This is a genomic window from Propioniciclava sinopodophylli, assembly GCF_004324755.1.
GTDB lineage: Bacteria > Actinomycetota > Actinomycetes > Propionibacteriales > Propionibacteriaceae > Propioniciclava > Propioniciclava sinopodophylli.
Genome location: NZ_SDMQ01000003.1, coordinates 1 through 214,489 on the forward strand (window position 1 = coordinate 1; position 214,489 = coordinate 214,489).

Genomic DNA, 214,489 nt, shown 5'->3' on the forward strand with positions numbered 1-214,489 from the left:
AGTGACCGACACGGCGCAGTATTCGATCACCGACGGTGACTGGCCCGCAGTCCGCCGACACTTGGACCATCTCCTCGCGAAGTAGCTCGGCGGGACTCGCAGGGACGAATTGGGTGGTTGGCCACCAACCTCGAACATCCGGAAATGCCGCTGTCCGTTCGTCAGGGTGCAGTGGGTGTGCTGAGACTGCTGCCCTGGGAGGCCCTGCTCTTGGGCAGGATTCGTCTATGACGTCGTACGGGTTCCTGCACACCTCGCCGGTTCATGTGGCGACCTTCGATGCGCTCCTTGCCCGTCTTCGCCCGGACGCACAGCGGGTGCACGTGGTCGACGAGTCACTTCTGAGCGACGCCCGCCAGCGAGGTCCGCAGTTCGTCACGGGCTGCGTCCGCGAGCACCTCGACCGGCTTCGGGACCGGGGCGCTTCGGTCGTGTGCTGTACCTGCTCGACCATCGGCGACATCGCGGAGGAGAACGCCCTGGGCGTCCCCGTGTTCAGGGTCGACCGCCCGATGGCAGCCCAGGCGGTCCGCTCCGGGCCCCGGATCGTTGTCGTCGCAGCCCTGGCGTCGACGCTCGAACCGACCCGTCACCTGCTCGAGCACGAGGCCCGCGCCGCCGGGCAGGACGTCGCCCTCACGCTGATCACGGCTGAGGGCGCGTGGGAGCTGTTCGAGGCAGGCGACCAGGACGGTTACCTCGACGTCATCTCCCAGGCCGCACGTCACGCGGCAGCGGACGCCAGCGTCGTTGTCCTCGCCCAGGCCAGCATGGCCGCCGCAGAGCCCCTGCTGCAGGACCTGACCGCTCCGGTGCTCAGCTCACCCCGCCTGGCCGCTGAACACCTCGCAAGCACGTACTGACAGGCGCGGATCAACTCGCGCATCTGCCGCGCCGGGTGCGTTCGATCTTGCCGAGAGTCGGACATCATCCGATACGGGTTGCCACGCGTTCATCGGGTGTTAACTGACCCCGTCTCTGCCGGTCTCCTTGATCTGGAAAGGTCGCGCCATGCTGGCCGTTCGGTCCTTGTGTGAGATGGTCCCGCTCGGCCTGGCCGTCCCACTCGCAGTCGGTGGGTTGACGGTCACGATGGCGACCCACGCGGCGGTTCTCTCAGGCCGCCTGCCACACACCGCTGTCAGCGGGGGTCGGGTGACGGATCCGGTCGAAGGGCGACGGGTTGCCGCCGTGAGCATGTGCAGTCTTCTGCCGGTGGCGGTACTGGTGGCGCGTGGTGCGGGGATCGCCGGGGAGGTGTCCCGAGCAGAACGGGGCCTGCTCGGAGTCCTGGCTGTGGCAGGACTGGCCAGTGTCCCGGTACAGGCGCTGGGCACCACGTTCGAACGGCGTTACATGGCCCCCACCGCAGCGGCGCTGGCAGCAGGTCTAGGGCGGCTGGCGATCGAGCGCTGAACCGCCCGAAGACTGTGAGGCGGAAGGTGCCAACGCACTTGTCGACGACGCGGGGGCGGCATGGCAGCCAGAGCTCGCGCGATCCGGTAGGTGTTGACCATGCAATTCCTCACGCCGACGGGGCAGTGATCCCGACCACGATCGTGAGCTTGCTGCGATGGGTGCCCTGCGACGCGTGGGCGTGGTCGGCGCTCATGCTGGTGCTCTGTCCAGGGCGGGCCTCAGGGCAGGTGCGTGAGCTCGGGTCCGCCAGCTTTGCTGTGGATCAGGGGAGACCACGAGCGAGCGTCCTGTCCACGGGGGGCCGGCGGTGACTGCGGCGGGCGATGTAGTCGAAGCCGATCTCGTCGACCAGGGCTCGGATTTCCTCGGCGCTCACGGCTTCCGCGGGGGCGATCGTGAGGGACGATTCACCCGCAGGCTCAAGGTCGACGGTCACCTCCCGAACCCCGGGCTGTTGTCGGACGCGCTCCATGAGCAGGACGAGGCAGTCCGGGCAGGTCAGACCGCTCACCCCGAAGGTGCTGACTCTCCTGATCGTAGTCCTCGTCACGGTGCGCTCCTTGGGTAGTTCGTGGCATGCAGGGGGGCGGGTCGGCGCCCCCCCCGGCAGGGTTCAGCGTTGGTCGTTGAGGATCCGTCGGCGCTGCTGGTAGTCGTCGGGTTCGATCTCCCCGCGAGCGAGGCGTTCGTCCAGCAGCTCCAACGCGGTCGGCCGCTCGCGCTGGGGCCGGGGCGCCTCGACGCGGCCGATCCTGCTGATGGACCACACCAACAGAGCGATCAGGACGACGAGGATGAGCGTGCTGATCCCCATTCCCAACCACATCCCCCAGCCGCTGTTGTCTCCCCACATCATCATTGGTTCCCTTCTTGAGCTGGCCTTAGGGCCAGGGTGGTGCGTGAACGGCGTGCGGCCCGTCTGCGGTCGGTCAAGATCGCTACAAGGTCGGCGGCGCAGCGTTCGCGCCCGTTCACAGGCGGCTGGTGGCTTCGTGCAGGAGTTCGGCGGGGTCGAGCCACATGGAGGGGTAGTTGCCGTGCCAGAGCTTGTTGCCGTCGGCGTCGATCAGGACGAAGCCGTGCCCGGGCAGGCCGGGGTGCATGCCCTTGTCGAGGGTGTCGTAGGCCTTCGAGACCGTGCCGTCGTCGAGCAGGTAGGGGGTGGTGACGCCGAAGCGGTCCAGGTCGGGTTGGATCTGGGCGGCGGTGTTCATCACGATGGGGAGCACGGTGATGCCGGCTGCGGCGAAGCCCGGCTCCTGCTCGATGAGGGCCATCTGCTGGGTGCAGGAGCCGCAGCCGGCGCCCTCGTTGAAGTAGAGAAGCACGGGCTGGCCGCGGTAGTCGGCCAGGGACACGGTGGTGCCCGCGGTCGTCGGCAGGGTGAACGCGGGCGCCTGGCCGGACGGGCCACCCTCGACGGGGCGGGCGCTCCACAGGCCGAACCCCACGAGGGCGACGACGAGCGTGGTCAGCAGCCCGGTCGCGATTCTGAACAGGCGGCGACGCTTGGTCTCCTTGGCTGATTCTCGTGCCCGTTGGTCTCGGAGCTGTTGCCGGCGGCTGATGGTGGTGCGCTGGTTGCTGGGCATGGTCGTCAGTTCCTCGCGGTGTCGTGGTCGGCGATCGGGTGGTCGGCGTCGGTCGTGCTGTGGCAGTGCGGCAGGGTGGGGTCGGCGTCGGCGTGCTCTTCGGCTCCCTGGCGCGCGTCGCGGCGGCGGTCGCGGAGCGTGGTCCACACGAACACCCCGGCCAGCCCCAACAAGGCGAGGCCGAGGACGGGCTCAGGGACCGGGGCAAGCCAGCCGAGGACGGCCTGCGCGGCTTGGGTGACCCAGTCGCCGGCGGCGAGCTGGACCCAGGTGCCCGACCCGGTCATCGTCGCCGTGCCAGCGAGGGTGATGACCCAGACGCCCATGATGACGAAGGCGACCGCGACGAGCAGGTTCACGCTGTTGGTGTGCAGCGTGCGGCCGGCGACGGTCACCCTGATGGGCTTCGCCCGGCCCCAGCGTCGTTCGTTGAGGCGGGCGGCGTCCCACACGAGTGCCATGACCAGCAGCGGGATGACCATGCCGAACACGAAAGCCAGCCCGAGGACCAGGCCGCCAAGCGGGTTGCCGGAGAGAGCGGACAGGGTCATCACGCCTGCCAGGACGGGGGCGCAGCAGCTGGACGCGATCCCTGAGAACACGCCGAGGCTGAAGAAGGTCGCCGTGTCGCCGCGGGTGGTGTCGGGGGCGCGCAGCATCGACGGCATGGACCACATCCGGCCGCTGAGGGCCAGCAGGCCGAGGCCGATCATGAGCAGGCCACCGGCCCAGTACAGGATCACGTGGTACTTGGCGATCGCACCGGCCAGCAGACTCACCCCGAGCGTGATCGGGACCAGGACGAGCGCCAGGCCTGCCGCGAAGACGAAGGTCAGCGGGAGGAGGCGCCACCGGTTGTTCTTGACCGCAGCAGCCAGGTACGACGGGGCGAGGAAGACGATGCAGCAGGGTGCGAACAGTGCCACCGTGCCCGCGAAGAAGGCGGCCAGGATGCTGCCAGTTGCCAGGAGTTCCGAGCCCATCACGAGGCCTTCCGTGCCGCGAGGGCGCGGTCGAGCTTGCGGCGCGGGAGGCGTCCGGCGCTGAGGAACGCGCCGTCGAGCAGCACGAGGGGGAACATGGCCGGGCGGTGTTGATGGAGGAGCTTCTGGCCCTGCGGTGATTCGGCGTCCACCTGGTCGAGCAGTAGCTGCCCTTGGGTCGCGCGGTTCAGGAGTTCCGTGTGGGCGTCCTCACAGAGGTGGCAGGCCTCGGCGGTTACCAGGGTGACCATGGGCGACGCAGCCCGGGCGGTCTGGTGGCCGACCCGGGCCCAAGTGTTGTTCGTCGTGTTCACGACGACCATGGTGGTTCCCCTCACCGGGGGGACCGGTCAAGGCAGCCTCAAGATCTCGTCTGGCCTGAGAACAGCATGTGCGGTCGTCCGAGGGCGAGGGGCCGGCAGCACCTGCCGGCCCCTCGCCACGGTCGGGTTCCTACGCTGATGCGAGCAATCCCTGCATCTCCTCGATCTCTGCTTCCTGGTCGGCGATGATCTTCTGCGCCAGCTCGATGGCTTGCGGGTCCCGGCCGTCGGCGAGTTGGGTCTGGGCCATCTCGATCGCTCCTTGATGGTGGGCGATCATCGAGGTGAGAAACTGCCTGTCGAAGTCGGCGCCCGATAAGCCTCGCAGCTCGGCCATCACCTCTTCCTGGCTTCTCCCGTCCATGTCCATGCCCGAGTGGTCCATCCCGGGCATGTCACTCTCGGCCGGCATCGGATCCTCGCCCCACGCGGCAAGCCAGCCGCTCATGGTGTCGATCTCGGGGCCCTGGGCGGCCGAGATGCGTTCGGCCAGCGCCTTGACGTCCGCGCTCTGGGCCTGCTGGGCGGCGAGGTCGGCCATCTCGATCGCACCCTGGTGGTGCACGATCATCATCTGCGCGAACGCCGTGTCTGCCTCGTTGTGGACGGCCGCACTGTCCGGGTTCGCTGACCCTGCCGTCGTCAAGGCTGGGCTGGGAGTGGCCGCCGGCGTGGCCGAGCACGCCCCCAGCATGGTTGCCGCTACCACGACGCCCATCACGATCGTGACCCACTTCGGTGTTGCTCTCATTGTTCTCCTGTTTCTCGCAGACAATCGGCCGCACCCCCGAGGGAAGTGGGGCACCCGCCGTCTTTCAAGGTTGCGACGCGAAGCTTGGCCAAACCTTGACCTAGATCGCTCGCCGGGGGCGTCGGGCTTTGGTGCCGGAGTCGGCGACGTCCCGACCCGACCCACCGCCGGCTGCGGCCGCGCCGGCAACGGTGAGGGCGGCCACGCCGGTGGTGAGGGGAACGCTCAGCACGAGGCCGATGCCGCTGCCGAGGGTGCGGATGATCTCCTCGGAGAACTGCTCGGTCGACAACAACAGGTTCAGGGGCTGCTCGTACAACGACAACAGCAGCAACAGCGACAACGCGGCGCCGGCGTACGCGAACACGATGGTGTAGATCGTCGAAGCGATGTGGTCGCGGCCGATCCGCATCCCCGAGGCGAACAACTGCCCCCGGCTCAGGTGCGGCCCGGCGGCCCGGACCTCCCACACCGACGACGCCTGCGTGATCGTCACGTCGTTCAGCACGCCCAGGCCCGCGATCACCAGACCACAGGTGAGGATGTCAGGGAAGTCGAGGTCACTGAGCAGGTTGGTCAGCGCGAGGGTCTCCTCACTGGAGATGCCGCTCAGCCGGGCCATCGAGACGCCCAGCGCGCCGAGGCCGGTGGTCACCAACAGGCTCAACCAGGTGCCGACGAACGCTGACGTGGTCCGCCACGACACCCCATGGGCCAGATAGAGCACCACGAACATGATGGCGGTCGCCCCCACGATCGCAACCCACACAGCCGGCTGTCCCGACGTGAGGGCCGGGATCAGGAAGCCGAACAGCACCACCCCGGACACCACCAGCCCCAGCAGCCCGAAGAAGCCCTTCCGGCCGGCGACGACCAGCACCGCCACCACGAACAGGATCGTGAAGATCGCCAGGACCGGGATCCGGTCGACCGTGATCAACGACCATCCCCCGGGCACCCCCTCGGTGGCGCCGACCTCGGCCACGTGGACGCCGTCGCCGGGCTGCAGGCCGCTCCACGCGGTCACTCCCACCAGCTCCACGTCCACGAGTTCGCCCGCCCGGCGGTCGAGTTCGACCTGGGCGACGAGGCAGGCGTGTTGGACGCCGGCGTCCGGCCCGGTCGGCGGGGCGTCCGGGGCCGCCGGGCACGGCTCGATCGCGGTGATCTGCCCGCGCACGGGCACGATCCCCTCGGTCGTCAGCACCGAACCCTCCGGCAACACCCGTTCCGTGGGCCACAACCACACCAAGCCCGCCATGGTGATCGCCGCCACGACGGCCAACAGCACTAGTGTCGCGAGCGGGCCGTCCGGGAGACGCGCACGTCGGCGTCCACCCCATCATGCCCGTGGTGGTGATGGTGACCCCCGCTCATGGGGTGGCCACCGGAGGGACGAGGCGAGGTGTGGTCACGATCGTCCAGCGTGGCAGCCAGCGCATGAGCCGGAGGTCAAGGCCGGGTCAAGATCTGGTCTGGTTCGTGTCTGGGTGGTGCCCGTCGTGTTCCTCCAGCGGCTGGCCGGTGGGGCCAGTGGTCGCCGCGGGCTGGGGTGCGACGGGTGTCGGGTTGAGGGCGGGCCCGATCACGAACGCGGACAGTGTGAACAGGCTGGTGAAGGCGATCGCCCCCAGCGCTGGCGCCTTCCAGGTGCCGAACCGTTTCCGGAGGCGGTTGAGCATCGGGATGCTGAGCAGCATCCCGGCTGCGTAGAGCACCGTGTTGCCCACGACGCCGGTCAGGAGGGCGGCGCCGGCGAGGAACCCGACGTGGTGCAGGACATGCGGTGCGAGCCCGAGCAGGGCCCCGAACGTGGCTCGGGTGGCCGCCCACGCCCCGGCGGCGCGGGCCCGCCACGGGGTGGCCGCGGTGACGCTGTCGGCGGCCAGAGTAGATGCCGGGGGGTCGGTCAGGCTGGTGTCCATACCGTCGAGGGTGCGTGACGTCGGTGTGGTGTCGGCCCGGCTCTGGTCAAGATCCGACCAAGGGATGAAAGCGCCTGCGCGGCGAAGGCGTCAGCGTGAGCGCCGTGATCCAGAGCGCGGCGGCCACGGTCGCGGTGACCTCCAGGGGGGTGGCGAGCCAGCTGGCGGTGGTGGTCCCGGTGCGCAGGCCGAGTTGCACCACTCCAACGGCGGGACCCGGTTCGGTGACCTTCATGGTGACCCGACCGGTGGGATCGATGAGTCCGGTGATGCCGCTGGTGGTGACGACGAGGGTGTCGCGGCGCAGTTCCGCTGCCCGGGCCCGGGTGATGGCGAACTGTTGCTCGATCTGGGCGGTGCCCTGGTACATGGCGTTGTTGCTTTGCACGATGACGGCCTGCGCGGTGGCGAGGTCGTGCACGACGGGGTCGAAGGCGACGTCGAAGCAGGCCAGCACGCCAAGGCTGATCGAGCGTCCGTCGGGGAGCTGTACGTCGAGAAGACCCGGATCAGTGCCGGCCACGGACTGGGCGCCGACGTAGCGCAGGGCAGGGATCAGCGGCAGCAGCACGTCTCGGAACGGGATCCATTCGCCGAACGGGACGATCGAGCGTTTCTGATAGGTGGGCCCGATCCGGCCGTCGGGTTCGCGCCATTGGGCGGCGGTTCGCCGCTGGCGGGGTCCGGGACCGTCGAGGATGGCGCCGACCAGCACGGGACGCCCCACGGCCGCGACGGACTGCTCGACGAGCTGGCCGGTGCGCTGGTCGGTGTCGGGGTCGAGGTCGGTGGCGTTCTCGGGCCACACGACGAAGTCGGGGGCCGGCAGGCGGCCGGCGTCGATCGCGGCGGCCAGTTCGCGGGTGGCCCGTGCCTGGTTGGTGGTGATGGTACGAGGCGGGCCGAGGCCGTAGACGCCGCCGCCGGGTGCGCCACCCTGGACCCAGCCCGCGGTGACGACGCCGTCAGGGGGCGGGGTCGGGGTCACGGTACCGGCGGTGGCGGCGCCGGTGACGACGACCAGCCACGCCGCGGACCAGGCCAGGCGCCACCTGGAGGGCCCCAGCAGGATCCAGGCGCCCAGCTGTCCCGTGAGGACCACGGAGAAGCTGACGCCGGCCACCCCGATGAAGGGGTACAGCCCGGCCAGGGGCGAGTCGATCTGGGTGTAGCCGAGCCGCAGCCAGCCGAAGCCGCCGAACGGGACGCGGGCGGCGAGGAACTCCACGCCCAACCAGGCCAGGGCTGCCAGTACGGGCCAGCCGCGGCTCCGGCCGGCGGCGCGGACCAGCACGGCCGTGACCGCAGACCAGCTGGAGGAGAGCAACAGCAGCCCTACCAGGGCGGCCGGGTGGATGGCGGCCATCCAGCCCAGGGTTGGTCCGGACAGGCCAAGGCCGTAGGCCAGCCCCACGGCAGCCGCAGCCCGGAGCGACGTGCTCCGGTGCACGGCGACGGTGAGCACCATGACGCCAACCGGTGGGGCGAGCCACCAGCCCAGCGGTGCGACACCCGTGCCCGTCACCAACCCCGCCGCACCCGCCGCCCCCGCCGCGACCAGCGGTGCCCACTGACGCGGCCACCGCTGCCGGGCCCACGCCGCGTCCCGTGCGGTCCGCAGGGTCGTCATCGCCGGCGAGGCCAGTCCACCGAGCGAATCACACGCGCGCCGGCTCGACCGGGTGTGCGGCGGCGGGCTCGGGGGTCCGCTGCCGGCGGTCGACCGCGATCAGCATGACGCCGGCGATGATGCTGAGCAGGCCGAACAGTTGCGCTTCGGTGAGGCCGAGCAGGACGCGGTCGTTGACCCGGACGATCTCGACCAGCAGTCGCGCGGCTCCGCTGAGGGCGAGGTAGCCGCCGAACACTGACAGCGGCAGCCAGCGGCGGGCGAGCAGCCAGAGCACGGCGGCGATCGCGAACGCGCCGGCAGCCTCGTACAACTGGGCGGGGTGAACCGGGACGGTCACGGGCACGACGCCGTTCGGGAAGGCCATCCCCCAGGGCAGGTCGGTCGGCGTGCCGTAGGTGCCATCGCCCGCCAGGAAGCAGCCGATCCTGCCGATCCCGTACGCCACCGACAGGGGGATCGCGGTCGCGCCGGCCACGGTGGCCATCGGCAGCTGGTAGCGGCGGGTCAGGACGACGACGGTGAGGATGCCGCCGATCAGTCCGCCGTACCAGACGAACCCGGAGCTACCGAGCAGGTGCCAGCTGAACTGGGCGCGGTTGTCGATCAGGAAGTACACCTTGGCGGCCACGAACCCCCACACCGCCGCCCACAGGACCAGCGAGTGCGCCTGCTCCACCGGGAAGCCGAGCCGGCGGAAGGCCCGGCCGAGCAGCCACGCGGCGACCAGCGCCGCGAGGGCCTTGCTCACCCCGTACGACTGGATCTGGATTCCGAACACTGAGAACAACACCGGCCACACGGCGAGACTCCTCCATCAAGCGACGCACCCGCGTGGCACGCCGGCTCCTACTGTCGCGGGCCGGGGTCAAGGGCCCCCTGAGCGGCAGCCAAGATCACGTCAAGAAGCCGATGAAACTGGGCGGGGGTGCCTGGCGAAAACCTCAAGATTCGGCCAAGAACCCCGATCCGGGGCTCGACGCCGCGAAACCCCGGTGGGTAGCGTCGATGCCCATCCTCACACCTGAGGCGAACAACCAAGGGAGGCATGATGGAACACACGAACCTGACCCGACGGGTGGCGTCCGGCTTGACTGCGGCCCTGTTGGCGACCGGCGCCCTGACCGGGGTGGCGGTGGCGGCCGCACCACCGGCGCAGGCGAGCGCACCGGCGGCGTCCGATCAGGCGGCCCGGTTCGAGGTCGACTTCCTGACCGGGATGATCGACCACCACCACATGGCGGTGATGATGGCCGAGATGTGCGTCGAGAAGGCGGTCCACGACGAGCTCGCAGCGACGTGTGAGTCGATCGTGGCCACCCAGTCGGCCGAGATCGCGACCATGCAGCAGTGGCTGGAGGACTGGTACGGCATCTCCCACGAGCCGGACATGACTGGGATGCAGTCGATGCACCGGTTCCACGACCTAGACGGCGAGGAGTTCGAGGTCGCGTTCCTGCGGTCGATGATCCGCCACCACCGGGGTGCGATCCGGGAGGCCGAGAAGTGCCTGGCGAACGCCGAGCACGACGAACTGCTGACCCTGTGCAGCGACATCCGAGACGCCCAACTGGCAGAGATCGCCCAGATGCAGGACTGGCTGCAGGAGTGGTATGACCTGCCGGGCGGCCGACCGGTCGGCACAGCCTGATCGAGGCCCTGCCCCCGCGGGCGGCCCGACGGAGGCGTGACGCGCAAGGGCGGGGGGTCGCGTTCGCGACCCACCCGCCCTTTTCACACGCAGGACCAGCTTCAAGTGCGGAGCAGCCGTTCGACGGCCCGGAGGGCCTGCTCCACCTGTTCGGTCTGCTCGTCGGCCACGGTGGTGGCTGCCCCCCGCTGCAGGCAGTCGCGGAGGTGTTGGTCGACCAGCATCAGGGCTGCGGCTTCGAGGGCGTGGGTGACTGCGGCCACCTGGGTGAGGATCTCGATGCAGTCGGCGTCGCCGTCGACCATCCGGGCGATCCCGCGGACCTGCCCCTCGATGCGCCGCAGCCGGCCCAGCAGGGCACGTCGGGTCCGTGAGGCCGACGCACTCCCGTGGGCTGCAGGGGCGGAAGCGCCCGGGTCAGTGGTGGCCGGCGCCGGAGGGTCCATGCGCGTAACGGTGCGGGTCCGCGTCGAAGGTTTCGGCGCAGCCCTTGGAGCAGAAGTAGATCGTGGGGCCGTCGTGGTCGCGGGTGGCGGCCGCGTCGGTCGGATCAATCTTCATGCCGCAGACCGGGTCGACGACCTTGGCGGTGGTGTCCTTCTTCTTGCCGAACAGGCCGAACATGGTGGTTTCCTTTCGTTGGGTGTGGTGTGAGGCTTCGACGCTGCCGCCCACCTCGACGAGCGGATCGACGCCGGCCACCTGGGTGGTGGCAGCCAGTGGACGGGGGGTGAACCGGCGGAGCCGGTTCGCGTTGGCGACCACCGACAGCGACGACAGTGCCATCGCGGCGGCGGCGATGATCGGGCTGAGGGTGATCCCGAACGCCGGATAGAGCACGCCGGCGGCGATCGGGATGCCCAGGATGTTGTACAGGAACGCGAACACCAGGTTCTGCTTGATGTTGCGCATGGTGGCCCGGGACAGGTCGACGGCGGTCACTATGCCCACCAGTGCCCCCGAGACCAACGTGATGTCGGAGGACTCGATCGCGACGTCGGTGCCGGTCCCGATCGCCGACCCGACGTCGGCCTGGGCGAGGGCGGGGGCGTCGTTGATGCCGTCGCCGACCATGCCGACCACCTTGCCGTCGGCCTGCAGGCGCCGGACCTCGGCGGCCTTGTGGTCGGGCATCACCTCGGCGACGACGCGGGTGATGCCGACCTGGCGGGCGATCGCGGCGGCGGTGTGCCGGTTGTCACCGGTCATCATCACGACCTCGATGCCGCGGGCCTGGAGGGCTGCGACCGCCGCCGGGGCGCCTTCCTTGAGGGTGTCGGCTACAGCAACGACGCCGGCGGGGTGTCCGTCGACCGCGACCAGCATCGCGGTCTTGCCTTCGGCGGCCAGCCGGTCGTGGGCGGCGAGCAGGACGGCCGCGTCCACCCCGAACGCGTCCAGCAGCCGGCGATTGCCGACCAGCACGCGCAGCCCGTCGACCCGCGCCATCACCCCTTGGCCGGTGACGGACTCGAACCCGTCGACCTCGGGCACAGCGAGCCCGCGCTCGGTCGCCCCGGCCACGATCGCGGCCGCCAGCGGGTGCTCGGAGGCACGCTCGACCCCGGCGACAGCGGCCAGGAGGCGGTCCTCACCTCCGTCGGTCACGGGGATGACGTCGGTGAGGGCCGGGACGCCGCGGGTCAGGGTGCCGGTCTTGTCGAGGATGATCGTCTGCAACTTGTGGGCGGTCTCCAAGGCTTCGGCGGAGCGGATCAGGATGCCGTGCGCGGCGCCCTTGCCCGTGCCGACGGTGATCGACATGGGAGTGGCCAGCCCCAGGGCGCACGGGCAGGCGATGATCAGCACCGACACCGCGGCGACGAGCGCGAAGATGAACACCGGCGGCGGGCCGACCAGCACCCACGCGACGAAGGTCCACACCGCGATCACGATCACCGCGGGCACGAAGTAGCTGGACACCTGGTCGGCGAGCCGCTGGATGGGCGCCTTGGAGCCCTGGGCTTCGCGGACCAGCTTGATGATCTGGGCCAGCATCGTGTCGGCGCCGACCTTGGTGGCCCGGTAGCGCAGGGCGCCGGTGGTGTTGATAGTGGCGCCGATCACGGTGTCACCGACGGACTTGGTCACCGGCATGGACTCGCCGGTCACCATCGACTCATCGATCGAGGAGGAGCCGCTGGTCACCTCGCCGTCGACCGGGAGCTTCTCCCCGGGCCGGATCAGCACGATGTCTCCGACCCGCACCTCATCAACGCCGACCTCGAGTTCGGCACCGTCGCGCTCAACCCGGGCGGTGCGGGGCTGCAGCCCGATCAGAGCGCGGATTGCCTCACCGGTGCCGGCCTTCGCTTTCGTCTCGAGCAGCCGCCCGAGCAGGATGAGGGTGATGATCACCCCGACGGCCTCGTAGTACACGTGCCGCAACGCGTCGGGCAGCAGCCAGGGCAGGAACGTGACCACCAGGCTGTAGCCGAAGGCGGCAAACGTGCCGAGCGTGATGAGCGAGTTCATGTCGGCGGTCCGGTGCGACAGCGCCTTCCAGCCGGTCCGGTGGATCGGCCAGCCGGTATAGAACATCACCGGAGCGATCAACGCCAGCTGTAGCCACGGGTTCATCAGGAACTCGGGAACCCACATCGCCTGGAACAACTCCACCGCCATCACCGCGACCAGCACCGGCGCCGACAGCACCGCACCCACCAGCAGGCGGCGGGTCAAGTCGCGGATCTCGGCGGCACGCTCAGCCTCCTCCGCCTCCGCGTCGGGGGCGGTGCCGCCGGCCGCGGTCGTTCCGTCCACCGGCCGGGAGGCCTGCTCCACCACGGTGCCGCCGCCCTGGGTATCGGCCGGGGGGCTCCCGCTGACCCGGACCACCCCGGACACCATGTTCATCCCGCACGCGAACCGGTACTCCCCCGTTTCGGTGGGAAGGAACTCGACCGCCGTGGTCCGGAACGCCGGCAGCGCTGCGTTGACCTTGAAGTCGGGCATGACCACCCGCGAGGTGCACTCACCGCTCTCCTGCCGGTCGAACAGCAGCCTGACCGGTACGCCCGGGCGGACGCCCTCGATCACGTCCGGGCTGTAGCCACCGTCCACGGTGACCCGCACCACCTGGACGCCGTCCTCCAGGCTCACCTGTCCGGCCCGCTTCGGACCGAAGAAGAACCACCACAACAACCCGGTGACGACCACCGCGCCGCCGATGACGAGCCAACTCATCACAACCACCTCACCCCTGTCCTGATACCCCCCAGGGGTACCGCTTCTGGTGTCAGGTTAGGCGGGTCTCGTGTCCGGATCGGCAGGATCGGATCAAGGTCGCGTCAAGATCCCGACGCAGCCTGCGCGGCCGGGGTGCCTGGTCGGCGGTGGGACTCGTCAGGAAGCCGCAACCGCTTCAGCAGCAGGGCGTTGACAGCGACGATCAGGCTCGAACCGGACATCGACAGCGCAGCGATCTCTGGCCGTAGGGTCAGCCCGACGCCGGCAAACACGCCGGCCGCGATCGGCAGGGCGACCACGTTGTAACCGACCGCCCAGCCCAGGTTCTGCCGCATCTTCCGCAGCGTGCCACGGCCGATGGTCAGGGCGGTCGGCACGTCGAGGGGGTCCGACCGCATGAGGACCAGGTCGGCCGTCTCGATCGCCACATCGGTGCCCGCCCCGATCGCGACCCCCACGTCAGCCTGGGCCAGAGCAGGGGCGTCGTTGACACCATCACCGACCATCGCCACCACCCGCCCCTGGCGTTGTAGATCGGCCACATGGGCGGCCTTGTCGCCGGGCAGCACGTCCGCGATCACCGTGTCGATCCCCAGCTGGGCGGCGATCCGCTCCGCGGTCGCCTGATTGTCGCCGGTCAGCATCACCACCTGCACGCCCTGGTCGTGCAACGCCGCGACCGCCCGGGCGGAGGTCTCGCGGGGGGCGTCCGCCAACCCGATGACCGCCACGATGCGGCCGTCCACCGCTCCGAACACGGCGGTCTGGCCCTGGGCGGCGACCCGGTCGCGGATCGGCCCCGCCGCCGACAGGTCGACACCGAGGGACTCCATGAGCCGCCGGTTCCCCACCGCAACCTCCTGCCCGTCCACGACGGCGCTGGCGCCGTGGCCGGGCACGTTGCGAAACTCGGCAGCCTTACGGGTCGCGACGCCGAGCGCGTCGGCATGGGTGACCACGGCGGCCGCGAGCGGGTGTTCGGATTCGCGCTCCACCGCCGCGACCAGGTCGAGGTGGGGGTCGCCCCCGACGGCGATGACCTGGGTCACCTCGGGTTCGCCCTTGGTGAGCGTGCCGGTCTTGTCCATCACCACCGTGTTGACCTTCGCGGAGGTCTCCAGGGCGGTGGCGTTCTTGAACAACACCCCTCGCTTGGCGCCCAGACCGGTGCCGACCATGATCGCGGTCGGCGTCGCCAGGCCGAGGGCGTCGGGGCAGGTGATGACCACCACCGTGATCGCGAACAGCATCGCCGTCTGGACCGACGCGCCGGCCAGCAGCCAGGCCCCGAACGTGAGCCCTCCTCCGATGATGGCCACCAGCACCAGCCAGAACGCCGCCCGGTCCGCGAGCCGCTGGCCGGGGGCCTTCGAGTTCTGCGCCTGCTGCACCAGCGCGACGATCTGCGCCAGGGCGCTGTCCGCGCCCACCTTGGTGGCCTCCACCCGCAGCGTCCCCGTGGTGTTGATCGACGCCCCCACCACCGCTGAACCGACCGTCTTGTCGACCGGCAAGGACTCCCCGGTCACCATCGACTCGTCCACCTCGGAACGGCCCTCCCGGACGACGCCGTCGACGGGCACCTTCGCGCCGGGACGGACCAGCACCAGGTCGCCGACCAGCACCTCGCTGGTGGGCACGTCGGCCTCGACCCCGTCACGAATCACCGTCGCCATCGGCGGCGCCAGGTCCAGCAACGCCCGGATGGCGTCGTTCGCGCCGCCGCGGGCCCGCATCTCGAACCAGTGCCCCAACAAGACGAACGTGGTCAGCACCGCGGCCGCCTCGAAGAACACCTCGCCACCACCGGTGAGCGTGACGTACAGGCTGTACAGCCACCCGGCGCCGATCGCGATCGCGACCAGCACCATCATGTCCAGCGTCCGGTTCCGCAGGGCGCGGAAAGCCCCGTCGAAGAAGATCCAGCCCGCGTAGAACACCACCGGCAGCGACAACACCAGGGCGAACACCTCGTCCCGCAAACCGAACGGCGCCGGCAGCCCGAAGCCGAGCATGTCGCGTCCCATCGGGGAGAACAACGTGATCGGCACCGACAGCACCGCCGCGACCAGGAACCGGTTGCGCATGTCGGCGACCATGGCGTCCATCGACATCCCCCCATGACCGCCATGACCCATCGCGTCATGCGGCGAGATCACCACCCCCGCGGCGTGGCTCGCCGCCTGGTCGTGCCCCCCATGACCGTGCGGCACCGTGGTTCCGGGGCCGCCGTGCCGCGCGTGGGCGTCCGGGGCTGCGTGCCCGCCGGGATGACCTGCCGGTTCGATGCGGGGAACGCACACGTGGGTGGGCTGTGACTCGCCGGCACAGTGGTAGCCACACTCGCGCACCCAGCCCTGAAGTTCGGCGACGTCGGTCCGCGTCGGGTCGAACGTGACGGTCGCCGTCTGCGAGATCGCGTTCGCGTCGACCGCCAGCACGCCTGGCCGGGTCAGGAGGGTCTGTTCGACGCCGTGGGCGGTGGTGGCCCAGTGCAGGCCACCCACGTGCAGCACGACCGACTCGGCGGTGGAGTTCAGGTTCATCACATTCTCCTGTCAGGGCGGACGGGCGTGGGGGTGCCGGGGTCAATGCTTGTGGCCTCCAGCGGAGCCCTGGTTCATGAACAGCATCATCGCGCCCATCATCGCCATGCACAGCAGGGCGTAGCCGATGGCGCCGCCGCCCGCCGCCCCGGTGGCGACGAGGAATCCGACGACAGCCAGCATCGGGGCGCACATCAGCAGGTGCATCCACCACCGGTGCCGCACGGGCTGGGCCGTAGGGGCCGGCTGCCCAACGGGCGGTGCCGGGGTGGTCGGCGCGAACGGGTCGGCGGCGAACCGGTCGTACGGGTCGCTGCCGGCCGGCGGGATGGCGCGATGGTCGGTGTGGTCGTGATTCATGGCAGGGACTCCTTGGCGTCGGTCGGATCGTTACACCAACGAGGCTGGTCGACGAAGGTCGGGTCTGGTTGTGGGAACCGTCAAGGTCGCGTCAACGTTCCCGCTCAGCCGCGGTAGAGCAGGCCGATCATCATCCCGGCCTCGGCGTGGTAGATGTTGTGGCAGTGGACCATCCAGTCGCCGACGTTGTCGGCGTCCAGCTCGAGCGCCATCGACTGCATCGGCGCCAACAGCACCGTGTCCTTCCGTAGCCCTGTCGGCAGCGCGAACGTGTGCCCGTGCAGATGCAGGGGGTGGGTCATCATCGTCATGTTCATCACGTTGAGCCGCAGCCGTTGCCCCTCACGCACGGTGAGCGGCTGGTTCTGCCCGAACGGGGCCCCGTTGATGCCCCACCGGTACGGGCTCATCGACCCCTCCAACGACATGTGCGCGGTGGCGTCCGGCGATCGTGAAGGCAGCCTCACCGACTCGTGGGGACGCAGGTCGGTGGCCAGCAGGATGCGCCCGGCCAGTTCGGCGGGCGACACGTCGGGGCCGGGGGCCTGACCCGAACCGGTCGTGACCAGGGCCAAGCCCTGGCCGCCCTCGGTCTTGCCGAACGGACGAGCCACCAGGGGGAACACGCCGTCGTCGAGGGTGACGAGGGCGTCGTAGCGCTCGCCCATCCCGAGGTAGAGGGCGTCGACCTCCCGCGGTTCCACGGGGAAGCCGTCGCCGTGGGTCACCGTCAGGCGGTGGCCGCCGAGCGCGACCGTGAAGATCGTGTCGGACGCCGCGTTGATCAGCCGGATCCTGACGCGCTGGCCCGGCTTGGCCTCGAACGTGGCGGGTGCGGTGGGGACGCGTCCGTTGATCAGGAAGTAGGGGTAGGTGACGTCGCCGGCATCCCCCCACGGTTGCGGAGCGTTGCCGCCACCGTGACCGCCGTGGTCCATGCCCCCCATCCCACCCATGCCGCCCATGCCGCCGCTGGGGGCAGGGCCCCCGTCGGCGATCAGCTTCGCGAGGACGTCGTCGGGGGTGCGGCCGGTGCCGTCGACCCAGTCGTCGAGGACGACCACCCACTCGGCGTCGTAGGCTCCCGGCTCGTTCGGGTCGTCGACGATCAGGGGGGCGTACAGGCCGCGGTCGAGTTGAACGCCGACGTGCGGGTGGAAGAAGTACGTGCCGGGATCCGGAGCGGTGAACTCGTAGGTGAACGACCCGCCGGCCGGGACCGGGTCCTGCGTCATGCCGGGGACACCGTCGGCCTTGTTGTGCAGCCGGATCCCGTGCCAGTGGATGGTGGTGTCCGCGGGCAACTGGTTGTCAAGACGTATCCGGAGGAAGTCACCCGCGGTAGCCCTCACGAGCGGACCGGGCGCGGTGTCGCCGTAAGCCCAGGTAGGGACGGTGGGTCCGCCGAGGTCGAGGGTCACAGGCTTGGCGGTCAAGACCTGCTCGACGATCCGTTGCCCGGGTCTCGGGGTGGCCGGCGGGAGCGTCGGCATCGGGCCAGACGCGGAGGGGACGGGGCCGGCGGCCGGCGCGGAGGTGCAGCCCGTCAGGGCGGCGGCGCCGAGGCCGAGTCCGCCGAGCAGGAGCGTGCGTCGGGACATGCCAGTCATGGGTGCCTTTCGATGGGAGCTATTCGAGACGTTGAGGAGGAGTCGGTCCGGGCCGGCGGCTCGGCCGAAGCCCGAGGCTGCGAGCGCCCGGCGGTGGCGTCGTTCTCGGGTGCATCGCGGAATCCCTGCGCCGGCGTGTTCCCGCCCGCCAGGAACAGCGCCCGGATGCCCATCAGGACCACCGCCCAGAAGCCGGCCATGCCGACGAGCATGAGGACCCACATGCCCCAGCCCATAGCAATCCCCTCTCCTGACGTCCTGCCACTGTGGCCGCCTGCTGTGGAGTCGCCGTGTGGCGCAGGTTCAGGTTCGGTCAAGATCGCGACTACTTCGTGAGGTAGGCGAGCGGGTCGCTGCCCGCGCCGTCCTTGTAGAGGCTGAGATGGAGGTGGCAGGCCGTCGACAGACCCGTCGAGCCCACCGTGCCCAACCGTTGCCCGGTCTCGACCCGCTGGCCGACCTTCACCGCCACGTCGCCCATGTGCAGGTAGGCCGTCTCCAGTTCGGCGCCGCCGACCGGGCCGTGATCGATCCGGACATTGTGGCCGGCCCCACCATTCGACCCTGATCGCTCCGCCCGTGTGACGACGCCGGCGCGGACCGCCACGATCGGCTGCCCGCAGGCCCCGCCGATGTCGGCGCCGTTGTGCAGCTTGCGCTTCTTCAGGATCGGGTGGACGCGGTACCCGAACCCGCTGGACACCCCACCCGCGGTGGGCCACACGAAGGCCTTCGAAGCAGCCTCGGCCGCCTTCGCCCGCTCAGCCTCCCGCGCAGCCAGCTGCCGTTGCTGCGCAGCGACATCGGAGAGCCGCTGCGTCTCCCGGTCGATCGCCTCCGCCGTGGCTTCCAGTTCAGCCTGCCGCTCCGCCACCGCCTTGCGTGCAGCGCGGGCGTCGCCCACCGCTGGGCCTTCCGGCAGCATTGCATCCCCCTGCCTGGTCACGCGAGTCTCGCCGCGGCTGGTCTGCACGCCGCGCAGTTCCGCCACGGGCAGCGGGGCGCCCACGGCGTCCGGACGCGGCACCGCGGCCACCGAGGTGGCCGCACCCAGACCGACCACCCCCACGCTAGCGACCACGGCCGCCGCCAACCCCAGGCTGGACAGCGCAACCACCGTCGGACGGCGCTGCGCAGCAGGCGCCGCACGCCGAGGGCCAGCTCCCGGCAAAGGACCTCGCGGGCGCTCACCTGCGGATCGGCTGGGTGTCATGGCTACGGCACGGACAGCACGGTACGACGTCACGCGAATTGACTCCTTGTTGTGGAAGACCCCGTGCGGCCCCACGACGAGGCCCCGGCTAGAGACCGAAGGCAGCACGCCGGCCTCGGGTCGAACACGGGCTTGACTCAGCATCCCGGCGTTGCCTCACCGTTCGACCGGGATCGTCTCAAGATCGCATCAAGACCCGCCCGGGAGCCCGACCCAGCTCACCAGTGCTCAGCGGGTCGCGGCCATACTGGCTGACATGAACAGCGAAGGTGCACAGCCGACCAAGGTGTTGGTCGTCGATGACGAACGCGCACTCGCCGCCGTCATCGCGTCCTACCTCACCCGGGCAGGCCACCAGGTCAGCCAGGCCCACACCGGCCCCGAGGCCCTCGACCAGGCCAGGGCCGAGGACCCCGACGTCATCGTGCTCGACCTCGGGCTGCCCGGCCTCGACGGCATCGAGGTGTGCCGCCAGATCCGCACCTTCTCGGACTGCTACATCCTGATCCTGACTGCTCGCGGGGACGAGGTCGACCGGCTCATCGGATTGTCCGTGGGGGCCGACGACTACCTCACCAAGCCGTTCAGCAACCGCGAACTCGTCGCCCGCGTCCAGACCGTGCTGCGGCGCCCCCGCCGCCCTCCCGCCGCCACCCCCGCAATGGAGGAACACCGCGTGTTCGGCGACCTGCGCATCGACGCCGCCGGCCACGAAGTCTGGATCGCCGACCACCCCGTCGCGCTCACCCGCACCGAATTCGACATCCTCGACGTCCTGTCCGCCCAACCCCGCGTCGCACTCAGCCGCCGCCAACTCATCGACACCGTGTGGGACACCGCCTGGGTCGGCGACGAACACGTCGTCGACGTCCACGTCGCCAACCTCCGCAAGAAACTCGACGACGACCCCACCGAACCGCGCTACATCACCACCATCCGCGGCGTCGGCTACCGAATGGGACGAGGGTGACCCGCCCGTTCCACGCTGTGGGCGCCTGGCGGCTCGGCACCAGGCTGTTCGTCGCCCAGGCCATCGTCCTGTTCGCCATCGTGGCCAGCGCCGGCCTGACCGCCGCGATCATCGGGCCACCGCTGTTCCACGCCCACCTCCTGGACACGGGCCACCCGCCCGACTCTCCCGAGATCGTCCACATCGAACGCGCCTTCGCCGACGCCAGCATGATCTCCCTCACCGTCGGGCTGCTGGTCGCGCTCGCCGCCTCCCTCGGGATCTCGTGGTACCTGACCCGCCGCATCGGCCATCCCGTCGAGGTCCTGACCCAGGCGGCCGGCCGGCTCAGCCGTGGCGACTACGACGCCCGGGTCACCGTCACGGGCGGCGGCCCCGAGTTGAGCACCATGGGCGACACGTTCAACACCATGGCCGACCGCCTCGGCGACGTCGAGAACACCCGCCGGCGCCTCCTGTCCGACCTGGCCCACGAAATGCGTACCCCCATCGCCACCCTCAACGCCCACCTCGAAGGGATCGCCGACGGTGTCCTCACCTGGGACGACAACACCCAAGCCGTCGTCGAGCAACAAGCCCAACGCCTCACTCGGCTCGCCCGCGACCTCGACGAGGTGTCCCGAGCCGAAGAAGGACGCATCGAACTCCAGACCAGCGTGCAACCGCTCACCGATCTGGTCGAGCCGGCGATCCGTCAGGCCAGGCACGCCTACGACACCAAAGGCGTCACCCTCACCGTCCGAGTCGACGACGTGCCGGTCCGAGCCGACCCCCAGCGCGTCGCCCAGATCCTCGGCAACCTGCTCACCAACGCCCTCCGACACACCCCCCAGGGGAGACGAGTCGACGTGACGTCAACCTCGACCCCGGACGCCGTGACCATCAGCGTCGCCGACACAGGCCAAGGCATGACCGCCGAACAACTCGCGCACATCTTCGAGCGCTTCTACCGCGGCGACGCCGCCAGGGAGGCCGACAAGGGCGGATCCGGCATCGGGCTCACCATCGCCAAAGCACTCGCCGAAGCCCACGGGGGCAGCCTCACCGCCACCAGCGACGGGGAGGGCACCGGCGCCACCCTGCGACTCACCCTCCCCAGGGAAACGCACCAATCGGGGCGGTGAGGGCAAGACCGTGACACCCGCTCCTCCGCTGTGGACGCTGACCGGACAGCCGCTCATTGCGCCGGCGTCACGCCCTCGTCCGGGTGGCCTGCGAGCTGACGCCAAGCCGTCCGCGTCGTCCAGGAGACAGTAGGCAGAACGTCCGCTTCCATATGACACCCGGCACGACTCCGGGCCGAGGTCCACAACGCGCAGCACCGGGCTGCCGAGGGTCACCACATCGAAGCTGTACAGGACCCGCGGCTGCGCATCCGGTGCTACGAGAGACTTGCCTTCCTTGTCGGTGACATCGATGCCGCCTGTGTCGACGCAAGCCTCAACCTTGAACGGCGCCGACTCCCCTGTGACTTGGGTGACCTCTACGTCGGTGAGGCCCGTCTGGCGCCAGCCTTGCACCCGCATCATCTGCAAGTCCTTGAGGTACTGCTGCACCAGTTCCCCGCCCGAGACTTCGTAGAGGGAGTTGAGATCGACCTCTGCGTTGGTGGCGATCTGATCTGTCACCTCGTAGAACTTCACAACGGCGTCGGCGGCTGCTTGCTGCTCCGCGGACAGGGAGAGGGTGGGTGTGGGACTATTGCTTGGGCTGGGCTCGACAGTCCGAATGGGCGTGAGGCTCGGAGTGGGAGGGGTGGGGTTGATGCATCCGCCCAGCCCGAGGGCCAGCGCGGCTGCTGCGGCGCTGGTGAGTGTCTTGGTGCGGTTGTTCATCGGGCCTCCTTGACCTCCACAAGCATGGAAACCCCCTTGGAAGGCCACGCGAATCCGTGTGAACTTTCCGGGGATGCCAAAGCCGCCGACTTCGACGTCGAGTCGGGCGTGCCGTGAACGGTCCCGGGGGTGGGATCTCTTCACACCGTAACTGCTCTGTGAAGGGAAGTTGGGGCGTCTCAAGAAAGCGAGTGTCGTGCTGCTCTGCGCCGGTGGACACGTCATGCAGAACTCAAACGTCCCTCCACAACTGCATACCTGTCTGTCCCTTAACTCGCGGTTCGCTGCTTGTGGGGGTACGAGAGGAGACAGACATGTACCCCAAGACGTATGAGACCCTCGCCCAGGCCGCGGAGCGGACTGGCATCACCGTGAAGACGCTGCGCCGTTGGATCACCAGCGGACGCCTCCCCGCGTTCCGCTACGGCGCCCGGCTGATTCGGGTGGAACCCCATGAGGTGGACCGTCTGATGTGCGCCGTCAAGACAGCCTGAGCCTGCCGAGCATGGTGAGGTACAAGCTCGAGCCCGGTGCAAACTCACCCATCGAGGCATCGCCCTACCGGCGCGAGAACGGACGTCGCGTTGCGGTGGAGAATCGTCGCAAAGCCACCGTGTGGCGTGCCCGGTGCCAGTACTGCACGGAAGACGGTGCCCGTATCGAGGTGGCCCGGTGGGCCAAGACGAAGCCCGACGCGGTCAAAGCGGTCGAGGACGCCTTGGACGAGATCCGGCTCAAGGATGCCGCCGAGGAGGACTCGGTCCTGACGCCCACCACTCCCTTCGTGGATGCCGGCGCGGTGTGGCTGGACTGGATCCAGCGCCCGGAGGCACGCCCTGCGCGTGGCGGCCTTTCCGAGCGCACGAAGCGGGAGTACCGAAGTCACTACTACCGCCACATCGACGCGGTGGGATCCCCATTGCGGGGCAGGACGATCGCCCAGGTCAACGAGCCGCAGCGCATCATTCTGTTTCTACAAAGGATCGCGGACTCCAGCGGCAACGCCTCCGCCAAGATGAGCCGCTCAGTTCTGTCGGGAATCTTGGGGCTGTGCCTGCGTCGCGGGGTAATCAGGGTGAACTTCGCCGCCACGATCGGGGCGGTCTCGACCGCCACCCCGAAGCAATCGGTGAGGAACCGCAAGCGTGCCTTCACCCGCGCCGAACGCACCGAGGTCCTCACCCACGCCGATGCCCTGGCGCAGGCGGCGACCAACCTCCGGACCCAACGCAAATGGGCGGCGACGGCAGACCTGATGTCGCTGATGGCCGGTACAGGTGCCCGCATCAACGAGGCGCGCCTGTTGCTGTGGGAGGACGTCGATCTGATCGCCGGACGTGTCCGCATCCGGGGGACGAAGACGACCAGCTCCGACCGCATCAACAACCTCCCGCAGTGGTTGATCGAGCGGTTGCACCACCGTCGGCAGGTGATGCTTGGCTGGAAACACCCCGACCCTTTTGTGTTCTCCCTCGGTTTCCCTGAGGAGCACGTACTGGCGAACGGGCTGCGGAGGTACGGGCCGAACAACGTTCCGCCGGGTGACAGCAACCTGGGCAAGTGGGTCCGCGACGTCCTGGACGGCGCGGGCTTCACCTGGGCAATCCCCCACACATTTCGCAGGACCGTAGCCACCCTGTTGTCCGAGGCCGGCGTGCCCGTGGGCGTGATCGCTGACCAGCTGGGGCACGCAGATGCCTCCATGACCATGAGTGTCTACTTGGGGCGCGATCCGCTCGGCGACAAGAGCGAGATCGGCCCCCTTCTGTAGGCGTTTCGATGTCGCGAAAACTCAAAGTTGGTCTCAAAGTTGGTCTCGCGGCCCTTTTCGGATCTCCCCGCAAGAACCGATATGCCCCTGACTAGGCATTGAGCGCCCCCGGCCCGACTCGAACGGGCAACCATCGGATTAGAAGGCCGGTGCTCTATCCATTGAGCTACGGGGGCTCGACGGACAAGTCTAGGGCGTCCGGGCGTCCAAGAACTTATGCAGGGTCTCCAGCTCGGTCGCCTGCGCCTGCAGCATGGACTGGGCGAGTTCACGCACGGCCGGGACTGAGGCGTGGTCGACGGCGTGCTGGGCCATCTCGACGCCGCCCTGGTGGTGCAGGATCATCAGCTCGAGGTAGGTCCGCTCAGCGTCCACCCCGGACGCCGCCTCCAGGGAGTTCAACTGCTCCTGCGTCGCCATCCCGGTCATCGGCACGTCAGCCGCGTGGTGGGCGTGCGACCCACCCATCCAGCGCATCGGCGGCTCGTCGGTGGCGAACGGCTCGCCCCACAGCGCCAGCCATCCCTGCATCTGGCCGACCTGGTTGGTCTGGGTCAGCACCATGTCGACGGCGATGGCCTTCAGCTCGGCGTCACTCCCCCGCTCCCGCAGCAGCTCCGACATCAGCACGGCCTGCTGGTGGTGGACTGCCATGTCGCGGGCGAAGCCGACGTCCACGGCGGTGGGCCGGGCTGCGGACTCGCCGACGCTGAGGCGTCCGAACAGGAAGGATGCGGCAGCGAGCGCGACCGCAGCCACCACGGCCGCGACCAACACGTAGCGGCGGGTCATCGGCTCGGCGTCCCCACGCCACCGAAGCAGGACGCCCCGCGCTCCGGCGTCTGCGGGCCCTGCATGTACGTCGCCAGGAAGCTCGGCAGGCGCTCGTCGGCGGCCGACTCGGCCGTGATCTGCAGCCCCCACGCGCTGGCGACGATCGGCGCGGGCAGGCCCTCCATCGGGCTCAGCATCGCGTACGGCTTGCTGCGCGCCAGCGCGCGCAGCGTCCCGACCTCGTCCGCAGACAGGGCGGGGTCGTAGGTGATCCACACCGCACCGTGCTCCAGCGAGTGCACCGCCGGCTCGATGGGGTCGATCGGCTCGTCGTAGATGCCGCAGTTCTGCCAGTAGCCGGTGTGGTCACCGCCAACGGGCGGGTGCTGGGCGTACTGCACGGCAGTTGAAACATGGTTGGCGGTCAGCCCGCTGAACGTCTGGACGCCCTCGATCGGGCCCGACGCCACCGGCGTCTCGTTCGAGCGCATCCCCATCGCCAGCGGAAGGACGAGGGCGACGACGAGCGCCACCACGGGGAGGGCGGCGGCGGCCGCGATCCCGATCCGCCATCGGCGGTCCTTGCGCGCCTGCTCGGCCTGCATCGCGGCCACGCGCGCGGCGCGATCGCTCGACGCCACGTTCTTCCTCCCCATCACCAGCTCCCCACTAGCTGCTCCTTCAACCTTGAGCGTAGCGGTCACCCCGTCCCCTCCCAAGTGCCCGGGTGTAGGTTCTGGCGACGTGACCGACGAATCGCTCTCCGGCAAGCAGTGGCGCCGGCTCGCGATCTCGGTCTACCTGCCCACGACCCTGTCGTTCATCGGGTTCGGCGCCGTCGTCCCGCTGCTGGCGCTGACGGCGCACGACCTGGGTGCGACCGTGCCGCAGGCTGCCCTCGTCGTGGCCCTGCTGGGCCTGGGCAGCCTGCTCGGTGCGCTCCCGGCCGGCATGGTCGCCCAGCGTTTCGGCGAGCGTCGCTCGCTCGTCGGCTCCCTCATCGTGGACGCCGCGTGCATGCTCGCCGCCGCCCTCGCCCCCAACGCCTGGGTGCTCGCGGTGGCGGTCTTCGTGCTGGGCCTGTCCGGAGCGGTCCTGATGATCGCCCGCCAGTCGTTCCTGACGGTCGTCGTCCCCTTCCGGTTCCGCGCCCGGGCCCTGTCCACCCTCGGCGGCGTGTTCCGGGTGGGCAACCTGCTCGGCCCCCTCGCGGGTGCCGCCGTGGTCAGCGCCTTCGACCTGCGTGCCGCCTACTGGCTGGCCATCGGCACCTCGCTCGCCGCGGCCGCCACGAGCCTGTTCCTGCCCGACTTGCCCGAGCACCACGAGACGACCGCGGCCGAGTCCACCGGCATGGGCACCGTCCTGCGCGAGCACGCTCGCACCTTCCTCACCATCGGTCTGGGGGCGTCCGCCCTCATGCTCGTCAGGGCGTCCCGCGACGCGCTGCTGCCCCTCTGGGCGGCCTCCATCGGCCTGGACGCCGCCCAGACGAGCCTGATCTTCGCGGCGTCCTCGGCTATCGACCTGATGCTTTTCTACATCGGCGGCTCCATGATGGACCGCTACGGCCGCCGCTCCGTCGCCGTCCCCACCGTGCTGATCATGGGCGCCTGCTTCGGGCTTCTCCCCCTGACCGCGTCCGGCCTGGGCCTCACCGCCGTCGCGGTCGGGCTGGGACTGGGCAACGGCCTCAGCTCGGGCGTCGTCCTCACGCTCGGGTCGGACGCCTCACCAAACGTGGGCCGCACGCACTTCCTCGCCGGCTGGCGTCTTACGACAGCGATCGGGCAGGCCGCAGGTCCGCTGATGATCAGCGCCATCACAGCCGCGGCGTCCCTGTCGGTCGCGGCCTGGTCGGTGGCCGGGATCGGGTTCCTCGGCGGCGCCTGGCTGTGGCACTGGGCCGACCCGAAGCGGATGGAGCGCCCTTCCGCGTAGGTCAGTCGCCGACGGCGTCCCGGCCGCGCTTGACGATGAGCGGGTCGGGCTCCTTCACGACCGAATCGTCGCGGCCCTCGTAGTCGAACTGCGCCAGGAACGCGCGCATGGCGTTCAGCCGGGCCCGCTTCTTGTCGTTGGACCGGATGGTCAGCCACGGCGCCCAGTCGGTGTCGGTGCGCTCGAACATGGCCTCCTTGGCCGCCGTGTAGTCCTCCCAGCGATCGAGGGACTCCAGGTCCATCGGCGACAGCTTCCAGCGCCGCACGGGGTCGATCTGGCGGATCGCGAACCGCGTCCGCTGCTCGCGCTGGGTGACCGAGAACCAGAACTTGGTCAGGTGGGTGCCCGCGTCGATGATCATGCGCTCGAACTCGGGCGCCTGCTTCATGAAGATCTCGTACTGGTCGTCGCTGACGAACCCCATCACGCGCTCGACGCCGGCCCGGTTGTACCAGGAGCGGTCGAACATCACGATCTCCCCGAAGGTGGGGAAGTGGTTGATGTAGCGCTGGAAGTACCACTGGCCCTGCTCGGTCGTGGTCGGCTTCGTGAGCGCCACCACGCGCGCGGCGCGCGGGTTGAGGTGCTCGGTGAACCGCTTGATCGTGCCACCCTTGCCGGCGGCGTCGCGGCCCTCGAACAAGATGATGTGCCGGATGTCGTTGTCCTGGCTCCAGTACTGCAGCTTCAGCAGCTCCACCTGCAGCAGGTACTTCTCCGCCTCGTAGGCGTCGCGGGTCATCAGCTCGTCGTAGGGGTAATCCTCGCGCCAGGTCTCCACGGCGCGGCCGCCCGGGTCGATGAGCGCGGGGTCGGGGCCCTCGGCGTCCCCCACGGTGTAGCCCTGGTTGACCAGCTTGTCGATGAACTGGCGCAGGTTTTCGCGCTGGGCCGGTGCTCCCTCGAGGATGTCCTGGAGGTTGTTCGGGTCCATAGCGTGCACTCCTGCTCTCCGAGCGGTTGGGAACGACCCCAGACTATCCACACGAGCGCCCTACAGTGGACCCGTGAACGACCGACTTGTGTGGATCGACTGCGAGATGACCGGCCTCGACCTGGACGCCGACGCGCTGGTCGAGGTGGCGGCGCTGGTGACCGACGGCGAGCTCAACGTCCTCGGGGAGGGCGTGGACATCATCATCGCCCCTCCCCCGGCCGCCCTGGAGGCGATGGGCGACTACGTCCGCACGATGCACACCAACTCCGGCCTGCTCGAGGAACTGGCCACCGGCACCACGCTGGCGGATGCCGAGGCGCAGGTGCTCGCCTACGTCCGCGCGTGGGTGCCCGAGGCACGCAAGGCCCCGCTCGCCGGCAACACGGTCGGCACCGACCGGATGTTCCTGGCCCGCGACATGCCCGCCCTCGAGGGCCACCTCCACTACCGCAACGTCGACGTCAGCACCATCAAGGAGCTGTCGCGCCGCTGGTACTCCAAGGCGTACTTCAACTCTCCGGCCAAGTCGGGCAACCACCGCGCCCTGGCCGACATCCAGGAATCCATCGAGGAGCTCCGCTACTACCGCGAGGCCGTCTTCGTGCCGGCTCCCGGACGCCCCACCGCCGACCTGCGCGAGATCGCCCGCCGCCATCAGGGGGCGCTCACGGGCGCCCGTCATCCCAAGGCCCCCGAGGCGATTCGCGCCATTTCCACCGACGGGATATGATGTCCTTCGCTGTTCGCAGCGATGGTGGGTATAGCTCAGCTGGTAGAGCACCTGGTTGTGGTCCAGGATGTCGCGGGTTCGAGTCCCGTTACTCACCCCACAGATCGGCCCCGGCTCCTCGAGCCGGGGCCGATCGCGTCTCCACCCGGGGACGCCCGCGTCAAGCGACCATGTCCCGCAGGTCGCCGAACGCGTAGCCGCGGGCCCGGAGCCCCTCGATGATGCACGGCAACGCGTCGGCGTCCAGGACGCTGCCGTCGGTGGGGTGCGCGCCCACGTGCAGCAGGACCACCTGGCCAGGACGCGCCGTCGACAGCACCCGCTGGCACACGAACGCGGCCGTCCGCCCGCCCGACGTGCCCTGCCAGCCGAGGCTGTCCACGGTCCAGCGGAACGGGATGTAGCCCGCCCCGTTCACCACGGCGGTCGTCGCCGCCGAGCGGTCGCCGTACGGGTACCGGAACAGGGGCCGGGTCGGCTGGCCGGCCAGCGGCGCGATGGACGCGTCCGCCGCCGCCAGTTCGGCCCGCATCCCCGCATCGGAGAGCTTGGTGAACTCCGGGTGGGTGTTGGAGTGGTTGCCCACCGGGTGCCCGTCCCCAGCCATGGCCTGGACCGCCTGCGGGTAGCGGCGGGCGAAGTCGCCGGTCACGAAGAAGGTCGCGTCGACGCCGTGGCGTCGCAGCGTGGCGAGGATGCGCGGCACGCCGACGTCCGACGATCCCCCGTCGAAGGTCAGCGCGACCACCCGCTGCGAGGTCGGCAGGGTCTCCCAGTCGACGCCCCGCCAGCCTGTCCACGCGGTCGGCTGGACGGGCGGGCGCCGGGTGCCGAGCGTGTCGCGTCCGTCCCCGTTCCAGTCGCCGGCGAAAGTGCGATCGGACGGGTTGCCGTAGTCGAACACGACGTCCGCGCCGCCGGTCGTGGTGCTGTTGCGGAGGAAGTACCGGATGCCGCGCCGCACGGCCAGCGTGGTGGTGCCGTTGCCGTCCCAGTCGCCGGCCAGGACGATGTCGGACTCGTTCCCGAAGCCGAAGAAATGGTCGGCCGGACCGCTGGTCAGCGAGTTCCGGACGAAGTAGCGCCCGAGGCGGCGGATCGCCAGCGAGTCGGCGCCGTTCCCGTCCCAGTCCCCCACGAGGATCACGTCGCCGGGGTCGCCGTAGGTGAATTGGCGCTCGGCGTACCCGGAGGTCAGGGTGTTGCGCACGTACACGACGGAGCCGCGGCGGACGGACAGCGTGTCGGTGCCGTTGCCGTCCCAGTCCCCCACGAGCACCTCGTCGCCCGGGTTGCCGAAGCTGAACTGGACGTCTGCGATGCCCGAGGTGAGGGAGTTACGCAGGAAGAACGTGTTCCCGCGTCGCACCAGGGGGGTGTCCGTGCCGTTGCCGTCCCAATCGCCGAAGTAGGTCTCGTCGCCAGCATCGCCGTAGTCGACGACCCGGTTCGCGATGCCGGTGAAGGCGTCGTTGAGGAAGTAGCGCCCGCCCCACCCGCCGACGGCGGCCCCTTGGGCGTGCGCGGTCGGGGCTGCGACGAGCACCCCCACCAGCACGAGGACGACCGCTGTGCACCACGACGTGATCCGTCTCATCTCGACCTCCCGGGCCAGGCGATGTCCTCATGGTCCGCCCTGCATCGACGTTCTGCAAGGGGGGGATGGGGTTGAATGGCTGCATGCGAACGTGGACGCGCTACGTGGCGATCGGCGACTCCCTCACCGAGGGCATCGGCGACCCGGGGCCGGACGGCGTCCACCGCGGCTGGGCCGACCGCTTCGCCCAGTTGCTCGCGGACGCCCAGGGCACCTCCGTCCAATACGCCAACCTCGCCATCCGGGGGCGCCTGCTGGACCCGATCCTCGCCGAGCAGCTCGAGCCCGCCCTGACGCTCGAGCCCGACCTGGTCTCGATCTGGGGCGGCGGGAACGACATGCTGCGACCCAGGGCCGACGTCGCCGAGCTCGCCCGACGCCTCGAGGAGGCCATCGTCCGCATCCGGGACACCGGGGCCGACGTGCTCGTCGGTACCAGCACCGACCCGCGCGGCGCCCCCGTCGTCGAGCTCACCGCCCGCCGCTGCATGGAGTACAACCTCGCGATCTGGGCCGCTGCCCGCCGCCACGGCGCGTACGTCCTCGACCTGTTCCACCTGCGCTCCCTGCGCGACTGGCGCATGTGGGACGCCGACCGCATCCACCTCAGCCCCGAGGGGCACGAGCGCGTGGCCCAGCTCGCCCTCACCACCGTCGGCCACCCCGCGACCATGCCCGGCTGGGACGTCCCGCTCCCGCCGGAGGGCCAACCCACCCGGCTGGGCCGCGCCCAGACCGACTACCTGTGGGCACGCGACCATCTCGCCCCGTGGGTCGGACGCCGCATCCGTCGCACGTCGTCAGGGGCCGGCCGGGCCGCCAAGTACGCTGACTACCTGACCCTCACCCCAGGGTGACCGCCGCTGAAAGGCATCCCGCATGATCGAGCTGCACGGCGTGACCAAGCGCTACCCCGACGGCACCGTCGCGGTCGACGACTTCTCCGCGCAGTTCCCGCCCCACCGCACCACGGTCCTGCTGGGCAGCTCCGGCAGCGGCAAGACCACCATCCTGCGCATGGTGAACCGCATGGTCGAGCCGACCTCGGGCACCATCACCATCGACGGCGAGGACATCGCCGGGCGTGACCCCGTCCAGCTGCGGCGCAGCATCGGCTACGTCATGCAGAACGGCGGCCTGCTCCCCCACCGCTCCGTGCTGGACAACATCGCCACCGTCCCCCTCCTGAATGGCGTCGACAAGGCGGACGCCCATGCGCGGGCCCGCGAGCTGATGGCGCTGGTCGGGCTCGAGGAGAAGCTCGGACGCCGCTACCCCAGCCAGCTCTCGGGCGGCCAGCAGCAGCGCGTCGGCGTCGCGCGCGGGCTGGCGGCCGACCCCAACATCCTCTTGATGGATGAGCCCTTCGGAGCCGTGGACCCGCTCGTGCGCCGCGAGCTGCAGGACGAGCTGCTCCGCATCCAGTCCACGCTCGCCAAGACCATCGTGTTCGTCACCCACGACGTCGAGGAGGCCCTGCGCCTGGGCGACCAGGTCATCCTGCTCGCCCAGCACGGACACGTCGCGCAGCGCGGGACCGGCGCCGAGCTGTTGGGCAGCCCAGCGGACGCCTTCGTGGCCGACTTCCTCGGCCTCAACCGCGGTGATCGCACGCTGGTCGAGCGCGACGGCGTCCTGGTGGACGAGCACGGGCGCGCGGCGGGAGTGCTTCGACAGGCTCAGGAACCCTCGTGAACTGGCTGGCCAACAACCTCGACGTGGTCGGCGGGCACCTGCTGAGCCACCTGCTGCTCGCGGTCCCGCCGATCGTGTTCAGCTTCCTGCTGGCGATCCCGGCCGGCTGGTTGGCCAATCGCGTCCGGTGGCTGCGCGCACCGCTTCTGACCGGGGCGGGCCTGTTCTACGCCATCCCGTCGCTGCCGTTGTTCGTGGTGCTGCCGGTCATCATCGGCACGGGCATCCGCGACCCGCTCAACATCGTCGTCGCCCTCACGCTCTACGGGCTGGCCCTGATGGTGCCGGTCGCGGCGGACGCCCTCCGCCAGGTCGACGCCCGCGCCGTCGACGCCGCGGACGCCCTGGGCTACCCGCCGCTGCGCCGGTTCCTCGGCGTCGACCTGCCGCTGGCCGGCCCCGCGCTGCTGGCCGGACTCCGGGTCGTGGCGGTCAGCACGGTGTCGCTGGTGACCGTGGGCGCCGTGCTCGGCATCCCGAGCCTGGGCATGCTGTTCACCGACGGCTTCCAGCGCGGCATCATCGCCTCGGTCCTGACCGGCATCGGGGCCACGGTCGCCCTGGCGCTGGTCATCGACGGCCTGCTGGTGCTGGCCGGGCGGGCCCTCCTCCCCTGGACGCGCCGCGCCCCGCGCACCGAGGCCGCCCTCGCGACCCGGGGGGCGGGCGCATGAATTACCTGCTGGACGCCCTGGCCTGGATCGCCGACCCCGCCCGCTGGCCAGGCCCCGACGGCATCGCCACCCGGCTGGGCGAGCACCTCGCCTACTCGGCCGTCGGCGTCCTCATCGCGTGCGCGATCGGTATCCCGGCCGGTTGGCTGGTCGGCCACACGCGGCGGGGTCGGGGCCTCGCGGTCGGCCTGTCGGGCGCCGCGCGCGCCCTGCCAACGCTCGGCGTGGTGACCCTGCTGGGCATCCTGCTCGGCATCGGCCTGGTCGGCCCCCTGGTCGCGTTCGTCGTGCTCGCGCTCCCCTCGGTGCTGGCCGGGGCGTACGCGGGCGTCGAGGCCGTCGACCCGCAGGCGGTGGACGGGGCGCGGGCGTCCGGCATGACGGAGGCGCAGGTGCTCACCCGCGTGGAGATCCCGCTCGGGCTGCCGCTGCTGGTGGGCGGCGTCCGGTCGGCGTTCCTGCAGGTCATCGCCACCGCCACGCTCGCCGCCTACGTCGGCGCGGGCGGGCTGGGCCGCTACCTCTTCCTCGGCCTCAAGACCCAGGACTACCCCCAGATGCTGGCGGCGTCCCTGCTCGTCGTCGCCCTCGCGCTCGTGTGCGACCTGGTCTTCGCCGCCCTCCAACGCGTCGCCGCGCCCGCCGGCGTCCGGCCCCACTGACCCCACGAAAGGAACAAACCATGACCGCCATCTCACGTCGCCGCCTCGCCGCCCTCGCCGCTCTCGCCGGAGCCGGAACCCTCGCTGGCTGTGCCCGCACCAACCCGCTGGACGCCCCATCGCCAGCCGCCACCACGCCGGGCACGATGAGCGGCCCCGGGACGCCCGACGCGAAGGTCACGCTCGTGGTCGGCTCGCAGCAGTACTACTCCAACGAGATCATCGCCGAGCTCTACGCCCAGGCCCTGGAGAACGCGGGCTACGACGTCGAGCGCCAGTTCCAGATCGGGCAGCGCGAGGTCTACCTACCCGAGATCGAGGCGGCCGAGGTGGACGTGCTACCCGAGTACGCCGGCAACCTGCTGCAGTACTACGACAAGACCGCGACGGCCACGGACGCCGCGGGCATGACCCAGGCCCTGGCGGCGGCGTTGCCGGACGGCCTGCGCGTGCTGGCGCCCGCGGAGGCGTCCGACCAGGACTCCTACACGGTGACCAAGGCGTTCGCCGACGAGCACGGCCTCACCTCCATCGGCGACCTCGCGAAGGCGCCCCAACCGGTGAAACTGGCCGCGAACGCCGAGTTCGCCACGCGCCCGTACGGCCCCGAGGGCGCCAAGGCCACCTACGGGGTGGACATCGAGTTGGTGCCGGTCGAGGATTCCGGCGGCCCGCTCACCGCGCGTGCCCTCAAGGACGGCACCGTCCAGGTCGCCGACCTCTACACCGCCGACCCCACCATCGCCAAGGAGGGCTTCGTGATCCTGGAGGATCCCGAAGGGCTGATCCTCCCGCAGAACGTCGTGCCGCTGGTGTCGTCGAAGGTGGACGGCGCGGCCGCGGCCGCCATCGAGGCCGTGAACGCCAAGCTGACCGTCGCCGAGCTGCAGGCCCTGAACGCCCGCAGCATCGACGAGCAGGCCCGCTCGGCCGACATCGCCACCGACTGGCTCAGCGCCCAGGGCCTCGCCTGACCCTTCGGCTGCGTCCGGGGCCGGTACGCGGTAGGACGCCGCTGCCAGCGCCCCGGACCCCGGCCGAGGTCGACGCTCCTGCGCTCGCGTTGCATGCTTCCTCCGGTCGTGAGCCTCCATTCCAGCAGATCGCGACACTGGCACAATGGACGGGTGCCGAATGACCTGAACAGGCGGGCCGTGCCCGCGCGACGTCCCTTGCCCGACCGCCTTCGGTTGGGCGTCGGCACCGTCGCCGGCGACGCCGCGGCGCTGGCGTCCCGCCTCCTCGGCAAGGGATCGGGCGCCTCGATCCGCGGCCAGGTGCTCTCCACGGTGCACCCCGGCGCGTTCGCCTCGCTGGTCAAGGGGCGGCGCATCGCGTCCGTCACCGGGACGAACGGCAAGACCACCACGTCCCACCTGCTGGCCGCGGCCATCCGTCAGGGCCTGGGGTCGGACGCCGCACGCCTGGTCACCAACGCCGACGGCGCCAACCTGCACTACGGCATCGCCTCGGCCCTCGCGAAGGCGCCGAAGGCCGACATCGCCGTGCTGGAGACCGACGAGCGCGTCGTCGCCGACCTGGTCGCCCAGGGCAGCCCCGAGGTGCTCGTCATGCTGAACTTCAGCCGCGACCAGCTCGACCGCAACCACGAGATCAAGTTCCTGGCCCGCTCCTGGCGCGAGGCGCTGGCGAAGGCCGGCGAGGCGGGTCCGGTGGTCGTGGCCAACTCCGACGACCCGCTCATCACGTGGGCCGTCGAGAAGGCCCGCCGTGTCATCTGGGTCGACACTCCCTCGAAGTGGTCCGCGGACGCCGCCCTGTGCCCCGCCTGCGGCAGCATCCTGACCCGCGTCGACCCCAACCCCGACGAGCCGCAGGGCCGCTGGGACTGCCCCTCCTGCGAGCTCACCGAGCACGCCGCCGACTACCAGGTCCGCGAGGGCCGCATCGCCCTGCCCGAGGGCCGCGTGGTCGACCCGCGGCTGAAGGTTCCGGGCTCGTTCAACGTCTCCAACGCCGCCGCCGCGCTCGCGGCTGCCGTCGAGCTGGGCGTGTCGGTCGACGACGCCCTCGTCGGGTTCCGCACCGTCGAGGCGCCGGCCGGACGGTTCGCCACGGCGTCCTTCGGCCCCACGTCCGCCCGCCTGCTGCTGAGCAAGAACCCGGCCGGCTGGGCCGAGTCGCTCCCCCTGCTCGGCACGCCCACCGTCGTGCTGGCGATCGACTCGGTCGCCGCCGACGGCAAGGATGTCTCCTGGTTGTGGGACGTCGACTTCGAGCAGCTCGTCGGCAAGCATGTCGTCTGCACCGGCCCGCGCGCCTATGACCTGGCCGTCCGGCTGGAGTACGCGGAGGTCTCCCACGAGGTCATCCTCGACCTGGCCGACGCGCTGGCGTCCGTGGCCGACCAGCCCCAGCCGATCGACCTGATCTCGACCTACACCCCGTTCCAGAAGCTCCTGAAGATGGCAGGCCTGCGATGAAGATTGTTGTCGTCTACCAGTCCCTGCTCGGCATCTATGGTGACCAGGGCAACAGCCGCGTGCTGGCCAAGCGCCTGGAGTGGCGCGGCATCGACGCCGAGGTGGTCTTCGTCGAGCCGGGCACGCCGATCCCCGACGACGGGGCCATCTACCTGCTCGGCGGCGGCGAGGACGCCGCCCAGACCGCGGCCGTGCGCGAGCTGAAGGCCGACGGCGGCCTGTTCCGGGCCCTGGACCTCGGCGCCGTCCTGTTCGCCGTCTGCGCCGGCTACCAGATCTGCGGCCACTCCTTCACGATCGGCGAGAACGACGAGGTCCGCGAGGGCCTCGGCCTGCTGGACGTGACGACCGTCCGCGGCCCCGAGCGCGCCGTCGGAGAGGTGCTCACACGGTGGAAGCGACCCTCGGGTGGCGAGTACGTCCTCACCGGCTTCGAGAATCACGGCGGCTACACGACGCTCGGCCCGGACGCCACCCCCCTGGCCCGCGTCGAGGTGGGCCTGGGCAACAACGGCGACGGCACCGAGGGCGCGGTGTCGGCGTCCGGACGCGTCATTGGCACCTACCCCCACGGCCCCGTCCTGGCCCGCAACCCCGAACTCGCCGACCACCTGCTCGAGCTGGCTCTCGGCCACGAACTGGGGCCCCTGGAGCGGGCCCGCGAGCAGCACGAGGGCCTCCGGCGCGAGCGGATGGTTTTCGTCCGCCGCTGACCCCGCGCCGACAGCCCCGATTTCGCGATTCTGGGGGCAATGGTCTAGAGTCATTCCTCGCGCGCACCGCTAGCTCAACTGGCAGAGCAGCTGACTCTTAATCAGCGGGTTCAGGGTTCGAGTCCCTGGCGGTGTACCAAACCAGAAGGGCCCGGAGGATCTCCTCCGGGCCCTTCTGTTGTGTCGGGATCAGCCCTTGACGCCACCGGCCAGCATGCCGCGCACGAAGAAGCGCTGCAGTGACAGGAACACGATCAGCGGCACGATCATGGCCACGAACGCACCCGCGGAGAGCACGTGCCAGGCCTGGCCACGGCTACCCACCATCTCGGCGATCATCACCGTGATCGGGCGGTAGTCCGAGCTGGCGAACGTGAGGCCGACCAGCAGATCGTTCCAGACCCACAGGAACTGGAAGATGCCGAACGAAGCGATCGCGGGGACCAGCAGGGGCATGAGCACCTGGAAGAACACGCGCACGTGGCCGGCACCGTCGACGCGGGCCGCCTCGATCAGGGACGCCGGGATCTCCCGCATGAAGTTGTGCAGCAGGAAGATCGCCAGCGGCAGACCGAAGATGGTGTGCGACAGCCACACCGTCCAGTAGGTGCCGACCAGCCCGAACTGCACGTACTGCGTGAGCAGCGGGATCAGCGTTACCTGGATCGGCACGATCTGCAGCGCGAACACGGCCACGAAGAGCAAGTCGCGCCCCTTGAAGTCGATCCACGCGAACGCGTAGGCCGCCAGCAGGGCCAGGATGATCGGGATGATCACCGAGGGCAGGGTGATGACGATCGTGTTGACGAACGGCTGCACCAGGTCGCCCGAGCCGGTCAGTACGGCCTCGTAGTTGGCCAGGCTGAACTCGGGGTTGGTGAAGACCGTCCACCACCCGGTGCGCCGGATGTCGGCGGCGGGGCGGAACGACGTGACCAGCAGGCCGGCCGTGGGGATCGTCCACACGATCGCGATCACGATCGCGATGATGGACGCCGCGGGCGAGCTCAGCCGGTTCTTGGCGTCGACCGCGCGCTGCTCGGCGCGGGTCAGCTTGCGCGTCGGACCGTGGGCGGCCGAACGGCTCTCGGTCGCGGCGGCCGGCACGGAGGCCGGTGCCGGCGGATTCGACTGGGTCATCGCTCCCCCTCCGAGATGCGCATCTGGCGCACGTTGTAGACGATCAGGGGCATGACCAGCACGAACAGCAGCACGGCCAGCGCCGCACCGATGCCCTGCGCCTGGCGGCCGAACGTCTGCGTGTAGAACTCGTTCGCCACGATCGAGGTGTCGAACTGGCCACCGGTCATCGTGCGGACGATGTCGAAGGCCTTCAGCGTCGCCATGGCGATCGTGGTCAGCACGACGATGATCGCCGAGCGCACGCTGGGCACCGTGATCTGCCAGAACAGGCGCATGCCCGTGGCGCCGTCCACGTTGGCGGCCTCGATCGTCTCGTCGGGGATCGCCTTGATGGCGGCCGACAGCACCGTCATCGCGAAACCGGTCTGGATCCAGACCATGACGATGATGAGGTAGAAGGTGTTGATCGGGGCGTTCAGCAGGAACTGCTGGGGCTCCAGGCCCATCCACACGAGGATCTGGTTGAGCAGACCCGTCTGCGGGACGCCCTTGGCCTTGTACTCGTAGACGAACTTCCAGATGATCGACGCGCCCACCATGGAGATGGCCATGGGCAGGAAGATCAGGGTCTTGGCGAACTTCTCGAACCGGGTGCGGTCGACGAGGACGGCGTAGACCAGGCCCAGCGCGGTCGACAGCAGCGGCACCAGCAGCACCCACAGGAAGGTGTTCCGCAACACGGTGAGGAACAGGTCCTGGGTGAAGATGGTGACGTAGTTCTCGAGCCCGACGAACTCGCTCAGGCTGTTGTTGTACAGCGAGTTGCGGATCGTCATGAACGCCGGAATGAGCAGGCCCATGACGATCAGCAGCAGCGCAGGGCCGAGGTACCCGCCGGCCGCGACCCAACGCGGCAGGCTCGGACGATCGACCAGCACCAGCACGGCGGCCATCACCAGCGCGAACAGCGCGATGGCGAACAGCATGACGAGGAACTTCTCGATCGTGGTGTCCGGTTGCATCAGCCAGTCCATGCGTACTCCTTTCCTTTCTCAGGGGAAGGGGCCCCGGCCAGGCGGGGCCCCTTCTGAAGGTGTCAGTCGCTCAGCAGATCACTGCTTTGGCCACGAGGTCTCGATGGCGGTGGCGGCGTCCTGGGTGCTCTTGCCGAGCGCGATCCAGTCCGTCATCTCCTTCCAGAAGGAACCGGCGCCGACAGCGCTGGGCATCAGGTCGGAACCATCGAAGCGGACGACGGCGTCGTCGGCGGTGATCAGCTCGTAGCTCATCTTGTCGATCGGCTTGACCAGCTTGTTGGGGTCGAGCTCGCTGTTGGCGGAGAGCCAGCCCCCGTTGGGCGTGGCGTCAGCCTTGGCGTTGGACCACTCGGGGCTGGTCAGGTAGGCCTGCAGCGCGGCCACCTCGGGGGCGTCGCGGAACGCGAGCGCGAACTCGCCACCCACGAGCACCGGAGGCGTGGCGCTCTCGCCCGGGAGCGGGAAGGCCCACACGTCACCGTTCTCGCTCACTTCGGCGTCGGGGTCGGCGGTCTGCCAGTTGGCCTGGTAGAAGGACGCCTGGCGGTGCATGAAGCACATGCCGTCGAGGATCGGGAAGCCCGCGTCGGTGAACGGGGTCGTGGCGATCGTGGTGATACCACCCAGGCCACCGTTGACGTACTTCTCGTTCTTCAGGATCGAGCCGGCCTGATCGATCGCCTTGACGACCGTCGGGTCGTTGAAGGGGATCTCATGGTTGACCCACTGGTCGTACTGCTCGGGGGTGCCCACGCGGAGCATCATGTCCTCGACCCAGTCGGTGGCCGGCCAGCCGGTGGCGCCACCGGACTCGATACCCGCGCACCACGGCTTGGTGGTGGTGTCGTCGGCCGGGATGTCGGCGGCGATCTGGTCGGACAAGGCGATGAGCTCGGCCCACGTCTTCGGGATCTCGTAGCCCTTCTCGGCGAAGACCTTCGGGGAGTACCAGACGAACGACTTGGCGTTGGCGCCGATCGGGATGCCGTAGTACTTGCCGTCGACCATGCCGACGCTCTTCCAGAACTCCTTGTAGTACTTGTCGACGTTCGCCGTGGCGGCCTCGCCGACCGGGACGACCTTGTCGGCGTTCTCCTTGACCAGGGTCTGGAGGAGGCCGGGCTGCGGGATGTAGGCGAGGTCAGGCGCGTTGCCGGCCTTGACGCGGACGGGGAGCTGGGCCTCGAACTCGCGGCTGCCCTCGTACTCGACCTTGGCGCCGGTGCACTCCTCGAAGGGAACGAAGGCGTCGATGTGGGGCTCGGCCTCGGCGTCGCTGGCGATCGACGTGTAGACGGTGACCGTCTTGCCGCTCAGGTCACCGTAGGACTCGAAGGCGGCACAGTCGGTGGCGCTGCCATCGGTGCCACCGCTAGCGGTCGAACCGCCGGGTGCCGGGGTCGCGCCACCGGAACACGCGGAAACGGCGAGGACCGCACCGGCGGAGAGTGCCACGAAGATTCCACGCTTGGTCTTGCTGGTCATCAAACCTCACTTCTGTGTGGGGGCGTGGCGCGCTGACGTGCCACTGATGAGGCAACCGTAGACCCGCGCGGCGGCGGTCGTGAAGGTGGGGCCCGGCATCGTTACCAAGCCTTGACTCTGCCAGGAGAAAAAGTCCGTCGCAGTGTGCGAACACCTGAGTCAGTACACCTTTGGCGGCGCATCACCGTTGAGGTGTGGAGGCAAAGTGATAAGGGCCGGCACGTCGGTCCGCGGATGAGGGTCGAGCCTTCCGAGGATGGAAGTTCTCACACTCACGCGAGATCGTCGACGCGGACCAGTGGTGGGCGTTCGTCCGGCGTCAGCCGCGGGCGATGGAGCGGGCCACCATGAGGAAGGCGACCCCGCCGATGACGGCCACGGCCAGGGCCGCCAGGCGCGTCGTGCGCGGGGTGCCGTCGACGGCCACGAACTGGGCCTTGGCGGCCTGGAACTCGCCGGCGGCGAAGGCCTTGGCGTCCTGCACCGTGCGAGCGACGACGGCCTTGGGGTGGGCCTGGGTGATCAGACCCTCGACATTGCTCGCCAATCGGGCGCGCGCGGCCGCGATCTCTGCCTGGATCTGCTCCTTGGAACGGGTGCCCTCTGCCACGTTCGGTCCTCTCCCCTGACGCTACGGACTTGTTCGGAGCCCACCCTATGCCATTGGCTACGCTGGCGCCCATGGCCAAACTGAAGGTGGGCGACGCCGCCCCGAGCTTCTCCCTCCCCGACGCCGACGGCACCCTCGTCTCCCTGTCCGACTACGCCGGACGCCGCGTCATCGTGTACTTCTTCCCTGCGGCGATGACCCCCGGGTGCACCACGCAGGCCGTCGACTTCACCGCCAACGCCGCCGACATCGACTCGGCCGGCTTCGACATCGTCGGCATCTCCCCCGACACCCCGGCCAAGCTGGCCGCGTTCCGCGAGAGGGAAACCCTCGACGTCACCCTCCTCGCCGACGAGAACCGCGCGGTCATGAACGCCTACGGCGCCTACGGCACGAAGATGCTCTACGGCAAGGAGATCGAAGGCGTCATCCGCTCGACCTTCGTCGTCGACGTGGACGCCGAGGGCAACGGCAGCATCTCCGTGGCGCAGTACAACGTCAAGGCCACCGGGCACGTCAACAAGCTGCGCCGCGACCTCGGCATCTGAGGCCCCGTCTCAGCCGGGCAGGCCCGGGCGTCCCAGCACCACCCACGTCGCCGCGGCGGCCACGAGCAGCGTGCCGCCGACCGCGGCCCACACCCACGCGCGCCGGTACCACGGCGTCCGCACCGGCGGCGCCTCCACGGGCAGCCGCTCGGCGGGCACCTCAAGCGACGAGCGCGCCACCGTGTGCTCGGCCGGCTCACCCAGCCGCGGAGCGGGCCCGGTCAGGTCGGACGTGGGCAGGTAGCGCGCCGCACCCACCCGCGAGGCCGCCGGACGCCCGGGGCGTCCACCCCGCGTCGGGGCGAGCGGGCGGAGCGCCCCCAGCGTGTCCACCAGGTCCGCGAGCGTCCGGGCGCCGTGGGCGGCCGTGGGGCGCAGCGCCGGGTCGACCGCGAGCAGGGACGCCAGCGCGTTCCAGAGCCGGGGCGGCAGGTCGAGGGTCCCGACCGGTTGGCCCGCCACGGGCGCCCGGCCGGTGAGCATCTCGTGCAGCACGGCGCCGGCGGCGTACACGTCGTCCTCGGCGGTGCCCACCGGCCGGTCGGCCAGGCCGGGCAGGACGGCGTCCGTCAGGCGGGCCGAGCCGGGCGAGAGCCGGCGCCAGTACGAGGGAAGCATGACGTTCTCGGGGCGCACGTCGCCGTGCACGAGCCCGGCCGCGTGGAACGCCGCCAGCCCCGCCAGCACGTTGGACGCCAGCGCCACGGCCACGCGCGGGGCCAGCGGGCCCTCGCTGCGCAGGATGGTGCGCAGGTCGCCTGCGTCCAGGAAGTCGGTCACCAGCGCCACCCGGCGGCGCTCCTCGACGTAGTCCCGGACCGCCACCACGTGGGGGTCCCGAAGCGTCCGCACGGGCGACCCGGGACGCAGGACGCGCCGGAGCTCCTGGCGGTCGGCCACGGTGTCCGGCGGCAGCACGCGCACGGCGACCGGCTCGCCTGAGCGGGTGTCCACGCCGCGCCACACGACGCCGAGGCTGCCCTCGGCGAGCCGCTCCTCGAGGCGGTGCGACTTGCCCAGCCTCGGCGCGGCGAGCCGGGGGTCGGCGGGGGTGTCTGCCACGGCGGTTCCTCTCGGCTCGGGGTGGCCCGGTTGGACAGCGTAGTCCCTGACCACGCGGCGGCTCCGAGTAGCATGCTGGGCGAACCCCACCCGGTCCTCCCCCCAGCCCCTGAAGGAGCCCCCGTGCGCGTCGTCATCGACCTCAACGGCGTTCGTCACGAGGTGGAGGTCGTGCGCACCTCGTCGACGGCCACGTTGGGCGACCTCGTGCTGGAGGCGGCCGGGGTGCCCCTGCGGCCGGAGAAGACACTGTGGGTCGACCAGTCCCGCCACGTCGCGGGCGACCCGCTGGAGAAGGTGGGTCTGCTCGAGGGCGCCACCATCAGCCCCCACCGCATCCCCGACGAGCAGCCGACCCGCGACTGGACGGCGCTGCTCGCCGGCGGGTTCCACGCGGGCACGTCCGCGCGCATCCCGACGAGCCGGCCGCTGCTGGTGGGCCGCTCCCCCAACGCCGACATCATGCTGGACAGCCCCAGTGCGTCGTGGTCCCACTGCTCGCTCGAGCGCGAGGAGGGCGGCGTCCGCGTCCGCGACACGGGATCGACGAACGGCACGCTCGTCAACGGCCAGCCTGTCGGGCCCGAGGGCGTCCTCGTCACGGGGGACGCCCTCGTCGTGGCCGGCGGCAGCGCCCTGCACCTGACGCGCGACCTCGGCGAGCATCTCGCCCCGCGGGCGGGCTCGCTGAACAACGCCTCGGCGGCGGGGACCGCACCCTTCAACCGTCCGCCCCGCCGCGGGCGCCTGCCCGAGCCGACCAGGACCGAACCGCCGACGAAGAAGGACGTCGCCGCGTCCAACCGCTTCAGCGTCATCACGGTGCTGGCCCCCCTCGTGCTGGCCTCGGCGATGGTGGCCATGATGGGCGATCTCCGCTACGGCGCGATCGCGGCGCTCAGCCCGGTGCTGGCGGTCGGCACGTGGTTGGAGAGCAAGCAACGTCGCAAGCGCGAGCTCGCAGCAGAAGGGGTGCGCTTCGCCGAGGCCATCGCGGAGTTCACCGGCTCGCTGGAGGCCGGCGCCGACCTCGAGCGGGCCCGCCGACGCGACGAGGTGCCCGACCCGGCCACCGTCCTGCGCCGGGCCGCCCTGCCCACCACCCGGATGTGGGAGCGCCGCGCGGGCACCGACGGCTTCCTGGCCCTGCACGCCGGCACGGGCGACGTGCCATGGCAGCCACCCGTCGACCCCCACGCCCTGCAGCGCGCCGGCTCCGAGGTGAAGGCCATCGTCGCCGACTTCACCGTGCGCGCCGCCGCCGTCGAGGTGGACCTCACCGGCTCGGGCGTCGTCGGCATCGTCGGTGACCGCGAGGGCAGCCTGGCCGTGGCCCGGAGCCTCGTCCTGCAGGCCGCGACGCACTGCGGCCCCGCCGACCTGACCGTGGTCACCTGCTGCGACCCCGGGCGCGAGGAGGCGTGGTCGTGGGCCGCGTGGCTGCCCCACACCCGTCTGCTGGGGGACGCCTCGGGCGACCGCTGGATCTCCGCCCAGCGGGAGCGCAGCGAGGGCCTGCTCCGCTCGCTGCGCGACGGCATCGACCAGCACACCACGCCCGCGGTGCTGCTGGTGCTGGACTCCGACGTCCTCACCGAGGGCCGGGAGGCGCCCGCGCGCACCCTTCTGGGATACGGGCGACCGACCGGCTCAGGCATCAACCAGAAGCTGCTCACCCAGGTCTCGGGCGTCGTGATCGCATCCTCGGTGGAGCAGCTGCCGGCCGCCTGCACCGTGGTGATCACCGTGGGGGCGGACGCCAAGGGCACCGTCACGCGCCCCATGGACCGCGAGGTCGTTGACGACGTGACCCTCGCCGGCATCGACGTCGCCACCGCCACCCGCGCTTCGATGGACCTGGCCCGCTACGACGACCCCGAACTGATCGTGCCAGGCGCCGCGCTGCCCTCCTTGGTGCGGCTGCCACCCCTGCTTGGCCTGGACTCCATGACCCCCGACGCGATCGGCCGGCTGTGGCAGACCGCACGCGGGGTCTCCACGCCGATCGGTGTGGGCGAGGGCGGCAGCTTCGGCCTCGACATCGTCCGCGACGGCCCCCACGGCCTGGTCGGCGGCACGACCGGCTCGGGCAAGTCTGAGTTCCTGCGCTCGCTGGTGGCCGGGCTCGCGGCGCGCAACTCGCCCGAGAAACTCACGTTCATCCTCATCGACTTCAAGGGCGGCGCCGCGTTCAAGACCTGTGAGCGGCTGCCCCACACCATCGGCACCATTTCGAACCTTGACGCCCAACTGGCCGACCGGGCCATCCGCGCGCTGGAGGCGGAGATGGAGTACCGCCAGCGCGTCTTCGCCGCGGCCGGCGAGGGCGTCGACAACCTGGACGCCTACCTCGCCACGAACCCTTCCGAGCCGATGCCGCGCCTGCTCCTGGTGATCGACGAGTTCGCGATGCTCGCCAAGGACTACCCCGACGTCCTGAAGTCGCTGGTCAGCGTCGGCGCGGTGGGCCGCACCCTCGGCGTCCACATGATCCTGGCGACGCAGCGCCCGGCCGGCGTCGTGAACGACGACATCCTCGCCAACACCAACCTCCGCGTCGCCCTGCGCGTGCAGTCGCGGGAGGACTCCTCGAACGTCATCGGCGTCCCGCACGCGTCGGCTATCAGCCGCGAGCAGCGGGGCCGCGCGTACGTCAAGCTCGGCCAGGACGAGATCACCCCGGTGCAGACGGCGCTGGTCACCGGCCTGGCCCAGGGCGGCCAGGAGACGGGCCTGGAGCTGCGGCCGGTCGTGTTCGGGCGTCCCCCGGCGCTGGCCGCTCCCCCTCCGAGCTCGTCGGACGAGACCGACCTCGACCTGCTCATCGACGCCGTGGTTGCCGCCAACGAGGCCGCCGGGTTCGCCCCGCCGCGCCGCGTGTGGCCCGAGGCCCTCGGCGAGCGCGTCGACCTGGCCGGGTTCCCCGCCAGCCGCGGCGAGGTGCCGGTGCCTGTCGCCGGCGGCGTCCGTGGGTCGCGGGTGTGGTTCGGCCTGGCCGATGAACCCGACCGCCAGCGGCAGATCCCCGCCGGCTGGGACCTGGCGCGCGGCAATCTGCTGCTGGCCGGCATCCCTGGCAGCGGCACCTCCACGACGCTGTCCACGATCGCGCTGACGATGGCGCGGGCCTGGGCACCCGAGGACCTGGACCTGTTCGTGCTGGACATGGGCTCGCGCGACCTCGAACCCCTGGGCGCCCTGCCGCACACCGTCTCCTACGTCGGGCCCGGCTCCGGCGCCCGCGAGCGCCAGGTGCGCCTGTTCAGCCACATCCGGGCTGAACTGGAACGCCGGCGCGGCGTGCCGGGGCCGCACCGCAGGACCGTGCTCTTGCTGGACGGCCTGGCCGCCCTGCGCGACGAGTACCAGGACTACGAGGGCCAGGCCGTCCTCGACAGCTTCTACCGCGTGTACGCCGAGGGCCACGAGGTGAACCTGTGGGTGGCCGTGGCCACCACGCGCCCCAAGGCCGTGCCGTCGGCGATGGACGAGGTCACCACCCAGAAGTGGATGTTCCGCCTCGCCGACCTCTACGACTACGGCACCGCGGGTCTCAAGCCGAAGGACGCCCCCGCCCACGTCGCTGGCCGCACCGTCGGCGCGGAGACCCGCCTGCAGACCCACGTCGCCACCCCGGGCTGCTCGCTCGAGGACGCGGTGGCGTTGGTGCGTCGCGCGTGGCCGGACGCCCGCCCGAAGGTCAGCGTGGTGCGCTCACTGCCCGACCGCGTCGGCACCGACGAACTCGAGCCCGGCTCGGTCACAGGCGAGCCGTGGCGCATCCCGATGGGGCTGAGCGGTGCCGACATGCAGACCGCGTTCCTGGAGCTGTACGAGGGCGAGCACGCGCTCGTCGCCGGCCCGGCCCGCTCGGGCAAGTCGACCGTGCTGCTCGGTCTCGCCGAGACCCTGCGTCGCGCCCGGACGCCCGACGGGCGTCCCCCCTTGGTCTACGGCCTGTGCCAGCGCCGCTCGCCGCTGGGTCGGGCCGACCTCGACCGGGTGGCGGTCGGCCCCGACGAGGTCGCCGCGCTCGTGGCGTCGGTGCGCATGGCCCGCGGGCCCGTGGTCCTGCTGGTGGACGACGCCGAGCAGTTCGACGACTCCGACGCCTCCCTCTCAGGGTTGCTGGGGGCGGGCCTGCCCACCCTCCACATCGTCGCCGCGGGGCGCTCGGACGACCTGAAGTCGCTGTACTCGCACTGGACCAAGACCCTGCGCAAGGCGCGCGCGGGGGTCCTGCTGCAACCGAACGTGGACTACGACGGCGACCTGCTCGGCGTGGTCCTGCCTCGGAAGTCGCTGGTGCCGCTCACCGTGGCGCGCGGTTACCTGTGCCAGTCGGGCACCTCACAGCTGGTGCAGACCGCCGGGCCCGCCTGAGTCAGCGCGGGCGCTTCTCGCAGGCGATGCCATCGCCATCGCGATCGAGGTGGCTGGCGTAGCCGGGGTCACCCTGGCGCAGCGGCGCGGCCCCCGCGTTCCAGGCTGCGGTGCAGTTCTTGTAGTACACACTCTTCGCCGGTGCCTTGGTCGCCGGGGCCTGCGTGGCGGGTGCCTTGGTGGCCGGGGCCCTGGTCGCGGGTGCCTTGGTCGCGGCCTTGGCCGCATCGGCGTTCACGAAGCCTGCGATCTGCGTGGGCGCGGGGGTGGGCTCCGGCGCCGCGGTGGGCGCGGGGCTGGGGGTCGGGCTCGGGACCGGCGTGGCCCTCGGAGTCGGCGTTGGCGTCGGGGTCGGGGTTGGCGTCGGGGCCGGGGCGGTGACGGTGATGGTCACCGTCGGGGCGGGCGCGGGCGCCACCGTGGTCGGGGCCGGGGCCATCGCTGTGCCCACGACCATCGCGACGAAAAAGCCGGCGGCCACTTGGGCGGCGCGCTTGCGGTCCCCGATGTGGGCCCAGGCGACGTGCCCCCGGAGCAAGCCCCACAGGGCGACGACGAGGGCTCCGAAGCCCAACAGAATCAGGACTGTGCTCATGGCGATCAAACTCCGACGTGACGCGAGCGCCAAAACCTGTGGGCGCAACTACCGTCACAGTAGGTAGCCCCCTCCTGGAGCGCGAAATCGGATTGGCCGGCGACGTAGCGCCATGTGGACCACACGCCCCCGGCGCGCTGGGGTATCTCCCCTTGTCAGCCGCTCTGGTTCGCGGCCGGATCGCCGGACCTGTGGTCCAGATGGCGCTACGATCCCGGACATGGCCCGCCTACGCCGCGTCAGCCCCCGGAAGCCCGGGCACACCCGCCGTCGCCGCGGGAAGGGCTTCAGCTACACCGGCGCGGACGGCGCCGCGCTACCGCCCGACGAGGTCGAACGCATCCGGTCGCTGGCGATCCCGCCCGCCTGGACGGACGTCTGGATCTGCCCCGTACCGAACGGGCACCTCCAGGCCACCGGGACGGACGCCGCGGGCCGGCGCCAGTACCTCTACCATCCCGACTGGCGCTCGAAGCGCGACCGCTCCAAGTTCGACCGCGTGACCGAGGCGGCCACGATGCTGCCGCAGGCACGCAAGCGCATCGCCTCGGACCTTGCGCTGGACGGCATGCCGCTGGAGCGAGCGTGCGCGGCGGCGGTCCGACTGCTCGACGTCGGCTACTTCCGCATCGGCAACGACGCCTACACCGACGCGAACGGATCGTTCGGGCTCACGACGCTCGAGCGCCAGCACGTCCGCCGGCGCGGGGACGCGCTCGTGTTCTCGTTCGTCGGCAAGTCGGGCATCTCGCACTCCATCGCGGTGGAGGACGCCCCCGCCGTGGCCGCCCTCGACATCATGCGGCGCCGCACCGGCGACAGCGCCCGCCTGCTGGCCTGGAAGGACAGCCGCACGTGGCGTGACCTAGGGGCCTCCGACGTGAACGCCTACCTCGCCGACCTGTTCGGTGGCTCTCTCACCGCGAAGGACTTCCGCACCTGGCACGCCACCGTGATCGCCGCCGAGTCGCTCGCGCTCACCGAGGGGAAGGGCGAAACCAAGATGTCCCGGAAGCGCGCCGTGAAGCAGGCCACCCTCGAGGTCGCCGGCTACCTGGGCAACACCCCGACCATCGCGCGGGCGTCCTACATCGACCCACGCGTGCTGGACGCCTACGAGTCCGGCTCGACGATCGGGGATGCGGCCACCAAGCGCTACGGAAGCGCCCAGGCCCGCCAGTCGGGCCTCGAGAAAGCCGTCCTGGACCTGTTGGGCTGAGTGCCGGGGAAGGGAGTCGAACCCTCACACCTCTCGGTACTGGTACCTAAAACCAGCGTGTCTGCCATTCCACCACCCCGGCGAGCGGGCCCAGTCTAGGGCCCGTCAGCGGCGGGAGTGCGAGCCAGTGCCCACGGCGTCCCACCGGTGACGATGTCGGGGTTCGACGTACCCAGCACCGCCGTGGACATCCCGGGCGCGAACGCGCTGAGCCGTAGCGCGCACTCCCCAGGTGCAGCACGTCGATGTGGTCGGTGCGCATCCGGTCTCCCTAGCCCGCGAGGTGCTTGAGCGCCTCGCGCCGGGTCAGGCCCGAGAGCAGGTCGCCGCGCTCAGCCACGAAGGCGAGCACCCAAGCGGGGTCGGTGCGCGCGTACTGGCGCAGCGCCCACCCGATCGCCTTGCGGATGAAGAACTCCGACCCGAAGGGCGTGCCTGCCACGTTGGCGTCGATCACGGCCGTGAGCAGGTCGGTGTCCGTGTCAGCCTTGCCGCGCAGCTGGCTGATGATCGCCGAGCGCCGCAGCCACAAGTCGTCCGCGGTCGACCAGCGCAGCACGACGGGGCGCACGGCGTCCGGGTCGGCGCGCAGGGCGTCGTCGACGAGGCCCGTGACGGCGTCCACGAGGTCCCACCAGGCGCCGGTGGTGATGAGGTGGGCCCACAGGTCGAGGGCGTCGGCATCGCGGTACCGCCTGTACAGGCGGTGGGCGGCGACCTCGATGGCGGCGTAGCGTTCCTCACGAAAGGACGCCTCGTCGTACAGCGTCCGGACGGCCTCCTCCCAGGCGGCGCGGTCGGGCAGCGGGTGCGCGGCGACCAGCGGTCGGACGAGGCGGCGCAGGGCGTCCGACTTCACCCCGTGGAACGGCATCGCCGACTTCATGTAGCGCTGCATCGGCTCGGCGCTCGCCGGGCAGGCGGCGGACGCCAGCGCCGAACGGATGGCCGCGACCAGCGACGTGACCTCGCTCACGGCTCCCCCACCACCCGCAGCCCGAGCGCCTCGGCGAGCGCCGGCGCCCACCACGCCACCTGCTCGGGCGTGACGAGCGCGCCCCGGAGCGACCCGAGGTCCACGAACCGCTCGACCGTGGCGCCGCGCAGGTCGAGGTGCTCGCTGCGCAGCTCGCCCGCCTCGAGTGTGCCGACCTGGGTGCCCTCCAGCCGCACGCGGGTCAGGCGGGCGCCGGTGAGGTCGAGCTCGCCGACGTGGCAGTCGGTGAGCAGCAGGTCGTCCACCTCGGCGCCGCGCAGCGACAGCAGGTCGACCTTGCAGCCGGTGAGCATGACCGACCGCCAGCGGGCGCCCTGGGCGTCCAGCACGCCGAACCTGCCGGAGACCTGGGCGTCCTGCCAGTCGCCGCGCCCGGCCCGCAGCGACGTGAACCGGACGCCCGAGAGGAGCACCTCGCGCAGGCGCGCGCCGGTCAGGTCGAGGTCGTCGCCGGTCACCGCGTCGAGGGCCACCTCGACGAGTTCGGCTCCGGCGAGGTTGGCCGGCGGCAGGTCGAGGCCGGCGAGCCGGGTCGACTCCAGCAGGACGCCGGCGTCCAGGTCGTCGGGGTGGGCCTCGGCGAGCCCGGTGAGCTGCACCGGCGCGACCCGCGGCGTGCTGGGGGTGCGTCGTCGTCGCATCAGGCCTCCGTGAGGTGCAGGGCGGGGTCGTCGGTGCTGAAGGTACGGACGGGTCCGGGGACGGTGTCGGCGGTCTCGAACCGGACGGTGACCCGCCCGAGCCCCGAGCCCCACACCCAGCCGGCCCCGTGCTCGTCGTGGTGGACGTCGACCCCGGGCAGGAAGCCGGGGCGCCAGCGCGGCCGGATCGTGGGGTCGGCGTCCCGGGTGGGCGTCGGGTTGGCGGTGTCGGGAATCTCGGTGCCGGTGACCGACTGGACGACCGCACCCGCGGCGTCCGGCTCGAAGAGTTCCTCCTGGGCGGCCTCGGTGAAGTTCGCCACGCCCACCCCGAGCAGCCGGAAGCCCGTCTCGATGGGCACGCCGTCGAGCAGGCCGCGGGCCACGCGGATGATGACCTCGGGACGGTCCGTGGCCCCGTTCAGCGTCAGCGACCGGGACAGGATGGTGAAGTCCGGCCTCTTGGCCTTCAGCGTGACCGTGCGCGCGAACAGGCCACTGCGGGCGAGCCGCTCGGCCACGATGCGCGCGTCGCGGTCGATCACGGCGTCCAGCTCGGCGCGGTCGGTGATGTCGGTCTCGAAGGTGTCCTCGACGGAGATGGACTTCGCCTCGCGCTCGGCCACCACCGGCCGCTCGTCGCGCGCGAACGCCAGCGCGTGCACCCACTCCCCGGACGCCCGGCCCAGCTCACGGACGAGCTCGCCGTGGCTGAGCCCGCGGATGTCGGCGACCGTCCGCACGCCCAGGCGGGCGAGGCGCTCCATCGTGGCCGGCCCCACGCCGGGGATGGCGCGCGCGGGCAGGTCGGCGATGGTGTCGGCCTCGGTGCCCGGCTCCACGACCCGGACGCCGTCGGGCTTGGCCAGCTCGCTGGCCACCTTGGCGATGAACTTGCTCGACCCGATACCCACCGACGCGGTCAGCCCACCGGTCCGCTCGTGGACGCGGGCGCGCAGCCCGTCGGCGAGGGCGCGCACGGCGTCCGGGGAGAAGTCGGTGGTGGGCCCGGCGGCCAGGTCGACGAAGGCCTCGTCCAGGCTGAGCGGCTCCACCAGCGGGGAGAGCTCGTGCAGGAGCCCCATCACGATCGCCGAGCTGGCTCGGTAGGCGCGGAACCGGCCGGCGAGGAAGGCGGCGTTGGGGCACAGCCGGCGCGCCTCGTGCGTGGGCATCGCCGAGTGCACGCCGAACACCCGCGCCTCGTACGACGCCGTGGACACCACGCCGCGGGGGCCCACCCCGCCCACGACGACGGGCTTACCGCGCAGTGAGGGCTTGTCGCGCTGCTCGACCGCCGCGAAGAACGCGTCCAGGTCGAGGTGCAGGATGGAGGCTGCCGAGCGCACCCGCCCAGCCTAGGCGTCCGCCGCTAGCGCCGCTGCACGCCGATGGTGTCGCGGCCCTCGACGATCCAGTCGCCGGTCAACAGGTCGTCGCCGCCCTGATGCCTATCACGAGCGCGCGCGCCGCCGGTAACCGACGAAGTCGAACGCGCCCCGCGGCTCGCGCCTGTACTCCTCCCAGACGGCCGGGTCGACCTCGGGGAGGACGACCGAGCCCTCGGCGTCCGCGTGCACCTCGGTGAGGTCGAGCTCGTCCAGCTCGTCCCACGCCTGGGCGTAGACCTGACCGCCCCCGGCGACGTAGACGGTGTCGTCCAGCGAGCGGGCCAGCGCGAGGGCCTCGTCCAGCGAGGCGACCGCCCGGCCGTCGGCGCGCCCGTCCGTGGGCAGCTCGACCGCCTGGGGCGTGCGGGTGACGATGATGGTGGTGCGGCCCGGCAGCCAGCGGCCGATGGCGTCGTGGGTGGCCCGGCCCATGATCATGGGGTGGCCCAGCGTGACGCGCTTGTAGCGGGCCCAGTCCTCGGGGAACTCGAAGGGCTGCTTCTCGCCGTCCCCCAGGACCCCGTTGGCGGCGACGATGGCGATGGCGATCACGGGCATGCGCGGATCGTAGCGAGGCTCAGCGACCCGCGGCGAGCCACTCCACCTGCTCGTGCACCAGCCGCGCGACGCCGGCGTCGGCGACCGGGCGGAAGTGCCCGGCCTGGGCCAGCGTGATGTTGCGGGCCCCGGCCAGGACGGAGCCCTCGGGGATCATCTCGTCCCACGCCGACCCGATCGACACGATCCGCGCGTCGACCAGCGTCTCGGCCGCCAGGGAGAGGATCGCCTCCCCGCCCGGCGCGAACAGGCCCAACGGCGTCCGCGTGAACACTGGCCACGACAGCTTCGAGCCGCCGAACGGCGAGCACACCGCGACCAGCCCGCGCAGCTGGTCGGCTGTCGTGGGGTCGGTGAGCAGGGTCTTGCCGATGAGTCCGCCCTTGGAGTGGGCCACCAGCACCGCCCCCTCCACGCCCAGCGCGTCGAGCTCGGCGCGGGCGCGCTCACGCGACTCGGCCAGCGGGCGGCCGTTCCAGCCCAGACTCGGGAGCGGGTGCACGGGGTGGCCCAGCGCGTGCAGGCGGCGGGCCAGGGGCAGCAGGTAGCGCCAGCTCTCCCAGATGCCGGGCAGGAGCACGACCGGGGTCAGCGGGCCGTGGGCCAGGGCGTCCGGTTCGGTGCGGTCGAGGGCAGACGCCGGCCAGCGCCACCCCACGTGCGCACAGTCGCGGACCACGGTCGCGAGCCGGTTCACGGCAGCGGCGCCCGTCCCGCCGCCGCGATGGCCGCGGCGACCACCTCGTCGGCGTGGTCGACGACCACCTGGTGGCTTGCCCCCTCGGCAACGATGATGCCGCCCTCGGCGCCGCTGGCGGCCAGCAGCTCCTCGGCCCACTCCTGCGGGCACAGCGCGTCGTGGTCGCCGCGGACGATGACGAGGCGGCCTCCCATGCCGGCGATGCGCTCCTCGATCGGGTAGCGCACCATCGACGGCAGCAGCTCCAGTGGCCAGCGCAGGCCGGCCATCAGGTAGCCGCGCACCGACACGAGGGCCGCGCCGAAACGCTCGTGGCGCGCGGCCCGGAGGAAATTGCCCAGCACGGCCGGCAGCGAACGCATGCCGGGCGGGACGACCGGGGCGACCAGCACGACGCGCCGCCGGTCGGGGTCGCGGGCGGCTAGCTCGGCGGCGACCTGGGCGCCCATGGAGTGCCCGACGAGCACCGGCTCGGTGATGCCCAGGTCGATCAGGGAGGCGCCCATCACCGAGGCGAACTCGCCGATCGACATCGGGTCGCGCGGGTGCGGGACACCGCCGAAGCCGGGCAGGTCGTAGACCACGACCCGGCCCAGGTGACGCAGCCGGTCGGTCACCTCACGGAAGAGCGACGAGCTGACGCCCAGCCCGTGCACGAGCACGAACGTGAGGTCGTTGGCGTCGCCGGTGACCTCCCACGCGCGGACGCCCTTGTGCCCACGCCCGTAGCGGTGCTCGCGGGCGTCGAGGGCGGGCTCGTCGCGGCGGGGCACCCTCAGACCGCGATCGGGGCCTTGATGCCCGGGTGGGGGTCGTAGCCGACCAGCTCGATGTCGGACAGCTCGAACCGGTCGATCTCGGTGACCGCCGGGTTGAGACGCAGGGTCGGCAGCTCCCGCGGCTCGCGGGACAGCTGCAGGCGGGCCTGCTCCAGGTGGTTGCTGTAGAGGTGCGCGTCCCCGAAGGTGTGCACGAACTCCCCCACCTCCAGGCCGGTGACCTGCGCGACCATGTGGGTCAGCAGCGCGTAGCTGGCGATGTTGAAGGGGACGCCGAGGAACGTGTCGGCGCTGCGCTGGTACATCTGGCACGACAGCTTGCCATCGGCCACGTAGAACTGGAACATCATGTGGCACGGGGGCAGGGCCATGGCGTCGACCTCGGCGGGGTTCCACGCCACGACCACGTGGCGGCGGGAGTCCGGGGCCTCCTTGATCTGCCGGATCACCTGGGCCAGTTGGTCGATGTGGCCGCCGCCCGGCGCCGGCCACGAGCGCCACTGCGCGCCGTAGACGGGACCGAGGTCACCGTTCTCGTCGGCCCACTCGTCCCAGATCGTGATGCCGTTCTCGTGCAGCCAACCGATGTTGGTGTCCCCACGCAGGAACCACAGCAGCTCACCGAAGATCGAGCGGGTGTGGAGCTTCTTGGTGGTCAGCAGCGGGAAGCCCTCGGACAGGTCGAACCGCATCTGGTGGCCGAACACGCTCAGCGTGCCGGTCCCCGTCCGGTCGGTCTTCTCGGCCCCGGTCTGGAGGATGCGGCGCAGCAGCGCCAGGTACTGCTCGTCGGCGTGGTTGGTCATGCCCCTCCTCGCGCGGCTGGGCCTGTCGAGGCCCGGTTCATCTCCGCGATCCTGGCCACCATCGCCCGGACGGCCTTGCCGCGGTGGCTGATCGCGTCCTTCCCCTCGGGGGTCAGGTGCGCGTTCGTGACGTCCTCGCCCTCGGCGACGAAGATCGGGTCGTAGCCGAACCCGTTGCTACCCGACTCGGCGTGGGCCAGGCGGCCCTCCAGGGTCTCGCGCAGCACGTGCTCGGTCCCGTCGGGCAGCACGAGCGCGACCGCGCACACGAAACGGGCGGTCCGCAGGGGGTCGGGCACGTCGTCGACCTGCGCCAGAACCAGCCGGCGGTTGGCCTCGTCGGACGCCTTGGCCCCGGCCCAGCGGGCGGTGCGGACGCCGGGCATCCGGTTCAGCACGTCCACCTCGAGGCCGGAGTCGTCGGCCAGCGCGGGCAGGCCCGTGGCGGCGGCCGCGGCGCGCGCTTTGATCAGCGCGTTCCCCTCGAAGGTGAGCTCGGTCTCCTCCGGTTCGGGGTACACGCCGACCTCGTCCAGCCCGACCACGACCAGGCCGTCGCCCGCGGCGTCCGCGATGCGGCGCAGCTCGGCGAGCTTCTTGGGGTTGTGGGTGGCCAGCACCACGCGGTCGATCACCGGGCCAGGGCCTCTGCCTGCAGGCGGGTCAGCTCGGCGCAGCCGACGGCGCCGAGGTCGAGCAACTGGTCCATGACGGCACGGTCGAAGGGCTCGCCCTCGGCGGTGCCCTGCACCTCGATGAGCTTCCCGTCTCCGGTCATGACGATGTTCATGTCGACCTCCGCCGCCGAGTCCTCCTCGTACGGCAGGTCGAGCACGGCCAGTCCGTCCACGACGCCGACGCTGATGGCGGCCACCGAACCCTTGAGCGGCTCACCCTTGAGAGCGCCTCGCCCGCGCAGGAAGGACACGGCGTCGGCGAGCGCCACGTAGGCGCCCGTGATGGACGCCGTGCGCGTGCCGCCGTCGGCCTGCAGCACGTCGCAGTCGATGACGATCGTGTTCTCGCCGAGGGCCTCGTAGTCGATGACCGCGCGCAGCGCGCGGCCGATCAGGCGGGAGATCTCGTGGGTGCGGCCGCCGACCTTGCCCTTGCGGGACTCGCGGTCCGACCGGGTGTGGGTCGAGCGCGGCAGCATCTCGTACTCCGCGGTCACCCAGCCCTTGCCCTGCCCCTTCAGCCAGCGCGGGACGCCCTCGGTCACCGACGCTGCCACCAGCACGCGGGTCTTGCCGAACTCGACGAGCACCGAACCTTCGGCATGGTCGAGCCAGTTGCGCGTGAAGCGCACCTGTCGGAGCTGGTCGGGGCGGCGTCCATCAAAGCGTTCAGTCACGGCCGACACCCTACCGGCGCAATCTGACCGGGGCGTCAGCCGCGTCACATGTGGGTGTCGGCCAAGCCGCAGAACACGTCGGTGGACGCCGTGCCCTGGAACTCGCTCTTGCCCTCCAGCTTGTCGAGCACCGCCTCGACCGTATGCGGCTGGTGGTCGTAGGCGTTGACGAACGTCTTCACCTGCGGAACGTCGGCCAGGTGGTACGGGCAGGCCACCGACACAAACACCGTCGGGATCTCGTGGACGTACCACGGGATGTCAGGGGTGCCCTTCGAGGCCGGCCAGTAGACGCGCTCCGTGGGCTGCATGAGGCCGTTGACCTGGGCGACCGATATGACGAGGTCGTAGTTGTCGGTGATCGCCGAGATCGGTGCCTTGCCGGCGTAGGCAGCCAGGACGACCTTCGCGGCCTCCTCCGGCGGCAGGCCCTCGAGTTTGTCGGTCAGGGACACGTACAGGTCGACGTCGTAGCCGCGCTCGCGCATGAGGTCGGCCAGGATCTGGGCGCCGCCGGGTCCCTTGCTGTGCCACATGGGGTTCTTCGGGCCCATCACCGGGATGATCCAGACGCGCTTGTGCTTCTCGGGGCTGATGGGCAGCACGCCGTCGTCGGTGTTCTTGACCAGCGTGACGGCCTTGTCGGAGATCTCACGCGCGATGGCGAGGTGCTCGGGCAGCCCGATCTTGGCCATCGCCTCCTCCTTGGGGGGCAGGATGTCGGCCTTGTCGGCGATCTTGTGCAGCCCGATCTTCGCCTTCAGGCCGAGGGTGCGGGTGATGGCCTCGTCGAGGCGCTCGCGCGTGAGGCGGCCGTCACGCAAGGCGTCCATCATCCAGCCGAAATCCTCGTCGGGGTCGTTGAAGAACAAGAACAGGTCGCAACCGGCCATGATCGCCATCGGCAGGATGTCGCGGCGCTTGGCAAAGGCGGTCATGCCGACCATGTGCGAGGCGTCGGTCACCACCACACCGTTGAAGCCGAGCTTGCCGCGCAGCAGGTCGGTGGTGATCTCCTTGCTCAGCGTCGCCGGGGTGAACTCGTTGGAGTCGGGCGCGAAGTGCTTCTGATAGCTGGGCAGGGCGATGTGCCCGGCCATGATGGACGGCAGGCCCGCCTCGATGAGCCCGGAGTAGACCTTGCCGAAGGTGGCATCCCACTCCTCCATCGAGTACCAGTTGGGCGCCGAGCTCAGGTGTTGGTCGCGCTCGTCGATGCCGTCGCCGGGCCAGTGCTTGGCGGCCGGCATGATGTTGGACTCCATGATCCCGCGCATGTACTCGAGGCTCAGCTCGAGGGTCTGGTCGGGGTCGGCCGACCACGTGCGCACGCTCACGATGGGGTTGCGCCAGTTGCGGTAGATGTCGACGATCGGGGCGAAGCTCCAGTTGCAGCCGATAGCGGCCGCCTCGATGCCCGAGATGCGGCCGAGCTCGTAGGCGTACTTCTTGTCGCCGGTGGCGGCGACCTTGATCTCCCAGCCGACGTAGGTGCCCTCGGGCGCGGCTCCGTTGCCGCCGGCCTCGGTGTTGGCCGCAATCAGCATCGGGATCTTCGACTTGGTCTGCAGGATGTGGTTCTGGTCCCAGATCTCGGCGGCGGGGCCGGGCTGGTAGCGCACGGCGGCGATGTGGTACTTCTGCACCATCTCGGTGAGGTACCCCTCGTCGCGCGAACTGCCCATGTTGACGAAGAGCTGGCCGACCTTCTCCTCGTCGGTCATGTTCGCCACGGTGTCCTCCACCCAGGCGATCGCGTCGGCGTCCAGGTTGAACGGCTGGACGGTCAGGTCGACCATGGCTGCTCCTTCGGATCGGGGAATCTGCTCCCCACGATGTCAGGATTCCGACCGCCCCGCCGGTTGTTGCACCACGTTTACACGGCGACGAGGACGTGCAGCGTCCGGGGGCCGTGAACGCCCTCCACACGGTTGAGCTCGATGTCGCTGGTCGCGCTCGGGCCCGACACCCAGGTGAGCGGCAGGCCCTCGGCGACCGACGCCGCCAGGCGCCCCACGGCCTCGGGCACATCGGTGACGACCTGATCGGCCCGCACCACGCACACGTGCCGGTCAGGCACCAGGGTGAGCGCGCGGCGTCCCTGGTCGGGCCGGTGGTCGAGCACGAACGTGCCGGTCTCGGCGATCCCGACCGCCGCGGCGGTCACCACCGCGTCGACCCGGTTGAGCTCGTCGTGGGACAGGGCAGGTTCGTCGGACAGCACCTCCAGGCCGGACGCCTCGACGGCGGCCCGCCACGCGGCCTCGATGCCCACGGGGAGGACGACGGTCGTGGCGCCGGTGTCGCGCAGGTGCCGCACGACGGCCTCCGGGACGTCGGCCACGGGCACGCGCTCGACGACCGCGCGGTAGTCCTCGACGCGCTCGACGAACAGGCCGAGCACGTCGGCGATGTCGGTGGCGCGGCCGTACTGCCAAGCGACCGGCACGTCACGGGCCGGGTCGGTTTCGGTCACGTCGCGCAGTGCGGTGCGGATGCGGCCGAGGATCTCGTCACGGGCGGTGCTCATCGCTGCCCACCTCTCGTCTTGTCGGACGTCTTGTCGAACTGGGCGCGGAAGGACGCCGTGGGTGGCATCGGGACGTTGCGGGCACGCAGCCAGCGGGAGAGCCCCGGGACGGGCCAGTTGCCGATATGACCGATGGCCCTGCCGCCGACGAGGCCGAAGACGTTCGCCGCCCGCTGCATCAGGGCGAGGCGTCGGGCATCGCCCATCAGCCAGCCGCCGCCCTTCATCAGGACCGACTCCAGGTGCGGCTTGCGACCAGCCTCGGCCTTCTTGGCCTCGACGATGCGGTGCCGCTGCTGGACCAGAATGTCGGAGATCGGGATCTTCACCGGGCACACGTCGTCGCACGCGCCGCACAAGGTGGAGGCGAACGGCAGGGACCGGTCGACCGCCGACTCAACCCCGCGCAGCTGCGGGTTGAGGATCGCGCCGATGGGACCGGGGTAGACCGAGCCGTAGGCGTGGCCGCCCACCTTCTCGAAGACGGGGCAGATGTTGAGGCACGCCGAGCAGCGGATGCACCGCAGCGCGGCACGCCCGCTGGGGTCGGCCAGGGCGCGGGTGCGGCCGTTGTCGACGAGCACGACGTGCACGTCCTGAGTGCCGTCCCCGGGGGTCGGGCCGGTCCAGATCGTGGTGTAGGGGTTCATCCGCTCGGCGGTCGAGCTGCGCGGCAGCAACTGCAGGAACACCTCCAGGTCGGCGAAGGTCGGCACGACCTTCTCGATGCCGACCACCGAGATCAGGGTCTGCGGCAGGGTCAGGCACATCCGCCCGTTGCCCTCGGACTCCACCACGACCAGCGAACCGGTCTCGGCCACGGCGAAGTTGGCCCCTGACACGGCAACCCTCGCGCGCAGGAACTTGTCGCGCAGGTGGGTGCGGGCCGCGTTGGCGAGGCGCCCGGGGTCGTCGTCGAGGCCCTCGGGGGGCGGGGTGCCATAGCGGCCCATCTCCTCGAGGAAGATGTCGCGCACCTCGGTGCGGTTGCGGTGGATGGCAGGCACCAGGATGTGGCTGGGCCGGTCGTGGCCCAGTTGCACGATGAGTTCGGCCAGGTCGGTCTCCCAGGCCGCGATCCCGGCCCCCTCCAGAGCCTCGTTGAGGTCGATCTCCTGGGTGGCCATCGACTTGACCTTGACGACCTCGTCGGAGCCGGTGGCCCGGATGAGATCGATGATGATGCGGTTGGCCTCCTCCGCGTCGCGCGCCCAGTGCACGGTCGAGCCGGCCCTGGTGAGGTTCTCCTCGAGCTGGACCAGCCAGGTGTCGAGGTGGCGGGCCACGCGGTTCTTGACGGCCTCGCCGGCCGAACGGAGGTCCTGCCAGTGGTCGAGCTCGGCCACCACGCGCTGCCGCTTCGTGCGGATGGTGTGGGTGGCGTGGCGCAGGTTGGCCCGCTGGGTGTCCTTGCCCAGCTCGCGGATCGCGGCCTGCGGGAACGGCGGGCTGTCGATGAGCGCTCCCTCGGGCGGGGCCGGGGTGAGGCGCACCCGGGTCGGCATGCCGAGGTTGGTGGTGGTCATCGGGCCCTCCCCGCGGTCGTGGCGGATGCCGTGGTCGGCTGTTCGCGCGTGCTGACGAGCACGTCGGCCAGGTGGATGGTGCGGGCCCGGTCGCCGCGGCGTCCGAGAACCCCACCGATGTTGAGCAGGCAGGCGTTGTCGCCGGCGACGACGAACTCCGCACCGGTCGAGACCACGTGGTCGGCCTTGTCGGTGGCCATGGCGATCGACACGTCGGGGTTCTTCAGCGAGAACGTGCCGCCGAAGCCGCAGCACTGCTCGGCGTCGGGCAGCTCACGCAGTTCGATCCCCTCGACGGCCCGGAGCAGGCGCAGGGGCCGGTCCCCCACCTTCGCGACCCGCAGCGAGTGGCAGGTCGGGTGGTAGGTGACCGGGTGCGGGAACCACGCCCCCACGTCGACGGTACCGAGCACGTCGACGATGAACTCGCTCAGGTCATAGACCCGTGGCGTCAGCTCCCCCACCGCCCGTTCCAGGCCGGCGTCCCCGGCGTGCCGGGCCAGCATCGGATGCTGGTGGCGCACCGCGCCGACGCACGACCCGGAGGGCCCGACCACGTAGTCGAACGTGTCGAATGCCTCGACGAATGTGCGCACACTCGGCACAGCCTCGTCGAAGTAGCCGGTGTTGGTGAACATCTGCCCGCAGCAGGTCTGCTGGCGGGGGAAGACCACGGTGCAACCGAGACGTTCCAGGAGGCGGCGGACGGCGTCCGGCGTGCCGGGGAACATCGTGTCGTTCACGCAGGTGGCGAAGAGCGCGACGGTGGGGCCAGCCATGTTCGGGCTTCCTTTCCTCAGGGGAGCATCCAGCTCAGGACGGGGGTGGATTGCAGCCCGACGAGGATGCACAGGACCAGCAGCAGGCCCAGGCTCCAGCGGATCGCGGTGCGGAAGATGTCGGACTCCTTGCCGACCAGGCCGACCGCGGTCGCGGCGATGGCGAGGTTCTGCGGGCTGATCATCTTGCCGACCACACCACCGGAGGTGTTGGCGGCCACCAGCAGCGTCGGGTCGATGCCCGCGTTGGTGGCGGCGGTCTGCTGCAGGGTGGCGAACAGGGCGTTGGCCGAGGTGTCCGAGCCGGTGACGGCGGTGCCGATCCAGCCCAGCGTCGGGCTGAGGAAGGCGAAGATCGCGCCAACCGAGGCGATCCAGGTGCCGACGGTGATCGTCTGGCCCGACAGGTTCATCACGTAGGCCAGGGCGAGCACCGAGGCGATGGTGAGGAAGGTCCAGCGCAGCTTGTGCACCATGCGCCCGAAGGTCTTGGCGGCTTCCAGCATCGGCACGCGGTAGACCAGCGCGACCACGATGCCCGACAGCAGCAGCAGCGTGCCCGGCGAGCTCAGCCACTGGAAGTTGTAGATCGTCGAGGAGTTCGGCTTGCCGGCCGCGTTGAGCACGTTGCCGTACAGGCCGGGCCACTGGATCTTCAGGTCGGTCGAGGCCAGGAACGTGGACGCCACCGGCACCAGCTTGGCGATGGTGAACACCACGATGACCAGCAGGTAAGGGAACAACGCCATGCCGATCGCCTTGCGGTCCGGGCGCCGCACCACGGCCTCGTGGTGGCTCAGGTCCAGGGTTGAGACGTAGCCGGCGGCGGTCTCGGCCTCGCGGGTTGCCAAGAGGCGCTCCTTGGCGGCCTCGGTGCCCTTGGGCTTGAACACGCGCAGCGCCAGGACGCCGACCGCGAGGGCACCCAGGGAGGCGATGACGTCGGTGAGCTCGACCGAGATCCAGGTCGAGCTGATCCACTGCAGCACGGCGAAGGACAGGCCCACGGCGAGCAGGACCGGCCAAGTCTCCTTCAGACCGCGGACGCCATCGGCCACGAGGACCAGCAGCAGCGGCACGGCCCAGGCCATGACCGGGGTCTGGTGACCGACGTAGGCGCCGATGGAGTGGTAGTCGATGCCAGTCAGGTTGCCGGCGGTGATGATCGGGATGGCGATGGCGCCGAACGCGACCGGCGCGGTGTTGGCCAGCAGCACGGTCGTAGCGGCGCGCAGCGGTGGGAAGCCGACGGCCATCAGCATGACGCCGGTGATGGCGACGGGCGCGCCGAAGCCGGCGAGGGCCTCCAGCAGGCCGCCGAAGCAGAAGGCGATCAGGACGGCCAGGATGCGCGGGTCGTCGGAGATCAGGTTGAAAGTGCCGCGCAGGTCCTCGAACCGGCCGCTGACGACGGTGATCTCGTAGAGCCAGACGGCGCACAGCACGATCCAGGTGATCGGGAAGATGCCGAACGTCGCGCCCTCGGTGGCGGCGAGCAGGGCGAGCCCGGCGGGCATCTTGAACGCGAAGATGGCCACCAGCAGGGCGACCAGCAGGGCGACGAGCCCGGCGGCGTGAGCCTTCCAGCGCAGCCAGCCGAGGAGGACGAAGATTGTCAGGAGCGGCAGCAAGCCCACCAGGGCGGACAGCCACAGGCTGCCAAGCGGGGCGATCTCGGGTTGGAACATGGGCACCTTTGCGTGTTCAGCGGCCGACCGCCATTGGTCTGACCATACGTCAGTATGGACAGACCAAGTACGCGGGACGCAAGCCCCGGAGCGCGCCGTTATCAATCCGTGATTGTGACGGTCGGACCAATATGCCGCGCCCACGCCGTTGCGGCAGAATGGAACCGAGCCAACAGGGAGGCGGGAGGCGGGAGGCGGGTGAAAGCCTACGAGCTGGCCCTCGACCACATCGAGGAGGGCATCCTGAGCGGCCGCTACGAGGTCGGGTCGATCCTGCCCCCGGAGCGGGAGTTGGCCACCCAACTGGGCATCGGACGCTCTTCGGTTCGCGAGGCCATCCGGGCGCTGGAGTCCCAGGGCGTCCTTGACTCCGCCGTGGGTGCGGGGCCGGCCTCCGGCACGCGCGTCACCAGCGATCAGAGCAGGGCGCTGACCCGCCTGCTGAAGCTGCACGTCTCGCTGGGCAAGTATCCGGTCGACGACGTCGTCGAGGCCCGGGTGTCCCTGGAGCGGGGATCCGCTGCGCTCGCCTCGACGCACGCCACCGCGGACGCGCTGGCCCGACTGGCGGAGGTCGTGGAGGCCATGGAGGCGGCCGAGTCCATCGCGGAGTTCAGCCCGCTCGACACCGGCTTCCACGTCCTGATCGCCGAGGTCAGCGAGAACACCCTGATCAGCGACCTGACCCGGGCTGTGCGCGAGGCCCTGCTGCAACCGATCGCGAGGGCGTCCGCCCGCATGGCGGACTGGCCGGGCTTCCGCGACGGGCTCAACGAGCAGCACCGCCGGATCTTCGCCGCGATCCAGGCCGGCGACCCCGACGCGGCCGCCGACCTGATGGAGCACCACATCCGGCACGCGTACTCGATCCTGCCGATGAACGGGGCGATGCCCTGATGCCATACCCGCGGCCCTGGGGTTGAGCGCCGAGGGACTCGGTCCGTACGCGTGCGGCCGCCGTGAGCGCCTGCGGACAGGCGCCCCTAGCCGGTCAGCTCCGCGAGCAGCTCCAGGGCGTGGCGGTAGGTTCGCCCCGTCGCCCGCGACATGCCCAGCTCGCACGTGCGGTTGCTGGACAGGTACGCGTCGTAGCGCCGCTCCCCCACCTCCGCGGCCTCCAGGTGCGAGGCGGACGCCGTGAGCTCGGGATGCAGCATCCCCCGGTCTCCGGCGAAGCCGCAGCACCCGGCCGCCCCCGGCACGACCACGTCCTCGGCGCAGGCCCGCGCCACCGCCAGCAAGTGCGGCAGGTCCCCCGCATGCCGGTCGGAGCAGGTCGGGTGCAGCACGGCCGAGGGAATGCGGCTGCGCACCGTCAGGTGCGGCAGCAGGTGTTCCGCGGCGTAGGCCACCGAGTCGACGATGCGCACCGTGCTGAACCGCTGCGCCAGCTCGTGGAGACCGACCTTCTCGAGGTCGGACGCCACCTCGTGCAGCCCGTGGGTGCACGAGCTCGCATCGGTCACCACCGGCACCTCACCCTCGCGCGTGGCGCGCAGCAGGGCCGACGCCGTGCGCTGCGCCATGGCCGCCAACCCGTCGGTCAGGCCCTTGGAGCGCCACACGGTCCCACAGCACAGGCCCGCGATGTCCTCCGGCACGTGGACGCCCACCCCCGCGCGGTCGCACAGGGCCAGGAAGGCGCGCCAGGCGCCCATCCGGGAGCCCTGGGGCGGGGGGTCAGCAGGGCCGAAGATCTCATTGAGGCAGGAGGCGAACAGCACGACCTCGCCCGGGGCCGAGCGCTCCGGTGATCGGCGCGGCGCGCCCGGGCCGGGCAGGTCGTCGCCGACGCGCGGGATCAGGTCGGTGGGCAGCACGCGGCGGGCGACGTCTGTGACTGCCGAGAGCACCGGCGCCGGGATCACCGAGGCCGCCCCCATGCCGAGACGCAGGCCCTTCACGGTGGTGGCCCAGTTGTTGGCCAGCGTGAGGGCCACCTTCTGGGAGACCGGCGTCTGCGCCTCCTTGCGGAAGCCCTTCATGACCTTGCCGGTGTCGATGGAGACCGGACAGTTGAGCAGGCACAGCGAGTCGGCGGCGCAGGTCTCGACCGCGTCGTAGCCGAAGTCGGCCTCGATAGCAGCGCGTCGCCCGGGGTCGGCGGCGGCCATCTCGCGCATCAACGCGATGCGTTGGCGCGGTGTGGTGGTGAGGTCGCGCGAGGGGCAGACGGGCTCGCAGTAGCCGCACTCGACGCACCGGTCCACGGCCTCGTCAACCAGCTCGGGCAGCTTGAGGTCACGCAGGTGGAGTTGGGCGTCCTCGGTGATGATGACGCCGGGGTTGAGCACCCCCTCCGGGTCGAACAGCGCCTTGAGCTCGCGCATCACGCGGTAGAGCTCCGCGCCGAACTGGCGCTCGACGAAGGGGGCCATGATGCGGCCGGTGCCGTGCTCGGCCTTCAGCGAGCCATCGGCGGCCAGGACGAGGTCGACCAGTTCGTCGCTGAAGCGGACGTAGGTCTCGACCTGCGCGGGGTCGCGCAGGTCGGGGTTGATCATGAAGTGCAGGTTGGCGTCCTTGGCGTGGCCGAAGATCACCGCGTCGTCGTAGCCGTGGCGTACGCACAGGGCCTGGATCTCCCCCACCGTGCCGGTGAGGGCGGGCATGGGGACGACGACGTCCTCGAGCAGCGCCGTCGAGCCGGGTGGCCGTGCGCCCGCGACCGCCGTGTAGAGGCCCTTGCGGACGACCCACGCCTGGGCGCGCTCGGTCGCGTCGGTGGAGAACGCGTACGGCTTCGGGAGCGGGGTGAGGCCGCCGAGGCCGGCCACGATGCGGGACAGTCCGGCCACGGTGCCGGCGAGTTCCGCGGGCTCCTCGGAGCGGGCCTCGACCAGCAGTGCGGTGTGCTCGGCCACGTCGAGCCCCACCAGGGCCGGGACGACGGTGGCGAGGCTCTGCGCCACGCGCAGTGACGCCGCGTCCATGAGTTCGGCGGTGGCCGCCCCGGCGGCGACCAGGCCGGGCAGGGCGGCTGTGGCGTGGTCGATCCGGTCGAACACCAGCAGCGTGGTGGCCAGGTGGGCGTAGTTGGGCACGGTGTTGAAGGTCGCCGACAGGATGAACCCGAGCGTTCCCTCGGAGCCGACCATGAGGTGGGCCAGGATCTCGGCGGGGGTGTCGAAGTCGAGGAAGGCGTTCACGCCGTAGCCCATGGTGTTCTTCATCGAGAACTGGTGGGTGATGCGTCGCACCGAGTCGGGGTTGCCGCGCACGCGGTCGCGCAGCCGCTGCAGGCCCTCGAACAACTCCGGCTCGGCGGCGCGCAGCCGCTCGTCGGCGTCGGGGGCAGCGGTGTCGATCCGGGTGCCCGACAGCAGGACGACCTCGAGACCGGCAAGGGTGCGGTAGGTGTTGGCGGTCGTGCCGCACGACATGCCCGAGGAGTTGTTGGCCACCACGCCGCCGATCGTGCAGGCGACTTCTGAGGCGGGGTCGGGGCCCAGCGCCCGGCCGTACGGCGCGAGGGCAGCGTTGACCGCCCGCACGGTCGCCCCCGGTTGGCAGCGGACGCGCGCGCCGGCGTCCAGCACCTCGACGCCGCGGAAGCCGCGCCGGGTGTCGATGAGGACGCCGTCGGTCTGGGCCTGCCCCGACAGGGAGGTGCCGCCGGAGCGGAACGTGACGGGGACGCCGTGCCGCGCCGCGAGGCGAACCGCCTCGGCCACGTCGCCGCCGTCGCGCGCGGTGACGACCACGCGGGGCTGCAACAGGTAGTGGGAGGCGTCGTGCGCCATCCTGGCCAGGTCGAGGGGGCGGTCGGCCACCTGGTCGTCGCCCAGTCGGAGTCGAAGGTCGGTCGTCAGCGCCGTGCTCATGGGGAACTCCATTCGCCACCCGCTCCGCTGCGGGTTTTGGTCTGACCATTATGGGCACCAAGTCAGCCGCCCCGTCAACCCAGGTGCGCGTCGTGGGCGGGTCCTGTCGCGCGGGCAAGCCCGCGCGGGTCACCGGGCGATCGTGAAGACCTGCCGGACGCCCGCGACGAAGTCGCCGCCCATCAGGCGGGCACCGATCCCCTCGAACTGGGCGGGGTCGCCGGTGGTCAGGAACTGCCGGGACGCCGTGCGCGGCAGGTCGTGCACCAGGTCGAGGTCGGTGAGGGTCTGGTAGGTCTCGCGGGCGCACTCGTCGGCGCTGCTGACCAGGGTGACGCGGTCCCCCAGCACGTAGCTGATCAGGCCGGCGAGCAACGGGTAATGGGTGCAGCCCAGGATGAGGGTGTCGACGTCGGCGAACTGCAGCGGGGCCACGTACTGGCGGGTGATGTCGAGCAGCTCAGGGCCGCCGGTGATCCCCCGCTCGACGTACTCGACGAACAGCGGGCACGGCGCCGTGGTCAAGGAGACGTCCGGCACCGCGGTCAGGGCGTCGTCGTAGCTCAGTGCGTTGGCGGTGGCGACCGTGCAGATCACGCCGACCCGCCCGTTGCGGGTGGCCCGCACCGCGCGCTTGGCGGCCGGCAGGATCACGTCGATCACCGGCACGTCGTAGCGCTCGCGGGCGTCGCGCAGCACCGCCGAGCTCGCCGAGTTGCAGGCGATGACGAGGGCCTTCACGCCCAGCCCGACCAGGTGGTCGAGGCATTCGAGGGCGTACTCGCGCACCTCGGGCAGCGACTTGGGCCCGTACGGCGCGCGGGCGGTGTCGCCCAAGTAGATGATGTCCTCGTTCGGCAGCTGGTCGGTCACGGCGCGCGCGACCGTCAGCCCCCCGAAACCGGAGTCGAAGATGCCGATCGGCCGGTCGATGCCACTCACGAGCGCCGAGCCTACTCCCGCCGTTGGTCGGACGCCGTGCACGCCAGCGCGCACGACCCGCACCCGGCCGAGGGGCAGCCGAACGTCGCGACATTGCGTTCGAGGAGCCCCAGTCGCACGAGGTGGTCGACGGCAGCCGACACCATATCGAGCGACAGCCCGGTGACCCTGGACGCCTCCGCGTGGGTCACGGCTCCGGCGCGGTAGGCGTCCAGCACAGCAGACATGGGTCCGCTCACCAGAACAACCGCCCGACCTGGAAGATCGCCACGGCGCCGACCCAGGCCACCACGAGGCCGATCGCGACGCCGAACACGGCCCACTTCAGGCCGACCTCGCGGCGCTGGGCGGCGAGCGTGGCCACGCAGGGGGTGTAGGCCATGAGGAACCACAGAAACGCCCAGACCGCTGGCAGCGGGTGGCCGCCCGAGGAGCTCTCGAACGCCGCGGCCACCTGGTCGCCGAAGTCGCCGAGGTCCTCGGCACCTTCCTCGGGCTCCTCGACCGCGTACGTCTGGGCCCACGAGCTGATCACGGCCTCCTTGGCGACGAAGCCCACCACGAGCGCGGACGCCGTCTGCCACTGCGCGAAGCCTGCCGGAGCGAACACGGGGGCGATCGTCTGGGCCGCCACGCCGTAGGCGGAGTCGCGGACCGGCACGTCGCCGAACCCGTAGCCCGGCTTGGTCGGGATCGCCTGCAGCAGCCAGACCGCGCACACCGTGACGACGATGATCCCGGACGCCGTGCGCAGGAAGCCCTGCAGGCGCGTCCAGGAGACGGCCGCGGTCAGGCGCGCGGTGGGGGCCTGATAGGGCGGGAGGTCGATCACGAGGGGCTCGGCGCCCATGGTGCGCCAGAGGGTCCGGCGCAGGACCAGTCCGACGCCGACGACCGCGAAGATCGAGGCCAGGTACATCACGAACACGGCCGTACCGGCGGCGCGCTCGAAGAAGATCGTACCGAGCATCACGTAGACGGTGAGCCGGGCGGTGCAGGAGGTGAACGGCACCAGCAGCGACACCAGCACGCGCTGACGCGCGTCACCCAGGATGCGGGTCGCGGCGATCGCCGGCACGTTGCAGCCGAAGCCCACCACGAGCGGCAGGAACGCCTTGCCGGGCAGGCCGATCGTGCGCATGAGGCGGTCGGTCACGACGGCTGCGCGGGCCATGTAGCCGGAATCCTCCAGCAGGGCCAGCAGCACGAACATGAGCGCCATCAGCGGCACGAACGTCAGGAGCATGCCGACGCCGGCGACCAGGCCGTCGACGATCAGGCCTTCGACCCACGTCCCGCCCAGGCCGATCGCCCCGAGGACGGCGGACGCGGCGTCCGAGACCGGGCCGGAGAAGAAGCCGTCGAGCCAGTCCTGCAGGGGCGCGGCCACGGTGGTGGTGACCTGGAAGACCAGCCACATCACCGCGAGGAACAGCAGGGGCCCGGCGACGGGGTGCGTCGCCACGCGGTCGATGCGGTCGGAGGTGCTGACACGCTCGGCGCCGCTGCCGGTCGTGCCGGCGCTCACCGCTGACTCCACCCAGGCGAACCGCTCGTCGTCGCGGGACAGGTCGTCCAGCGCGGGCGTGCCGGTGAGCCGGGGTGCGGGCGTCGGGCGGGCCAGCGCCTCGCGGACCACTCGGGCGAGGTTGTCCAGCCCCTGGCGCCGGCGGGGGTCGAGCACGACGACCGGGCAGCCCAAGGCCTCCGCGAGCGCGTACGAGTCGACCTCGATGTCGGCCTTGCGAGCGACGTCGTTCATCGTCAGGGCGACCACGACCCGGTGGGTGGTCTCGCGGAGCTGCGCGACGAGGTAGAGCGAACGGGCCAGGTGAGCGGCGTCGGCGACGACGACCACGGCGTCCGGACGCTCGGCGACGGGGGCGTCCACGAGCAGCGTGCGGGTGAGTTCCTCGTCGCGGCTGAGCGGGTCGAGGCTGTAGGCGCCGGGCAGGTCGATGAGGGTGAACTCGCTGGTGCGGTTGACCGCACAGTCGCCCGAGCACTCCGTGCAGGCACACACCTTGCCGTCGGGCTTGAAGCGCCACGCACCGCGCCCGACGTCGACGGTGGTGCCGGGCCAGTTCCCGGTGGTGGCGCGCAGGCCGGTCAAGGCGTTGAACAGGGTCGACTTGCCCACGTTCGGGGCGCCCGCGAGGGCGATGATCGGGGCGTCGGCCCCGGCGCCCTCCCCCACCGGGCCGTGGCAGGCTGCACGGACGGTCGGCAGGGCCGGCGCGATCGGCAGGGTCCGGACCGGGCGCGTGGACTGGGGCGCGCTCACGCGACGTCCTCCACCATGAGGTGCGCCAGGACGCCGGCGTCCACGGCGATGCGGCCGCCGTTGACCGACAGGATGCGGCCACCGCCGGCCAGCTTCTGGACGAGGCTGACCCGGACGCCGCGGCGCAGGCCGAGCGACGCGAGGCGCCGCGCGACGTTCGCGTCGGGATGCGTCGCCGTCAGCAGCAGTGGGGCCCCCAGCGGGGCCCGGTCCAGCGTGGTCGGGGTCACGCAGTTAGGTTAGGCTTACTTGGGTACGACGTCCAGTAGTAACGCCCCTTTTCGTTACGCGCCCCGCGTGAAATTCTCCGTCGAGGGCTTGCCCTCAGCCGTGAAGGGCCTCGATCAGGCTCTCCAGCACGAGGCCGAGCCAGTCGTAGAGGGCCACCAGCTGTGTGCGCGGGTCACGGGCGGGCAGGCGCTCCAGTTCGGCGTGGTCGTCCTCCGAATCGATCCCCAGCCGGACGGCCAGGCTCAGCCGGACTCCGTTGAGCGTCTTCAGCCACGCCTCGACGTCGTCGGCGTGCACCACGAGCGGCTCCGCGCCCTCGCGGGTGGCATCCAGCCCGGCCAGCACGACGTCGGAGTCGGCGACCCGCGCGCAGCGCAGGGCCTCCTCGGAGAAGCGCCGGTGCTCGGCCGCGGCGGTCTCGTCGGCGTAGGCGTCCGGGAACAGGCGGGCCACGACGGGGTCGGAGCGGTCCAGCCGGGGGCCCGCGCCCATCTCGCGGGCCCACCTGTCGAAGGGGTCGGACGGCGCGTCGGGTGTTCCTCCCCCGACGAGCTCGACCACCTGGGAGACCAGCGAGGCGATCAGCGCCACCTCGAAGTCGTCCAGCTCGGCGACGAGGTCGTCGCCCTCACGCACGAAGGGGATCACGAATCGCGCTCCAGGGTGGCCCACAGGCCGAACCCGTGCATCGCGTTCACGTGCTGCTCCATCTCCTCGCGCGTGCCGGACGCGACGACGGCCTTGCCCTCGGTGTGCACCTGCATCATCAGGCGGTTCGCCTTGGCCCTGTCGAACTTGAAGTAGGAGACGAACACGTGCGTGACGTAGCTCATCAAGTTGACCGGGTCGTCCCAGACGATGGTGACCCAGGGGGTCAGCGCCAGCGCCTCGTCGGCGGGGCGTTCGGCCACGGCGGTGCCCGACGCTGGCCGGATGGGCACGACGGGCGAGGACATGGCGTCCATTGTGTCACTAGTCTGAAACCATGCTGGAGACGACAGCCCTGCTCACCGACCACTACGAGCTGACCATGGTGCAGGCCGCCATGGGCTCGGGTACGGCGTTCCGCCGCTCGGTCTTCGAGCTGTTCCCCCGCCGCCTGCCCGAGGGCCGCCGGTACGGCGTCGTGGCCGGCACGGGCCGCGCGCTCGACGCCGTCGAGAACTTCCGCTTCGACGACGAGACGGTGTCGTTCCTGCGCGAGGCGAAGGTCGTCAACGACGAGGTCGCGCAGTGGCTGTCGACCTACCGGTTCAGCGGCGACATCTGGGGCTACCCCGACGGCGAGATCTACTTTCCGGGCTCGCCGATCATGGTGGTCGAGGGCACGTTCGCCGAGGCCGTCGTTCTGGAGACGGTCCTGCTCAGCATCTTCAACTACGACTCCGCCGTCGCCTCGGCCGCGTCCCGCATGACCGCGATGGCCGGCGACCGCCCCTGCATCGAGATGGGCTCGCGCCGCACGAACGAGTGGTCCGCTGCCGTCGCCGCGCGCGCCGCCTACATCGCGGGCTTCGCGTCCACCTCCAACCTCGAGGCCGGCCGGACGTTCGGCGTCCCGACCGCGGGCACGGCCGCGCACAGCTTCACCCTCCTGCACGACACCGAGGAGGACGCCTTCCGCTCCCAGCTCGCGGCCCTTGGCAACAACACCACCCTGCTGGTGGACACCTACGACGTGATCGAGGCCGTCAAGAAGGGCGTCGAGCTGACGAACGGACGCCTCGGCGCCGTCCGCCTCGACTCGGGCGACCTGCTCACCCAGGCCGTGGATGTCCGCAGGCTGCTCGACTCCCTCGGCGCGGTGAACACCCGCATCATCGTCACCTCCGACCTGGACGAGTTCCAGATCGCCGCCCTGCGCGCCGCCCCGGTCAACGGCTACGGCGTGGGCACGCAACTGGTCACCGGCTCGGGCGCCCCGACCTGCGGGTTCGTCTACAAGCTCGTCTCCCGCGCCGACTCCGAGGACCCGGCCGCCCCGCTCGAGCCCGTCGCCAAGAAGTCGCTCAACAAGGGGTCGGTCGGCGGCCGCAAGTTCGCTCTGCGCCGGCTGGACGCCAACGGCATCGCCGAGGCGGAGGTCATCGGCGTGGGCGCCCCGCCCGAGGGCGACACCAACGACCGCCCGCTGCTGGTCGAACTGGTGCGCGGCGGCGAGATCGTCGGGCGCGAGCCGCTGTCGGACGCCCGCGAGCGCCACCAGCGCGTGCGCGGTGAGTTGCCCAGCGCGGCGTTCAAGATGAGTAAGGGCTACCCCGCCATCGTCACGATCATGCTCGATGCCGAGGGCGACCAGACCTTCAACCCCTACGCCCCGGAGGCCTGATGCGCGCGCTCATCGTCGTCGACGTCCAGAACGACTTCTGCGAGGGCGGCTCGCTCGCCGTCGCCGGCGGGGCCGCGGTGGCGGCGTCCATCAACGACCTGCTGGTCGGCGACCACGGGTACGACGTCGTCGTGGCCACCCGCGACCACCACATCGACCCGGGCCCCCACTTCTCCGACAGCCCCGACTACGTCGACTCGTGGCCCCCGCACTGCGTCGTCGGGACGCCGGGCGCCGACTTCCATCCCGACCTCGGCGAGCGGGCCTTCGACGGCGTCTTCGACAAGGGCGAGTACTCGGCCGCCTACTCCGGCTTCGAGGGCCGAGACCACGCGCAGGAGGTCACGCTGGCCGACTTCCTCACCGCGCGCGGCGTGGACCAGGTGGACGTCGTCGGCATCGCCACCGACCACTGCGTCAACGCCACCGCCCGGGACGCCGTGGCCGCCGGCTTCGACACCACCGTGCTGCTCGCCTTTACGGCTGCGGTCACCCCCGCCAACACCGCGGCGCTGGTGGAGCAGTGGCAGGACGCCGGCGTCTGGGTCAGCCGGGACACCGGCGACTGACCCGTGCGACACGCCTGAGTGCGCATCCTCGCGAGCGTGCGACAAATCTGGCTGACCCCTCGTGTGCCAGGGCGTTGAAGAGCGCAGCCAGATCTGTCGCACGCGGGCACGGATCAGCACTCAGGGATGTCGCACGCCGCGCAGCCCGTGGCTCCCCTAGTGCTCGTGCGGCTCGCTGCGGCCCAGTCGGGAGCGGATCTCGATGAGGTCCACGGCGTGGCGCTCCAGGGCCCGATCCTCGGGCAGGCGTGGCACCCAGGGGCGCACCGTGACCTCGTGGTCGTCCTCGTCGAGGGCGGTGTACACGATCGTGCAGTGCGTGGTGGTCTGCAGGTCGGTGCCGCGCGGGTCGCCCGAACGCACCCAGACCGACACGTGCATCTCGGCGCCGTCGGTGTAGATGAGGCGGGCATCCACCTCGACGAGGTCGCCGATGTACATGGGCCGGTAGAACCGGAAGCCACCGGCGTAGGTCGCCCGCGCGTGGCCGTGGAAGTACCGCTCGGCGATGAGCTTGCCGGCGGTCATGATCCAGTGCATGACGTAGCCGCCGTGCACCTTGCCGCCCCAGTTGACGTCGGTCGGCGCCGCCAGGAAGCGCAGCGTCTCCCGGCACGTCTCGGTGGCGTCGGAGTACACCTGCAGCGCCATGGCGTCGTCGACCTCGCGGCGCACGGCTGTGAGTATCTGGGCGCGCTCGTTCTCCTCGCGCTCCCAGTCGTCTTCGGGCTCGAAGGGGGGCACGGGCGTGGGCTTGCCGTCGCTGTCCATCGCGACGAACACCAGAAGGCACTGCGTGTTGGTGACGCGCACCTCGTCGCGCGGGTTGTAGCTGGTCACCGTGCAGACGACCTGCAGCGAGGTGCGGCCGGTGTAGACCACCCGAGCCTCGACCTCGACCATGTCACCCACGTTCACGACTCGGTGCAGGTGGATGTTCCCGACGTAGCCGGTCACGCAGTAGTGCCCCGACCAGGCGGCCGCCGCGGCGTACCCCGCCTTGTCGATCCACTCCAGGATCTTTCCGCCCCCGACGTAGCCGCGGACGTTGGCGTCCATCGGCGCCGCCAGGAAACGCAGGGTGACAGACTTCTGCCCGCTCATCTCACCGCCTCCCGATCGCGTGCACGCTGAAGTCGTTCATGACCGCAGCCAGGCGTGCCGCACACTCGGAACGGAAGACCTCCTCCAGCGACAGGGGCTCGCCGTCCGGGCCGGACAGCGGCACCCGCCAGTTGGGGTACTCGTCGACGGTGCCGGGCTGGTTCTGGGTCTTGCGGTCACCCACGGCGTCCGTGAGCGCGGCGCACAGGACGCGGGCGGGTGAGGCGACGATCCAGCGGTGCATGGCGAGCACCTTCTCGGCGACGTCGGACTCCCCCTCGGCCAGGAACCCACGCTCGGTGAGCACCCGGTTCCAGGTGTCGAAGGTGCGCTCGGCCAGGGCGAGCTCCTCGTCCAGGCTCTCGGTGAGCATGCCCAGGAGGTGCTGCAGCCGGATGTGGTCGAGTGCGAGGTAGCCCGCCGTGGGCGGCATGTCGTGGGTGGTGACCGACGCCATGCAGTACTCGCGGTACGCCTCGGGCGGCAGCGGGTTGCCGTCGTCGCCCCGCTCGAACCACGCCACGGACGTGCCGAGGATGCCCCGGTCGCGCAGGTAGTCGCGCACCCACGGCTCGACGGTGCCGAGGTCCTCGCCCACCACGAGCGCGCCGGCGCGGTGCGCCTCGAGCAGCAGGATGCCGACCATGGCCTCGTGGTTGTACCGGACGTAGGCGCCCTCGGTCGGGGGCATGCCTTCGGGGATCCACCACAGGCGGAACAGGCCCATCACGTGGTCGACCCGCAGGCCGCCGGAGTGGCGCAGGTTGCCTGCCACCATGGCGCGGAAGGGCGCGTAGCTCAGCTCCTCCAGGCGGTCCGGACGCCACGGCGCCTGGCCCCAGTCCTGGCCGAGCTGGTTGTAGTGGTCGGGCGGGGCGCCGACGCTGATGCCCTGGGCGAACGCGTCGCCCAGGACCCACGCCTCGGCGCTGGAACGGCTCACCCCGACCGCGAGGTCGCTCATGATGCCGATCCGCATCCCGGCGGCGCGCGCGGCCGACTGCGCCTCGCGCAGCTGGTCGTCGGCCACCCACTGCAGCCAGACGAAGAAGTCGACCTCGCGGGCGTACTGGGCCGCGAAAGCCGCCACCTCGGGCGAGCTGGGCCGCAGGTACTCAGCCGGCCACTCGCGCCAGTTCAGCCCGAACCGGCTGACCAGGACGCACCAGGTGGCGAATTGCGTCAGCGTTCGGCCCTCGCCGCGGACGAAGTTCTCCTTGGCCATCATGCGCACCTCGGACAGACCCTCGTCGTAGATCACGCGCAGGGCGGCGATCTTGGCCTCCCACACGGCGTTGCGCTCGATGCGCTCCGAGCCGGCCAACTCCTTGTCGAGGGCGGCCTTGAGCTGGGCGACCCGCGTCCGCTTGTTCTCGTTCAGGCGTGCGTACTCGGGGATCAGCTCGGGGCGGATGTAGAGCGGGTTCACGTAGCGCCTGGAGCTCGGCAGGTACGGGGAGGGCTCCAGGGGCGGTTCCGGCTGGGCCGCGTGCAGCGGGTTGACCAGTAGGTAGTCGGCGAAGTGCTGCGTGCCCGACCAGGTCGCCAGGTCGCCCAGGTCGACGAGGTCGCCCAGGCCCCACGAGTTCGCCGAACGGACGCTGTACAGCTGAGTGGCGTAGCCCCACACGCGACGGTTGCCCATGGCCGCGGGGAAGCCGAGGAAGTGCGGCGTCACCACCAGGGTCTCCTCGCGGTTGCCGGACGGGGTCTCCAGCACGAGGCGGTGGTAGCCGATCGGCAGGTCGCCGGGGATCACGAAGGTGGCCTCACCGGTCCACTGGCCGTCGACGTCCCGGTCGGGCACATCGTTGTCGACCTGCCACGCCTCGCGGCGTCCGCCCTCCTCCAGGCGCACGTGGACGGAGGCCGGCGAGCCGGCGGGCACGTGGACCCCGATTGCGGTCTCGTTGCCCGCGCGCATGACCGTGCAGGCGGGCAGTGCCCGGCGCCAGGAGCGCAGCGCGTGCTCGGCGAGCGCTTGGTGGGCGGCCTCGTCGGTGGAGGCGTCCACCCCCATCCCGGCCAGGATTCCGACCACCGTGGAGTCTGAGACCTCGGTGAGTCGGCCCTTCCAGTCCCAGAACTCGGTGGAGATGCCGAAGGCGGCGGCGAGGTCCGCGAGCACGCGGTTGATGGAGGGCATGGGCAGCACCTTACGGCAGGGCGACGACACGGAGAAAAGTCAGGGGCTGTTCGGCTCGAATGGCTCGACGAGACGCCGCAGCAGGTCGGCCACGTTCGTCCGCTCGATCGCCGACAGCCCGGAGAGGATCTGCTCCTCGCGCGCCAGCAGGTCGGCCAGCGCCGCCCCCACGAGCGCGCGTCCCTCGGGCAGCAGGCGCACCCGGACGCCCCGGCGGTCGCGGGGGTCGGGCAGGCGCTCGACGAGGCCGCGCTCGGCGAGCCGGTCGATGCGGTTGGTCATGGTGCCGGACGTGGACAGCGTCTGCTGGATCAGCTGGCCGGGCGACAACTCGTACGGCGCCCCCTCCCTGCGTAGGGCGGCGAGCACGTCGAACTCCCAGGTGTCGAGGTTGTGCCGGGCGAAGGCCTCGCGGCGGGCGAAGTCGAGGTAGCGGGCCAGACGGCTCACCCGCGAGAGCACTCGCAGCGGCGACACGTCGAGGTCGGGGGTCTCACGCGCCCATGCCTTGAGGATCCGGTCCACTTCGTCCATCGCCCCACCTCCTCCACCTCTAAGAATCTCCACGTCGAGAATGCGTGTGTGAAGATTCTAACCGCCGAGATGCCCGCACCGTGAGGAAACGAGGGTCACGTTTCCGCCACGGCGAGCGAGTGGTTCTTCACGTGGCCGATGCGGGTGGCGGTCCAGACGCCGAGTGCGGTGAGCCCCGCCATGGCGGTCATCACCCAGCCGAAGGTCACGGCGTCCGGCGCGAGGGGGTTCAGGGCGGCGAAGATCGTGCCCGCCGCCCCCGCGAACAGGGCATTGCCGGTGGTCTCGCCCACCTGCAGCGACGAGGTGTTCCGGCCGATCTCGTGCTCGGGCGACAGCTGCATGGTCGCCAGCGCGGTGGACGAACTCTGCAGACCCATCCCGATGCCGGCCAGGATGCTGCCCACCGAGGGCAGGACCAGTCCCGCCCCACCGAACCAGGCGCTCAGCGCCAGCACCGCGACACCGGACGCCACGCACCCCGCGCCGACCAGGATGATCCGGTCGCGGGACAGCCGCAGCCACGGGCGGGCCTGCAGCCACGAGCCGACCATCCAGCCCACCGAGCCGACGGTGATGACGAGCCCGGCCACCTGCAGCGCGACGCCGCGGGTGGTCAGCATGAGCGGCAGGAACGCCTGCGAGCCGAAGAACGTGCCCGAGACCAGCAGGCGCACCGCGACCACTGCCGGCAGGCCGGACGCCCCGGGTGCGAACCCGCGCGGCATCAGGCGACCGAACCAGAGGACGAGGGCGCCCACGCCCAGCGCGAGCCACACCAGCGACAGGGGCTCCAGCCGCTGGCCCGCGAACTGGACCAGCGCGATCCCGGCCGCGACCAGGACGGCGGCGTGCGTCGGCACCGGGGACGCCGCGGCGTCGGCGTCCGGCCCCTCACGGCCGGCGAGGTGGGCCAGCCCGGGGGCCATCAGGGCGGCGCCGGCCGCGACGAACGGCAGCACGGCCCAGAACACCCAATGCCACGACAGGTTCTCGCTCAGCCAGGCGGCGACCGCCGGGCCGACGAAGGAGGGCAGCATCCAGCAGGCGGAGTACCACGTCATCACCTTGGCGCGCTCGGCGGGGTCGTAGGCGACGGCGGTGACGACCATGAGCGTCAGGGAGACCGCCCCGCCGCCCAGGCCCTGGACGAACCGCCCGATGAGCAGCACGAGCATCGAGGGCGCGAGCGCGGCGACGACGATGCCCACGGCGAAGACGACCAGGCCGGCCAGCAGCGGCTTGACCGGACCCACGGCATCCGCCACCCGCCCGGACACCACGATCGAGACGAGCTGGGCGATCATCACGGCGGTGAACGCCCAGGCGTAGAGGTGCAGGTCACCCAGGTCCGCGGCGGCTGCCGGCATGGCGGTGACGACGGCCATCCCCTCGAACGCGACGGCCGTCACGCACGTCAGCAGGCCGACGGTGAGGCCGCGCCTGGAGGTGGTTGAAGACACGGAGAGCCATTTCACCACCCATCCGGCCTAGGATGAAATGCATGACCCAGCTGACACCGGCCCCCGGCTCCCAGACGGTGCTCGATGAGCGCACCGAGTTCCGGCTCGACGAGGGCGACCACGAGCGCTTCAGCCACTACGTGCCGAAGAACAAGCTGACCGAGGCGATGGTCATGGGCACGCCGGTCGTGGCGCTGTGCGGGAAGGTCTGGGTCCCGAGCCGCAACCCCGACCGCTTCCCGGTCTGCCCCGAGTGCAAGGAGATCTGGGAAACGTTCCGCAACGAGGGCGGAGGCGCCGGCGACGGGTCCGGCGACCCGTCGTGACGACGCCCCGGACGATCGTCGTCGTCCGCCATGGCAAGAGCTCGTGGAAGACGAACGACCCCGACATCGGCCGCCCCCTGTCGTCGCGCGGCACCCGGGACGCGGTCGTCGCCGGCCAACAGCTCGCGCGCCTCACCTTCGACGTGGCGCTGGTCTCCCCCGCCACCCGGGCCCAGCAGACGTGGTCGGCGCTGCAGATGGGCGGGGTCTCCTGCGCCGACGTCCGCACCACCGACGCCCTCTACCACGCGTGGACGCCGGAGGTCACCGGCCTGCTGCGTGAACTACCGGACGCCGCCCGCACGGTCCTGGTCGTGGGCCACGAGCCGACGCTGTCCGACCTGATACTCACCCTGTCGGGGCCCTCCGCGGACCGCGCCGCGATCGAGGAGAAGTTCCCGACGTCGGGGGTGGCGGTGCTGGTCCACGACGGCGACTGGTCCGGCCTCGCCCCGGGCGCAGCCCGGCTGGCCGCCTTCGAGGTGCCGCGCGGATGAACTGGGTCGAGCTGATCGGGTACGTGGCGTCCGCGCTGGTCGCGGTCTCCTTCATGATGAAGTCGCTGGTCCGGCTGCGCTGGGTGTCCCTCATCGGCTCGGTGATCTTCGCGCTGTACGGCGTCCTCATCGGTGCGTGGCCGGTCGTGATCACCAACTCGATCGTCGTCATCGCCAACGCGGTGCGCCTGCGCAAGGAGTTCGGTGCCGGGTCGGCGACCACGGCCGTCCCGATCGACGTCGAGGCGCCGTTCCTGAAGGACTACCTCGCCGCCAACGCCGACGAGATCGCGCACAGCCAGCCCGAGTACCACCCCTCCGAGCACGACACGTTCGTCCGGCTGGTCAACCGCGACGGCCTGCCCGCGGGCGTCCTCATCGGCGAGCCCGTCGGCAAGGAACTGCTGGTCAAGCTCGACTACGTGAGCCCCGCCTACCGCGACAGCCTCGGGGCCCGCTGGCTGTTCGGCGCGGGCCGCTCCACGTTCACCGACGCCGGCTTCACCCGGCTGGTCGCGCACGCGCACACGTCGCTGCACCGCAGCTACCTCGAGCTGGTCGGCTTCCGGCCCGAGGGCAACGCCTACGTGCTCGACCTGGCGTGAGCCTGCTCAGTACCGGTAGTTGTCCGCCTTGTAGGGGCCCTCGACGCTGACACCGAGGTAGTCGGCCTGCGTCTCGCTGAGCGTCGTCAGGTTGACCCCGAGCGCGTCCAGGTGGAGGCGCGCGACCTCCTCGTCCAGGTGCTTGGGCAGCACGTACACGCCCGTGGGGTATTCCTCGGGCTTGGTGTAGAGCTCGATCTGGGCCAGCACCTGGTTGGTGAAACTGTTGCTCATCACGAAGCTCGGGTGGCCGGTCGCGTTGCCCAGGTTGAGCAGGCGGCCCTCGCTGAGCACGATCACGGCGTGGCCGTCGGGGTAGACCCACTGGTCGACCTGCGGCTTGATCGTGCGGCGCTCGACACCCGGGGTGGCCTCCAGGCCGGCCATGTCGATCTCGTTGTCGAAGTGGCCGATGTTGCCGACGATCGCGTTGTGCTTCATCGCGGCCATGTGCTCGGCCCGGACCACGTCGCGGCACCCGGTGGTCGTGATGACGATGTCGGCGGAGCCCACGACGTCCTCCAAGGTGGTGACCTGATAGCCGTCCATGGCCGCCTGCAGCGCGCAGATCGGGTCGATCTCGGTGACGACGACGCGCGCCCCCTGGCCCGCCAGCGCCTCGGCGGCGCCCTTGCCGACGTCGCCGTAGCCGCAGACCACGGCCACCTTGCCACCGATGAGCACGTCGGTGCCGCGGTTGATGCCGTCGACGAGGCTGTGCCGGATGCCGTACTTGTTGTCGAACTTGGACTTGGTGACCGAGTCGTTGACGTTGATCGCCGGGAACAGCAGCGCCTGGGCGCGCGCCATCTCGTACAGCCGATGGACGCCGGTGGTCGTCTCCTCCGTGACGCCGCGGATGCTGTTGGCGAGCTCGACGAAGTTGAGCGTGGAGGCCCGCAGCGTGTTCAGGATGACCTGCCACTCGGTGGAGTCGCCGGGGGCGGCCTCCGGCACCGCGCCGGCCTTGGTGTACTCGACGCCCTTGTGGACGTAGAGGGTGGCGTCCCCGCCGTCGTCCAGGATCATGTTGGGCTGCTGCCCGTCCGGCCAGGACAAGATCTGCTCGGTGCACCACCAGTACTCTTCGAGCGTCTCGCCCTTCCAGGCGAACACGGGGACGCCCCTCGGGTCCTCGGGCGTGCCGTCGCGGCCGACGACCATGGCGGCGGCGGCGTGGTCCTGGGTGGAGAAGATGTTGCAGGACGCCCAGCGCACCTCGGCGCCGAGGTCGACCAGCGTCTCGATGAGCACCGCCGTCTGCACGGTCATGTGCAGGCTCCCGGCGATGCGGGCGCCGGTCAGGGGCTTGGAGTCGCCGTAGCGCTCGCGCATGGCCATCAGCCCCGGCATCTCGTGCTCGGCGAGCGTGATCTCCTTGCGCCCGAAGTCGGCCAGGGTCAGATCGGCAACCTTGTAGTCCACGAGGGGTAAGGCTACCCGCTGGGGTGATCGCCGCAGGACGTGTGGCTGCTTCGCCGGCCAGCCGCGCCGGTCACCCGGCGCGACGGACGGCGTCCGCCCCCGCGAGCAGCAGGTCACAGGCCGCGACGAGGCGGGCGCGCAGGGCCTCACCCTGCTCGGCGATGCGGCGCTGTTCGGTGACGTAGGTGGCCTTGCCCTCGGCGGTCTCGACCCGGATCGGCTCGACCCCGAGCGCGGCCAGGTCGTAGGGCGCCGCGCGCATGTCGAGCTCACGCGCCTCGCGGGCCAGGGAGAAGGCGTCCATCACCAGCGCGGTCGGGATGCCCGGGGCGAGCTTGAACGACCACTTGTACAGGTCCATCGTCGCGTGGAGGCAGCCGGGCTGCTCGAGGTCGACCTGCCGCTCGCGGGTGGGCGCGAGCGAGTTGCGGCCCACGGCGTCCGGGGTGAAGAACCGGAAGGCGTCGAAGTGGGTGCAGCGCAGCTGGTGGTCCTCGACCACCGCGTCCGTGCCCGCGGCGCCCAGGCGCAACGGCCATGCGTGCCGGGTGGCGTCGGTGCGGTAGACCATCGCCCACTCGTGCAGCCCGAAGCACGACCACTGGGCCGGGCGCTCGCGGGTCGCGGCGAGCAGGCGGCGGACGAACGCGACGGTGTCACCGCGCTCGGCCAGATAGGTGGCGAGGTCGACCTCGACGAGGCCGTCGACCTCGCGATGGTACCGCCAGGCCAGCCGCTCGGACGCCCCCTCGAGCCGGACGCCCGGCCCCGGGTGCCAGCGGCGCAGCTGCCCGGGCCGGTGGGAGTAGTAGGTCCACAGGAAGTCCTCGACCGGGTGCTTCTCGCCCCGCCGACGGCGCTCCAGGTGGGCGGCCGCGAGCGCGTCGACGGCCACGGCGTGGGCGTCCGCGAGCGGCCGCCACTGGGACTCGGCGAGGATCACTGCCGCGAGGCGAGGTGGGCCAGCGCCAGGTCGTAGCCGCCCAGCCCCAGGCCCATGATCGTGCCCAGCACGTACGGCGAGATGACGAGCCGGTGCCGCCACTCCTCGCGGGCGTGCACGTTCGAGATGTGCACCTCGACCACCGTCTCGACCTGCACGACCGCGTCGGCGATCGCGTAGGAGTAGTGCGACCACGCGGCCGGGTTGATGACGACCGCCCAGTCGTTCGCGGCGGCCTCGTGGAGCCAGCCGACCATCTTGGCCTCGGAGTCGGTCTGGCGCACCTCGACGTCGAGCCCCAGGCCCTGCCCCGTCTCGACGAGGTGCTCGGCGAGCTGGGCGTGCGTGGTGGCCCCGTACACCTCCGGCTGGCGCGTGCCGAGCCGGCCGAGGTTGACACCGTTGAGGACGAGAACCTTCATGGGCGCCATTGTGGCAGGGTCCGGGATGCGTTCCTTGTGGCTGTCGAGCGATGACCGTCCGAAGTGGACGGTTGGTCGCAGCGCCCAGTCCCCGGAACCAATGGCCCACTTCGGACCGTCAGGTCAGCGGCGGTGCTCCCGGCCCAGGCCGATCTGCAGGTAGGCGGCGGCGAAAAGCCCCTTGGCGAGCACGGTGGCGTAGCGCTCCATCGTGGACCCGGTGGTGTGGGCCAGCGCGCAGACGCGGACGTCCATGACGCGGGCGTTCTCCTCCAGGGCGTCGCGCTGCTCGTCGTTCTCCGCGTCGCCGTAGCCGTCGTCGACGATGACCAGTGCCGGGCGGGCCTCTTCCGACGCCTCGAACGGGTCGGCGAAGGGGTCACGCGGGCGGCTGCCGGCGATGATCGGCAGCAACTCAGCGGCGTCGGCGGCCAACGCCACCCGGCCGGACGCGGTGCGCACGGCCTCGGCGATGCGCCGCGAGGCGCGGGCGGCCAGCACCGACCCGCCCCAGATGACCGGCTGCGAGTCGGCCAGCTCGATGGCCAGCGCCTTGGCCGGGTTGGACGCGATGTCGAGGGCGTGCCCCGACTCGGCGGCGACCACGTCGAGGGCGTCCGCGACCGCGGGCGGCGAGATCGGGGCGCCCAGCCCCATTTCGTGCAGGGCCGCCAGCGCGACGATGGCGGCCGGCAGCGGGTCGCCGGAGGAGACCGGCAGCAGCGTCGTGGCCCGGGACTCCGACTGGCGCGCCAGCATGGAGTCCTCCGGGGCGGTGACGATCACGCGCGAGCCGCGGCGCAGGGCCTCGTGCACGCACGTGAGCGCCTGGGGCCCGCCACCGAGGACGACGACGAGGTCGAGGGGGCCCACCCAGCCGGGCAGGCCGAGGCTCGGCCAGGCGACGAACGGGACGGGGCACACCGGCTCCAGGACGGCGCGCAGCAGCCGGGCCTCGGGGCCGACGGCGATGACGGCGCGGGGGCGCTCCTCGCCGGCGAGCGACGCGATCGCCGGCTCGGCGGCGGCTGCCTCGCGCCTCAGGCGCGCACCGGCCTCGGCCAGGGGCCGGAGCAACCGGTCGGCGCCCTCGAGCGCCTCCGCGTCGTCGAGGCGTCCGTCGTCGAACTCGACCACGATCAGGACGCCTCGGGCGAGCGTGCCTCGTCCACCACGAGGATCGGGATGCCGCCGCGCACCGGGTACGCCAGCCCGCACTCGGGCGAGGTGCACACCAGTTCGGACGCCTCGTACGCCCAGGTCAGCTGCCCGTGGCAGGCCGGGCACACCAGCAACTCCAGGACACCGGGAACCAGGTCACTCATCGTTCTCCTCCTCGGATCACAGCCAGGGCCTCGTCGCGCAGTCCGGCCATGGTGGCCGCGTCACGCGCCTCGACGTTGAGCCGCAGCAGCGGCTCGGTGTTGGACGGTCGGACGTTCACCCACCAGTCGTCGCCGGAGATGGTGACCCCGTCCTCGTCGTCGATCGTGCCACGCCCGGCGAACGCGGCGCGCACCCGGTCGAGCACCGGTTCGACCGCCGGCACGGTCGAGTTGATCTCGCCGGACGCCTCCCAGCCCGCGAACCGGGCCGCCAGCTCGGACATGGACGCCCCGCCGTGGCCCAGCATCGCCAGCACGTGCAGGCCCGCGAGCATGCCGGTGTCGGCGCCCCAGAAGTCGCGGAAGTAGTAGTGGGCCGAGTGCTCGCCGCCGAAGATGGCGTCGTGCTCGGCCATGTGCGCCTTGACGCTGGTGTGGCCGACCCGGCTGACCACGAGGGTGCCGCCGAGGGCGTCCACCACCTCGGCCACGGCGCGGGAGGTGATCTTGTTGATGACGATGGTGCTGCCCGGGTCGCGGGCGAGCTCCTGGCCGGCGATCATCGCGGTGATGACGGACGGGCTGACGACCTCGCCGCGCTCGTCGATGATGAAGCAGCGGTCGGCGTCGCCGTCGAAGACCAGCGCCACGTCGGCGCCGTGCTCGCGGACGGCGGCCTGCGCGGCCAGCAGGTTCTCGGGGATCAGCGGGTTCGGCATGTGGTTGGGGAACGTGCCGTCCAGGTCGAGGAACAGGCCGACGAGGTCGAGGCCGAGCGAGCCCAGCACCGCGGGGGTGGTCAGGCCGGCCATGCCGTTGCCGGCGTCCACGACGACCTTGAGCGGGCGCAGGCCGGTCAGGTCGACCAGCGAGTGCAGGTGGGCGGCGTAGCCCGTCAGCACGTCGATCGTCCGATAGGTGCCCTGAGCCTGTCGAAGGGCCTCGCCTGCCCCGGCGTCCAGCCCCATCGCGACGTCGCGCAGCTCGACCAGCGCCTCGGCGGGGACGGGGGCGGCGCCGGGCAGGCAGAACTTCACGCCGTTGTAGGCGGCCGGGTTGTGCGAGGCGGTGAACTGCACGCCGTGAAGGCCCAGCGTTCCCGACGCGTACCAGAGCGCGTCGGTGCTGGTGAGGCCGGCGTCCACCACGTGGGCACCCTCGGCGCGTGCGCCGGCGGCGAAGGCCTCGGCCACCTCGGCGCCGGTGACACGCATGTCGCGGCCCATGACGTACTCGGAGCCGGCCAGGCCGAAGACGCGCACGAACGCGGCTCCGACGGCGCGGACGCCGGCCAGGTCCCATTCGGCGCGCGGGACGCCGATCAGGCCCCGGATGTCATTGGCCTTGAAGATGGTGGGTGAGAGCACCGTCAAAGACTACCGGCTGCGGTCAGCCGGATCGGCCACGACGCCGAGGTGGCCCTTGCGTCGGGTGAGCTGCGGTTCGGACGCCGCGGGCGGGCCGGGCTCGCCCCAGCTGAAGCCCACCTCGCGGACCGCGTCGGCCAGCGCGAGCAGGTCGTCGTGGGTGTGCGCGGGACCGCCCTCCTCGAGCGGGAGGCGGATGAGCTCCCACCCGCGCGGAGTCGACAGGCCGGCGCAGTGGTCGCGGCACAGGTCGTGGGATCCCGGCTCGTGGCGCAGGGCCAGCGGGCCGACCACGGCGGCGCGGTCGGCGTAGGCGTACGTCAGGGTGGCGACGGCCATCTGCTGGCACCCCGTCCGGGAACACTGCCGCTGCTTCACCCGCAGCACGCTACCGGCGCCGCGCGTCCGCCCCCTGGTGCGACACCCGCCGGGGCTACAGTGGCGGCCATGCTGAAGAGTCGCGACCGCCACAACCGGGGGCTGCGCGGACGCCTCGCGTGGCCGAACCCGTACACCGGCGCCCCCGTGCCGCTGCGGTCGCGCCAGACGAAGGCGGAGTTCTTCACGATGTGCGTCCACGACGCGCTCACGCAGATCCAGGAGCACTGCCCACGCGCGCTCGCGGGCATCGACGTCGGCATCGAGGACGTCCCGGTGGTGGGCCTGGGCTGGACGCGGGAGCGGGTCCCGCTGGCCGCGGCCGTGTCGGCGACGCCCGAGGTGAACGGCCAGGTCGTGGTGTTCCGGCGCCCCCTGGAGCGGCGGGCGCGGACGCGGCAGGGCCTGCGCATCCTGGTGTTCCGGACGATCGTGGAGCAGCTCAGCGAGGCGACCGCGATCCCCGTGGACGAGATCGACCCGCAGGGGCACCGCGAGGACGACGACTGGGACTGAGGCCCCTGAGGAGATGGGTCAGACGGCGCGGCGCTTGAGCTTGCGGCGCTCGCGCTCGGACAGGCCGCCCCAGATGCCGAAGCGCTCGTCGTGGGCCAGCGCATACTCGAGGCACTCGGAGCGCACGTCGCAGGTCTGGCACACCTTCTTGGCCTCACGCGTCGAGCCCCCCTTCTCGGGGAAGAAGGCCTCGGGGTCGGTCTGGGCGCACAGGGCGCGCTCCTGCCACCCCAACAATCCCTCGTCGGTCGTGGCGACAATTGTGAGCTCGCGCATGCTTCTGGACCCTCCTCGACTCGCCGACGACGATGCTTGACACAGGAATTACACCCTTGTCATTACTCGTTAGTCAAGCCGGATCCAGGATATCTGTCGACAAATCCCACTCAGGGACCGCTCAGGCGCGACCCTCGTCGCCCTCCTCCAGGGCCGGGCGAACGCCCGCGTCCTCGCCCCCGTCCAGGTCGGGCCGGGCCACCGGACGCCAGCCACCCCCCTCCCCCGGGACGCCGTACGAGGTCGGCTGGGCCCCGCTGGCGGCCTCGCTGGCCGACGTCCAGACCGAGCCGGCCGCGGCGTCCGGGCGCCAGGTCGGGGCCGGCAGGGACTCCTCGGGCTCGGCGGGCGCGACCTCGGCGCCGGCCACCGGCGCCGGGCCGGCGACGTCGATGCGCCCCGCCGTCAGGCCGCGGTGGACGAGCCACAGGGTGACCATGCCCACGACCTTCAGCACGATGTCGAGCAGCACCCCGAGGAACTCCAACACCACGGCCAGCGCCCCCGCCGAGGCGGGCAGCCCCAACAGCGCGGCGACCACGGTGAGCACGGTGCCGATGGTCACGACGGTGGCGGCCGCGGCGACGAGGCGGCGGGCGCTCGGGACCGGCGCGTGGAACACGCACGCGATGACCAGCGCCACCAGGGCCAGCAGCAGCGTGAGGCTCATCGCCTGCAGCGCCACGTCCTGGGCGGCGGCGGACAACGAGACCCCGCCGGTGGTCAGGGCGAGCACGAAGCGGACGACCGCCAGGACGATGCTGACCGCGGTCACGCCGACCATGATCCAGGCGGCGGGTTCGCGCAGGCGCATCAGGTTCTCGATCATCACGGGGCCTTTCAGGTGAAGTCGGGGCCCGCGGCGTCCGCCACGGCGGCGACGACGGACTTGACGGACTCGGCACCGGCCAGCGTGGTGACGAGCGTGGCGTCGGGGGTGTGCACGACGACCATGCCGGTGGTACCCGAGACGGCCACGACGTGGGCGTCCACGGTGTTGATCACCAGGTTGTCGCGGGCGTCGGTGAGCGCGGTCAGGCCGTCGACGACGTTGCCGTCGGCGTCGGCGGTCAGCACCTCCGCCAGGCTGGCGAAGCCACCGACGTCACGCCAGTCGATGGGGAGCGCGACCGCGACGACCCTCCCGGTGGCCGCCCCCCGGGAGACGGGCTCCATGATCCCGAAGTCGACCGAGGTCTTGCGCAGCGTGGGGAAGATCTCCTCCAGCCGGTCGGGCTCGGCGGCCAGCTCGGAGACGGCCGCGTGGGTGGCCGGCTCGAGCGCGGCGAGTTGGTCGAGGAAGGTGCTGGCGCGCCACACGAACATGCCGGCGTTCCACCAGTACTCCCCCGAGGCGAGGTAGGCGCCGGCGGTGTCGGCGTCCGGCTTCTCGCGGAATTCCCGCACGGTGCACGCGCTGGGGAAGCCCGCCAGCGGCTCGCCGCGGTGCAGGTAGCCGTACCCCGTGTGCGGGCTGGTGGGCACCACGCCGAGGGTGACCAGCGCGCGGTCGTCGGACTCGGCGACGGCGAAGGCCTCCTCCAGGGCGGCGACGAAGGCGTCGACGGGCTCGATGAGCTGGTCGGCCGTCAGCTGCGCGATGACGGCGTCCGGGTCGCGGCGGGCCAGCACGGCGGCGGGCCAGGCGACCGCGTTGAGCGAGTCGCGACCGACGGGCTCGCCGAGCAGGTTCTGGGGGGCGACCTCGGGCAGGTCCTCGCGGACGGCGTCCAGGTAGGGGGCTCCGGTGACGACGAGGACGCGCTCGGCCGGGACGACCCGGGTCGCGCGCTCGAATGCGAGGCGGAGCAGGCTGGTGCCCCCGATGAGCTTGAGGAGCTGCTTGGGGGTGCCCCGCCGGGACAAGGGCCACAGGCGCGTACCCGAGCCGCCCGCCATGATGACGACATAGCGCATGATCCGCATGCTACTGGCGAACCTATGCTGGGCCCGTGATCCCACTCCGCCCTGTCAGCGTCCAGTTGGAGCGCCTGGTGCGCACGTCCGGCGGCGCCCCGCTGCTGACCCACTACGGGCCGGCCGGTGAGCGCACGGAGCTGTCGGTGGCCAGCTTCGCCAACTGGGTGGCCAAGACCGTGAACCTCCTCGATGAGGTGGGAGCGGACGCCGACACCACCGTCGCGCTGCCCGTGCTGGCGCAGCGTCCGGCGCACTGGATGGGCCTGGTCTGGCCGTTCGCCCTGTGGCAGGCGGGCCTGCCCGTGACTCCTGCGGCGGACGCCCCGGACCTGGCCGTCGTCGGCCCGACCGACCCCGCCCCCGTGGCGGCCACGACCTTCGCCTGCTCGCTCGACCCGTGGGGGCGCGCGCTGGCCGGCCTGCCGGACGGCGTCGCCGACTACAGCAGCGAGGCGCTCGCGCAGTCGGACGCCGCGGCCCTGACCCCGGCGGCCCCGGACGCGCCGGCGTGGGCCGAGCCCGGGCGCGAACTGACGGTGGGTGACATCGCCGGTCTCGACCCCATCGCCGACCGGGTGCTCGCCCGGCCCACCACCGCGTGGGAGGCGACGGAACTCCTCGCCCGGGCGATCCTGGGCGGCGGGTCAGTCGTGTTCACCGAATCCGAAGGCGACCCGGCGCGCACCGCATCCGCGGAGAAGGCGCGGGTCGTAGCATGAGGCGACCCGCCCTCGGAAGGACCCTGCGATGACCCTCTCCCGCCGCGGCCTCTTGCTCGGCGCGACCTCCGCCGTGGTGCTGGCCGGCTGTTCCCGCGGGCCGGCACCGCTGAAGACGCCCGAGGCACCCCCGACGGGCAGCGTGCGGGCCCAGCTGCAGTCGGTGATGGACACCTACGGCACCAACACCGACAAGCTCGGCCTGTCGGTCAAGGACCTGCGCACCGGCCAGGAGTTCTCCTGGCGGGGCGACTTTGCCACCAACTCGGCCTCGATGGCCAAGGTGATGATCGTCCTGCTCGCCCTCAACAAGGCACGCCGCGCGGGCGAGGAGCTGAGCTTCGAGAACTACGGGCGCGCCTCGCGGGCCATCATCGACTCGGAGAACGACCCGGCCGACGAGCTGTGGGAGTGGGCCGGCGGCCGCGACGCCTACACCGCGCTGGCCCAGGAGCTCAGGCTGCCCAACACCCGCGGGCACGCCGACAGCGAGTTCTGGTCCTGGACGCACACCACCCCAGACGACCAGCGCAGGCTCGCCGACCTGCTGGTGCACGGCACCCCGGCGGTCACCGACGAGGACCGCCTCTACCTGCTCGACCTGATGTCGAAGACCTCGTCGTCCCAGACGTGGGGCGTGGGGCACGACAAGCGCCGCGGCGTCCGCGTCAGCATGAAGAACGGCTGGGTGCAGTTCAAGAGCATGGACAACCTGTGGGGTGTGAACTCCATGGGCCACGTGGTGGGCGAGGGCCGCGACTACGTGGCGGCGATCATGACCCGCATGCCCACCTTCGACGAGGGCCGCAACCTGCTCGACGCCATCGGTGCGGACCTGTTCTGCATCCTCGAGGGCGAACTCACCGCCGACTGAGCCCGGCCGCAGCCCCTCAGTCCACGCTGCAGACCACAGCGAGGTCGTCGGCCCGGCTGTCCATCTTGAAGCCGGCGCCGGTCTCGGGGGCCGTGCTCGCGACCACCGGCGCGGGTTGGTCCGACGGCGCCCGGGTGGGCGCGGGGGCCGCCGGCGCCGTGGTCGGGGCGGGCTCGGCGCTCGGGCTCGCGGCCGCCTCGCGGTCGAGCTGCTTCGAGGCGCCGATCGCGTCCTTGACGGTCGACCGGATCAGGCCGAAGTCCGGCTTGGCCGGTTCGACCAGCGGCGGTGCGAAGCTCACCGAGGCGATGGGGAGGCGGCGTCCAGCGTCGGCCAGCTCGGCCAGGTGCGCCAGCTGGGTGGTGGGCACGTCGGTGCGCACCATGGAGCTGCCGGCGGCGGCCAGCTCCGTGAACCGCGTGACGACGTTGAGGGGCGTCACCTGCTTGGCCAGCGCGTTGATCACGCACTTCTGGCGGACCATCCGCTCGTAGTCGGACGAGCCGTGGCGCGACCGGGCGAACCACAGGGCCTGGAAGCCGTCCAGGTGGACCTCCTCGCCGGGCTGGATGTAGCCCTCGACCCTGGCCGAGCCGCCGCCGATCGGGACAGCCTTGGCGATGTCGAGCGTGACGCCGCCGAGGGCGTCCACCAGCGACCGGAAGCCGCGCATGTCGACCATCGCGTAGTAGTTCAGCTTGAGCCCGAGCGTCTCGGAGATGACGTCGCGGGTGGCCACCAGGCCGGGGTTCTTGACGCCGGTGAACAGGGCGGGGTGCTTCTCGGCTTCGTGGTGGACGGCGTTGAGCAGGCAGCTCTGGTCCTCGCACCAGAAGCCCTGGGGGTAGAGCTTGCGCAGGGGCGACGACGACGGGAACGGTGCCCGCTGCAGGTTACGGGGCAGGCTGAACAGGACGGTCCGGCCGGTGTCGACGCTGACCGAGGCGACCATCATCGTGTCGGTGCGGATGCCCGGGCGGTCGGGTTCGGCGTCCACGCCGAGCAGGAGGACGTTGATGCGCCCATCCACCGCGGCGGCGTCCCCGCCCCCGCCGAAGACCGCGCCGAACAGTTCGGCCTGGCTGCGCGACAGTGTCGAGGCCTGCACCGAGCCGAAGCCGATCGCGAGCGCGAGCACGCCCGACAGGGCGGCCATCCCCCACCCGCGGCGTCCCATCTGGGTCGGGCGTGAGATCCGCCAAGCGTCCAGCATGAGGAGGGCCCAGCCGGCGCCGAGCGCGAGCACGGCGACCGAGCCGAACCACTGGGTGGCGGGGTGCGCGTACAGGGCGATGGCCCAGTCGCGGCGCAGGAACACCAGGGCGGCGAACGCGATCCCGACGCCAACGACCGACATCCAGACCCGTAGGGCGAACCGGCCCAGGCCGACGCCGCCGGCGATCACCTGCGCGGAGCCAGGCACGAGCAACGTCAGCACCAGCAGCGACACGCCACGGCGGAACGCGATGCGTTCGCTGCGCTGGCGGGCCGTGGGCACGGTCGCGTCGGACATACCTCGCCTCTGGGGGAAGACAGCAGGAGCAGGTTTCTCCCAGTGTGGTGGGTCCGGACGCCCGCGCCACGCAGGGCGCCCGGCGTGTCAGCGCCCCCGGATGGCGGCGCCCCTCGCCGTCGCGGCCGCGCGGAGGTCGTCCTGGAAGGCGAGCATCTTCTGCGTCAGCGCCTCGTCGCCGGCGGCGAGCATGCGGACGGCCAGCAGGCCGGCGTTGCGGGCGTTGCCGATGGCGACCGTGGCCACCGGGACCCCGGCGGGCATCTGGACGATCGAGAGCAGGGAGTCCATGCCGTCGAGGTACTTCAGCGGCACCGGGACGCCGATCACCGGCAGCGGCGTCAGCGAGGCGAGCATGCCCGGCAGGTGGGCCGCACCCCCGGCCCCGGCGATGATCACGCGCAGCCCGCGGGCGTGCGCCTCGCGGCCGTAGCGGACCATGTCCTCGGGCATGCGGTGGGCGCTGACCACGTCGGCCTCGAACGGCACGCCGAACTCGGCGCACGCCTGCGCGGCGGCCTCCATGGTCGGCCAGTCGGAATCGGAGCCCATGACGATCCCGACGAGGGGCTGCTCAGCCATGCGTCCTGCCTTCCAGGTGGTCGGACGCCCGGCGCGCGGCGTCCTGCGTGGTGGCGACGTCGGTGCCGCACACGGTGACGTGCCCGACCTTGCGGCCGGGCTTGACGGACTTGCCGTAGAGGTGGACGCGGGCGTCCGGGTCGGCGAGCACGGTGGCGAGCGAGCCGACGAGGTCGGGGTTGTCGCCGCCGAGCACGTTGCTCATCACGACGACCGGCGCGGTCAGCGCGGTCGAGCCGAGCGGGAGGTCGGCGACCGCGCGCAAGTGGTTCTCGAACTGGCTGGTGACCGCACCCTCGATGGTCCAGTGCCCGGTGTTGTGCGGGCGCATGGCGAGTTCGTTGACGACGATCTCGCCACCCGGGCGCTCCATGAGCTCCACCGCGAGGACGCCGACCACGCCCAGCTCGTCGGCGATGCGGGTGGCGAAGGCCTGGATCTCGGCGGCGTAGCCCTCGTCGAGGCCGGGTGCCGGCGTGGTGGTCTCGTGGCAGATCCCGTCGCGCTGGACGGTCTCGCTGACGGGGTACACCACCGACTCCCCGCCCGGACGGCGCACCACCAGGACCGACAGCTCGCGGGTGAATGGGATGAACTCCTCGGCCACGATGACGACCTCCGGCCCCTCGCCAGGCCCCTCAGGTGCGAGCGGAGCGAGCCTCGAAGGGCCGGCCGCACCCGCGGCGTCCACCCGTTCGGTCGGGCCGAGCGCGCACCCGAGCGCGGCGAAGGGCTCGGCGGCACCGTCGGGGCCGTCGACCTTCCAGACGCCCTTGCCGTCGTAGCCACCGCGGGAGGTCTTGGCGATCAGCGGCCAGCCGATCTCGTCGCCGAACGCGACGAACTCCTCCGGCGTCCGGGTGACCCGCCAGGCCGGCGCGGGGATGCCGAGGGCGGTCAGGCGCTCGCGCATGGCGGCCTTGTCCTGGGCGTACACCAGCGCGTCGGGGCCGGGGCGGACGGCCACGCCGGCGTCCCGCAGCGTGCGGAGCAGGTCGGTCGGGACGTGCTCGTGGTCGAACGTCACGGCGTCGGCGCCGGCCGCGAAGGCGGACAGGGTGGCGGCGTCGGTGTAGTCGCCCACCTGGGCGCCGGGGACGACCTGGGCGGCGGAAGTGCCCTCCGCCTCGGCCAGCAGCCGCACGGCCAGGCCCAGCGGTGTCGCCGCCTCATTCATCATGCGGGCGAGCTGCCCGCCGCCCACGATGCCGATGGTCAGGTCCGTCACGAAACGGAAGGTTATCTGGCTTCGCGTTCGGAGGGTGGTCGGTGCCAAGATGGCGGCATGACCGCTCACATCGTCGCGATGGGTGGCGGCGGGTTCGCAACGTCGCAGCTCGGAGCCCCCACCAACCTTGATCGCTACCTCGTCGAACTGACCGGGAAGTCCGCCCCGCTGGTCTGCTTCGTGCCGACCGCCGCCGCCGACGACCCGCAGTACATCAACAAGTTCCTGGTGGCCTACGGCACGCTGGGCATCCGTCCGATGGTGCTGACCCTGTGGCAGGACGCGGCCAGAGCCGTCCAGCGCATCCAGGAGGCCGACCTCATCCTGGTCGGCAACGGCGCCACGGTGAACATGCTGGCGCTGTGGAAGGCGCACGGCGTCCACAAGGCGATCAAGCAGCGCTACGAGCGCGGCGACGTCGTCCTCGGGGGCACGTCGGCCGGCGCCAACGTGTGGTTCGAGGGGTGCGTCACCGACTCGTTCGGCGACTTCCGCCCCTGGCGGGGCGGCCTGGGCATCGTCCCGGGCAGCTTCTGCAGCCACTTCGGCAGCGAGGACGGCCGCGTGGGCGTCTACACCGACGCCGTGGCGACCGGCGACCTGCCCGGCGGCTGGGCCGCCGACGACGGCGCGGGCGTCCACTTCGTCGACGGCAAGCTCGCGGGCTGCATCGCCGAGGCCCCGGGCCAGCGCGTGTTCTCCGTCCAGCCCTCCACGCTGCCCACGGCGTCCGGCGTGCTGGTCGAGCAGCAGAAGGTCGAACTCATCTGATCCAGCGAACGCGGCGGTCCCACCGGGGCCGCCGCGTTCCTGCGCGCCCTCCCGCCGAGGGCTTGGGTTCAGCCCGCCGAGGGCTTGGGTTCAGCCCGCCGAGGGCTTGGGTTCAGCCCGCCGAGGGCTTGGGTTCAGCCCGCCGAGGGCTTGGGCTTGGGTTCGGAGAAGATCCAGATCCGCTGGACGATGAAGTTGACCGTGGTCGCCAGGCCCTGCGCGATGACGAACCCGACGACCTGCGCCACGGCGACCCCCCACAGGTCGGCCAGGGGCGGGTACAGCAGCGCGAAGGTGCCCACCTGCAAAGCGAAGGTCAGCACGTACAGGGTCGCGACCGCGACCAGCTTGCGGCGGCTGCCGTCGGACTGGAAGGTCCAGCGCGAGTTGATCGCATAGGCGGTGAGCGTCCCGAACACCCAGGAGATCGCCTTGGCGACGGTGTGCGACAGCCCCAGAGCCATGCCGAGCACGAGCAGCCCGTAGTCCACGACGGCCGAGACGCCGCCCGTGACCACGAACCGGAACAGCTGCGTGCCGAGCGGCAGTTGAGCGCGGGCGTCCGGATCGGTGGACGGCTGCGGGGCGGGACGGATCACGCCCACCATCGTCCCACAGGGGCGGGCGGCCGCTCGCCGGGTAGATTTCGCGCATGCGCCTGCTCGCCCTCCTCCACGGCCTTGGCCAAACCCCGCAGTCCTGGCAGGACCAGGTCACCGCCATGCCCGCCGGATTCAAGGCCGTCGCGCCCTGGCTGAAGGGCACCCGCCCCGGACGCGCCGAAGAGTTCAGCGTCGAGGGCGCAGCCGACGACGTGCTCGCCCTGCTGAACCAACACGGCGCCGAGCAGATGTCGCTGGTGGGCGTGAGCCTGGGCGCGATGGTCGCCCTGGACGCCGCCACCCGGGCTCCCGACACCGTCTCGCACCTCGTGCTGGCGGCCGGGCAGGTGAACCCGCCGAAGTCAGTGATGCGGGCCCAGCGGCTCGTGTTCTCCCTCGTGCCCGCCAAGCGGTTGGCGGCCATGGGCGTGGAGAAGAAGCGTTTCCTGCAGGCGCTCGACCAGGCCGCGCGCATCGACTACCGCTCCCGGCTCGGCCAGGTGACCGCGAAAACACTCGTGCTCGTCGGCGGCAACGACAGGGCCAACCTGCAGGCCGCCCGCGACCTCGCCGCCGGCATCGCGGGGGCACGCCTGGAGATCATCCCCGGCGCGGGTCACCAGCCCAATGTCGACAGCCCCGAGGCCTTCAACGCGCTGGTCTGGCCGTTCCTGACGGACGAGGACAAGCCCTCGGCGGACTGAAGGCAAGCCTTCGGCGGACTGGAGGCAAGCCTTCGGCGGACTGGAGGCAAGCCCTCGGCGGGGGGTCAGGCCGGGCGCAGGTGCTCCACGTCGCCTGCGACGAACGTGCGGGGGCCGGACGCCGTGCGCACGACCAAGCCGCCCCCGGCGTCGACCCCCACGGCCTCGCCGGTGACGTCGGAGTCGGCCAGGTGCACCACGACCTCACGCCCGATGGTGTCGCAGCGGCGCCGGTACTCGGCCACGACGGAGTCGCCGCGGTCCCACGCAGTGAACCAGCTCTCCAGCGACCGCAGCACCGCGGCCAGCAGCGGCGTGGCACCCACGTCCGAACCCTCCAGGCGCGTCGAGGTGGCCGTCGGGACGGGCAGCTGGTCGGCCCGCAGGCCCACGTTGATGCCGAAGCCGAGCACCGCGCGCGGGTCGTCCACCCCGCCGACCGACTCGCACAGGATGCCGCACAGCTTGCGTCCGGCTACCAGCACGTCGTTGGGCCACTTGAGGCGGGCGTCCAGCCCGGTTGCCGCGCGGACGCCGTCGGTGACGGCCATGCCGACCAGCAGCGGCAGCCAGCCCCACTCGGGCATCGGACGCCGCGGCGCGACGAGGACCGAGCAGGCGATGGAGGTGTCCTGCGGGGCCTCCCAGCGGCGGGCCAGCCGGCCGCGTCCGGTGCTCTGGTGGCCACTGGCCAGGACCAGCCCCGGCGCGGCCCCCTCGGCGGAGGCGCGGGTGAGGTCGGCGTTGGTGGAGCCCGTCGTCGGCACCGTGTCGAGGTGCGTCCACAGCCCCCCGAGGACGGCGAGTCGGAGGGCGTCGGCATCGAGGAAGGCGCTCACGCCCGCCACCCTATCCAGCGCGTCCCACCGCACCGGGCACGTGGGCTTGGGTGCGGACCGGGGGTAGGCATTATGGTCAGCGCATGGAGATCGACATCCACACAACGAAGGGTAAGATCGCCGATCTCGGGGAACGCATTCTCGCCGCTGAGAACGCTGCTTCCCCTGCTGCCGTTGAAAAGCAGCACGCCAAGGGCAAGCTCACGGCCCGCGAGCGCATCGCCGCGCTGCTGGACGAGGGCACCTTCGCGGAGTTCGACGAGTTCGCCCGCCACCGCTCAACGGCGTTCGGCATGCAGGCCAAGCGTCCCTACACCGACGGCGTCATCACCGGCGTCGGCGCCATCCACGGACGCCCCGTCTGCGTGTTCAGCCAGGACGTCGCCCTCTTCGGCGGCGCGCTCGGCCAGGTCTACGGCGAGAAGATCGTCAAGATCATCGACTTCGCCATCAAGACCGGCTGCCCGCTCATCGGCATCAACGAGGGCGGTGGCGCCCGTATCCAGGAGGGCGTCGTCTCGCTCGGCCTCTACGGCGAGATCTTCCGCCGCAACACCCTCGCCTCCGGCGTGATCCCGCAGATCTCGCTGATCATGGGTGCCGCGGCCGGTGGCCACGTGTACTCCCCGGCCCTGACCGACTTCACGATCATGGTCGACCAGACCTCCCAGATGTTCATCACCGGCCCGGCCGTCATCAAGACCGTCACCGGCGAGGACGTCACCCTGGAGGAGCTGGGCGGCGGTCGCACCCACGCCAGCAAGTCGGGCAACGCCCACTACCTGGCAGCGGATGAGGCCGACGCGATCGAGTACGTCCGTGACCTGCTCAGCTACCTGCCGCAGAACAACCTCGAGGACCCGCCGGTCTACGACGAGGACGAGGCCGACCTCACGATCACCGACCACGACCGCGAGCTCGACACGCTCATTCCCGACAGCCCCAACCAGCCGTACGACATCCGCACGGTCATCAAGACGGTGCTCGACGACGACGAGTTCCTCGAGGTGCAGGAGCTCTACGCCGGCAACATCGTCAACGGCTTCGGCCGCATCGAGGGCCGCGTCGTCGGCGTCGTCGCGAACCAGCCGATGGTCTTCGCCGGCTGCCTCGACATCAACGCCTCGGAGAAGGCGGCCCGCTTCATCCGCACGTGTGACGCGTTCAACATCCCCGTGCTGACGTTCGTGGACGTCCCCGGCTTCCTGCCCGGCGTCGACCAGGAGCACAACGGCATCATCCGCCGCGGCGCCAAGCTGATCTACGCCTACGCCGAGGCCACCGTGCCGCTGGTCACCGTCATCACCCGCAAGGCCTACGGCGGCGCCTACGACGTCATGGGTTCCAAGCACCTGGGGGCCGACGTGAACCTGGCGTGGCCGACCGCCCAGATCGCCGTCATGGGCGCCGAGGGTGCCGTCGAGATCCTGTACCGCAAGGAACTCGCCGAGGCCGAGGATCCCGTGAAGCGTCGCGCCGAGCTGGTCCAGGAGTACAACGACGAACTGGCCAACCCGTACGTGGCGGCCGAGCGCGGCTACATCGACCAGGTGATCTACCCGCACAGCACGCGCGAGACGATCATCCGGGTCATGCGCCTGCTCCGCACCAAGCGGGAGACGCTGCCCCCCAAGAAGCACGGGAACATCCCGCTGTGACCGGCGCCGAGCAGCTCACGGAGCAGGGTCCGCTGTTCACGGTGGAGTCCGGCAACCTGACCGACGAGGAGTTGGCGGCCCTGACGGCCGTCATCGCCGTCGTCCGTCGGGGGCGTGGGCGTCCGCACGCGCCGGTCAACTCGGCCATCGCGGGCGGCTGGCGCTCGCACTGGCACCTCGTCCGGCACGCCGTGCTCCAGGGTCACGGCGCATGGCGGAGCACTGCCCGCCGCTGAATCTCTGTCCTTCGCTTGGTGGCGGCCGCTAGGCTCGTTGCGTCCGTCATCAAGCGAAGGAGTTTCGGCAATGGCCGCCGTAGACGACATCAAGTCCAGCCTCGACGTCTCCCAGATCGCCCAGTTCCTCGGGACCGACGAGCGGACCGCCAACGAAGCGGTCGATCAGGCCCTGTCGCAGCTGGTGGGCTCCATGGGCACCACCGCGACGGACGCCCCCAGTGCAGTCGGACTCTCCCGCGCCGCGCTGAACGACCACCTCGACAGCCCCGCGTACGGCGACAGCATCGACATCAACAACGTCGACAGCGCCGACGGCGAGAAGATCGTCAACCACATCTTCTCCGGCCAGGAGATCCAGTCCCTCAGCGGCGGCACCGATGGCAGCCTGCTGCGTCGCCTCCTCCCGATCCTGGCCCCGATCGTCATGGGCTACCTCGCCAGCAAGCTGCAGGAGCGCATGGGTGGCGGCCGCGCGCCGGCCCCCCAGTCCGGCGGCGGTGGCCTCGGTGACATCCTCGGCGATCTGCTCGGGGGCGGCGCGCCGCAGGGTGGTTCCACCGGCGGTGGCGGATTCGGCGACATCCTCGGCGACCTGCTCGGCGGCGGTTCCGCCCCGCAGCAGCAGGCCCCGGCCCCGCAGGCCCCCTCTGCCGACCGCGGCTTCCAGGTCCCGGGCGCCGGCGACGGCGGCCTCCGCATGGATCCGGGCACGTCGTCGTCCACGACCCCGCAGCAGCGCCAGGCGCCCGCGGGTGGCGGTGACCTGCTGGGTGGCCTGCTGCAGGACATCCTCCTCGGCGGTCGTCGCTGAGCGTGCGACTGATCCTCGCCTCGGCGTCGCCGTCGCGCCTGCAGACCCTGCGGGCCGCCGGCGTCGACCCGGTCGTCCACGTCTCCGGCGTGGACGAGAGCCAGATCGAGGGGGCGGACGCCACTGCGGTGGCGTCCGCCCTCGCCCGTCTGAAGGCCGAGGCCGTGCTGGCCGAGGTCGGCACGGACGCCGACGTGGTCGTCGTCGGCTGCGACTCGATCCTGGAACTGGACGGCGAACAGTTCGGCAAGCCCCACACCGACGAGGTCGCGCGCGAGCGCTGGCACGCGATGCGCGGCCGCACAGGCGTGCTGGTCACCGGCCACCACGTGGCCGTGGTCCGCGGCGGTCAGGTGCACCGCGACACCCGCGCGGCCACCACGGCGGTCACGTTCGCCGACGTGACGGACGCCGAGGTCGAGGCCTACATCGCCACCGGCGAGCCGCGCCATTGCGCCGGCGCGTTCACCATCGACGGCTTCGGCGGCGCGTTCGTCGAGCGCCTCGAGGGCGACCACCACAACGTCATCGGTCTCAGCCTGCCGCTGCTGCGCCGCATGCTCGCGGACGCCGGCGTGGAGTGGACGGCCCTGTGGCGCCTCTCGGTGCCCGCCTGAGCGCTCCCTTACACTGGGCGGGCCATGACTGAGCTCGAACACGCGCACGCGCGCCATCGCCTCCCCGCCGCGATCCGGGCCATGCGGCCCCGCCAGTGGGTCAAGAACATCCTCGTGTTCGCCGCCCCCGTCGCGGCCGGCACGCTCCTGCAGCCGGCGATCCTCCTCACCACGCTGTGGGCGTTCGTGGCCTTCTGCCTGGTCAGCGCGTCCATCTACCTCATCAACGACGTCCGTGACGTCGAGGCCGACCGCGCCCACCCGAAGAAGCGGTTCCGCCCGATCGCGGCCGGCGAGCTCTCCCCCACCACCGCCCTCGTGCTCGCGGGCGCCGCGCTCGTGGCGAGCCTCGGGCTGGGCTTCTGGATGGCGCCGCTGCTCGGCGTGACGCTGGCCACCTACTGGGTGCTGCAGGTGGGCTACTCGCTCTTCCTGAAGAACCAGCCGATCATCGACCTGGCCATGGTGGCGTCGGGGTTCATCCTGCGCGCCGTGGCCGGCGGCGTGGCGTCCGGCATCGAGCTGTCGCAGTGGTTCCTGCTGGTGGCCGCGTTCGGGTCGCTGTTCATGGTGGCCGGCAAACGCTACTCAGAGATCCGCGAGCTGGGCGCCGGGGCCGGGACGCGGGCGTCCCTGGCCCGCTACACCGACAGCTACCTCCGCTTCGCCTGGACGGTCGCCTGCACCGCCGTGATCATGTCGTACAGCCTGTGGGCCTTCGAGCAGTCCCAGGACGCCACGTGGCTCCGCCTGCCGTGGCACGTGATCTCCATCGCGCCGTTCACCCTGGCGCTGCTCCGGTACGCCTACGTCATCGACTCCGGCTCGGCCGGCGAACCCGAGGACGTCGTGCTCTCCGACCGTGTCCTGCAGGCCCTCGGGCTGCTCTGGGTGGTCCCCGTCGCCATCGCCGTCTTCTTCTGATCGGGGGCCCCGGCCGCCCGTGCTGCGTGAAGGACCGGTCGATTACGGGCCGGTACTGCTTTGGTTCTAGACTCCGGAACGGACACGGCCCTGCGCCGAAGACCGGGACTTTCAAGGAGGAAATGTGCCTATCACCAAGGTTCTCGTCGCCAACCGCGGTGAGATCGCCGTCCGCGTGATCCGCGCCGCCCGCGATGCCGGACTGCCGAGCGTGGCCGTCTACGCCGACCCCGACGCCGACTCGCTGTTCGTGAAGCTGGCCGACGAGGCCTATGCGCTGAACGGCATGACCCCCGCCGAAACCTACCTCGATGTCGCCAAGATTCTGGGGATCGCCGAGCGGTCCGGCGCCAACGCCATTCACCCGGGCTACGGGTTTCTCGCCGAGAACGCACAGTTCGCGCAGGCCGTCCAGGACGCCGGCCTGATCTGGATCGGCCCCCCGCCGGCCGCCATCGACGCGCTGGGTGACAAGGTCAAGGCCCGCCACATCGCCAACAAGGTCGGCGCCCCGCTGGTGCAGGGCACCCCCGACCCGGTGTCCGGCGCCGATGAGGTCGTCGCCTTCGCCAAGGAGTACGGCCTGCCCATCGCCATCAAGGCCGCCTACGGCGGCGGCGGCCGCGGCCTGAAGGTCGCCCGCGAGCTCGACGAGGTCGCCGAGCTCTTCGAGTCCGCCACCCGCGAGGCCGTCACGGCCTTCGGCCGCGGCGAGTGCTTCGTCGAGCAGTACCTCGACAAGCCGCGCCACGTGGAGACCCAGTGCCTGGCCGACGCCCACGGGAACGTGGTCGTCGTCTCGACCCGCGACTGCTCGCTGCAGCGCCGCCACCAGAAGCTGGTCGAGGAGGCCCCCGCGCCGTTCCTGACCGACGAGCAGCTGGAGACGTTGTACACCTCGTCCAAGGCCATCCTCAAGGAGGCCGGCTACATCGGAGCCGGCACCTGCGAGTTCCTGGTCGCCCAGGACGGCCGCATCTCCTTCCTCGAGGTCAACACCCGCCTTCAGGTCGAGCACCCGGTCTCTGAGGAGGTCACCGGCATCGACCTGGTCCGCGAGATGTTCCGCATCGCCGACGGCGAGGAGCTGGGCTACGACGATCCCGTCGTGCGCGGCCACTCGATCGAGTTCCGCATCAACGCCGAGGACGCCGGCCGTAACTTCATGCCGGCTCCCGGCACGCTGACCGCGTGGCAGGCCCCGTCCGGCCCCGGCGTCCGCGTCGACCACGGCTACAACGCCGGTATGGCCGTTCCGGGCTCGTTCGACTCCCTCGTCGCCAAGATCATCGTGACCGGTGCCGACCGCGCGCAGGCCATTGCCCGCTCCCGCCGCGCCCTGTCCGAGACGGTGCTCGAGGGCATGCCGACCGTCATCCCGTTCCACCAGGTCGTGCTGAACGACCCGGCCTACGTGGCGGCCGACGGCACCTTCGGCGTCCACACCCGCTGGATCGAGACCGAGTTCGACAACACGATCCCGGCCTACACCGGCCCGCTGGGCGAGTCGGAGGAGACCGAGAAGACCAGCGTGGTCGTCGAGGTCAACGGCAAGCGCGTCGAGGTGAAGCTGCCCGCGTCCCTGGGTGCTGCGGCGCCCGCGGCGTCCAGCAGGGCGAAGAAGCCCACCAAGCGCGACCGCGGCGGCGCCAAGGCGTCCGCCCCGTCGAGCAACGCGGTGGCCTCGCCGATGCAGGGCACCATTGTGAAGGTGGCCGTTTCCGAGGGCGACACCGTCGCCGAGGGCGACCTGATCGTGGTCCTGGAGGCGATGAAGATGGAGCAGCCGCTCAACGCGCACCGCGCGGGCGTCGTCAAGGGCCTGAGCGTCGAGGCGGGCCAGACGGTCGCCTCCGGCGACACGCTCTGCGAGATCGTCGACGCGGAGTGACAACGACGCACAGCTGACACCCAGCGGCCCCCGAGGCTTCACCTCGGGGGCCGCTGGCATGCTGGGGTCATGGAGTACGTGATCGTCGGGGTGCTCGTCCTCGTCGCCCTCGGCATCTGGGTGACCGTCGCGCGGGGCGGGCGGAAGCTCGAGCGGCAGCAGGCCACCGAACTGGAGGGGGCCATGGCCGCCTCACTGCGCGCCGCCGAGGAGGACGTGACGCGGTTCGGCGAGGAACTGCAGGCCCTCGACGTCACCGGCGGGACGCTGGACGCCGCCGCCCGCCAGGACTACGAGCGGGCTCTGGATTCCTACGAGCACGCCAAGCAGTCGCTGGCCGCGGTCACCCGGCCCGACGAGGTGCGGTTTGTCACCGAGATCCTCGAGGAGGGCCGCTACGCCGTCGCCTGCCTGCGGGCGCGATTGGCGGGGCAGCCACTGCCGGCCAAGCGCCCCCCGTGCTTCTTCAACCCCTCCCACGGCCCCTCCACGCAGAACGTGGAGTGGGCCCAGCAGGGCCAGCCGTCCCGCTCCGTCCCGGCCTGCGCCGCGGACGCCGAGCGTGTGCTCGCTGGGGGCGTCCCCTACATCCGCACCGTGCAGGTCGGCGCCCGCCGCGTCCCCTACTGGGAGGCCGGCCGCGAGTACGCGCCGTGGGCGGAGGGCTACTTCAGCAACTGGCAGGGTTCCGACCTCATCAAGGGCGTCGCGGTGGGCTCCATGGTGTTGGGCGGCCTCGTGGCGCTGCCCAAGCTGCTGGACGAGCTCGGCGACTTCGAGGGCCTGGGTGACCTCGGCGAGATCGTCGAGGGCCTGGGCGACCTGTTCGACTGACCCCGCCGCCGGGTGGCCCGCCGACCCGCCGAAGGGTGGAGGCGGCTGGGTGGCGCCCAACCGATAGCCTGTCGGGGTACCGGGAAACACCCACCATCGACACGACGAAGAGGGATCTGCGTGACCACCGAGCATCCGTACAAGAGCCAGAAGGAGATCACGTTCGTGATCCCCTGTTTCAACTCGGCCGAGTACATGGACCACTGCATCGACTCGATCCTGCGTGGCAAGGGCAACATCGAGATCATCATCGTCAACGACGGCTCGACGAAGGACAACACGGCCGAGAAGGCCGACGAGTGGGCCGCCCGCCACCCCGAGACCATCAAGGTCATTCACCAGGAGAACAAGGGCCACGGCGGCGCCGTCATGGCCGGCCTGCGCGAGGCATCCGGCGTGTACTTCAAGGTCGTCGACTCCGACGACTGGCTCGACCACGTCGCCCTGAACCTGACCCTGTCGAAGCTGCGCCACTTCATCGCGTCCGGCTCGCCGGTCGACCTGGTCATCGCCAACTACGTCTACGAGCACACCGTCTCCGGCACCCAGAAGGTCATCAAGTACCGCGGCATGCTGCCGCAGAACCGCGTCTTCACCTGGAACGAGGTCGGCTTCTCCGGCCCCGGGCAGAACATCTTGATGCACTCGGCGATCTACCGCACCCAGGTGCTGCGGGAGTCGGGCCTCGACCTGCCCGAGCACACGTTCTACGTCGACAACATCTTCGTCTACCAGCCGCTGCCGAGCGTCCAGACTCTGTTCTACCTGCCCGTGAACCTCTACCGGTACTTCATCGGCCGCGAGGACCAGTCGGTCAACGAGAGCGTCCAGATCAAGCGCCTCGACCAGCAGATGCGGGTCACTCGCATCATGGTGGAGGCCCACAAGCTCCCCGAGGGCGCGGGCAACCGTCGCCTCGCGGGCTACATGGAGCAATACCTGGGCCTGATCGTCACCGCGTCCAGCATCTTCGCCCTGCTGGAGGGCACGGAGAAGGGGCTGCGGATGCGCCGGGAGATGTGGGAGCACATCGACTCGGTGGACCCGCTCCTGAAGGCCCGCCTCGGCCTGCGCCTACCGCTGGTGCTGGGTGCGAACCTGCCCGGCCCGATCGGACGCCGTACGTCGGTGGCCCTGTACCGGACCGCGCGGAAGCTCTACCGCTTCAACTGACCCGCAGCCGTCGACCCCAGCCCGTGGCCCCCGTGGTCATGGGTGGGGTGGAAGCGCGCGAGCGCGATGACGCCGGCGATGGCGACGGCGCCGAGGGCCATCATCAGGGCGGCGGCGGTCGGCGTGATGCCGACGCCCTCCCCCAGCACGAGGATGCCGAAGGCCACGGCCACGACCGGGCTGGTGACCGTCATGGAACCGACGACGATCTCGGCGGGCCCTGTCGCGTAGCCCTGCTGGATCAGCCAGCCGGCGGCGACGGCGCCCACGAGGAGCGCCACCACGATGCCGTAGATGGCCGCCGAGTAGGGCCAGGTGTGCGAGCGGACGTACTCGATGATCGACTTCACCAGCGACGCCTCAAGGCCGTAGAACAGCGCCCCGCCGGACGACCAGAACAGGCTGCGCCATTTGTACGGGCCGCGGCCTCCCAGCGTCGAGAACAGGCCCACCACGGCGTACACGACCAGCGCGCCGATGACGACGCGGCGGATGACGAGGTCGGAGCCGGCCGACGCGTGGATGCTGGTGACGATGGTGAACGCCAGCGTCGCGGCGACCGTCACGGCGACCGCCAGCTGGATGCGCGGGGGCACCCACGTGCGAGTGGCACGGGCGGCAAGCAGCACCGACCACGGGAAGGCGAGCAGCCCGAGGGGCTGGACGACCGACAGGGGTGCCATCGACAGGGCGACGATCTGGAAGACTGCCGAGACGCCCAGTAGCACGAGCCCGAGCATCCAGCGGGTGCTGCGCACGGCCTGCAGGAAGGAGCGGAAGCTCATCTGCTCCTTGTGCGCGTTGCCGCCCAGGTGGGTGTCGACGGCGCGGTGCTGCAGGTGGGCGGACAGGGCGAAGCAGAACGACCCGATGAGGACGAGCCCGACGGCCAGGGGGATGTTCTGCGTCACGTTTGCCTACGCTAGCCGCTCGGCGGGCCCAAGTCGCGCTCCCGACCCGTATGCCTACCCGGAGTTACCCACGATTCGCCCCATGGGTGGGGATCGATCATCTTTAGTAGCTGATCCCCTCGTCGCCGCCGTGGCCGTGCAGGCGGCGGGCGGCCTCGGCGACCGTGCCCGACAAGGACGGGTAGACGGTGAACGCCTGGGCCATGTGGTCGACCGTCAGGCGGCGGCGCACGGCCAGGGCGAGGGAGTGGATCAGCTCGGACGCCCCGGGCGCGACGACGACACCGCCGATGATGACACCGGACGGGCTGCAGAACACCTTCACGAAGCCGTGGTTCAGGTCCTGCATCTTCGCGCGCGCGTTGGAGTGCAGCTGCATCATGATCGCCCGGCCGCGGACCAGGTCGGAGTCGAGCTGGTCCTGCGTGACGCCGACGGTCGCGATCTCGGGCGAGGTGAACACGTTCGCGGAGATGTGGCGCGGGTTGAGCGGGGCCACCGCGTCGCCGAGGGAGTGGTACATGGCGTTGCGGCCCTGCATGGCCGCCACGGACGCCAGCGGGTACACGCCGGTCACGTCGCCAGCGGCGTACACGCCGCGCGCGCTGGTGCGGGAGACGCCGTCGACCTGGATGTGGCCGGACGGGGTGAGCTCGATGCCCGCCTCCTCCAGACCCAGGTCCTCAGTGTTGGGGATCGAGCCGACGGCCATCAGCACGTGGCTGCCCTCGACCTCGCGGCCGTCCTCGAGGGTGACGATGACGCCGTCCTCGGTGCGCCGGGCGGCGATGGCGCGGGCCTGGGAGAGGATCTCCATGCCTCGGGCCTCGAACACGTCCTGGATGACGCGGGCGGCGTCCGAGTCCTGGCTGGGCAGCACCATGCGGCGCGAGCTGACGAGGACGACCTCACACCGCAGCGCGTGGTAGGCGCTGGCGAACTCGGCTCCGGTGACGCCCGAGCCGACGACGATGAGCTTCCGCGGCATCTCCGCCAGGTTGTACATCTGCTTCCAGTTGAGGATGCGCTCGCCGTCGGGCCTGGCGTCGGCCAGATCGCGCGGGCGGGTGCCGGTAGCGACCAACGTGATGTCGGCGCTCAGTCGCTCCTCGACGCCGTCGGGCGTGATGGCGATGACGTGCTCGGTGCCGTCGAGGCGGCCCTTGCCGCGGATGGTGCGGATGCCCTCCTCGTTCAGGCGGGCCTGGATATCGGCGCTCTGCTGGGCGGCGAGCTTCAGGAGGCGCTCGTTCATGGCCACAGCGTCGACCCGGACGCCGTCGAGCAGGCTCGTGCGCGACGCGTCGGCGGGCACGAGGCCCAGCTTCGTGGCCTTGCGGATGCGCGTCATGACGTCCGCCACCGCGATCAGGCCCTTCGAGGGCACCACGTCGGTCAGCACGGCGGAGCCGCCGACACCCGCCTCCTCGACGATCGTCACGTTCCCGCCCAGGTGGGCGGCCACGAGTGCCGCCTCATAACCGCCGGGCCCACCACCGATGATCACCACGTTCGTCACGTCCCGCATTCTTCCATGGACCCGCGGGGTGGTCGAAGCGAGAATGGCACGGCCTGAGTAGGCTGCGACGGGTGATGACGCACGACGACCCGTACGCCCTGGCCCAGCAGGCCGCTGCAGCCCTCACGAGCCGTCTGGGGGTGGAGCACATCGACGTGGCCCTCGTCCTCGGATCGGGTTGGTCGACCGCCGCCGCCGACCTGGGCGACGTGATCGCCGAGGTGCAACTGGGCGACCTGCCCGGGTTCTCCGCGCCGGTCGTCGCCGGGCACGGCGGGGCCGTCCGCGCGCTGCGCCTGCCGTCCGGCCGCGTCGCCGCGCTGTTCACCGGGCGCACCCACTTCTACGAGGGCAAGGGGCCGGACGCCGTCGTCCACGGCGTCCGCACGGCGGCCGCCGCCGGCGCGACTCGCCTCGTCCTCACCAACGGCTGCGGGGGCCTGGACCCCGCGTGGGCGCCCGGCACGCCCGTGCTGATCGCCGACCACATCAACCTCACGGGCGCCACCCCGCTGCACGGCGCGAACTTCGTCGACCTGACCGACGCCTACTCTCCCGCGCTGCGCGACCTCGCCAGAACGGTCGACCCCGACCTCGACGAGGGCGTGTACGTCCAGTTCGCCGGGCCGCAGTACGAGACCCCGGCCGAGGTGGGCATGGCCCGCGCCATCGGCGGCACGCTCGTCGGCATGTCCACCGCGCTGGAGTGCATCGCCGCCCGCGAGGCCGGCCTGGAGGTGCTGGGCATCTCCCTGGTCACCAACGCCGCCGCCGGCATCACCGGCGAGGTTCTCGACCACACGGAGGTCATCGAGGCCGGCCGCAACGCCGTCCCGCGCCTGCGCGCCCTGCTCGCGGGCCTGTTGGAGGTGCTGTGATGCTGAACGCCGAGCGCCTCGAGGCCATCCGGGCCTGGCAGGCCCAGGACCCCGACCAGGCCACCGTCACCGCGCTGGACCACCTGGTCGAGCGCGCGGAGGCCGGCGAGTCGGACGCCGTCGCCGAGCTGGTCGACACGTTCGCCGGACGCCTCGAGTTCGGCACCGCCGGCCTGCGGGCCGCCCTCGGCCCGGGCCCGAACCGGATGAACCGCGTCGTGGTCGCCCAGGCCGCCGCCGGCCTGGCCCGTTGGCTGGTCGAGCACGGCCACGCCGGCGCGCGCGTGCTCGTGGGCTACGACGCCCGCTACAACTCCGACGTCTTCGCCCGCGACACCGCCGAGATCCTCGCCGGGCACGGGCTGCGTCCGATGCTGACCGAGACGCACGTCCCGACCCCGGTCGTCGCCTTCGGGATCGGGCACTTCGACTGCGTCGCCGGCGTCGTGGTCACGGCGTCCCACAACCCGCCGCAGGACAACGGCTACAAGGTCTACGTCGGCAAGTCGCAGATCATCCCGCCCATCGACGGCGAGATCGCCGCCCACATCGCCGCGGTCGCCGAGGAGCCGGTCAGCGCGATCGCGCGCTCGACGGCGTACGAGACCATCGGCGAGCCCCTGCTGTCCGCGTACGTGGCCCGCGCGGCGTCGCTGGTCGCCGAGGACGCCCCGCGCGACCTGCGCTGGGTCTACACCCCGCTGCACGGCGTGGGCGCCGAGGTCGTGGCGCGCGTGCTCGACCGGACGGGCTTCCCCGCCCCGGCGCTCGTGGACGCCCAGGCCCTGCCCGACCCCGCGTTCCCGACCGTGGCCTTCCCCAACCCGGAGGAGAAGGGCGCCATGGACCTGGCGCTCGCGCTCGCCGTGGAGACGGACGCCGACGTCGCCATCGCCAATGACCCGGATGCCGACCGGTGCGCCCTGGCCGCCCCGTTCGACGGCGGGTGGCGCATGCTCACCGGAGACGAGCTCGGCTGGCTGCTGGCCGACGACGCCCTGCGCCGGGGCACCCCGGGCGTCTACGCGTGCTCCGTGGTGTCCTCGACGCTGCTGGGCCGGATGGCCGCGGCAGCCGGCCAGCCGTTCGAGATGACCCTGACCGGCTTCAAGTGGATCGGCCGCGTGCCGGGCCTGGCCTTCGGCTACGAGGAGGCCATCGGCTACTGCACCGACGCCGAGGCCGTCGCCGACAAGGACGGCATCAGCACGCTCACCCGCCTGCTGGCCCTCGTGGCGGCGCTCCGGGCGGAGGGGTCGTCCGTCGCCCGGCGGCTGGACGACATCGCCCGCACCCACGGCGTCCACCTGACGTCGCAGATGTCGTTCCGGGTCTCGGACCTGTCGATCATCTCCGACGCGATGGCCCGGCTGCGCGCCGACCTGCCCACCGAGCTCGCCGGGGTGCCGGTCACGGCGTCCGACCTCGGGGCGGGCTGGAACGGCCTGCCGCCCACCGACGGCGTCCTGTTGGAGGGCGACGGCGTGCGCGCGGTGGCGCGCCCGTCCGGCACCGAGCCGAAGCTGAAGGTCTACCTGCAGGTCGCCCTGCCCCCCGAGCGGTCGGCGGACCTGGCCGCGGCCCGGGCCGAGGCTTCCGAGCGGATGGAGGAGCTGAAGGCCGCCATGGCCTCGGCCCTGGGGCTGTGACCCGGGTCGTCCTGCTCGCCGGGCCCTCGGGCGGCGGCAAGTCCCGGCTGGCGCGGCTGGTCGGGGGGCTCCCGTTGCGACTGGACGACTTCTACCTCGACGCGGACGCCCCCGCGCTGCCCCGCGCGCACGGCATCGTCGACTGGGACGACCCCGCCACCTGGGACGCCGCGGGCACCGTCCACGCGCTGTCGTGCCTGGTTCGGGACGGGCGGTGCGAAGTGCCGTCCTACTCGATCGCGGAGTCCCGCCGGGTGGGCTCCCACACGCTCGAGCTGGGCCACCACGACCTCATCGTCGCGGAGGGCATCTTCGCCATCGAACTGCTCGCCCCGGCACGCGCGGCCGGGCTGGACGTAGAGCCCATCTACCTGGACCGCTCACGGTGGCTGGTCGGGCTGCTGCGCCTGCGCCGCGACCTCGCCCAGCGCCGCAAGCCGCCGCGAGTGTTGCTGCGGCGGGGGTGGGCCTTGTTGCGCGCACAACCGGGCTTGCGTCGCCGCGCGGTCGCGGCGGGCTTCGTCCCCCTCTCCATGCGTGCAGCTGTGCGCCGGCTAAGTAGCTGATAGCCTCCGGGCCAGCACCACCCCTCTTGCTCGCCCAGCACCCCGAGAAGGTTCCCATGCGCAGATTGTGCTCACTCGCGTTGTCCCTGGTCCTGGCCGGTGTCGGCCTGGCCGCCGCCCCCTCGCTGGCCTCCGCCGAAGACGTCGCCGCCAGCCCCGACCAGACCTACCTCGTCACCCTGAAGGGTGACGTCTCGGGCTCCAGCGCCTCCGGCGCGGCCGCCCAGGCGGGCGCCAAGCTGCTCGCCCAGTTCCCGAACACGGGCGGCATGTCGGTCAAGGCCACCGAGGCCCAGGCCGCCGCGCTCGCCAACAACCCGCTCGTCGCGAGCGTCGAGCCGAACCAGCGCATCTCCGGCGACGGTGATGTCTCCGGCACCGCGACTCAGACGGCCAACCTGCCGTGGGGCCTGGACCGTATCGACCAGCGTCGCCTGCCGCTGAGCGGCTCCTACACCTACCAGAGCAACGGTGCGGGCATCCGCGCCTACGTGTTCGACTCGGGCATCAACCCGAACCACGTCGAGTTCACCGGCCGCATCGTCGGCCGCGTCGGGTTCCTGAACTCCACCACCCCCACCACCGACTCGCTCGACTGCCACGGGCACGGCACCCACGTGGCCGGCACGGTCGCCGGCACGACGGCCGGCGTGGCCAAGGGCGCGTCGATCTACGCGATCAAGATCCTCGACTGCAACAACCGCGGCTGGCTGGCGGACTGGGTGGCCGCCATCGACTGGATGCTCGGCCAGCACCCGTCCAATGTCAGGGCCGTCGCCAACTTCAGCGTGAGCTCCGACCAGCCCAGCAGCTACATCAACCAGGCCGTCACCCGCGTGACGAACCGGGGCATCGTGGCCGTGGTGGCCGCAGGCAACGCGTCCGCGAACGCCTGCAACTCCTCGCCCGCCGGGACGCCGTCCGCCATCACGGTGGCCGCGTCGACCTCGGCCGACCGCCAGGCGTCGTTCAGCAACTACGGCAGCTGCGTCGACCTGTACGCCCCGGGTGAGAACATCCGCTCGTCGGTCTACAACTCCAACAACGCCTACGCGAACTGGAGCGGCACATCGATGGCCGCCCCGCACGTGGCCGGCGCCGCCGCGATTCTGTGGCAGGACAACCCGGGCCTCAACGCCGCACAGATCTCGAGCACGCTGGTCGGCAACGCCACCACCGGCGTGATCGTGAACCCGACCACGGGCACCCCGAACCGCCTGCTGTACAACCCGCCCGTCCGCACCGCGTTCTACCTCAACGACGCCTTCACCGGCACCGCGAACAACGTGTTCAGCTACGGCGACCCGCGTGACGAGTTCTTCTTCGGCGACTGGAACGGCGACGGCAAGGACACCCCGATGATCCGCCGTGGCAACCAGTTCCTGATCCGCAACAGCAACAGCGCGGGCAGCCCCGACGTGGTCGTCTCCTTCGGTGACGCGGGCGACGTCGTCTACGCCGGCGACTGGGACGGCAACGGCACGGACACGCTGATGATCCGCCGCGGCAACCAGTACTTCGTCAAGAACACCATCGCCAGCGGCTACGCCGACTACATGTTCGCCTACGGCGACCGTGGCGACGTCGTGCTCCCCGGCGACTGGGACGGCGACAGGAAGGACACCCTGACCGTCCGTCGCGGCCACCAGTACTTCGTCAAGAACACCACGAGCACCGGCTACGCCGACTACGTGTTCGGCTACGGCAACCCCGATGACGTCGTGCTCGTCGGCGACTGGAACGGCGACCTCAAGGACACCCTCGGCGTCCGTCGTGGCAACCAGTACCTGCTGAAGAACACGACCACCACCGGCTACGCCGACATCGTGTTCGGCTACGGCGAGTCCACCGACGAGGCCTTCGTCGGAGACTTCAATGGCGACGGCAAGGACACCATCGGTATCCGCCGCTGACCCTGTCCCGGACGGCCCGGCCCCTCAGGGGCTGGGCCGTTCGTCGTCCCACCCTCCGCCGAGAGCCCCGGTGTTGTGCGCCGAGAGCCCCGGATTTGACTGCCCAGAGCCCCGGATTTGACTGCCCAGAGCCCCGACCCCGTCCACCCACAGCCCCTTGACCTGACAGAATCACCCCCATGCGCATCCTGCTCACCGGGGGAACCGGAACGATCAGCCGAGCGGTTGTCCGCCGCATCCAGGCCGAAGGCCACGAGCTCACCGTCCTCAATCGCGGGCGGGGTGAGGCCCTCCCCGAGGGCGTCGAACATCTGGTGGGCGACGCCCGAGATGAAGCCGGCCTCGCCGCCCTGCTGGGAGACCGGGAGTTCGACTCGGTCGTGCAATTCCTGGCGTTCACTCCTGACGACGTCACCCGTGACCTGCGCGTGTTCGCCGGACGCGTCGGACAGTACGTCCTGGTCAGCTCGTGCTCGACCTACCTCAAGCCGCTCCCCCACTTCCGCGTGACCGAGGACTCGCCCCAGGGCAACCCGTTCAGCGAGTACGCGCGCAACAAGATCGCCTGCGAGGAGGTGCTCCGGTCGTCCGACGCCGGCGTTCCTTGGACGATCGTCCGCCCCTCGCACACCTACGGCGAGCGCACGATCCCCACCAACTTCCACTTCGGCAACCCGTGGGCGGCGTGGCAGCGGCTCTTCGACGGCAAGCCGGTCATCGTGCACGGGGATGGCGAGTCCTTGTGGACCTTCACCTGGAACGAGGACTTCGCCGTCGGCCTCACCGGCCTCCTCGGCCATCCGGGCGCGTTGGGCCGACCGGTCCACATCACCTCGGACGAGTCGATCACCTGGAACACGGCGTTCGACACCGTGGCCGCCACCCTCGGCGTCCCGATCGAGAAGGTGCACGTGGCCTCGGCGACATTGGGCGCGCTACGCGAGGACATCCAGGCCGCGCTGGTCGGCGACAAGGCGTCCACGATCATGTTCGACAACAGCCTCGTGAAGTCGCTCGTGCCTGCGTTCGACGCCCGGGTGACCTGGGCCGACGGCGTGGCGCGCGCCTGGGAGTGGATGCAGGCGCACCCCGAGTCCATGCGTCCCGACCCCACCTACGACGCGTTCTGCGACGACGTCATTGCTCGGGTGCGTAGCTGGCGCTAGCAACGAGGGGCTCTCGGCGCACAACACCGGGGCTCTCGGCGCACAACACCGGGGCTCTCGGCGGGACCGTCGAATTACTCCTCGTCGCGCCAGGGCTCGGGGTCGGGCTGCGCGTCGGGCAGCAGGTCGGCGACCGGGTCGACGACCTCGCGCTGGGCGGTGAGCTCCGGGTTGGGTTGTCCGGTCGAGAGCCGCGCGGCCTTGCCGGCCTCGAGCTTCTGCGCCTCGGCGATGGCCTGCTCGACGGACGCCTGGCTCTTGGCCTCCTCGGCCTTCTTGGATGCCTCGATCTCGGCGAACACGTCCACCTTCTTCGGGGCCTCGAACTTCGAAGGGTCGACCCCAGCGAGGGCCTTGCCGGCCACCTCGCCGAGGTTGCCGCCGAGTCCCTTGAGGGCGTCGTTCAGCTCCGAGGGGATGATCCAGACCTTGTTCGCATCGCCGGTCGCCAGCTTCGGCAGCATCTGCAGGTACTGGTAGCTCAGCAGCGCCTGGTCCGGCTCGGCCGCGTGGATGGCGTGGAACACCGTCGTGATGGCCTGCGCCTCGCCCTCGGCCCGCAGCATGGACGCCTGGCGGTCGGCCTGGGCGCGCAGCACCTGGGACTCGCGCTCACCCTGCGCCCGCAGGATCGAGGACTCCCGGTCACCGGACGCCGAGAGGATCTGGCTCTGCCGCTGGCCCTCGGCGAGCAGGATCTGGGCGCGCTTCTCGCGCTCGGCGCGGGCGCCCTTCTCCATCGCGTCGCGGATCGTGGCCGGCGGCTCGATCGAGCGCAGCTCGACGCGGTTGACCTTGATGCCCCACTTGCCGGTGGCCTCGTCGAGGACCGCGCGCAGCTTCTGGTTGATCTCCTCGCGCGAGGTCAGGGTCTGCTCCAGGTCCATGCCGCCGATGATGTTGCGCAGGGTGGTCATGGTGAGCTGCTCGATGGCCTGGATGTAGTTCTGGGCCTCGTACGCCGCCCGCTTCGGGTCGACGATCTGGTAGTAGATGACCGAGTCGATGCCGACCATCAGGTTGTCCTCGGTGATGACGCCCTGGGGCGGGAACGGCACGACGGCCTCGCGCATGTCCATGGTGTAGGCCACGCGGTCGATGAACGGCACGATCAGGTGCAGGCCCGGGCCGATCTCGCGGTTGAACTTGCCCAGCCGCTGGACGATGCCCACCTGCATCTGTTGGATCACCCGCACCGAGAGGCCCAGGGCCACCACGGCCACGACGGCCAGCAGGATGACGATGATCAGGAACGGGTCGGGCATGTGGGCCGCCTCCTCGAGGGTTCGGACATCTCCACCACCCAGAGTAGTAGGCGGGCTAAGTGCTCAGCGGCTTGTTGCGCGGCTGGACGACCACGGTGAGGCCGTCGACCTCGATGACCTCCACCTCGACGCCGGACGCGATGGGCTCGCCGTCCCAGCTGCGCGCCGACCAGGTCTCGCCGTTCACGTTGGCCTCGCCTCCGGATGCCGTGATCTCACCCGCCGCCCGACCGGTGCTGCCGAGGAGCTGGTCGAACGTGCTGCGGTAGCCGGGGCCCTTGTGGAGCCGCTTGAGGATCTCCGGGCGCAGGACGCCCAGCAGCGCCACCGCGACGACGACCGCGACCAGCACCTGCACCCACAGCAGCCCGGGGAAGATCAGCGCCGCCCCCGCGCCGGCGAGCGCGCCGCCGGCCAGCATGAGCAGGGTCATGTCGAGCGTCAGCATCTCCGACACGGCCAGGCCGCCCGACAGCACGAGCCAGGCCACCCACCAGTTCTGCTGGATCCACTCGATCATGGGTCAGCCCTTCGCCGCCCGCTCGGGCTGGTGGCGCGCCGCGCGGGCCGCCCAGCGCCCGTCGGTCTGGGAGACCGTGAGCGGCAGGTCGAACGCCTCGCTCATGTGCTCGTCGGTGAGGACGCCCTCGATCGGCCCCGCCGCGACCACCTTGCCGCCCTTGAGCAGCATCGCGTGGGTCATGCCCGGCGGGATCTCCTCGAGGTGGTGCGTCACGAGCACGGTGGCCGGCGCGTACTCGTCTGCGACGATGTCGGAGATCGTGGCGACCAGGCGCTCGCGTCCGGCCAGGTCGAGGCCGGCGCCGGGCTCGTCCAGCAGCAGCAGCTCGGGGTCGGTCATCAGGGCCCGCGCGATCTGGACGCGCTTGCGCTCGCCCTCGCTGAGGGTGCCGAAGGTGCGCTTGCCGAGGTGCTCGATGTGCAGCTGCTTCATCAGGGACGCCGCCCGCCGGAAGTCGTCCACGTCGTAGCCCTCCTGCCAGCGCCCGACCACGGCGTACGCCGCCGAGACGACGACGTTGCCCACGGCTTCGGAGCGCGGGATGCGGTCGGCCAGCGCCGCCGACGTCACGCCGATGCGGGGCCGCAGCTCGAACACGTCCACCGCGCCCAGGACCTCGTCCAGGATCGACGCGTACCCCGATGTGGGGTGCAGGTTGGCGGACAGGACCTGCAGCAGGGTCGTCTTGCCGGCACCGTTGGGGCCGATGACCACCCAGCGGTCCGTCTCGTCGATCGACCAGGTGATCTGGTCCAGCAGCGTGGCGCCGCCACGGACGATCGAGACGTCTGCGAGCTCAACGACGGGTGCCATGCCTCAAACCTACCGGGCCGGACGCCCGGGTGACGGCTGCGGCGTCCGTGTCACGCGCCGGTCGAGTGGAGCCCGCCGTCGACGTGGATCATCTCGCCGGTGGTCGCCGGGAACCAGTCCGAGAGCAGGGCCACGACGGCCTTGGCTGTCGGGGTGGCGTCGTGGTCGTCCCAGCCGAGCGGGGCGCGATCGCCCCAGATGTCGTTGAACGTGTTGGCGCCCGGGATGGCCTTCTTGGCGATGGTGTCCAGGGGGCCGGCGGCGACGATGTTGGAGCGGATGCCGTCCGAGCCGACGTAGCGGGCCAGGTAGCGCGAGGTCGACTCGAGGGCGGCCTTGGCCACGCCCATCCAGTCGTACGTCGGCCACGAGACGCGCGCGTCGAAGGTGAGGCCGACGACGCTGGCGGGGTTGTTCAGGATCGGCTTGCAGGCCATCGTCAGGCTGACCAGCGAGTACGCCGACACGTGGATCGCCTGGGCGACGTCTTCGGGCGGGGTGGTGAGGAACTTGCCCCCGAGCGCGGTCTCGGGGTTGGCAAACGCGACCGAGTGGACGATGCCGTCCAGGCGCTCGATCCCGGCCTCCGCGAGGCGGGCCGGCAGCGCGGCGAGGTGGTCGGCGTCCGTCACGTCGAGCTCGATCACGGGCGGGGCTGGGTCGAGGCGCTTGACGATGCGGTTGGTCAGCGACAGCGCGCGCCCGAAGTTCGACACGGCGACGGTGGCGCCCTCGGCGAGGGCGATCTCGGCGACCTTGTATGCGATGGAGGTGTTCATCGTCACGCCGGTGACGAGGATGGTCTTGCCCTCGAGGATGCCCATGTGGCTCTGCCCTTCGATGATGGGAGTGGTAGGGGTGGCGTGGCCTAGTGGCCCATGCCGAGGCCGCCGTCGACGGGCAGCACGGCACCGGAGATGTAGCCCGCGGCGTCCGAGGCGAGGAACGCGACCGCGGCGGCAACCTCCGCCGGCCCGCCGAGGCGTCCGGCCGGGATGGCGGCCTTGTAGCCGGCGACCGTGTCCTCGGGGAGGACCGCGGTCATCTCGGTGTCGATGAAGCCGGGCGCGACGACGTTCGCGGTGATGTTGCGGCCGCCGAGCTCGCGGGTCAGCGAGCGTGCGATGCCGACGAGGCCGGACTTGCTGGCGGCGTAGTTGACCTGGCCCGGCGAGCCGTACAGGCCGACGACCGAGCCGATGAAGATGATGCGGCCGTGCCTGGCGCGCAGCATCGACTTCGAGGCCCGCTTGGCGACGTTGAAGGCGCCCTTGAGGTTGACGTCGAGGACCGCGTCGAAGTCGGCCTCGCTCATGCGCAGGATGAGGGTGTCCTTGGTGATGCCGGCGTTGGCCACGGCGACCTCGACAGGGCCGTGGGCCTCCTCGGCGGCCTTGAAGGCGGCGTCGACGGACGCGGCGTCCGCCACGTCGCAGGCGATGCCGAGGGCGCCCTCGGGCGCCTTGCCGGAGGTGCTCGCGGCGGCCACCTTGTGGCCCTGGGCGAGGAACTCCTCGACGATGGCCCGGCCGATGCCACGGGCGCCGCCGGTCACCAGGATGCTGCGCGGGGACTGAGTCACCGGACAACCGTAGCGTGAAGCCGTCCGTGGCGAGGCGTAGGCTGGCCAGCATGGCTGGACGCGTCGCACCCGCAGAGCCGTCGCTCATCACGAGCGCGCGGTTCGGGACGAGCCTGTCCACCGACCAGCGGGCCAAGCGGTACGTCATCACGATGCTGTTCCGCGTGGTCTGCTTCATCGCCGCCGTCGTCGCCCCCATCCCGTGGAACGTCGTGCTGCTCATCGCCGCCGCGCTGCTGCCGGGCATCGCCGTGCTGCTGGGCAACGCGCGCGACAACCGGCCGGAGGCACCGGTGACCTTCGACGAGGAGGACGCCGCCCCGCGGCTGGCGATCACGGCGGGCGAGGTCATCAAGGGAGACGTGGAACAGGAGGACGTGCGGTGAAGCGGGCGTGGCTGAGGTGGGTCCTGATGACGGCGTTCGTCGTCGCCCTCGGGTTCACCTTCGTGAACCTCGGCCAGTGGCAGCTCGACCGGCTCGACCAGCGGCGCGACCAGAACGCCAACGTCGTCGCCCACGAGGCCCAGCCCGTGGTCCCCTTCGAGCAGGTGTTCAGCCGCGAGATCACGGACGCCGACCAGTGGCAGCGCGTCGAGGTGAAGGGCACCTTCCTCGCCGACAAGCAGCTGCAGGCCCGCTACCGCAGCTTCGACGGGCGGACGGGCTGGGAGCTCGTCACCCCCCTGGAGACGACCACCGGCCAGATTGTGCTCGTGGATCGCGGCTTCGTCGAGCGCCCGCCGGGCCAGGACTTCCCGCGCACGTTCCCCGCGCCGCCCGCGGGTGAGGTGTCGCTGGTCGGCTTCGTGCGCCGCAACGAGCAGGGCAACCCGAACCAGATGACGCCGACGGAGAACACCGTCCGCCTCATCAATTCCGACGCGCTCGCCGACTGGGTGGGGCGTCCCCTCGTGAACGGGTTCATCGGCCTGATCGAGGTCACGCCGGACCAGTCGGCCGAGCTCGAGCCCGTCACTCCCCCACCGATCACCGAGGGCCCGCACTGGAGCTACGCCATGCAGTGGTTCGCGTTCACCGCGATCGCCGGCATCGGGCTCATCGTTCTGATCCGCAACGACCTGCGTGACCGCAAGCGCGCGCAGGAGCGCAAGGCGCGCGCCGCTGCCGCACCCGATCCCGCCCCCGCACCCGACCACACACCCAGCCAGGAGGCCACCCATGGATCTCGGTCTGACTGACAAGGTCTTCGTCGTCACCGCCGCCTCGGGCGGCTTGGGCCGCGCGACCGCCGACCAGCTCGTGGCTGAGGGCGCGCGTGTCGTGCTCGTCGCGCGCCGCGAGCAGCCGCTGGCGGACGCCGTGGCCGCGCTGGGCGCCGACCGCGCGGTCACGCTCGCCGCCGACCTCAATGAGCCCGACACCGCCGCCCGTGCCGCCGCGCTGGCGGTCGAGACGTGGGGACGCCTCGACGGCGCCCTCGTCAGCGTGGGCGGGCCGCCCAAGGGCTCGGTGCTCGGCACGAGCGACGACACCTACCGCGCGGCCTTCGACACCGTCGTGGTCTCCGCGCTGCGCACCGCCCGCGCGGTCGTGGCCGCGGCGTCCGGCCCGGTCGCCCTGGGGTTCGTGCTGTCCACCTCGGTCAAGGAGCCCCTGGACACCATGGCGCTCTCGAACGTCACCCGGCCCGGCCTGGCGATGCTGATCAAGCAGCTCGCGAACGAGTTCGGCGACTCGGGCTCGCGCGTGGTCGGCATCATGCCGGGCACGATCCAGACCGACCGCATCAACTGGCTCGTCGACCAGTCCGACGACCGCGAGGCGGCGCTGGCCGGCATGGGCGACTCCGCCCCGATGAAGCGCGTGGGCCAGCCGGTCGAGTTCGGCCGCGTGGCCGCGTTCCTGCTGTCGGACGCCGCGTCCTTCGTCACCGGCTGCATCATCCCTGTCGACGGCGGGCGCCTGCGGGGCCTGTGACGCCGATGGGGTTGGACGCCGCACGCGGGCTGCTGGCCTGCCCGGTCTGCGCCGGCGCGCTGACGGTGGAGGGGCCGACGGCGTCCTGTCCGCAGGGGCACGCCTTCGACGTCGCCAGGCAGGGACACCTGAACCTGCTCGGCGCCGCCCAGCCCGCCAATGCCGACACCGTCGCGATGGTGGAGGCGCGCTCGCGCGTGCTGGCGTCCGGGGCGTTCGACGCGGTGGACGCCGCGCTGGCCCGCCGGGCCGCCGGGTCACGCACCGTGCTGGACGTCGGCGGCGGCACCGGCCACCACCTCGCCCGGCTGCTGGACGCCCTGCCCGGTTCCCGCGGGGTGTCGCTGGATGTGTCGGTGCCCGCAGCGCGCCGCGCTGCCAAGGCGCACGAACGTGCGGCGTCCGTCGTCGCGGACGCCTGGGGCACCCTGCCGCTGAGGGCCCGCCGGTTCGACCTCGTCACCTGCCTGTTCGCGCCGCGCAACCTGGCCGAGTTCGCCCGTGTGCTGGGCGACGGCGGGCTGCTGCTGGTCGTCACCCCCGACCCCGAACACCTGGCGTCCGTCCGCGAGCGGTACGGGCTGCTCGGCATCGAGTCCGACAAGGACGACCGGCTGCTGCGCAGCGCGTCCGCCCAGTTCCAGGCCATCGGACGCCACCGCGTCCGCTCCTCCCTCGCCGCGGACGCCGACTTGGTGCGCGACCTGATCGCGATGGGCCCCAACGCGTTCCACGGCGTGCCCCAGGACGTGGAGGCCATCGAGACCCGCGTCGCGGTCAGCCTGTGGCTGTTCCGGCCGCTTCGCTGACCGGGTAGCTTGCACCCATGAACGTGTTCGAGAACGTGACCGACCTGATCGGCCGCACGCCGCTGGTCAAGATCAACAAGCTGCTGCCCGACTCGAAGGCCACCGTGCTGGCCAAGCTCGAGTTCTACAACCCCGCCAACTCGGTCAAGGACCGCATCGGCGTCGCCATGGTGGACGCCGCCGAGGCGTCCGGCGAGCTGACCGCCGGCGGGACGATCGTCGAGGCGACCTCCGGCAACACCGGCATCGCGCTGGCGATGGTCGGCGCCGCCCGCGGCTACAAGGTGGTGCTGACGATGCCGGAGACCATGTCCAAGGAGCGCCGCGCGCTGCTGCGGGCCTTCGGCGCCGAGCTGATCCTCACCCCGGGCCCCGAGGGCATGCGCGGCGCGGTCGAGAAGGCCAACGCGATCGCCGACGAGCGCGGGGGCGTCCTGGTGCGCCAGTTCGAGAACCAGGCGAACGTCGACGTGCACCGCCGCACCACCGCCGAGGAGATCTGGAACGACACCGACGGCTCTGTCGACATCGTCGTGGCCGGCATCGGCACGGGCGGCACCATTTCGGGCGTCGGCCAGGTGCTCAAGGAGCGCAAGCCCGACGTGCGCCTGGTCGCCGTCGAGCCGGCCGAGTCCCCGATCCTGTCCGGCGGGCAGCCCGGGCCGCACAAGATCCAGGGCATCGGGGCGAACTTCATCCCGGCGATCCTGGACCGGTCGGTGATCGACGAGGTCCTCACCGTGACGTCCGAGGACGCGGTGGCGACGGCGCGCGACGCCGCCCGCACCGAGGGGCTGCTGGTCGGCATCTCGTCCGGCGCGGCGCTCAAGGCGGCCGGCGAGGTGGCCGCGCGCGAGGAGAACGCGGGCAAGACCATCGTCGTGGTCATCCCGAGCTTCGGCGAGCGGTACCTGTCGTCGGTCCTCTATGCGGACCTGATGGATTGAGCCTCGCCCGACGTGCTGGAGTAGCGCCATGAGTGGGCCCACACCCCCGCCTCGCGGGGCGGCTTCAAGCGGCACCCCACCATCGGCGACGGCGTCCTGTTGGGCGCGGGCGCCAAGGTGATCGGCCCCATCAGGGTCGGGGCGGACAGCCGGGTCGGCCCGGTCGCCTGACCCCTTTCGAAGGAGAATCGTGAAGCCGTTCCTGCACCTGTCGATCCGCGACCACGACCGGGCCGTCGCGGCCGAGTTCGACGCCATCGCGTCGTTCGGTGGGCTGAAGCCGGGACAGCTCGTCCAGCTCCGCGTTGAGCAGGCGCCCCTGCCCGTGATCCGGCCGGACGACTATTCGGGCCTCATCATCGGCGGCGGGCAGTTCAACACCTCCGACGAGATCAAGACCGACAACCAGCGCCGCGTCGAGGGCGATCTGGCCAGGATCATCGACGTGGCGCTGGCCGAGCACGTCCCGCTGATCGGGCTGTGCTACGGCGTCGGCATCGTCACCCAGCACCTGGGCGGGCTGGTCGACCGCACCTACGGCGAGACCACCTCGGCGGTGGAGGTGACGCTGACCGAACACGGCCGCGTCGACCCGCTGTTCGAGGGCGTGCCGGACCGGTTCATGGCGTTCACCGGCCACAAGGAGGCCTGCTCGCGGACGCCGAACGACGCCGTGCTGCTGGCCACGGGGACGGCGTGCCCGGTGCAGTCGTTCCGCGTCGGCCAGCGCGCGTACGTGACGCAGTTCCACCCCGAGCTGGACGTCGAGCGCCTCGTCGAGCGGATGGTCATCTACCGCAACGCCGGCTACTTCGACCCCGACGAGTTCGACAACCTCGTCGAGGCCGCCCACGCCGCGGGCGTGGACGACTCCCCCGGCAAGATCCTTCGCAACTTCGTGGAACTCTTCGCCCGCTGACGCCCCCTCCGCCGAGAGCCCCGGGTTTGGGTGCCGAGAGCCCCGGGTTTGGGCGCCGACAGCCCCGGGTTTGGGCGCCGAGAGCCCCGGGTTCGTGTGCCGACAGCCCCGTTCAGGGCCCGGGCGTCCGCACCAGCAACGCTCCCTCCTGGACACGGATGCGCAGGTCGGCCACCTCGCCCACCACGTCCCCGTCGAGGTGGAGGGGGGCGGGTTCGTCGGGCACGGCCCACAAGGTCCGCATGCGCGAGTAGCGCAGGGCGGCGGCCTCCCAGCGATGGTGCGTGATCCCGGCCCACGCGATGGAGGCCCACTGCGTCGGCGTCCGCAACGGCACCTCGAGGCAGTCGAGGTGACCGTCGTCCACCCGCGAGCCGGGGAACACGTCGATCCCGCCCGGGATGCTGCCCGAGTTGGCGACCAGGATCGTCCACGTGGAGAGGCGGCGGCCGGGTGCGCTGTCGATCGACAGGCGCATCCTGAGCGGCTTGCTCAGCAGGTGGCGCGACCCCATCGCGAGGTAGGCGAGCCAGCCGAGGCGTGACTTGGTGCCCCGATCGGTGGCCAGCACGGTCGCGGCGTCGTGCCCGAGCCCGGCCATGACGAGGAACACGTACTCGTCTGTCGGCGCGCCGCTCGTGCCGTCGGTGACGAGGCGCCAGCTCGCCCAGCCCACGTCGATCGGACGCGGTGCGCCGTACAACGCGCGGTGGACCATCAGGCGCGGGTCGCGCGTGCGCAGGCCGAGGTTGAACGCGAACAGGTTGGCGGTGCCCAGCGGCAGGACGCCGAGGTGTACGCCCGTGCTCGCCACCGCACGGGCCACCTCCCGGACCGTCCCGTCGCCACCGCCGACCACGAGGTGCCGGGCGCCCTGGGCCACGGCCTCGCGGGCCTGCGCCCAGCCGGTCTCCTCGGCCGTCGTCTCGAGGATGCGGGGCGCGGGCAGGCCGGCGTCCGCGCACGTCCGCTCGAGCGTGTGCCGCGCAACGGCGTAGCGCTTAGCGGTCGGGTTGAGCACCGCCCAGACCGGGACGCCGGCGTACGGGGCTCGTTCTGGAGCGGCACTCACGACCCCCATTGTGCTCGCTAGTGTGAGCGCATGAGCGAGATCCCGGCCGACTTGGCTGGCCTGCGTGCCAGCATCGACAACCTCGACCAGGCGCTCGTGTGCCTGCTGGCCGAACGGTTCCGCATCACCCAGGAGGTTGGTGTCCTCAAGGCGACGCGCGGCCTGCCGCCCGCCGACCCCGAGCGCGAGAAGGCCCAGATCGCACGGCTGCGTGCCCTGGCGGACGCCGCGGGTCTCGATCCCGAGTTCGCGGAGAAGTTCCTGACCTTCATCGTCACCGAGGTCGTCCGCCACCACGAGCAGATCGCGCGCGACCACCACGGCTGAGGGCTGTCGGCGGACAAGGCCGGGGCTCTCGGCGCACGGAACCGGGGCTCTCGGCGGATGGGGGGCACTAGGGTGCAAACGTGCCCATCGAACAAGACCTCATCGTCACGCTCCTGCAGGGGCACACCGACCGCAAGGAGGAGGCGCATGTTCTCGAGCTTCTCCGCGAAGCGTCCGCCCCCACCCTCGACAAGGTGCTGCGCGAGGTGGACGCCGCCCTCCTGTTCCGCAGCCTGGACGACCACCTGCTCGGCCCCGCCAACCACGCGGCCCTGCGTGACCTGCTGGTCGAGCGCATCGGCGAGCTGTCGATCGCCGCACAGGCCAACGTTGCCTACGGCTTGCAGGCCGGCATCACCGGCCGCGCCGACGAGGAGGCCATCTCGGCGATCTTCCACGCGCGCAAGGGCATCGAGCTCACCCAGCTCAAGAACCAGATGAACAGCCGCACCGACGCACACGACCTCGAGGGGCTCGTCTTCGGCGACATCGACGACGAGGGCATCCGCGTCGAGATCCTCGACCACATCGCCGAGCAGGCCGCGGGCGTCCACACCGGCGAGTCCAAGGTGCTGTGCGACATTGACGACACGGTGATCTGCGCGCTGCACGACGACCGCTACCCCAAAGGGACGATCTACCCCGGCATCCTTGCCCTGCTGGAGGCGCTCGACCGCGGGCACGACGACGAGCCCTTCTCGACCGGCGACCTCACCTTCGTGACCGCTCGGCCCGGCGACGCCCTCGGGCTCATCGAGAACCACACCCGGAGCAGCCTGCGGCGGGCCGGCATCGCGACCCACTCCGTGCTGACCGGCACGCTGTCGGCGCTCGTCACCCACGACCTGATGGCCGGGCAGAAGATCGCCAACATCGACCACTACCGCCAGCTGTTCCCGGAGTATCGCAAGCTGTTCATCGGCGACTCGGGCCAAGGCGACGTCCGCGTCGGCGAACTGCTGCTGGAGCGCTTCGGCGACGTCGTCGACATCGTGGTCATCCACGACGTGGTCGGCACGCCGGAGGACGAGCGCGCCGCGCACGCTGCGGCCGGCATCCACTTCGTCGACACCTACATCGGCGCCGCCCGGCTGATGCACGAGCGCGGGCTGATCGCCGAGGCAGGCCTCGAACGCGTGATCTCCGAGTCGTACGCCGCGCTGGACGCCATCGCGTGGCGCTCCCCCGAGCAGCGCGCCGCCATCCAGGCCCTGCTCGACCGGGACGCCGCACCGGCCACCGCCTGAACCCACCGGGCGACACCATGGAACGCGAATCCCTGTCCGCACGCACCGGCTTCACGGCACCCTGACCGATGCTGCCCGGCAAGCGTTCGGTGGGTGTGGTCGACGGACGCCGCACGTACGGCAACGCGATCATGCTGCGGGCGGTGCTGAGTTCGGTCCGCCGAGGGCTTGGGTTCAGTCCGCCGAGGGCTTGGGTTCAGTCCGCCGAGGGCTTGGGTTCAGTCCGCCGAGGGCTTGGGTTCGGGGCTCTTGGCACAAAACACCGGGGCTCTCGGCGCACAAGACCGGGGCTCTCGGCACAAAACACCGGGGCTCTCGACACAGAACACCGGGGCTCTCGGCACAGAAGGCCGGGGCTCTCGGCGCAGAAGACCGGGGCTCTCGGCGGTCAGGCGGTCGCGCCCAGCAGGGCGGACGCCAACGCCACGGCATCGCTGGAGCCGGTGGCGTCCTCGACAAACGCCGCGACGGCCAGGTCTCCGCGGGTCGCGACGACCCAGCCGTGGTACTTCACCGGCGCCGGGCCCCAGCTCGCGGTGCCCGTCTTGGCCGCCACGTCGCCGAGCGACCCCAGCGCCGACGCCGTCCCGCCGGTGACCACGCCGCGCATCAGCTCGCGTAGCGCCGCCGCCTCACCAGCCGTCAGAGGCGTGGCGGGCGCAGCCGCAGCACGCCCCGGCTCCTCCACCAGAACCGGCGAGACGGTCTTCTGAGCAGCCACCGAGGCGGCCACGGTGGCCATGCCCAACGGGGAAGCGAGCACTCGGCCCTGACCGATCATGGCGCCGGCCGTCTCGGCGGGCGTCCCGTCGGTCGGCACCGACCCCAGGAACCCACCCACGACGAGGTTCGGCTCCGCCGTCAGGCCCAGCGAGCCCGCGGCGTCCACCAGCGCGTCGACGCCCAGGGCGTCCGCCTGAACCAAGAACGCCGAGTTGCACGACCACGCGAACGCCTCGCGCAGCGGGACTTGGCCCAGCGCCGAGGCCGGGTAGCCGGCCCAGTTGTCGAAGCGGTAGCCGTCGACGACGTAGCCGTCGTAGCACTCGACGAGCGTGTCCGGTGTCGCCCCCGCGCGCAGCATCGCCAGCGCGGTCACGATCTTCATCGTCGACCCGGGCGCGTACTGCCCCAGCGTCGCCGTGGACAGCCCCCCGCCCCCCGGGCCCGACGCCGCCACGAGCACCGAGCCGTCCGAGGGCCGCAGCATGACCAGCGCGCTCGCCGACCCGATCGGCGCCAGCAGCGCCTCGGCCCGCTCCTGCAGGGGAACGTTGATGGTCGTCCACACGTCGGTGCCGGGCAGCTCGTCCACCCGGAACACCTCGCGGTCCTCTTCCTCAGGGTCCACGATCGCTATGAGGAAGCCCGTCGTGCCCGCCAGCACGTGGTTGCGCGCCTCCTGCAGGCCACCGCGCCCGACGAGGTCGCCGGCCCGGATGGCGCCGCCCGACTTCTCGACCTGCTCGGCCGTCGCGTCGCTGACGTAGCCCAGGATCGGGCGCAGGAACGAAGACGTGCGCCCGAGCGGGAAAGTGGTCTCGATGGCGCGCACGCCGATCCACTGCTGCGCCTTGCGCGCGAGCTCGCGGTCGGCGGTGTCGTGCTGGCGCAGGATGCGCGCCTCGATGAACGCTCGCGGCCCGGCCTTCCGGACCCGCTCGACGAACGCCGCCTCGTCCAGCCCGAGTTCGGCGGCGAGCTTCCCGGCCGAGTCGACGGCGGTCGCCGCGTCCGTCAGTGTCTTGTCGACCCCGAGCCGCCATGCGGCGGTGTTGGTCGCGATCGGCTGGCCGGCTTCCCCCAGAACGGACGCCCGCGGGGGCGTCCGCCGGGTGGCGCGCAGTACCTCGCCTTCGGCCAGCCCCGGAGCGACCAGGGCGGGATGGTACCGGGCCTTCCACGCGTCGCCCTCACGCACCATGACCAGGGGCGTCGTGTATTCCCACGCGGGCTTGCCCTCGTGGATCACCCACGACCACGCCAGGTCGGTGGACATCTCGCCCGGCTGGGTCGGCCGCGGCTCCCCCGCGACGGTGACGGTGGGGCGCAGCGCACCCATGCCGGCGTAGATAGCGGCGACCTGCTCGGACGCCGGCTGCAGGAAGTCCTCGTCTGAGACCTCGCCCGAGGAGAACCCCGCCGTGATCCGCGCGAGGGCGGCGTCCAGCTGTTGCGCCGGCCGGACGCCGAACCACCACACGCCCCCCGCCAGGCCCGCCACGCCGAGGATCAGCGTGAGGGCCAGGGCCAGGGCGACGGGTCTGCGCATGTCAGGCGTGGACGACGATTTCCACGCGCTGGAACTCCTTGACCTCGGTGTAGCCGGTGGTGCCCATCGCCTTGCGGAGGGCGCCGACGAGGTTCATGGTGCCGTCGGGCGTGTGCGACGGACCGAGGACGATCTCCTCCAGCGAGCCGACCCGGCCCATCCGGACGCGCTCGCCGCGCGGCAGCGTGCCGTGCCAGGCCTCGGGGCCCCAGTGCCAGCCCCGGCCGGGGGCCTCCTCGGCGCGGGCAAGCGGGGTCGAGACCATGCAGGCGTCCGCGCCGCAGGCGATGGCCTTGGCGATGTCGCCCGAGCGGCCCAGTGCGCCGTCGGCGATGACGTGCACGTAACGGCCGCCTGACTCGTCCATGTAGTCGCGGCGCGCGGCAGCCACGTCGGCGACGGCCGAAGCCATCGGCACCTCCACGCCCAGCACGTGGCGGGTGCGCCCGGTGGCCGCACCGCCGAACCCGACCAGGACGCCGGCCGCGCCCGTCCGCATCAGGTGCAGCGCCGCCTGGTAGGTGGCGCAGCCGCCCACGATGACGGGCACGTCGAGCTTGCGGATGAACTCCTTCAGGTTGAGCGGCTCCTCGTTGGCCGACACGTGCTCGGCCGACACCGTGGTGCCGCGGATCACGAAGAAGTCCACGCCCGCCCGCTCGACGACCGAGGCGAACTCCTGTGCGCGCTGCGGCGACAGCGCTCCGGCGACCGGGACGCCGGCGTCCCGGATCTGGTTCATGCGCTCGGTGATCAGCTCGGCCTTGACCGGCTCGGCGTACACCTGCTGCATGCGCTCGGTGGCGGCGACGGCGTCGCTGATCTCGGCGAGCTCGTCGAGGATCGGCTCCGGATCCTCGTACCGCGTCCACAGCCCCTCGAGGTTCAGGACGCCGAGGCCGCCCATCTGTCCGAAGGCGATGGCGGTCGCCGGGGACATCACCGAGTCCATCGGGGCCGCCACGATCGGGAACTCGAATGTCAGCGCGTCGATGTTCCAGTTGAGGCGGACGTCCTGCGGGCTGCGGGTGCGCCGCGTGGGCACGATCGCGATGTCGTCGAACCCGTACACCTGCTGGGCGCGCTTGGCGCGGCCGATCTCGATCATGGGACTCACTTCTGGTTGGAGTAGTTGGGGGCCTCGACGGTCATCTGGATGTCGTGCGGGTGCGACTCGCGCAGGCCCGCCGACGTGATGCGCACGAACCGGCCGCGCTCCTGCAGCTCGGGGATGGTGCGCGCACCCGAGTAGAACATCGACTGCCGCAGGCCGCCGATGAGTTGGTAGGCGACGGCGGCCAGCGGGCCGCGGTAGGCGACCTGGCCCTCGATGCCCTCGGGGATGAACTTGTCGTCGGTCGTCGCGGACGCCTGGAAGTAGCGGTCGGCCGCGAACGAACCCTGCTTGCCGCGGGCCTTCATCGCGCCGAGCGACCCCATGCCGCGGTAGCTCTTGAACTGCTTGCCGTTGATGAACACCAGCTCGCCGGGGCTCTCGTCGCAGCCGGCCAGCAGCGAGCCGAGCATCACCGCGTTGGCGCCAGCGACCAGCGCCTTGGCGATGTCGCCGGAGTACTGCAGGCCGCCGTCGCCGATGACCGGGACACCGGCGGGCCGGGCCGCGCGGGCGGCGTCGTAGATGGCCGTGACCTGCGGGACGCCGACGCCGGCGACCACGCGGGTGGTGCAGATGGAGCCCGGGCCGATGCCGACCTTCACGGCGTCGCCGCCGGCCTCGACGATGGCCTTGGCGCCCTCGTAGGTGCCGACGTTGCCGCCGATGATGTCGACATGGGCGGCCAGCGGCTCGGCCTTCAGGCGACGGATGAGGTCCATCTCGGAACGGCTGTGGCCGTGCGCGGTGTCGGTGACGAGGGCGTCCACCCCGGCCTCGACCAGCAGCATGGCGCGCTCCCACGCGTCGCCGAAGGTGCCGATCGCGGCGCCGACGCGCAGGCGCCCCTGCGGATCCTTCGTGGCGAGGGGGTACTTGTCGGACTTCACGTAGTCCTTGAGCGTGATGAGGCCGGTGAGCATGCCGTCGGCGTCCACCAGCGGCAGCTTCTCGATCTTGTGCTTGCCGAGCAGCTTGAGCGCCTCGTCGGGCGCGATGCCCGGGTGGCCGGTGACGAGCGGCATGCGGGTCATGACGTCGCCGACGCGGCGGTTCGGATCGTCCTCGAAACGCATGTCGCGGTTGGTGATGATGCCGACCAGGCGGCCCGCGTCGTCGACGACCGGCAGGCCCGAGATGCGATAGGTGCCGCACATCTCGTCGACCGCGCCGATGGTCGCGTCGACCGTCGTGGTGATGGGCTGGTCGACCATGCCCGCCTCGGACCGCTTCACGCGATCGACCTGGTTGGCCTGCTCGTCGGCGCCCATGTTGCGGTGCAGGATGCCGAGGCCGCCCTGGCGCGCCATGGCGATGGCCATGCGGGACTCGGTCACCGTGTCCATCGCCGAGCTCATCAGCGGGACGCGGAGGGTGATGTTGCGGCTCACCTGGGTGGCGGTGTCGACCTCGGAGGGGATGACGTCACTCTCGTTGGGCTGCAGCAGGACGTCGTCGAACGTCAGCCCCAACGGGGCGAACGGAGCCGGGACGCCGGCCGGAGTCAGGTCATCGTGGTTCATCGCGCATCTCCCCTGTCGTCGTCACGCTGGCGTCTGGCCGAGCATACTTCGGGCCGCGGACATTCCCGGTTGCCGCCCATGGCCGCCGCCCTCAGCTGAGGTGGGCCAGCGCGTCGGCCAGGTCCGGGTAGCGGTAGGTGAAACCGAGTTCGGTCGGCAGGATGCGCGGCTCCCCCCGCTGGGAGGCCATCAGCACCTCGCGGGTGAGGTCGGCGCCGAACTGCAGGCGCAGCACGCGCTCGGGGATCGGCAGACCCAGGCGCCGCCCGGAGGCGACGGCGAGTGCGGCCACGAAGTCCGCGTCGCGGACGGGCTTGGGCGCGGCGACCACGACCGGGCCCTCCTGGCGGCCCTCCAGGAGAAGGATCGTGGCGGCCACCCAGTCGTCGACGTGAATCCAGGTGCGCCACTGGCGTCCGGCGCCGAACCGTCCGGCCAGCGGGCCGCGCCGGCGACGCTCCCAGGCGCCGCCCTCGACGCCCAGCACGATGGGCGTCCGCAGGAGCACGGTCGAGACGGGGGCGTGCCGGGCGGCTGCCTCCCAGGCCGCCGTGGCCTGGGCGAGCCAGCCGGCGCCAACGCTCGAGTCGGCGTCCAGGATCTCCTCGCCGCGGTCGCCGTAGAAGCTGGTGGCCGACAGGTTGGCGAAGCGCTGGCAGCGCCCGTCGGGCTCGAGGTGGCTGACGATGGTCAGGGTGCCGGTGACCTGGCTGCCGCGGATCTCGTCGCGCACCTCGGGCGTCCAGCGGCGCCACACGTCGGCCTCGAAGAGGTTGGCGACGGCGTCCACGTCGGACAGGCCGGGGTTGTCGATGCGGCCGGCGGCCGGATCCCAGCGCCGCTCGTCGGGGCCGGACGCCTCGCGCTCCACCAGGCAGAGGACCTCGTGCCCAGCCGATCGCAGCCCAGCGGCCAGGTGGCCTCCGAGCCGCCCTGATGACACCGCGACGCGCATGCCCCGGAGTCTAGTGGTCCCCGTGCCACAGGACCGTCTGGATCGAATTCCAGACGAGGAACGCGAGCACGAAACCGGCCACCCAGCGCCGCTGCTTGTCGGTGAGCGGCACGAGGCCCAGCAGGGCCAGGCTCCACGGGACGTACCACGGGTGCATCGACTGGCCGAGGATGGCCACGGCGAGCGACCCCCAGCCGACCGCCGACACCGGCCGGTCGCTGAAGTGGATGACCACCCAGGCCAGTACCGCCAGCAGCGTGATGTTGGACGCCATCCCCACGGCGAAGCGGAACCCGGACGGGTCGGCGCCCAGCCACGCGATGAGGTCGCCCCCGAACTGACCGAGCAGGGCGAAGGGCGCGGGCGTCCCGGCGGTGCCCATCAACGTCAGCCAAGCCGTCCACCCGAACCCCTTGCCGGAGAGGAAGGCGATGAGGACGAACGTGGCCACCGCGACGGCCGTCACGCCGGCCGTCCGGACGCCGTACGTCACGAGTCGGCGTCCGGGCGGCTGGGCGCGCAGCTGGTCGATGATCGGGATGCCGGCCACCGCCAGCACCGTCAGCCCGCCCTGCTGCTTGAGCGCCATCGCGACGCCCACGAGCACGGGGGCGACCACCCACAGCAGCAGCGCCCTGCGGGTGTCGTCGCTTTGCATGGCGACCACGGTCACCCAGATCGCCAGCAAGGACGCCCCCACCATCAGCGCATCGTTGTGGGCACCCCCGATGAAGTGCACCAGCAGCAGCGGGTTCAGCAGCCCCCACCAGATCGCACCGTCCCCAGCGCCCCCGGCAGAGGCTCCCTGAGGTGCGAGCGAAGGCGGTTCCTGAGGTGCGAGCGAAGCGAGCCTCGAAGGGCCGCCGGGCCGACCCGACCAAGGCTTCTCGGCCAGGTACGCGGCGATCCGCGGCACGGTGAAGGCGATCAACGCGACACCGACGATGGCGGGCAGGCGCATGGCGACGAACGACCAGTAGTCGTCGTTGCCGGTCAGCGCCACGACGAGCTGGTTGACCAGCAGGGTCAGGGGCGGGTAGGCGACACCGCTCCCCCGCCAGAGCTCGTCGACGGACGGCGCGAACGGGCCACCTGCGCTGCCGAGGCCGTCGGCGTAGACGGACCCGCCGGCGTTCTCGATCCAGCCGGAGTCGGCGTAGAGGACGGCGTCGCCCGACAGCACGGGCGGCGTCAGCAGCAGCGGCAGCGACCAGAGGGCCAGCAGGAGGCCGGGGCGGGCGATGGCGCGGCGTCCGGCGTGGGGACGCAGGAGCCACCACAGCACGCTGAGGATGACGCAGCCCAGCACGATGGCCACGCGGTTCCACGGCATCGGCAGGGCGGTGCCGATCGCCATGACGATCGGTTCGAGCCAGCCGAGGGGGTTGAACGAGAACTCTGGGTGGGCCGCCCCCCAGGCGATGAGGGCGCTCGCGACCATGCCGACGGCCGCCGCGACCCCCCACGGCAGGCTCGGCCGGGGCGTGATCTCGGAGGGTGCGGGGAGGGTGGCGGTCACCGCGTCAGCGTACCGGCGCCCGGCGCGTCCGGGCCCGCGGGCCGCCCCCGTGGCGCAGCAGGGGTCGCACGCGGTAACCGATGACCTCGCGCAGGTACACGCTCGTGGAGGTGCGGGTGATGCCCGGGCAGAGGCGGATCTCCTCGGCGACGCGGTAGAGGTCGTCGGGGTCGCGGGCGACGACGTGGCAGAGCAGGTCGATGTCGCCCGCGGGCGCGTGGCACTCGAGCACCTCGGGGATGCGCCGCAGGGCCTCGACTGCCTCGTCCAGCTGGTGCTGGTCGAGCTCGGCCGACACGGTGGCGTGCAGCCCGTAGCCGAGCGCCGCGGGCGGCACCATCGTGCTGCCCAGCCGCAGGACGCCCTCGGTGCGGTACCGCTCCAAGCGCGCCTGGACGGTGCCGCGGGCGAGCCCGGTGCGCTGCGCGAGCAGGAGCACGGTCATGCGCGGGTCCTGGTCGAGTTCGAGCAGCAGACGCCGGTCTGTGTCGTCGAGCTGGTACACGCTCCGCCCTTCCGGTCCTTGTGACCAATCCGATCACCTTGATGCCTGAGGCCTTGATCATATCGATCAGTCTTACACCATGCGGTTGCGCACATCAGCGCCCATTTGGTGAAGTAGCGCCCAGAACGCGCGAGGCCCTCACGAGGGGCCGGACGCCACCGCTGCCCGACCTGCACCACCACCTGCCGAGCCGGCCAGCGGAAACGATCGAGGCCCCCACGCTCAGCGCGCGGGGGCCTCGAAAGGTTCTGTCGGCTTCGACAGGCTCAGCCAACCATCAGTGGCTGTGACCGTGGTTGTCGTCCGACTCCTCCGGCTTCTCCACCACCAGGGTTTCGGTGGTGAGCAGCAGGGCCGCGATGGACGCCGCGTTGGCCAGGGCCGAGCGGGTCACCTTGACCGGGTCGATGACGCCGGCGGCGACGAGGTCGCCGTACCCGCCGGTGGCGCCGTTCCAGCCGTTGCCCAGGCCAAGCTCCTTGACCTTCGACACGACCACGTAGCCGGGCTCACCCGCGTTCTCGGCGATCCAGCGCAGGGGCTCGACGACGGACTTCTCGACGATCCGGACGCCGGCGAGTTCGTCGCCGGACTTGCCCAGGCCGTCGGCCAGGACGGAAGCAGCATGGACGAGGGCCGAGCCGCCACCGGCGACGATGCCCTCCTCGATGGCCGCACGAGTGGCGCTCACGGCGTCCTCGATGCGGTGCTTCTTCTCCTTCATCTCGACCTCGGTGGCCGCGCCGACCTTGATCACGCACACGCCACCGGCCAGCTTCGCGACCCGCTCCTGGAGCTTCTCGCGATCCCAGTCGGAATCGGTGCGGTTGATCTCGGCACGGAGCTGCTCGACACGAGCGGCGACCGCAGACGCCTCGCCGGCGCCGTCGACGATGGTCGTGTTGTCCTTGGTCACGACGACGCGGCGGGCGCGGCCCAGCACGTCGAGGCCGACCTGGTCGAGCTTGAGACCGACCTCGGCCGCGACGACCTGGCCACCGGTGAGGATCGCGATGTCCTCCAGCATGGCCTTGCGGCGGTCACCGAAGGCGGGCGCCTTGACGGCGACCGAGGTGAAGGTGCCGCGGATCTTGTTGACCACGAGCGTCGAGAGGGCCTCGCCGTCCACGTCCTCGGCCACGATGAACAGGGTGCCGCTGGCACCGATGACCTTCTCCAGCAGCGGGAGCAGGTCGTTCATCGAGCTGATCTTGCCCGAGTAGATGAGGATGTACGGGTTGTCGAGGATGGCTTCCATCCGCTCGGCGTCCGTGACCATGTAGGGCGACAGGTAACCCTTGTCGAACTGCATACCCTCGGTGAACTCGAGCTCGGTGCCCAAGGTGTTGGACTCGTCGACGGTGATGACGCCGTCCTTGCCGACCTTGTCGAAGGCCTCGGCGATGAGCGCGCCGATCTCCTCGTCGCGGCTCGAGATCGTGGCCACGCTGGCCATGTCCTCGGTGGTGTCGACCTGCTTGGCGTTGGCGACCAGCTCGGCGTTGACGGCCTCGACGGCCGCCTCGATGCCGCGCTTGAGGCCGACGGGGTTGACCCCGGCGGCGACGGCCCGGAGGCCCTCGTGGACGAGCGCCTGGGCCAGCACGGTCGCGGTGGTGGTGCCGTCACCGGCGACGTCGTTCGTCTTGGTGGCGACCTCCTTCGCGAGCTGTGCGCCGAGGTTCTCATACGGGTCGGTGAGCTCGACCTCCTTGGCGACGGTCACGCCGTCGTTGGTGATCGTCGGGGCGCCCCACTTCTTGTCGAGCACCACGTAACGGCCCTTGGGGCCGAGCGTCACCTTCACGGCGTTGGCGAGGGCGTCGACGCCACGCTCGAGCGAGCGGCGGGCCTCCTCGTCGAACTGAAGGATCTTTGCCATGGGTTGGGTTCCTTACTTGGAGACGACGGCGAGGATGTCGCGGGCGTTGAGCAGCAGGTACTCGTTCCCGTCGTACTTGACCTCGGTGCCGCCGTACTTGGAGAAGATGACGACGTCGCCCTCGGCGACGTCCAGCGGGACGCGGTTGCCCTTGTCGTCGATGCGGCCGGGGCCGGTCGCCACGACCTTGCCCTCCTGCGGCTTCTCCTTGGCGGTGTCGGGAATGACCAGGCCCGAGGCGGTGGTGGTCTCTGCCTCCAGGGGCTGGACGAGGACGCGGTCCTCGAGCGGCTTGATCGTGACGGCCACGATGGTGCCCTTTCGTTCGTGAGGGCCGGGAGGGGCCCTGGGTTTGTTCCTTCGATGCCTGCCCCCGACGTCGTCGCGGTGCCGCCGCGGGCTGGCAGACTCGATGGTCGAGTGCTAACGCCGACTCTAGCCACGCGTTGGCACTCGTTCAACCCGAGTGCTAAACGGGGGCCGCCAGCGTGTCGGTCGTGAGCTCAGTCGACGCGTGCGCAGACCAGCGCGCGGGCGCCCTCGGGGGTCGGGGTCAGCACGAGCGTGGCGGACGCCCTCCCCTTCGGCTTGAGCCGGCGGCGCAGTTCGGCCGGGTCGACGTCGATACCGCGCTTCTTGATCTCCAGCGTGCCGACGCCTTGTTCGCGCACCCACGCGCGCAACGTCTTCTCGTCGTACGGCAGCACCTCGAGGATGCGGAACACCCTCGCGAACGGCGTCGGCATGTACCAGTCGGCGACCAGGTAGGCGATCCCGTCGGCGATGCGCTCGGCGCGGACCAGCCGGGCGAACTCGTCCACCAACCCGGCCCGCACCACCGCGCCGTCGGGTTCGTAGAGGTAGGAGGCCCCTGGGGTGAACGCGCTGGAAGTCCCCGGGGTGTGAGCAACCAGCCTGGAAGAGCCGGCGAGCTCCGCCCCGTCCACCACCGCCACGCGCCTCCCGGGCGTCGCCCCCGGACCGGCCCACAACGCGCACTCGACGACGGTACCGCCGTCGGAGACCCACTCGGCCTCCACGTGGGCGGGGACGATCGCGTGCGGCACACCCGGGCCGAGCTTCACGCACGCCGGACGGTCACCCGCCAGCAGGGCCTCGACGAACGACCACGGTGGTGAGAGGTCCTCCACCCGCCACGTCCGGCCGGACACCGTGCGCCGGGCCGGGTCGGCGAACACGCCCACCCCGTCGGACGCCAGCGCCAGCCAGTGCTCCTCGGCGTCCCCCACCAGCACCGGACGCCCGAGGTTCGCCGCAGCCAGTTCGGCGGTGACCGGGTCGCGCTCGACGGCGATGACGTCGAGGCCCGCGTCGGCCAGGGCGAGGGCGTCCGCCCCGATGCCGCAGCCGAGGTCGACCACCGCGTCCGTCACGCGGGCGAGGCGCGCGGCGCGGCGGGCGGCGACGGGGGCGCGGGTGGCCTGCTCGAGGGCGTCCGGGGTGAGGAACAGCGAGCCCGCGCGGGTGCCGAACTTGGCGGACGCCCTGCGCCGCAGCGCCGCCTGGTTGAGCACGGCGGCGGCCTGGTCAGGGTCGACGAGGGCGCGCAGGCGGGTGGCGGCGGCGAGGCTGCCGGGGTCCGGCTCGGCGGTGGCGGCGGCGAGCGCCGCGGCGGCGTCCGGTGAGGTGAGCCAGCGGGCGGTCGCGAGGTCCATCGGCCTAGCCGACGATGTGGACGACGACCACGCCCGGGGGCGTCCGCGTGCCTCCGACCTCCCAGGCCCAGTCGACCGCGCCGACGACGGCGGCGGCCAGTCCGTACTTGTCGCGAGTCAGCGTGTGGGCCTGCTCGAGGTCGACGCCCTCGCAGACGAGCTCGGCGCGTCCCTCGAGGACGGGCTCGGTGCGCAGAACGCGTCCGGCGGTGTTGGCCGCCTGGACGGCGACGACGTCGGACAGGTTGAGCCGCTCCACCCACGGGGTGGAGTGGGGCGTCCAGAGGCCGATGCGGTCCTCGCCGAGGGGGACGACGAACTCCGACGACGTGGTGGGCTGGCCCGCCGCGTCGAAGGTGGTGACGACGACGCGGTCGGCGTCGCCGAGGTTCATGCCTGCGCCTCGGGGCCCTCGGGGATGGCCGTCCGCTCGGCCGCGCGGTTGGCGATGGCGGCGTTGCGCCCGGCGTTGACCTCGTCCAGGGTATCGCGACGGATCTGGCCACGGGAGCGACTCGGCAGGCCGATCGCGAGCCCCAGGAACAGTCCGGCAGCCGCGCCGATGCCGGTCAGCATCGAGGTGGTGACGAAGGGGTCACGGATGACCTTGGCGCCGTCGTAGCGCTGTGCGGCACCGATGAGCTCTCGGGAGTCGAGGGCGAACTGGCCGAGCAGGACCGCGGCGCCGATGACGCCGGCGATACCGATGAGGGCCAGGAGCACCTTGAGGAACTTCATGGCCAGAAGCGTACTGCTGCCGTCGGCCTGGTCCGGATGCCGTTCGGGTCGGCGGCGACGAGGGGATACCGTGTGTGCCACACGAAAGGATCCTGATGCGCGTTCTCGTCACCGGGGGTGCCGGTTACATCGGCTCTCACACCACCCTCGCCCTGTTGGAGTCCGGCCACGACGTGCTGGTGGTCGACGACCTGTCGAACTCCTCGGAGGAGTCGCTGCGACGCGTCGCCTCCCTCGTCGGGCGGGAGGCCCGGTTCGTCGAGGCGAACGTCCGCGACGAGGCGGCACTCGACGAGGCCTTCGCCTCCTTCTCCCCCGACGCCGTAATCCACTTCGCGGGCTGGAAGGCGGTCGGCGAGTCGACCCAGATCCCGCTCACGTACTACCGCGAGAACCTCGGCTCAACCTTCACGCTGCTGGACGCCATGGCCAAGCATGGCTGCAACCGCATCGTCTTCTCGTCCTCGGCGACCGTGTACGGCGAGGAGTCCGAGCCGCCCTTCGTCGAGGACGCCCCCACCGGCGCCACCAACCCCTACGGCCGCACGAAGGCGATGATCGAGGAGATCCTGGCCGACGTGGCCGCGGCCCGGCCCGAGCTGGCCGTCGGCGTCCTGCGCTACTTCAATCCCATCGGCGCGCACGCCTCGGGCCGCATCGGCGAGGATCCGAAGGGCATCCCCAACAACCTGCTGCCGTTCGTCGCGCAGGTGGCGTCCGGACGCCGCGACAAGCTGATGGTTTTCGGCGACGACTACGACACCGCGGACGGCACGGGCGAGCGCGACTACATCCACGTCGTCGACCTCGCCGCGGGCCACCTCGCTGCCCTGGCGAAGCTGGAGACGGTCGAGGGCTACCACGTGTGGAACCTCGGCACAGGCAACCCGACGTCGGTGCTGCAGATCGTCAGGGCGTTCGAGGTTGCCGCGGGGGTGGAGATCCCCTACGAGGTCGTGGCCCGGCGTCCGGGTGACGTCGCGGCGTCGTTCGCGGACCCGACCAAGGCCCAGGCCGAACTCGGCTGGCGCGCCGAGCTGTCGGTCGAGCAGGCCTGCGCGGACACCTACCGCTGGCAGTCCGCCAACCCGAACGGCTACGCGGACGCCTGAGGCCGAGGCCCCTGAAATGCGAGCGAGGCGAGGCTCGAAGGGTCGAACCAAGATCCCGAAGGACCGCCCCAAACACAACTGCACCTCGAAAGTGAATCTGCACCTGCTGGAGCGGGAGGAGATTCACTTTCGAGGTGCATCTGTCGACGTCACGGACGCCAGCCCTGCTGCTCGAGCGCCGTCCGCAGCAGGTGCCGCATGGCGCCCACGTCCCAGGCCTGGGACCAGCCCCAGCGTGTAACCCAGTACCCAGCTTGGCGGATCCTCTCCTGGCGCCGGTTCTGGGCGGCCATGACCGCCTCGGGCGTGGTGTCGGGGTCGTCGCCCGGGCGGTACTTGACCTCGCCGTCCATCTCGCCGATCAGCTTCCAGTCCTCCCAGCCGAAGTCGCCGCGGGCGATGATGCGTCCGTCCACCTCGATCGGCACTTGGGGCACCGGGCGGGGCAACCCCGTGCGCGCGATCGTCACGCGGCTCGCGGATTCGGCCACCGACTCCGAGCGAGCGTCAGTGAACAGGACGACCTGCCGTGCCCGGGCCATCCCCGCCGCGGGGCTGCTGGCCTCGACCGCTGCGGACAGCTCCAGCTTTGTCGTCCCGGCCGACAGCGCCTGGTCGGCGACGATGACCCCCCAGGTGAAGGGGGTGGTGCGGGCGAGGTCCGCGACCGTCCGCGCCAGTGACGTCACGCGGAGCTCACCGACGCTGACGACCTCGTCCGGCTCGAGGCGTGCACAGCGCAGGTGGTACGCGGGCGTCCGCCTGCCGCGGCCGGGGGGCGGCGTGGTGAGGTCCACGAGCGGCGGGTTGTCGTGCTGGACGGCCAGCCCGTGCGCGATCGCCGCCGACGCGTGCGACAGCACGACTGAATCCCGATGGGTGCTGAGCAGGGCAGCGGCCCGCCGCAGGTGTAGCTCCCGAGGGGACAGCTGGACCACCGGCGCGTAGACGCTGCGCGTGAGTCGGACGAGCTCGTCGGCAGCCACCGCCCGTCGGAGGTCGTACGACGTCCAGCCCTCGGCCTGCAGGGCGGAGAAGGGTCTCAACTGGGGGTCCATGCGTCCAGCCAAGCGGGTCGGACGCCCCGTGTGACCGCCAGCGACCGGATCTGTGGACAACTCCGGACGCCGGACACACAGATGCACCTCGAAAATGAATCTGCACCCGCTGGAGCAGGTGCAGATTCACTTTCGAGGAGCATCTATCCCAACTCCCCGGTCATCAGTCCTCGATGATCAACTCGGGGTAGACGGGCTGCCACATGGCGTCGAAGACCTCCTGCACGGGGTCGGTGAGGGGCTCACCGGCGACGCCCTCGGCCTCGGCCGCCTTGGCGACGGCGATCGCGACGGTCGCGGACACGCGACGCAGGTCGTTCAGGGCCGGCAGGATCGACTGGCCGGGACGGCTGATCCGCACCAGCGAGGCCAGCGCCTGCGCGGCAGCGCCGATCATGCCGTCGGTGACCCGCGAGGCCCGGCAGACCGAGACGCCCAGCCCCAGCCCCGGAAAGATGAACGCGTTGTTGGCCTGGGCGATCGTGTACTCCACGCCCTCGTACCGGACCGGGTCGAAGGGCGACCCGGTGGCGATGAGCGCCCGCCCGGACGTCCACTCCAGCAGGTGGGCCGGGGTGGCCTCGACCAGCGAGGTCGGGTTCGACAGCGGCATGATGATCGGCCGCTCGGTGTGGGAGGCCAGGTCGGTCACGATCTCCTGCGTGAACGACCCCGGCTGCGCCGACGTGCCGATCAGGATCGTCGGGTGCACGTTGCGCACCACGTCGGCCAGCCCGATGTGGCCGGGCTCGTCGAGGGTCCAGTGCTCGACCTCGCCGTGGGCCCGACCGTAGGGCCGCTGGAAGTCGCGCGCCTTCGCGCCCGGGGCGTCCGTGACGAGGCCACGGCTGGCAGTGACCCAGAACCGCTGGCGTACCTGCTCGGGGGTCAGCCCCTCGGCGACCATGAGGTCGACCAGCAGGTCGGCGATGCCGATGCCGGCCGTCCCGGCCCCGTGGATCACGACGCGCTGCGCGGAGAGCTTCTCGCCCTTGGCGCGCACCCCGGCGAGCGCGGCGGCCCCGACGACGGCCGCGGTGCCCTGCACGTCGTCGTTGAAGGTGCACACCTTGTCGCGGTAGGTGGTCAGGATCCGGTGGGCGTTGTCGGCGCCGAAGTCCTCCCAGTGGATCATCGCGTGCGGGAACACCCGCTGGACCCCGGCCACGAACTCCTCGATGAACGCGTCGTAGCGCTCACCGCGCACGCGCGCCTGGCGCAGGCCCAGGTAGAGGTCGTCGTTGAGCAGGCGCAGGTTGTCGGTGCCGACGTCGAGCACGACCGGCACCATGCGGTTCGGGTCGACGCCCGCCGCCGCGGTGTAGAGGCTCTTCTTGCCCAGGCAGATCTCGACGCCGCCGACCCCTTGGTCGCCGATGCCGAGGATGCCCTCCGAATCGGTGACGATGACGATGTCGACGTCCTCGGGGCGGCGGCCGATGGCGAGCAGCGACTCGTCGATCACCTCGGGGGCGTTGATGTTGAGGAAGACGCCGTTGACCTGGCGGAACATCATGCTGAACTCGAGGATCGCGTCGCCGATCGTGGGCGTGTAGATGATCGGCATCATCTCCTCGAGGTGCTCGCTCACCAGCCGGTAGAACAAGACGGTGTTGCGGTCGCGCAGCCCGCGCAGGTAGGCGAACTGCTGCAGCGGGTTGCCCGCGGCGAGGAAGCGCTGGTACGTGCGGTGAAGCTGGCCCTCCAACGGGGTGGAGTGGGCGGGCAGCAGGCCGACGAGGCCGAGCCTGCGGCGCTCCTCGGGCGTGAACGCCGTGCCGCGGTTCAGCCGCGGGATGCGTAGCACGGCGCTCCCTCGGACGTTGACCTTGACCCGGGTTCCGTGGTTGCCGGGAAGGATTTCGTACGCGCGCTCAGCCATGGGCCGAGCCTAGAGGAGCGTGACGCTCCAGCCGGCGGGGTGTCCGTCCGCGTAGGGCATGACACCGTGGAACTGGGTGATGTGCTCGTCGAACACCAGCGGCAGCCAGGTGGGGTCGCCCTCCCACAACGGCAGCGCGCCACCGAGCAGGTTGGCCAAAGGCACCCAGTGCAGGGTCCCCTCCTCGTTCGACGCCGGCGGCTCGCCGGCGAAGGCGTCCACGATGAAGACGAACCCGAACCAGTCCTCGCCGCCGGCGCCGAAGCCGGGCCACGAGATCGTCCCGCGCAGGCGCAGGGCGGTGGCCTCGATGCCGGCCTCCTCGCGCAGTTCGCGGCGCATGCCGGCGACGACGTCCTCGCCCGGTTCGAGCTTGCCGCCCAGCCCGTTGTACTTGCCGAGGTGGGCGTCGCCGTCGCGGAACGTCCTGTGCACCAGCAGCACCTCGTCGCCGCGCACGACGTAGGCCAGCGTCCCGACGATCGGGGTGTAGGGCATTCAGTCCTCCCGCAGCGCGGTCGAGGGCGGCTCGGGCACCGGGACGACCGTGGGTTGGCCGGACGCCGCGCGCTCGGCCTCGCGCGCCCGGTCGGCCCTCGTCGGCACCTGGGCGAGCAGGATGCCGGCCATCATCATCGCGGCGCCGAAATAGCCCTGCAGCGACAGGCGCTCGCCGAGGAACAGCGCCCCGCCGACCGCCCCCCACATCGCCTCAAGCGACATGATCATCGCCGCGACGGACGCCCGCGCGTACCGCTGCCCGACCACCTGCAGGGTGAACCCGACGCCGGTCGACAGCAGGCCGGCGAACAGGACGGCCCCCAGGGCGGGCAGCAGGCCCGCGAAGGGGGCGTCCTCGGCGAACGGGGCGACCACGGCCGACAGCGTCGCCATCACGAGGAACTGCGCCACCGACAGCCGGATCGGGTCGACGTGGGCCGCGACGCGCCCGACGCCGAGGATGTGGAACGTCCAGAAGAGGGTGCCCACCAGCACGAGCAGGTCGCCTGGGCCGATGCCCGTGCCGGTCCACGTGAGCAGGAAGAGGCCGGGCACGGCCAGCGCGATGCCGAGCCAGGTGAACACGCCGGTGTGCTGGCCGAGGAACCGGCCGGCCACGGGCACGAGCACCATGTAGAGGCCGGTCACGAACGCCGCGTTACCGGCGGTGGTCTGCTCGACGCCCAGCTGCTGCAGGGTCTGGCCGCCGAAGAACATCAGGCCGATGAACACGCCAGGGCGGGCCACCCGAGCCCAGGCCGCGCGCGCCTCGAAGGGGCTGATCCGGGCGCGCCGGTCGAGGAACCACACCAGAGGCAGCAGCGCGGCCGCCCCGAGGAACCCGCGTGCCGCGTTGAACGAGTAGGCACCCAGGTGCTCGGCGCCCAGCCGCTGGGCCACGAAGGCGAAACCCCAGATGACCGAGCAGAGCAGCAGCAACAGGTACGAGCGCGTCGCCCTCGACATGCTCAGACCAGCACGGTCGAGATCGGCAGGCCCGAGTTGGCGCCGATGTCGAGCGAACTCGGGCGGTGCCCGCGCCGGACGACCTCGGCCCCCAGCGCCGCCATCATCGCCCCGTTGTCGGTGCACAGGCCCGGCCGCGGACGCCGCACGGTCACCCCGCGCCCCTCGGCACGCTCGGCGAGCAGCCCGCGCAGCCGCGAGTTCGCGGCGACGCCGCCGCCCAGCACGATGGTGTCCAGGCCGAAGTGGTCGCACATGTCCATGGCCTTGGCCGTCAGCACGTCGGCGACCGCCTCCTGGAAGGAGGCTGCCACGTCGGCGTCCGCGAACGGACGCCCGGCGCGCCGCTCGGTCTCCACCCACCGGGAGACGGCGGTCTTGAGCCCCGAGAACGAGAAGTCGAAGCGGTGCTTCTCCAGGTCGTGCCTGGCCGTCAGCCCGCGTGGAAACGCGATCGCCCGCGGGTCGCCGTCGGCGGCCACCTTGTCGATCACGGGGCCGCCCGGGTAGCCCATGCCGAGCAGGCGGGCAACCTTGTCGTAGGCCTCCCCCGCGGCGTCGTCGATGGTCGAGCCCACCTCGGTGATCTGCGACGTGATGTCGTCGATGACCAGCAGCGACGTGTGCCCGCCGGAGACCAGCAGCGCGCCGAAGCGCTCCGGCAGCGGCCCGTGGTCGAGCAGGTCGACGGCGACGTGGCCGACGAGGTGGTTCAGCCCGTACAGGGGCTTGTCGAGCGCGACGGCGAGCGCCTTGGCCGCCGACAGCCCCACGACGAGCGCCCCCATCAGGCCGGGGCCGGCGGTGACGCAGACGCCGTCCACCTCGGAGGCGTCCACGTCGGCTGCCTGCAGCGCACGGCGCAGCGTCGGCACCATGGCCTGCAGGTGCGCCCGCGAGGCAACCTCGGGCACGACCCCGCCGAAGCGGACGTGCTGCTCCACCGAGCTGGCGACCTCGTTGGCCAGCAACTCGCGCCCGCGGACGACGGCCACGCCGGTCTCGTCGCAGCTCGACTCGATGCCGATCACCAGGGGTTCGCTCATGACTCACTCTCCAGGGGCAGCTCCATGACCAGGGCGTCCAGCCCGCTGCCGTAGTAGTTCCTGCGGCGCGCCAGCACCATGAAGCCGAGGTCCTCGTACAGCCGGATCGCGGGGCTGTTCCGCTCCTCGACCTCCAGCAGGACGCGGCGGGCGCCGACCTGCTCGGCCCACTCCATGCCGGCGGCGATCAGGCGGCGGGCGATGCCCTCGCGCCGGTGGGCGGGGTGCACGACGACGCGGTTGAGGTCGGCGACGTCCTCGAGCCAGTGAAAGGTCGCGACGCCGAGAAGTCGGCCCCACCGGTCCTTGTTGACGAGCGTGAGGGCACGGTCGGCGACGAGTTCCTCGGCCCACGTGCGGGCGCTCCACCGGGCGTCGGTGAACTCCTCCTCGAGCGTGACGATCTGGGCCAGGTCGCTGCCCACGGCCAGCGTGATCACCGCGTCCGCCGCAGGGAGAGGCGCGGTTGCGGCAGCGCCGACTTCACCCTGGTGGGCACCTCGGCGTCCGGACGCCGCAGGTACAGAGGCTCCAGCCCGGCGTCGGGGAGGTCGGCGGCGGCCAGCCAGCCGGCGTCCAACTGGGTGGGGCCGGTGACGGCACCGACGAGGTGGGCGCCCGGTCCGGCCAACGGCAGGGCGGGCAGCGTGTCGGGGGCGGCGACATCGGGGCCGGACAGGCGGCGTCCGGCGCCGTCGTAGCGGGCCCAGAACACCTCCTTGCGGCGGGCGTCGGAGACGACGAGGAACTCCTCGGGCGCCCCGGCGGACGCCCACTCGGCGGCTACGGCGTCCAGCGAGCAGGCGCCCGCGACGGGCACGGCGAGCACCTCGGCGAGCGTGAGCGCGGTGACGACGCCGACGCGCAGGCCGGTGAACGGCCCGGGGCCGACGCCGGCGACGATGCGCTCGACATCGGCCAGTGCGACGCCCGCTTCGGCGGCGACGCGCTGCACGAGCGGCATGAGCTCCTCGGCGTGGGCTCGGGTGTCGTCGACACGCGCGGAGGCGACGATGCGGCCGTCCACGGCGATCGCGGCGGCGACGACGGTCGAGGTGTCGACGGCGAGCGTGGTGGTCATGGCGTCTCCTCGGGGGTCTTTGGGGTGCGTCCTGCGCGGCTCGCCGGCGCTCGCACCCCGGGAACCGCCTGGGCGGCCTCAGCCAGCGCCGTGCGGCTCCAGCGGGGGCCGATGGGGGTCAGGAACACCCAGCGGGTCTCGTCCTCGGGGTCGATTCCGCGGCGGATGTCGATCTCCAGGCGCCCCGGGGCGAGACCCTCGGCGACGCCGGCACCCCATTCGACGAGCGTCACGGCGGTGTCGAGGGACTCCTCGAGGTCGATGTCCTCCAGCTCGGCGAACGAGCCGAGCCGGTAGGCGTCCACGTGCACGAGCGCGGGCCCGTCTCCCTGCGCGGGGTGGACGCGCGAGAGCACGAACGTCGGCGAGATGACCGGGCCCACGACGCCCAGGCCGGCGCCGATGCCCTGGGTGAGGGTGGTCTTGCCCGCCCCGAGGTCACCGGAGGCGATGATGAGATCGCCCGCGCGCAGGACGCCTGCGAGCCGCTCCCCCAGCGCACGCATGGCGTCGGCGTCCGGCACCTCGACCGCGACCGGGAGCGACCGCGCCATGACGATGCAGTTGCCCTCCTCGTCGTCGGGGGCGAAGCCGTGCTTGGCCCACCAGGCCAGGATCTGCGGGAACTCCTTGCGGGCCAACAGGTGCACGTGCTCCTCGCCGGAGGCGGCCAGATGCTCCAGGACGACGCCGACGAGGAACGAGGCGATCCCCTGCTCGCGGAACCGGGGCAGGACGCCGACGCGGCCCAGGCGCATGGCGCCGAGCTGGCGGGCGGCCATGACCAGCCCGGCGGGGACGCCGTCGATGAAGGCGAGGTAACCGGTGCCGTGCGCGATGCGGGCACGGACGGAGGCGAGGTCGTCGCCGAGCGCCTCGGGGGCCTCCCCGACGACGGGGCGGGCGCGGAAGGCCGCGTGCATGAGCTCGAGCGCCACCTCGGCGTCCGCCAGGTCGGCCAGGCGCACGGTCAACTCGCTGCCATCGGGCAGCAGGGCGGCGGCGAGCTCGTGGGCGTCGTGGGACATGGGGACCTTCGTGCAGGAGGCGGGAGAAAAACCCGACCCATCTTACCCCAGCGCCCCCACCCGGTGGGAGGGCGCCCGCGCGTCACCCGCCGTTCACCGACACGCCACGCAACTGAGGGCAACGATGCACGTTGACAAGGTGTCATACGGGTGTGCGCGTTGCGATCATCACGGAGTCGTTCCTCCCCGAGGTGAACGGGGTGGTCAACTCGGTCCTGAAGGTGGTCGACCACCTGGTCGGCCACGGCCACGACGTGCTGGTGCTCGCCCCCGAGGCCCCCGGCGCCCCCTCGTCGTATGGCGGCGCGCCCGTGATGCACATGGCCTCGGTCGCCTTCCCGGGCTACCAGCAGGTGCGCCTCTGCACCACCCCGCAGATCTCGCTGGAGTGGACGCTGGCCGACTTCAAGCCCGACGTCGTCCACCTCGCTTCCCCCATCAACGTGGGCTACCGCGGCGCGCTGGCGGCCCGTGAGGTCGGCGTCCCGAGCGTGGCTGTCTACCAGACCGACGTGCCCGGCTACGCGAAGCGCTACGGCATCCCGGCGGTCGAGACCTACCTGTGGCAGCGCGTCCGCTGGACGCACCAGGCCGCCACCCTGAACCTCGCCCCCAGCTCGGCCAGCGTGGCCCAGCTCGCCGCGCTCGGCATCGGCGACCTGCGCATCTGGGGCCGCGGTGTCGACGCCGAGCTCTTCCACCCACGCAAGCGGTCGGACGCCCTGCGCGCCACCTGGGCGCCCAACGGGGAGCGCGTGGTCGGGTTCCTCGGCCGCCTGGCGCCGGAGAAGCAGGTCGACGACCTGCACGTGCTGGCCGGCCTGCCGGACACGCGCCTCGTGGTGGTCGGCGACGGCCCCTCCCGCGAGGCGCTGCAGGAGCGCCTGCCGGACGCCGTGTTCACCGGCCAACTCAGGGGCGAGGAACTCGCTCGCACCGTGGCCAGCTTCGACGTGTTCGTGACCCCGGGCGAGCTGGAGACCTTCGGCCAGACGATCCAGGAGGCCATGGCGTCCGGCCTGCCGGTCGTCGCCCCAGCCTCGGGCGGGCCGATCGACCTGGTCGACCCCTCACGCACGGGTTGGCTGTACGCACCCGGCGACCTACTGGGGCTGCGCGACCACGTCCGCGACCTGGTCGGCGACGACGCCAAGCGCGCCGCCATGGGCCGGGCCGCCCGCGAGGCCACCACGCCCCGGACGTGGGCGGGCATCTGCGGCCAGCTGGTCTCCCACTACGAGGACGCCATCGCCCTCAAGCGCGAGCAGCTCCACGCCGCCCGCCAGGCCGAGTACGCCCGCACGACGGGCCGCCGGCTGCGCGTCTGAGCGCCCCTATCCGCCGAGGACTCGCCTAACTACCGCCGAGGACTCGTGGTCGTCGCGACGACCACGAGTCCTCGGCGGTAGTTAGGCGAGTCCTCGGCAGGAGAGAGGTCAGCCCTCACACACCACCATCGCGACGGCGACGCCGTCGTCGTGGCTGATCGACACGTGCATGCGCGAGATGCCCAGCTCGTCCACCCGGGAGCCGACGGTGCCGGTCGCCAGCAGCGACGGGCGCCCGGTCTCGTCCGACAGCACCTCGCAGTCGGTCCAGCGCAGGCCGCCCGGGGCGCCCAGCGCCTTGGCGAGGGCCTCCTTCGCGGCGAAGCGGCCGGCGAGGGTCTGCTCGCTCCCCTGCTGCTCGGCCAGGGTGAACACGCGATCGGTGAACCCGGGGCGCGCGCACGCCTCCCGGATGCGGTCGATCGAGCAGACGTCGACCCCGATCCCGAGGATCATTCGACCGTGACGGATTTGGCCAGGTTGCGCGGCTGGTCCGCGTCGTGGCCGAGCAGGGTCGCCAGCTCGCACGCGAACACCTGCAGGGGGACGGTCGCCAGCAGCGGCTGCAGCAGCGTGGACGCCTGGGGCAGCCGGATCAGCACGTCGGCGTACGGCTCGACCTCGTGGTCGCCCTCCTCGACCAGGACGATCGTGCGGGCCCCGCGGGCGCGCACCTCCTGGATGTTGGAGACGACCTTGTCGTGCAACTGGTCGCGGCCCTGCGGGGGCACGATGACGAAGACCGGCAGGTCCTGCTCGACGAGCGCGATCGGGCCGTGCTTGAGCTCGCCGGCCGGGAAGCCCTCGGCGTGCAGGTAGGCGATCTCCTTGAGCTTCAACGCGCCCTCGAGCGCCACCGGGTAGCCCACGTGGCGGCCGAGGAACAGCACGGTCTTCGAGTCGACGAGTTCGGCGGCCAGGTCGAGCACCTGCTGCTGGGCGTCCAGCACCTTCTGGATCTTGGCCGGCATCGACTCCAGCTCGCGCATGATCGTGGCGATCTCGTCTCCGTACTTCGTGCCGCGCACCTGCGCGAGGTAGAGGCCCAGCAGGTAGCAGGCGGCGACCTGGGTCATGAAGCCCTTGGTGGAGGCCACCCCGATCTCGGGGCCCGCGTGGGTGTAGAGGACGGCGTCCGACTCGCGCGGGATGGTCGAGCCGTTGGTGTTGCAGATCGCGATGACCTTGGCGCCCTGCTCGCGCGCGTGCCGGACGGCCATCAGCGTGTCGGCGGTCTCGCCCGACTGGGAGATGGTGACGACCAGCGTGCGGCCGGTGATGATCGGGTCGCGGTAGCGGAACTCGGAGGCGATCTCGACCTCGCACGGCACGCGCGTCCAGTGCTCGATGGCGTACTTGGCGACCAGGCCCGCGTAGAAGGCCGTGCCGCAGGCCACGATGACGATCTTGTCGATCGTGCGCAGCTCGGCCTCGCTGATGCGCACCTCGTCCAGCGTCAGGCGGCGGTCGGCGTCGAAGCGGCCCAGCAGGGTGTCCGCGACGGCCTGGGGCTGCTCGTGGATCTCCTTGCGCATGAACCAGTCGAAGCCACCCTTCTCGGCGGCCGAGAGGTCCCAGTCGACGTGGTAGGGCTTGCCCTGGGTCTCGTTGCCGCGGAAGTCGGTGACCCGGTAGCCGGACGCCGTGACCTCGACGACCTCGTCCTGCCCCATCTCGACGGCCTCGCGGGTGTGCTCGATGAAGGCCGCCACGTCGGAGGCGACGAACATCTCGCCCTCGCCGACGCCCACCACGAGCGGGCTGTTGCGGCGCGAGGCGACCAGCGTGCCCGTGTCGTCGGCGTCCACCGCGACGAGCGTGAAGGCGCCCTCCAGGCGGCGGCTGACCGCGCGCAGCGCGTCAGCCAGGGACGCCCCACGCTCGACCTCGCGGCCCAGCATCTGGGCGGCGACCTCGGAATCGGTCTCGGACTTGAACGGGACGCCCTCGGCGACCAGCTCTGCTTTCAGGGAGGCGAAGTTCTCGATGATGCCGTTGTGGATCAGCGCCACGCGGCCGTTGGCTGACACATGCGGGTGGGCGTTGGCGTCCGACGGCGCGCCATGGGTGGCCCAGCGGGTGTGCCCGATGCCCAGGTTGGCGTCCTTGATCGGGGAGGCCTCGAGCTCGTTCTCGAGGTTGACGAGCTTGCCGGCCTTCTTGGCCGAGGCGATGCCGTCCGGGCCCACCAGGGCGATGCCTGCCGAGTCGTAACCCCGGTATTCCATGCGCCGCAACGCGTCGACGAGCACCCTCTGCGCACCTTGGGGGCCGACATAGCCGATAATTCCGCACATGGGAATCAGCGTAGCGCCCACGGAGCAGCCTCCCCGACGGGCTTCCAGCGGGGTCGACGAGTTCGGCCCCTACGTGCTGGCAGACCGCCGGAAGTGGGCCGAGCTGGCCGAACAGATGCCGGTCCACCTGACCGAGGAGAAGCTCCAGGGCATCCGGTCCCGGCTGGACACGATCGACCTCGCCCAGGTCCGCGACGTGTACCTGCCGCTGACCGAGCTGGTGAACCACTACGTCCTGCACACGGGCCACCTGTACGGCAGCACCCACAACTACCTCGGGCTGTCCGAGGCGCGCACGCCGTTCGTGATCGGGGTGGCCGGGTCGGTGGCGGTCGGCAAGTCGACCACGTCCCGCCTGCTGGTGGAGCTGTTGTCGCAGTTGCCCGGTCGCCCGCGCGTCGATCTGGTCACCACCGATGGGTTCCTTCTGCCGAACGCCGAGCTGCAGCGGCGCGGGATCATGGAGCGCAAGGGCTTCCCCGAGAGCTACGACCGGGCGGCGCTGCTGCGCTTCGTCATGGACGTGAAGTCGGGCGTCCACGCGGTGAGCGCCCCCGTGTACAGCCACCTGGTCTACGACATCGTGCCCGGCGAGTTCATCACGGTGCGCCACCCCGACATCCTGATCGTCGAAGGCCTGAACGTCCTCCAGCCGGCCCGGCGCAACCGCACCGGCCTGTCCTCGCTGGCCGTCAGCGATTTCTTCGACTTCTCCGTCTACGTGGACGCCGACGAGTCCGACCTGCGCTCCTGGTACCTGGAGCGCTTCATGGGGCTGCGGGAGAGCGCGTTCCGCGACCCGCGCTCGTACTTCGCGCGCTTCGCCGAGATGGACGCCGCGCACGCCCGCGCCTACGCCGAGCGCATCTGGGACACCATCAACGGCCCCAACCACGTGCAGAACATCCTGCCCACGCGCGGGCGCGCCACGGCGATCCTGCGCAAGGACAGCGCACACGACATCGAGTGGATCCGCATCCGGAAGGTCTGAACCGCCGCAACCGCCGAGGACTCGCCTAACTACCGCCGAGGACTCGTGGTCGTCGCGACGACCACGAGTCCTCGGCGGTAGTTAGGCGAGTCCTCGGCAAATCAGGAGGCGCGGCGGGACTCCCTCGCGTTGACCACCAGCAGCGGGACGCCGGCGGCCAGCACGGCCCCGAGCACGCCCCACGCGGTGTCGAACACCTCGGTGGTACCGCGCAGCAGCACGGACGCCCACACCGCCAGCGAGCCGAGCGCCAGCGCGGCCCAGTGCCGCAGCCGCCACGTGCGGGACGCCCGGGCCAGGCCGTGCGTCATCATGCTGACGACCCCCAGCCCGACGGCCAGCAGGACGGCCAGCACGGCGCCGCTGACCGACGGGCCGGCGACGGCGTACCCCATGAGCATGAGCGCGATGCCGATGAGGAAGGTCCCCCGCTGGCTGCCGGGGTCGGCGTCCTTGATCGGGTCGATCGCCAGGGGCGTCCCGGCCCGGACGGCCAGGATGACGAACGGGGCCGCGGCCGCCAGGGCGGCGACGACGGCCAGCCACCACGGCAGCGTGAGGTGCGGGGCGGCGGCGCTGACGAGCATCACCAGCACGTACGGCGCCACCGAGACGTAGCCCAGCGCGAGCCGCCACGGCTCGAGCAGGCCACGACCGAGGTTGGCCACGTGACCCACCCCGGTGGCGCCCGCCCACGCGAAGAACGGCAGGATGGTCGGGAACTGCGACTCGAACCGGAACGCGGGCAGGATCGACACCAGCGTGCTGGCCAGCACGAACGCGCCGACCAGCACCGCGGCCATGAGGCCGACGATCGTCGAGGCGCTGGAGCGCCCCCTCCCCGCGTTGGCCCGGCTCACAGCGCGAGGCGCTCCCGCACGACGGACGCCAGCCGCTCGGCCACCTCGGTGGCACGCTCGGTCGTCCCAGCCTCGACCATGACGCGCACGACGGGCTCGGTGCCCGAGGGGCGCAGCAGGACGCGGCCGCCCGAGCCGAGCTCACGGCTCGCGGCGGTGACGGCCGAGTTGACCTCGGGGTCGATGCCGGCGCGCGCCTTGTTCACGTCCCTGACGTTGATCATCACCTGCGGAAGGCGGGTCATCACCGCGCCGAGCTCGGCGAGCGAGCGCCCCGACGAGATGACCTGCGCGGCCACGTGCAGCGCCGTGAGGACGCCGTCGCCGGTGGTCGCGAACTCGCTCATGATGACGTGGCCCGACTGCTCACCGCCCAGGGCGAACCCGTTGGCGTTCATGGACTCGAGCACGTAGCGGTCGCCCACCTTCGTCTGGTCCACGCGGATCCCGTGCGCCTGCATGGCCTGGAAGAAGCCCAGGTTGCTCATCACGGTCGCCACCACGGTGTCGGAGTGCAGGGCACCCGACTGCTTGAGCGCCAGCGCCAGGATCGCGAGGATCTGGTCGCCGTCCACGATGGTGCCGTCGGCGTCCACCGCGAGGCAGCGGTCGGCGTCCCCGTCGAAGGCGAAGCCGAGGTCGGCGCCGTGGTGCCTCACGGCGGCCTGGAGGCCGTCCATGTGGGTCGAGCCGGCGTTCTCGTTGATGTTGAGGCCGGTCGGCTCGGCGTGGATCGCCACGACCTCCGCACCCTGGGCCTCGAAGGCCGCCGGGCCGGTCATGAACGCCGCGCCGTTGGCGCAGTCGAGCACGACCTTCAGCCCGTGCAGGCTGCCCTCGGCGCCCAGCGACGACACCAGGTGAGCCACGTAGGCCTCGACGAGCTCGGGACGGTCGCTGACGCGGCCGACGCGCTCGCCCGTCGGGCGCTCCCACTCCTGGCCGAGGCGCGCCTCGATCATGTCCTCCAGGTAGTCATCGAGCTTCACCCCACCGCGGGCGAAGAACTTGATGCCGTTGTCGGGCATGGGGTTGTGGGACGCCGACAGCATGACGCCCAGGTCGGCGTCCAGGTGGTTGACCAGGAAGGCCGCGCCGGGGGTGGGCACGACGCCGACCCGGATGACGTCGACGCCCGCCGACGCGAGACCGGCCACGACGGCCGACTCGAGGAACTCGCCGGAGGCACGCGGGTCACGCGCAACGAGGGCCACCGGACGGTGACCCTCGAATGCCCCGGACTCGCCGAGGACGTGCGCGGCCGCCACCGAGAGCTCGAGAGCGAGCTCTGCGGTGAGGTCGACGTTCGCCTTGCCCCGGACACCATCGGTACCGAAGAGCCTGGGCACGGCGATCAGCGCTTGCTGTACTGAGGCGCCTTGCGGGCCTTCTTGAGACCGGCCTTCTTGCGCTCCTTGACGCGGGCGTCACGCGAGAGCAGCCCGGCCTTCTTCAGCGCGGGGCGGGAGGCCTCGACGTCGATGGCGTTCAGCGCACGGGCGATGGCCAGGCGCAGCGCGCCGGCCTGGCCGGTCACGCCGCCGCCGATGATCTTGGCGATGACGTCGTAGGAGCCCTCGACGGCGGCCGTCACGAACGGCTCGTTGATGGTCTGCTGGTGCAGCTTGTTGGGGAAGTACTCCTCCAGCGTGCGGCCGTTGATCTTGAACTGGCCGGTGCCGGGGACGAGGCGCGCGCGGGCGATGGCCTCCTTGCGGCGGCCGGTGGCAGCGCCCGGGGCGACGACGGCCGGACGCGAGCCCGGGGTCGCGGACGACGGGGTGGCCTCGGCGCGGTACGCGATCTCGCGGTTGGCCTCGTCGGTGAACGGGGTGATCTCGTCGGCGAGGACGTCTTCAGTGGTGGTGTCGGTCACGTTGGTTCCTTGGCTCACTGGGCGATCTGGGTGATCTCGAACGGCTGCGGCTGCTGCGCGGCATGGGGATGCTCGGGGCCGGCGTAGACCTTGAGCTTCTTGATGACCTGACGGCTCAGCTTGTTCTTGGGCAGCATGCCCCAGACGGCGCGCTCGACGGCCTTGCGCGGGTCGGTGGCGAGCAGCTCGCCGTACGAGACGGCGCTCAGGCCACCGGGACGACCGGAGTGGCGGTAGGCCATCTTGGCGGTGGCCTTGTTGCCGGTCAGGGCGATCTTGGAGGCGTTGACGATGATGACGAAGTCGCCACCGTCGACATGCGGGGCGAAGGTCGGCTTGTGCTTGCCGCGCAGGAGCGTGGCGGCAGTGACGGCCAGGCGGCCGAGGACGACGTCGGAGGCGTCGATCACATGCCAATTCCTGGTGACGTCACCAGGCTTGGGAGTGTACGTGGACACGTCGGGTAACCCATCTGTCATCGGGGAGCTACAAGAGGTACCACTGGACGCCTCCCCGGACACGTCACAGCGCAACAGCGACCCAGATTACCCCGGGCATCGCACGCCGGTCAAAACGCTCCCAGAGGCCCCAGGTCATTACGACAAGGCGTAGGAGGCATGCCCGGATTCCCTCGCGCGCACGCGTCCGCAGTGGCAAGGTGTCCTCCATGAGTTCAAAGGTGAACAACGGACAGGTCCAGGTGAACAATCCGGACGATGTGCGCAACGTGGTGCTGGTCGGCAACGCGGGGTCGGGCAAGACCTCGCTGTTCGAGCAGTTGCTGCGGGCGCGCGTCGCCGGCTACAGGGGCGAGAAGGACGACGCAGAGCGCCTGTCCCAGCTCTACCTCGCGTCCCTCATGACGGGTGACGTCTTCGTGAACCTCCTCGACGCCCCCGGGCACGCCGACTTCGTCGGTGAGTTGCGCGCGGGCATCCGGGCCGCGGACGCCGCGATCTTCGTGGTCAGCGCCTCCGACGGCATCGACGGGGCCGCCCAGGCCCTGTGGGAGGAGTGCGCCGCGGCGGGCCTCCCCCGCGTGATCGCGCTCTCCAAGCTGGACGCCGCCCACTCCGACTTCGACACCGTCGTGGCCGAACTCAAGGAGAAGTTTGGCGAGGGCGTCCTGCCGACCCACGTGCCCGTCGGCTCCGGCGCGGGCATCAACGGGACCGTCGGCGTCCTCTCGCGTCGCTTCCGTGACTACTCCGGCGGCGGCGCACCCGTCCTCAACGAGCAGGACTCCAGCCACGACGACCTCATCGAGGAGCACCGCAACGCGCTGATCGAGGGCCTCATCCAGGAGGCCGACGACGCCGAGCTGATGGATTCCTACCTCGAGGGCGCCGACCCCGGCCGCGACTACCTCCTCGCCGACCTGATGAAGGCGACCTCGGGCGCGAACCTGTTCCCGGTCGTCCCCGTCGTCCAGTCCTCCGGCGTCGGCACCGAGGAGCTGCTCAGCCTCATCGAGCAGGGCTTCCCGACCCCGAGCACGCACCCCAACCCGACGATGGTGAAGCTGAACGGCGACGAGGTCGGCCCGGCGCCATCCGACCCCAACGCGCCGCTGGTCGCCCAGGTGATCCGCACGACGACCGACCCGTTCGCGGGCCGCCTGTCGATGGTGCGCATCTACTCGGGCACCCTACGCACCGACGACGTGGTGCACCTGTCGGGCCACAAGTCGTTCTTCCTCGGCCTCGACCCGGACGCGTACCCCGACCGCGACCAGGACGAGCGCATCGGGCAGATCCAGCAGGCCCAGGGCGTCGAGCTGAAGCCGAAGCAGTCCGCCATCGCGGGCGAGATCGTCATGCTGCCGAAGCTGACCGCGGCCGAGACGGGCGACACCCTGTCGGCCAAGGACGACGTCGTGCTGATCCCGAACTGGAAGATGCCCCAGGCGCTGCTGCCGCTGGCCATCAAGGCCGCGACCCGCAACGACGAGGACAAGCTCTCCACCGCGCTGCAGCGCCTGGCCGTCGAGGACGCCACGGTGAAGCTCGCGCGCGGGGCGTCCGACCAGCTCGTGCTCTGGACCACGGGCCAGGCCCACGCCGACCTTCTGCTCAACCGCCTCCGGGACCGCTACGGAGTCAACGTCGAGCAGGAGGAGGTGAAGATCGCCCTGCGCGAGACGTTCACCGCGAAGGCGAGTGCGATGGGACGCCACGTCAAGCAGTCCGGCGGCCACGGCCAGTACGCCGTGGTGAACATCGACGTCGAGCCGCTGGAGCGCGGCGCCGGCTTCGAGTTCGTGGACAAAGTGGTGGGCGGCGCGGTGCCGCGCAACTTCATCCCGTCGGTCGAGAAGGGCGCCAGGGCCCAGCTCGAGAAGGGCGTCATCGCCGGCTTCCCGATGGTGGACGTGCGCGTCACCCTGGTCGACGGCAAGGCCCACTCGGTCGACTCCTCCGACATGGCGTTCCAGATGGCGGCCGCGGCCGCGCTGAAGGAGGCCGCGGTGGTCGGCAAGAACGTGGCGCTGCTGGAGCCGGTCGACCTGGTCACCGTCACCGTGGGCGAGGAGCACATGGGTGCGGTCATGACCGACATCTCCGGACGCCGTGGGCAGATGCAGGGCACGGACACCGACGGCCGCAAGGTGATCATCACCGCCCTCATCCCGCAGCTGGAGATGGCCCGCTACGCCATCGACCTGCGCGGGCTGGCCCAGGGAGGCGGCACCTTCACCCGGGAGTTCCACGGGTACGAGCTGCTCCCGGCCAACCTGGTCGAGAGGTTCACCCACAAGGACTGATCCACCGGTCCACGGCGAGGGCTCCCGGGCGACCGGGGGCCCTCGCAGCCTGCCGGGGACAGGGTCAGGACGCCGCGGCGTCCGGCCGCAGGTCGGCCCGCACGTGCGTGGCCGGGTGCACCACGACGGGGGCGACCCCGCCGGAGTCGTCGGGCGCCTCCACGGTCACGGCGTCAGCCTCACAGCGGCGGCGCGGGAAGACCCACAGGCGCAGCAGCAGGTAGATGTAGAGCCCCTCGAGGCAGGCGGCGATGACGCGGGCGACCATGACGTGGACGCCGAGCCAGTCGAGGACGGAGGCGAAGCCGACGATCCAGATCAGGTAGTTGCTGGCGATCACGAACACGTACTTGCCGGACTGCTTGCCCAGGTCGCCGTGCTCGCGGAAGTTGAGCCAGCGGTTCAGGAAGAACGCGTACACCGAGGCGAGCGCGTAACCGATCGAGAACGCGACGCTGTAGGGCAGCTTCCAGAAGTGCGTGATGATGGCGAGGAAGCCCATGTCGAGCAGGAAGGCGCTGCCGTTGATCATCGCGTAGCCGATGAACGTGATCGGCAGCACGCGCTGCAGCCGGGTCGGGACGGCGGCACGGATGCGCGTGGTGACGTCGGCGAACCATCGGGCCGCCGCGCCGTCACCCTGTTGGTCGCGCATGATGGAGAGAATAGGACCTCGGAGCAAGCGCGACACACCCATTGCCACGATGTGGCGCGGGAGTTGCCGACAGATCAGACCTGGCGAAGGAACGCCAGGGCCCCGTCGGCGAGCATCTGGACGGCGATCGCCGCCAGCAGCATGCCGGCGACGCGGGTGAGCAGGACAGTGCCGGAGTTGTGCAGCACGCGTCGGATGGCGCCGGCGAACCGCAGGAACACCCAGACCAGAGCCAGGGCCACGAGCAGGAGCAGGAGCCCCCCGGAGACCTGGAGGGCCTCGATGGTGATGTGGAGGTAGTCGAGGATGAAGCGCCCGAGGATCGCGAAGAGACCCTTATATCTTGCGGCGCTTTCCTGTCAGATCGTGAAGATCGGTTGCATTCCGGGCTCAATGGCGTCGGAATCCACGATCTGCTTCCCGAACGGGAAGCAGGTCACCGGGATCATCTTCAGGTTGGCGATCGCCAGCGGGATGCCGACGATCGTGATCGCCTGCGCCGCCGCCGTGGTGAGGTGGCCGATGGCCAGCCAGAGCCCGCCGATGACGAACCACATCGCGTTCAGGAACGCCGATCCCGCGCCGGCCCCGGGCTTGTTGACCACGGTCTTGCCGAAGGGCCACAGCGCGTAGGCGCCCATGCGGAAGGAAGCCACGCCCGCGGGGATGGTGATGATCAGCAGGCACGCCAGCGCGCCGAAGAGGAAGTAGCCCAGGGCCAGCCAGATGCCGCCGAAGAGAAGCCAGATGATGTTCAAGATCGCGCGCACGGGCGACTCCTTCCGTTCCTCCTCCACGGTACTCCCCCGGTATCCTCACCGGGTGCCGCGCCCTGACCGTCCACCCCGCATCCACCGTGAGGTGGTCTCCTACGTCCGCCGCTCCGCGCGGATGAACCCGTCTCAGGAAAAGGCCTGGAAGACCCTGGCCGGACGCTTCGTCGTCGAAGTCCCGACCCGCGCGCTCTCCACGTCCGTCCACCCGGACGCCGACGTCGACTGGGCGGCGGAGTTCGGGCGCGAGGCGCCGCTGTTCGTCGAGATCGGGTCAGGCCGTGGCGAGGCGCTCGTCGCGCTCGCCGAGCGCCACCCCGAGGCGAACGTGGTCGCGTTCGAGGTGTTCCAGCCCGCCGTGGCCTCGACGCTGAGCCGCATCAACCGGCACGGGCTCACCAACGTCCGGGTGGTGCTGGCCAACGGCGTCGAGGGCTTGGAGCACCTCTTCGCACCCGCCAGCATCAGCGAGCTGTGGACGTTCTTCCCCGACCCGTGGCACAAGCCGCGCCACCACAAGCGTCGGCTCGTGAGCCCCGCCTTCGCCGCACTCGTGGCGTCCCGGCTGACGCCGGACGGCCGCTGGCGGCTGGCCACCGACTGGCAGGACTACGCCGAGGCCATGCGGGAGGTGCTCGACGTGGCCCCCGGCCTGGTGAACGTGCACGGCGGCTGGGCGCCGCGGTGGGAGGAGCGCCCGCTCACCAAGTACGAGCAGCGCGGCCTGGACGCCGGGCGTGCGGTGCACGACCTCACCTATGCGCGGGCGCAGGGCGACCTCGTCCACCGCGAACCCCGCCCGGGCGCGACGGGCAGGATCCCGCTGTGACCACCCGCTACCGCCTCGACCTGGCCTACGACGGCCGCGACTTCCACGGGTGGGCCGCCCAGGACGGGCTGCGCACCGTGCAGGGCACCCTCGAGCACTGGATCACCACCGTGCTGCGCCTGGACGCGCCCGCGCGGCTCACCGTGGCCGGCCGAACGGACGCCGGCGTCCACGCCCGCGGTCAGGTCGCGCACGTCGACCTCCCCGGACCCCACCACGCCACCGAACTGCTCCGCCGCCTCGACCGCGTGCTGCCCGACGACCTCTCGGTGCACGGCGTCCGCGTGGCCCCCGCCGGTTTCGACGCACGGTTCGCCGCGATCTGGAGGCGCTATGCGTTCCGGCTTGCCGACGCCGCCCCCGACCCGCTGCAGCGCCACACCGCCGTTCGGGTGCGCGGCCCTCTGGACGTGGGAGCCGTGGACGCCGGCGCCCGCAGCCTGGTCGGCCTCCACGACTTCGGCGCCTTCTGCAGGCGCCGCGAGGGTGCGACAACGATCCGACAGATGATCGAGTGCCACGCCGAACGCTCCCCCGCGACCGGCCTGGTCGAGGTGACCCTGCGCGCCGATGCCTTCTGCCACTCGATGGTCCGCTCCGTGGTGGGGGCGCTGGTGGCGGTCGGCACCGGCCAGAAGGACGCCGCCTGGCTGGCCGGCCTGGTGGACCGGCCCACCCGCGCCGGGGACGTCACCGTCCTGCCCCCGCACGGCCTGGTGCTGGAGGAGGTCGGCTACCCCGCAGATGACCAGCTCGCTGCCCGCCAGCTGGAAGCACGCGCCCGCCGCGACGAGGAGGACCGTCCGTGACCCACTACTTCGAGACGCCCACCGGAGACGACCGCCGGCGCCGCATCGACGTCCGCTTCTGGGACACCGACTGGACCTTCACGACCGCCGCCGGTGTCTTCTCCGGCGACGGGCTCGACCTCGGCACCGCGGTCCTCCTGCGCACCCACACCCCGGACTCGGCGTCCCGGCGCATTCTCGACCTCGGCTGCGGCTACGGCGTGCTGGCCGTGGCCGCGGCGTCCGCCGCACCGGACGCCCGCGTGGACGCCGTCGACACCAACGAGCGCGCGCTGGCGCTCACCCGCCTCAACGCGGACGCCCACGGCGTCGGCCACCGCGTCCACGCGACGCTGCCTGAGGACGCCGACCCGGACGCTCGCTACGACGAGATCTGGTCCAACCCGCCCATCCGCATCGGCAAGGAGGCGCTGCACGCGCTCCTGCTGCACTGGCTTGCCCGCCTCGCCCCCGGCGGCGTGGCGCGGCTGGTCGTCGGCCGCAACCTCGGCGCGGACTCCCTCCAGCGCTGGCTGGGCGAACAGGGCTACCGGTGCGACCGGACGGCCTCGGCGAAAGGTTTCCGCGTCTTCGAGGTCGCACCCCTTGTGTCGGAACCGTCGTCCGACTAGCCTCGATTCACCACAAGCGCGGGGCGCACCCGAGCTGGAGAGGAGTCCTCATGGGTATCGGAGACAAGATTGTGAACAGGGCCGAGGAGCTGGGCGGCAAGGCCAAGGAGGCCGCCGGCGACCTGACCGACAACGAACGTCTCGAAGCCGAGGGGAAGGCCGACCAGGCCGCCGCGAAGGCGAAGCAGGCGGGCGAGAACGTCAAGGAAGCCGGTCGCGACGTCGCCGAGGGCGTCAAGGACGTCTTCAACTAGAGGCGCTCGACCACCAACACTCACCCGAACGGGGTGCCGGAGATTACTCCCGCACCCCGTTCGGCGCGTCCGGGCGCTTGTCGGGCGGATGCGTCGGCCGTCGCGCGCAGCGGGAGTCCACCGCGGTGACCGCACCGGCCGACACGCCCCCAGCCGCCGAGAGCCCCGGTCTTCTGCGCCGACAGCCCCGGGTTTGTCCGCCGACAGCCCCTTCCGGGCGTGCGGGCGCTCTCCGCCCGCGGTCCGGACCTCCCGCCGCGCGGCGGCGGTGCACGCGGTCGCCAGCCTCGCCGGGCTGGCCGCGTTCGTGAAGCCTGAGCCCGGCGTCCGGCCCTTGCCAAGCCGACGGTGAGGAATAGGGTGGAGTCGTTCGCTGTTGGACCCAACAGGATCCCCTAGAGGAAGAAGAAGCGATGACGTACTCCCTTCCGGAGCTGGACTACGACTACAGCGCGCTCGAGCCCCACATTTCGGCGCAGATCATGGAGCTGCACCACAGCAAGCACCACAACGCCTACGTGACCGGTGCCAACACAGCGCTCGAGAAGCTCGCCGAGGCCCGCGAGAAGGGCGAGTTCGGCGCCATCAACAAGCTCGAGAAAGACCTGGCCTTTCACCTCGGTGGACACGTGAACCACTCGGTGTTCTGGAAGAACATGTCGCCGGACGGTGGCGGCCAGCCCGAGGGTGAGGTTGCCGCGGCGATCGACGAGTTCTTCGGCTCCTTCGACGGCTTCAAGAAGCAGTTCAACGAGGTCGCCAACGGCATCCAGGGCTCCGGCTGGTCGATGCTGGTCTGGGACAGCCTGGGCAAGCGCCTCAACATCAACCAGCTCTTCGACCAGCAGGGCAACCTGCCCGTCGGCCAGCTGCCCATCCTGCAGCTCGACATGTGGGAGCACGCGTTCTACCTGCAGTACAAGAACGTGAAGGGCGACTACGTCAACGCCTGGTGGAACGTGGTCAACTGGGCGAACGTCTCCGAGCGCCTCGCCGGGGCCCGCGCCGCCGAGATCGCCTACTGAACCACGGCCCAACTGGGGCCGGCGGCGTCCATGATCGGACGCCGCCGGCCCTTTCTTGGTCTCCGCAACCAAGCAACCTGATGAAACCCTGAGAGCTGGTTTGCGATTTTCTCAGACTACACGGACACTTGAAGGGAAGAGTTCCGCACGTCAGGAGAAACCCTTGCCCATCTCGACCAAGCTCGTCGCCGTCTTCGCCAGCGCGGCTGTGCTGGCCACCGGGGCCGGCGTCGCCATCGGCGCCACCCAGAGCCAGCCCACCCCCGTCGCAGCCGCCGTCGCAGCGCCCGTCCCCCTGAGCACCGAGGTCCGCGTCTGGGTCGACAACACCACCCACCTCGTCTCCCTGACGGAGCCCACCACGGAGGCCGCCCTCAAGGTCGCCGGCATCCACCTCGGCGTCCACGACCGCGTCTCCCCCGCGCTCACCGCGTCCCTCACCGTCGGCGACACGGTCACCGTGAACCGCGTGCAGGTGACCCAGGAGACGAAGACCGTCACCCTCGAGTTCGCCAAGACTGAGGTGAAGGACTCCAAGCTCGCCAAGGGCGAGCGCAAGCTCAAGACCAAGGGCGTCAACGGCCTCCGCGAGGACGTCATCGAGACTGTGACCGTGGACGGCGTGGTCGAGAGCACCACCACCGTGTCCGAGACCGTCACCAAGGAGCCGGTGCACCAGGTGACGCGCGTGGGCACCTACGTGGCCCCGAAGGTCGTCTCGCGTTCGTCCGAGCGCACGGCCGAGCCCAAGAAGACGGCCGAGCCCAAGAAGACGGCGGAGCCGAAGAAGACGGCGGAGCCGAAGAAGACCACCGAGCCGAAGAAGACCACCGAGCCGGCCCCGGCCCCCCGCGGCGGTGAGATCAACCTGGCCCGCGCCGACATGTGGGATCGGATCGCCAAGTGCGAGTCCAGCGGCAATTGGTCGATCAATACCGGCAACGGCTACTACGGCGGACTCCAGTTCAACCTGGCCACGTGGCGCTCCGTGAACGGCCCCGACTTCGCGGCCTACCCGCACCAGGCCTCCCGCGCCGAGCAGATCACCGTTGCCAACCGCCTCTACGCCCTGCGCGGCCTGCAGCCCTGGGGCTGCCGCCACGCCGCCTGAGGCACAGCACACCCACTCCCAACCACGGCCCCGCGAGCTCAGCTCGCGGGGCCGTGTGGCGTCCTGAGGTCCTGCGGTGCGCGCAGAGCCTCGCAACCCCGACGCCGAGGGCTTGCCTCCAACCCGCCGAGGGCTTGCCTCCAGCCCGCCGAGGGCTTGCCTCCAACCCGCCGAGGGCTTGCCCCCTCTCCACACCGGGGCTCTCGGCACCCAAACCCGGGGCTCTCGGCACCCAAACCCGGGGCTCTCGGCACCCAAACCCGGGGCTCTCGGCGGGTGGGGGCGGGGACGCAGAAGCGCCCGGCCCCAAAGGGGACCGGGCGCTCGTCTGTGTCGGAGGCGAGGCTCAGGCCTCCTTGCGCTGCGCGGCGGCCTCGGTCTCGGCGGCCTCGGTCTCGGCGGCCTCGGTCTCGGCGGCCTCGGTCTCGACGGCGTCAGCGGCGACGGGGGTGCCCTCGTCGGTCAGGACGATGTCCTCGGAGGCCTCGACCTCGGGGTCGACGACGTCGTCCTTGGCCGGCTTGGTGACCTTGGCGGCGGGCTTGCTGGACGCCTTGGGCGCGGCCTTGGTGCCGGTCGTCTTCGCCTTGGCCTTGCGGGACTCCTCGACCGTCTCGCCGACGATCTCGATGACGGCCATGGGGGCGTTGTCGCCCTGGCGGTTCCCGATCTTGGTGATGCGGGTGTAACCACCGTCACGGTCGGCCATCTTCGGGGCGATCTCGGTGAACAGGACGTGCACGACGCCCTTGTCCGTGATCGTCTTCAGCACGATGCGTCGGTTGTGCAGGTCGCCGCGCTTGGCCTTGGTGATCAGCTTCTCAGCCAGGGGGCGGACGCGCTTGGCCTTGGTCTCGGTCGTGGTGATCCGGCCGTGCTCGAACAGCTGGCTGGCGAGGTTCGCCAGGAGCATCCGCTCGTGGGTCGGGCTGCCACCGAGACGGGGACCCTTCGTGGGCTTGGGCATTCTTGGGTTCTCCTGGTTCTCAGAACTGGTCGTTGTCGTCGTCGAAGTCGGCATCCTCGTCGTAGCTGCCCAGGGCTGCCAGCGGGTCGAAGCCGGGGGCGCTGTCCTTCAGGGCCAGGCCCATCTCGTGGAGACGGAGCTTGACCTCCTCGATGGACTTGGAGCCGAAGTTGCGGATGTCGAGGAGGTCCTGCTCGGAGCGGGAGACCAGCTCGGACACGGTGTGGATGCCCTCGCGCTTGAGGCAGTTGTAGCTGCGCATCGTGAGCTTGAGCTCCTCGACCGGCAGGGCCAGGTCGGCGGCGTACTGCTCGTCGACCGGCGAAGGGCCGATCTCGATGCCCTCGGCCTCGACGTTGAGCTCACGGGCCAGGCCGAAGAGCTCCACCAGCGTCTTGCCGGCGGACGCCACGGCGTCGCGCGGGCTGATCGCCGGCTTGGTCTCGACGTCGACGATGAGGCGGTCGAAGTCGGTGCGCTGCTCGACACGGGTGGCCTCGACCTTGTAGGTGACCCTCAGCACGGGGCTGTAGATCGAGTCGACCGGGATGCGGCCGATCTCGGAGTCGACGCTCTTGTTCTGGGCCGCGGACACGTAGCCACGGCCGCGCTCGACGACGAGCTCCATGTCGATCTTGCCGGACGCGTTGAGCGTGGCGATGTGCATCTCGGGGTTGTGGATCTCCACACCGGCGGGCGGGGCGATGTCGGCAGCCGTGACGGCGCCGGCGCCGGCCTTGCGCAGGTACATGACCACGGGCTCGTCCTCCTCGGAGGAGAGCACGAGCTTCTTGACGTTCAGGATGATTTCGGTGACGTCCTCGACCACGCCCGGGAGCGTGGTGAACTCGTGCTGGTTGCCCTCGATCTTGATGCTGGTCACGGCCGCGCCCGGGATGGACGACAGCAGCGTGCGCCGCATGGAGTTGCCGAGCGTGTAGCCGAAGCCGGGCTCGAGCGGCTCGATGACGAAGCGCGACCGGGTGTCGGAGACGACGTCCTCGGTCAGCGTCGGGCGCTGTGCGATGAGCATGTTGTTCCTCTCCACCGCCCACTATTTGACGGTGTTCTGCGGGCTCGGCACCGTGCCGGGCCCCTTGTGTTGCTGGGAAACCGCGCAAGGCGTCCGTGGGGTGTTTCCACCTCACGGACGCCTGACGGGGTCACTTCGAGTAGAGCTCGACGATCAGCTGCTCGGCGACGTCGACCACGATCTGCTCGCGCGTGGGCAGCTGGTGCACCAGGATGCGCATGCGGTTCGGGCGGACGGTGAGCCACGCCGGGACGACGCGCTCGTGGTGCGTCTCGCGGGCGATGACGAACACGTCGAGGTTCAGCGACTTCGGCTTGACGTCGATGATGTCGTACGGCGTCACGCGGTAGCTCGGGATGTTGACCTTCTTGCCGTTGACCAGGAAGTGGCCGTGGACGACGAGCTGGCGGGCCTGGCGGCGCGTGGAGGCGAAGCCGGAGCGGTAGATCACGTTGTCCAGACGGGACTCCAGGATCTGCAGCAGGATCTCGCCGGTCTTGCCGGGCTTGCGCACGGCCTCCTCGTAGTAACGGCGGAACTGCTTCTCGAGGACGCCGTAGGCGAAACGCGCCTTCTGCTTCTCGCGGAGCTGGAGCAGGTACTCCGACTCCTTGATGCGGCCGCGGCCGTGCATGCCGGGCGGGTAGGAACGGCGCTCGAACGCCTTGTCGCCACCGACGAGGTCAGTGCCGAGTCGACGCGACTTGCGGGTGATGGGTCCGGTGTAACGGGCCATGGTTCTTCAGTCTCTCTTTCTTCGGCTCGGGCTCAGACGCGACGGCGCTTGGGCGGACGGCAGCCGTTGTGCGGCACGGGGGTCACGTCGGAGATCGGGCCGATCTCCAGGCCCAGCGCGCCGAGCGAACGGATGGCGGTCTCGCGGCCGGAGCCGGGGCCCTTGACGAAGACATCCACGCGCTTCATGCCATGGTCCATGGCGCGGCGACCCGCGGCCTCGGCGGCCATCTGCGCGGCGAACGGCGTCGACTTGCGGGAGCCCTTGAAGCCGACGGTGCCGGCGGACGCCCACGAGATCACGGCACCGGTCGGGTCCGTGATCGAGATGATGGTGTTGTTGAACGTGCTCTTGATGTGGGCCTGCCCGGAGACGATGTTCTTCTTCTCCTTGCGGCGGACCTTGCCCTTCGCCGCGGCGGCGGCCTGAGCCTTGGTACGGCCTGCTTGTGCCATGTGTCAGTTCTCCTGGTCTATCAAGGGCCGCGTCAGCGGACCTTCTTCTTGCCGGCGACAGCCTTCTTCTTGCCCTTGCGCGTACGAGCGTTGGTCTTCGTGCGCTGTCCGTGGACCGGGAGGCCCATGCGGTGGCGGCGGCCCTGGTAGGAGCCGATCTCGATCTTGCGGCGGATGTCCGCGGCGACGGTACGACGGAGGTCACCCTCGGTCTCGTAGTTCGCCTCGATGAAGTCACGCATCGCGACGAGCTGCTCGTCGGTCAGGTCCTTCACGCGGACGTCGCCGCTGACGCCGGTGGCGGCCAGGATCTCCTTGGCGCGGGTGCGGCCGATGCCAAAGATGTAGGTGAGGCCGATCTCCAGACGCTTCTCGCGCGGAAGATCGACACCGATGAGACGTGCCATCAGGCGATTCCTTTCGATGTACGACCCGTGGGTCGCGAAGGTGTGTGGCGTGCGGCGTCCCGTGCGCCTGAGCGCGGGCCTCGGCCTTCGTCCGAGGGTGGATCCGACGGGGCTGGCGTGCGGACCGCGAAGGGTCCGCGCCTCGACGGGTGTGCCGTCACGTTCTTCTCTTGTGTTGGAGGGGCTCCAACGGTGATCGTGTCCCTCCGGCCCTGCAGCGGGGGCGTCAGCCCTGGCGCTGCTTGTGGCGCGGGTTCTCGCAGATCACCATCACGCGACCATGCCGGCGGATCACCTTGCACTTGTCGCAGATCCTCTTGACGCTCGGCTGAACCTTCATCGAGCTACTTTCTTGACTTGCGCCGGGCACAGGGACGTCCCTGGACCGACTGGATGGATACTTCGAGAACGACGGTCACTTGTGCCGGTAGACGATGCGTCCGCGCGTGAGGTCGTACGGTGACAACTCCACGACGACCCGGTCGCTCGGCAGGATGCGGATGTAGTGCTGCCGCATCTTGCCGCTGATGGTCGCCAGTACGCGGTGCCCGTTGGTCAGCTCAACGCGGAACATGGCGTTGGGCAGAGCTTCGACGACGGAGCCCTCCATCTCGAGGGCGCCTTCCTTCTTGGCCATGATCTCCTAAGGGAACGCTTCGCCACCTGAGGACACAGGTGACCGACGTCCCATGCTACTCCACAGCCGCAGACTCGCCCAAATCCCCCGGAGGGGTCGCGATCAGAGCAGGAGCGCGAGCACGACGACCAGCAGCAGCAACGCTGCGACGACGCCGCCGGCGATGACCTTGGCCACCAGGGCACCACTGGGCTGGATTGGCTCCGACAGCTCCCCCGGACGCCCCACCCCCTGCTCGACGATCGCGGGGACGTCGTGGGTCGCGACGCCCGGCACGGCTTCGACGACGGGGACGACCTCGCCCAGCGTTGTCGCGCCGAACAGCGCATCCAGCAGGCGCGGGTAGTCGTCGGGCGACACCTCGCCGCGCTCGAACGCCGCATTGAGACGCTCGACGAGGCGGTTCCGCTCGTCGTCGGACAGGGGCGCGCCGGGGGTGGCCCGGTACTTCGAGGATCGCGGCAGCTCGGCCATGCCTCCACCCTAGCCGCACCCCCGGACGCCGCCGGTTGAGATCGGCGTTCCGGCGGCCCCGCCGCTGGATATCGTGGCCCGGTCCGCTCCGGCCCCCTGTGCGCCGGGGCCCGGGAGTGAAGGAAGAACCCATCGTGAAGCGCAACCCCGTCATCGTCGTCGCGGGCCTCGTCGCCGCCCTGTCGCTGGCCGTCACCGGCTGCGCCTCGGGCGCCCCGGCCACGTCCGCCCCGGCGTCCACCGCCGGCACGTCGGCAGCCCCTGCCGCCGACCGCGAGTACAAGATCGGCATCTCGCAGTACGTCTCCCACGCGTCGCTGGACGCCGCGCGCGACGGCTTCAAGGAGGCCCTCGCCGACGCGGGCCTCAAGGTCACCTACGACGAGAAGAACGCCCAGACGGATGCCGCGACCAACACCACGATCGCGACCACGTTCGCCTCGGCCGACCTCGACCTCGTGCTCGCCATCGCGACCCCGTCGGCGCAGGCCGCCGCGCAGGCCATCGCCGACACCCCGGTCCTGTTCACCGCCGTCACCGACCCGGTCGCCGCCAAGCTCGTGGCGTCCGCGGATGCCCCCGGCGCCAACGTGACCGGCACGTCCGACATGAACCCGGTTGCCGAGCAGATCGCCCTGATCAAGAAGCTCAAGCCGGAGGCCAGGACGGTCGGCATCATCTACAGCTCAGGTGAGGTCAACTCCGAGGTGCAGGTCGCCGCCGCGAAGGAGGCCGCCGCGAAGGAGGGCCTGGAGGTCGTCGAGCGCACGATCACCACGACCGCCGAGGTGCAGCAGGCCGCCAACGCCCTGGAGGTCGACGCGATCTACGTGCCGACCGACAACAACGTCGTCTCGGCCCTCGAGTCCGTCGTCCAGGTCGCCGAGACCAAGCAGATTCCGCTGGTCGTCGGCGAGGGCGACTCGGTCGCCAAGGGCGGCATCATCACCTACGGCCTCGACTACACCAAGCTCGGCTACCAGACCGGCGAGATGGCCATCAAGGTGCTCAAGGGCGAGGCGCAGCCGGCGACCATGCCCGTCGAGACCCTCAAGGACCTCAAGGTGTACGTGAACAAGGCCGCCGCCGAGCGCATGGGCATCACCGTCCCCGCCGACCTGCTCGACGGCGCCGAGGTCGTCGGCTGACCTCATGCTCTCCGCTCTTGACCTGGGCCTGATCTACGGCCTGATGGCGCTCGGGGTCTACCTCACGTTCCGCGTGCTGGACTTCCCCGACCTGACCGTCGACGGCAGCTTCACGACCGGAGCTGCCGTCGCGGCGTCCCTCATCATCGCCGGCCAGTCGCCGTGGATCGCCACGGCGGCCGGCGCGGCAGCGGGCGCCGTAGCGGGCCTGGTCACGGGCTTGTTGCACACCAAGGGGAGGATCAACCCGCTCCTGGCGGGGATCCTCACCCAGATCGCGCTCTACTCCATCAACCTGCGCATCATGGGGCGGGCCAACTTGCCCCTGCTGCGCACCGACACCCTGCTGTCCGGCCTGCGGGACGACCGTGTGCTCGGCACGTGGGCGTCCGTCGGCATCTTCGCCCTTGTGGTGTTCGCGTTCATGCTCGCGCTGGACTGGTTCCTCAACACCGACCTCGGGCTGGCGCTTCAGGCCACCGGCGACAACGAGCGGATGATCCGCGCCCAGGGCGTCTCCACCGACAACACCAAGATCCTCGGTCTGAGCCTCTCCAACGCGCTCGTAGCGCTCGCGGGCGGCCTCATCGCCCAGTACCAGGGCTTCGCCGACATCGGCATGGGCATCGGCCTCATCGTGGCCGGCCTGGCCTCGGTCATCATCGGGCAGGCGGTCATCCCGGGCCGCCGGTTCATCTTCGCGACGCTGGCGGTGGTGGTCGGCTCGGTCGTCTACCGCATCGTCATCCAGCTGGCCCTGACCGCGGGCGCCGACCCGAACGACATGAAGCTCATCTCGGCGCTCCTCGTGATCGCCGCGCTCCTGCTGCCCCGGCTCGCCGTCTTCCGGCGCCTGCGGGCCAGACGGCGGGAGCGGCTGATGGCCGCCGCAGAGACGGGAGAGGCCCGTGCTTGAGGTCCGCAACCTGCGCAAGATCTTCTTCCAGCACACGCCGAACGAGAAGGTCGCCCTCGACGGTGTCGACCTGACCCTGGCCGAGGGCGACTTCGTCACGGTCATCGGCTCGAACGGCGCCGGCAAGTCGACGCTGCTGAACCTGGTGGCCGGCGAGTTCCGCCCCGAGGCGGGCACCGTCCACATCGACGGGGTGGACGTCACGAAGATGCCCGTGCACAAGGTGGCCCGCTGGGTCGGCCGCGTCTTCCAGGACCCGATGGCCGGCACCACCCCGAACGGCACCATCGAGCAGAACCTGGCCATGGCGTTCGCCCGCGGGAAGACGCGCGGCCTGCGCACCGGCGTGACCCGCGCCAAGCGCGAGCTGTTCCGCGAGGAGCTGGCCAGCCTCGAACTCGGCCTGGAGAACCGTCTGCGCACCGACGTCGGCCTGCTCTCGGGCGGTCAGCGCCAGGCGCTCTCGCTGCTGATGGCCACGTTCAGCGGCCCCAAGATCCTGTTGCTGGACGAGCACACCGCCGCCCTCGACCCCGCCCGCGCGGCGCTCGTCACGCGGCTGACGGACGAGGCGGTAGCCCGGCACGGCCTGACGACGCTCATGGTGACCCACAACATGCACCAGGCGCTGTCCATGGGCAACCGGCTGATCATGATGCACGAGGGCCGGATCATCTACGACCTCGCCGGGGAGGACAAGAAGAAGGCCACCACGGACGACCTCCTCCACGAGTTCGCCAAGCTCAAGGCCGTGTCCGACCGGACGCTGCTCGCCTAGAAGAGCCCGACGATCCGGCCGTCCTCGGCCAGGTCCATGCGCTCGGCGGCCGGGTGCGAGCCCAGCCCGGGCATCGTCTGCATCTGGCCCGACAACACGTAGACGTACCCGGCGCCGGCCGCGAGGCGCACCTCGCGGATCGGCAGCGTCCACCCCTTGGGGGCCCCCCGGTCGGCAGGGGTGGCCGTGGTCGACAGGTGCGTCTTGGCGATGAGCACCGGCAGCCCGCCGAAGCCCAGGTCGGTGAGCCGCTTCAGCTCGGACGCCGCGGCCGGCGCGTAGTCGACGGACGCCGCCCCGTACACCTTCGTGGCCAGGGCCTCGATCTTGTCGGTCAGCGGGACGTCCAGCTCGTAGGTGTAGCGCAGGTGTGTGCCGGCCTCGGTGGCCTCCAGCACCGTGCGCGCGAGCGCCGTCGCCCCCGCTCCCCCGTCGGCCACGTGCGTCGACACCGCACACGGGACGCCGCGCTGGTGGGCGAAGCGCGCGATGACCGCGTGCTCGGAGGCGTGGTCGTCGGGGAACGCGTTGATCGCGACCACCGCCGGGACGCCCGTGCCCGCGACGATGTCGAGGTGGTGGGCCAGGTTGGACAGGCCCGCCGCGACGTCGTCGGGGTTCTCCTCCAGCAGCTCGGGAGGCAGCGGCTTGCCGGCGACGACCTTGAACCGCCCCGAGTGCACCTTCAGCGCGCGGACCGTCACCACCACGACCGCGGCGTCCGGGACGAAGCCGGACGTGCGGCACTTCACGTTCACGAAGCGCTCGTAGCCCAGGTCGGCACCGAAGCCCGCCTCGGTCACGACGATGTCGGAGCGGGACAGCCCCACGTGGTCGGCCACGATCGAGGAGTTGCCGGTGGCGATGTTGCCGAACGGTCCGCAGTGGATCAGAGCGGGCTGGCCCTCCAGGGTCTGCAGCAAGTTGGGACGGACGGCGTCCTTGAGCAGGACGGCCATCGCGCCGGCCGCCTTGAGGTCCTCTGCCGTGACCGGCGCGCCCTCGCCGGTGTACCCGACGACGATGCGCCCGAGCCGCTGCCGCAGGTCCGTCAGCGATGTCGAGAGCGCCAGGATGGTCATCACCTCGGACGCCGCGGTGATGTCGAAGCGCGCCTGCCGCGGGACGCCGTCGAGACGTCCGCCCAGACCGACGATGATGTTGCGCAGGGCCCGATCGTTCATGTCGAGCACGCGACCCCACGTGATGGAGTGCGCCGCGATGCCCAGCGCATTGCCGTGCTGCAGGTGGTTGTCGAGCATCGCGGCCAGCAGGTTGTGTGCGGCCGTGACGGCATGGAAGTCGCCGGTGAGGTGCAGGTTCATCGTCTCCATCGGCACGATCTGCGACCAGCCCGCACCCGCGGCACCGCCCTTGATGCCGAACACCGGCCCGAGCGACGGCTGCCGCAGCACCGCGGTGGCGCGCTTGCCGAGCCTGCCCAGGCCCTGCACGAGCCCGACTGCGGTGGTGGTCTTGCCCTCCCCCAACGGCGTCGGGGTGACGGCGGTCACGACGACGTACTTGCCGGCCGGACGCCGTGCGCCCACCGCCTCCAGTTCCACCTTGGCGGCGTGGCGACCGTAGGGTTCGAGGTCGTCGACCCCCAGGTCGAGGACGGCACCGATGTCGGAGGTGGGCCGCAGCGTCGCGGCCTGGGCGATCTCGAGATCAGAGGGCACGGCCCCCATTCAACCATCCGGCCCGCCCGATGGGCCGATCTCAGCGGCGCCGGGGGCACGGAGTGAAGAGTTGCGGTCAGTCGGCCAGCGGGCCGAACGGCAGCCCACGCGCGGTGAGCTCGGCCTCGCCGCCGTCGAGGGCCGTGAGCACCCACAGCCCACGGTCGGTGACGGTGATCGTGTGCTCCCAGTGAGCGGCGTGTGAGCCGTCCTTGGTCACCACGGTCCACTCGTCGTCCAGCGTGACGCCGATCGCCGAGCCGAGGGTGACCATCGGCTCGACCGCCAGCACGAGGCCGGGCTCGATGCGGGGGCCGCGTCCGGGGCGTCCGACGTTGGGTACGTCGGGGGCCTGGTGCATCTCCGACCCGATGCCGTGGCCGGTGTAGTCCTTGAGGATGCCGTAGCGCTCCCTGCGTCCGCGGATGCTCTTCTCGATGGCGTGGGAGATGTCCGTGACGCGGCCGCCCAGGCGCGCCGCGCCGATGCCGGCCCACAGCGACTCCCGCGTCACGTCGGACAGGCGCTGGTCGTCGGACGACAGGGACCCCACGCCGAAGGTGATCGCGGCGTCACCGTGCCACCCGTCGACGATCGCGCCGAAGTCGTAGGAGACGAGGTCGCCCTCCACGAGCACCCGGTCGCCGGGGATGCCGTGCACCACCTCATCGTTGACCGAGATGCAGGCCACGCCCGGGTAGGGCGGGTAGCCCCAGGCCGCGCCGTAGTTGAGGAACGAGGAGCCGGCGCCGTGGCGGGCGAGGATGTCGCGGCCCACGGCGTCCAAATCACCGGTGGTGACGCCCGGGGCGGCCGCCTCGAGGACGGCCGCGTGCACCTCGGCGACGACGAGCCCCGCCCGTCGCATGACGAGCAGCTGGTCGGGGGTCTTGAGCTGGACGCCCCGGCTCACGAGGGGTGCCCGAGCTTGGCGTCCAGGGCGTCGGTGATGCGGGTGCGGACGTCCTCGACCGCGCCCATGGCGTCCACCTCGACGAGCAGGCCGCGATCGCGGTACACCTCCAGCAGGGGGGCCGTCTCAGCGTGGTAGACGTCGATGCGGTGCCGGATGGAGTCGGCGTTGTCGTCAGCGCGGCCCTCGATCTCGGCGCGCTTCAGGAGGCGCTCGACGAGCTGGCTGGGGTCGGCGACCAGGGCGATGACGGCCTGGAGCTTGCGGCGGCTGCGGACGAGCTCGCCGTCGAGGGCCTCGACCTGCTCGAGGGTGCGGGGGTACCCGTCCAGCAGGAAGCCCCCACGCTTCTTCACGTCGGGGCTCGCCAGGCGCTGGAACACCATTTGGTTGGTGACCTCGTCCGGTACCAGGTTGCCCGCGGCGATGAGGGCCTCGATCTGCTTGCCCAGTGGGGTGCCGAGCTGGATGTTGTCGCGGAACAGCTGCCCGGTGGAGATGGTGACGATGCCGTAGTGGTCGGCTATCGAGCTGGCCTGGGTGCCCTTGCCCGCCCCGGGCGGGCCCATGATGAGGAGTCTCATCGCAGAAATCCTTCATAGTTCCGTTGCTGCAGCTGGCTCTGGATCTGCTTGACGGTGTCGAGGCCGACGCCCACCACGATCAGGATCGAGGTACCGCCGAAGGGGAACTGCTGCGAGGTCCCGAGGAAGAGGAAGGCCACTGCCGGCAGGAGTGAGATGAGGCCAAGGTACAGCGAGCCCGGGGCCGTCAGGCGGCTCAGGACGTGCGCCAGGTACTTCTCGGTCGGCTTGCCCGCGCGGATGCCCGGGATGAAGCCGCCGTACTTCTTCATGTTGTCGGCGACCTCCTCGGGGTTGAAGGTGATCGCGACGTAGAAGTAGGCAAAGGCCACGATGAGGACGAACATCAGCAGCGAGTGCCAGAAGCCGGTCCCGGTGAAGTTCGCGGCGATCCAGCTGGAGACCGGGTTGTCCGGCGAGAACTGGGCGAACATGATCGGCAGGTAGAGCAGCGAGCTGGCGAAAATGACGGGGATGACGCCGGCCTGGTTGACCTTGATCGGGATGTAGGTGGTGGAGCCGCCAACGAGGCGGCGCCCGACCATGCGCTTGGCGTACTGCACGGGGATGCGGCGCTGAGCCTGCTCAACGAAAACGACGCCGAGCATGACCAGCAGGCCGACGGCCAGGACGGCCACGAAGGCGAGCCAGCCGGCCGAGTTCGGCAGGGTCAGGCCGTTCCACTGGATGGTGCCGCGGGAGATCGCGATGCCCCAGACCTGGGCCGGGAAGGCCGCTGCGATCTGGGTGAAGATCATCACCGACATGCCGTTGCCCACGCCTCGCTCGGTGATGAGCTCGCCCAGCCACATCACGATGCCGGTGCCGGCGGTCATCGTCAGGATCATGACCAGGATCGGGAACAGCGTCGCGTCGTAGACCAGGGGCAGGCCACAGCCGGGGAACAGCTGGCCGCTGATCGCCATGGTCACGAACGCGGTGGACTGCATGATCGCCAAGATGATCGTCAGGTAGCGGGTGTACTGCGTGATCTTCTGCTGGCCAGCGCCGCCCTCCTTCTTCAGCGCCTCGAGCCGCGGGATCACCACGGCCAGCAGCTGGAAGATGATGGAGCTGGTGATGTACGGCATGATCCCCAGCGCGAAGATCGCAAGCTGCAACAGCGCACCACCCGAGAACAGGTTGATCATCGAGTAGAGGCCCGCGGCCGACCCGGTGCTCGCCTCGAACGTGCACTGCTGCACGTTCTGCATGTTCACGTTCGGGGTGGGGATGACCGAACCCAGACGGAAGACGGCCAACACCCCGAGGGTGAAGAGGATCTTCCGACGCAGGTCGGGAGTCCTGAGCGCGTGGGCGAAGGCGGAGAGCATCCGGGTCCAATCAGTTGCAGACAGCACAAGAAGGTCGGGCCAGGGGCCCAACCGGTCAGACTCTACCAACCCGAGGGCCGAACCGGGGCATCAGCCCAGCGCCCTCCCCCGGCGCGTCACGCCAGCGGGCGCACCAGCTCCGGCCCCTCGTGGCGGACGTTGTTCACCAAGGGCGCGACCAGGTACGTGTCGATCTCGGCGCCTTCGCTGGCGTGCAGGAGGCCGAGCGCGGCCTGGGCGTCCGTCTGGAGCGGGTCGAGCCAGTCGGACCACGCCTCGGGGCGGACGGTCATGGGCATCCGGTCGTGGATGTGACCCAGCGCGTCCGTGGCCTGGGTGGTGATGATCGTGCAGGTGGTGAGCCAGACGTCGTCGTCGGTGCCCTCGGCGCCCCGAGGTGCGATCGGGGCGAGCCTCGAAGGGCCCTTCCAGAACTCGTACAGCCCCGCCATCACGAACAGTCCCCCACCGGACGGCCGGATGAACCAGGGCTGCTTGGCCGGCTTGCCGTCCGGGCCGGTGGTGGGCGTCCATTCGTAGAAGCCGTCGGCGGGGATCAGGCAGCGCCGCGACGCCATGGCCTTCGCAAACGCGGGCTTCGACGCCACGGTCTCGGCCCGGGCGTTGATCATGCGTGCCGCGCCCTTCGCGTCCTTCGACCAGGAGGGCACGAGCCCCCACCGTGGCGTGACGAGCTTGCGGACCGCCGCACCCGAGGCTTTGTCGAGGCGCTCCACCACGGCCGGGACCGGGTCGGTGGGCGCCGCGTTGTACGTCGGTTCGGGCTCGTCGACCACGAGCTCGACCTGGAAGGTCTCGATGATCTCCTCGGTGCTGGCCGAGGCCGCGAACCGTCCGCACATGCCGCCACCGTAGCCGCTGCGGCGTAGGATGGGGGCGCACCCAGGCAGGTGCATGGGTTCACCTGCTCTGGAGGCGCGGTCGCGTACCCAACCCGTGCACGTGCGTGGCTCCGCCCGGACGCGCTCCGGAACGCCACGAAGGGCGCCCCCCAGAACGGGGACGCCCTTCGTGGGTGTTGGTCAGATCAGAGTTCGTTGGCGGTGCCGCCGGCGGCCTCGATCTTGCTCTTGGCCGACGCGGTGTACGCGTGGGCGTCGATGTCGAACTTCACCGTGGTCTCACCGGTGCCGAGGATCTTCACGAGCTTGTCCTTGCGGACGGCGCCCTTGGAGACCAGGTCGGCGACGGTGACCTTCCCGCCCTCGGGGAAGAGCTCGACCAGCTTCGCGATGTTCACGACCTGGTACTCCACCCGGAAGGGGTTCTGGAAGCCACGGAGCTTCGGCAGCCGCATGTGCAGCGGCATCTGGCCGCCCTCGAAGTTCGCCGGCACGTTCTTGCGTGCGCCGGTGCCCTTCGTGCCACGGCCGGCGGTCTTGCCGCCCTTGCCGCCTTCACCGCGGCCGACGCGGTGCTTGTCGGTCTTGGCCCCGGGGGCCGGACGCAGGTGGTGTGCCTTGAGCGCCATGTCAGTCAACCTCCTCGACGGAGACAAGGTGGATCACGGTGTTGACCATGCCGCGGTAGTGCGGGAGGTCCTCCCGCTCCACGACGTCGCCGATCTTCCGCAGGCCGAGGGTCCGAAGGGTCTCGGCCTGGTTCTTCTTCGCGCTGTTCGCGCTCTTCACCTGGGTGACGCGGAGCGTGGCCATCAGGCAGCCCCCTCCTTGCGCGCCCTCAGCAGGGCGGCCGGCGCGACGTCCTCCACGGGGAGGCCACGACGCTTGGCAACCTGCTCCGGCTCCTCAAGCTGTTGAAGAGCCTCGACCGTGGCGTGCACCACGTTGATCGCGTTGGCGCTGCCCAGCGACTTGGCGAGGACATCGGTGATGCCGGCGCACTCGAGCACGGCGCGCGCGGAGCCTCCGGCGATCACGCCGGTACCCGGCGACGCCGGCCGCAGGAGCACGACGCCGGCGGCCTTCTCACCCTGGACGGGGTGCGGGATGGTGCCCTGGATACGAGGCACACGGAAGAACGCCTTCTTGGCCTCCTCCACGCCCTTGGCGATCGCCGCGGGCACCTCCTTGGCCTTGCCGTAGCCGACACCCACGGTGCCGTCACCGTCGCCCACCACGACGAGCGCGGTGAAGCTGAACCGGCGGCCACCCTGGACGACCTTGGCGACGCGGTTGATCGCGACGACCTTCTCCAGGTACTGGCTCTTGTCCTGGGCGGCGTTGTCCCGGCCGCCTCGACGATCGTCGCGGCCGCGACGCTCGCCACCACCCTGGCCACCACGGCCACGGGCAGACGCGTTTTCGTTCGCCATTGTTTTCCTTTCCGCTTCGATCAGAATCCGAGGCCGGCCTCGCGCGCGCCGTCAGCCAGCGCGGCGATCCGTCCGTGGTACTGGTTGCCGGCGCGGTCGAACACGACAGACTCGACGCCCGCCTTCTTCGCCCGCTCGGCCACGAGCGTGCCGACCTGCTTGGCCTTCTCGCTCTTGTCGCCGGACGCACCGCGCACGTCGGCCTCCATGGTGGAGGCGGACGCCAGCGTGTGGCCGACCGTGTCGTCGATCACCTGCGCCACGATGTGGCGCGCGGAACGCGTGACCACCAGGCGGGGACGCTCGGTGGTGCCGAAGATCTTCTTGCGGCCACGCGCCTGACGACGGAGGCGCGACTTGGCGCGCGCAGCCATTCCCTTGTTCTTGACGGGAGTGCTCATCGTCACTTACCAGCCTTTCCGACCTTGCGGCGCACACGCTCGCCGGAGTAGCGAACGCCCTTGCCCTTGTAGGGCTCCGGCTTGCGGAGCTTGCGGATGTTCGCCGCGACCTCGCCGACGACCTGCTTGTCGATGCCCTGCACCGAGAAGGCGGTCGGCTTCTCGACCACGAAGGTCACGCCCTCGGGGGCGTCGATGATCACCGGGTGGCTGAAGCCGAGCTGGAACTCGAGCTGCTGCGGGCCCTTGGAGATCACGCGGTAACCAACGCCGACGATCTCGAGCTTCTTCTCATAGCCCTCGGTGACACCGATGACCATGTTGTTGACCAGCGTGCGGGTCAGGCCGTGCAGCGAACGCGACTCGCGCTCGTCGTCCGGGCGGCTGACCTCGATCTGGCCCTCGTCGTTGCGCGCGACCGTGATCGGCTCACGGACGGTCAGGGACAGGGCGCCCTTCGGGCCCTTGACCTGGACGTCCTGGCCATCGAGGGTGACCTCGACGCCGGCCGGGATCGCGATGGGGAGCTTTCCAATACGGGACATGTTCAGCTACCTCCCGTCACCACACGTAGGCGAGCACTTCGCCGCCCACGCTCTTGAGGGATGCTTCCCTGTCGGTCAGAAGGCCTTGGCTGGTCGAGATGATCGCGATGCCGAGGCCGCCGAGGACCTTGGGCAGCGCGTTGCTCTTGGCGTAGACACGCAGGCCGGGCTTGCTGATGCGACGCAGGCCCGCGATGGAACGCTCGCGGCTGTCGCCGTACTTGAGGGTGATCTTCAGGGTCTTGCCGACCTCGCCCTCGCCGGGCTCAACGACCTCGTAGGAGGTGATGTAGCCCTGCTGCTTCAGGATCTCGGCGATACCCACCTTGATCTTGCTGTGGGGCATGGAGGTCGAATCGTGGTACGCCTGGTTGGCGTTCCGCAGACGCGTGAGCATGTCTGCGATCGGATCCGTCATTGTCATGGCTTGTTGGGCCTCTTTCTCGCCGTGGTTTCCGTCGGGGGCTCTCCCCCGACGGACCTACCGCGTTTAGTGAATCGTGGTTGGTGGTGTCACCAGGAGGACTTGACGACACCGGGCAGCTCGCCCTTGTGCGCCATCTCGCGGAGGCAGATGCGGCACAGGCCGAACTTGCGGTACACCGACTTCGGACGCCCGCACTTGTTGCAACGGGTGTACGCGCGCACCTCGAACTTCGGCTTGCGGCTCTGCTTGACCTTCAGACCAGTCTTTGCCATCAGTGGGTCACCTTCTGCTCAGCTGCTTCTTGATCTGGCTCTTGGAGCCAGTGAAGGCGCGACGACGGGCCACGGCCTTCTTGGGATCGTTCTCCGGTGCCTTGAACGGGAAGCCCAGCGCCTTGAGCAGCGCGCGACCCTCCTCGTCGTTGGTGGCCGAGGTGACGAACGTGATGTCCATGCCGCGCACGCGATCGATCTTGTCCTGGTCGATCTCGTGGAACATGACCTGCTCGTTCAGGCCGAACGTGTAGTTGCCCTGGCCGTCGAACTGGCGGGCCGAAAGGCCACGGAAGTCGCGGATACGGGGCAGCGCGAGCGTCAGCAGGCGATCGGCGAACTCCCACATGCGGTCACCGCGGAGGGTGACGTGGCAGCCGATCGGCATGCCCTCACGCAGCTTGAACTGCGCGATGGACTTGCGTGCCTTGGTGACCTGCGGCTTCTGGCCGGTGATGGCGGTGAGGTCGCGGACGGCCCCATCGATCACCTTGGAGTCGCGGGCGGCCTCGCCGACACCCATGTTCACCACGATCTTCACCAGACCGGGGATCTGCATGACGTTGTCGTAGGAGAACTCGGCGTTCAGGGCGTCCCTGATCTCCTCGCGGTACTTCTTCTTGAGGCGGGGCAGTTCCTTGACAGCGGTCTCGGCCATCTCAGATCTCCTCTCCGGTGGCGCGGGCGATGCGGACCGAACGCTCCGCGGTGTACTCGGTGCCGTCGGGGCGACGCTTGGTCACCTCGACGCGCTTGTAGCCGACGCGCGTGGTCTTGGCGTTCTTGCCCTTGCCGGACACGACCAGCGCCACGTTCGAGACGTGGATCGGGGCCTCGGTCTCGATGATGCCGCCACTGTTGCGTCCCGCCTGCGGGTTCGCCGGCGTGTGCTTCTTGACGAGGTTGACGCCCTCGACGATGACGCGGTGCTCGCGCGGGAACACGGCGATGATCTCGCCGACGGTGCCCTTGTCGTTGCCGGCGATCACCTTGACGGTGTCACCCTTCTTCACGTGGAGCGTGTTCGCCATGGTCAGATCACCTCCGGCGCCAGCGAGATGATGCGCATGTAGCGCTTGTCGCGCAGTTCGCGGCCGACCGGGCCGAAGATGCGGGTTCCACGGGGCTCGCCGTCGTTCTTGAGGATGACGGCGGCGTTCTCGTCGAACTTGATGTAGGAGCCGTCGGGGCGACGGGTCTCCTTGGTGGTGCGGACGATGACGGCCTTGACGACGTCACCCTTCTTCACGTTGCCACCGGGGATGGCGTCCTTGACCGTGGCGACGATCTTGTCGCCCAGGCCGGCGTAGCGACGGCGCGAGCCACCGAGGACACGGATGCAGAGGATCTCCTTCGCCCCCGTGTTGTCGGCGACCTTCAGTCGCGATTCCTGCTGGATCATTTACTTCTCCTGTTGTTCGCCGGTTCCCCCTGCGGGGCCTGGCGGACGGTGTCGGATGCCACGCGCACGTGGCCTGCCGGCGGTCTTCGCTGGTCGGGTTTCCAAGCCGGGGTCAGCTCGTCGTCGGCTCCGAACGGGCTCAGGAGAGGGGGCACAGGGCCCCCTCTCCCTCAGTCGGGTGGATCTGGCCGAAGCCAAACCTCACCCATGGTACGGGATTACTTGGCCTTCTCCACAATTTCGAGGAGGCGCCACCGCTTGGTTGCCGACAGCGGACGGGTCTCCATGACCCGGACCCGGTCGCCCATGCCGGCGGAGTTCTCCTCGTCGTGTGCCTTCAGCTTCAGCGTGCGGGTCATGACCTTCCCGTACAGGGCGTGCTTGACACGCTGCTCGATCGCGACGGTGATGGTCTTGTCCATCTTGTCGCTGACCACGATGCCCTCACGCACCTTGCGGGCGTTGCGCTCAACAGTCTCACTCATGAATGGCGTGCCTTACTTCTCGAGGTCCGGGTCGGGGACGATGCCCAGGTTGCGCTCCTGGAGCACGGTGTAGACGCGGGCGATGTCCTTGCGGACCTCGCGGAGGCGTCCGTGCGACTCGAGCTGGCCGGTCGCGCCCTGGAAGCGGAGCGTGAACAGCTCCTCCTTCAGCTCCAGGACCAACTTGTTGAGCTCCTCGCGGCTCTGGCCGCGCAGGTCTGCGGCGACAAGTGCCTTCGCCATCAGATCTCACCTGCTTCCCGCTTGATGAAGCGTGCCTTGAACGGCAGCTTGTGGATGGCCAGACGCATGGCCTCGCGGGCCACGTCCTCCGGAACGCCGGAGAGCTCGAAGAGCACACGCCCCGGCTTGATGTTGGCGATCCACCACTCCGGCGAACCCTTGCCGGAACCCATGCGGGACTCGGCGGGGTGCTTGGTCATGGGGCGGTCGGGGTAGACGTTGATCCACACCTTGCCACCACGCTTGATGTGGCGGGTCATGGCGATACGGGCCGACTCGATCTGACGGTTGGTCAGGTACGAGGACTCCAGGGCCTGGATGCCGTACTCGCCGAACGCGAGCTTGGTGCCACCCTTGGCCATGCCGTCACGCTTGGGGTGGTGCTGCTTGCGGTGCTTGACGCGACGCGGAATCAGCATGGTCACGCTCCTTCGGTGTTCGTCGCCTCGGCCGGGGCCTCGGCGGCGGCTTCGGCGCGGCGGCGTCCGCCACGCTCCGGACGATCGCCACGGGGGCCACGGTCGTCGCGACGCGGGCCACGGCCCGGACGGCGCTGACCGCCACCGGCGGCGGCGCGGGCGGCCTTCTGGGCCGCGCGCTCGGCGCGCGTACCGGAGACGTCACCCTTGTAGATCCAGACCTTGACACCGATGCGGCCGAAGGTCGTGCGGGCCTCAAAGAAGCCGTAGTCGATGTCCGCGCGCAGCGTGTGCAGCGGGACGCGACCCTCGCGGTAGAACTCCGAGCGGCTCATCTCGGCGCCGCCGAGACGGCCGGAGCACTGGATCCGGATGCCCTGGGCGCCGGACCGCATGGCAGTCTGCTGCGCCTTGCGCATCGCGCGGCGGAAGGCCACGCGTGCGCTGAGCTGCTCGGCGATGCCCTGGGCAACGAGCTGCGCATCGATCTCGGGGTTCTTGACCTCGATGATGTTCAGCTGCACCTGCTTGCCGGTCAGCTTCTCCAGCTGCGAACGGACGCGCTCCGCCTCGGCGCCGTTGCGGCCGATGACGATGCCCGGACGCGCGGCCTGCAGGAAGATCGTGACCCGCTCGGAGCGGCGCTCGATCTCGATGCTGCTGATGCCAGCACGCTCGAGGTTCTTCGTCAGCCACTCACGGATCTTGACGTCCTCCGCGACCAGCTCGGCGTAGTTCTTGTCGGCGTACCAACGGGTCTTGTGGTCGGTGGTGATGCCCAGGCGGAAGCCATGGGGGTTGATCTTCTGTCCCATGCTCAGGCTCCCTTCGTGCCCTTGGGCTCGACGACGACGGTGATGTGCGCACCGCGCTTGTTGATCCGGCTCGCCGACCCCTTGGCCCGCGGACGGATGCGACGCAGGGTCACACCTTCGTCCACGAAAGCCTGGGAGATGAACAGGTCATCGAGCCGCAGGCTCTCGGTGTTCTCGGCGTTGGCGGCCGCCGAGGCGACCACCTTGTAGACGGGCTCGGACGCGGCCTGCGGGGCGAACCGCAGGACGGCCAGGGCCTCGTTGACGTCCATGCCGCGGACAACGTCCACGACACGACGCACCTTGGTCGGGGACATCCGGACGTGACGCGCGATGGCGTACGAGCCCGGACGGTCCCCGAGCAGCGCAGCGCGGCGGCTGGGCCGGCTCTCGTTCTTGCTCATGTGTTGGTTTCCTCTTCTCAGACTCAGCGCCGGCGCGACTTCTTGTCGTCCTTCACGTGGCCGCGGTAGGTACGCGTCGGGGCGAACTCGCCCAACTTGTGACCGACCATGGCCTCGGAGACGAACACCGGGACATGCTTGCGACCGTCGTGCACCGCGATCGTGTGCCCGATCATGTCGGGGCTGATCATGGAGCGGCGGGACCAGGTCTTGATGACGTTCTTGGTGCCCTTCTCGTTCTGCACATCGACCTTCTTGGCCAGGTGCTCGTCGATGAAGGGGCCCTTCTTCAGGCTGCGTGGCATTTCTTCCTACTCCCCGGTCAGCGCTTCTTGCCGGACTTGCGGCGACGGATGATGAGCTTGCTGCTCGCCTTGTTCTTGTCACGGGTGCGACCCTCGGGCTTGCCCCAGGGGCTGACCGGGTGACGGCCACCGGACGTGCGACCCTCGCCACCACCGTGCGGGTGGTCGATCGGGTTCATGACCACACCGCGGACGGTCGGGCGGATGCCCTTCCAGCGGTTGCGGCCGGCCTTGCCCCAGTTGATGTTGCTCTGCTCGGCGTTGCCGACCTCGCCGACCGTCGCGCGGCAGCGGACGTCGACCATGCGCATCTCGCCCGAGGGGAGGCGCAGCGTGGCGAAGCGGCCCTCACGGGCCACCAGCTGGATGCCCGCGCCGGCCGAACGGCCCATCTTGGCGCCGCCACCGGGGCGGAGCTCCACCGCGTGCACCGTGGTGCCCACGGGGATGTTGCGCAGCGGCAGGTTGTTGCCGGGCTTGATGTCAGCACCCTCGCCCGCCTCGACCATCGCGCCCTGGGCCAGGCCCTCGGGAGCGATGATGTAGCGCTTGGCGCCATCGACATAGTGCAGCAGCGCGATGCGGGCGGTGCGGTTCGGGTCGTACTCGATGTGAGCGACCTTGGCCGGGACGCCGTCCTTGTCGTACCGCTTGAAGTCGATGATGCGGTAGGCCTGCTTGTGACCGCCGCCGATGTGGCGGGTGGTGATGCGGCCTTGGTTGTTGCGGCCACCGGTCTTCTTGATCGGAACCGTCAGCGACTTCTCCGGGGTCGAGCGGGTCAGCTCGGAGAAGTCCGAGACCGACGAGCCGCGGCGACCCGGGGTCGTGGGCTTGTACTTGCGAATAGCCATTGTTCAGTCAGTCCTTCTCAGTTGCCCTGGCCGAAGATGTCGATCCGCTGGCCCTCGGCGACCGTGACGATCGCGCGCTTGGTGTCGGGACGCTTGCCCGTGCCGTAGCGCAGGCGGCGGCTCTTGCCCTGGCGGTTGATGGTGTTGACCGCGGTGACCTTGACGCCGAAGACCTTCTCCACGGCGATCTTGATCTCGGTCTTGTTGGCGCTGGGGTCGACGAGGAACGTGTACTTGTTCTCGTCGAGCAGGCTGTAGCTCTTCTCGCTGACCACGGGCGCGAGCAGGATGTCGCGGTGGTCCTTGATCTTCAGGACGTTCACTTCTCGGTCTCCTCGGCAACCTCGGCGGCCTCGACCTCGGAGGAGGTGGCGGCGGCCTTCACGGACTTGCCCGTGGCGGGCCCGGCGACGAAGGCGTCCAGCGCCGCGGTGGTGAACACCACGTCGTCGGCCACGACCACGTCGTAGGCGTTGAGCTGGTCGGGGGCGATCACGTGCACGCTGGCCACGTTGCGGAGGCTCAGCCATGCGATCTCCTCGTCGCGGTGCAGCACGACCAGGACGCGACGCCCGGCCACCGACTCCATCGCCGAGAGGGCGGCCTTCGTCGAGGGCTTGTCTCCGGACACCAGGGTGTCGATGACGTGGACGCGGCCGTCACGGGCGCGGTCGGACAGGGCGCCACGGAGGGCGGCGGCCACCATCTTCTTCGGCGTGCGCTGAGCGTACCCGTGGGGGGTCGGCCCGTGCACGATGCCACCACCGGTCCACTGGGGCGCGCGACGCGAACCCTGACGGGCGCGGCCGGTGCCCTTCTGGCGCCACGGCTTCGCGCCACCGCCGCGGACCTCGCCGCGGGTCTTGGTGGAGTGCGTGCCCTGGCGGGCGGCCGCGAGCTGTGCCACGACGACCTGGTGGATCAGCGGGACGTTGGTCTCCACGCCGAACAGGGCGGCGGGGAGCTCGGCCTTCTTCTCGGTGCCGATGACCGGCACGTTCAGGGACTCAGCCATGCTCAGGCTCCCTTCTTGGCGGCGGTACGCACGACGACGAGGGCACCCTTGGGGCCGGGCACGGAGCCCTTGACCAGGATGAGGCCGCGTTCGGCGTCCACCGAGTGGATCGTGAGGTTCTGGACGGTCACCTTGTCGACACCCATGCGGCCGGCCATCTTCATGCCGGGGAACACGCGGGAGGGGGTCGAGGACTGGCCGATGGAGCCCGGCGAGCGGTGCTTGCGGTGCACACCGTGGCTGGCGCGGAGGCCGTGGAAGCCGTGGCGCTTCATGACGCCCGCGGTGCCCTTGCCCTTGGAGACGCCGGTGACGTCGATGACCTGACCGGCCTCGAACACGTCGGCGCCGATCTCCTGGCCGAGCGTGTACTCGGAGGCATCAGCGGTGCGCAGCTCGACGACGTGCTTGCGCGGGGTCACGCCGGCGGCGTCGAAGTGGCCGGTCTCGGGCTTGTTGACGTTCTTGGGCTTGACGGCGCCGAACGCGAGCTGGACGGCGTTGTAGCCATCCTTCTCCGGGGTGCGGACCTGCGTGACGACGCAGGGGCCGGCCTGGATGACGGTGACGGGGACGACCTTGTTGTTCTCGTCCCAGAGCTGGGTCATGCCGAGCTTCTCGCCCAGGATGCCCTTGACAGTGCGGTTGTTGTTCATGGCAGCGGACCTCACGGAAGCTTGATCTCGATGTCCACACCGGCCGGAAGGTCGAGACGCATCAGCGAGTCAACCGTCTTCGGCGTGGGATCGAGGATGTCGATGAGCCGCTTGTGGGTGCGCATCTCGAAGTGCTCGCGGCTGTCCTTGTACTTGTGGGGCGACCGGATGACGCAGTACACGTTCTTCTCGGTCGGGAGGGGCACCGGGCCGGCGACCTGAGCGCCGGTACGGGTGACCGTGTCGACGATCTTCTTCGCCGACGTGTCGATGACCTCGTGGTCATAGGCCCGGAGTCGGATCCGGATCTTCTGTCCCGCCATGGGTTTCCTTCGTTGGTCGTGGCCGGGGGCATCACTCCCCTGCCTCGCGTTGGGCTTCTCGGGTGAGAAACCCCTTGTCACTTCGACCCCCGCGGTCGGGCGTGTCGCACCTCTCAGGGCCGCACAAATCTCAGAAACCTGGGACGTGGTCGGGCCCGGCGCAGACCGCCAGACTTGCTCGGGTTGGCTTGACCGGCGGAGCACCCCGTCGAGAGCACTCGAACAGGGCGCCTTGCCGCCACCGGCGTCAAAGCAACCCGTCGATTCTACGACGGACGCCCCGGGTGCGGCAAATCACCGCCCCACCCCACCCCGGTGTGCACTTCGAGGCGGCGATCCGCCCGCTGTGGCGATGGTTCTGTGAGCTCGAAGTGCACCCGGGGCCGAAGGGGCAGCGCCCCGGGGCCGAAGGGGCAGCACCCCGGGGCCAAGGGACAGCACACCGCGGCCGAAGGGACCGCCCCCCGGGACGCCCCCGGCGCGCGGCGTCCGGCAGGGAAGAATGCCGTCATGCGCGTGCACAACTTCTCCGCCGGCCCGGCGATGCTCCCCACCGACGTCCTCACCCGGGCCCAGTCGGAGCTGCTTGACTGGGGTAGTTCCGGGATGTCGGTCATGGAGGTGTCGCACCGCAGCAAGGCGTTCGTCGCCTGCGCGTCGCAGACCGAGGCGTCCCTGCGCGAGGTCATGGGCATCAGCGACGAGTACGCGTGCCTCTTCCTGCAGGGCGGCGCACTGGGCATGTTCGCCGCCACGCCGCTGAACCTGTCGGCCGCCGGCGACACCATCGCGTTCCTCAACACGGGCGACTGGTCGAAGAAGGCCATCGCCGAAGCGAAGAAGTACGCCGACGTCGCCGTGGTCGCCGACACCGCCGCCAGCAACTTCACCACCCTCCCGGCACCGGGGTCCTACGAGGTGCCCGCCGGCGCGGCGTACCTGCACTACACCCCGAACGAGACCATCCGCGGTCTCGAGTTCGACCACGTGCCCGCCGCCGACGCGCCCGTCGTGGCCGACATGAGCTCGTCCATCCTCTCCCGCCCTGTCGACGTGGATGCCCACGGCGTCATCTACGCGGGCGCCCAGAAGAACATGGGCCCCTCTGGCCTCGTGGTCGTCGTGGTGCGCCGCGACCTGCTCGGACGCCCCCGCACCGAGACCCCGACCGTGTGGGACTGGACCGTCCAGGCCGAGGCGGACTCGATGATCAACACCCCGCCGACCTTCGGCCTGTACCTGCTGGGCCTGACGCTGGACTGGGTCAAGGCCAGCGGCGGGCTGGAGGGCATGGCCGCCCGCAACCGGGAGAAGGCCGAACTGCTCTACGGCTTCATCGACGCCTCCCCCTTCTACTCCAACCCCGTGACCCCGGCGTACCGTTCGTGGATGAACGTGCCCTTCCTGCTGGCCGACCCGGAACTCGACAAGCAGTTCGTGTCCGAGGCCGAGGAGGCCGGTCTGACCAACCTGGCCGGCCACCGCTCGGTGGGCGGCATGCGCGCCTCCCTCTACAACGCGATGCCGCTGGACGGCGTCCAGGCGCTGGTCGACTTCATGAAGGGGTTCGAGCGCACGCACGGCTGAGCCGTCGCCGCCGCGATCGCAGGAGAACCATGACCTTTCGCATCCGCACGCTGAACGCGATCAGCCAGGCCGGCCTGTCGCGGTTGTCCGCCACCACCTTCGACGTCGGGCCCGACGTGGTCAACCCGCACGCCATCCTCGTCCGCTCGGCGAGCCTGCACGGCCAGCCCATCCCGGCGTCCTTGATGGCGGTGGCCCGCGCCGGGGCCGGCACCAACAACATCCCGGTCGCGGAGATGTCCAAACGCGGCATCCCGGTGTTCAACACGCCCGGCTCCAACGCGAACGCCGTGAAGGAACTGGTCGTGGCCGGCATCTTCCTGGCCGCCCGCAACATCGTGGACGCCGCGGCCTTCGCCCACCGCCTCGAGGGTGACCACGAGACGATGGAGAAGCTGGTCGAGGCCGGCAAGAAGAACTACGTGGGCTTCGAGCTGCCCGGCCGCACCCTCGGCGTGATCGGCCTGGGCGCGATCGGCGTCGAGGTGGCCAACGTGGCGATCTCGCTGGGCATGAAGGTGTTGGGCTACGACCCCGCCATCACTGTCGAGCACGCGTGGCGCCTTGCCAGCAACGTCGAGCGCGTCATCTCCCTGGATCAGCTACTGCGCCGCTCCGACATCATCACCCTGCACATCCCCCTGGTCGACGGAACGCGCGGCCTGATCGGGGACACCCAGTTCCGATCGATGAAGAACTCGGCGGTGCTGATCAACTTCGCCCGCGGCCCCATCGTGGACGAGCCGGCCCTGATCGAGGCCCTGGACAGCGGCCAGCTGCGCGGCTATGTCTGCGACTTCCCCACCCCGCTGCTCAACAAGCGGCCCCGCGTGGTCACGCTCCCTCACCTCGGCGCCTCCACGCGTGAGGCGGAGGAGAACAGCGCCCTGATGGCGGTCGACCAGCTGCGCGAGTACCTCACCGACGGCACGATCCGGAACGCCGTCAACTTTCCCAACGCGCAGCTGGCGCGGGCCGCGGGCGTCCGTCGCCTCGCCCTGGCGAACGCCAACGTGCCCAACATGGTCGCCCGGATCTCCACGATCGTCGGCGAGGCCGGCCTCAACATCGCCGACCTGCTGAACACCTCCCGCGGCGAGCTCGCGTACACGCTGGTGGACGTGAACGGCGAGGTGACCGACGCCCTCGTGCAACGCCTGGCGGCCATCGACGGGGTGCTGTCCGCTCGGGTGCTCTGACGGCCGCCCCGGGAGTGCAGCGCAACGGGCGCGAGCAGCCCCACAGGGATTAGGGTGGGTTGCGTCCGGCACCCGACCGGGGTGTCGGCGGACACGACACGTAGAGGTAGGTCCGCATGTCGGCTGACTCCGAACAGCTCACCTTGGCTGGCGGCTTCGCCCCAGCCACCGACGCCGCCTGGGAGGCCGAGGTCCTGAAGGTCCTCAACCGCGGGCGTCCGGAAGGCAAGGAACTCACCATCGAGCAGGGGCTGAAGCGCCTGACCTCGACCACCCTGGACGGCATCGACGTCGCCCCCCTGTACACCAGCTCCGACGCCGACGCCCCGCTGGGTTACCCGGGCGCCATGCCGTTCACGCGCGGCTCGGTCGTGCGCACCGGCGAGGCCGTGGCGTGGGGCGTCCGCCAGCTGCACGAGGACCCGGACGTGGCCCTCACCCGCCAGGCGATCCTCGACGACCTCGAGCGAGGCGCCACCTCGGTCTGGCTGCGCATCGACCCGGACGCCATCCCCGCCGACTCCCTCGCCACCACTCTGGCCGACGTCATGCTCGACCTCGCCGCGGCGCGCGTCTTCTCCCGCACCGACCAGGACGCGGCCGCCGCGGCGCTCCTCGCGGTCCTCAAGGGCGCCGGCGGCGACCTGAACGCCGCCAAGGGCAACCTGGGCATCGACCCGCTCGCCTTCGCCGCCCTCAACGGCACCGAGCCCGACCTGGGCGCCCTCAAGCGCTGGGTCGACGAGGTCGCCGGGATGCCGGGCGTGACCGCCCTGACCGTCGAGACGCTGCCGTACCACAAGGCCGGCGCCTCCGACGTCCAGGAACTCGCGTTCGCGATCGCCACCGGCATCGCCTACCTTCGGTCCCTCGACGAGGCCGGGGTCCCGGCCACCGACGCCGTCGGGCAGCTCGAGTTCCGCGTCGCGGCCACGGCCGACCAGTTCGCCACGATCGCCAAGCTCCGCGCGCTGCGCCGCCTGTGGGCTCGCGTCACCGAGGAATGCGGCGTCCCCGAGGCGGCGCGCGGTGCGCGCATCCACGCGGTCACCAGCCCCCGGATGATGGCCAAGGTCGACCCGCACGTGAACATGCTGCGCGTCACCATCGCCACCTTCGCCGCCGCGGCCGGCGGGGCGGACGCCATCACGGCGCTCCCGTTCGACCACGCCGCGGGCCTGCCCAGCGCCTTCAGCCGACGCATCGCCCGGAACACGCAGGTGATCGCCGCCGAGGAGAGCCACGTGGGCCGCGTGCAGGACCCGGCCGGCGGCTCCTGGTACGTCGAGTCGCTGACCGACCAGCTGGCCAGGGCCGCCTGGGCGTTGGTCCAGCAGGTCGAGGCGGACGGCGGCATGGCCGCGGCGCTGGCGTCCGGTGACGTCGCCCGCCGCATCGACGCCGTGAACGCCGAGCGTGCGACCAAGCTGGCCAACCGCTCCATCGAGCTGACCGGCGTGAGCATGTTCCCGCTGGCCGGCGAGAAGCGCTACGAGGCCAAGCCCCGCCCCGAGGCGCCCGCCTACGGCGGCCTGAAGCAGATCCGCGACGCCGAGGTGTTCGAGACCCTGCGCGACCGCGCGTGGGCCCACGAGGACGCCACCGGCTCGGCCCCCGACGTGCTGCTCGCCTGCCTGGGCGCCCAGCGCGACTTCGGGGCCCGCCAGGGCTTCGCCTCGAACGTGCTCCTGGTCGGCGGCATCAACGCCACGCAGAGCCACGGCGGCAGCCCTGAGGAGATCGCCGCGAAGGCGGCCGAGCAGGGTCAGAAGGTGGCCGTGCTCGCGAGCTCCTCGAAGGTCTACGCCGATCAGGCCGTGCCCGTCGCGCAGGCGCTGAAGGGCGCCGGCGTGGAGAAGGTCTACCTGGCCGGCAACCTGGCCGAGGCCGGCAGCGCCCCCGACGGCCTGTTCGACGGCACCATCGCCCTCGGCATGGACGTCGTGAAGTTCCTCGATTCCGTCTTCGACACCCTGGGAGTGGCCCGATGATCCCCCGCTTCGATTCCGTCGAGCTCGGCGACGGCCGACCGTCCGAGGACGCCGCCCAGGCGTACGCCGACGCGCTGGCCGCGGCCGGGGCGTCCGCCGCCTCGTGGGAAACCCCCGAGCAGATCGCGGTCAAGCCGCTGCTCGGTGAGGCCGACTTGGAGGGCCTGGACTTCCTCGACACCCGGCCGGGCCTGCCGCCGTTCCTGCGTGGCCCGTACTCGACGATGTACGTGAACCGGCCCTGGACGATCCGCCAGTACGCCGGCTTCTCGACCGCCGCCGAGTCCAACGCCTTCTACCGCCGCAACCTGGCCGCCGGCCAGAAGGGCCTCTCGATCGCGTTCGACCTCGCCACCCACCGCGGCTACGACTCCGACCACCCGCGCGTGGCCGGCGACGTCGGCATGGCCGGCGTGGCCGTGGACTCCATCCTCGACATGCGCCAGCTGTTCGAGGGCATCCCGCTGGACCAGATGTCGGTGTCGATGACCATGAACGGCGCAGTGCTGCCGATCCTGGCGTTCTATGTCGTCGCCGCCGAGGAGCAGGGCGTCTCGCCCGACCAGCTGGCCGGAACCATTCAGAACGACATCCTGAAGGAGTTCATGGTCCGCAACACCTACATCTACCCGCCCGAGCCCTCGATGCGGATCATCTCCGACATCTTCGCGTTCACCAGCGCGAACATGCCGAAGTTCAACTCGATCTCGATCTCCGGCTACCACATGCAGGAGGCCGGGGCGACCGCCGACATCGAGATGGCTTACACGCTGGCCGACGGCGTGGAGTACATCCGCGCCGGCCAGGCCGTCGGCCTGGACGTCGACAAGTTCGCGCCGCGCCTGAGCTTCTTCTGGGCAATCGGCATGAACTTCTTCACCGAGATCGCCAAGATGCGTGCCGCGCGCATGCTCTGGGCGCGCCTGGTGAAGGACACCGGCGCCAAGAACGCCAAGTCGATGTCCCTGCGCACGCACAGCCAGACTTCGGGTTGGTCGCTGACCGCGCAGGACGTGTTCAACAACGTGACCCGCACGTGCCTGGAGGCCATGGCGTCCACGCAGGGCCACACGCAGTCGCTGCACACGAACGCGCTGGACGAGGCCATCGCCCTGCCGACCGACTTCTCCGCCCGCATCGCCCGCAACACCCAGCTGTTCATCCAGCAGGAGTCGGGCACCGTGCGTCCGATCGACCCGTGGGGCGGCTCGGCGTACGTCGAGCGCCTGACGGCCGACCTGGCCGCCAAGGCGTGGGCGCTCATCGAGGAGGTCGAGCAGGCCGGCGGCATGGCCAAGGCCATCGAGGCCGGCATCCCGAAGATGCGCATCGAGGAGGCCGCCGCCCGCACCCAGGCCCGCATCGACTCCGGCCGCCAGCCCGTCATCGGCGTCAACAAGTACACGCTCGATGAGGAGGAGGGTATCGAGGTCCTCAAGGTCGACAACGCCCAGGTGCGTGCCGAGCAGATCGCCAAGCTGGCGAAGCTGCGCGAGATCCGCGACGAGGACGCCACGCAGGATGCGCTGCGCAAGCTGCGGTGGGCCGCGGCGAACCAGGACCCGACCGATCCCGAGCGGAACCTGCTGAAGCTGGCCATCGACGCCGCGCGCGCCATGGCTTCCCTCGGCGAGATTTCCGACGCCCTGGAGTCCGAGTTCGGGCGCTACACCGCCCAGATCCGTACGATCAGTGGCGTGTACAACAAGGAGTCGGGCGCGACGGAGGCCACCGAGGCCACCAGGGCCCTGGTGGAGAAGTTCGAGGAGCTCGAGGGGCGCCGTCCGCGCATCCTGGTGGCCAAGATGGGCCAGGACGGCCACGACCGCGGCCAGAAGGTGATCTCGACCGCGTACGCCGACCTCGGCTTCGACGTGGACGTGGGCCCGCTGTTCCAGACGCCGGAGGAGGTCGCCCGCCAGGCGGTCGAGGCGGACGTGCACGTGGTGGGCGTGAGCTCGCTGGCGGCCGGCCACCTCACCCTCGTTCCGGCCCTGCGTGAGGAACTGAACAAGCTCGGGCGTGACGACCTGATGGTCATCGTCGGCGGCGTGATCCCCAGCCAGGACTTCGCGGAGCTCCGCGACCACGGCGCGGACGCGATCTACCCGCCGGGAACGAAGATCCCGGAGTCGGCCCAGGAGTTGCTCGAGATCCTCATCAAGCGTCTGGAGGCCTCCGAGTAATGCGGCAAGCACTGGACCCGGCGAACCTGGCAGAACAGGTGGTCGCCGGGTCTCGTGCTCATGTGGCCCGCGCGCTGACGCTGGTCGAGTCGAACCGGCCCGACCACCGCGCCCGAGCACGTGAGCTCCTGACCCTGTTGCGACCCCACACCGGAAACGCCGTGCGCGTCGGCATCTCCGGCGTGCCGGGCGCTGGCAAGTCGACGTTCATCAACGCGATGGGCACGCGCCTCATCGAGCGCGGTCACCGCGTGGCCGTGCTGGCCGTCGACCCTTCCTCCTCGCGCTCGGGCGGTTCGGTGCTCGGCGACCGGACGCGGATGGCCGACCTCGCTGTCAGCGACGCCGCGTTCATCCGGCCCTCCCCCTCCGGAAACCACTTGGGCGGCGTCGCCCGGGCCACCCGCGAGGGCATGCTGATCATGGAGGCCGCAGGCTTCGACACGATCGTCGTGGAGACCGTCGGCGTCGGGCAGTCCGAGGTCGCCGTGGCCGGCATGGTGGACACCTTCCTGCTGCTGATGATCGCCCGGACCGGCGACCAGTTGCAGGGCATCAAGCGCGGCATCCTCGAGATCGCCGACGTGATCACGGTCAACAAGGCCGACGGTGACGGGCTGACCGAGGCCCGCGTGGCCGCCCGCGAGCTCAAGATCGCCATGCGGCTGATCAAGCCCGAGGGCGAACACCGGACGCCCGTGCTCACCTCCTCGTCCTACACCGGCGACGGCCTGGACGAGGTGTGGGACGCCGTGCTGGCCCACCGGGCCCGCCTGGCCGAGGCTGGCGACCTGGACGCCCGCCGCGCGGAGCAGCAGCAGGACTGGATGTGGTCGCTGGTGCGCGACGAGCTCGCCACCGCGCTGCTGCGCAGCCCGCACGTGCGCGAGATCCGCAAGGACTTGGAGCGCCGGGTCGGCCTCGGCGAGCTGTCGGCGCTGGAGGCCAGTCAGGAGATCCTGGACGCCTTCGCCCGCGACCTGTCCGCGTCGGGCTGGCAGCGGTAGGCCCCCGGGCTCGTTGACGGGCTCGGGCTCAGCCGGTTACGCCCGTCGGTGTGACCGTCCAGGTCACCGCGGGCTTGGCCGCCTTGCCGCACGACTCGGGCAGGGCGGCGCCTTCCTGCCGGGTGGCCGCGAGGTCCCACGTGCGCCCGTCGACGTGCTGGACGGTGAGGGCGTCGGCGCCCCCGAGCACGGTGAGGACGGCCGGGTCGGTCTCTCCCTCGTGCGCGCGCACCCAACTCACCGCGGCCTGGTGCGCGGGCGGCAGGTGGCTTACGCCACGGTCATGGCGCTCCGACAGCGTCCCGACGGCGAAGGCACCGGACGCCGCGGCGTCCAGCACGTGGGTGGCCAGGTCGGCGTCCAAGCGGGCGAGCATCTGGCCGAGCGGCAGGACGATGCCGGTCGGGGCGAAGCGGTGGCCGCCGGTGTGCGAGCACTCCCAGACCTGGCCTGGGCGCTCCGCGGCCAGCGCCAGGGCGACGGGGCGTCCCTTGAGCGCGCAGCACACGTCCCGCCTGGAGTTGGCACAGACCAGCAGCACCGGGGCGTGCGAGGGCTTGAGCCAGCCGCAAGCCGCCAGGACGGCGTCCGGGCCGCCCGCGGCCAGGTCGCCCCACGGCAGGTCGGCCAGGGCGGCGGGGTCGAGGGCCACGCCGGTCAGCAGCCACGGGCGTCCGGCCAGGCCGCCGGCCACGAACACGCGGCGGGACTGGAACGAGGCGTCCGCGTGGCGGCCGGGGGCGCGGATCAGCAGCACGCGCCCGCCGGCCTCGGACGCCGCGGCGCCGAGGCGGGCGCCCAGGTCGGGGTCCAGGTGCGACTCGGTGAGCGCGTCACGCCCCCACGGGCCCGACTGCTCGACGGCGACCCAGAAACGCGTCTGTGTTGCGGTCCCCCACGCGGGCAGCGCGTCCCACTGGGTGGAGCACGCGGTGGCGTTGTCCTTCATCGGCCGGTTCATTGCCCCCGACCCTACTCCGTTTGAAGGAGCGCGCCGAGGAGCTCAGGGCGGTGTCAGCGCGGCATCCGCCGCCACACCGGGCGCGGCACGAACGGCGCCACGGAGAACATTGCCCGCAGCTGCCATGGGATCCACAGCACCGACGCCCCGGGCTTGCCGAGGCGCTGGACGACCGCGTCGGCGACCTCGTCGGGTGTGGAGCTGAACGGGGCCGGCTCCATGCCCTCCGTCATGCGCCCGACCACGAACCCGGGCCGCGCGATGACCAGGTCCACGCCGCTGCCGTGCAGCGCGTCGGCCAGGCCGGACGCGAACCCGTCCAGGCCGGCCTTCGCCGAGCCGTACACGTAGTTGGCGCGCCGCACCCGGACGCCGGCGACCGAGCTGAACGCCACGATGCGGCCGCTGCCCCGCCCTCGCATCATGTCGGCGAGCACCGTCAGCAGGGACGCCTGCGCCACGAAGTCGGTGTGCAGGATGCGGACGACCTCGCCCTCGTCGCGTTCGGCGCGCTCCTGGTCGCCCAGGATGCCGAACGCCAGGACGGCGGTGTCGATGGCCCCGAAGCGCTCCTCGATCTCGGCGACGACCGCACGATGGCGGGCCGTGTCGTCCGCGTCGAAGCCGACGACCTCGACGCAGGCACCCCTCGCGGCCACACGCTCGGCCGCGGCGCCGGCGTCCGACCCCGGCCGGACGGCCAGCACGACCACGGACGCGGTGGGCGCGAGCCGTTCCGCGATGGCCACCCCAATCTCGGAGCGGCCGCCGAAGACGACGACCGTGCCGCTCACAGCTGGGCGCGCAGGGCGCGGAGCCGCGCCAGCGACGAGTCGCGGCCCAAGATCTCCATCGATTCGAACAGCGGCGGCGAGACGCGGGAGCCGGTCACGCCCACCCGAGCGGGCCCGAACGCGAACTTCGGCTTCATGCCCAGCTCGTCGACCAGGCGCTGCCGGAGGACGGCCTGGATCGTGTCGGCGTCCCACGCGGGGGCGGCCTCGAGGGCCGACAGCGACGCGTCGAGGATCTCGTCCGCGTTCTCGGGCAGCTTCGCGACCGAGTAGGCGTCGAAGGCCAGCTCGGCGTCCGGGGTGAGCAGGAACTGCACCTTCTCCAGCGCCTCCGACAGCAGCACGAGCCGCTCCTGGATGAGCGGGGTCGCGGCGCGCAGGGTCTCGACGTGGGCCTCGGGCACCTCGACACCGGTGAACCGCAGGTGCTCGACGATGCGCTTGGCGAGCTCGGCCGGGGCCAGGGAGCGGATGTAGTGGCCGTTGAGCCAGTTGAGCTTGTCCAGGTCGAAGACCGGGCCGACGGTGTTGACCTTGGCCCAGTCGAACTGGGCGACGAAGTCATCGAACGACTGAACCTCGCCCTCGTCGTCGCCGGCGTAACCGAGCAGCTGCAGGAAGTTCACCAGCGCCTCGGGCAGGTAGCCCTGCTCGCGGAACCACAGCAGCCGGGCCGCCGGGTTCTTGCGCTTGGAGATCTTCGACTTGTCGGTGTTGCGCAGCAGCGGCATGTGCGCGAACGCGGGCACGTCCCAGCCCAGCCAGCGGTAGAGCAGCACGTGCTTGGGGGTGGAGCTGATCCACTCCTCACCGCGGACGACGTGGGTGATGCCCATCAGGTGGTCGTCGACCACGACGGCCAGGTGATAGGTGGGGAACCCGTCCGTCTTCAGGATCACCTGGTCGTCGGGCACCGGCGCAGCCACCTCGCCCCGGATGAGGTCGGTGAAGGTGGTGTCGACGTCGTCGGGGATGAACATGCGCACCACCGGCGTCTCGCTGAACCCGGGCAGCGCGGCCCGCTCCTCGCGTGTCTTCCCGTGGCAGAGCCGGTCGTAGCCGGTGTTGGCCTGCTTGGACGCCTGCTGCTGGGCGCGCATCTCGGCCAGGCGCTCGGGGCTGCACCAGCAGTGGTAGGCGTGGCCGGACCCGATGAGCTCATCGACGAACGGCTGGTAGGTCTCCAGGCGCTCCGACTGGCGGTACGGGGCGCTGGGGCCGCCGACGTCGGGCCCCTCGTCCCAGACGAGGTCGAGCCACCGCAGCGTCTCGAAGATCTGCTGCTCGGAGTCGGCCACATAGCGGGCGCGGTCGGTGTCCTCGATGCGGAGCACGAACTCGCCCTTCGTGCGGCGCGCCCAGGCGAGGTTGAACAGCGACATGTAGGCCGTCCCGACGTGTGGGTCACCGGTCGGGGACGGCGCCACGCGCAGGCGGGCTGGCAGGAGTTCGGCATCAGTCATGGTGCCGCCCAGACTATCGTTTTGCCCGTGACCTCCCGACTCGCGCCGTTCCCCCTCCCCGACCTCTCCGGGCGCTCCGCGCTGGTGACCGGTGGCTCCAGCGGCATCGGTCTCGAGGCTGCCCGCGCTCTGGCCGCGGCCGGGGCGTCGGTGGTCGTGACATCGCGGACGCAGGCACGGGCCGCGGACGCCGCCGCCGACGTGGGCGCCCGCCCCGAGGTGCTCGACACGTCCTCGCGGTCCTCGGTGGACGCCCTGGCCGAGCGCTGGGGCGGGGCACCGGTGGACATCCTCGTGCTCAACGCCGGCATCGCCCCGCCCCGGCGCCGCACCGACAGCGTGGACGGCCACGAACTGACTCTGGCCACGAACGCGGGTGCCCGAGGAGTGGGACTAGGACCCGGCAGCCCGGTACCGACCGCGTTCGCGCACCAGGGGCGTCCCCTCGACGAGGTGGACGTGCTCGATCACGCCCACGACCTCCCGCGACCACCCGAGCTCGCGGGTCGACTCCAGGCGGACGCCCGCCCACGAGCGGCCGGGAAGCACCGGCCCCCAGTCCGTGTCGTCGAAGCCCGCCCTGAACAGCCCGCCGGGCGCGGGGGCCAAGCCGGCGAACGCTTCGGCCAGACCGCGGTCGCCCTCCTGCAAGAGCACGACGGTGAAGCGGTCCTCCAGGGCGTCCGCGAGGTCGGAGTCGGGGTCGATGAGCCCGACCACCCGGGCGTCCTCCCCCAGCGCCACGAGCAGCGAGGTGACCGTGAGGCCGACGCGTCTCGCCCCTGTCCCGGCCAGCCACAGCGTTACGCTGGCCGAGAGCCGGCCCCGCAGGCGGCGCGCGGCGTCCCGCTGTTCCGCTGGTGTCTCGAACGGGTGCGCGGAGTGGATCGTCACTCCGTCACCCTAATGGCTGCCAAAGGACGCCGAAGGGGCACCGGGTGATCCCGGTGCCCGGTGCGATTAGGGTCGCGCGACACTCAGGCGCGAGCGGCCCCGGCGCCGTCGGCGCGGACGGCGCCGGGGCCACCGACCTTGTTGAGGGCCCAGCCCAGGATGATGAGCGTGAGGCCGATGCCGATGGCGAACAGCGAGGCGCGCAGGAACAGGTGATGCGCTCGTCAGCCAGCTGCGAGGTGATGACACCCCAGGTAGTGAAAGTCGAAGGGCCCGCATCCGTCGAGGATGCGGGCCCGTCGAGGCGTGGGTCAGATCGTCACTTGATGATCTTGGTCACATTGCCGGCGCCAACGGTGCGGCCACCCTCGCGGATCGCGAACTTGAGGGCCTCCTCCATGGCGATCGGCTTGTTGAGGTGCACGGTCATGGCGGTGTTGTCGCCGGGCATGACCATCTCGGTGCCCTCGGGCAGCTGGACAACGCCGGTCACGTCCGTGGTACGGAAGTAGAACTGCGGGCTGTAGTTGGAGAAGAACGGCTTGTGACGGCCACCCTCCTCCTTGTTCAGGATGTAGACCTGGGCCTCAAAGTCGGTGTGCGGCGTGACCGAACCCGGCTTGCAGACGACCATGCCGCGCTCGACATCGTCCTTCTTGGTGCCGCGGAGCAGCAGGCCGACGTTCTCGCCCGCGCGACCCTCGTCGAGGATCTTGCGGAACATCTCGACACCGGTGACGGTCGAGCTCTGCTTGGCCTCGCGGATGCCGATGATCTCGACCGTCTCGCCGGTGCGGACGATGCCGCGCTCGATACGGCCGGTGATGACGGTGCCACGACCGGTGATCGTGAAGACGTCCTCAACGGGCATCAGGAACGGCTTTTCGGTGTCGCGCTCGGGCTGCGGGATGTACTCGTCCACCGCGTCCATGAGCTCGAGGATCGACTTGCCCCACTTCTCGTCGCCGTTCAGCGCCGGGAAAGCGGCGACGTGGACGATCGGCAGGTTGTCACCGTCGAACTCCTGGGCCGAGAGCAGCTCGCGCAGCTCCATCTCGACGAGCTCGATGAGCTCCTCGTCGTCGACCATGTCGCACTTGTTCAGGGCGACGACGATCGCCGGCACGCCGACCTGGCGGGCGAGCAGGATGTGCTCGCGGGTCTGCGCCATGGGGCCGTCGGTGGCGGCGACCACGAGGATCGCACCGTCCATCTGGGCCGCGCCGGTGATCATGTTCTTGACGTAGTCAGCGTGACCGGGGCAGTCGACGTGCGCGTAGTGGCGCTTCTCGGTCTGGTACTCGACGTGCGAGATCGAGATCGTGATGCCGCGCTGGCGCTCCTCGGGAGCCTTGTCGATCTGGTCGAAGGCCGACACAGCGTTCAGGTCCGGGTAAGCGTCGTGGAGCACCTTCGTAATCGCCGCCGTGAGCGTGGTCTTGCCGTGGTCGACGTGCCCGATGGTGCCGATGTTGCAGTGCGGCTTGGTCCGCTCAAACTTGGCCTTTGCCACTTGGGCTCCTCCTGGGATCTTCCGCCACGCGTTCGCGGGGCGTGCTTTTCGCCTCGCAGGTTGCGAGGCAAGTTCTGGGGTGCGCCGCCCGGGCAGGGAGCCCACGCGACAACCTTGCCAATCCTATCGTTGTCGGGCCCATCGTCAAACTCGGGCCTCGCCGGGACAACCGCCCCCGCCCCCGGCGTCCGGGGCGGCACGGACGCCGCGGGCCCCGCAACCGTAGGGTTGCGGGGCCCGCGGATGTCACAGGGGACGGGCGTCACTCGTTCCCGCCGCCGCGACCCTTCTCGATGATCTCCTCGGCCACCGACTTCGGCACCTCACCGTAGGAGTGGAACTCCATGGAGTAGGACGCCTGACCGGAGGTCTTGGATCGCAGGTCGCCGACGTAGCCGAACATCTCCGACAGCGGGACGAGGGCGCGGACGATCTGGTTGCCGTGCGCCTCCTCCATGCCCTGGACGTGGCCACGGCGGGAGTTGATGTCGCCGATCACGGTGCCCAGGTAGTCGTCGGGGGTGGTGACCTCGACGGCCATCAGCGGCTCGAGCAGGGCCGGGTCGGCCTTGCGGGCGGCCTCCTTGAAGACCATCGAACCGGCGATCTTGAACGCCAGTTCGGAGGAGTCGACGTCGTGGTAGGCGCCATCGAGCAGCGTCACCTTGATGTCCTCCACCGGGTAGCCGGCCAGCGGGCCGAAGGCCATGGCCTCCTGGATGCCCTGGTCCACGGCCGGGATGTACTCGCGCGGGATGCGGCCACCGGTGACACCGTTGACGAACTCGTAGCCCGCGCCGGCCTCCTGCGGCTCCAGCGCGATGATGACCTTGCCGTACTGGCCCGAGCCACCCGACTGCTTCTTGTGGGTGTACTCCACCTTCTCCACCGGGCGGCGCAGGGTCTCACGGTAGGCGACCTGCGGCTTGCCGATGTTGGCCTCGACCTTGAACTCGCGGCGCATGCGGTCGATCAGCACTTCGAGGTGCAGCTCGCCCATGCCGGCGATGATCGTCTGGCCCGTCTCCTCGTCGGTGTGGACGCGGAAGGTCGGGTCCTCCTCGGCGAGGCGCTGGATGGCCATGCCGAGCTTCTCCTGGTCCGACTTGGTCTTCGGCTCGATCGCCTGCTCGATGACGGGGTTCGGGAACTCCATCGACTCGAGGATGATCGGGCTGCCGGGCTCGCAGAGGGTTTCACCGGTGGTGGTGTCCTTCAGACCCATGACCGCGCAGATCATGCCGGCGCCGATCTCGTCGATCTCCTGACGCTTGTTGGCGTGCATCTGGTAGATCTTGCCGATCCGCTCCTTCTTGCCCTTCGTCGCGTTCAGCACCTGCATGCCGGACTTCAGCACGCCGGAGTAGATGCGGACGTAGGTGAGGCGACCCAGGTGCGGGTCAGCGGCGATCTTGAACGCGAGCAGCGACAGCGGCTCGTCGTTGTTGGGCTTGCGCTCGAGGTGGACGCTCTCGTCACCGGGCTTGAAGCCGTCGATGGCGGGGACGTCCAGCGGGGAGGGCAGGTAGTCGATGACCGCGTCGAGCATGGGCTGAACGCCCTTGTTCTTGAACGAGGTGCCACAGACCACGGCGGTGAACTTCGAGGCGAGCACGCCGCGACGGATGGCCGCCTTGATGGTCGGGACGTCGATCTCCTCGCCGGAGTCCTCGGCCAGCAGCCAGGTCTCGGCGAACTCGTCGTCGTGGTCGGCGAGGGTCTGGATGAGCTCCTCCCGGGCCGCGGCGGCCTTGTCGGCCAGGTCGGCCGGGATCTCCTCGACGGTGTAGTCCTCACCGATCTTGGTCTCGCCGCGCCACATGAGGGCGCGCATGCCGACGAGGTCGACGACGCCCTGGAAGTCCGCCTCGGAGCCGATGGGCAGCTGGATGACAGCCGCCACGGCGTTCAGGCGCTCACGGATGGTCTTGACGACGAAGTCGAAGGACGCACCGGTGCGGTCGAGCTTGTTGACGTAGCAGATGCGCGGGACGCCGTACTTGTTGGCCTGGCGCCACACGGTCTGGCTCTGCGGCTCGACACCGGCGACGCCGTCGAACACGGTCACGGCGCCGTCGAGGACGCGCAGCGAACGCTCCACCTCGACGGTGAAGTCCACGTGGCCGGGGGTGTCGATGATGTTGATCAGGTGGTCGCGCCAGAAGCACGTCGTCGCGGCGGACGTGATGGTGATGCCGCGCTCCTGCTCCTGCTCCATCCAGTCCATGGTCGCCGAGCCCTCGTGGGTCTCACCGATCTTGTAGTTGATGCCGGTGTAGAACAGGATGCGCTCGGTCGTGGTGGTCTTGCCCGCGTCGATGTGGGCCATGATGCCGATGTTGCGGACCTTGGCCAGGTCTGTCTTGATGTCGATGGCCACGGTTGTGTCCCCTCTGGTTACGTGTTGTTCGTGTGCGAGCCGTGACAGGCATGAAGCTCTCCCCCGCCTCGCGGCGGGAGAGAGCTTCAGGAGATCACCAGCGGTAGTGCGCGAAGGCGCGGTTGGCCTCGGCCATCTTGTGGGTGTCCTCGCGCTTCTTGACGCTCGCGCCCAGGCCGTTGGAGGCGTCCAGGAGCTCGTTCATGAGGCGCTCGGTCATGGTCTTCTCACGACGCTGGCGCGAGTAGCTCACGAGCCAGCGCATCGCCAGGGTGGTGGAACGGGCCGGCTTGACCTCGACCGGGACCTGGTAGGTCGCGCCACCGACGCGGCGGGACTTGACCTCCACCGCGGGGCGGATGTTGTCGAGGGCCTTCTTCAGAGTCTGCACCGGATCGACGCCCGACTTGGCCCGGGTGCCCTCGAGCGCGCCGTAGACGATGTTCTGTGCAGTGGTCTTCTTGCCGTCGAGCAGGATCTTGCTCACCAGCTGGGAGACCAGCGGCGAGCCGTAGACGGGGTCGACGACGATCGGCCGCTTCGGGGCCGGTCCCTTGCGAGGCATTACTTCTCCTTCTTCGCGCCGTAGCGGCTGCGGGCCTGCTTGCGGTTCTTGACACCCTGGGTGTCGAGGGAGCCGCGGATGATCTTGTACCGAACGCCCGGCAGGTCCTTCACACGACCGCCACGCACGAGCACCATCGAGTGCTCCTGCAAGTTGTGGCCCACACCGGGGATGTACGCGGTCACCTCGACACCGGAGGAGAGGCGGACACGCGCGACCTTGCGGAGCGCCGAGTTCGGCTTCTTCGGGGTCGTGGTGTAGACACGCGTGCACACGCCACGGCGCTGGGGCGAGCCCTTGAGTGCGGGGGTGTTGCTGGACGACTTCTTGTCAGTGCGGCCCTTGCGGACCAACTGCTGGATTGTGGGCACCGGCTGGTAATCCTTCGTTCGAGTTTGTTGGCGCCCTCACGGGCGTCAAGCGCTTGTGCACGGCGGTCGGTGTCGGGAGCTCAGCAGGCTCCCCGGGCATCGGCCTTCGCGGGGTTTCGTGCCGGCCGGCCACACCCTCGCGGGACGGCCACGGATGGCACGGGTGCTCGGTCACCCGAACACAACGACAAAGACTAGTGGTTAGACCCTGGGGCGGTCAAAGTGCGACCGTGGATGCCCCGGGCCATGACTAGCCGAAGAACGTTGGGTCCACCCTACCGCGTCCGGCCCCCTGCCCCAATTCGACTCCCGCAACGCGCCGCCACGCGTGCGACGGATCTGGCTGCGCCTTTGCGCGCCCTGGCGGTGAACCCGTCACTCAGACATGCAACACGGGCCCCGCAACACTTGCTGCAGGGCCCGTGGCAATTCGGCTCAGCCGATGGGGTCAGCTGAAGTCGCCCAGGTCGAACTCGTCGCTCGGCATGACCGGCGAGGTGCCGGCGATGTCGTAGTCGTACGGGTCGTAGCTGAGGTCGTACGCCGCAGCGCGGGCCTCGGCGGTCGGCTCCACCCGGATGTTGCGGTACCGCTCCAGACCGGTACCCGCCGGGATCAGCTTGCCCAGGATGACGTTCTCCTTGAGGCCGACCAGGGAGTCCGACTTGGCCTGGATCGCCGCGTCGGTGAGCACCTTGGTCGTCTCCTGGAAGGACGCCGCCGACAGCCACGATTCGGTGGCCAGCGACGCCTTGGTGATGCCCATGAGCACCGGACGCCCCTGGGCCGGGGTGCGGCCCTCGGTGATCGCCTTGCGGTTCTCCGACTCGAACAGCGCACGGTCGACCAGGTCGCCCGGCAGGATGTTCGTGTCGCCCGACTCGATGACGGTCACGCGGCGCAGCATCTGGCGGATGATGATCTCGATGTGCTTGTCGTGGATCGGAGCGCCCTGCGTCCGGTACACGGCCTGCACCTCGTCCACCAGGTGCTCCTGGACACGACGGAGTCCGTTGACGCGCAGGATGTCCTGCGGGTCGAGGGTGCCCGCCCAGAGCTGCTGGCCGGCCTCGACGCGGTCGCCGTCACCGATCGAGTGGCGGACCATGTTGGCGTCCTCCCACTCGAGACGGACACGACGCGGCAGCGGGTACTCGAGGTCCTCCTCGCCGTCGTCACGGACCAGGACGAGCTTGCGGGTGCGCTCGCCCTCCTCCATGCGCAGACGGCCGGCAGCCTCGGCGATCGGGGCCTTGCCCTTGGGCGTCCGGGCCTCGAAGAGCTCGCCGACTCGCGGCAGGCCCTGCGTGATGTCGTCGCCGGCCACACCACCGGTGTGGAAGGTACGCATCGTCAGCTGGGTGCCGGGCTCGCCGATGGACTGCGCCGCGACGATGCCGACGGCCTCGCCCACGTCGACGAGCTTGCCGGACGCGAGCGAACGGCCATAGCACATCGCGCAGGTGCCCAAGGCCGACTCACAGGTCAGCACGGAGCGGACCTTGACCTCGGTCACCCCGGCCTCGATGAGGGCGGTGATCTCGACGTCGCCGAGGTCGATGCCCGCGCCGAGCAGCAGCTCGCCCTTGGCGCCGGTCACGTCGGACGCCAGCGTGCGGGCGTACACCGAGGTCTCGACGTTGAACGCCGGGCCCACCTTGCCGTCGCGGCCGGTGGCCACGATGACCTTGGTGAGGCCGCGCTCGGTGCCGCAGTCCTCCTCGCGGATGATGACGTCCTGGGACACGTCGACCAGGCGACGGGTCAGGTAGCCCGAGTCGGCGGTACGGAGCGCCGTGTCGGCCTGGCCCTTGCGGCCACCGTGCGTCGAGATGAAGTACTCCAGAACGGAGAGGCCCTCGCGGAAGTTCGACTTGATCGGACGCGCGATGATCTCGCCCTTGGGGTTGGCCACCAGGCCACGCATGGCGGCGATCTGGCGCATCTGGGTCATGTTCCCTCGGGCGCCGGAGTTCACCATCATGAAGATGGGGTTCTCGGAGGTGAAGTTCTCCTCCATCGCCTGCGTGAGCTCGGCAGTGGCGTCGGTCCACAGCTGGACGAGCTCCTGCTGGCGCTCCTCCTCGGTGACCTTGCCGCGCTCGAACTGGCGGGTGATCTTCGTGGCGCGCGCGTCGTAGGCGGCCAGGATCTCCGGCTTGGAGGCCGGGGTCTGGATGTCCGAGATCGACACGGTGACGCCCGAGCGGGTCGCCCAGCGGAAGCCGATGTCCTTGAGGCGATCCAGCGTGCGGGCCACCTCGACCTTGTGGTAGCGCTCGGCGAGGTCGTTGACGATCTGGCCCAGCTGCTTCTTGCCCACGCTGTTGTTCACGTAGGGGTAGTCGGTCGGGAGCGCCTCGTTGAACAGTGCGCGACCGAGGGTCGTGTCCAGCATGTAGCTGCCATCCTCGCGGACCTCGACGCCGACCGGCGGCTTGAGCCCGGAGATGCGGATCACGATCTTGGTGTTGACGTTGATCTCGCCGCGGTCGAACGCCATGTAGGCCTCGTCCTTGCTGGTGAACACGCGCCCCTCGCCGGGCTGCCCGTCGCGGGCGGTGGTGAGGAAGTAGTGGCCGATGATCATGTCCTGCGTCGGCAGGGTGACCGGGCGGCCGTCAGCCGGCTTGAGGATGTTGTTCGTCGACAGCATCAGGATGCGCGCCTCGGCCTGCGCCTCGGCGGACAGCGGCAGGTGCACGGCCATCTGGTCGCCGTCGAAGTCGGCGTTGAAGGCGGTGCAGACCAGCGGGTGCAGCTGGATTGCCTTGCCCTCGATCAGCTGCGGCTCGAACGCCTGGATGCCGAGGCGGTGCAGGGTCGGTGCACGGTTCAGCAGGACCGGGTGCTCCTGAATGACCTCTTCGAGGACGTCCCACACCACCGGGCGCTGGCGCTCCACCATGCGCTTGGCCGACTTGATGTTCTGGGCGAGGTTGAGGTCGTCCAGACGCTTCATGACGAACGGCTTGAAGAGCTCGAGAGCCATGGTCTTCGGCAGGCCGCACTGGTGCAGCTTGAGCTGCGGGCCGACGACGATGACCGAACGGCCCGAGTAGTCGACGCGCTTGCCGAGCAAGTTCTGGCGGAACCGGCCCTGCTTGCCCTTGAGCATGTCCGAGATCGACTTCAGCGGACGGTTGCCCGGCCCGGTGACCGGGCGCCCACGGCGTCCGTTGTCGAACAGGGAGTCCACGGCCTCCTGCAGCATGCGCTTCTCGTTGTTCACGATGATCTCGGGGGCACCGAGGTCCAGCAGGCGCTTGAGGCGGTTGTTGCGGTTGATCACGCGGCGGTACAGGTCGTTGAGGTCGGAGGTCGCGAAGCGGCCACCGTCCAGCTGCACCATCGGGCGCAGGTCCGGCGGGATGACCGGGACGGCGTCCAGCACCATGCCCACGGGGCTGTTGGTGGTGGTCAGGAACGCCGAGACGACCTTGAGGCGCTTGAGCGCGCGGGTCTTGCGCTGCCCCTTGCCGGTCGCGATGGTCTCGCGGAGGCGCTCCGACTCCGACTGGAGGTCGAAATCGGAGAGACGACGCTTGATCGCCTCGGCGCCCATGAAGCCCTCGAAGTACTTGCCGAAGCGACTCTTCATCTCGCGGTAGAGGATCTCGTCGCCCTCGAGGTCCTGGACCTTGAGGCCCTTGAAGCGGGCCCACACGGCGTCGAGGCGGTCCAGCTCGCGCTGGGCGCGGTCGCGGGTCATCTTGACCTCGCGCTCGCCCATGTCCTTGACGCGCTTCTTCTGGTCGGCCTTGGCACCCTCGGCCTCCAGGGCCGCGAGGTCCTCCTCGATCTTCTGCAGACGCGCCTCGATGTCGGCGTTCATGCGGGTGGTGATCTGCTTGCGTTCGACCTCCACCTTGCCCTCGAGCGAGGTCAGGTCGCGGTGACGGGCGTCCTCGTCGACGGAGGTGATCATGTACGCGGCGAAGTAGATGACCTTCTCCAGGTCCTTCGGCGCGACGTCGAGCAGGTAGCCCAGACGGCTCGGGACACCCTTGAAGTACCAGATGTGCGTGACCGGTGCGGCCAGCTCGATGTGGCCCATGCGCTCGCGGCGCACGTTGGAGCGGGTGACCTCGACGCCACAGCGCTCGCAGATGATGCCCTTGAAGCGCACCCGCTTGTACTTGCCGCAGTAGCACTCCCAGTCCCGGGTGGGGCCGAAGATCTTCTCGCAGAACAGACCGTCGCGCTCGGGCTTGAGCGTGCGGTAGTTGATCGTCTCAGGCTTCTTGACCTCGCCGTGGCTCCACTCGCGGATCTGGTCCGCGGTGGCCAGCCCGATGCGCAACTCGTCGTAGAAGTTGACGTCCAGCACGTTTCTTCCTTCTCTCCCCTGCCGGGGGATTTTGTTCAGACCAGTGGCCGCTGGCCCGGACGGACCCGCTCGAGGCGCCTCGCGCGGGGGGTGCAGGGTTCAGTTCCCTGCTGGTTGGGCGGACGCCGAGGGTGCACCCCGGCGTCCGCTTGCGTTGCTCAGACCTCTTCGATGTCGGCGAACGAGTCGGCACCGGGGCGGCGCGACAGGTCGATCCCGAACTCGTCCGCGCGGTGGTAGTCGTCCTCGGAGTCCTTCAGCTCGACAACCGTGCCGTCGGAGCTCAGCACCTCCACGTTCAGGCAGAGGGACTTCATCTCCTTGACCAGGACCTTGAACGACTCGGGGATGCCGGGCTCGGGGATGTTCTCGCCCTTGACGATCGCCTCGTAGACCTTCACGCGGCCGGGGACGTCGTCGGACTTGATGGTGAGGAGCTCCTGCAGCGCCCAGGCGGCGCCGTAGGCCTCCATCGCCCACACCTCCATCTCACCGAAGCGCTGGCCACCGAACTGCGCCTTACCACCCAGCGGCTGCTGCGTGATCATCGAGTACGGGCCGGTCGAACGGGCGTGGATCTTGTCGTCGACCAAGTGGTGCAGCTTCAGCATGTAGATGTAGCCGACGCCCACACGCTCCGGGTACGGCTCGCCGGAGCGGCCGTCGAAGAGCTGCGCCTTGCCACCGGCGTCGACCATCTTGAGGCCGTCGCGCTGGGGCAGTCCGTTCTCGAGCAGACCGGCGATCTCCTCCTCGTTGGCGCCGTCGAACACCGGCGTGGCCACGTTCGACTGCGGCTCGACGCGGCCGAGGCCGACGTCCTTGAGGCGGTTGGCCCACGGCTCGTCCACGCCCTCGATGTCCCAGCCGCTGTGCGCGATCCAGCCGAGGTGCGTCTCCAGCACCTGGCCGACGTTCATGCGGCTCGGCACGCCGAGCGGGTTCAGGACGATGTCGACCGGCGTCCCGTCCTCGAGGAACGGCATGTCCTCGACGGGGAGGATCTTCGAGATGACGCCCTTGTTGCCGTGGCGTCCGGCGAGCTTGTCGCCGTCGGAGATCTTGCGCTTCTGGGCGACGTAGACGCGCACCAGCTGGTTGACGCCCGGGGGCAGCTCGTCGCCTTCGTCGCGGTCGAAGACGCGGACGCCGATGACGGTGCCGGTCTCGCCGTGCGGCACCTTCATCGAGGTGTCGCGGACCTCACGGGCCTTCTCGCCGAAGATGGCGCGCAGCAGGCGCTCCTCGGGAGTCAGCTCGGTCTCACCCTTCGGGGTGACCTTGCCGACGAGGATGTCGCCCGTGCCCACCTCGGCGCCGATGCGGACGATGCCGCGCTCGTCGAGGTCGGCGAGCATGTCGTCGCCGATGTTGGGGATGTCGCGCGTGATCTCCTCGGGGCCCAGCTTGGTGTCGCGGGCGTCGATCTCGTGCTCCTCGATGTGGATCGAGGTGAGGATGTCGTCCTGGACGAGGCGCTGGCTGAGGATGATGGCGTCCTCGTAGTTATGGCCCTCCCACGGCATGAACGCCACGAGCAGGTTCCGCCCCAGAGCCATCTCGCCGTTGTCGGTGCAGGCGCCGTCGGCGAGCGGGGTGCCCACCTCGACGCGGTCGCCGTCGGCCACCAGCGGACGCTGGTTGATGCAGGTCGTCTGGTTGGACCGGACGAACTTCGCCATGCGGTAGCTCGTCTGGGTGCCGTCGTCGTTCATCACGTCGATGATGTCGCCGGACACGGAGGTGACCACGCCGGCCTTGTTGGCCACGGTGACCTCGCCCGCGTCGACCGCGCCGCGGTACTCCATGCCGGTGCCCACGTAGGGGGCCTCGTTGCGAAGCAGCGGGACGGCCTGACGCTGCATGTTGGCGCCCATCAGCGCACGCGACGCGTCGTCGTGCTCGAGGAACGGGATCAGGGCCGTCGCGACCGACACCATCTGGCGCGGGGAGACGTCCATGTAGTGCACGTCGGCGGCCGGGACCTCGGCCGCGTCGCCGTCCTTGACACGGACGAGCACGCGCTCCTCGGTGAAGCGACCCTGGTCGTCGAGCTGCGCGTTGGCCTGCGCGACGATGTAGCGGTCCTCCTCGTCGGCGGTGAGGTAGTCGATCTGGTCGGTGACGTGACCGTCCTCAACCTTGCGGTACGGCGTCTCGATGAAACCGAACGCGTTCACACGAGCGAAGGACGCCAGCGAGCCGATCAGGCCGATGTTCGGGCCTTCCGGGGTCTCGATGGGGCACATGCGGCCGTAGTGCGACGGGTGGACGTCACGGACCTCCATGCCGGCGCGGTCGCGGGACAGACCACCGGGGCCGAGCGCCGAGAGGCGACGCTTGTGCGTCAGGCCGGCCAGCGGGTTGTTCTGGTCCATGAACTGCGACAGCTGCGAGGTGCCGAAGAACTCCTTCAGCGCCGCCACAACGGGGCGGATGTTGATCAGCGTCTGCGGCGTGATCGCCTCGATGTCCTGCGTCGTCATGCGGTCGCGCACGGTGCGCTCGAGGCGGCCCAGGCCGATGCGCAGCTGGTTCTGGATCAGCTCACCCACGGTGCGGAGGCGACGGTTGCCGAAGTGGTCGATGTCGTCGGTCTCGACCGGCAGTCCGTTCAGGGTCTCCTTGCCCTCGTGCAGCGCCACGACGTAGCGGATGGAAGCGACGATGTCTTCCATCGTCAGCACCTGCTGGTCGAACGGCTGCGACAGGGCCAGCTTCTTGTTGATCTTGTAGCGACCGACCTTCGCGGTGTCGTACCGCTTCGGGTTGAAGTAGTAGTTGTCCAGCATCGCCTGCGCGGCCTCGCGCGTCGGCGGCTCGCCCGGGCGCAGCTTGCGGTAGATGTCGAGGAGGGCCTCGTCGGTGTTGGCGGTGTTGTCCTTCTCCAGGGTGAGCCGGATGGACTCGTACTCGCCGAACTCCTCGAGGATCTGCTCGTTCGTCCAGCCCAGCGCCTTCAGCAGAACAGTGACGTTCTGCTTGCGCTTGCGGTCGAGGCGGACGCCGACCATGTCGCGCTTGTCGACCTCGAACTCCAGCCACGCGCCGCGGGACGGGATGATCTTGCAGCTGAAGATGTCCTTGTCGGACGTCTTGTCGGGGGTCTGCTCGAAGTAGACACCCGGGCTGCGGACGAGCTGGCTGACGACGACGCGCTCGGTGCCGTTGATGACGAAGGTGCCCTTGTCGGTCATGAGCGGGAAGTCACCCATGAAGACGGTCTGGGACTTGATCTCGCCGGTCTCGTTGTTCACGAACTCGGCGGTGACGAAGAGGGGGGCGCCGTACGTGACGTCGCGGTCCTTGCACTCCTCGACCGTGTACTTCGGCTCCTCGAAACGGTGGTCGCGGAAGCTCAGCGACATCGTCTCGGAGAGGTCCTCGATCGGGGAGATCTCCTCGAAGATCTCCTCCAGACCGGACTTGGTGTTGATGTCGGTGCGTCCGGCCTCCAGGGCATCCGCGACGCGCCGGCGCCACACGTCGTTGCCGACGAGCCAGTCGAACGAGTCGACCTGCAGATCAAGGAGGTTGGGGACTTCCATGGGCTCATGGATCTTCGCGAACGAGATCCGGCCAACACTGGAAACGACGTTGGTGTTCTTCGACGCAGTGCGCGAGACGGCCAAGACTATGGTCCTTCCAATAGAACCCGAGCTGTGAGGTTCTTTGCATGCGAAACGCCCCGCGTCAAATCGTCACGGGTCGTCAAATGGGGCAAAGCCTTACATTAGCTCGCCTCAGGGCATGGCGCAACACGTGTTGCACATCAAGCGCCAACCGCCACGCTGCGGGGGCACTGCCGGACGTCCCAGAGCATAGGCCGGTCCGGCGTCGTGCACACGCAACGTGGCGGTACCCGTTGTCAGGCGGGGTGGGCAGGTCAACGGCCGGGCGGTCTGCCGCCCATGCTGCCGCCCGTCGCCTGGCCCGCAGTGACGCTCGTGGACGTGCTGTCGACGGAGATGGAGTAGCTGGAGCCGGACTTCACCTGCGGCGAGGAGTAGACGAGGTTGGCGAAGCCCTTCTCGACGGTGAACTCGTACAGCACCGTGGATCCCGACGTCACCTGCACGGTCTGGCCGGCTGACGCCGAGGTGGCGCTCTGCAGCCAGCCCTGCGAGGAGTCGGCGTCCGGGGTCTCGGCCATGCCCGAGGAGCCCGCTGCCAGCAGGGTGCCGCCCGAGATCGTGAATGTGCCGTTCACGTCCAGCGCGCCGTTGCCGTTGCTGGTCGGTCCCCAGACGACGATGGTGCCGCCCGTGATCTCGGCGTCGCCGTTGGAGTCGAAGCCGTCGCCGCCCGCGTGCAGGACGGTGGTGCCGCCGCTGACGACCACACCGCCGTCGATGGCCTGCATGCCGCCACCACGGCCGCCCGCGCTCGCGGTGTCGGCGGAGACGTTCAGGCCGTCGTCGGAGCTGGTGACGTCGATCTCGCCGCCGCTGATGAGGATGTCAGTGCCCTCGAGGCCCTCGTAGGAGCGCTCGACGGTGACCGATCCGCCTGCGATGGAGAGGCTCTCCCCCGCATGGACGCCATCGTCGCCCGTGCTCAGGGCGAGCGTCCCGTCGGTGATCGAGACCACCGAGTCGGAGTGGATCGCGTCGTCGGCCGAGTCAAGCGTGACGGTCCCGCCACCGATGACGACGTTGGAGCCCGCCTTGAGGCCCTTGGCGGAGGCGTCCGCGGCCAGCTGGGTGCCGGCGCCGCCGCCGGTGGCTCCGGTGATCGTGCCGCCGGAGACCAGGACGTCGGTCGTGGCGACGAGGCCGTCCCCGCCTGCGGCGAGGGTGATGGTCCCGTCGCTGACGGAGATCCAGCCCTGGTCGGCGTCCGTGTCGTTGTCGGCCTTCAGAGCGTCCCCGCCGGCGGTCACGTCCAGCGTGCCGCCGGTCACCGCGATGTGGTCCTTGCCCCGGATGCCGTCGTCGGCGGCGTCCACGGTGATCGTGCCGCCACTGATGACGAGGCCGTCCTTGGAGGCGATGCCGTCCAGGCTGGGCGCGGTGACCGTCAGGGAGCCGTTGCCGCCGATCGTGAGGTCCGTCATCGAGAAGAGGGCGGCGTTGGGGGCGTCCTCGCTGGTCGTGTCCGCGAAGGTGGCCGCGCTCGTGAGCTCGTTGGACGCCCCGTCGGCGAGGACGACGATCGCCTCGTCCGCCTGCGTGACCGCCAGGGCCGCGCCGGTGCCGGACGTGATGCTGGCGCCGTCGAGCACGAGCTGCACGTCACCGTCGGCGGCGGAGTCCACGACGACCTGTCCGGCCAGCTCGCCCGAGAGCACGTAGGTGCCCGGGGCCGTGATGGTCACCGTGTTGGCCGAGACGGTCACCCCGTCGCCGGAGACCGTGGCCGAGGCCCCCGTCAGGGTCACGGTGGTCGCGGACGCCGCGTCGTAGCTGGTGGGTCCGGCCTGGGGCGCGGCGTTCTCCCCCGTGGCCTGCGCCACGGTGATCGCGGCCGTCCCGCCCGCGACGGAGATGGATGTGGAGGTCCCGGCCGAGGTGAGGCCGTTGGTCTGGCCGAGTGCGGTGCAGCCGGTGAGGACGCCCGCGACGGCGAGCGCGGCGATGGACGTCAGGATCCTGGTGGGCTTGGCGTTGTTCATGGTGTCTTCCTTCTCTGGTTCGTGGATGTTCGTTGAGGTGCTGGATCAGGCCGCGTGGGCGGCCAGGAGGCGGTGCCAGCGGTTGCGAGGCAGGTCCGGCTGGAGCTGGGCGAGCCCAACGGCGTACTTCGACAGCGGCTGCGGCCGGTGCCCCGCCTGCCAGAGGAGGCGGTCGAGGGCGCTGGGCGCGGCACCCGACTTGGTCTCCAGCACGACGTGGCCGGTCCAGGTCTGGGCCTGGTCGTCGGTGGGCGTGGTCCAGGTGAGGCCGCTGTCCACGGTCGCCCGGGCGTCGCCACCGGGCATCAGGAGCGTCACACGGCGGTAGCGCGTCCGCAGGGTGGGGACGAGGGAGGAGACGTCGACGTGGATGCCGGCGCCGCGCAACTGGGACGCGACGTACCCCCGTCCCTCCGTGTACCCCACCACGGACGCCGAGCCACCGGCCCACGGCGTCCGCTGCTTCACGGTCTGGGTGCGCCGACGGGTCTTGACCTCGAGGAAGCTGGTGTTCGACGCGACGTAGGTACGGGTGCGCACCTTCCAGCGCAGGCGGCGGCGGTGGGCACTCGTGAGGTAGGCGTCCAGCCCCGGCGTGTCCAGGTAGGTGGAGCGGTAGAGGGGCGACAGCTCCCCCGCGACGTCGACGACACGGGTCCCGGCGGGGAGGCCGACCAGGATGGCTTCTGCGTCCGCGACGGTGAGCACGTACTTGCGGTCGACCCGCGTCTGCAGCGAGGCGGTCTCGTTGAGCTCATCGAGGGTGACCGTGGCCAGCCCGGCCACGGCGTCCGCGGCGCTCATCGGGCCGACTCCAGGACGCGCGCCGCCTCGGACGCCTCGGCGGAGGTCTGCGACCGGTCGCGGCGGAACCGGACGTCGACCGTGGTGGTGTCGTTGACAAGGTCGAGCTTCACGACCTGGACGCCGAGCACCCGGGCTCCGAGCTGGTTCTCCAGCCGGGCGGTGAGCACCGCCGAATCACTGACGGCGCGGTCCAGCACGACGACCTGGCGCTCGTGCCCGCCGAGGAGGCGCGGGTGGTCCGCGACCCACAGGGTGGCCACGACCAGCGCCATGAGGACGGCCGAGGTGACCGGGTCGCTGCCCAGTCCGCCGATGAGGCCGATCGCGAGGGCGGCGAAGTAGTAGGCGACCTCGTGCTGGGCCAGCTCGTCGGAGCGGAGGCGGATGATCGACAGGACGCCGAACAGGCCAAGGCCCAGGCCGGCGCCAACGGACGAGGAGACCAGCACCGAGCTGACGGCCATGACACCCAGATTGACGCCCAGCAACGCGACGAAGAGGTCGCGACGGTGGTGGCGCGGGAAGTACGTCCCGGCGACGAGCGCCAGGATGGCGACCAGGTCAATGGCCAGGTGGATCAGGATCGTGGTGGTCATGAGGGCTCCTCGGTGGCTGCGGATTGCTACGTCCTCCATTGACCACCCCCTGGCTGTGTGGTTCCTGTGACGGGCTCCTCGGCCCCCTGTGTGCTTGTCCGCGGCCGTCGACGCGTGCCGTGGGAAGGCCCTCGGACGTGCTCACCGCCCGCGGAGAGGCCGTCCACAGCACGGGCACAGACGGCGTCTGTAGACCTGTGACCCATGGACGACATCACCACCCTGCAGCAGCGCCCGCGGTTCAGCCGGCGCGGGTTCATCGGCGGCGCGGCCGCCCTCGTCATGACCGGCGGCGGCACCGCCGCGTGGGCCCTGGACCGCTTCGTCGTCGAGCACGCCGAGGTGACGGACACCTCCGCCCTGTGGAGCTCGACGACCACCTCGAGCAGCAGCTCGTCGGGCACGGTCAACGGCACCATCTGGAGCAGCGACGCAGGCACGATCTCCATCACGGCGCACACCAGCGGCAGCGGCAGTTCTGCGTCGGCGTGGTACGTGGCGGACCTGCAGCTCGCGGACGCCTCGTACCTGCGCACCGCGTTCGCCGAGGACACCTACGGCGAGAACATCATCGAGTACCCCTCGGTGATGGCGTCGGACAACAAGGCGATCTGGGCGCTGAACGGCGACTACTACGGGTTCCGCGACACCGGGATCGTGGTGCGCAACGGCGTGGCGTTCCGGGACGCCGGCGTGCGGCAGGGCCTGGCGCTGTTCTCCGACGGACGGCTCGCGCTCTACGACGAGACCACGACCACCGCGGCGGTGCTCGTGTCGCAGGGTGTGTGGCAGACCTGGTCGTTCGGACCCGGTCTGGTGGACGACGGCAGGGCCCTGTCCGGGCTGGACTCGGTCGAAGTGGACACCAACCCCGGCAACCACTCCATCCAGGGCAACCAGCCCCGGACCGGCTTCGGCATGATCGAGCCGAACCACTTCGTGGGGATCGCCTTCGACGGCCGCAGCAGCGGCTACAGCCAGGGCGTCTCCCTGACCGCGTTCGCGGACCTGTTCGTGGACCTCGGCGCGCAGGTGGCGTACAACCTGGACGGCGGCGGCAGCACCGACATGGTGTTCAACGACGCCCTGGTCAACAAGCCGCTGGGCACCGGCAAGGAGCGCGGCACCTCCGACATCCTGTATGTGGCGCGCTGAGCCATGATCGTCCTGATCCCGGCCTACGAGCCCGACCTCCGCCTCGCCGCCCTCATCCGCCACCTGGGCGACGCCCTGCCCCACGCCCGCGTGCTCGTCGTCGACGACGGCTCAGGACCGGACTACGACGGGGTCTTCGACGTTGCCGCGGAGGCCGGGGCGTCCGTCGTGCGGCACGCGCGCAACCACGGCAACGGTCGTCTTCCGTCACACCGGAGACGGAAGACGCGCAGTCCTGCGCTACGCCTACCTCGCGGCGGTGATCCTCACGATCAACGTGGTGGCCATGGACGCTCTCGTCATCGGCGTCGGGGTCCCGCTCCTGCTCGCGAAGGTCGTGGTCGAGGGCGTTCTGTTCCTCCTGAGCTACGCGGCGCAGCACCACCTCGTCTTTCCCGCGGGACGCGTCCGGGCGGCTCGCGAGCCTGCGCTCCCTGCTCGCACGAGCGTCTAAGACGCAGAAGGGCCCGCGGCACGTGCCGCGGGCCCTTCGTGTACAGCGTGGGGTCGACGAGTCGACCCTGGCGTCACTTGACGGTGACGGTGGCGCCGGCAGCCTCGAGCTGCTCCTTGGCCTTGGCAGCCGCGTCGCGCGCGACCTTCTCCAGGATCGCCTTCGGGGCGGCCTCGACGAGGTCCTTGGCCTCCTTGAGACCGAGGGACGTGAGGGCGCGCACCTCCTTGATGACCTGGATCTTCTTGTCGCCGGCCGACTCGAGGATGACGTCGACCTCAGAGGCCTCCTCCTCCTCGGCGGCGGCCTCGCCACCACCGGCACCGGCCGGGGCAGCGGCGGCGACGGCCACGGGGGCGGCCGCGGTGACGCCGAAGGCGTCCTCGAACTGCTTCACGAACTCGGAGAGCTCGATCAGGGTCATCTCCTTGAAGGCCTCAAGGAGCTCGTCGTTGGTGAGCTTCGCCATGTCTGTGGCTTCCTTTCAATTACTCCGCGGACTCGGCCGCAGTGTCGTCTGCCTCGGCAGCGGGCGCTGCCTCGGGTGCCGAGGCAGCCTCGGCGGTGTCGGGCTTCTGGTCTTCGGTGGGAGCGGCCTGGCCGGCACCACCGATGAGGGACGGGTTCTCCCCCGCCGCAGCCTCCAGCGCGCCCAGGACGCGAGCGGCCTGGGAGAGCGGAGCGGCGATGAGGTAGACGGCCTTGCTCAGGTTGGCCTGCATGGCCCCCGCGAGCTTGGCCAGAAGGACCTCGCGCGACTCAAGGTCGGCGAGCTTCTTGACCTCGTTGGCGTCGAGGACGCGACCGTCCATGACACCACCCTTGATGACCAGAAGCGGGTTGTCCTTCGCGAAGTCGCGCAGACCCTTCGCAACGGTGGCAACGTCACCGTTGATGAAGGCGATCGCCGTCGGGCCGGTGAGCTGCTCGTCGAGCCCCTCGATTCCGGCTTCCTTGGCAGCGATCTGGGTCAGAGTGTTCTTCGCGACGGCGTACGTGGCGTCCTCACCGAGAGCGCGGCGCAGGGCCTTGATGCTCTTGACGGTGAGACCGCGGTACTCGGTCAGCACAGTGGCGTTCGACGCGCTGAAAGCTTCCTTCAGCTCCTCGACCGCGGCTGCCTTGTCCGGCCTCGCCATGGGTCTCCTTCCCACTTCTTGTAGTCAGGCCCAAGACATGGAAAGACCCCGGGCGCAAGCGCACGGGGCAAACGCTGTGAACAGCGATTCGATCGTGACACCTGCGCGGGATTTGCACTCACCCGAGGGCGAGACACCAGCGGTCTTCGGCTTCAGCGACCAGTCTAGGGCAACCGGCCCGGCCGGCCAAATCGGAAGGTCGGGGAAATGAAAGAAGGCCCGAACCTGGGGTTCGGGCCTTCTTGTTCACCCTGTTGGGGTGTGTTCGGCGGTGTCCTACTCTCCCACACCCCCTCGGGTGCAGTACCATCGGCGCTGCAAGGCTTAGCTTCCGGGTTCGGAATGGGACCGGGCGT

General features: G+C 70.6%; 220 protein-coding genes, 4 tRNA genes, 1 rRNA gene and 3 pseudogenes. 74 read left to right on the plus strand and 154 right to left on the minus strand.

What is annotated here, in order from left to right:
* The first annotated feature begins 227 nt into the window (after positions 1-227).
* A complete protein-coding gene (locus ET989_RS03955; RefSeq protein WP_131167273.1) occupies positions 228-863 on the plus strand; it encodes an aspartate/glutamate racemase family protein in 636 nt (211 codons plus the stop codon).
* A gap of 818 nt (positions 864-1,681) precedes the next feature.
* Here the strand turns inward: ET989_RS03955 and ET989_RS03960 are convergent.
* The 10 genes from ET989_RS03960 to ET989_RS04005 form a co-directional block, all read right to left on the minus strand.
* Complete coding sequence (locus ET989_RS03960; protein ID WP_131167274.1) at positions 1,682-1,969, minus strand: heavy-metal-associated domain-containing protein; 288 nt, start codon at positions 1,967-1,969, stop codon at positions 1,682-1,684.
* A gap of 63 nt (positions 1,970-2,032) precedes the next feature.
* The gene (locus ET989_RS03965; protein ID WP_206080019.1) at positions 2,033-2,278 is read right to left on the minus strand and encodes an SHOCT domain-containing protein; all 246 of its coding nucleotides are present in this window, start codon (positions 2,276-2,278) and stop codon (positions 2,033-2,035) included.
* A 112-nt stretch (positions 2,279-2,390) separates the two neighbouring features.
* Positions 2,391-3,011 (minus strand): peroxiredoxin family protein, encoded by a 621-nt coding sequence (locus ET989_RS03970; protein ID WP_131167275.1) that lies wholly within the window; start codon positions 3,009-3,011, stop codon positions 2,391-2,393.
* Between the two features lie 5 nt (positions 3,012-3,016).
* Entirely contained in the window at positions 3,017-3,994 is a 978-nt protein-coding gene (locus ET989_RS03975) for a cytochrome c biogenesis CcdA family protein (protein ID WP_129459426.1), read from the minus strand.
* Positions 3,994-4,308 carry a glutaredoxin family protein gene (locus ET989_RS03980; RefSeq protein WP_241656204.1) on the minus strand — a complete coding sequence of 105 codons (315 nt, stop codon included), beginning with the start codon at positions 4,306-4,308 and terminating at the stop codon, positions 3,994-3,996. Before ET989_RS03980 ends, ET989_RS03975 begins: the two co-directional genes overlap by 1 nt.
* Before the next feature lie 139 nt (positions 4,309-4,447).
* A complete protein-coding gene (locus tag ET989_RS03985) occupies positions 4,448-5,035 on the minus strand; it encodes a DUF305 domain-containing protein (RefSeq protein WP_131167469.1) in 588 nt (195 codons plus the stop codon).
* A 133-nt stretch (positions 5,036-5,168) separates the two neighbouring features.
* Entirely contained in the window at positions 5,169-6,344 is a 1,176-nt protein-coding gene (locus ET989_RS03990; protein ID WP_241656212.1) for a YibE/F family protein, read from the minus strand.
* Between the two features lie 187 nt (positions 6,345-6,531).
* Positions 6,532-6,993 carry a hypothetical protein gene (locus ET989_RS15130; protein ID WP_051208216.1) on the minus strand — a complete coding sequence of 154 codons (462 nt, stop codon included), beginning with the start codon at positions 6,991-6,993 and terminating at the stop codon, positions 6,532-6,534.
* Positions 6,994-7,039: 46 nt separating this feature from the next.
* A complete protein-coding gene (gene lnt / locus ET989_RS04000) occupies positions 7,040-8,623 on the minus strand; it encodes an apolipoprotein N-acyltransferase (RefSeq protein WP_131167277.1) in 1,584 nt (527 codons plus the stop codon).
* Between the two features lie 28 nt (positions 8,624-8,651).
* Positions 8,652-9,425 (minus strand): prolipoprotein diacylglyceryl transferase, encoded by a 774-nt coding sequence (locus ET989_RS04005; RefSeq protein ID WP_131167278.1) that lies wholly within the window; start codon positions 9,423-9,425, stop codon positions 8,652-8,654.
* A 249-nt stretch (positions 9,426-9,674) separates the two neighbouring features.
* On the opposite strand from ET989_RS04005, the gene ET989_RS04010 reads away from it, so the two are divergent.
* A complete protein-coding gene (locus ET989_RS04010; RefSeq protein ID WP_165490022.1) occupies positions 9,675-10,274 on the plus strand; it encodes a DUF305 domain-containing protein in 600 nt (199 codons plus the stop codon).
* A gap of 101 nt (positions 10,275-10,375) precedes the next feature.
* Here the strand turns inward: ET989_RS04010 and ET989_RS04015 are convergent, their stop codons facing one another.
* The 6 genes from ET989_RS04015 to ET989_RS04040 form a co-directional block, all read right to left on the minus strand.
* Positions 10,376-10,720 carry a metal-sensitive transcriptional regulator gene (locus tag ET989_RS04015; RefSeq protein ID WP_129459419.1) on the minus strand — a complete coding sequence of 115 codons (345 nt, stop codon included), beginning with the start codon at positions 10,718-10,720 and terminating at the stop codon, positions 10,376-10,378.
* Positions 10,692-13,460: a heavy metal translocating P-type ATPase gene (locus ET989_RS04020; RefSeq protein ID WP_131167280.1), complete on the minus strand. Its 2,769-nt coding sequence runs from the start codon at positions 13,458-13,460 to the stop codon at positions 10,692-10,694. Before ET989_RS04020 ends, ET989_RS04015 begins: the two co-directional genes overlap by 29 nt.
* Before the next feature lie 104 nt (positions 13,461-13,564).
* On the minus strand, positions 13,565-16,009 hold the full coding sequence (locus tag ET989_RS04025; RefSeq protein ID WP_131167281.1) for a heavy metal translocating P-type ATPase: 2,445 nt from the start codon (positions 16,007-16,009) through the stop codon (positions 13,565-13,567).
* Between the two features lie 42 nt (positions 16,010-16,051).
* Positions 16,052-16,369 carry a hypothetical protein gene (locus ET989_RS04030; RefSeq protein ID WP_131167282.1) on the minus strand — a complete coding sequence of 106 codons (318 nt, stop codon included), beginning with the start codon at positions 16,367-16,369 and terminating at the stop codon, positions 16,052-16,054.
* Between the two features lie 104 nt (positions 16,370-16,473).
* A complete protein-coding gene (locus ET989_RS04035; RefSeq protein ID WP_131167283.1) occupies positions 16,474-17,979 on the minus strand; it encodes a multicopper oxidase family protein in 1,506 nt (501 codons plus the stop codon).
* Between the two features lie 325 nt (positions 17,980-18,304).
* A complete protein-coding gene (locus ET989_RS04040; protein WP_165490023.1) occupies positions 18,305-19,096 on the minus strand; it encodes a M23 family metallopeptidase in 792 nt (263 codons plus the stop codon).
* A 352-nt stretch (positions 19,097-19,448) separates the two neighbouring features.
* Between ET989_RS04040 and ET989_RS04045 the strand changes: the two genes are divergently transcribed.
* The 4 genes from ET989_RS04045 to ET989_RS04060 all read left to right on the plus strand — a co-directional run bounded on the left by ET989_RS04045 (position 19,449) and on the right by ET989_RS04060 (position 23,768).
* Positions 19,449-20,162, plus strand: coding sequence for a response regulator transcription factor (locus ET989_RS04045; RefSeq protein WP_131167285.1), 714 nt, complete (start codon positions 19,449-19,451; stop codon positions 20,160-20,162).
* Positions 20,159-21,286, plus strand: a complete 1,128-nt coding sequence (locus ET989_RS04050; protein WP_241656205.1) for a sensor histidine kinase — start codon at positions 20,159-20,161, stop codon at positions 21,284-21,286. Before ET989_RS04045 ends, ET989_RS04050 begins: the two co-directional genes overlap by 4 nt.
* Positions 21,287-22,311: 1,025 nt before the next feature.
* On the plus strand, positions 22,312-22,491 hold the full coding sequence (locus ET989_RS04055) for a helix-turn-helix domain-containing protein (RefSeq protein WP_131167286.1): 180 nt from the start codon (positions 22,312-22,314) through the stop codon (positions 22,489-22,491).
* A gap of 11 nt (positions 22,492-22,502) precedes the next feature.
* Positions 22,503-23,768, plus strand: a complete 1,266-nt coding sequence (locus tag ET989_RS04060; RefSeq protein WP_131167287.1) for a tyrosine-type recombinase/integrase — start codon at positions 22,503-22,505, stop codon at positions 23,766-23,768.
* 103 nt (positions 23,769-23,871) lie between these two features.
* Here ET989_RS04060 and ET989_RS04065 read toward each other — a convergent pair.
* The 3 genes from ET989_RS04065 to ET989_RS04075 all read right to left on the minus strand — a co-directional run bounded on the left by ET989_RS04065 (position 23,872) and on the right by ET989_RS04075 (position 25,198).
* Positions 23,872-23,944, minus strand: a tRNA-Arg gene (locus ET989_RS04065).
* A 13-nt stretch (positions 23,945-23,957) separates the two neighbouring features.
* Positions 23,958-24,560 (minus strand): DUF305 domain-containing protein, encoded by a 603-nt coding sequence (locus ET989_RS04070; protein ID WP_131167288.1) that lies wholly within the window; start codon positions 24,558-24,560, stop codon positions 23,958-23,960.
* Positions 24,557-25,198, minus strand: coding sequence for a DUF3105 domain-containing protein (locus ET989_RS04075; protein WP_131167289.1), 642 nt, complete (start codon positions 25,196-25,198; stop codon positions 24,557-24,559). Before ET989_RS04075 ends, ET989_RS04070 begins: the two co-directional genes overlap by 4 nt.
* Positions 25,199-25,286: 88 nt before the next feature.
* Here ET989_RS04075 and ET989_RS04080 point away from each other — a divergent pair, with 88 nt between their 5' ends.
* Entirely contained in the window at positions 25,287-26,483 is a 1,197-nt protein-coding gene (locus ET989_RS04080) for an MFS transporter (protein ID WP_131167290.1), read from the plus strand.
* A gap of 1 nt (position 26,484) precedes the next feature.
* On the opposite strand, the gene ppk2 is transcribed toward ET989_RS04080, so the two are convergent.
* Positions 26,485-27,420, minus strand: a complete 936-nt coding sequence (gene ppk2 / locus ET989_RS04085) for a polyphosphate kinase 2 (RefSeq protein WP_131167291.1) — start codon at positions 27,418-27,420, stop codon at positions 26,485-26,487.
* Positions 27,421-27,493: 73 nt separating this feature from the next.
* Here ppk2 and orn point away from each other — a divergent pair, with 73 nt between their 5' ends.
* Positions 27,494-28,153 (plus strand): oligoribonuclease, encoded by a 660-nt coding sequence (gene orn / locus ET989_RS04090; protein ID WP_131167292.1) that lies wholly within the window; start codon positions 27,494-27,496, stop codon positions 28,151-28,153.
* Positions 28,154-28,177: 24 nt separating this feature from the next.
* A tRNA-His gene (locus ET989_RS04095) sits at positions 28,178-28,253 on the plus strand.
* 60 nt (positions 28,254-28,313) lie between these two features.
* Here ET989_RS04095 and ET989_RS04100 read toward each other — a convergent pair.
* Entirely contained in the window at positions 28,314-29,750 is a 1,437-nt protein-coding gene (locus tag ET989_RS04100; RefSeq protein WP_131167293.1) for a polysaccharide deacetylase family protein, read from the minus strand.
* A gap of 83 nt (positions 29,751-29,833) precedes the next feature.
* On the opposite strand from ET989_RS04100, the gene ET989_RS04105 reads away from it, so the two are divergent.
* The 8 genes from ET989_RS04105 to ET989_RS04140 all read left to right on the plus strand — a co-directional run bounded on the left by ET989_RS04105 (position 29,834) and on the right by ET989_RS04140 (position 36,077).
* Positions 29,834-30,607: an SGNH/GDSL hydrolase family protein gene (locus ET989_RS04105; RefSeq protein ID WP_241656206.1), complete on the plus strand. Its 774-nt coding sequence runs from the start codon at positions 29,834-29,836 to the stop codon at positions 30,605-30,607.
* Positions 30,608-30,629: 22 nt separating this feature from the next.
* Entirely contained in the window at positions 30,630-31,445 is an 816-nt protein-coding gene (locus ET989_RS04110; RefSeq protein ID WP_131167295.1) for an ABC transporter ATP-binding protein, read from the plus strand.
* A complete protein-coding gene (locus ET989_RS04115) occupies positions 31,442-32,119 on the plus strand; it encodes an ABC transporter permease (RefSeq protein WP_131167296.1) in 678 nt (225 codons plus the stop codon). The genes ET989_RS04110 and ET989_RS04115 overlap by 4 nt, the downstream gene beginning before the upstream one ends.
* A complete protein-coding gene (locus ET989_RS04120; RefSeq protein ID WP_131167297.1) occupies positions 32,116-32,781 on the plus strand; it encodes an ABC transporter permease in 666 nt (221 codons plus the stop codon). The genes ET989_RS04115 and ET989_RS04120 overlap by 4 nt, the downstream gene beginning before the upstream one ends.
* 20 nt (positions 32,782-32,801) lie before the next feature.
* The gene (locus tag ET989_RS04125; RefSeq protein ID WP_131167298.1) at positions 32,802-33,755 is read left to right on the plus strand and encodes an ABC transporter substrate-binding protein; all 954 of its coding nucleotides are present in this window, start codon (positions 32,802-32,804) and stop codon (positions 33,753-33,755) included.
* Between the two features lie 303 nt (positions 33,756-34,058).
* On the plus strand, positions 34,059-35,225 hold the full coding sequence (locus tag ET989_RS04130) for a Mur ligase family protein (RefSeq protein WP_421958208.1): 1,167 nt from the start codon (positions 34,059-34,061) through the stop codon (positions 35,223-35,225).
* Positions 35,222-35,938 carry a type 1 glutamine amidotransferase gene (locus ET989_RS04135; RefSeq protein ID WP_131167300.1) on the plus strand — a complete coding sequence of 239 codons (717 nt, stop codon included), beginning with the start codon at positions 35,222-35,224 and terminating at the stop codon, positions 35,936-35,938. The genes ET989_RS04130 and ET989_RS04135 overlap by 4 nt, the downstream gene beginning before the upstream one ends.
* Positions 35,939-36,001: 63 nt before the next feature.
* Positions 36,002-36,077, plus strand: a tRNA-Lys gene (locus ET989_RS04140).
* Positions 36,078-36,127: 50 nt separating this feature from the next.
* Here the strand turns inward: ET989_RS04140 and ET989_RS04145 are convergent.
* From ET989_RS04145 to ET989_RS04160, 4 genes are all read right to left on the minus strand, one after another.
* Positions 36,128-37,078, minus strand: a complete 951-nt coding sequence (locus ET989_RS04145; protein WP_131167301.1) for a carbohydrate ABC transporter permease — start codon at positions 37,076-37,078, stop codon at positions 36,128-36,130.
* The gene (locus ET989_RS04150; protein WP_131167302.1) at positions 37,075-38,055 is read right to left on the minus strand and encodes a carbohydrate ABC transporter permease; all 981 of its coding nucleotides are present in this window, start codon (positions 38,053-38,055) and stop codon (positions 37,075-37,077) included. Before ET989_RS04150 ends, ET989_RS04145 begins: the two co-directional genes overlap by 4 nt.
* A gap of 78 nt (positions 38,056-38,133) precedes the next feature.
* Positions 38,134-39,543 (minus strand): ABC transporter substrate-binding protein, encoded by a 1,410-nt coding sequence (locus tag ET989_RS04155; RefSeq protein WP_131167303.1) that lies wholly within the window; start codon positions 39,541-39,543, stop codon positions 38,134-38,136.
* Between the two features lie 319 nt (positions 39,544-39,862).
* Positions 39,863-40,153: a DUF3618 domain-containing protein gene (locus ET989_RS04160; protein ID WP_131167304.1), complete on the minus strand. Its 291-nt coding sequence runs from the start codon at positions 40,151-40,153 to the stop codon at positions 39,863-39,865.
* Between the two features lie 71 nt (positions 40,154-40,224).
* Between ET989_RS04160 and bcp the strand changes: the two genes are divergently transcribed.
* Positions 40,225-40,701 carry a thioredoxin-dependent thiol peroxidase gene (gene bcp / locus ET989_RS04165; protein ID WP_131167305.1) on the plus strand — a complete coding sequence of 159 codons (477 nt, stop codon included), beginning with the start codon at positions 40,225-40,227 and terminating at the stop codon, positions 40,699-40,701.
* Positions 40,702-40,710: 9 nt separating this feature from the next.
* On the opposite strand, the gene ET989_RS04170 is transcribed toward bcp, so the two are convergent.
* Positions 40,711-41,763, minus strand: coding sequence for a serine/threonine-protein kinase (locus ET989_RS04170; protein WP_165490024.1), 1,053 nt, complete (start codon positions 41,761-41,763; stop codon positions 40,711-40,713).
* Positions 41,764-41,886: 123 nt separating this feature from the next.
* On the opposite strand from ET989_RS04170, the gene ET989_RS04175 reads away from it, so the two are divergent.
* Positions 41,887-46,146: an FtsK/SpoIIIE domain-containing protein gene (locus ET989_RS04175; protein ID WP_131167307.1), complete on the plus strand. Its 4,260-nt coding sequence runs from the start codon at positions 41,887-41,889 to the stop codon at positions 46,144-46,146.
* Position 46,147: 1 nt separating this feature from the next.
* Here the strand turns inward: ET989_RS04175 and ET989_RS04180 are convergent, their stop codons facing one another.
* The gene (locus ET989_RS04180; RefSeq protein WP_131167308.1) at positions 46,148-46,741 is read right to left on the minus strand and encodes an excalibur calcium-binding domain-containing protein; all 594 of its coding nucleotides are present in this window, start codon (positions 46,739-46,741) and stop codon (positions 46,148-46,150) included.
* A 220-nt stretch (positions 46,742-46,961) separates the two neighbouring features.
* Between ET989_RS04180 and ET989_RS04185 the strand changes: the two genes are divergently transcribed.
* Positions 46,962-47,960: a DNA topoisomerase IB gene (locus ET989_RS04185; RefSeq protein ID WP_131167309.1), complete on the plus strand. Its 999-nt coding sequence runs from the start codon at positions 46,962-46,964 to the stop codon at positions 47,958-47,960.
* A 1-nt stretch (position 47,961) separates the two neighbouring features.
* Here the strand turns inward: ET989_RS04185 and ET989_RS04190 are convergent.
* The 15 genes from ET989_RS04190 to ET989_RS04260 all read right to left on the minus strand — a co-directional run bounded on the left by ET989_RS04190 (position 47,962) and on the right by ET989_RS04260 (position 61,709).
* Positions 47,962-48,042: transfer RNA gene (locus ET989_RS04190), tRNA-Leu, on the minus strand.
* A gap of 189 nt (positions 48,043-48,231) precedes the next feature.
* Positions 48,232-48,936: a DNA alkylation repair protein gene (locus ET989_RS04195; protein ID WP_131167310.1), complete on the minus strand. Its 705-nt coding sequence runs from the start codon at positions 48,934-48,936 to the stop codon at positions 48,232-48,234.
* A complete protein-coding gene (locus ET989_RS04200; RefSeq protein WP_131167311.1) occupies positions 48,933-49,598 on the minus strand; it encodes a pentapeptide repeat-containing protein in 666 nt (221 codons plus the stop codon). Before ET989_RS04200 ends, ET989_RS04195 begins: the two co-directional genes overlap by 4 nt.
* Positions 49,598-50,947, minus strand: a complete 1,350-nt coding sequence (locus ET989_RS04205) for a DNA polymerase IV (protein ID WP_131167312.1) — start codon at positions 50,945-50,947, stop codon at positions 49,598-49,600. The genes ET989_RS04200 and ET989_RS04205 overlap by 1 nt, the downstream gene beginning before the upstream one ends.
* Before the next feature lie 105 nt (positions 50,948-51,052).
* Positions 51,053-51,547 (minus strand): dihydrofolate reductase, encoded by a 495-nt coding sequence (locus ET989_RS04210; RefSeq protein WP_131167313.1) that lies wholly within the window; start codon positions 51,545-51,547, stop codon positions 51,053-51,055.
* 19 nt (positions 51,548-51,566) lie between these two features.
* Positions 51,567-52,205, minus strand: coding sequence for an esterase/lipase family protein (locus ET989_RS04215; RefSeq protein WP_165490025.1), 639 nt, complete (start codon positions 52,203-52,205; stop codon positions 51,567-51,569).
* A 35-nt stretch (positions 52,206-52,240) separates the two neighbouring features.
* Entirely contained in the window at positions 52,241-53,020 is a 780-nt protein-coding gene (locus tag ET989_RS04220; RefSeq protein ID WP_165490026.1) for an alpha/beta fold hydrolase, read from the minus strand.
* Between the two features lie 2 nt (positions 53,021-53,022).
* Entirely contained in the window at positions 53,023-53,832 is an 810-nt protein-coding gene (locus ET989_RS04225) for a thymidylate synthase (protein WP_131167316.1), read from the minus strand.
* Positions 53,829-54,464: an RdgB/HAM1 family non-canonical purine NTP pyrophosphatase gene (gene rdgB / locus ET989_RS04230; RefSeq protein ID WP_131167471.1), complete on the minus strand. Its 636-nt coding sequence runs from the start codon at positions 54,462-54,464 to the stop codon at positions 53,829-53,831. Before rdgB ends, ET989_RS04225 begins: the two co-directional genes overlap by 4 nt.
* Positions 54,464-55,225 carry a ribonuclease PH gene (gene rph / locus ET989_RS04235; protein ID WP_277751342.1) on the minus strand — a complete coding sequence of 254 codons (762 nt, stop codon included), beginning with the start codon at positions 55,223-55,225 and terminating at the stop codon, positions 54,464-54,466. The genes rdgB and rph overlap by 1 nt, the downstream gene beginning before the upstream one ends.
* A gap of 5 nt (positions 55,226-55,230) precedes the next feature.
* Positions 55,231-56,985 carry a glycoside hydrolase family 3 protein gene (locus tag ET989_RS04240; RefSeq protein ID WP_131167318.1) on the minus strand — a complete coding sequence of 585 codons (1,755 nt, stop codon included), beginning with the start codon at positions 56,983-56,985 and terminating at the stop codon, positions 55,231-55,233.
* A 77-nt stretch (positions 56,986-57,062) separates the two neighbouring features.
* Positions 57,063-57,716, minus strand: a complete 654-nt coding sequence (locus ET989_RS04245; protein WP_131167319.1) for a LutC/YkgG family protein — start codon at positions 57,714-57,716, stop codon at positions 57,063-57,065.
* Positions 57,713-59,242 carry a LutB/LldF family L-lactate oxidation iron-sulfur protein gene (locus tag ET989_RS04250; protein ID WP_131167320.1) on the minus strand — a complete coding sequence of 510 codons (1,530 nt, stop codon included), beginning with the start codon at positions 59,240-59,242 and terminating at the stop codon, positions 57,713-57,715. The genes ET989_RS04245 and ET989_RS04250 overlap by 4 nt, the downstream gene beginning before the upstream one ends.
* The gene (locus ET989_RS04255) at positions 59,239-60,021 is read right to left on the minus strand and encodes a (Fe-S)-binding protein (protein ID WP_131167321.1); all 783 of its coding nucleotides are present in this window, start codon (positions 60,019-60,021) and stop codon (positions 59,239-59,241) included. The genes ET989_RS04250 and ET989_RS04255 overlap by 4 nt, the downstream gene beginning before the upstream one ends.
* A 17-nt stretch (positions 60,022-60,038) precedes the next feature.
* Positions 60,039-61,709: an L-lactate permease gene (locus tag ET989_RS04260; protein ID WP_131167322.1), complete on the minus strand. Its 1,671-nt coding sequence runs from the start codon at positions 61,707-61,709 to the stop codon at positions 60,039-60,041.
* A 198-nt stretch (positions 61,710-61,907) separates the two neighbouring features.
* Here ET989_RS04260 and ET989_RS04265 point away from each other — a divergent pair, with 198 nt between their 5' ends.
* Positions 61,908-62,606: a FadR/GntR family transcriptional regulator gene (locus ET989_RS04265; protein WP_206662220.1), complete on the plus strand. Its 699-nt coding sequence runs from the start codon at positions 61,908-61,910 to the stop codon at positions 62,604-62,606.
* Positions 62,607-62,692: 86 nt separating this feature from the next.
* Here ET989_RS04265 and ET989_RS04270 read toward each other — a convergent pair whose 3' ends face one another.
* The 7 genes from ET989_RS04270 to clpS all read right to left on the minus strand — a co-directional run bounded on the left by ET989_RS04270 (position 62,693) and on the right by clpS (position 69,946).
* Positions 62,693-65,533, minus strand: coding sequence for an FAD-binding and (Fe-S)-binding domain-containing protein (locus ET989_RS04270; protein ID WP_131167324.1), 2,841 nt, complete (start codon positions 65,531-65,533; stop codon positions 62,693-62,695).
* A 129-nt stretch (positions 65,534-65,662) separates the two neighbouring features.
* Positions 65,663-66,475, minus strand: coding sequence for a glutamate racemase (gene murI / locus ET989_RS04275; RefSeq protein WP_131167325.1), 813 nt, complete (start codon positions 66,473-66,475; stop codon positions 65,663-65,665).
* A gap of 11 nt (positions 66,476-66,486) precedes the next feature.
* Positions 66,487-66,714, minus strand: coding sequence for a MarR family transcriptional regulator (locus ET989_RS04280; protein ID WP_131167326.1), 228 nt, complete (start codon positions 66,712-66,714; stop codon positions 66,487-66,489).
* Positions 66,711-68,759, minus strand: a complete 2,049-nt coding sequence (feoB, locus tag ET989_RS04285; protein WP_241656207.1) for a ferrous iron transport protein B — start codon at positions 68,757-68,759, stop codon at positions 66,711-66,713. The genes ET989_RS04280 and feoB overlap by 4 nt, the downstream gene beginning before the upstream one ends.
* Positions 68,756-68,989, minus strand: a complete 234-nt coding sequence (locus tag ET989_RS04290; protein ID WP_206662222.1) for a FeoA family protein — start codon at positions 68,987-68,989, stop codon at positions 68,756-68,758. The genes feoB and ET989_RS04290 overlap by 4 nt, the downstream gene beginning before the upstream one ends.
* A 94-nt stretch (positions 68,990-69,083) precedes the next feature.
* Positions 69,084-69,638, minus strand: a complete 555-nt coding sequence (locus tag ET989_RS04295) for a DUF2017 domain-containing protein (protein ID WP_165490027.1) — start codon at positions 69,636-69,638, stop codon at positions 69,084-69,086.
* Positions 69,635-69,946, minus strand: coding sequence for an ATP-dependent Clp protease adapter ClpS (gene clpS, locus ET989_RS04300; protein WP_131167328.1), 312 nt, complete (start codon positions 69,944-69,946; stop codon positions 69,635-69,637). The genes ET989_RS04295 and clpS overlap by 4 nt, the downstream gene beginning before the upstream one ends.
* 29 nt (positions 69,947-69,975) lie before the next feature.
* On the opposite strand from clpS, the gene ET989_RS04305 reads away from it, so the two are divergent.
* Both ET989_RS04305 and ET989_RS04310 read left to right on the plus strand, forming a co-directional pair.
* A complete protein-coding gene (locus tag ET989_RS04305) occupies positions 69,976-71,319 on the plus strand; it encodes a nicotinate phosphoribosyltransferase (RefSeq protein WP_131167329.1) in 1,344 nt (447 codons plus the stop codon).
* Positions 71,319-71,888 carry an isochorismatase family protein gene (locus ET989_RS04310; protein WP_131167330.1) on the plus strand — a complete coding sequence of 190 codons (570 nt, stop codon included), beginning with the start codon at positions 71,319-71,321 and terminating at the stop codon, positions 71,886-71,888. The genes ET989_RS04305 and ET989_RS04310 overlap by 1 nt, the downstream gene beginning before the upstream one ends.
* A gap of 156 nt (positions 71,889-72,044) precedes the next feature.
* On the opposite strand, the gene ET989_RS04315 is transcribed toward ET989_RS04310, so the two are convergent.
* The 4 genes from ET989_RS04315 to ET989_RS04330 form a co-directional block, all read right to left on the minus strand.
* The gene (locus ET989_RS04315; protein ID WP_131167331.1) at positions 72,045-72,992 is read right to left on the minus strand and encodes an acyl-CoA thioesterase; all 948 of its coding nucleotides are present in this window, start codon (positions 72,990-72,992) and stop codon (positions 72,045-72,047) included.
* 1 nt (position 72,993) lies between these two features.
* A complete protein-coding gene (gene malQ, locus ET989_RS04320) occupies positions 72,994-75,138 on the minus strand; it encodes a 4-alpha-glucanotransferase (RefSeq protein WP_131167332.1) in 2,145 nt (714 codons plus the stop codon).
* A 39-nt stretch (positions 75,139-75,177) separates the two neighbouring features.
* Positions 75,178-75,672: a MarR family winged helix-turn-helix transcriptional regulator gene (locus ET989_RS04325; protein WP_131167333.1), complete on the minus strand. Its 495-nt coding sequence runs from the start codon at positions 75,670-75,672 to the stop codon at positions 75,178-75,180.
* Between the two features lie 95 nt (positions 75,673-75,767).
* Positions 75,768-77,135 (minus strand): MFS transporter, encoded by a 1,368-nt coding sequence (locus tag ET989_RS04330; RefSeq protein WP_131167334.1) that lies wholly within the window; start codon positions 77,133-77,135, stop codon positions 75,768-75,770.
* A gap of 41 nt (positions 77,136-77,176) precedes the next feature.
* Here ET989_RS04330 and ET989_RS04335 point away from each other — a divergent pair, with 41 nt between their 5' ends.
* Genes ET989_RS04335 through ET989_RS04345 form a run of 3 tightly spaced genes read left to right on the plus strand, consistent with a single transcriptional unit; the run spans position 77,177 to position 78,563 of the window.
* Positions 77,177-77,461, plus strand: a complete 285-nt coding sequence (locus ET989_RS04335; RefSeq protein WP_131167335.1) for a DUF3039 domain-containing protein — start codon at positions 77,177-77,179, stop codon at positions 77,459-77,461.
* Positions 77,458-77,958 (plus strand): SixA phosphatase family protein, encoded by a 501-nt coding sequence (locus ET989_RS04340; RefSeq protein WP_165490028.1) that lies wholly within the window; start codon positions 77,458-77,460, stop codon positions 77,956-77,958. The genes ET989_RS04335 and ET989_RS04340 overlap by 4 nt, the downstream gene beginning before the upstream one ends.
* Positions 77,955-78,563, plus strand: coding sequence for a PQ-loop repeat-containing protein (locus ET989_RS04345; protein ID WP_131167337.1), 609 nt, complete (start codon positions 77,955-77,957; stop codon positions 78,561-78,563). Before ET989_RS04340 ends, ET989_RS04345 begins: the two co-directional genes overlap by 4 nt.
* 6 nt (positions 78,564-78,569) lie before the next feature.
* Here ET989_RS04345 and ahcY read toward each other — a convergent pair whose 3' ends face one another.
* The 7 genes from ahcY to ET989_RS04380 all read right to left on the minus strand — a co-directional run bounded on the left by ahcY (position 78,570) and on the right by ET989_RS04380 (position 84,423).
* A complete protein-coding gene (gene ahcY / locus ET989_RS04350; protein ID WP_131167338.1) occupies positions 78,570-79,988 on the minus strand; it encodes an adenosylhomocysteinase in 1,419 nt (472 codons plus the stop codon).
* Positions 79,989-80,058: 70 nt separating this feature from the next.
* Positions 80,059-80,931, minus strand: a complete 873-nt coding sequence (locus ET989_RS04355; protein ID WP_131167339.1) for a 3-methyladenine DNA glycosylase — start codon at positions 80,929-80,931, stop codon at positions 80,059-80,061.
* Entirely contained in the window at positions 80,928-81,353 is a 426-nt protein-coding gene (locus tag ET989_RS04360) for a type II 3-dehydroquinate dehydratase (protein WP_131167340.1), read from the minus strand. Before ET989_RS04360 ends, ET989_RS04355 begins: the two co-directional genes overlap by 4 nt.
* Before the next feature lie 123 nt (positions 81,354-81,476).
* A complete protein-coding gene (locus tag ET989_RS04365; RefSeq protein ID WP_131167341.1) occupies positions 81,477-82,490 on the minus strand; it encodes an SIS domain-containing protein in 1,014 nt (337 codons plus the stop codon).
* Between the two features lie 2 nt (positions 82,491-82,492).
* Positions 82,493-82,678 (minus strand): Trm112 family protein, encoded by a 186-nt coding sequence (locus ET989_RS04370; RefSeq protein WP_131167342.1) that lies wholly within the window; start codon positions 82,676-82,678, stop codon positions 82,493-82,495.
* A complete protein-coding gene (locus tag ET989_RS04375) occupies positions 82,675-84,045 on the minus strand; it encodes a phosphohexomutase domain-containing protein (protein WP_131167343.1) in 1,371 nt (456 codons plus the stop codon). Before ET989_RS04375 ends, ET989_RS04370 begins: the two co-directional genes overlap by 4 nt.
* Positions 84,046-84,054: 9 nt before the next feature.
* Positions 84,055-84,423, minus strand: coding sequence for a DUF3499 domain-containing protein (locus ET989_RS04380; RefSeq protein WP_241656208.1), 369 nt, complete (start codon positions 84,421-84,423; stop codon positions 84,055-84,057).
* Between the two features lie 69 nt (positions 84,424-84,492).
* Here ET989_RS04380 and ET989_RS04385 point away from each other — a divergent pair, with 69 nt between their 5' ends.
* Positions 84,493-84,939, plus strand: coding sequence for a metallopeptidase family protein (locus ET989_RS04385; protein ID WP_131167344.1), 447 nt, complete (start codon positions 84,493-84,495; stop codon positions 84,937-84,939).
* An 18-nt stretch (positions 84,940-84,957) separates the two neighbouring features.
* On the opposite strand, the gene ET989_RS04390 is transcribed toward ET989_RS04385, so the two are convergent.
* The 3 genes from ET989_RS04390 to ET989_RS04400 form a co-directional block, all read right to left on the minus strand.
* A complete protein-coding gene (locus ET989_RS04390; protein WP_131167345.1) occupies positions 84,958-85,215 on the minus strand; it encodes a WhiB family transcriptional regulator in 258 nt (85 codons plus the stop codon).
* Positions 85,216-85,336: 121 nt separating this feature from the next.
* Positions 85,337-86,044, minus strand: coding sequence for a hypothetical protein (locus ET989_RS04395; protein WP_131167346.1), 708 nt, complete (start codon positions 86,042-86,044; stop codon positions 85,337-85,339).
* A gap of 11 nt (positions 86,045-86,055) precedes the next feature.
* Positions 86,056-87,132 (minus strand): mannose-1-phosphate guanylyltransferase, encoded by a 1,077-nt coding sequence (locus ET989_RS04400; protein WP_131167347.1) that lies wholly within the window; start codon positions 87,130-87,132, stop codon positions 86,056-86,058.
* 35 nt (positions 87,133-87,167) lie between these two features.
* On the opposite strand from ET989_RS04400, the gene ET989_RS15230 reads away from it, so the two are divergent.
* Both ET989_RS15230 and ET989_RS04410 read left to right on the plus strand, forming a co-directional pair.
* Positions 87,168-87,854, plus strand: coding sequence for a TIGR03089 family protein (locus tag ET989_RS15230; protein WP_206662223.1), 687 nt, complete (start codon positions 87,168-87,170; stop codon positions 87,852-87,854).
* Between the two features lie 28 nt (positions 87,855-87,882).
* A complete protein-coding gene (locus tag ET989_RS04410; RefSeq protein WP_131167348.1) occupies positions 87,883-88,728 on the plus strand; it encodes a serine hydrolase in 846 nt (281 codons plus the stop codon).
* 16 nt (positions 88,729-88,744) lie between these two features.
* Here ET989_RS04410 and ET989_RS04415 read toward each other — a convergent pair whose 3' ends face one another.
* The 3 genes from ET989_RS04415 to ET989_RS04425 all read right to left on the minus strand — a co-directional run bounded on the left by ET989_RS04415 (position 88,745) and on the right by ET989_RS04425 (position 92,066).
* Positions 88,745-90,241 (minus strand): LCP family protein, encoded by a 1,497-nt coding sequence (locus tag ET989_RS04415; protein ID WP_131167349.1) that lies wholly within the window; start codon positions 90,239-90,241, stop codon positions 88,745-88,747.
* Between the two features lie 87 nt (positions 90,242-90,328).
* A complete protein-coding gene (gene purE, locus ET989_RS04420; RefSeq protein ID WP_131167350.1) occupies positions 90,329-90,823 on the minus strand; it encodes a 5-(carboxyamino)imidazole ribonucleotide mutase in 495 nt (164 codons plus the stop codon).
* Entirely contained in the window at positions 90,816-92,066 is a 1,251-nt protein-coding gene (locus ET989_RS04425) for a 5-(carboxyamino)imidazole ribonucleotide synthase (RefSeq protein ID WP_421958209.1), read from the minus strand. Before ET989_RS04425 ends, purE begins: the two co-directional genes overlap by 8 nt.
* Positions 92,067-92,108: 42 nt before the next feature.
* Between ET989_RS04425 and ET989_RS04430 the strand changes: the two genes are divergently transcribed.
* Positions 92,109-92,822 carry a Type 1 glutamine amidotransferase-like domain-containing protein gene (locus ET989_RS04430; RefSeq protein WP_131167351.1) on the plus strand — a complete coding sequence of 238 codons (714 nt, stop codon included), beginning with the start codon at positions 92,109-92,111 and terminating at the stop codon, positions 92,820-92,822.
* A gap of 134 nt (positions 92,823-92,956) precedes the next feature.
* On the opposite strand, the gene ET989_RS04435 is transcribed toward ET989_RS04430, so the two are convergent.
* The gene (locus ET989_RS04435; RefSeq protein WP_241656209.1) at positions 92,957-93,421 is read right to left on the minus strand and encodes a GtrA family protein; all 465 of its coding nucleotides are present in this window, start codon (positions 93,419-93,421) and stop codon (positions 92,957-92,959) included.
* Between the two features lie 53 nt (positions 93,422-93,474).
* On the opposite strand from ET989_RS04435, the gene ET989_RS04440 reads away from it, so the two are divergent.
* Positions 93,475-94,128, plus strand: a complete 654-nt coding sequence (locus tag ET989_RS04440) for an alpha/beta fold hydrolase (RefSeq protein ID WP_131167353.1) — start codon at positions 93,475-93,477, stop codon at positions 94,126-94,128.
* A gap of 65 nt (positions 94,129-94,193) precedes the next feature.
* Here the strand turns inward: ET989_RS04440 and ET989_RS04445 are convergent, their stop codons facing one another.
* The gene (locus ET989_RS04445; protein ID WP_206662225.1) at positions 94,194-94,967 is read right to left on the minus strand and encodes a biotin--[acetyl-CoA-carboxylase] ligase; all 774 of its coding nucleotides are present in this window, start codon (positions 94,965-94,967) and stop codon (positions 94,194-94,196) included.
* A gap of 83 nt (positions 94,968-95,050) precedes the next feature.
* Between ET989_RS04445 and ET989_RS04450 the strand changes: the two genes are divergently transcribed.
* From ET989_RS04450 to ET989_RS04485, 8 genes are all read left to right on the plus strand, one after another.
* The gene (locus ET989_RS04450) at positions 95,051-96,625 is read left to right on the plus strand and encodes an acyl-CoA carboxylase subunit beta (RefSeq protein ID WP_131167354.1); all 1,575 of its coding nucleotides are present in this window, start codon (positions 95,051-95,053) and stop codon (positions 96,623-96,625) included.
* Positions 96,622-96,861 (plus strand): acyl-CoA carboxylase subunit epsilon, encoded by a 240-nt coding sequence (locus ET989_RS04455; RefSeq protein ID WP_131167355.1) that lies wholly within the window; start codon positions 96,622-96,624, stop codon positions 96,859-96,861. Before ET989_RS04450 ends, ET989_RS04455 begins: the two co-directional genes overlap by 4 nt.
* A 70-nt stretch (positions 96,862-96,931) precedes the next feature.
* Complete coding sequence (locus tag ET989_RS04460; protein WP_131167356.1) at positions 96,932-97,675, plus strand: DUF937 domain-containing protein; 744 nt, start codon at positions 96,932-96,934, stop codon at positions 97,673-97,675.
* Entirely contained in the window at positions 97,672-98,292 is a 621-nt protein-coding gene (locus tag ET989_RS04465; protein WP_131167357.1) for a Maf family protein, read from the plus strand. The genes ET989_RS04460 and ET989_RS04465 overlap by 4 nt, the downstream gene beginning before the upstream one ends.
* A gap of 24 nt (positions 98,293-98,316) precedes the next feature.
* Positions 98,317-99,216 carry a decaprenyl-phosphate phosphoribosyltransferase gene (locus ET989_RS04470; RefSeq protein ID WP_131167358.1) on the plus strand — a complete coding sequence of 300 codons (900 nt, stop codon included), beginning with the start codon at positions 98,317-98,319 and terminating at the stop codon, positions 99,214-99,216.
* 124 nt (positions 99,217-99,340) lie between these two features.
* Positions 99,341-101,107 (plus strand): acetyl/propionyl/methylcrotonyl-CoA carboxylase subunit alpha, encoded by a 1,767-nt coding sequence (locus ET989_RS04475; protein WP_206662226.1) that lies wholly within the window; start codon positions 99,341-99,343, stop codon positions 101,105-101,107.
* Positions 101,108-101,176: 69 nt separating this feature from the next.
* On the plus strand, positions 101,177-101,941 hold the full coding sequence (locus ET989_RS04480; protein ID WP_131167359.1) for a hypothetical protein: 765 nt from the start codon (positions 101,177-101,179) through the stop codon (positions 101,939-101,941).
* Between the two features lie 120 nt (positions 101,942-102,061).
* Positions 102,062-103,114: a glycosyltransferase family 2 protein gene (locus ET989_RS04485; protein WP_206662227.1), complete on the plus strand. Its 1,053-nt coding sequence runs from the start codon at positions 102,062-102,064 to the stop codon at positions 103,112-103,114.
* Here ET989_RS04485 and ET989_RS04490 read toward each other — a convergent pair.
* Complete coding sequence (locus tag ET989_RS04490; RefSeq protein ID WP_131167360.1) at positions 103,099-104,025, minus strand: DMT family protein; 927 nt, start codon at positions 104,023-104,025, stop codon at positions 103,099-103,101. The two genes, ET989_RS04485 and ET989_RS04490, sit on opposite strands and share 16 nt — an antisense overlap.
* A gap of 103 nt (positions 104,026-104,128) precedes the next feature.
* Complete coding sequence (locus ET989_RS04495) at positions 104,129-105,544, minus strand: NAD(P)H-quinone dehydrogenase (protein ID WP_206662228.1); 1,416 nt, start codon at positions 105,542-105,544, stop codon at positions 104,129-104,131.
* A 74-nt stretch (positions 105,545-105,618) separates the two neighbouring features.
* On the opposite strand from ET989_RS04495, the gene ET989_RS04500 reads away from it, so the two are divergent.
* From ET989_RS04500 to ET989_RS04520, 5 genes are all read left to right on the plus strand, one after another.
* A complete protein-coding gene (locus ET989_RS04500) occupies positions 105,619-106,422 on the plus strand; it encodes a purine-nucleoside phosphorylase (protein WP_131167479.1) in 804 nt (267 codons plus the stop codon).
* Positions 106,422-108,071: a phospho-sugar mutase gene (locus tag ET989_RS04505; RefSeq protein ID WP_131167362.1), complete on the plus strand. Its 1,650-nt coding sequence runs from the start codon at positions 106,422-106,424 to the stop codon at positions 108,069-108,071. The genes ET989_RS04500 and ET989_RS04505 overlap by 1 nt, the downstream gene beginning before the upstream one ends.
* Complete coding sequence (locus tag ET989_RS04510; RefSeq protein WP_131167363.1) at positions 108,068-108,637, plus strand: nucleoside/nucleotide kinase family protein; 570 nt, start codon at positions 108,068-108,070, stop codon at positions 108,635-108,637. Before ET989_RS04505 ends, ET989_RS04510 begins: the two co-directional genes overlap by 4 nt.
* Positions 108,638-108,693: 56 nt before the next feature.
* Positions 108,694-110,550 carry a S8 family peptidase gene (locus ET989_RS04515; protein ID WP_131167364.1) on the plus strand — a complete coding sequence of 619 codons (1,857 nt, stop codon included), beginning with the start codon at positions 108,694-108,696 and terminating at the stop codon, positions 110,548-110,550.
* 179 nt (positions 110,551-110,729) lie between these two features.
* Entirely contained in the window at positions 110,730-111,716 is a 987-nt protein-coding gene (locus tag ET989_RS04520) for an SDR family oxidoreductase (protein ID WP_131167365.1), read from the plus strand.
* 74 nt (positions 111,717-111,790) lie between these two features.
* Here the strand turns inward: ET989_RS04520 and ET989_RS04525 are convergent, their stop codons facing one another.
* The 5 genes from ET989_RS04525 to fabG are packed head-to-tail and all read right to left on the minus strand — an operon-like array spanning position 111,791 to position 115,899.
* Complete coding sequence (locus tag ET989_RS04525; protein ID WP_131167366.1) at positions 111,791-112,981, minus strand: SPFH domain-containing protein; 1,191 nt, start codon at positions 112,979-112,981, stop codon at positions 111,791-111,793.
* Positions 112,982-113,036: 55 nt separating this feature from the next.
* Complete coding sequence (locus tag ET989_RS04530) at positions 113,037-113,501, minus strand: NfeD family protein (RefSeq protein WP_131167367.1); 465 nt, start codon at positions 113,499-113,501, stop codon at positions 113,037-113,039.
* A 3-nt stretch (positions 113,502-113,504) separates the two neighbouring features.
* Complete coding sequence (locus ET989_RS04535; protein WP_131167368.1) at positions 113,505-114,317, minus strand: ABC transporter ATP-binding protein; 813 nt, start codon at positions 114,315-114,317, stop codon at positions 113,505-113,507.
* 50 nt (positions 114,318-114,367) lie between these two features.
* The gene (gene fabI / locus ET989_RS04540) at positions 114,368-115,141 is read right to left on the minus strand and encodes an enoyl-ACP reductase FabI (RefSeq protein ID WP_131167369.1); all 774 of its coding nucleotides are present in this window, start codon (positions 115,139-115,141) and stop codon (positions 114,368-114,370) included.
* Positions 115,142-115,185: 44 nt separating this feature from the next.
* A complete protein-coding gene (gene fabG / locus ET989_RS04545; protein WP_131167370.1) occupies positions 115,186-115,899 on the minus strand; it encodes a 3-oxoacyl-ACP reductase FabG in 714 nt (237 codons plus the stop codon).
* A gap of 50 nt (positions 115,900-115,949) precedes the next feature.
* Between fabG and ET989_RS04550 the strand changes: the two genes are divergently transcribed.
* The 7 genes and pseudogenes from ET989_RS04550 (at position 115,950) to ET989_RS04580 (ending at position 120,514) form a co-directional block, all read left to right on the plus strand.
* On the plus strand, positions 115,950-116,285 hold the full coding sequence (locus tag ET989_RS04550; protein WP_131167371.1) for a DUF3099 domain-containing protein: 336 nt from the start codon (positions 115,950-115,952) through the stop codon (positions 116,283-116,285).
* 26 nt (positions 116,286-116,311) lie between these two features.
* Entirely contained in the window at positions 116,312-117,100 is a 789-nt protein-coding gene (locus ET989_RS04555) for an SURF1 family cytochrome oxidase biogenesis protein (RefSeq protein WP_131167372.1), read from the plus strand.
* The gene (locus ET989_RS04560) at positions 117,081-117,839 is read left to right on the plus strand and encodes an SDR family oxidoreductase (protein ID WP_131167373.1); all 759 of its coding nucleotides are present in this window, start codon (positions 117,081-117,083) and stop codon (positions 117,837-117,839) included. Before ET989_RS04555 ends, ET989_RS04560 begins: the two co-directional genes overlap by 20 nt.
* A 5-nt stretch (positions 117,840-117,844) precedes the next feature.
* The gene (locus ET989_RS04565; RefSeq protein WP_131167374.1) at positions 117,845-118,648 is read left to right on the plus strand and encodes a putative RNA methyltransferase; all 804 of its coding nucleotides are present in this window, start codon (positions 117,845-117,847) and stop codon (positions 118,646-118,648) included.
* 17 nt (positions 118,649-118,665) lie between these two features.
* Positions 118,666-119,595 carry a cysteine synthase A gene (gene cysK / locus ET989_RS04570; protein WP_131167375.1) on the plus strand — a complete coding sequence of 310 codons (930 nt, stop codon included), beginning with the start codon at positions 118,666-118,668 and terminating at the stop codon, positions 119,593-119,595.
* 51 nt (positions 119,596-119,646) lie between these two features.
* Positions 119,647-119,754, plus strand: a pseudogene (locus ET989_RS04575) (serine O-acetyltransferase); the annotation flags it as partial.
* A 31-nt stretch (positions 119,755-119,785) separates the two neighbouring features.
* A complete protein-coding gene (locus ET989_RS04580; RefSeq protein WP_131167376.1) occupies positions 119,786-120,514 on the plus strand; it encodes a glutamine amidotransferase in 729 nt (242 codons plus the stop codon).
* Positions 120,515-120,626: 112 nt separating this feature from the next.
* Here ET989_RS04580 and ET989_RS04585 read toward each other — a convergent pair whose 3' ends face one another.
* Entirely contained in the window at positions 120,627-121,586 is a 960-nt protein-coding gene (locus tag ET989_RS04585) for a diacylglycerol/lipid kinase family protein (RefSeq protein WP_165490031.1), read from the minus strand.
* Between the two features lie 30 nt (positions 121,587-121,616).
* Here ET989_RS04585 and ET989_RS04590 point away from each other — a divergent pair, with 30 nt between their 5' ends.
* The gene (locus tag ET989_RS04590) at positions 121,617-121,913 is read left to right on the plus strand and encodes a chorismate mutase (protein ID WP_131167378.1); all 297 of its coding nucleotides are present in this window, start codon (positions 121,617-121,619) and stop codon (positions 121,911-121,913) included.
* A gap of 80 nt (positions 121,914-121,993) precedes the next feature.
* Positions 121,994-123,160, plus strand: coding sequence for a hypothetical protein (locus ET989_RS04595; protein WP_131167379.1), 1,167 nt, complete (start codon positions 121,994-121,996; stop codon positions 123,158-123,160).
* Between the two features lie 388 nt (positions 123,161-123,548).
* On the opposite strand, the gene ET989_RS04600 is transcribed toward ET989_RS04595, so the two are convergent.
* The 11 genes from ET989_RS04600 to ET989_RS04650 all read right to left on the minus strand — a co-directional run bounded on the left by ET989_RS04600 (position 123,549) and on the right by ET989_RS04650 (position 135,344).
* Positions 123,549-125,432: a penicillin-binding transpeptidase domain-containing protein gene (locus tag ET989_RS04600; RefSeq protein ID WP_131167380.1), complete on the minus strand. Its 1,884-nt coding sequence runs from the start codon at positions 125,430-125,432 to the stop codon at positions 123,549-123,551.
* Position 125,433: 1 nt separating this feature from the next.
* A complete protein-coding gene (locus tag ET989_RS04605) occupies positions 125,434-126,540 on the minus strand; it encodes a GuaB3 family IMP dehydrogenase-related protein (protein ID WP_131167381.1) in 1,107 nt (368 codons plus the stop codon).
* A gap of 5 nt (positions 126,541-126,545) precedes the next feature.
* A complete protein-coding gene (gene guaB, locus ET989_RS04610) occupies positions 126,546-128,069 on the minus strand; it encodes an IMP dehydrogenase (protein WP_131167382.1) in 1,524 nt (507 codons plus the stop codon).
* Positions 128,070-128,160: 91 nt separating this feature from the next.
* Positions 128,161-129,024, minus strand: coding sequence for a DUF1731 domain-containing protein (locus ET989_RS04615; RefSeq protein WP_131167383.1), 864 nt, complete (start codon positions 129,022-129,024; stop codon positions 128,161-128,163).
* A gap of 10 nt (positions 129,025-129,034) precedes the next feature.
* Positions 129,035-130,543, minus strand: coding sequence for a polyprenol phosphomannose-dependent alpha 1,6 mannosyltransferase MptB (mptB, locus tag ET989_RS04620; protein WP_131167384.1), 1,509 nt, complete (start codon positions 130,541-130,543; stop codon positions 129,035-129,037).
* Between the two features lie 4 nt (positions 130,544-130,547).
* Positions 130,548-131,048: an Lrp/AsnC family transcriptional regulator gene (locus tag ET989_RS04625; RefSeq protein ID WP_131167385.1), complete on the minus strand. Its 501-nt coding sequence runs from the start codon at positions 131,046-131,048 to the stop codon at positions 130,548-130,550.
* Between the two features lie 277 nt (positions 131,049-131,325).
* Entirely contained in the window at positions 131,326-132,930 is a 1,605-nt protein-coding gene (gene groL / locus ET989_RS04630; RefSeq protein ID WP_131167386.1) for a chaperonin GroEL, read from the minus strand.
* Between the two features lie 12 nt (positions 132,931-132,942).
* On the minus strand, positions 132,943-133,239 hold the full coding sequence (gene groES / locus ET989_RS04635) for a co-chaperone GroES (protein WP_131167387.1): 297 nt from the start codon (positions 133,237-133,239) through the stop codon (positions 132,943-132,945).
* 194 nt (positions 133,240-133,433) lie between these two features.
* Positions 133,434-134,606: a THUMP-like domain-containing protein gene (locus ET989_RS04640; RefSeq protein ID WP_131167388.1), complete on the minus strand. Its 1,173-nt coding sequence runs from the start codon at positions 134,604-134,606 to the stop codon at positions 133,434-133,436.
* A 4-nt stretch (positions 134,607-134,610) separates the two neighbouring features.
* Positions 134,611-135,000 (minus strand): hypothetical protein, encoded by a 390-nt coding sequence (locus ET989_RS04645; RefSeq protein WP_131167389.1) that lies wholly within the window; start codon positions 134,998-135,000, stop codon positions 134,611-134,613.
* Positions 134,997-135,344: a hypothetical protein gene (locus ET989_RS04650; protein WP_131167390.1), complete on the minus strand. Its 348-nt coding sequence runs from the start codon at positions 135,342-135,344 to the stop codon at positions 134,997-134,999. Before ET989_RS04650 ends, ET989_RS04645 begins: the two co-directional genes overlap by 4 nt.
* 95 nt (positions 135,345-135,439) lie before the next feature.
* On the opposite strand from ET989_RS04650, the gene galE reads away from it, so the two are divergent.
* Entirely contained in the window at positions 135,440-136,456 is a 1,017-nt protein-coding gene (gene galE / locus ET989_RS04655; RefSeq protein ID WP_131167391.1) for a UDP-glucose 4-epimerase GalE, read from the plus strand.
* Between the two features lie 149 nt (positions 136,457-136,605).
* On the opposite strand, the gene ET989_RS04660 is transcribed toward galE, so the two are convergent.
* From ET989_RS04660 to tsaE, 8 genes are all read right to left on the minus strand, one after another.
* Positions 136,606-137,514 carry a hypothetical protein gene (locus ET989_RS04660; protein WP_131167392.1) on the minus strand — a complete coding sequence of 303 codons (909 nt, stop codon included), beginning with the start codon at positions 137,512-137,514 and terminating at the stop codon, positions 136,606-136,608.
* Positions 137,515-137,677: 163 nt separating this feature from the next.
* The gene (locus ET989_RS04665) at positions 137,678-139,396 is read right to left on the minus strand and encodes an NAD-dependent malic enzyme (RefSeq protein WP_131167393.1); all 1,719 of its coding nucleotides are present in this window, start codon (positions 139,394-139,396) and stop codon (positions 137,678-137,680) included.
* 9 nt (positions 139,397-139,405) lie between these two features.
* The gene (locus tag ET989_RS04670; protein WP_131167394.1) at positions 139,406-139,894 is read right to left on the minus strand and encodes an NUDIX hydrolase; all 489 of its coding nucleotides are present in this window, start codon (positions 139,892-139,894) and stop codon (positions 139,406-139,408) included.
* Positions 139,895-140,863 carry a DMT family transporter gene (locus ET989_RS04675; RefSeq protein WP_206662229.1) on the minus strand — a complete coding sequence of 323 codons (969 nt, stop codon included), beginning with the start codon at positions 140,861-140,863 and terminating at the stop codon, positions 139,895-139,897.
* A gap of 2 nt (positions 140,864-140,865) precedes the next feature.
* Positions 140,866-141,909: a tRNA (adenosine(37)-N6)-threonylcarbamoyltransferase complex transferase subunit TsaD gene (tsaD, locus tag ET989_RS04680; RefSeq protein ID WP_131167395.1), complete on the minus strand. Its 1,044-nt coding sequence runs from the start codon at positions 141,907-141,909 to the stop codon at positions 140,866-140,868.
* Complete coding sequence (locus ET989_RS04685) at positions 141,906-142,349, minus strand: GNAT family N-acetyltransferase (RefSeq protein ID WP_131167396.1); 444 nt, start codon at positions 142,347-142,349, stop codon at positions 141,906-141,908. Before ET989_RS04685 ends, tsaD begins: the two co-directional genes overlap by 4 nt.
* A complete protein-coding gene (gene tsaB, locus ET989_RS04690; RefSeq protein ID WP_131167397.1) occupies positions 142,346-142,990 on the minus strand; it encodes a tRNA (adenosine(37)-N6)-threonylcarbamoyltransferase complex dimerization subunit type 1 TsaB in 645 nt (214 codons plus the stop codon). Before tsaB ends, ET989_RS04685 begins: the two co-directional genes overlap by 4 nt.
* Positions 142,987-144,018, minus strand: a complete 1,032-nt coding sequence (gene tsaE, locus ET989_RS15890) for a tRNA (adenosine(37)-N6)-threonylcarbamoyltransferase complex ATPase subunit type 1 TsaE (RefSeq protein WP_338324519.1) — start codon at positions 144,016-144,018, stop codon at positions 142,987-142,989. The genes tsaB and tsaE overlap by 4 nt, the downstream gene beginning before the upstream one ends.
* 152 nt (positions 144,019-144,170) lie before the next feature.
* Between tsaE and ET989_RS04700 the strand changes: the two genes are divergently transcribed.
* Positions 144,171-145,346: a glycosyltransferase family 4 protein gene (locus ET989_RS04700; RefSeq protein WP_131167398.1), complete on the plus strand. Its 1,176-nt coding sequence runs from the start codon at positions 144,171-144,173 to the stop codon at positions 145,344-145,346.
* A 108-nt stretch (positions 145,347-145,454) separates the two neighbouring features.
* Here the strand turns inward: ET989_RS04700 and ET989_RS04705 are convergent, their stop codons facing one another.
* Positions 145,455-145,802, minus strand: coding sequence for a holo-ACP synthase (locus ET989_RS04705; protein ID WP_131167399.1), 348 nt, complete (start codon positions 145,800-145,802; stop codon positions 145,455-145,457).
* Positions 145,799-147,643 (minus strand): glutamine--fructose-6-phosphate transaminase (isomerizing), encoded by a 1,845-nt coding sequence (gene glmS, locus ET989_RS04710; RefSeq protein WP_131167400.1) that lies wholly within the window; start codon positions 147,641-147,643, stop codon positions 145,799-145,801. The genes ET989_RS04705 and glmS overlap by 4 nt, the downstream gene beginning before the upstream one ends.
* On the opposite strand from glmS, the gene coaA reads away from it, so the two are divergent.
* Positions 147,642-148,634, plus strand: coding sequence for a type I pantothenate kinase (coaA, locus tag ET989_RS04715; RefSeq protein WP_131167401.1), 993 nt, complete (start codon positions 147,642-147,644; stop codon positions 148,632-148,634). The genes glmS and coaA overlap by 2 nt on opposite strands.
* 101 nt (positions 148,635-148,735) lie before the next feature.
* Here coaA and ET989_RS04720 read toward each other — a convergent pair whose 3' ends face one another.
* The 4 genes from ET989_RS04720 to rplM are packed head-to-tail and all read right to left on the minus strand — an operon-like array spanning position 148,736 to position 151,828.
* The gene (locus ET989_RS04720) at positions 148,736-149,494 is read right to left on the minus strand and encodes a hypothetical protein (protein WP_206662230.1); all 759 of its coding nucleotides are present in this window, start codon (positions 149,492-149,494) and stop codon (positions 148,736-148,738) included.
* The gene (glmM, locus tag ET989_RS04725) at positions 149,491-150,843 is read right to left on the minus strand and encodes a phosphoglucosamine mutase (protein WP_131167403.1); all 1,353 of its coding nucleotides are present in this window, start codon (positions 150,841-150,843) and stop codon (positions 149,491-149,493) included. The genes ET989_RS04720 and glmM overlap by 4 nt, the downstream gene beginning before the upstream one ends.
* A 5-nt stretch (positions 150,844-150,848) precedes the next feature.
* Entirely contained in the window at positions 150,849-151,370 is a 522-nt protein-coding gene (rpsI, locus tag ET989_RS04730) for a 30S ribosomal protein S9 (protein ID WP_131167404.1), read from the minus strand.
* Positions 151,371-151,384: 14 nt separating this feature from the next.
* Entirely contained in the window at positions 151,385-151,828 is a 444-nt protein-coding gene (gene rplM / locus ET989_RS04735; RefSeq protein ID WP_131167405.1) for a 50S ribosomal protein L13, read from the minus strand.
* Between the two features lie 209 nt (positions 151,829-152,037).
* Between rplM and ET989_RS04740 the strand changes: the two genes are divergently transcribed.
* Positions 152,038-154,134, plus strand: a complete 2,097-nt coding sequence (locus ET989_RS04740; RefSeq protein ID WP_165490032.1) for an elongation factor G-like protein EF-G2 — start codon at positions 152,038-152,040, stop codon at positions 154,132-154,134.
* Positions 154,135-154,324: 190 nt separating this feature from the next.
* On the opposite strand, the pseudogene ET989_RS15420 reads toward ET989_RS04740, so the two are convergent.
* From ET989_RS15420 to ET989_RS04755, 3 genes and pseudogenes are all read right to left on the minus strand, one after another.
* Positions 154,325-154,666, minus strand: a pseudogene (locus tag ET989_RS15420) (GtrA family protein); the annotation flags it as partial.
* Positions 154,667-154,863: 197 nt separating this feature from the next.
* Complete coding sequence (locus tag ET989_RS04750; RefSeq protein ID WP_131167407.1) at positions 154,864-155,112, minus strand: MarC family protein; 249 nt, start codon at positions 155,110-155,112, stop codon at positions 154,864-154,866.
* Positions 155,113-155,148: 36 nt separating this feature from the next.
* On the minus strand, positions 155,149-155,559 hold the full coding sequence (locus tag ET989_RS04755) for a YccF domain-containing protein (protein ID WP_131167408.1): 411 nt from the start codon (positions 155,557-155,559) through the stop codon (positions 155,149-155,151).
* A 52-nt stretch (positions 155,560-155,611) separates the two neighbouring features.
* On the opposite strand from ET989_RS04755, the gene trmB reads away from it, so the two are divergent.
* From trmB to ET989_RS15765, 6 genes are all read left to right on the plus strand, one after another.
* Entirely contained in the window at positions 155,612-156,391 is a 780-nt protein-coding gene (gene trmB / locus ET989_RS04760) for a tRNA (guanosine(46)-N7)-methyltransferase TrmB (RefSeq protein ID WP_241656211.1), read from the plus strand.
* Positions 156,388-157,200, plus strand: a complete 813-nt coding sequence (gene truA / locus ET989_RS04765) for a tRNA pseudouridine(38-40) synthase TruA (protein WP_131167409.1) — start codon at positions 156,388-156,390, stop codon at positions 157,198-157,200. Before trmB ends, truA begins: the two co-directional genes overlap by 4 nt.
* Entirely contained in the window at positions 157,197-157,811 is a 615-nt protein-coding gene (locus ET989_RS04770) for a class I SAM-dependent methyltransferase (RefSeq protein WP_131167410.1), read from the plus strand. The genes truA and ET989_RS04770 overlap by 4 nt, the downstream gene beginning before the upstream one ends.
* Before the next feature lie 50 nt (positions 157,812-157,861).
* The gene (locus tag ET989_RS04775; protein ID WP_131167411.1) at positions 157,862-158,065 is read left to right on the plus strand and encodes a CsbD family protein; all 204 of its coding nucleotides are present in this window, start codon (positions 157,862-157,864) and stop codon (positions 158,063-158,065) included.
* Between the two features lie 413 nt (positions 158,066-158,478).
* A complete protein-coding gene (locus ET989_RS04780; RefSeq protein ID WP_131167412.1) occupies positions 158,479-159,090 on the plus strand; it encodes a superoxide dismutase in 612 nt (203 codons plus the stop codon).
* Positions 159,091-159,253: 163 nt separating this feature from the next.
* Positions 159,254-160,201 carry a resuscitation-promoting factor gene (locus tag ET989_RS15765; protein ID WP_131167413.1) on the plus strand — a complete coding sequence of 316 codons (948 nt, stop codon included), beginning with the start codon at positions 159,254-159,256 and terminating at the stop codon, positions 160,199-160,201.
* 346 nt (positions 160,202-160,547) lie between these two features.
* Here ET989_RS15765 and rplQ read toward each other — a convergent pair whose 3' ends face one another.
* From rplQ to ET989_RS04825, 8 genes are all read right to left on the minus strand, one after another.
* Complete coding sequence (gene rplQ, locus ET989_RS04790; protein ID WP_131167414.1) at positions 160,548-161,168, minus strand: 50S ribosomal protein L17; 621 nt, start codon at positions 161,166-161,168, stop codon at positions 160,548-160,550.
* Between the two features lie 19 nt (positions 161,169-161,187).
* A complete protein-coding gene (locus ET989_RS04795; RefSeq protein WP_131167415.1) occupies positions 161,188-162,201 on the minus strand; it encodes a DNA-directed RNA polymerase subunit alpha in 1,014 nt (337 codons plus the stop codon).
* A gap of 130 nt (positions 162,202-162,331) precedes the next feature.
* The gene (gene rpsD, locus ET989_RS04800) at positions 162,332-162,937 is read right to left on the minus strand and encodes a 30S ribosomal protein S4 (protein ID WP_131167416.1); all 606 of its coding nucleotides are present in this window, start codon (positions 162,935-162,937) and stop codon (positions 162,332-162,334) included.
* Positions 162,938-162,969: 32 nt separating this feature from the next.
* On the minus strand, positions 162,970-163,392 hold the full coding sequence (gene rpsK / locus ET989_RS04805) for a 30S ribosomal protein S11 (RefSeq protein WP_131167417.1): 423 nt from the start codon (positions 163,390-163,392) through the stop codon (positions 162,970-162,972).
* 32 nt (positions 163,393-163,424) lie between these two features.
* A complete protein-coding gene (rpsM, locus tag ET989_RS04810) occupies positions 163,425-163,799 on the minus strand; it encodes a 30S ribosomal protein S13 (protein WP_131167418.1) in 375 nt (124 codons plus the stop codon).
* Positions 163,800-164,025: 226 nt separating this feature from the next.
* Positions 164,026-164,139, minus strand: coding sequence for a 50S ribosomal protein L36 (gene rpmJ, locus ET989_RS04815; RefSeq protein ID WP_013862061.1), 114 nt, complete (start codon positions 164,137-164,139; stop codon positions 164,026-164,028).
* A 75-nt stretch (positions 164,140-164,214) separates the two neighbouring features.
* A complete protein-coding gene (gene infA / locus ET989_RS04820) occupies positions 164,215-164,436 on the minus strand; it encodes a translation initiation factor IF-1 (RefSeq protein ID WP_131167419.1) in 222 nt (73 codons plus the stop codon).
* A gap of 102 nt (positions 164,437-164,538) precedes the next feature.
* Positions 164,539-164,910 (minus strand): DUF1707 domain-containing protein, encoded by a 372-nt coding sequence (locus ET989_RS04825; protein WP_131167420.1) that lies wholly within the window; start codon positions 164,908-164,910, stop codon positions 164,539-164,541.
* Positions 164,911-165,044: 134 nt separating this feature from the next.
* Between ET989_RS04825 and ET989_RS04830 the strand changes: the two genes are divergently transcribed.
* The 3 genes from ET989_RS04830 to ET989_RS04840 are packed head-to-tail and all read left to right on the plus strand — an operon-like array spanning position 165,045 to position 167,752.
* Complete coding sequence (locus ET989_RS04830) at positions 165,045-166,058, plus strand: ABC transporter substrate-binding protein (protein ID WP_131167421.1); 1,014 nt, start codon at positions 165,045-165,047, stop codon at positions 166,056-166,058.
* Between the two features lie 4 nt (positions 166,059-166,062).
* On the plus strand, positions 166,063-166,974 hold the full coding sequence (locus ET989_RS04835; RefSeq protein WP_131167422.1) for an ABC transporter permease: 912 nt from the start codon (positions 166,063-166,065) through the stop codon (positions 166,972-166,974).
* Positions 166,967-167,752, plus strand: coding sequence for an ABC transporter ATP-binding protein (locus ET989_RS04840; protein ID WP_131167423.1), 786 nt, complete (start codon positions 166,967-166,969; stop codon positions 167,750-167,752). Before ET989_RS04835 ends, ET989_RS04840 begins: the two co-directional genes overlap by 8 nt.
* On the opposite strand, the gene ET989_RS04845 is transcribed toward ET989_RS04840, so the two are convergent.
* The 26 genes from ET989_RS04845 to rpsJ form a co-directional block, all read right to left on the minus strand.
* Positions 167,749-169,443 (minus strand): formate--tetrahydrofolate ligase, encoded by a 1,695-nt coding sequence (locus ET989_RS04845; protein ID WP_131167424.1) that lies wholly within the window; start codon positions 169,441-169,443, stop codon positions 167,749-167,751. The two genes, ET989_RS04840 and ET989_RS04845, sit on opposite strands and share 4 nt — an antisense overlap.
* Positions 169,444-169,510: 67 nt before the next feature.
* Positions 169,511-170,347, minus strand: a complete 837-nt coding sequence (map, locus tag ET989_RS04850) for a type I methionyl aminopeptidase (RefSeq protein ID WP_277751341.1) — start codon at positions 170,345-170,347, stop codon at positions 169,511-169,513.
* On the minus strand, positions 170,344-170,931 hold the full coding sequence (locus ET989_RS04855) for an adenylate kinase (RefSeq protein ID WP_131167425.1): 588 nt from the start codon (positions 170,929-170,931) through the stop codon (positions 170,344-170,346). Before ET989_RS04855 ends, map begins: the two co-directional genes overlap by 4 nt.
* The gene (gene secY / locus ET989_RS04860; protein WP_131167426.1) at positions 170,928-172,265 is read right to left on the minus strand and encodes a preprotein translocase subunit SecY; all 1,338 of its coding nucleotides are present in this window, start codon (positions 172,263-172,265) and stop codon (positions 170,928-170,930) included. The genes ET989_RS04855 and secY overlap by 4 nt, the downstream gene beginning before the upstream one ends.
* 116 nt (positions 172,266-172,381) lie before the next feature.
* Positions 172,382-173,128 carry an SOS response-associated peptidase gene (locus ET989_RS04865; RefSeq protein ID WP_131167427.1) on the minus strand — a complete coding sequence of 249 codons (747 nt, stop codon included), beginning with the start codon at positions 173,126-173,128 and terminating at the stop codon, positions 172,382-172,384.
* Positions 173,129-173,313: 185 nt separating this feature from the next.
* The gene (gene rplO / locus ET989_RS04870) at positions 173,314-173,757 is read right to left on the minus strand and encodes a 50S ribosomal protein L15 (protein ID WP_131167428.1); all 444 of its coding nucleotides are present in this window, start codon (positions 173,755-173,757) and stop codon (positions 173,314-173,316) included.
* A 1-nt stretch (position 173,758) separates the two neighbouring features.
* On the minus strand, positions 173,759-173,941 hold the full coding sequence (gene rpmD, locus ET989_RS04875; protein ID WP_131167429.1) for a 50S ribosomal protein L30: 183 nt from the start codon (positions 173,939-173,941) through the stop codon (positions 173,759-173,761).
* Positions 173,941-174,561 carry a 30S ribosomal protein S5 gene (rpsE, locus tag ET989_RS04880; RefSeq protein ID WP_131167430.1) on the minus strand — a complete coding sequence of 207 codons (621 nt, stop codon included), beginning with the start codon at positions 174,559-174,561 and terminating at the stop codon, positions 173,941-173,943. Before rpsE ends, rpmD begins: the two co-directional genes overlap by 1 nt.
* Before the next feature lie 20 nt (positions 174,562-174,581).
* On the minus strand, positions 174,582-174,962 hold the full coding sequence (rplR, locus tag ET989_RS04885; protein WP_131167431.1) for a 50S ribosomal protein L18: 381 nt from the start codon (positions 174,960-174,962) through the stop codon (positions 174,582-174,584).
* A 2-nt stretch (positions 174,963-174,964) separates the two neighbouring features.
* Positions 174,965-175,507, minus strand: coding sequence for a 50S ribosomal protein L6 (gene rplF / locus ET989_RS04890; RefSeq protein WP_131167432.1), 543 nt, complete (start codon positions 175,505-175,507; stop codon positions 174,965-174,967).
* Positions 175,508-175,523: 16 nt separating this feature from the next.
* Entirely contained in the window at positions 175,524-175,931 is a 408-nt protein-coding gene (gene rpsH / locus ET989_RS04895; RefSeq protein ID WP_131167433.1) for a 30S ribosomal protein S8, read from the minus strand.
* A gap of 89 nt (positions 175,932-176,020) precedes the next feature.
* Positions 176,021-176,206, minus strand: a complete 186-nt coding sequence (locus ET989_RS04900) for a type Z 30S ribosomal protein S14 (RefSeq protein WP_131167434.1) — start codon at positions 176,204-176,206, stop codon at positions 176,021-176,023.
* Between the two features lie 7 nt (positions 176,207-176,213).
* Complete coding sequence (gene rplE / locus ET989_RS04905; RefSeq protein ID WP_131167435.1) at positions 176,214-176,864, minus strand: 50S ribosomal protein L5; 651 nt, start codon at positions 176,862-176,864, stop codon at positions 176,214-176,216.
* A 1-nt stretch (position 176,865) separates the two neighbouring features.
* Positions 176,866-177,237: a 50S ribosomal protein L24 gene (gene rplX / locus ET989_RS04910; RefSeq protein WP_131167436.1), complete on the minus strand. Its 372-nt coding sequence runs from the start codon at positions 177,235-177,237 to the stop codon at positions 176,866-176,868.
* A gap of 2 nt (positions 177,238-177,239) precedes the next feature.
* On the minus strand, positions 177,240-177,608 hold the full coding sequence (rplN, locus tag ET989_RS04915) for a 50S ribosomal protein L14 (protein WP_131167437.1): 369 nt from the start codon (positions 177,606-177,608) through the stop codon (positions 177,240-177,242).
* 218 nt (positions 177,609-177,826) lie between these two features.
* Positions 177,827-178,093 (minus strand): 30S ribosomal protein S17, encoded by a 267-nt coding sequence (gene rpsQ / locus ET989_RS04920; protein WP_131167438.1) that lies wholly within the window; start codon positions 178,091-178,093, stop codon positions 177,827-177,829.
* 12 nt (positions 178,094-178,105) lie between these two features.
* On the minus strand, positions 178,106-178,336 hold the full coding sequence (gene rpmC, locus ET989_RS04925) for a 50S ribosomal protein L29 (RefSeq protein WP_131167439.1): 231 nt from the start codon (positions 178,334-178,336) through the stop codon (positions 178,106-178,108).
* Positions 178,336-178,755 carry a 50S ribosomal protein L16 gene (gene rplP / locus ET989_RS04930; RefSeq protein WP_131167440.1) on the minus strand — a complete coding sequence of 140 codons (420 nt, stop codon included), beginning with the start codon at positions 178,753-178,755 and terminating at the stop codon, positions 178,336-178,338. The genes rpmC and rplP overlap by 1 nt, the downstream gene beginning before the upstream one ends.
* 2 nt (positions 178,756-178,757) lie before the next feature.
* Positions 178,758-179,570, minus strand: coding sequence for a 30S ribosomal protein S3 (gene rpsC, locus ET989_RS04935; RefSeq protein ID WP_131167441.1), 813 nt, complete (start codon positions 179,568-179,570; stop codon positions 178,758-178,760).
* A 2-nt stretch (positions 179,571-179,572) separates the two neighbouring features.
* On the minus strand, positions 179,573-179,974 hold the full coding sequence (gene rplV, locus ET989_RS04940) for a 50S ribosomal protein L22 (protein ID WP_131167442.1): 402 nt from the start codon (positions 179,972-179,974) through the stop codon (positions 179,573-179,575).
* A gap of 23 nt (positions 179,975-179,997) precedes the next feature.
* Complete coding sequence (rpsS, locus tag ET989_RS04945; protein ID WP_131167443.1) at positions 179,998-180,279, minus strand: 30S ribosomal protein S19; 282 nt, start codon at positions 180,277-180,279, stop codon at positions 179,998-180,000.
* A 17-nt stretch (positions 180,280-180,296) separates the two neighbouring features.
* A complete protein-coding gene (gene rplB, locus ET989_RS04950) occupies positions 180,297-181,133 on the minus strand; it encodes a 50S ribosomal protein L2 (protein ID WP_131167444.1) in 837 nt (278 codons plus the stop codon).
* A gap of 17 nt (positions 181,134-181,150) precedes the next feature.
* Positions 181,151-181,456 carry a 50S ribosomal protein L23 gene (rplW, locus tag ET989_RS04955; RefSeq protein WP_180320755.1) on the minus strand — a complete coding sequence of 102 codons (306 nt, stop codon included), beginning with the start codon at positions 181,454-181,456 and terminating at the stop codon, positions 181,151-181,153.
* Positions 181,453-182,148 carry a 50S ribosomal protein L4 gene (gene rplD / locus ET989_RS04960; RefSeq protein WP_131167445.1) on the minus strand — a complete coding sequence of 232 codons (696 nt, stop codon included), beginning with the start codon at positions 182,146-182,148 and terminating at the stop codon, positions 181,453-181,455. The genes rplW and rplD overlap by 4 nt, the downstream gene beginning before the upstream one ends.
* A gap of 2 nt (positions 182,149-182,150) precedes the next feature.
* Complete coding sequence (gene rplC / locus ET989_RS04965) at positions 182,151-182,804, minus strand: 50S ribosomal protein L3 (RefSeq protein ID WP_131167446.1); 654 nt, start codon at positions 182,802-182,804, stop codon at positions 182,151-182,153.
* 11 nt (positions 182,805-182,815) lie between these two features.
* Positions 182,816-183,127, minus strand: coding sequence for a 30S ribosomal protein S10 (rpsJ, locus tag ET989_RS04970; RefSeq protein ID WP_129459144.1), 312 nt, complete (start codon positions 183,125-183,127; stop codon positions 182,816-182,818).
* Positions 183,128-183,637: 510 nt separating this feature from the next.
* Between rpsJ and serC the strand changes: the two genes are divergently transcribed.
* From serC to meaB, 5 genes are all read left to right on the plus strand, one after another.
* A complete protein-coding gene (gene serC, locus ET989_RS04975; RefSeq protein ID WP_131167447.1) occupies positions 183,638-184,714 on the plus strand; it encodes a 3-phosphoserine/phosphohydroxythreonine transaminase in 1,077 nt (358 codons plus the stop codon).
* Positions 184,715-184,743: 29 nt separating this feature from the next.
* Positions 184,744-185,913, plus strand: a complete 1,170-nt coding sequence (locus ET989_RS04980) for a phosphoglycerate dehydrogenase (protein ID WP_131167448.1) — start codon at positions 184,744-184,746, stop codon at positions 185,911-185,913.
* Between the two features lie 116 nt (positions 185,914-186,029).
* Positions 186,030-187,904: a methylmalonyl-CoA mutase small subunit gene (gene mutA, locus ET989_RS04985; protein WP_131167449.1), complete on the plus strand. Its 1,875-nt coding sequence runs from the start codon at positions 186,030-186,032 to the stop codon at positions 187,902-187,904.
* Positions 187,901-190,090, plus strand: a complete 2,190-nt coding sequence (gene scpA / locus ET989_RS04990) for a methylmalonyl-CoA mutase (protein WP_131167450.1) — start codon at positions 187,901-187,903, stop codon at positions 190,088-190,090. The genes mutA and scpA overlap by 4 nt, the downstream gene beginning before the upstream one ends.
* Positions 190,090-191,097 (plus strand): methylmalonyl Co-A mutase-associated GTPase MeaB, encoded by a 1,008-nt coding sequence (meaB, locus tag ET989_RS04995; RefSeq protein ID WP_131167451.1) that lies wholly within the window; start codon positions 190,090-190,092, stop codon positions 191,095-191,097. The genes scpA and meaB overlap by 1 nt, the downstream gene beginning before the upstream one ends.
* A gap of 28 nt (positions 191,098-191,125) precedes the next feature.
* Here the strand turns inward: meaB and ET989_RS05000 are convergent, their stop codons facing one another.
* The 3 genes from ET989_RS05000 to gltX form a co-directional block, all read right to left on the minus strand.
* Positions 191,126-192,046 carry a sucrase ferredoxin gene (locus ET989_RS05000; protein ID WP_165490033.1) on the minus strand — a complete coding sequence of 307 codons (921 nt, stop codon included), beginning with the start codon at positions 192,044-192,046 and terminating at the stop codon, positions 191,126-191,128.
* Between the two features lie 65 nt (positions 192,047-192,111).
* A complete protein-coding gene (locus ET989_RS05005; protein ID WP_131167453.1) occupies positions 192,112-192,852 on the minus strand; it encodes a decaprenylphospho-beta-D-erythro-pentofuranosid-2-ulose 2-reductase in 741 nt (246 codons plus the stop codon).
* Positions 192,849-194,234, minus strand: a complete 1,386-nt coding sequence (gene gltX / locus ET989_RS05010; RefSeq protein ID WP_241656215.1) for a glutamate--tRNA ligase — start codon at positions 194,232-194,234, stop codon at positions 192,849-192,851. The genes ET989_RS05005 and gltX overlap by 4 nt, the downstream gene beginning before the upstream one ends.
* A gap of 165 nt (positions 194,235-194,399) precedes the next feature.
* Between gltX and ET989_RS15935 the strand changes: the two are divergent.
* Positions 194,400-194,675: pseudogene (locus ET989_RS15935) on the plus strand (SDR family NAD(P)-dependent oxidoreductase); the annotation flags it as partial.
* A gap of 33 nt (positions 194,676-194,708) precedes the next feature.
* Here ET989_RS15935 and ET989_RS05020 read toward each other — a convergent pair.
* From ET989_RS05020 to ET989_RS05065, 10 genes are all read right to left on the minus strand, one after another.
* Positions 194,709-195,209 carry a flavin reductase gene (locus ET989_RS05020; protein ID WP_131167455.1) on the minus strand — a complete coding sequence of 167 codons (501 nt, stop codon included), beginning with the start codon at positions 195,207-195,209 and terminating at the stop codon, positions 194,709-194,711.
* Between the two features lie 319 nt (positions 195,210-195,528).
* Positions 195,529-196,722 carry an elongation factor Tu gene (gene tuf, locus ET989_RS05025; RefSeq protein WP_131167456.1) on the minus strand — a complete coding sequence of 398 codons (1,194 nt, stop codon included), beginning with the start codon at positions 196,720-196,722 and terminating at the stop codon, positions 195,529-195,531.
* 262 nt (positions 196,723-196,984) lie between these two features.
* On the minus strand, positions 196,985-199,102 hold the full coding sequence (gene fusA / locus ET989_RS05030; RefSeq protein ID WP_131167457.1) for an elongation factor G: 2,118 nt from the start codon (positions 199,100-199,102) through the stop codon (positions 196,985-196,987).
* 94 nt (positions 199,103-199,196) lie between these two features.
* On the minus strand, positions 199,197-199,667 hold the full coding sequence (gene rpsG / locus ET989_RS05035) for a 30S ribosomal protein S7 (protein ID WP_131167458.1): 471 nt from the start codon (positions 199,665-199,667) through the stop codon (positions 199,197-199,199).
* Positions 199,667-200,038 carry a 30S ribosomal protein S12 gene (gene rpsL, locus ET989_RS05040; RefSeq protein ID WP_131167459.1) on the minus strand — a complete coding sequence of 124 codons (372 nt, stop codon included), beginning with the start codon at positions 200,036-200,038 and terminating at the stop codon, positions 199,667-199,669. The genes rpsG and rpsL overlap by 1 nt, the downstream gene beginning before the upstream one ends.
* 448 nt (positions 200,039-200,486) lie before the next feature.
* On the minus strand, positions 200,487-204,368 hold the full coding sequence (locus tag ET989_RS05045; protein ID WP_131167460.1) for a DNA-directed RNA polymerase subunit beta': 3,882 nt from the start codon (positions 204,366-204,368) through the stop codon (positions 200,487-200,489).
* A 158-nt stretch (positions 204,369-204,526) separates the two neighbouring features.
* Entirely contained in the window at positions 204,527-208,000 is a 3,474-nt protein-coding gene (rpoB, locus tag ET989_RS05050; protein ID WP_131167461.1) for a DNA-directed RNA polymerase subunit beta, read from the minus strand.
* Between the two features lie 254 nt (positions 208,001-208,254).
* On the minus strand, positions 208,255-209,982 hold the full coding sequence (locus ET989_RS05055) for a carbohydrate-binding domain-containing protein (protein WP_131167462.1): 1,728 nt from the start codon (positions 209,980-209,982) through the stop codon (positions 208,255-208,257).
* A gap of 45 nt (positions 209,983-210,027) precedes the next feature.
* Positions 210,028-210,786, minus strand: coding sequence for a polyphosphate polymerase domain-containing protein (locus ET989_RS05060; RefSeq protein ID WP_131167463.1), 759 nt, complete (start codon positions 210,784-210,786; stop codon positions 210,028-210,030).
* Positions 210,783-211,385 (minus strand): DUF4956 domain-containing protein, encoded by a 603-nt coding sequence (locus ET989_RS05065; protein ID WP_131167464.1) that lies wholly within the window; start codon positions 211,383-211,385, stop codon positions 210,783-210,785. The genes ET989_RS05060 and ET989_RS05065 overlap by 4 nt, the downstream gene beginning before the upstream one ends.
* A gap of 204 nt (positions 211,386-211,589) precedes the next feature.
* On the opposite strand from ET989_RS05065, the gene ET989_RS05070 reads away from it, so the two are divergent.
* Positions 211,590-212,540 carry a phosphodiester glycosidase family protein gene (locus ET989_RS05070; protein WP_131167465.1) on the plus strand — a complete coding sequence of 317 codons (951 nt, stop codon included), beginning with the start codon at positions 211,590-211,592 and terminating at the stop codon, positions 212,538-212,540.
* A 142-nt stretch (positions 212,541-212,682) separates the two neighbouring features.
* A complete protein-coding gene (locus tag ET989_RS15440) occupies positions 212,683-212,994 on the plus strand; it encodes a GtrA family protein (RefSeq protein ID WP_131167466.1) in 312 nt (103 codons plus the stop codon).
* A gap of 73 nt (positions 212,995-213,067) precedes the next feature.
* Here ET989_RS15440 and rplL read toward each other — a convergent pair whose 3' ends face one another.
* The 3 genes from rplL to rrf all read right to left on the minus strand — a co-directional run.
* On the minus strand, positions 213,068-213,463 hold the full coding sequence (gene rplL, locus ET989_RS05080; protein WP_131167467.1) for a 50S ribosomal protein L7/L12: 396 nt from the start codon (positions 213,461-213,463) through the stop codon (positions 213,068-213,070).
* Between the two features lie 19 nt (positions 213,464-213,482).
* A complete protein-coding gene (gene rplJ / locus ET989_RS05085) occupies positions 213,483-214,133 on the minus strand; it encodes a 50S ribosomal protein L10 (protein ID WP_131167468.1) in 651 nt (216 codons plus the stop codon).
* Positions 214,134-214,396: 263 nt separating this feature from the next.
* Positions 214,397-214,489, minus strand: a 5S ribosomal RNA gene (gene rrf / locus ET989_RS05090); the annotation flags it as partial.

Excerpts from the sequence above, each read along its gene's own strand:
- ET989_RS03955 (WP_131167273.1), top strand. The coding sequence starts at position 228 with ATGACGTCGTACGGGTTCCTGCACACCTCGCCGGTTCATGTGGCGACC.
- ET989_RS03965 (WP_206080019.1), bottom strand. The coding sequence starts at position 2,278 with ATGATGATGTGGGGAGACAACAGCGGCTGGGGGATGTGGTTGGGAATG.
- ET989_RS03970 (WP_131167275.1), bottom strand. The coding sequence starts at position 3,011 with ATGCCCAGCAACCAGCGCACCACCATCAGCCGCCGGCAACAGCTCCGA.
- ET989_RS03975 (WP_129459426.1), bottom strand. The coding sequence starts at position 3,994 with ATGGGCTCGGAACTCCTGGCAACTGGCAGCATCCTGGCCGCCTTCTTC.
- ET989_RS03985 (WP_131167469.1), bottom strand. The coding sequence starts at position 5,035 with ATGGGCGTCGTGGTAGCGGCAACCATGCTGGGGGCGTGCTCGGCCACG.
- ET989_RS15130 (WP_051208216.1), bottom strand. The coding sequence starts at position 6,993 with ATGGACACCAGCCTGACCGACCCCCCGGCATCTACTCTGGCCGCCGAC.
- lnt (WP_131167277.1), bottom strand. The coding sequence starts at position 8,623 with ATGACGACCCTGCGGACCGCACGGGACGCGGCGTGGGCCCGGCAGCGG.
- ET989_RS04010 (WP_165490022.1), top strand. The coding sequence starts at position 9,675 with ATGGAACACACGAACCTGACCCGACGGGTGGCGTCCGGCTTGACTGCG.
- ET989_RS04015 (WP_129459419.1), bottom strand. The coding sequence starts at position 10,720 with ATGGACCCTCCGGCGCCGGCCACCACTGACCCGGGCGCTTCCGCCCCT.
- ET989_RS04020 (WP_131167280.1), bottom strand. The coding sequence starts at position 13,460 with ATGAGTTGGCTCGTCATCGGCGGCGCGGTGGTCGTCACCGGGTTGTTG.
- ET989_RS04025 (WP_131167281.1), bottom strand. The coding sequence starts at position 16,009 with ATGAACCTGAACTCCACCGCCGAGTCGGTCGTGCTGCACGTGGGTGGC.
- ET989_RS04030 (WP_131167282.1), bottom strand. The coding sequence starts at position 16,369 with ATGAATCACGACCACACCGACCATCGCGCCATCCCGCCGGCCGGCAGC.
- ET989_RS04035 (WP_131167283.1), bottom strand. The coding sequence starts at position 17,979 with ATGACTGGCATGTCCCGACGCACGCTCCTGCTCGGCGGACTCGGCCTC.
- ET989_RS04045 (WP_131167285.1), top strand. The coding sequence starts at position 19,449 with ATGAACAGCGAAGGTGCACAGCCGACCAAGGTGTTGGTCGTCGATGAC.
- ET989_RS04055 (WP_131167286.1), top strand. The coding sequence starts at position 22,312 with ATGTACCCCAAGACGTATGAGACCCTCGCCCAGGCCGCGGAGCGGACT.
- ET989_RS04060 (WP_131167287.1), top strand. The coding sequence starts at position 22,503 with ATGGTGAGGTACAAGCTCGAGCCCGGTGCAAACTCACCCATCGAGGCA.
- ET989_RS04070 (WP_131167288.1), bottom strand. The coding sequence starts at position 24,560 with ATGACCCGCCGCTACGTGTTGGTCGCGGCCGTGGTGGCTGCGGTCGCG.
- ET989_RS04075 (WP_131167289.1), bottom strand. The coding sequence starts at position 25,198 with ATGGGGAGGAAGAACGTGGCGTCGAGCGATCGCGCCGCGCGCGTGGCC.
- ppk2 (WP_131167291.1), bottom strand. The coding sequence starts at position 27,420 with ATGGACCCGAACAACCTCCAGGACATCCTCGAGGGAGCACCGGCCCAG.
- ET989_RS04100 (WP_131167293.1), bottom strand. The coding sequence starts at position 29,750 with ATGAGACGGATCACGTCGTGGTGCACAGCGGTCGTCCTCGTGCTGGTG.
- ET989_RS04105 (WP_241656206.1), top strand. The coding sequence starts at position 29,834 with ATGCGAACGTGGACGCGCTACGTGGCGATCGGCGACTCCCTCACCGAG.
- ET989_RS04110 (WP_131167295.1), top strand. The coding sequence starts at position 30,630 with ATGATCGAGCTGCACGGCGTGACCAAGCGCTACCCCGACGGCACCGTC.
- ET989_RS04120 (WP_131167297.1), top strand. The coding sequence starts at position 32,116 with ATGAATTACCTGCTGGACGCCCTGGCCTGGATCGCCGACCCCGCCCGC.
- ET989_RS04125 (WP_131167298.1), top strand. The coding sequence starts at position 32,802 with ATGACCGCCATCTCACGTCGCCGCCTCGCCGCCCTCGCCGCTCTCGCC.
- ET989_RS04135 (WP_131167300.1), top strand. The coding sequence starts at position 35,222 with ATGAAGATTGTTGTCGTCTACCAGTCCCTGCTCGGCATCTATGGTGAC.
- ET989_RS04145 (WP_131167301.1), bottom strand. The coding sequence starts at position 37,078 with ATGACCCAGTCGAATCCGCCGGCACCGGCCTCCGTGCCGGCCGCCGCG.
- ET989_RS04150 (WP_131167302.1), bottom strand. The coding sequence starts at position 38,055 with ATGGACTGGCTGATGCAACCGGACACCACGATCGAGAAGTTCCTCGTC.
- ET989_RS04155 (WP_131167303.1), bottom strand. The coding sequence starts at position 39,543 with ATGACCAGCAAGACCAAGCGTGGAATCTTCGTGGCACTCTCCGCCGGT.
- bcp (WP_131167305.1), top strand. The coding sequence starts at position 40,225 with ATGGCCAAACTGAAGGTGGGCGACGCCGCCCCGAGCTTCTCCCTCCCC.
- ET989_RS04180 (WP_131167308.1), bottom strand. The coding sequence starts at position 46,741 with ATGAGCACAGTCCTGATTCTGTTGGGCTTCGGAGCCCTCGTCGTCGCC.
- ET989_RS04185 (WP_131167309.1), top strand. The coding sequence starts at position 46,962 with ATGGCCCGCCTACGCCGCGTCAGCCCCCGGAAGCCCGGGCACACCCGC.
- ET989_RS04200 (WP_131167311.1), bottom strand. The coding sequence starts at position 49,598 with ATGCGACGACGACGCACCCCCAGCACGCCGCGGGTCGCGCCGGTGCAG.
- ET989_RS04210 (WP_131167313.1), bottom strand. The coding sequence starts at position 51,547 with ATGCCCGTGATCGCCATCGCCATCGTCGCCGCCAACGGGGTCCTGGGG.
- ET989_RS04225 (WP_131167316.1), bottom strand. The coding sequence starts at position 53,832 with ATGACCAACCACGCCGACGAGCAGTACCTGGCGCTGCTGCGCCGCATC.
- ET989_RS04240 (WP_131167318.1), bottom strand. The coding sequence starts at position 56,985 with ATGGTCGACCTGACCGTCCAGCCGTTCAACCTGGACGCCGACGCGATC.
- ET989_RS04245 (WP_131167319.1), bottom strand. The coding sequence starts at position 57,716 with ATGAGCACCGCCCGTGACGAGATCCTCGGCCGCATCCGCACCGCACTG.
- ET989_RS04250 (WP_131167320.1), bottom strand. The coding sequence starts at position 59,242 with ATGACCACCACCAACCTCGGCATGCCGACCCGGGTGCGCCTCACCCCG.
- ET989_RS04255 (WP_131167321.1), bottom strand. The coding sequence starts at position 60,021 with ATGGCTGGCCCCACCGTCGCGCTCTTCGCCACCTGCGTGAACGACACG.
- ET989_RS04260 (WP_131167322.1), bottom strand. The coding sequence starts at position 61,709 with ATGTTCCAACCCGAGATCGCCCCGCTTGGCAGCCTGTGGCTGTCCGCC.
- ET989_RS04270 (WP_131167324.1), bottom strand. The coding sequence starts at position 65,533 with ATGAGCACGGCGCTGACGACCGACCTTCGACTCCGACTGGGCGACGAC.
- clpS (WP_131167328.1), bottom strand. The coding sequence starts at position 69,946 with ATGTCCTCGCCCGTCGTGCCCATCCGGCCAGCGTCGGGCACCGCCGTG.
- ET989_RS04305 (WP_131167329.1), top strand. The coding sequence starts at position 69,976 with ATGCTGGAGACGACAGCCCTGCTCACCGACCACTACGAGCTGACCATG.
- ET989_RS04310 (WP_131167330.1), top strand. The coding sequence starts at position 71,319 with ATGCGCGCGCTCATCGTCGTCGACGTCCAGAACGACTTCTGCGAGGGC.
- ET989_RS04315 (WP_131167331.1), bottom strand. The coding sequence starts at position 72,992 with ATGAGCGGGCAGAAGTCTGTCACCCTGCGTTTCCTGGCGGCGCCGATG.
- malQ (WP_131167332.1), bottom strand. The coding sequence starts at position 75,138 with ATGCCCTCCATCAACCGCGTGCTCGCGGACCTCGCCGCCGCCTTCGGC.
- ET989_RS04325 (WP_131167333.1), bottom strand. The coding sequence starts at position 75,672 with ATGGACGAAGTGGACCGGATCCTCAAGGCATGGGCGCGTGAGACCCCC.
- ET989_RS04335 (WP_131167335.1), top strand. The coding sequence starts at position 77,177 with ATGACCCAGCTGACACCGGCCCCCGGCTCCCAGACGGTGCTCGATGAG.
- ET989_RS04345 (WP_131167337.1), top strand. The coding sequence starts at position 77,955 with ATGAACTGGGTCGAGCTGATCGGGTACGTGGCGTCCGCGCTGGTCGCG.
- ET989_RS04360 (WP_131167340.1), bottom strand. The coding sequence starts at position 81,353 with ATGAAGGTTCTCGTCCTCAACGGTGTCAACCTCGGCCGGCTCGGCACG.
- ET989_RS04370 (WP_131167342.1), bottom strand. The coding sequence starts at position 82,678 with ATGAGTGACCTGGTTCCCGGTGTCCTGGAGTTGCTGGTGTGCCCGGCC.
- ET989_RS04385 (WP_131167344.1), top strand. The coding sequence starts at position 84,493 with ATGCTGAAGAGTCGCGACCGCCACAACCGGGGGCTGCGCGGACGCCTC.
- ET989_RS04390 (WP_131167345.1), bottom strand. The coding sequence starts at position 85,215 with ATGCGCGAGCTCACAATTGTCGCCACGACCGACGAGGGATTGTTGGGG.
- ET989_RS04395 (WP_131167346.1), bottom strand. The coding sequence starts at position 86,044 with ATGATCGAGAACCTGATGCGCCTGCGCGAACCCGCCGCCTGGATCATG.
- ET989_RS04400 (WP_131167347.1), bottom strand. The coding sequence starts at position 87,132 with ATGCGCTATGTCGTCATCATGGCGGGCGGCTCGGGTACGCGCCTGTGG.
- ET989_RS04410 (WP_131167348.1), top strand. The coding sequence starts at position 87,883 with ATGACCCTCTCCCGCCGCGGCCTCTTGCTCGGCGCGACCTCCGCCGTG.
- ET989_RS04415 (WP_131167349.1), bottom strand. The coding sequence starts at position 90,241 with ATGTCCGACGCGACCGTGCCCACGGCCCGCCAGCGCAGCGAACGCATC.
- purE (WP_131167350.1), bottom strand. The coding sequence starts at position 90,823 with ATGGCTGAGCAGCCCCTCGTCGGGATCGTCATGGGCTCCGATTCCGAC.
- ET989_RS04430 (WP_131167351.1), top strand. The coding sequence starts at position 92,109 with ATGACCGCTCACATCGTCGCGATGGGTGGCGGCGGGTTCGCAACGTCG.
- ET989_RS04440 (WP_131167353.1), top strand. The coding sequence starts at position 93,475 with ATGCGCCTGCTCGCCCTCCTCCACGGCCTTGGCCAAACCCCGCAGTCC.
- ET989_RS04450 (WP_131167354.1), top strand. The coding sequence starts at position 95,051 with ATGGAGATCGACATCCACACAACGAAGGGTAAGATCGCCGATCTCGGG.
- ET989_RS04460 (WP_131167356.1), top strand. The coding sequence starts at position 96,932 with ATGGCCGCCGTAGACGACATCAAGTCCAGCCTCGACGTCTCCCAGATC.
- ET989_RS04470 (WP_131167358.1), top strand. The coding sequence starts at position 98,317 with ATGACTGAGCTCGAACACGCGCACGCGCGCCATCGCCTCCCCGCCGCG.
- ET989_RS04480 (WP_131167359.1), top strand. The coding sequence starts at position 101,177 with ATGGAGTACGTGATCGTCGGGGTGCTCGTCCTCGTCGCCCTCGGCATC.
- ET989_RS04500 (WP_131167479.1), top strand. The coding sequence starts at position 105,619 with ATGACGCACGACGACCCGTACGCCCTGGCCCAGCAGGCCGCTGCAGCC.
- ET989_RS04505 (WP_131167362.1), top strand. The coding sequence starts at position 106,422 with ATGCTGAACGCCGAGCGCCTCGAGGCCATCCGGGCCTGGCAGGCCCAG.
- ET989_RS04515 (WP_131167364.1), top strand. The coding sequence starts at position 108,694 with ATGCGCAGATTGTGCTCACTCGCGTTGTCCCTGGTCCTGGCCGGTGTC.
- ET989_RS04520 (WP_131167365.1), top strand. The coding sequence starts at position 110,730 with ATGCGCATCCTGCTCACCGGGGGAACCGGAACGATCAGCCGAGCGGTT.
- ET989_RS04525 (WP_131167366.1), bottom strand. The coding sequence starts at position 112,981 with ATGCCCGACCCGTTCCTGATCATCGTCATCCTGCTGGCCGTCGTGGCC.
- ET989_RS04530 (WP_131167367.1), bottom strand. The coding sequence starts at position 113,501 with ATGATCGAGTGGATCCAGCAGAACTGGTGGGTGGCCTGGCTCGTGCTG.
- ET989_RS04535 (WP_131167368.1), bottom strand. The coding sequence starts at position 114,317 with ATGGCACCCGTCGTTGAGCTCGCAGACGTCTCGATCGTCCGTGGCGGC.
- fabI (WP_131167369.1), bottom strand. The coding sequence starts at position 115,141 with ATGGGCATCCTCGAGGGCAAGACCATCCTCGTCACCGGCGTGACGATG.
- ET989_RS04550 (WP_131167371.1), top strand. The coding sequence starts at position 115,950 with ATGGCTGGACGCGTCGCACCCGCAGAGCCGTCGCTCATCACGAGCGCG.
- ET989_RS04555 (WP_131167372.1), top strand. The coding sequence starts at position 116,312 with ATGACGGCGTTCGTCGTCGCCCTCGGGTTCACCTTCGTGAACCTCGGC.
- ET989_RS04560 (WP_131167373.1), top strand. The coding sequence starts at position 117,081 with ATGGATCTCGGTCTGACTGACAAGGTCTTCGTCGTCACCGCCGCCTCG.
- ET989_RS04565 (WP_131167374.1), top strand. The coding sequence starts at position 117,845 with ATGGGGTTGGACGCCGCACGCGGGCTGCTGGCCTGCCCGGTCTGCGCC.
- cysK (WP_131167375.1), top strand. The coding sequence starts at position 118,666 with ATGAACGTGTTCGAGAACGTGACCGACCTGATCGGCCGCACGCCGCTG.
- ET989_RS04590 (WP_131167378.1), top strand. The coding sequence starts at position 121,617 with ATGAGCGAGATCCCGGCCGACTTGGCTGGCCTGCGTGCCAGCATCGAC.
- ET989_RS04600 (WP_131167380.1), bottom strand. The coding sequence starts at position 125,432 with ATGCGCAGACCCGTCGCCCTGGCCCTGGCCCTCACGCTGATCCTCGGC.
- ET989_RS04605 (WP_131167381.1), bottom strand. The coding sequence starts at position 126,540 with ATGATCGAGATCGGCCGCGCCAAGCGCGCCCAGCAGGTGTACGGGTTC.
- guaB (WP_131167382.1), bottom strand. The coding sequence starts at position 128,069 with ATGAACCACGATGACCTGACTCCGGCCGGCGTCCCGGCTCCGTTCGCC.
- ET989_RS04615 (WP_131167383.1), bottom strand. The coding sequence starts at position 129,024 with ATGCGCGTCGCGGTGTCATCAGGGCGGCTCGGAGGCCACCTGGCCGCT.
- groL (WP_131167386.1), bottom strand. The coding sequence starts at position 132,930 with ATGGCAAAGATCCTTCAGTTCGACGAGGAGGCCCGCCGCTCGCTCGAG.
- ET989_RS04640 (WP_131167388.1), bottom strand. The coding sequence starts at position 134,606 with ATGGACCTCGCGACCGCCCGCTGGCTCACCTCACCGGACGCCGCCGCG.
- ET989_RS04645 (WP_131167389.1), bottom strand. The coding sequence starts at position 135,000 with ATGAACCTCGGCGACGCCGACCGCGTCGTCGTCACCACCTTCGACGCG.
- ET989_RS04650 (WP_131167390.1), bottom strand. The coding sequence starts at position 135,344 with ATGAAGTTCCTCAAGGTGCTCCTGGCCCTCATCGGTATCGCCGGCGTC.
- galE (WP_131167391.1), top strand. The coding sequence starts at position 135,440 with ATGCGCGTTCTCGTCACCGGGGGTGCCGGTTACATCGGCTCTCACACC.
- ET989_RS04660 (WP_131167392.1), bottom strand. The coding sequence starts at position 137,514 with ATGGACCCCCAGTTGAGACCCTTCTCCGCCCTGCAGGCCGAGGGCTGG.
- ET989_RS04665 (WP_131167393.1), bottom strand. The coding sequence starts at position 139,396 with ATGGCTGAGCGCGCGTACGAAATCCTTCCCGGCAACCACGGAACCCGG.
- ET989_RS04670 (WP_131167394.1), bottom strand. The coding sequence starts at position 139,894 with ATGCCCTACACCCCGATCGTCGGGACGCTGGCCTACGTCGTGCGCGGC.
- ET989_RS04675 (WP_206662229.1), bottom strand. The coding sequence starts at position 140,863 with ATGTCGAGGGCGACGCGCTCGTACCTGTTGCTGCTGCTCTGCTCGGTC.
- tsaD (WP_131167395.1), bottom strand. The coding sequence starts at position 141,909 with ATGAGCGAACCCCTGGTGATCGGCATCGAGTCGAGCTGCGACGAGACC.
- tsaB (WP_131167397.1), bottom strand. The coding sequence starts at position 142,990 with ATGACCACCACGCTCGCCGTCGACACCTCGACCGTCGTCGCCGCCGCG.
- tsaE (WP_338324519.1), bottom strand. The coding sequence starts at position 144,018 with ATGTCCCACGACGCCCACGAGCTCGCCGCCGCCCTGCTGCCCGATGGC.
- ET989_RS04705 (WP_131167399.1), bottom strand. The coding sequence starts at position 145,802 with ATGATCCTCGGGATCGGGGTCGACGTCTGCTCGATCGACCGCATCCGG.
- coaA (WP_131167401.1), top strand. The coding sequence starts at position 147,642 with ATGGGAATCAGCGTAGCGCCCACGGAGCAGCCTCCCCGACGGGCTTCC.
- glmS (WP_131167400.1), bottom strand. The coding sequence starts at position 147,643 with ATGTGCGGAATTATCGGCTATGTCGGCCCCCAAGGTGCGCAGAGGGTG.
- ET989_RS04740 (WP_165490032.1), top strand. The coding sequence starts at position 152,038 with ATGAGTTCAAAGGTGAACAACGGACAGGTCCAGGTGAACAATCCGGAC.
- ET989_RS04775 (WP_131167411.1), top strand. The coding sequence starts at position 157,862 with ATGGGTATCGGAGACAAGATTGTGAACAGGGCCGAGGAGCTGGGCGGC.
- ET989_RS04780 (WP_131167412.1), top strand. The coding sequence starts at position 158,479 with ATGACGTACTCCCTTCCGGAGCTGGACTACGACTACAGCGCGCTCGAG.
- rplQ (WP_131167414.1), bottom strand. The coding sequence starts at position 161,168 with ATGCCCAAGCCCACGAAGGGTCCCCGTCTCGGTGGCAGCCCGACCCAC.
- ET989_RS04795 (WP_131167415.1), bottom strand. The coding sequence starts at position 162,201 with ATGCTCATCGCACAGCGCCCGACGCTGACCGAGGACGTCGTCTCCGAC.
- rpsD (WP_131167416.1), bottom strand. The coding sequence starts at position 162,937 with ATGGCCCGTTACACCGGACCCATCACCCGCAAGTCGCGTCGACTCGGC.
- rpsK (WP_131167417.1), bottom strand. The coding sequence starts at position 163,392 with ATGGCACAAGCAGGCCGTACCAAGGCTCAGGCCGCCGCCGCGGCGAAG.
- rpsM (WP_131167418.1), bottom strand. The coding sequence starts at position 163,799 with ATGGCACGTCTCATCGGTGTCGATCTTCCGCGCGAGAAGCGTCTGGAG.
- rpmJ (WP_013862061.1), bottom strand. The coding sequence starts at position 164,139 with ATGAAGGTTCAGCCGAGCGTCAAGAGGATCTGCGACAAGTGCAAGGTG.
- infA (WP_131167419.1), bottom strand. The coding sequence starts at position 164,436 with ATGGCCAAGAAGGAAGGCGCCCTCGAGATGGAGGGCTCCGTCGTCGAA.
- ET989_RS04825 (WP_131167420.1), bottom strand. The coding sequence starts at position 164,910 with ATGGCCGAGCTGCCGCGATCCTCGAAGTACCGGGCCACCCCCGGCGCG.
- ET989_RS04835 (WP_131167422.1), top strand. The coding sequence starts at position 166,063 with ATGCTCTCCGCTCTTGACCTGGGCCTGATCTACGGCCTGATGGCGCTC.
- ET989_RS04845 (WP_131167424.1), bottom strand. The coding sequence starts at position 169,443 with ATGGGGGCCGTGCCCTCTGATCTCGAGATCGCCCAGGCCGCGACGCTG.
- ET989_RS04855 (WP_131167425.1), bottom strand. The coding sequence starts at position 170,931 with ATGAGACTCCTCATCATGGGCCCGCCCGGGGCGGGCAAGGGCACCCAG.
- secY (WP_131167426.1), bottom strand. The coding sequence starts at position 172,265 with ATGCTCTCCGCCTTCGCCCACGCGCTCAGGACTCCCGACCTGCGTCGG.
- ET989_RS04865 (WP_131167427.1), bottom strand. The coding sequence starts at position 173,128 with ATGTGCGGACGGTTCGCGGCCTCGGCCAGCACCGAGGAGATCATCGAG.
- rplO (WP_131167428.1), bottom strand. The coding sequence starts at position 173,757 with ATGGCGCTCAAGGCACACCACCTGCGTCCGGCCCCCGGGGCCAAGACC.
- rpmD (WP_131167429.1), bottom strand. The coding sequence starts at position 173,941 with ATGGCCACGCTCCGCGTCACCCAGGTGAAGAGCGCGAACAGCGCGAAG.
- rpsE (WP_131167430.1), bottom strand. The coding sequence starts at position 174,561 with ATGGCGAACGAAAACGCGTCTGCCCGTGGCCGTGGTGGCCAGGGTGGT.
- rplR (WP_131167431.1), bottom strand. The coding sequence starts at position 174,962 with ATGAGCACTCCCGTCAAGAACAAGGGAATGGCTGCGCGCGCCAAGTCG.
- rplF (WP_131167432.1), bottom strand. The coding sequence starts at position 175,507 with ATGTCCCGTATTGGAAAGCTCCCCATCGCGATCCCGGCCGGCGTCGAG.
- rpsH (WP_131167433.1), bottom strand. The coding sequence starts at position 175,931 with ATGACAATGACGGATCCGATCGCAGACATGCTCACGCGTCTGCGGAAC.
- ET989_RS04900 (WP_131167434.1), bottom strand. The coding sequence starts at position 176,206 with ATGGCAAAGACTGGTCTGAAGGTCAAGCAGAGCCGCAAGCCGAAGTTC.
- rplE (WP_131167435.1), bottom strand. The coding sequence starts at position 176,864 with ATGGCCGAGACCGCTGTCAAGGAACTGCCCCGCCTCAAGAAGAAGTAC.
- rplX (WP_131167436.1), bottom strand. The coding sequence starts at position 177,237 with ATGGCGAACACGCTCCACGTGAAGAAGGGTGACACCGTCAAGGTGATC.
- rplN (WP_131167437.1), bottom strand. The coding sequence starts at position 177,608 with ATGATCCAGCAGGAATCGCGACTGAAGGTCGCCGACAACACGGGGGCG.
- rpsQ (WP_131167438.1), bottom strand. The coding sequence starts at position 178,093 with ATGAGTGAGACTGTTGAGCGCAACGCCCGCAAGGTGCGTGAGGGCATC.
- rpmC (WP_131167439.1), bottom strand. The coding sequence starts at position 178,336 with ATGGCGAAGGCACTTGTCGCCGCAGACCTGCGCGGCCAGAGCCGCGAG.
- rplP (WP_131167440.1), bottom strand. The coding sequence starts at position 178,755 with ATGCTGATTCCGCGTCGCGTCAAGCACCGCAAGCAGCACCACCCCAAG.
- rpsC (WP_131167441.1), bottom strand. The coding sequence starts at position 179,570 with ATGGGACAGAAGATCAACCCCCATGGCTTCCGCCTGGGCATCACCACC.
- rplV (WP_131167442.1), bottom strand. The coding sequence starts at position 179,974 with ATGAGCAAGAACGAGAGCCGGCCCAGCCGCCGCGCTGCGCTGCTCGGG.
- rpsS (WP_131167443.1), bottom strand. The coding sequence starts at position 180,279 with ATGCCACGCAGCCTGAAGAAGGGCCCCTTCATCGACGAGCACCTGGCC.
- rplB (WP_131167444.1), bottom strand. The coding sequence starts at position 181,133 with ATGGCTATTCGCAAGTACAAGCCCACGACCCCGGGTCGCCGCGGCTCG.
- rplD (WP_131167445.1), bottom strand. The coding sequence starts at position 182,148 with ATGGCTGAGTCCCTGAACGTGCCGGTCATCGGCACCGAGAAGAAGGCC.
- rplC (WP_131167446.1), bottom strand. The coding sequence starts at position 182,804 with ATGAACAACAACCGCACTGTCAAGGGCATCCTGGGCGAGAAGCTCGGC.
- rpsJ (WP_129459144.1), bottom strand. The coding sequence starts at position 183,127 with ATGGCGGGACAGAAGATCCGGATCCGACTCCGGGCCTATGACCACGAG.
- serC (WP_131167447.1), top strand. The coding sequence starts at position 183,638 with ATGCGCGTGCACAACTTCTCCGCCGGCCCGGCGATGCTCCCCACCGAC.
- ET989_RS04980 (WP_131167448.1), top strand. The coding sequence starts at position 184,744 with ATGACCTTTCGCATCCGCACGCTGAACGCGATCAGCCAGGCCGGCCTG.
- mutA (WP_131167449.1), top strand. The coding sequence starts at position 186,030 with ATGTCGGCTGACTCCGAACAGCTCACCTTGGCTGGCGGCTTCGCCCCA.
- scpA (WP_131167450.1), top strand. The coding sequence starts at position 187,901 with ATGATCCCCCGCTTCGATTCCGTCGAGCTCGGCGACGGCCGACCGTCC.
- meaB (WP_131167451.1), top strand. The coding sequence starts at position 190,090 with ATGCGGCAAGCACTGGACCCGGCGAACCTGGCAGAACAGGTGGTCGCC.
- ET989_RS05000 (WP_165490033.1), bottom strand. The coding sequence starts at position 192,046 with ATGAAGGACAACGCCACCGCGTGCTCCACCCAGTGGGACGCGCTGCCC.
- gltX (WP_241656215.1), bottom strand. The coding sequence starts at position 194,234 with ATGTCGCTGTTCAACCTCGCCTGGGCGCGCCGCACGAAGGGCGAGTTC.
- rpsG (WP_131167458.1), bottom strand. The coding sequence starts at position 199,667 with ATGCCTCGCAAGGGACCGGCCCCGAAGCGGCCGATCGTCGTCGACCCC.
- ET989_RS05055 (WP_131167462.1), bottom strand. The coding sequence starts at position 209,982 with ATGAACAACGCCAAGCCCACCAGGATCCTGACGTCCATCGCCGCGCTC.
- ET989_RS05060 (WP_131167463.1), bottom strand. The coding sequence starts at position 210,786 with ATGAGCGCCGCGGACGCCGTGGCCGGGCTGGCCACGGTCACCCTCGAT.
- ET989_RS05065 (WP_131167464.1), bottom strand. The coding sequence starts at position 211,385 with ATGACCACCACGATCCTGATCCACCTGGCCATTGACCTGGTCGCCATC.
- ET989_RS05070 (WP_131167465.1), top strand. The coding sequence starts at position 211,590 with ATGGACGACATCACCACCCTGCAGCAGCGCCCGCGGTTCAGCCGGCGC.
- rplL (WP_131167467.1), bottom strand. The coding sequence starts at position 213,463 with ATGGCGAAGCTCACCAACGACGAGCTCCTTGAGGCCTTCAAGGAGATG.
- rplJ (WP_131167468.1), bottom strand. The coding sequence starts at position 214,133 with ATGGCGAGGCCGGACAAGGCAGCCGCGGTCGAGGAGCTGAAGGAAGCT.